The organism is Niveispirillum sp. FG156, assembly GCF_057809555.1.
Window position 1 is genome coordinate 56,350 of the sequence record NZ_JBMDKE010000002.1, and the last position, 197,413, is coordinate 253,762.

Here is a 197,413-nt window from a genome sequence, read left to right on the forward strand (position 1 = left end):
GCCTGTGTGGTCCGAAGGTCAAGCACGACCGCTTTGTCGCGTACTTCATCGGTTTTATGAACGCCGGCTTCATGCTGGCTTCTGTGGTAACTTATCAACTCCTGTGCATATCCGATCTGTGCGGTTTCCATCATCGGCAGGTATTGTTGCCGCCGCTTTGTGGCCTGAAAAAGATAGTAGGTCGTGATGCTGATGGCCGTCAGCATCAAGATGGCAAGACCATAGGCCGCCCATAGCAGTGGCCCGTTGGTCAGCTTGTCTAGTGATGGTTTCACGAAACCAAGTGATGCCAACAGGACGCCAATCGATGTCGCAAAAAAAGGCAGGCTTCGGACCACATTCTCTTCCTGATCAATTTCTCGTTTCAGGCTGTCGGTGATCGACTTTTCCAGATATTCCGCGACGGGCGTGCTGAGTTTCACCTCAGTGGTGGCTTCCTCCTCAGTTGCGCCGTCATTCAAGGGAAGTTCGGAGGCTGCCATAGGCGCTCGTTCAGATTTTGATCTATGTAATAGAATATATGCTAGTTTTTTCAATAAAATGAAATAGCTCCGCTGATACCAAGGTTCAATTTTGCCCCTTGCCGGGCGGGGTTACCTTGGGTCTCGTCGTTGAAACCAATCCGTATCCCAAGCCTTTGAAAATCCGTCACCGTCGCGGCCGCTTCCCCGGCTGCGGCGACCGGTGGCTTGCGGGCGGATTTCGCCGGAAGCCGGGCCGGGCATCGTGCCGCCGCCCCGGCCCTTTACAGGGAGACAAGACGCCATGAAGCGCATTCTGCTGGCAACCTGCGCCGTGCTGGGCCTGGCCGCCGCCACGCCGACCTTCGCCGCCGGTCCTACCGACGCCGACCTGATGAACGACGCCGCCACAACCGGCGACGTGCTGACCTATGGCATGGGCCCCCAGGCGCAGCGCTACAGCCCGCTGAAGACGCTGAACACAGAAAACGTGTCGAAGCTGGTGCCCGCCTTCTCCTTCTCCTTTGGTGGGGAGAAGCAGCGCGGGCAGGAGGCACAGCCCATCGTCCATGACGGCACCATCTATGTCACCGGCTCCTACAGCCGCCTGTGGGCCGTCGACGCCCGCACGGGCGAGGAGAAGTGGCAGTATGATGCCCGCCTGCCCGAAGGCATCATGCCGTGCTGCGATGTGGTCAACCGCGGTGCCGCGATCTATGGCGACATGGTCTATTTCGGAACGCTGGACGCCAAGCTGGTGGCGCTGAACAAGGACACGGGCAAGGTCGTCTGGTCCAAGAAGATGGCCGAATACGAGGCGGGTTATTCCTATACCGCCGCCCCGATGATCGTGGATGGCAAGATCATCACCGGCAATTCCGGCGGTGAATTCGGCATCATCGGCAAGGTGGAGGCGCGCGACGCCAAGACGGGCGAACTGATCTGGTCCCGCCCCACCATCGAGGGCCATATGGGCCAGATGAATGGCAAGGATAGCACCGTCACCGGCAAGCAGAATGCCTCCTGGCCGGGCGACATGTGGAAGCAGGGCGGCGGGGCCACCTGGCTGGGCGGCACCTATGATCCGGAAACCAAGCTAATCTATATGGGCACCGGCAACCCCGCCCCGTGGAACAGCCATCTGCGGCCCGGCGATAACCTCTACACCTCCTCCACTCTGGCCATCGATCCGAATACGGGTGAGATCAAATGGCACTTCCAGACCACGCCGCATGATGGCTGGGATTTCGACGGGGTGAACGAGTTCATTCCCTTCGACCTGAAGAAGGATGGCAAGGTCATCAAGGCCGGCGCCAAGGCGGACCGCAATGGCTTCTTCTTCGTGCTGGACCGCACCAACGGCAAGTTCATCTCCGCCACGCCGTTCGTGTCGAAGATCACCTGGGCCAAGGGCTTCGACAAGAAGGGCCGCCCGATCTATGACCCGGCCAACCGTCCTGGTAATCCGGTCGAGGCGGCGCAGGGTGAGACCAAGGGCAAGTCGGTCTTCGCGGCCCCGTCCTTCCTGGGCGGCAAGAACTGGATGCCCATGGCCTATAGCCAGGATACCGGCTTCTTCTATGTCCCCTCCAACGAATGGGGCATGGATATCTGGAACGAGGGCATCAATTACAAGAAGGGTGCCGCCTATCTGGGCGCGGGCTTCAACATCAAGCCGTTGTATGAGGATCATATCGGCGTGCTGCGCGCCATCGACCCCGCGACCGGTGAGACCAAGTGGGAATACAAGAACAAGGCCCCGCTGTGGGGTGGCGTTCTGACCACGGCCGGCAATCTGGTCTTCACCGGCACGCCGGAAGGCTATCTGAAGGCCTTTGACGCCCAGACCGGCAAGGAGGTTTGGAAGTTCAACACCGGTTCCGGCGTGGTGGGCAGCCCCATCACCTGGGAACAGGATGGCGAACAGTATGTGGCTGTCCTGTCCGGCTGGGGCGGAGCCGTCCCGCTGTGGGGTGGTGAAGTGGCGAAGTCCATCCAGCATATCAATCAGGGCGGCTCGCTCTGGGTCTTTAAGCTGCCCAAGGCTTAATCTCAATTGTTCCCTCAAGCGCCGGGCGGGCGCATCCGCGCCCTTGGCTTACGTGACCATGGGGTCGCGGGCCGGCGGTCGCCGGCCTCCAATGGTCATCAGTGGTGACCATTGGATTTGGGATAGGGAAGGTGAGGGGCCGCTTCCGCAAGGGAGCGGCCCCTTTGTTTCTGATGGGGCAGGGGGACCTTATACTAAAGAACCGTAACCCACCGGGGCTCCCGCGATTGTCCGTCCCCGCCTGCGCGAGTAGGCTGATCACGCCCAGAAAAACAATCAATTCGGCGCGGCCATCAGGGCGACGGGGAGGATCAAGGGCATGGGCAAGGTTCTGATCGCGGATGATCATCCGCTGGTGCGCGACGGACTGCGCACTGTTGTTGCCGTGGCGCTGGACCGGTGCGAGCTGTTCGAGGCGTCCGACCTGGACGAGGTGATCCGCATCATCGACCGCGAGGGCGATTTCGATCTGGTCCTGCTGGACCTGAACATGCCGGGCAATAACGGCTTTGCGGGCCTCGCCTCGCTGCGCGCCCGCTATCCGGCATTGCCGGTGGTCATGGTGTCGGCGGCCTGTGACCGGCAACTGGTGAACGAGGCGCTGCGCCATGGGGCGGCGGGTTTTGTGCCGAAATCGCTGGCGCGCGGCATGATCGCCAAGGCCCTGCATCAGGTGTTGGGCGGCGATGTCTATGTGCCCGAAGGTCTGGAGGATGCGCCGGTCCCGGCCCCGTCGGGCGAGGATCAGGAGATCATCCGCCGCATCGATACCCTGACGCCCCAGCAACGCAGGGTGTTGGAGCTGGTGGTTGCCGGTCGCCTGAATAAGGAAATCGCGTACGAGCTGGACGTGACGGAGACGACTGTGAAGGCCCATGTCTCCGCCATCCTGCAAAAGATGCGGGTATTCAGCCGCACCCAGGCCGTGATCCTGGCCAGCAAGGTTAATTTCGCACCGGCCCCCAGCACGCCGCAGGTATCGGCGCGGGCGGCGGCGCAGTAGGTCGTTGCCTTACCTTCAACGTGGTTCCCTCACCCTCCCATCGCTTGACAGCGATGGGCCCCTCCCTCTCCCGCAGGCGGGCGAGGGGCGAAATCAGGGGCAATGCCCCTTTTCCACCCCTCGCCCACGAAGGTGGGAGAGGGAGGGGCCCGGACGCGTTAGCGTTCGGGAGGGTGAGGGAACCACGCTCGCGCAAGGTAACCACGCCCATCACCCCCGCAGCTTTGCCATCAGGCCCAGCAGCAATTCCTTGGCCTTGCCGGGATGGTTCACGGCTTTTGCCTGTTCGACATTCACCGGGTCGCCCACGACGATGACGCCGACCATGCCCATGGCGTAATGCGGCTTGCATTTGAAGCCGTAGAGGCCGGGCTGGTCGAAGGTCACTGTGATCTCCTCGTTCATCTTGCCGGTGAACGGTTCCACGCCCTCGGGCAGCATGCCCTTGATGGCTTCGGCATTATGGCTTTTATCGGTGGGGATGAAGCGCACCGTATCGCCGGGCGCGATGGTCAGCATGGCGGGTTCGAACACCATGGTGGCGCCGCCCGGCCCCTGGTTGAGCATCTTCACCTCATGCGTTGCGGCCTCTGACGTGGCGGCGATCAGGACCTGTGCGGCCAGGGCGGCGGCCAGAATGTACGGGCGCGTCATCATTGTCGGAACACCTTGGTTTTACGGGTGAATTTCACCTCAAAGAAGCCAAGGCCAATCCCTTTGCGCAATTGCACCAAGGTGTCGGGGCAACCCATCCGGGACGGGTTTCTTCACACAAAGTCTAATTTACCGGACGGGCCAGGGGGCGCACGGTTGGGGTCGATCCCGAGCCCCACGACAGGGGTTCATGACATCCCCAAGGGAGACGCCCCCATGTTGCACCAGGCCATCGAAAAGCTGAAATCCAGCGTCGGCATCCGCGCCTTCTATGACAATTTCATCGGTGGCGAATGGGTCGCCCCCGTGCGCGGCCAGTATTTCGACAATATCTCCCCCGTCACCGGCGGTGTGTTCTGCAAGATCGCGCGGTCCACGGCGGAGGATATCGAACTGGCGCTGGATGCCGCGCACAAGGCCAAGGACAAGTGGGCCCGCACCTCCGTCGCTGAACGCGCCGCCGTTCTGAACCGCATTGCCGACCGCATGGAACAGCGCCTGGACCTGCTGGCGCTGGCCGAAACCATCGACAATGGCAAGCCGATCCGCGAGACGACCGCCGCCGACATTCCACTGGCCATCGACCATTTCCGCTATTTCGCGGCCTGCGTGCGCGCCCAGGAAGGCAGCCTGGCAGAGATCGACCATGACACGGTCGCCTATCATTTCCATGAGCCGCTGGGCGTGGTGGGTCAGATCATCCCTTGGAATTTCCCCATCCTGATGGCCGCCTGGAAGCTGGCCCCGGCAATTGCCGCCGGCAATTGCGTGGTGCTGAAGCCTGCCGAACAGACGCCGATGTCGATCATGGTGCTGATGGACATTGTCGGCGATCTGATCCCCGCCGGCGTTCTGAACATCGTCAACGGTTTCGGGATCGAGGCGGGCAAGCCGCTGGCCACCAACAAGCGCATCTCCAAGATCGCGTTCACCGGTGAGACCACGACCGGCCGCCTGATCATGCAGTACGCGTCGGAAAACCTGATCCCCGTCACGCTGGAACTGGGCGGCAAGTCGCCCAACATCTTCTTCGCCGATGTGATGGCGGAAGATGACGATTTCCTGGACAAGGCGCTGGAAGGCTTCGCCATGTTCGGCCTGAACCAGGGGGAGGTCTGCACCTGCCCGTCGCGCGCCCTGGTGGATGAACGTATCTATGACCGGTTCATGGAAAAGGCCATCGCACGGGTCCAGAAGATCAAGCAGGGCTCGCCGCTGGATGCCAGCACCATGATCGGCGCCCAGGCATCGAACGATCAGCTGGAAAAGATCCTGTCCTATATCGATATCGGGCGGGGCGAGGGGGCCAAGGTCCTGACCGGTGGCGGGCGTGCCGATCTGGGGGGTGACCTGTCCGGTGGTTACTATGTCACGCCGACGGTGCTGGAAGGCCATAACAAGATGCGGGTGTTTCAGGAGGAAATCTTCGGCCCCGTCCTGGCCGTCACCAAGTTCCGGGGTGAGGAAGAGGCGCTGGCGATTGCCAATGACACGCTGTACGGCCTGGGGGCCGGTGTCTGGAGCCGCGATGGCAGCCGCGCCTATCGCTTTGGCCGCAATATCCAGGCGGGCCGCGTCTGGACCAATTGCTACCACCTGTACCCGGCCCATGCGGCGTTTGGTGGGTACAAGCAGTCGGGCATCGGGCGTGAAACGCACAAGATGATGCTGGATCATTACCAGCAGACCAAGAACCTGCTGGTCAGCTACAGCCCGAAGGCGTTGGGCTTCTTTTAAGTGAGCAGCGCCTTTCTTCCCATATGAGGCGACTTGGCAGCGGGTGGCGTTGAAGAACGTCACCCGCCTTCTTTGTTTATGGCCCGGAGGAGATGTCCATGGTTCCCCGTGTTCTGTCCACGCCCACCGCCGACACCCTGATCGATCGGCTGCGCACCCTGCACGGGCCGGTGATGTTCCACCAGTCGGGCGGATGCTGCGACGGATCGGCGCCCATGTGTTACCCAGCCGGGGAGTTCAAGGTGGGCAGCCGCGATGTCTATCTGGGGGATATCCATGGCGCCCGCGTGTTCATCGGCGCGGCCCAGTTCGAATATTGGGAGCATACGCAGCTTATCATCGATGCCGTACCGGGCCGGGGCGCCGGATTCTCCCTGGAAGGGCCGGAAGGCATGCGTTTTCTGACAAGGTCCCGTGTGTTCACGGATGAGGAGGCGGCGGCGCTGCAGGCCGCAGGTCCGCCGCCGCGCGGGGATCAGATGGAGCCGGCGGGGTGACGGGATTGACAATCTGTGTACAGGCGGAACCCGGCGAAAGCCGCCCCCGGCCTTATGGTTTGAGGGGGTGGGGTGGTTTTCTGTTTCTTTGGTGTTTCCAAAATTAAAGATATCGGCGCTTAATTTGAAGTGTAATTGGACGTTTTTGGTCCGGTTTGTCTTTGTTAACTAATTTCGATTAATCGTTCATTATATTGATCTGTATCAAGTCCATATCCTTTTGCTCGCATGACGTAATGGTTTTCCTTTCCTATCATCCCAACCATGCAGTCCAGATGCATGGTTAAGGGGGGGCGATATGATGTTCGGTGGCAATCACGATGCAGAAGCGGTCCTGGCCGCCATCAGCAAGGCGCAGGCCATTGTCGAATTCACGCCCGACGGAACCATCCTGGGTGCGAATGATAATTTCCTGACCGCCATGGGCTATAACTTGGCGGAGATCAAGGGCCGTCACCACAGCATGTTCGTGGATGATGCAACCCGGAACAGCCCGGATTATGCCCGGTTCTGGAAGGATCTGGCCGAAGGCCGCGCCACGCAGGTGGAGATGATCCGCCGCATCGCCAAGGGCGGGCGCGAGGTCTGGATCCATGGTTCCTACAACCCCGTAATGGACCGCAAGGGCCGCGTGGTGAAGGTGGTCAAGGTCGCGACCGACGCCACCGCCGAACATCAGAACAGCCTGGATCAGGAAGGCCAGTTGGCCGCACTGGACCGGGCGCAGGCCGTCATCGAATTTGACATGGATGGCAACGTCCTGAGCGCCAATGCCAATTTCCTGAAGGTCATGGGTTACCGGCTGGATCAGATCAAGGGCCGCAAACATTCGATGTTTGTCGATCCGACTGAGGCCTCCAGCCCCGCCTATGCCAGCTTCTGGCAAGGCTTGCGCGCCGGTCGGTTCAGCCAGGCGGAGTATAAGCGCATCGGTGCCGGTGGCCGCGTCGTCTATATCCAGGCGACCTACAATCCCATCCTGGATGGCAATGGCAAGCCCATCAAGGTGGTGAAGTTCGCCATCGATGTGACGGCGGCGGTCGAGGCGCGGCACCAGACGGAGGAGACGCTGGCGGCGGTGCAGAAATATCTGGGCGATATCGTTGCCGCCGTCCAGGCCTCCAACGCCCAGGCAGAGGATGCGTCGGCAGCATCGCAGCGCACCTCGGAAAATGTGCAGGCCATTGCCAGCGGTTCCGAACAGCTGGATGCCTCCATCCGCGAGATCGCACAGAGCATGACGCGGTCCAAGGAAGCCACCGAACAGGCCTATAGCGAGGCGCAGGTGGTGGATCAGGCGACCGAGAAGCTGGTGCGCGGCACCCAGGCCATGGATGGCATCGTCAAGCTGATCGGCGATATTGCCGGGCGCATCAACATGCTGGCCCTGAACGCCACCATCGAAAGTGCGCGCGCCGGCGAGGCGGGCCGTGGTTTCGCGGTGGTGGCCAGCGAGGTGAAGTCCCTGGCCCGGCAGGCGGCAGAGGCGACGCAACTGATCTCCAAGGAGATCGTGAATTTGCAGGATGTGTCGGGCGACGTGGCGGAGAAGTTGCACGCCATTCGCGGCGCCATCGACGCGGTGCGCGGCTATGTCATCGGCACCTGTTCCGCGGTGGAGGAACAGAGCGCGGTGGCCCGGCTGATGAACGCCAACATGCGCGGTGCATCGGGTGATGTGGCCCTGATCCACCACAATATGGATGAGATCGTGCTGTCCACCCGCACCGCCAACCAGCGTGTGGACAATGTCCGCGACGAATTGCGCAAGATTGCGTGAGGAAAGGGGGTCGGGGGGCAATGCTTCCCGGCTCTATACCGTCGACTTGAAAGAATGACCGATGGTCATTCTTTCAAGTCCCTCAGTTGCCGGCGTCGCCATCCGGCGACTTGGCTCACGCGGCACGAGCCGCGCGGCGGCAGTCGCCGCCGGAGCTGTTTTCTGGTCAACCGAAAACCGCTCTACCCGATCAGCTGTGTCACCAAGGCCCGCAATTGTGCGGGCTTTACGGGTTTGGTCAGCAGGGCATAGCCGTCGCGCTGCACCCGTTCATGGATATCCGCCGTGCGGTTGGCGGTGATGACCATGGCTGGGATGTCATGGCCGCGCGCCTGAATGATGCGGGCGATGGCATCGACGCCGATGGCGCCGTTTTCCAGATGATAGTCGGCGATGATCACGTCGGGCCAGCCGCCCAGGGCGTCCATGGCGCTGTCGGCGCAGGGTGCCACCTGCACCTGACAGCCCCAGCCGCGCAGCAGCGCGCCCATCCCGTCCAGAATGGCCTGTTCATTATCGATAACCAGGATACGCGCACCGGTCAGGGGGCTGGCGGGTGCTATGCTGCGCGTGGCACTGGGCAGGGCGGGGCGCTTCTTGTTGCCCAGCGGCACCGTGACGGTAAAGGCCGATCCCTTGCCGATGCGGGAGCGCAGGCCGATGGGTGTGTTCAGCATGCGACCCGCCCGCTGTACGATGGCCAGGCCCAGCCCCATGCCCCGGTCGCGCCCGGCGGGGCGGTCGGCGCCTTCCAGACGGCGGAATTCCTCAAACACTTCGTCCAGCTTGTCCGCCGGGATGCCGGGGCCGGTATCCAGCACCTCGATCCGCACCCCTTCCGCTACCCGTCGGCAGCCGACCAGGACGCGGCCCATGCGGGTGTAACGCAGGGCGTTGGAGACGAAGTTCTGCAGGATGCGGCGGAGCAGGCGCATGTCGGTATGGACAATGGCCTTGCACGGCAGGACCCGCAGGTCCAGACCGCGTTCCTTGGCCACCGGCGCATATTCGGCCTGCATGGATGTCAGCAGCATGGCCAGCGGGAAATCATCCAACTGCGGCTGCACCACGCCGGCATCCAGTTTGGAAATATCCAGCAGCGCTTCCAGCAGGTCTTCGACCGACAGCAGGGCCGCATCGGTCTTTTCCACCAGCATGCGGGTGCCGGCCTCGTGCTCGCCTTCGGTCAGGGCGGACACAAACAGGCGGGCGGCGTTCAGCGGCTGCAGAAGGTCGTGGCTGGCGGCGGCCAGGAACTTGGTCTTTGACAGGTTGGCCTGTTCGGCGGCGGTCTTCGCCTCCCGCAGTTTTTCCTCGATCTGCTGACGTTCGGTAATCTCCTGCTTCAGGGCGGCGGTGCGTTCGGCCACGCGGCGTTCCAGGCCTTCATTGGCCTCACGCAGATCCTCCGCCGCGCGGCGGCGTTCGGTCACGTCCTGGATCAGGGAGAAGAAGCCCAGCACCGCGCCATCGGGGGCGAAATGCGGGACATAGGTTGCCTGGGAATAGCGTTTACCGGACCGCGTATCGAATTCCAGGTCGAACTGCGTCTCGTGCCCTGCCATGACGGTGCCGATATGCGGGCGGCGGCGGCGATATTCATCATCCCCCAGCAGTTCGCGCATGGTCGATCCCACGATCTCATGCCGGGGGCGGCGGAACATCTCACCATAGCGGCGGTTCACGAACCGGTAGGTTTCGTCCGCATCGACATAGGCGATCAGGGCCGGCATGGCGTCGGTGATCAGGCGGATGCGTTCCTGACCGTCGCGGGCGTCGCGTTCCTTCACATCGGTGATGTCGGTGTAGATGCCGACGATGCCGCCATCGCGGGTGCGGCGTTCATTGATCTGTATCCAGCGCCCGTCGGCCAGGGCATGGACATGGGTGCCATCGGCCCCCGCATGCTGCGCCACCCGTTCGCGGACCCAGCGGTCAGGGCCTGCGGTTTCGGGCACCACCGACCCGCGTGACACCGCCATCTGCGCGATCTCGCCAAAGCTGATGCCCGGTCGGATCAGGTCGGCGATGGCGGGCCAGAGCGACAGATAGGTCTTGTTGCACAGGACCAGACGGTCATCGGCGTCGAACAGGGCAAAGCCCTCATTCACGCTTTCGATGGCCTCCGCCAGACGGGTCTGAGCGGTTTCTGCCTCCTCCTTGGCGCGGGCAAGCTCGCTGTTGGATGCCTCCAGCTGCTGGGTACGCTCGCGCACCCGGCTTTCCAGGACAATGGCCGTCTGAAACAGGGAGAAGGCGCTGCCATGATAATCCATGGACCGTTCGACCCGGTCCATCAGCGCCTTGTTGATGCGTTTGAGCTTCCAGTTCTCCCGCTCCAGGAGCGCGATACGCTCCTGCTCCGGCGTGGGCAGGTCGTTGGCGGGATCGGGCAGGGCGCTCATCGCGCACCTATGGCCAGACCGGTGAAGGTCTGGTTCACATGCATGGCGTTATATTGTTCACCATAGGTGCAGAAGCCCACGACATTCTGGCTGGCCAGCACCTTGGACGCCGCCTGCTTCAACTGCTTCTGCTCCAGTTCCAGTGAGCGGAAGACGCAATCGAAGCCCAGGATCAGGTCGGGCTTGCCGATCTCCGCCGTCAGGCGATCGAACAGTTCCTGAAGGTTGCGCACGATATCCACGCCGGTCGCCACCGTCAGGACAATGCCCTCATCAATGGCGCAGAAGAAGGTCAGGCTTTCATCCTCGTTCACCTTCTGGATGGAGCGGACATAATATTCCCCGCCCACCCGCACCACCACGGGGTATGAGGCGAAGATCATCGGCGTCAGCGGTTCGCCTTCCAGCCCCACCATGCGGGCATATTCGCGGGCCGCCGGCTCGGCATTGATTTCGGTCACGATGCGGCGGGTGGGGTCTGCTTGGGTGACCACCATCTTCTGGTCGGTATGAACGAAATGCTGGTTGCGGAACACCTTGAAGGGCCGCGTGGTCGTCAGGATCAGCAGGACGCCGGCATCGACATGGAATTCCCCGTCATGCAGGACATGCGTCGCCTCAAACCGCATGTCGTCGCCCGCCGATCCGCCGATCAGCGGCAGGCCACCCAGCGCGTCATGCAGGGCGCTGATAATCAGTTCTTCCTTCACGCACAGGCCATCGACCAGGAATAGGGCGACATGGCGGGCGTCGGGGCCCATTTCGATGGCCGTATCCTCCGCCTCGGCCAGAAGCTCCCGCACCTTGGGCTTGGCGTCGCCCATCTCAAACCGGCTGACATGGTCGAAGCGCGCGATGCTGGCCGCGAAATCGCCCTTGGGGAAGGCGACCGCCGTGATGGAGCCATCCATATAGCCAAGCGGCGTCAACTCCCCCGAGGTGGTGCAGCCGATGGCCGGCACGCCCGGAAAGCGGGCGCGCAGCGAGGCTGCAACGGCTGACAGGTCATAGTGGGAGGAGCAGAACAGCACGATCAGCGCCGGATCGGCGGCTGTCAGGTTGCTGTGAAGCTCGTCGATGGCCGCCGCCGGGTCCGCCAGATGTGTGCAGGCCCGCACCAGCGACCGGGTTGGCATTGGCGGCATCACGCCCCTGGACCTCGGTTCACGAAACCCCGGCGATGGGCCAGGGCAGGGATTCCAGGATGGTACGGCGGGCGAAGGGTCTTTGCCAAGCGGTCGAACCCGGCCAAGGGCTTAGACGATAGTGCAATGTCGTTCGCGCGCGGGGGCGGGCTTATGCTGGCCGAAGGTTCCGACGCGGGGAGAAAACCGATGCTGCGCGCCCTGTCATTGGCCCTGGCCCTGTGCTGTGCGGCCCCCGTTCTGGCTGCCGACGCGCCGAAGCCGGCGGCGGCAACTGCGCCGATGACCCGGCTTGCCATCGGCTTCATCGGCACCGACGATCCGCCTGCCACGCCCCTGTCCTTTCTGGACCCCGTCATCCGCGACGGGGCGCTGATGGGGGCGAGACTGGGTATTCAGGATGGCAATGTCACGGGCCGGTTCCTGAAGAAGGACTTCACCCTGGCGGAGGGGCGAGAGGGGGATGTGGATGCCCTGCTGGGGCAGGGGTTGCGCTTCATCATCGCCGACCTGCCCGGCGATGCCGTGCTGCGCGTGGCGGACAAGGCGGCGGCCAAGGGGGCCTTGGTGATCAATGCGCGGGCACGCGATGACGGCCTGCGCAACGCGCAATGCCGCGCCAACCTGCTGCACACCATCCCCAGCCGGCGGATGCTGGCCGATGCGCTGGGCCAGTATCTGGTGACCCGGCGCTGGACCAGCTGGTTCCTGGTCACCGGGGCGGGTCCGGGGGACAAGCCCTTTGCCGATGCCGTGCGCCGCACCGCCAAACGGCTGGGGGCGAAGATCGTGGAGGAGAAGGATTGGACCTTCGATGTGGGCCATGCCCGCACCGATGACGGCTTCAGCAATGAGCGTGACGTGGTGTCCACCTTCACGCGTGGGGCCGACCATGATGTGCTGATCGTGGCGGACGAAGACGGGGCGTTCGGCGACTTCCTGTCCTATCGCACGGCCCGCCCGCGGCCCGTGGCCGGCACCGCCGAACTGACGCCCACCGCCTGGTCGCGGGTGTTTGAACAATGGGGCGGCACACAGTTGCAGAACCGGTTCCAGGCCCTGGCTGGACGGGTCATGACCGAACGCGATTATGCCGCCTGGACGGCGGTGCGTGCCGTGACGGAGGCGGCGGGCAAGGTAAAGGGCGGGGATGCGGCGGCGGTTCTGGCGACCCTGAAAGATCCCGGTTTCACCCTGGCGGCGTTCAAGGGACAGGCATTGAGCTTCCGTCCCTGGGATGGGCAGTTGCGTCAGCCGATCCTGATCACCTCGCCCCGTCTCCTGGTCTCCGTCTCCCCCCAGGAAGGCTATCTGCACCAGCGTACGCCGCTGGACAGTCTGGGGGATGATGAGGGGGAGAGTCTTTGCCGGCGGTAAGGGGCCGCCCCTGAAACCAAAGTCCAATTCCCGTTACCCGGCCAGCATCCTAGCCTTTTCCCAACATTTGGGGGAAGCGATGCTGCTGCGCTGGGTCCTGTTGCTGATGCTGCTGATGGTCGCCGGGCCGGTGCGGGCCGGGTTGAGCGAGGCGGAAATGACGCGGCTGCTGCCCGACGGTTACAGCCTGGGGGAGAAGGATCGGGAGGTGCCGGCCTGGCCGCTGATCAAGGCGGGAATGGTGGCGGGGTATATTTTCGAAACGGGGAACCTGACGCCCATTCCGGGATTTTCCGGTACGCCCATGAACCTGTCGGTTGCCATGGATGATACGGGCCGGCTGCTGGATGTGCGGATCGTGTCGCAGCATGAACCGGTCTTTGTGGATGGGCTGGGGCCACAGCCTTTCGTCGATTTCCTGAGCCAATATCGCGGCCTGACCATCCGGCAGAATATCAAGATCGGCAGCCTATATGGCGCGTCCGACCGGGCGGGCAGCACATCGGTCACGCTGGACGGGGTGGCAAAGGCCACGGCCAGCCTGCGTATCGCCAACCTGACCATCATAGGTGCGGCGACCAAGGTGGCGCAGGCCAAGATGGCCGCCATCGCGTCCAAGCCGAAATCTCTGCCGCGCGCCGACATGGACAGGGTCATGGATTGGCCGGCGCTGGTGGACCAGGGCCTTGTCCGCCATCTTCGCCTCAGCAACGCGCAGGTGGAGGCGGCGTATAGGGGCACCATCTTCGCGGGCCTGGATATGGAGGGGACAGGAGACCCCGACGGCACCTTCATCGACCTGTGGGTCGCCTATCTGAACAGTCCCGGTATTGGCCGCTCCCTGCTGGGTGACGCGCAGCATGCCCATCTGATGGCGCGGTTGCAGCCTGGGGAGGAGGCGCTGCTGGTGATGTCCAGCGGGCGCTATTCCTATACCGGTCCGGATTTCGTGCCGGCCACGGTGCCGGACCGGCTGTCGGTCCGCCAAGCCGGCTTTCCCGTCAATATCCGCGACATGGTGCATGATTACACCCTGCCCGCCGGGGTGCCGACGGCGGAAGAGGTGCGGCTGTTCCGCATCGATGGTTCCGCCGCCTTCGACCCGGCCAGCCCTTGGACCCTGTCGCTGCGTGTCATCCGGGAAAAGGGCGTGATCCGGCCGGAAATGGGAATACAGGATTTCCCACTCGATTACGCCCTGCCGCCGACGCTGTTCACGCGGCCCGTGGTGGAAGAACCAACACCGGAATGGCTGCTGGCCTGGGGCAGCCGGCTGCCGGAACTGTCGGTGCTGGGCCTGATGCTGCTGGGTCTGACAGCGGGGTTGATCGCGCAGACACGCCTGTCGCGGCGGGAGCGGCTGTTCTATTGGACGCGGATGGGGTTCCTGGCGGTGACGCTGGGCTTTGTCGGCATCTATGCACAGGGGCAGCTATCCATCGTGACGGTACAGGGGCTGGTGAAGGGGGCGGCGCGGGGGATGGATTTCGGCTTCCTGCTCTATGATCCCATTTCCCTGCTGCTTTGGGCCTATGTCGCGGTGGCGTCGATCATCTGGGGGCGGGGTACCTTCTGCGGCTGGCTGTGCCCGTTCGGGGCCTTGCAGGAATTCGCCGACGCGCTGGGCCGGGCATTGCGGTTGCGGCAGGTGCGGGTGCCGGCATGGCTGGATGGGCGGCTGGTGTTGCTGAAATATGGGGTGCTGGCGGTGCTGCTGGCCACGGCCCTGATCGCGCCGACACAGACGGAGACGGCGGCGGAGGTGGAACCGTTCAAGACGGCCATCACCCTGACCTTCCTGCGCGACCTGCCCTTCGTGCTTTATGCCGGGTTCTGGCTGCTGCTGGGGACGGTGATGTTCAAGCCGTTCTGCCGCTATGTCTGTCCGCTGGGCGCGTTCCTGGCGCTGGCGGGGCGGTTGCGGGTGCTGGATTGGATTCCCCGGCGGACGGCATGCGGCAGTCCGTGCCAGCTTTGCACCGCGCGCTGCCGGTACAAGGCCATCCGCCGCGATGGCTCCATCCGTTATGACGAATGTTTCCAGTGCCTGGATTGTGTCGGCATCTATGCCGATGAAGGGCGCTGCGTGCCGCTGGTGGTCGCGGCCAAACATGGGGCCGGGGCGGCGGCGCGCATCGGGGTGAAGGGGAATGGTCATGCCGCCTGAAACCCGGATCAGTCGCCGTCGCGTGCTGCGCCTGTCGGCGGTGGCGCTGGCTGGTGCGGGTGTCGCCCTGTGGCCCCGCAAACCGCCGCCCGTCACCTGGACCGGGCAGGCCATGGGCGGACCCGCCAGTCTGACCCTGCATGGGGTGGAGGAAGAGACGGCGCGACGGCTGGTGTCGCGGGTCGTGGCGCTGGTGGAGGCGATGGAGGGGCTGTTCAGCCTGCATCGGCCCGACAGCCTGCTGTCGCGCCTGAACCGGGAGGGGGAGGTGGGCGACCCACCCGCCGCCTTCATTCACCTGCTGGGTCAGGCACTGTCGGTTGCGGCGGCCACGGGTGGGGTGTTTGATCCGACGGTACAGCCATTATGGGACCTGTACCGGGGCGGGGCGCCGGATGCGGCGGGGCTGCGTGCCGCCATGGGGTCGGTCGGGTGGCAACGGGTTATGGTGGCGCGCGACCGGGTGCGGTTGCAGCCTGGAACGCAACTGACCCTGAACGGCATCGCTCAGGGCTATATCACCGACCGGGTGACGGACCTGCTGCTGTCCCATGGGGTGGGGCATATGCTGGTCGATATGGGGGAGCCGCGCGGCATCGGCCTGCGCGATGATGGACAGGAATGGCGGCTGGGCATTGCCGACCCGGCCGCGGTGGACCGTGTCCTTTCCACGGTGCCCGTATCGGGCCGGGCCATCGCCACGTCCGCCCCGCGCGGAACCCTGATCGATGCGGCCGGACGGTTCGGGCATATCCTGGACCCCGCCACGGGACTTCCGGCGACGGCGTGGCGGCAGGTTAGTGTGGCGGCGGCGGCGGCGACCATGGCCGACGCACTGTCCACCGCCATCGCGGCGGCGGTACCGGCGCGCGGGGCATCCCTGATCGGGGATAGCGGGGTGTCGGTGGTGATGGGGGTGGTGGCCTAACCGCCTGCCCGCCGCTGCACCGCCACCCTGACCAGATCCGCAGTGCGTCGGACACCGAAGCGGTTGCGCAGGCGGACTAGGCTGTTGGCAACGGTTTTGTAGCTGATGCCCAGGCGGCGGCCGACATCATCCAGGTCCGTAGTGTCGGCCAGAATATCCAGGATTTCGGCCTCCCGCTCCGTCAGGTCACCCTCACGGTTGGGCAGGGCCAGGGCGCGGGCAATGTCGGCCGACAGCCAGCGGTCACCGCGCAGGGCCGCCTCCGTCGCCTGTACCAGCGCGTCAGGCGCGTCCGATTTGGTGACATAGGCGGCGGCCCCCATTTCCAGACAGCGGCCCGCGATGCCCGGTGTTTCATGCATCGAAAACACCACCACCCGCCGCCCGGCACCCGTCAGTTCCCGGACAAGGTCCAGCCCGCTGGGGCTGCCGGGCAGGTTCAGGTCGGCCACCACCAGATCGGGATTGTGTCGGGCCACCTGTTCGCGGGCGGCCATGCCATCGGCAGCTTCCACCACCCGGAAGCGGGACAAGGGCGGTTCCAGCAATTGCCGGCAGCCGCCGCGCACAATGGCATGGTCATCAACGACCAGGATCAGGGGAGCGGCATCAGCCATGATGTTCCTGTGTCTGGGGGGAGGAAAGCGGGACGGGCAGGGTGGCCTGCACCAGGGTCAGGCCGGCATCGTCGGTCAGGATCGTGAAATCCCCGCCCAGGGCACGCACCCGTTCACGCATGCCGATAATGCCATGGCCCTGCGGCGCGTCATCACCCAGGCCACCGCCATTGTCGGTGACGCGCAGGATCACGCCCTGATCATCGCCCTCGATTGAAAGCGCGACATGTGTCGGCCTGCTATGGCGCAGGGCGTTCAGCAGCGCCTCATTGGCGATGCGGTACAGGGTCAGGTCGGCGGCTTCGGAACGGGCGAAGGCATCGTCATCCAGGCTGGTGGTGAAGCGGATGCCCGTATGCTGCCGCGCCAAGCTATCCATCAGGTCGCGCAGGATGTCGGCGGCATGCAGATGGTCCAGACCCATGGGGCGCAGCCGGTTCAGGATGCGACGCGACAGGTCGCGGATACCGGCGGCGGCGCTGGCGATGGCATCGGCCCGCGCGGTGGCGTCGCCGGCGGGAACCGGCCCCGCGCCAGCGGCCCGTGCGATGGCATGGGCATCAACCCGGATGCCGAACAGCATGGGCCCCAGCTCATCATGCAGGTCCCTGGCCAGCTGGGCACGTTCCTGATCCTGCAGGGCGATCAGGCTGTGCGACAGGGCAGCGTTTTCCGCGCGCGCCACCGTCAACTCTCGGTCCAGGTGGGCAATACGCTGCCCGATGGCGGTCAGTTCCGGGATCCCATCCCCCGTGGGCGTGTCGGCGGCCTGCCCCTGTGCCAGCCGGTCCAGCGCCTGTGCAAACCCGTGCAGCGGGGCCAGCGCACGCCCAACCAGCACATGAAGGGCGGCCAGCAGCAGGGCCAGCATCACCAAAGCCGTCCAGGCCAGCGCCACCGTATCGGACCAGACCTCCGCCACCTCATCCACCGGATCGGCACGCAGCAGCCATTGGCCGCCGGGTGCGGGCAGCAGGATGTCGGGGGCACCATCCCAGATCAGGGCCACGAACCAGCCGGGCACGCCGGGGTGAGAGGGGCTGGGGGGCGGGATGGCGGCGCCGTCGGGCACGAACAGGTGGGTGACATGGCGGGCATGGCCGGTGATCACGGCGGGTTGCGTGCGTGCCTGATTGAGCGCCGCCTCGGTTTCGGCCCGCACGGCGACGCGCGCCCCACCAATGGTCACCGCCAATCCGGCCAGGGCCGACAGGGCCGCCGCAAGCATCACCAGCAGAATGATCCGCCACCGCAGGGACAAGCCGTCATTCCCTTCAGAACAGGCTGAAAATCCCAGGCTAATCCCGCCGCACCCATATCCGCCACTGACCAAAAGTATCAGGATAATTGTCCCGCCTGGTCAGGGATATCTGACTGCCCCGATGGTCCAATTGCCGCCAACCCCGGCCCCGCGTCCCAATAGCGGCAACAAAGACCTGTTCCGGGGACGAAACAATGCGCCGCACCCATACGCTGTGCCTGCTGACCACCGCCTTGCTGACGCAGGCTGCGTTTGCCGACCCCGTGGCACGGACGGAGGAGGTGATTGTGATCGGAACCGCCGGTGGGCGCGAAGGCGTGCCGCTGAACCGGTTGCCGGCCAGCGGACGCAGCCTGGACGGTGCTGCGATGAACCGGCCCGGCACGGTCACCGCGACGGAAGGGCTGCAACGCCGGCTGGGCGCGGTGGCCGCCATCGACAGTCTGGGCAATCCCTGGCAGCAGGGCGTGGCCCTGCGCGGCTTCACGGCGGCACCGGCCCTGGGCGAGCCGCAGGGCGTCGTCGTTTATCAGGACGGCATGCGCGTGAATGAGGCGTTTGGCGATGTGGTGCAGTGGGACCTGCTGCCGGTCTTCGCTATCGGACAGGCGCAGGTGGTGGCGGGGTCCAACCCGGTTTTCGGCCCCAACAGCCTGGGCGGGGCCGTGATCCTGTCCATGAAGGATGGGTTCGGTTACCAGGGACTGGGCGGGGATATCAGTGCCGGATCGGATGGTTTCCTGTCTGCCACGGCAGAGGCCGGGGGCAGTGACGGCGATGTCGGCTATTACCTGGGCCTGTCGCAGGGGCGGGATGATGGCTGGCGCGATTTTTCGCCCAACCGCCTGTCGCGTGCCTATGGCGACGTACTGTACCGGCCTGATGCGGCGACGGAATTCGGCGTCTCCCTGACGGCGACCACATCGGAACTGACGGGCAATGGGGCGGCGCCGGGCGACCTTCTGGCGGAGAACCGGCGCGGGGTGTTCACCCATCCCGATGCCACCGACAGCGACCTTCTGGCGCTGGCCTTCCGTGGGAAGACGGAGGCTGGTGATGGCTGGACCCTGCGCGCCGCCGGTTACTGGCGTCACCTGAAACGGCGCACGGCGAATGGCGACCAGGGGGAGTTTGAGGAATGCGGCACCGGCATCTGTTTTGAGGAAGGCGACGATCTGGAACCCGTGATCGGGACCGATGGCCGCCTTGTCACGGGCCTGGATGACGAACCGGACGCCGTGTTCAACCGCACCCGGACCCGCACCGACGGCCAGGGGATCAGCCTGCAGGCACGACAGGCTGGCGCGCTGGGCGGCATGGACAATATCCTGATCCTGGGGGCCAGTCTGGACCATGCCCGCACCCGTTATGGCAGCGGGACGGAACTGGGCGAACTGGACGCGACGCGCGGGGTGGAAAGCCTGGGCATCGCCATCGGCAATGAGGAATTCAATGTCGGGCTGAAGACCCGGTCCTGGATCGCGGGGGCCAGTGTTTCCGACACGCTGTCCCTGACGCCCGACCTGCATCTGACAGGGGCGCTGCGCCTGACCCATGCCGATCTGCGCCTGCGGGACCAGTTGGGCGATGATCTGGATGGGGATCATACCTACACGGCGCTGAACCCCGGTGTCGGGCTGGCCTGGAATGCGGGCGCCGGCACCACGCTCTACGTAGCAGTGAATGAGAGCAACCGTATCCCGACGCCGGCGGAACTATCCTGCGCCGATCCGGAAAAGCCCTGCCGCTTCCCCAATGCCTTCCTGGCCGATCCGCCGCTGGACGATGTGCGGTCGCGGACATGGGAGGTGGGCGCGCGTGGGCGACTGTCGGATGGGGGCGTCGCATGGTCGCTGTCGGCCTTTCGCACCGACAATCGCGACGACATCATCTTCATTTCCGCAGGACCGATTGTGGGCACCGGCTATTTCGACAATGTCGGGCGCACGCGGCGGCAGGGGGTGGAGGCCGGGCTTTCCGGGGAGGCGGGGGCCGTCAGCTGGTTTGCCGATTACGCCCTGGTCAGGGCCAGTTTCCGCACGCCCCTGTCCATCCAGGCCCCGGACAATCCGGAGGCGAATGCGGAAGGGGAGATTGCGGTGGAGCGCGGCGACCGTATCCCCGGCATCCCGCTGCACAGTTTGAAGATCGGGGCGGATGTGGCGCTGACGGATGGGCTGACGATAGGGGCGGAGATGCAATATTCATCCAGCCGGTATCTGCGCGGGGATGAGGCGAACCTGACCGACCCGATCGGCGGCTTTGCCCTGTTCACCCTGTCGGCCCGCTATCAGGTTCTGGACGGTGTGACGCTGCATACGCGCGTCGACAATCTGTTCGACCGCCGCTACGCGACCTTCGGCATCTATGGGGAGGCGGATGAAATGGGGTTCGAGGATGCGCGTTTCCTGTCACCCGGTGCCCCCCGCCGCTTCGTGGGTGGTCTGTCGGCGCGGTTTTGATGTCCGCGCCGACAGGTTCCACGGTCAGGGTCTGCTTGGTCATGGTCTTAATCCTCTTGTCGATGGGCATGGGGGACCGTTCCCACCGGGTGGCGGGGTGGGGAAAGGCGGACAAGGCGGTGGCGTCGGCGGGCGATTGCCCACCGTCAGTTTCTCAAATAGAAATCAAATCAGCCCTGATCGGCGCGGGAGGGACGGCCGCCACGGGCGGTGCGCCCCTGCATGCGGTCCCCGATCCAGGCCTGGATATCGGTGAAGAATTCCTGTGGCGCCTTCGACCCGAAACGCTGGGCCACACTTCCCAGGGTCTGCGACGCCAGACTGTCGCGCATGGCCTTTTCCGCCTGCATCATGGCGGCATGCACCGCACAGACACCAGAGGTGGCCCAGCCCGGCGGGTTATTGCCGAACACGGCACAGCGGCCCCGGATTTCCTGACAGTCGAACAGGGGCTTGTCCCCTTCGATCGCGTCCACGATCGCCAGGAAGGTGATCTCGTCCGCCGGGCGGGCCAGGCGATAGCCGCCCCTGACCCCCTCGCTCGCCTTCACGATCCCGGCTTTTTCCAGTTTCTGGAAAATCTTGGCCAGGAAGCTGGGCGAAATACCCTGAAGTTCGGCGAGGTCGCGGCTGGACAGGGCTGCATCCTCATTCCCGATCAGCCAGAGGAGGCCATGTATCCCATATTCAACGCTTGCGGTGATGTGTGCCATAACGCGGACTGTATTGATCCGCGTTTGGTCCGTCGAGTGTAAAAACACAGATAAAATTAGTCCGTGTTTAATTTGAGGTGGAGCGGGGAAAAAATCATTAGTATTGACTCATGCTTTAGTGCTTGCTAATGGTTTCATCATGATCGAAGCCGAAGCCATCAACCACATCATGCGCGCGCTGGCGGACCCGACGCGGCGCGGCATGTTCGAACGCATCGCCACCGAAGGGGAGATCAGCGTCGTTGATCTGACCCGGGGCAGCGGTGTGACACAGGGGGCGGTCTCCCAGCATCTGAAGGCCTTGAAGCAGGCGGGACTGGTGCTGGAACGGCCAGAGGGGCGCAAGGTCTATTACCGTGCCCGGGCCGAGGGGTTGGAACCTCTTTCCACCTGGATGGACCATTACCGCGCCTTCTGGCGCGACCGGCTGGCCGACCTGCAAACCGCGCTGGAGGAAACGGACACATGACCCGCGCGTAAGGCCTGGGTCCGCTCCTGCAACATCGCTGACGAACCGGCCCATGCCTTCGGATCAAGCCGTTTTCGTCCGTTTTTCGCTCCATCCCGCGTGATTGCACGCCGGGAAATGCCCTTGCTCACCCCTGAAAGGAACTATCATGCCTAATATCCTGCACCGTATCGGTTTCAAGAATGTGGCCCCCCAGGCGGTCTTTGACGCGCTGGTCACCGCCGACGGTCTGTCGCGCTGGTGGACGGAAGGAACGATGGGCCAGGGATCGGCCATGGGCGATGTCGTGCATTTCCAGTTCGGCGACCGTGGCTTCTTCGACATGAAGGTTGTCGCCGTGGAGGCGCCGACGCATCTGCGTTGGCAGGTTGTTGACGGGCCGGCGGAATGGATCGGCACCCATGTCAACTGGGACCTGCGGCAGGAGGGGGACTACACGATCCTGCTGTTCCGGCATGAGGGCTGGAAGGAAGTGGTGGAGTTCATGCACCATTGCAGCACGAAATGGGGCAGTTTCCTGTTGAGCTTGAAGGATCTGCTGGAGGGGCGCACGGCCAGCCCCTGGCCGCGCGACGTGCATATTGATGATTGGTGTGATCAGGTAGCCGCCTGATCAGGCGGCGGCGGTGTGGCTGTGCGTTCGGCCAGGACCGCCGCCATCATCGCGGTCAGGTCGGCGATGGGGCCGCTGCCTTCCCAGGCATAGAGGGAGACGGCCATGGCGGGGGCGGCACCCAGCCCATGATGGGGCCGTACCGAACACCCCGCCATTGCGGCCACCGGCAGCAGCGACAGGCCCATGCCGCTGGCGACCGCCACGGCCACGCTGTCCAGCGAACTGCCCGTAAAGGCGATGTACCAGCGGCGGCCCATCCCCTCGATCCGGTCGAACATGGCATCCCGGTAAAGCGCGCCGGGCGGAAAGGCGACCAGCGGGATCGGGTCGGGCCAATCGTCACCGGCATCCGCTGCCTGGAACCAGGCCATGGGTTCGGGGAAGCTGGCGCGGTAGTCGGCCTGTGCCGCCGGTTCCTTCACGATGGCGATGTCGAAATCGCCGGCCCGGTAACGCCGGGCAATGTCGCGCGACAGGCCGGTGGTAACGTCCAGGCGCATTTCGCGGTGGCCGGCGGAAAACCGGGCGAAGACCGACATCATGGGCACGGTCGCAATATCCTCCGGCAACCCGATGCGCAGCACCGATGTGCCCACCGGATCGGACAGCATCGCCGCCGCATCCCGCTGTAACGACAGGATGCGCCGGGCGGGACCCAGCAGCCGTTCCCCCGCCGGGGTGGGGCGCACGGGCCGGGCCGCGCGGTCGATCAGACCCTGACCCACCGTTTGTTCCAGCCGTCCCAATTGCTGACTGATCGTCGATTGCGTCATGTGCAGGCGGTCGGCGGCGACCGTGAAGCTGCCCGTATCCGCGATGGTGACGAAGGCGCGCAGCAGGCGGGGATCGAACATGGTCGCATCATTCAGAATATGGATGATCTTTATCCATATATCCAATTGGCGCATGATCCGCCATGCGGGTTAGGGTAAGGCACCTGAGTGCCGGAGTTGCCATCCCATGAAAAAGCTGTTCGCCGCCCTTCTGACCATTTTGGTCCTGGCCCCGTCTGTGCCGGCCACGGGAAAGGGGAAGGCCGATCTGGTGATCCGCCACGCCACCATCGTGGATGTGGAAAAGGAACGGCTGATCCCCGATCAGGCGGTGGTGACAGCGGGTGATAGGATCCTGGCCGTGGGGCCGGATGCGGAGATTGCCGGCGAATGGAACGCGGCGCGCAGCCTGGATGCAGGCAACCGCTATCTGATCCCCGGCCTATGGGACATGCATGTGCATTTCGGCGGCGGGCCGGGCCTGATCGCGGAGAACCAGGCGCTGCTGCCGCTGTATGTTGCCCATGGCATCACGACGGTGCGCGATTGTTCGGGTGATCTTCCCTATGACGTGCTGTCCTGGCGGCAACAGATTGTCGACGGCAAGTTGTTCGGCCCTACCCTGTTGTCATCAGGCCCGAAGATCGAAGGGATCAAGCCCGTCTGGAAAGGGACGCTGGAAACCGGCAGCGAGGCGGAGGTTGATCAGGCCATCGCTAGGCTGAAGGACCTGAAGGTCGATTTCGTCAAGATCACCGACAGCACGCTGAAGCCCGAACTGTTCCTTTATGCCGTGAAGCAGGCGCGGGCCGCCGGCCTTAACACGTCGGGTCATATCCCCATGGCCCTGACCCTGGGGCAGGCGGTGGAGGCGGGGCTCAGTTCCGTTGAACATCTGGATTACGCCCTGAATGCCGGGGTGAAGGACGAAGCCGCCATCGCCGCCGATTATGCCGCCGGTCGCATCGACCGTGCAGAGGCGTCGCGCCGTCTGGATCAGGGCTATGATCCGGCCTTTGCCATGCAGGGGTTCCGGCATCTGGCGGAAAAGGGCGTGTTCGTGACGCCCACCCTGAACGGGTCGCGCATCATCGCCTATCTGGACCGGGAGGATCACGCCAAGGATGAATACCTGGCCTATATCGGCCCCGGCCTGCGCAAGACCTATGAATGGCGGGTGCAGCGGGCGGCCAAGGCCACGCCGGAACAGGTGCAGGCCCGCCATGAACAGTTTGAGGTGACGGCAGCCGTTCTGCCGCTGCTGCAGAAGGCCGGCGTCACCATCATCGGCGGCACCGATGCCGGGTTCCTGAATTCCTTCAACTATCCCGGTATCGGCCTGCATGATGAGTTGTCGCTTTATGTCCGCTACGGCCTGACCCCGGCGCAGGCACTGGCCAGCGTTACGCGGGCCGGTCCCGCCTGGTTCGGCAAGCTGGACAGGTACGGGTCCGTCACGGTGGGCAAGGCGGCGGACCTTGTGCTTCTGAATGGCAACCCGCTGGAAGATATCACCGCCACCCGTGCTATCCATGCCGTCGTGCTGCGCGGGCAGGTGCAGGACCGAGGCGCCCTGGACAGCATGATGTCGGACACACGGGCAAAGGTGGCGGCGTGGGACAAGCAGGCTCACGCCGGCGGGAAGTAGGCGTCGCTGTCCATATCCGTCAGCAGGTCGGCTTCAACCGGAGTCCAGCCCAGTTCGGCGCGGGTGTAATCGGCACTGGCCGGCATATCCATGGCGGTGAAACCCCCGATCCAGCCGAAATGCGCGGCAGCAGCAGCCCCGTCGGTTGATACCTGCGGCAGGTTCAGACGGTGGGCGATGATGGCGGTGATATCGCGGAACGGCACCCCGCCATCCGCCACCCCGTGCCAGCGTGCCCCGGCCCGCGCCTTTTCCACCGCCAGCCGGTACAGCCGTGCGGCATCCAGCCGATGCACCGCGGGCCAGCGATTGCTGCCGTCCCCGACATGAGCAGCAACGCCCTTCTGCCGGGCAAGCGCGATCAGCATGGGCACGAACCCATGGTCGCCGGCCCCATGCACGCTGGGTGGCAGGCGGATGATGCCGGCATTGACGCCCTTATCCAGCAACGCCACCGCCGCCTGTTCCGATGCGGCGCGGGGATGGGCGTGCGAACCGGTGGCGGGTTCCACATCCTCCGTCAGGACTCGGCCGGCGGCCAGGATGCCGATGCCCGATGTGACCAGCAGGGGGCGGTCGCTGCCCGCCAGGGCCGATCCCAGGCTGGCGATGACACGTCGGTCCATCTCGCAATTGTCGCGATAGGTGAAGAAATCATGGTTGAAGGCGGTGTGAATGACGCCGTCAGCCCCCTCCGCCCCCTTGCGGAGGCTGTCCAGGTCGTTCAGATCACCCCGATGGGCGCTGGCCCCCAGACAGGCAAGTTTTTCGACCGCCGCATCGCTGCGCACCAGCCCGGTGACCCGGTGCCCGGCGCTGATCAGTTCGGTGACAATGGCGCTGCCGATGAAGCCGGTGGCACCGGTGACGAAGATATGCATGGAACATTCCTATCAAAAAGGGCCGTGTCCGAACGGCCATGACCCTATGATGGCGCTGCCGGCGCGGACGATCCATGCTATGAAATCCGTGATTTCTTCTTGATCGTCCGGAAATGCCATGGACCCGCTGTCCGACATCCTGTCCCTGCTGAAACCCCGCAACCTTTTGTCCGCCGGCTTCGCGGCGGGTGGCGACTGGGCGGTGCAGTTCCCGGATCAGCAGGACAATATCAAGACAGGGGCCGTGGTGCGGGGACGCTGCTTGCTATGGGTGGAGGGGGAGGCGGGGCCGTTGCCCCTGGAAGCCGGCGATTGTTTCTTGCTGCCGGCGGGCCGCCCGTTCCGCATGGCCAGCGGACTGGATGTGACACCACTGCCGGCGCAGGAAGTGTTTGCCGCCGCACGCCGGGGCGGGGTGGCGCAGATGGGGGCAGGCGATGATTTCTTCTGCGTCAGCAGCCGTTTCGCGCTGGAGGGGCGGCATGCGGGGCTGCTGCTGTCGCTACTGCCGCCGCTGGTGCATCTGCGCGATGCCGGGGACCAGTCCGGCCTGCGCTGGGCCATGGAACGGATGATGCTGGAACTGCGGGAGGATCGGCCGGGGGCCTTTCTGGTGCTGCGGCATCTGGCGCATATGATGCTGGTTCAGGCCCTGCGCCTGCATCTGGACAATGGCCCGCATGGCAGCCGGGCGGGATGGCTGTTCGCCCTGTCCGACCGGCAAATCGGCGCGGCCATCGCCGCCATCCATGCCGAACCGGCCCATCGCTGGACCCTGCAGGAAATGGCGCGGCATGTCGGCCTGTCGCGATCCAGCTTCGCGGAGCGGTTCAAGCAGATGGTGGGCGATGCTCCCCTGGAATATGTCACGCGCTGGCGCATGCTGCTGGCCGGTGACCGGTTGCTGTCGGGGCGGGAAAGCGTGTCCGTCATTGCCCTGTCAGTCGGGTACCAGTCGGAAAGCGCCTTCAGCACGGCTTTCAAGCGGGTGCTGGGCTGCCCGCCGCGCGACTATGCCCGGCGATATGGCGACGCAAGCCAATAATTCCGTAAGCCATGCAATTTATGCTGCGCTGCGGTCGCATGGGGCAACGTTGTCACCTATGCCCTTGGATGATCACATAAGGGCCGATTGTGCGGCGCAGTGCGCCGGTCCGCAGCCCGGAAGTGAGATCCATGTCCGCCGCCCCTGTCCGTCCCGGCCTTGTGCTGTTCGCACTCGCCATGGGTGGGTTTGCCATTGGCACCACCGAATTCGCGGTGATGAGCCTTCTGCCCTTCTTCGCCCCCGATCTGGGGATTGATGAGCCGACGGCGGGCCATGTCATCAGCGCCTATGCGCTGGGCGTGGTGGTCGGGGCGCCGGTAATTGCCGTGCTGGCGGCGAAGCTGTCGCGGCGCACGCTGCTGATTGCGCTAATGGTGGTGTTCGCGCTGGCCAATACGGCATCTGCCCTGGCCCCGACTTATGAGGCGATGCTGGCCTTCCGGTTCCTGTCCGGTCTGCCGCATGGGGCCTATTTCGGGGTGGCTGCCCTGGTCGCCTCCGGGCTTGTCCCTGTCAACCGGCGGGCACAGGCGGTGGCGCGGGTCATGCTGGGCCTGACCATCGCCACCATCATCGGTGTACCGCTGGCCAATGGGATCGGACAGATGGTGGGCTGGCGCTGGGGCTTTGCCCTGGTTGGCGTGCTGGGCGTTACCACGGTCACGCTGCTGACCCTGTACGCGCCGAAGGACCGGCCCCTGCCGGGGGCCAGCCCCTTGCGGGAACTAAGCGCGCTGGGGCAGCGTCAGGTCTGGCTGACGCTGGGCATCGGGGCCATCGGGTTCGGTGGCATGTTCTGCGTCTATACCTACCTTGCCTCCACCATGATGGAGGTTACGGGTGTGGCGCCGGCCATGGTGCCGCTGGCCCTCGCCGTCTTCGGCGTTGGTTTGACGGTGGGCAATCTGGCTGGTGCCTGGGCCGCCGACCGCGCCCTGATGCCGTCGGTCGGTGGCATCCTGTTGTGGAGTGCGGGGTCGCTGGCCTTGTTCACTTTTGCCGTCCATGATCTGTGGTCGGTGATGGTGACGATCTTCATGATCGGCTGCGGCGGTGGCCTGGGCACGGGTTTGCAGACCCGCCTGATGGATGTGGCGCGCGATGCGCAGACGCTGGCCGCCGCCCTGAACCACAGCGCCTTCAACTTCGCCAATGCGCTGGGCCCCTGGCTGGGCGGGCTGGCCATTGCCGGCGGCTATGGCTGGGCCTCCACCGGGTGGGTGGGTTCGGCGCTGGCGCTGGGCGGGTTTGGCGTCTGGGTGCTGGCTGTGCTGGATGACCGGCAGCGGCAACCCGTCGAACAGGGGGCCTGTGGCTGAGCCTTTTTCTACACAGGGTTGGAACCTTTCCGGCGCCGGGGCGTTCTGATAGGGTGCAACGACCTCAAGTGGAAGGAGGAGCCAATGGCTTCCGTTAAGGACACCGCCGATACTGTCAGCACGGATATCGAAGCGCAGCTGAAGCAACTGCGCAATGATCTGGCGGCGCTTGCCGCCACCGTGGCCGCGGCCGGGTCCGACAAGGCCGACGGCTACAAGGCGCGGGTGGGCGACATGGCCTCCAACGTCAAGGATGCCTCCGTTACCGCCATTCAGAACCTGCGCGAAGAGCTGAAGGGTCTGGAAGGCAAGATGGAAGCGCATGTGCGCGACCGCCCGGTGCAGTCGGTGGGCATCGCCGTGGCCGTCGGCTTCGCGCTGGCCCTGCTCTGCCGCCGTTAAGCAGCGCACCCGTCATGCTGGAACGGTTCGTCCCGCTGTTGATGCCGCTCCTGTCGCGGGAGATCGGTGATACCGCCCGGCAGGTCGGGCGTGATGGCATCCTCTATGCCGTCATGGCGCTGCTGGGCATCATCGGTTTCGCGCTGGCTGTGGCCGGGGCCATCGTCTGGCTTGGCACCCTGATCGGCACCGGCCCCGCCTTGCTGGCGGTGGCCGGTGCCGTGCTGCTGTCCATACCCGTTATCCTGGGGCTGATGACCCATTGGCGCCGCGTGGAACAGCAGCGGCGGGAGAAGGAGCGGGAACAGGACATGCTGGCCAACGCCCTGCGCCTGGGGGCGTCGGTGCTGCTGCCGCTGCTGGTGCGCGCGCCGGCGGCGTTTCTGGCCGTGGCGGCGGGGCTGGTGGTGTTCCTGCTGTTCCTGGATGGTGATGAAAAGAAGGCCGAACCCGATCAGGGGCCGGCGTGATGGTCAGGTCAGCAGCAAAGGCAGCATGCGATCCAGGCCGTCCGACAGCCAGTTGCCGCTGCTGTCCGCCTCCTGCCGGGTGAATTGCCCGATCAGGGCCAGATACCCGAAGCGGGCGCGGGCCAGTGCCGTGTCGGCATCGCAACCGATTTCCCTAAAGCGCGCCACCAGATAGGCGATGCGGCGTTCATCGACGCCGGCCACCACGGCCTGCGCCGCCGGATCATGGGCGGCCCAGGCCCGCATGGCCCGCTCCAGACGCCCATCCGCCGACGCGGTCAACCGAAACAGCCTTTCCAGCCGGTCACGCGGGGTACCCCCCTCTGCCTCCACCCGTGCCGCCACACCCACGGTGGAACGTTCCCGCCAAGCATCGCAAAGCGCCGACAGCAGGGCCGGCCGGTCGGCAAAATGCCAATAGAAACTGCCCTTGGTGACGCCCAGCCGCTTGGCCAACGGTTCCACACGCACGGCTTCCACCCCTGCCTCCCGCAACAGGCGCAGGCCTTCGGTGATCCAGTCTTCGCGGGCAAGTCGGTTGCTCATCCTTCTTCCATACGGTGGCGTATTGACAAATGCAAGCGGTCGGCGCATCCATACGGTGCCGTATGGAAAATTTCAGGGGGAGGGTGCGATGATGGGAGCGGACACGGCGATGCTGCTGGCGGGGGTGTTTCTGGTCGGACTGGGGCTTGTCCATTCCTGGCTGGGGGAGGTGAAGCTGATCGGGCCGCTTCTGTCGCCGCAGGGGCGTTCCGGCCTGCTGGTTCACAGCCGATTTGCGCGCAATGTGCTGCGCTTTGCCTGGCATCTGACCAGCCTGGCCTGGTGGGGAATGGGGATTTCGGTTGCGTTGCTGGCGGCACCGTTTGCGGTGGAGCCGCGCCTGGCCCTGCTGGCCGGTACGGGCGTGACCTGTCTGATCACGGGATTGCTGATCCTGGTGATCGGGCGGGGGCGGCATCTGGCCTGGCCGGTGTTCCTGGCGGCGGCGTTCTGCTGCTGGGTGCCCCTGGCCTGATGGTCAGAACGCGGCCAGATCGACGCCGAATTGCTGTTTCAGCTCCATCGTGCCCTTGGGCGTGACGCTGACGGCGCGGGTGCCATCGACGTGGCGAACCCAGCCCTGATCAAAGGCGTGGTTGCACAGGGCACGGCCCAGGGTGCCGGCCAGATGGGGCCGCCGCTCACTCCAATCCAGACAGGGGCGGCAGAAGGCACGGGTGGTGCCGCTGGTGGGCAGCACAAGGCCAAGGCCGGACAGGAAATCCCGGCCTTGCGCCGTGATCAGACCGGCATCATCGGCCAGTTCCACATGGCCACCCGCCACCATGGCATCGGCCAGCGCCACACCCAGCCGCCCGGCCAGATGGTCGTAGCAGGTGCGGGCCTGGGCCAGTGCCCGGTCGCGCGGGCCGGTTCGGATGGGGCGTGGTGTCGGCACGCGCTCGGATGCCACCTGCATGATGCTTTCCATCATCCGCGCTACGGCGGGACTGGCCAGCCGGTGATAGCGGTGCCGGCCCTGCGGTTCGACCCGCAGCAGGCCCGCCGCCGCCATCCGCGACAGGTGACCGCTGGCCGTCTGTGCCGTGATGCCGGCGGCGCGGGCCAGTTCAGCGGCGGTCAGCGCGCGGCCATCCATCAGTGCCTGCAACATGCAGGCCCGGGCGGGATCGCCGGCCAATGCCGCAATCTCCGCGAAATCCGCTGTGCTGACCATGCTGCCTCCCGCCATCTGTTGTTCACCCTATCATAGGGGTGGAACGCTCCCCATGCTTCGGTGCCTGCCGAATTGGGGTTGCAGAGGTGGGGTGGAATGGATAAAATTTGATCCATTCGGGCCGGCGGAGGGGCGCCATCGACCCGACAGCAGACATGGGGAATGTCATGGTGTCGGTCCTGGGCACGGCCAGCGGCGTTTTCGCCGTTTCGGCACGGCAGTTTCAAAGCAAGACGCAGGAAATCTGGCAGGGCCTGAAAAAGGACGCGGCCAATGGCACATCTGCGTCGCCGGCCCGGCCCAGCGGCATTCAGGACCTGATCGATCCCGATACGCGCGCCCGGCTGGAGGCGCAGCGCAAGGATGCCGATGCGCTGGCCACCAAGCTGTCCAGCGGCGGGGAGGATGCCAAGGAGGCCGCCGCCCGCAAGAAGGACGAAGCAAAGCAGAAGCTGAAAATGCTGAAGCTTCAGGCCCAGCTGGCCGCCGCCAGCGGCGACAAGAAGGCCGCCGCCCGTATCGCCAAGGAGGCGGCGTCGGTGGCCAAGGAACTGGGGCAGGCCGCCAAGGATTATGCCGGTGGTGGGGGCGCGGCGGCCGCCAAACCTGATGCCAATGCGGCACAAGGCGCCGCAGCCAGCGCAGCGCAGGGCACTGCTGCCACCCCGGCGGCGGGCGGTGATGCCGCCGCCAGTGCGGAGGCACAGGCCGTGGCCCAACAGGCCAGCCAGACCGCCAGCCAAGGCGGGGAGGGTGAAGCCGCCGCCGGCACGCCCGCCAATGACACGGTACAGGCGCAGCGCGATGCCATCCTGCGCGATGGTGCGCTCCGGTCCGCCGATGCGCAGTTTGAAAGCGATACACGTGGCGTGATGGACCAGCTGCGCGCCATCCATCAGCAGATGAAGAACCTGGCCCGCAAGGATGGTTCCGCCGGCACCAAGGCGGAGATGGAACGCGCCGAACAGGACATGGCGGAGGGTGACCGCACCCTGAACGAGGCCTTTGGCCCGCCCGGCCCGTCGGTGGAAGCGATGGCCGCACCGGCACCAGCCCGCGTTGATATCAAGGTCTGATCAGTCAGCGTCGCGAATGGGCACAGCCAGCCCGCGTTTGGAGATGCCCAGCGCTACATTGGTGGTGAAGCGACGGACGGTGGGATTGTCCACCATCAGCCGGCCCATCAGCGCGTCATAGGCCTCCACATCCGGGGCGGCAATCACCAGGATGAAATCGGTCCCACCCGTGACATAGAACACTTCCTGCACCTGATCCTCCGCCGACAGCCAGCGGCGCAGGGCGGCCAGCATTTCGGGCCGTTCGCGTTCAATCTCCAGGCCTGCGATGAAGAAGGTGGGTTTACCCACCCTGGCCGGATCGACCAGGGAGACGGTGGCGGTGATGACGCCATCGGCCTTCAGCCGTTTCAGCCGGCGTGAGACAGCGGACGGCGACAGGCCGACCTGTTCGGCCAGGATGTCCGCCGTCTGGTCGGCATCCTTCTGCACCAGGGCCAGCAATTTGCGATCAAAACTGTCGAGGTCGGACAAGCGCATGATCAGCGCAGGATGACAGCCAGAAATGCCGAAAGAAAGCGTCGTCAGGGGGTAGATTGCCGGAAATCGGCATCAAGGCGCCCCTAAAATCCCGGCCATGCGATACCCGACCCCCGACGGCATCAAAGCCGCCCTTGATCGGATCGATCCGGTGTTCCGCCGGTCGCCGGTCAGACAATCCGCCGCCCTTAACCGGCTGTTCGGTGCCGAACTCTGGTTCAAGGATGAAACCGCCAACCCGATCCGCAGCTTCAAGGGGCGCGGGGCCTGTGCCTTTGTGGCGGGGCTGGGTGCCGATGACCGGCCCCTGGTCTGCGGGTCCGCCGGCAATTTCGGGCAGGGGCTGGCCTTTGCCGCCCGTGCCCATGGTCGCCGCCTGACGGTATTCGCGGCAGAGACGGCGGTACGGCGTAAGGTGCAGGCCATGCGCGACCTGGGCGCCGACGTGCGGCTGCACGGTGCCGATTTTGACGCGGCGAAGGAGGCGGCGACGCGGTTCGCCGCGCAAGAGGGGCATCGTCTTGTCGTGGATGGGGATGAGGTGCTGATCGCCGAAGGGGCGGGCACCATCGCCCTGGAAGCGATGGAAGCCGTGCCGCGCATCGACATGGTGCTGGCCCCGCTGGGCAACGGTGCCCTGGCGTCGGGCATGGGCACCTGGGTGAAACATGCCGCCCCCGATGCCCGCATGCTGGCCATTGTGGCGGCGGGTGCGCCCGTCATGGCCCATGCCGTGCGCGGGTTGCCGATAAGCGGGCGGGAGGGGGCGGACAGCATCGCCGACGGCATCGCGGTACGTGTGCCCATCCCCTATGCCGTGGACAGCCTGCGCCGTGTCCTGGACGGCACCATCATGGTGCCCGACGTCGCCATCCTGCGCGCCATGGAATTGCTGCATCAGCATCTGGATCTGGTGGTGGAACCGGCGGGGGCGGCGGGTTTGGCGGCCCTTCTGGCCGATCCCGCCGCTTGGGGCGGTCGCCGCATTCTGATCCCGCTCTGCGGCGGCAATGTCGATGCCGCCTGAAGGCTACTCTTGCAAGCGCCTCAATCGCCGACGCCCACCGGTTAAGGCTTTGACCGGTGAGATAATTTGGAAAATGTGAGGGAAAGATGATCGATCATATCGAACTGAAAACCGCCGACCTGCCGGCCAGCCAGCATTTCTACGCCACGCTGCTGGCCCCGCTTGGATACCGGCTGGAGGTGGATGGGGCGGTGAAGGCGTTTGGGGATGGCAAGACCCTGGATTTCTTCCTGTCCGCCGGCGATGTCGCCGCCCGTGACGTGCATTACGCCTTCACCAGCCCCGACCGGACCACTGTTGACCGTATCTATGCGGTGGGGCAGGCGGCGGGCCTGCATCTGGACCGGGCGCCGGCCCTGATGCCGCATGTCCATGCCAGCTACTATGCCGGGTTCCTGCGTGATCCCGATGGGCGGCTGGTGGAGTTTGTCTGTCACAAGCCGGAGTGACCGGGTCCCGCGCATGCCGGCCCCGGCATGAATGCTGCGGCCATGACCGAAGCATGGGGCCGCCTGCTCTGCTATTCACAAAGCCAGGACTATCGGATACGTGGATCGGGTGATGGGCGACAGGCCGTTGATGATCAGGGAATTGCTGCTGCTGTTGCTGCTGGCGACGCTGTGGGGTTCCTCCTACACCTTCATCAAGATCGGGGTGGAGACGATACCGCCCGTCACCCTGATTGCGGTCCGCACCCTGATCGCCGGGTCCATCCTGCTGCTGGTCATGCGCTGGCAGGGGATTTCCATGCCGCGTGACCCGGCCGTCTGGCGGCAATTCATGTTCCAGGCGGTGATGAATTCCGCCGTTCCCTTCACGCTTGTCGCCTGGGGGGAGAAGTCGGTGGATGCCGGGCTGGCCGCCATCCTGAATTCCACCACGCCCATCTTCACCTTCCTGCTGACGGCCTTGATCACGCGGCATGAGCCGGTGACGTGGCGTAGGCTGTTCGGGGTGACGGCGGGCCTGATCGGCATCTGCCTGATTATCGGGGTGGAGGCGCTGGACGGGCTGGGTGATCAGCTTCTGGCACAGATCGCCATCGTGGCTGCCACCGTCTCCTATGCCGGTGCCGCCATCTATGGGAAGAATTTCAAGGGCCTGCATCCCATGCAGCCGGCGGCGGGGTCCATGCTGTGCGGGGCGGTCCTGTTGCTGCCGGTCAGCCTTTTCGTGGATCAGCCCTGGACCTTGACGCCGTCGATGCCATCCATCGGGGCGCTGCTGTGCCTGTCGGTCTTTTCCACGGCCATCGCCTTCACGATCTATTTCCGGCTGATGCAGACGCTGGGGTCGATCGGCACCACGTCACAGGCCTATCTGCGGGTGCCGATCGGGGTGGGGCTGGGTATGCTGTTCCTGGGGGAAAGCCTGTCGCACACGGCATTGATCGGGCTGGTCTGCGTGGTGCTGGCCGTCATCGCTATGACCATGCCGGCCCGGCGCAAGGCCTAGGTCCACTCCCTTTAGCGAAAGGCGCTGCCTGCCGGCAGACCCAGCTTGCGCAGGATCATGGCGGCGGGGCAGAAGCCGGTGATCCCGGCCTGCAGCATGTTCGCCCCGACAAAGGCGGTCAGCCACAGCCAGGCGGGATCGACCAGGGTGGCCAGGGACAGGCTGATCAGCACCATGGCGCCGGCGAAGGACAGGACGGCTTTATCGACATTCATGGCAAGGCTCCTTGGATGATTGGGCAGGGGATGATCCCGTCTCATCTTGTGGATGATGATATATTCAAATATATGAAGATATGAAATAATTAAGGCCGCAGCCATGCCCGAGGCACATGCGGCGCGCCGTTGACGGCGATCCGGCAACATAATACCTTCATATATCTGAATATACAGAAAGAACGTCATCCGATGCTGAAGGAACATTCCCCCACCACGGTCCACGATATGGTGGCCGACCGGTCGATCCTGCTGGTGGATGTGCGCGAGCCGCAGGAATTTGCGGCGGCCCGTATCCATGGGGCGGTGCTGTTTCCTCTGTCCAGCTTTGACCCCACAGCCCTGCCGGCACCCGACGCGGTACGGGTGGTGTTCCATTGCGGGTCGGGCAAGCGGTCGGCCATGGCAGTGGACCGATGCCAGCAGGCGGGCATCCAGCATACCGAGCATATGGCGGGCGGTATCCAGGCTTGGATGGCTGCGCGCCTGCCCACCATCACCCTGGACCCGGCCAGCGGCGGCGTCATCGACCGCCGGTAAGGAGGAAACTCATGCGTGCGCTGCTGCTGCCTGTCCTGGCCCTGACGCTTCTGGTCCCGCCGGTTCTGGCGGCGGACGGGGATTTTCCCGTTGTCGTGTTGAAGTTGCCGGATGAGAAATCGGTCTATGCGACGGTGGAGACGGTGAATGCCATCCCCGCCCGTGTGCGGACCGGCGGCACCATCACCCGACTGTCGGTGCGGGAAGGCGACGCGGTGACAGCAGGGCAGGTGATCGCCAGTGTCGGCGACCAGAAACTGAGCCTGCAGCAGGGCGCCTTGGACGCGCAGATTGCGGCGGCGCGCGCACAGATGGAACAGGCCCAGGGGGATCTGGACCGGGCCGAAGCCCTGTCCCGGAACGGCTTCGTGACACGTCAGCGTCTGGACGAACTGCGCACCGCCGCCAATGTTGCCGCCAACGCGCTGAAAGCCCGTATGGCAGAGCTTGCTGTCCTGGGTCAGCAGATGAATGAAGGTCAGGTTTTGGCCCCGGCGGCGGGCCGTGTGCTGGCTGTGCCCGTGACGCCGGGCACGGTGGTGATGCCGGGCGAAACCGTGGCCATGATCGCGGAGCGTGATTATGTCCTGCGCCTGTCCGTGCCCGAACGCCATGCCATCAGCCTGAAGGCCGGCGACCCGGTGCGCCTGGACCCGGATGACCTGTCGCCGGGCGATGAACAGGCGGGGCAGGGGCAGGTCACCCTGGTCTATCCCCGCATCAGCGACGGGCGGGTGCAGGCCGATGCCCGTGTCACGGGTCTGGGGGATTACTTTGTCGGGCAACGGGTGCGTGTCTTTGTGCCCACGAGCGAGCGCACGGTGATCATCGTTCCCGCCACCTATCTGACCACCCGCTTCGGCATGGATTTCGCGCATCTGCGACAGGGGGCGGACACGGTGGAGGTGCCGGTGCGGCGTGGGCAGGCCCGTCCCCGGCCCGGTATGCCGGATGGGGTGGAAATCCTGTCGGGCCTCAATAACGGCGACATTCTGGTGCGGCCATGAATCTGGGACTTTCCGGTCGGCTGACGCAGGCCAGCATCCGCTCCCCCCTGACCCCGTTATTCCTGCTGGCGGCGCTGATCGCCGGGCCGCTGGCCCTGGCCCTGATCCCGCGGGAGGAGGAGCCGCAGATCAGTGTGCCCATGGTCGACATCATGGTCAGCGCCGACGGGCTGAAGGCCCCGGACGCCGCCGAACTGGTGACCAAGCCGCTGGAAGCCATCGTCAAGGGCGTCAATGGCGTCGACCATGTCTATAGCCAGACGGAGGATGACCGCGTCATGGTGACGGCGCGGTTCAAGGTCGGCACGTCCGAAGACGACGCCATCGTCCGCATCCATGCCAAGGTCCGCGCTCATCTGGGCGATATTCCGACCGGCATTCCCGAGCCGGTGATCATCGGGCGCGGCATCAATGATGTCGCCATCGTCACCCTGACCCTTTCCGCCAAGCCCGGCATGGCCGACCGCTGGACCGACCGCGACCTGGGCAACCTGGCGGAAAAGCTGCGGACAGAGTTGATCAAGGTGCCCGATATCGGCCCCACCTACCTCTCGGGCCGGGTGACAGAGCAGGTGCGGGTGGAACCCGACCCGGAGAAGCTGGCCCTGTTCGGCATCACGCTGGAACAATTGCTGGCCAAGGTGCAGGGTGCCAACCGCTCCTTCCTGGCGGGCCGCCTGAATGACGGGGGGCGCAGCCTGTCGGTTGCCGCCGGACAGACGCTGACCGGTGTGCCCGATATCGGCCTGCTGCTGATCACCAGCCGCGATGGCCGCCCGGTCTATGTGCGTGATGTCGCCGCCGTCCGGCTGGACAGCGCGCCGCTGGAACAGGCCGCCTGGACGCAAGTGCCCGACGGCAAGGGCGGATGGACCCGTACACCCGCCGTCACCATCTCCCTGTCCAAGCGGGCCGGCGCCAATGCCGTGACCGTTGCCGATGATATCCTTAGCCGTGTGGAGGGGCTGCGTGGCCGCCTGATCCCCGACAGCATGGCGGTGGAGGTGACGCGCAATTATGGGGAGACGGCATCGGAAAAGGCCGATGAACTGCTGTTCCATCTGGGTCTGGCGACGCTGTCCATCGTGGCGCTGATCTGGTGGGCCATTGGCCGGCGGGAGGCGCTGGTGACGCTGGTCGTCATTCCGGTGACCATCCTGATGACCCTGTTCTTCGCCTATATCATGGGTTACACGGTCAACCGCGTCAGCCTGTTCGCCCTGATCTTCGCCATCGGCATCCTGGTCGATGACGCCATCGTGGTGGTGGAAAACATCGCCCGGCATTGGGCCATGCGCGATGGCCGCAGCCGGTTGCAGGCTGCCGTGGAGGCGGTGGCGGAGGTGGGCAGCCCTACCATCGTCGCCACCCTGACGGTGATCGCCGCCCTGCTGCCCATGCTGTTCGTGTCGGGCATGATGGGGCCGTACATGGCGCCCATTCCCGTCAACGCCTCTGCCGCCATGCTGTTCAGCTTCTTTGCGGCCATGGTGCTGGCCCCCTGGCTGATGCTGAAACTGTCACCGACGGAGGGGGACGCCACCGGCGATGCCCATGATGACGCGCATGATGGGGGCCGCCTGGGCCAGCTTTATCGGCGGGTGGCGGAACCGCTGCTGTCCACACAGGCCCGGGCGGGCTGGTTCCTGGCCCTGGTCGGGGCCGCAACCTTGCTGTCGCTGGGCCTGTTCGCGACCAAGGGTGTGACGGTCAAGCTTCTGCCCTTTGATAACAAGTCGGAACTGTCGATCCAGTTGAACCTGCCGCGCGGTGCCAGCCTGGAGGCGACACAGCGTCTGCTGTTCCAGGCGACTGACATTGCCGGCACGCTGCCCGAACTGCGGTCGGCGCAGATTTATGCCGGCACGGCGGCCCCCTTCAATTTCAACGGTCTGGTCCGGCACAGTTTCCTGCGCGCCAGCCCGGACTTAGGTGAGGTGCAGATCAATCTGGCGCCCAAGGGCGACCGCAGCCGCAGCAGCCATGAGATCGCGCTGGACCTGCGTCAACGTCTGCTGTCGGGCATGTCCATGCCGGCGGGCACGCGATTGAAGGTGGTGGAGGTGCCGCCGGGTCCGCCCGTGATGGCCACCCTGCTGGCCGAAATCTATGGCCCCGATGCCGAAACACGCCGGGCCGTGGCCAGGGAAGTCAGTAAGATATTCGCCAGTATCCCCTTCATCACCGACATTGATGACAGTTTCGGCACGGCGCAGCCGCGCCTGCGCCTGTCCATCGATCAGGACCGGCTGGAATATTTCGGGGTGGAACAGGCGGCGGTCTATGATGCCATCCGCACCATCCTGGGCAGCAGTGCCATCGGTTATTCCCATCGCGGTGCCGAACGCTATCCCGTCGATATCGTGCTGGCCCTGCCGAAGGAGGACCGGGCCTGGACCGAACGTCTGGCATCCACGCCCGTGCCCGCCAATGCCATTCCCGGTTCCAACAAGGTGGTGGAACTGGGCGAACTGGTGCGGGTCACGCGGGAGGAAGGGTCCCCCATTCTGTTCCGCCGCGATGGGGCCTTTGCAGATATGGTGACAGCGGAACTGGCCGGTCGGTACGAGGCCCCGATCTATGGCATGGGGGCGGTGGCCGATGCCATTGAGGCGCATGATTGGGGCACCCTGCCCAAGGCCGTGATCCGCATGGCCGGGCAGCCGCAGGATGAAAGCCAGCCGACCTTGCTGTGGGATGGGGAATGGGAGGTGACCTATGTCACCTTCCGCGACATGGGCGGGGCCTTCGGGGTCGCCATCCTGGGCATCTATGTGCTGGTGGTGGCGCAGTTCCGCAGCTTCCGCCTGCCGCTGGTCATCCTGACGCCGATCCCGCTGACCCTGCTGGGCATCATGCTGGGCCATTGGCTGCTGGGGGCGGCGTTTACCGCCACCTCCATGATCGGCTTCATCGCGCTGGCCGGCATCATCGTGCGCAATTCCATCCTGCTGGTGGATTTCATCCGCCATGGGGCGGGGCAGGGCTTAAGCCTGCGCGAAGTGCTGCTTCAGGCGGGGGCCGTGCGGTTCAAGCCCATCGTGCTGACGGCCCTGTCGGCCATGATCGGGGCGGCCACCATCCTGGTCGATCCGATCTTCCAGGGGCTGGCGGTATCGCTGCTGTTCGGGCTGGCATCGTCCACCGTGCTGACGGTGCTGGTCATCCCCGCCATCTATATTGTGCTGCGCGATGGTGACGCGGTTGCTGGGCCGTCCCCCCATTGACGGGGCCGGTTTTCCCTTCTATCCCAGGGGAATGGAAATGTCGGAAATGCAAGCAAACGCAGACCGCGCCGTCGACCTGATGAAGGCGCTGGGCAACCGCTCGCGCCTGATGATCCTATGCCAGTTGATCCAGGGGGAACGGTCCGTCGGGGATCTGGCACAGCGTATCGGCATGCGTGATACGGCGGTGTCGCAGCAGCTGACCCTGCTGCGCAAGGATGGGCTGGTCCGCGCCCGCCGCGACGGCCAGACCATCTATTACGCCCTGTCCAGTGACGAGGCGGCGCGGGTCATCGCCACCCTTTACGAGATTTATTGCTCCGACAAGCCGGGGGAGGCCTGCGGTTGATCGTTCCGGGGTCGGATCGACAATTGCGGCTGGCCGCTATGGTCCAGGCCGTGGCGGCCTTGCTGTGGGTGCCGCAGGCCTGGCTGCTGGCCGATGCCATCGCCTGGCTGACGGGTAGCTATACATTGCCGGGCCATGCGGTGACGCTGGCTTTGATCTTTGGCGTGCTGGGCGTGATGCGCTCCATGTTGGATGCCTGGGGTGGGCGGCTGGCCTTCCGGGGCGCGCGGTCCGAGCTGACGCTTCTGCGGACGCAGGCGGTGGCGGCGTTGGTGCAACGCGCCCCCCTGGACCCCGGTCTGCCCCCATCGGGGACGGTGGCAAGCCTGCTGGCCGAACAGGCTGAGGCGGTGGTTCCCTATCTGCAACGCTATGTGCCGCTGCGCTGGCGTCTTGTGCTGGTGCCCGCTGTGATCCTTCCGGCGGTTGCCTGGCATTCCTGGGCGGCGGCGATGATCCTGCTGATTGCGGCACCGCTGATCCCGCTATTCATGGCCCTGATCGGCATCCGCGCCAAGAAGGCCAGCGAGGATCAACTGGCGGCGGTGGGCAGCATGAACGGCCTGCTGATGGACCGGCTGCGCGGTCTTGCCACCATCCGGGCCTTGAAGGCCGAGGGGCGGGTGGCGGCCCGTATCGGTACCCTGGCCGCCGATGTGAAGCGGCGGACCATGGCGGTGCTGCGCATCGCGTTCCTGTCATCGGCGGTGCTGGAGCTGTTTTCGGCCCTGGGTGTCGCGTTGGTCGCCGTCTATGTCGGGTTCAATCTGCTGGGACAGATCGGGTTTGGCACCTGGGGCGGAAAGCTGGACCTTGCCCACGGGCTGTTCATCCTGCTGCTGGCACCCGCCTTCTTCGAACCGCTGCGGGAACTGTCGGCCGTCTGGCATGACCGCGCCAGCGGGGAGGCCGCGTTGCGCGCCATGGCCGGCCTGCTGGAAGGGCACGAGACGGCGCCGGGGCCGGCACTGCCGCCCGCTGACGGGTCGGTGCTGTGCCTGGACCGGGTGGGCTTTGCCTATCCGGGGACGGCGGCTTTGGTGTCGGATGTCGATCTGTCACTGCGGCGGGGGGAGAAGGTGGCCCTGTTCGGGCCCAGCGGTGGGGGCAAATCCACCTTGCTGGCCCTGGCGGCGGGGCTGCTGCACCCCGACAACGGCACCGTCCGGCGTGCGGGCAAGGTTGGCTGGATCGGCCATCGCCCCTTCATGAAGAATGCCTCCCTGGCGGCCAATGTCACGCTGGGCCGACCGGGCCTGGATGCGGCACCGCTGCTGCGCCGGCTGCTGCCCGGCCATGACCCGGCGCGGCGGGTGGGGGAGGGCGGGGTGGGCCTGTCGGGCGGGGAAACGCTGCGTCTGGCGCTGGCCCGCGCCATTGCCGACCCAGATGCCGCCCTGATCCTGGCCGATGAACCAACCGCGCATCTGGATGCCGCGACGGCGGCGGAGGTGATCGAAGCCCTGATCGATGCTGCCCAGGGCCGCGCCCTTCTGGTCGCCACCCATGACCCACGGCTGGCCGCGCGTATGGACCGCGTGGTGGAGGTCGGGGCATGAGGGGGCATCTGCTGCTGCTGTTCCGCCTGTTCCGGCAGGCGGCGGGGTGGAAGCTGGGCCTGGGCTTGGCAACCGCCGGGATTACGGCGCTGGCGGGTGCGGCCTTGCTGGGCCTGTCGGGCTGGTTCATCACGGCCACGGGCATTGCCGGCCTGTCGGCGGGGACGGCGCTGGTCTTCGATGTGTTCCGGCCCGGTGCGGGCGTGCGGGCGCTGGCCCTGCTGCGCACCGGTGCCCGTTATGGCGAACGGTTGGCGACGCATGACGCCACCTTGTCCGTGATTGCCGGTCTGCGCGTGCGCCTGTTTCAGGCGCTGGCAAGGCCCGGTCTGGGCCGCACCCTGGTGCAACGGCCAGGGCGCCTGCTGTTCCGGATCAGCGGCGATCTCGATACGCTGGACACGCTCTATCTCCGCCTGTTGATCCCGGCCTGTGTGCTGCTGGTCCTGGCCCTGGTCAGCATGGTGGCGCTGGCACTGCTGACGGGGTGGGCCGGTCTGCTGCCCGGCCTGTTCTTGCTGCTGGTCGGTCTGGTCATGCTGGTGCTGGGTGGGCGCGGCGGGCTGGTGGCCGGCGGAAAGCGTGCGGCGGCGCTGGAGGCCTTGCGCCTGCGTCTTCTTGACCTTGTTGCCGGTCGCGTGGAATGGCGGCTGGCGGGGCGGCAGGAACAGGCCGCCCATCTGGCCCTGTCGGCGGAGGATCGCTTGCGCCGTGCCGATGACCGGTTGAACCGGCTGGAAAGCGGGCTGACCTTGTGGCAGGGGCTGGCGGCCACGGCGCTGCTGTCGGGTGGGGTAATCCTGTGCGCGGAACTCTTGGAACGCGGCCTGTTCGGCGGGCCCGCCGTGGCATTGTTCCTGCTGGTGCTGCTGGGCATGATGGAACCGCTGGGTCCGCTGCGCCGGGGTGCGGTGGAACTGGGGCGCAGCCTGCGGGCCGTGCGGCGGGTCGGGGATGCGCTTTCTCAACCCCTGTCGGAACAGGCCGTGTCGCCCGATATACGGGATATCACCCTGTCGGCCATCCGCTTTCGGCATGATGGTGCCCCGGCCTCATTGTTTGACGGGTTCAGCCTGTCCATTCCCGCCGGGCAGCATGTGGCCGTGATCGGTGACAGCGGGGCCGGCAAGTCCAGTCTTGTCGCCCTGTTGACCGGGGAGGCAAGGCCCGCCGCCGGCAGCATCGCGGTTCCTCCCTGGGCCTTGCTGGGCCAGGATGCGGCCCTGTTTCAGGATAGTGTGCGGGCCAACCTGCTTCTGGCCGATCCTGACGCCGATGACGCACGCCTGTGGGCGGCGCTGGAACAGGCGGGGTTGGAACGAGTCGTGCGGGAGATGCCGGGCGGGCTGGATGCGCCCCTGGGCGAAGGCGGTACGGGCCTGTCATCAGGACAGCGGCGGCGACTGGCCCTGGCCCGGTTCCTGTTGCAGGACAAGCCCTTATGGCTGCTGGACGAGGTGACGGAAGGTATCGACCTTTCTGTCGCAGCCACAATTTTGACAAATATCAAAGCATCGGCTGCCGGACGAACTATTCTGCTGATCACGCATCTGAGGCGTGAGGCGGCCCTGGCCGACCGGATCATCCGGTTGTCCCATGGCCGGGTGGTCATGGATCTGACGCGCGGCGACCCGGCCTTTGATGTGGCCCTGTCCACCCTGCGCCCTGACTGACGATCCTGTCCGACGCCCCGGAGGATGAAGCCCCGCCATCGGGACGGGGTTCGCGTTCAGGAGGCGCCGGTGGCAGCCGGCGACATGACGCATGGAGTTGGATATTGTTGGGCTGTCACGCCTGCAATTCGCACTGACCGCCCTTTACCACTTTCTGTTCGTGCCCCTGACCCTGGGCCTGTCGATCATCATCGCCATCATGGAGACGGTCTATGTCATGACCGACCGGCCCATCTGGCGGCAGATGACTAAGTTCTGGGGCAGCCTATTCGGCATCAACTTTGTCTTGGGTGTGGCCACGGGCCTGACCATGGAATTCCAGTTCGGGATGAACTGGTCCTACTACAGCCACTATGTCGGCGATATTTTCGGCGCACCGCTGGCCATTGAGGGCCTGATGGCCTTCTTCCTGGAAGCCACCTTCGTCGGTCTGTTCTTCTTTGGCTGGGACCGGATGACCAAGGTGCAGCATCTGGCCGCCACCTGGGCCGTGGCCATCGGGTCGAACTTCTCCGCGCTCTGGATTCTGATCGCCAATGGCTGGATGCAGAACCCCGTCGGGGCCGTGTTCAACCCGGCCACCATGCGCATGGAGATCGCAGATTTCTATGCCGTGATCTTCAACCCCGTGGCGCAGGCCAAATTCGTTCACACCGTTTCCGCCGGCTATGTTACGGCGGCGGTGTTCGTGCTGGGCGTCTCGGCCTTCTACTTGTTGAAGGGACGGCATGTGACGCTGGCCAAACGGTCCATGGCGGTCGCCTGTTCCTTTGGTCTCCTATCCTCCCTGTCGGTTGTCGTGCTGGGCGATGAAAGCGGCTATCTGGCGACCGAACATCAAAAGATGAAACTGGCTGCCATCGAGGGCATGTGGGAGACGGAACCGGCCCCCGCCGCTTTCACCGCCATCGGCTTTCCCAATCAGGAAGCACGGGAGACGCATCATGTGTTGCAGATCCCCTGGGCGCTGGGCCTGATTTCCACCCGTTCGCTGAATACCCAGGTGTCGGGCATCAATGATCTGGTCGCCCATGGCAAGGAACGGGTGCAAAGCGGCATCATCGCCTATGACGCCCTGCAAACCATCCGCGCCGCCAGGGGTGCGGAGAATGTCGCCCCCGAGGTGAAGGCGGCGTTCGAGACCCATGGTCGTGATCTGGGCTACGCCTATCTCCTGAAACGCTATGTCGATGATCCGCGTCAGGCGAATGAAGAACAGATCGACAAGGCGGCCTGGGATCTGGTGCCACAGGTGGCGCCCTTGTTCTGGTCCTTCCGCATCATGGTGGGGCTTGGCTTCTTCTTCATTGCGCTGATGGCTGCCTTCTTCTGGCAATCGGCGACGGGAAGGCTGGGGGAACCGCGCTGGCTGCTGAAACTGGCCGTGCTGGCCATCCCGCTGCCCTGGATCGCGGCGGAACTGGGCTGGGTGGTGGCGGAGTTTGGACGCCAGCCCTGGATCATCGAAGGCGTGCTGCCGACGGCCATGGCGGTGTCCAGCCTGTCGGTCACTGATCTGCTGATCACCATTGCCGGCTTCACCCTGTTCTACAGTGTGCTGTTCGTGGTGGAGGTGAGTTTGATGGTCCGCGCCATCCGGAAGGGGCCGGAGCCAGATGATCATCCTGCCCCCGTGCCCCATGCCACGCTGAAAGCGGCGGAGTGACCATCATGATCCTGCATGAACTTCTGGATTATACGACGCTGCGCCTGATCTGGTGGGTGCTGCTGGGCGTACTGCTGATCGGGTTCGCCGCGACCGACGGGTTCGACATGGGCACGGCCATCCTGCTGCCCTTCATCGGCAAGGATGATGTCGAGCGCCGCACCCTCATCAATGCCGTTGGCCCCGTGTGGGAGGGCAATCAGGTCTGGTTCATCCTGGGCGGTGGCGCCATCTTTGCCGCCTGGCCGCCGCTTTATGCCGTGTCCTTCTCCGGCTTCTATCTGGCCATGTTCGTGGTGCTGGCGGCCCTGATCCTGCGGCCCGTCGCGTTCAAATACCGGTCGAAGCGGGATGATGTCCGCTGGCGTGCGACCTGGGACTGGGCGCTGTTCGTCGGCGGGTTCGTGCCTGTGCTGATATTCGGCGTGGCGGTGGGCAATGTGCTGCAGGGCGTGCCGTTCCGCCTGGATGGTGATCTGCGCGCCTTCTACGAAGGCTCTTTCTTCGGCTTGCTGAACCCGTTCGCGCTGCTCTGCGGTCTGCTGTCGGTGGCGATGCTGGTCACGCACGGGGCGGCCTGGGTGACGCTGAAGACGGCTGGCGCCGTGGCGGAACGGGCGCGAGGCGTGGGGCTGGTCACAGCCCTGCTGACGCCTGCCCTGTTCGCCCTGGCGGGCCTGACGCTGTATCTCTGGGTCGATGGCTACCACATTACCAGTGCGGTGGTGACGGACGGCCCGTCCAACCCGCTGTTGAAGCAGGTGGCGGCGGCACCCGCCCTGTGGTTCAGCAATTACGCGACCCACCCGTTCCTGTTGATCGCACCGGTGCTGGGGCTGGTGGGGCCGCTGCTGGTCTGGGCGGGGCTGAAGGTACGGGCGGAAGGGGCGACCCTGATCATTTCTGGTCTGTCGCTTTTGGGGATCATCGCCACCGTCGGTGTCTCGATGTTCCCCTTCATCCTGCCCAGTTCCATTGATCCGGTCAGCAGCCTGACGGTCTGGGACAGTTCATCCTCGCACCAGACCTTGTTCATCATGCTGGTCGTGACCTGCATCTTCCTGCCGCTCGTCCTGACCTACACGGCCTGGGCCTATCGCATCCTGTGGGGCAAGGTCGATGCAGGAGCCATCCGTGCCGGCCAGGGCCACCATTACTGAAGAAAAGGAGCGCGCATCATGTGGTATTTCGCCTGGATGCTGGGCCTGCCCCTGGCCGCCGCCTTCGCCGTCTTGAACGCCATGTGGTTCGAGATGCGTGAAGACGCCAAGGAGCAGGGGCGACGCTGATATCGGTGTGCCGGTGTGGGACAGCGTCGAACGCTGCTCCACACCGGCATGCGTCGCTGGTGCCAGACACGATTCGTGACGGCATTTGCGATGACGGTATCGTGTTCAAAAAGAGTAGATGGAGTCTCAGACCCAGAAACAACAAATGGCGACCAAAAGGCCGCCACGTTATTTGTGCCGATCAACATTTGATCAGTAACAAACTGCAATCCAGTAATTTTCTGGGAGTTCGAAGTGGTGCCCAGGGACGGAATCGAACCGCCGACACGGGGATTTTCAATCCCCTGCTCTACCGACTGAGCTACCTGGGCACACCGTACTTCGTAACCACCGAGGCGTTTGTTTGTCACCGCCGCCCGGTGTGGTGCGCCTTATAGACAAGGCATCCGGGGCTGTAAAGCATTGAATTGCGCATCTACGAAATTTTTTCAGCGGCCTTCATCTTCGCCCGGCGCCTCGTCCACGGGCACGCGGTAGACCTCGCCCAGCCAGCGGTTCAGGTCTACGTCCGCGCAGCGCTTGCAACAGAAGGGGCGGAAATCCAACACCGGGGCGCGACCGCAGATAGGGCATCCGGCGGCCTTCTTGGGCTTGCGCATGGCGGACAGGTCGATGGGATCATCACTCATGGGTGGCTTCCTTACAGCAGCAGATCGGCCAGCGGCGGGCCACGGCGGGCGCGGGTGACCTCCACCAGGCCCAGACGCGACATGCCATAGACATGGGTGGCAACAGGGTCATCCGCCACCGCCGAAGACAGGCGCTGGATCACCGCCTCCCGGTCACCGGCGCGCGCCATGTTCACAAAATCCACCACCACGATGCCGCCGAAATTGCGCAGGCGCATCTGCCGCGCGATCTCCAGGCAGGCATCCAGGTTGGTGGCCAGCGGGTTGCCGCGTTCGCCGCCATTGACGTCGATGACGGTCAGCGCCTCCGTCCGGTCGATAACCAGCGACCCGCCCTGTCCCAGATCGACGCGGCGGTCGGTCAGGGCGGCAATGGCGCTGTCGGCGTCGCCCTGATCGAACAGGGGGCGGGGTGCCTTGTGGGGGACGATCAAGGGCAGCAGGTCGGGTGCCAGGGCCATGGCGGAGGCTTTCACCGCCGCCAGCATCTCCGCCCCCTCCACGACGATCTCCACCAGCCCGTCGCGTGGCAACTCCACCAGGGCGCGCCTAATCGCGTCGGGTGGGGGCAGCAGGGTGGCGGGATGGGTGCCGCCGCCGGCGCGTTGGACCGTGTAGGCATCGGCCAGCAGCGCCTCTGCCTCACCCAGCACCAGGGCCGGGTCGGTCGGCAAAGCCTCCGCCCGCACGATCCAACCGCCTTGGTTTGGCAGGGTGGATGACAGGCGCTGACGCAGGGCCTGAACCTCGGGCCCCTTGCCCAGGCGTTTGGAGATGTGGATGCCGTCGCCCAGCGGGGTATGGACCAGGAAGCGACCGGGGAAGGACAGGTCCATGGTCAGGACCGCCCCCTTGCCGTCATGGGCGTCGGCTTTCACCTGTGCGGCCACCATCTGGCCGGTGCGCAGCAACTGTCCGATGCGGGCATCGCGGCGACCGGGGCGCACATCGGCGGCTGAAAGGAAACCGGGGGTGCTATCACCGAATTCCACGAAGGCGGCGTCCAGCCCGGCCACGACGCGTGTGACGCGGCCCAGGATGATAGCGCCCAGCCAGGCCGCGCGCTCCACATGGTCAAGGGCGAGGTCGGTCAGGATGCCGTCGGACAGCATGGCGCAGCGCCGCAAGGGCCCGCGCTGGTCGATCAGCAGCCGGCGGCGCATCAGCCCCGTGATGTGGCTTGGGCGGCGGCCAGCGCCAGCGCGTCGATCCCGGCGGCCCTCAGGACACCCGCCACCTCCGTCAGCGGCAGGCCGACGACATTGCTGTAGCTGCCGGAAAGTTGCCGCACGAACAGGCTGGCCAGCCCCTGGATGGCATAACCGCCGGCCTTGCCCTTCCAGTCGCCGGTTGCCAGATACTGGTCGATCTCGTCACGCGACAGGGTGCGGAAGATCACCTGGCTTTCGACCACGCGGCTCCACAGCTTGCCATCCGTGCCGACCAGGGCGACACCGGTATAGACGCGGTGGCGGCGACCCTGCAACAGGTTGAGGCAGCGGCGTGCGGTGTCCGCATCATCCGCCTTGGGCAGGATGCGCCGGCCCAGGCCCACCACCGTATCGGCGGCCAGGACGATGGCGCCGGCATGACGTGCAGCCACGATCCCCGCCTTTTCCCGCGACAAACGCTGGGCATGGGGGGAGGGGAGTTCGTCGGGAAACGGAGATTCGTCAATATCCGCCGGATCAATGGCATCCGGCACCAGCCCGATCTGGGCCAGCAGTTCCCGCCGCCGGGGAGACCCGGAGGCAAGGATCAGGCGCGGACGGTCACTGCCGGGTTGGTCGGGCGTCGCCGCCGCGCGCGCGTTCATCGTCAAATCCTGCCGCTCACTTGAAGCGGAAGGTGATCCGACCCTTGGTCAGGTCGTAGGGGGTCATTTCGACGTTGACGCGGTCACCTGCCAGCACGCGGATGCGGTTCTTGCGCATCTTGCCAGACGTGTGGGCCAGCACTTCATGTTCGTTATCGAGCTTCACGCGGAACATCGCGTTGGGCAGCAGTTCAGTCACCGTGCCAGAAAACTCGATCAGATCTTCCTTGGCCATGTTTTCCTGATTTCGGGATGGTAAAACGCGCACATAGGTGAGCGTCACAGCCGCGTGGGTCAAGTGTTTTCAGCGCAAAGCATGGGCGTTTCACACGCTGGGCAGGGGGTGCCCTCACCCTCCCACATATGCTGACGCATGCGGGCCCCTCCCTCTCCCACGGTCGTGGGCGAGGGACAAAATGAGAAGTTCCATAATTTTCGCCCCTCGCCCGCTTGGCGGGAGAGGGAGGGGCCTAAGCCTGCCAAGGCTTGGGAGGGTGAGGGAACTAGGCCCCTTTACTCCACCCCGAACCGCAGTTTCATGCGCTTCAGCAGCGTATCGCGCACCTGACGATAGGCATCGAGTCGCGCCTCGCGGCTGCCTTCCACCAGGGTGGGATCGAAAGTGTTCCAGAATTCCACGTCGCAGGCCGTGGTGCGGGTCATTTCCACGGCCCGGTGCTGCGCCTCCGGCGACAGGGAGATGACCAGGTCGAAACTGTCATCCTCCAACTGGTCGAAGGTCTTGCAGCGATGGCGCGACATATCGATACCCAGTTCGCCCATGACGGTCGTCACGAACGGGTCGGGTTCCCCCTCACGCACCCCGGCACTGTCGACATAGATCTGACGTCCCATCAGATGCTTCAACAGCCCTTCGGCCATGGGCGAACGGATGGCGTTATAGGTGCAGGCGAACAGGACGGAGGAGATTCGGGTCGGGCTGATTTCGGCCATCGACGCGGCACTCAGTTCCGGATATGCAGCACGCAGATGAGCGTGAACAGACGCCGGGCCGTGTTCAGGTCCATTTCGGCCTTGCCGGCCAGCCGCTCCCGCAGCAGTTCCGATCCTTCATTGTGCAGGCCGCGCCGACCCATATCGATGGCTTCGATCTGGGACGGGGATGCCGTCTTGATGGCTTTGTAATAGCTGTCGCAGATCATGAAATAGTCGCGCACGATGGTGCGAAACGGCGTCAGCGGCAGGGTCAGCCGGTTCAGCGGGCTGTCATCTTCCTTGCGGACATCAAAGATCAGCCGGTTATCCTCGGCAGACAGGAAAAGGCGGAACGGCCCTTCGTCCGGTGTCTCCACCAGCGCGAAGCGGTTTTCATCCATCAGGTCGAACAGGGCGACGGCGCGCTCATGCTCCACCTCCATGTTGCGGCGGATGATATTCTTCTCCACCAGTTCCACATGGACGATGCGGTGGTGCGGCGCGTTCATCATCCCTCCCCGGTGGTTTTTATCCTGCACCCTGCGATCATGATGGTGCGTTTGGCAAGATGGTTATTACAGACCTGATCGTAGCGGGGATTAGCGAAGCGTAGTCCACGGGGCAGCCCGACCGGGTTTCCGCGGATTACGGCTGCCGCCTAATCCGCGCTACGTCCGCTAGACCAACCGGATCGCCACCGACAGGGCGTGCGCACCCAGCCCTTCAGAATTGGCCAGCGACACCGCCGCCGGACCGATCTTTGCCAGACTTTCCGGGGTGCAGCCGACCATGGTGGTGCGCTTCATGAAATCCAGCACGTTCAGACCGCTGGAGAAACGGGCCGATCGAGCCGTGGGCAGTACATGGTTGGGACCAGCGACATAATCACCGATGGCTTCCGGTGTATGGCGGCCCAGGAAGATGGCGCCGGCATTGCGGATTTTCGCGGCCATTGCATCGGGGTCGGCCACCGCCAGTTCCAAATGTTCAGGCGCCAGACGGTCCACCAGCGGCACCGCATCCTCCAGTCTGTCCACCAGGATGATGGCCCCATGGTCGCGCCAGGAGGTGCCGGCAATTTCCGCACGGGGCAGGGTGGCCAGATGCGCATCCACCGCCGCCGACACAGCGTCGGCAAAGGCGGCGTCATCGGTGATCAGGATGCTTTGCGCGCTAGTATCATGTTCAGCCTGCGACAGCAGATCAGCGGCGATCCAGGCCGGGTCATTCTGCCCGTCGGCGACCACCAGGATTTCCGACGGGCCGGCGATCATGTCGATGCCGACGGTGCCGAAAACCTGCCGCTTGGCGGCGGCGACAAAGGCATTGCCGGGGCCAGTGATCTTGTCCACCGGTTTGATGGTGGCGGTACCGAAGGCCAACGCGCCCACCGCCTGCGCCCCGCCGATGCGGTAGATCTCCGTTACGCCGGCCAACTGCGCGGCGGCCAGGACCAGCGGATTGATCACGCCATCGGGCGTGGGCACCACCATGGCGATGCGCGGCACACCTGCCACCTTGGCCGGGATGGCATTCATCAGGACCGAGGAAGGGTAGGAGGCGGTTCCGCCCGGCACATAGAGGCCGACGGCGCCCACCGGCGTCCAGCGCGCGCCCAGGCGCACCCCCGCGGGATCGGTGAAGAAGGAGGATTCGATGGGCTGCGTGCGGTGGAACGCTTCAATCCGCGCGGCGGCCAGCTTCAGCGCGTCCAGCGTTTCGGCGTCGCACTTGGATACCGCCGCCGCGATCTCATCGGCGGTGAAGGCCATGGCCTCGGCGGTGATGTCCAGCCGGTCCCAGCGCTTGGTATAGTCCAGGACAGCCGCGTCGCCCCGCGCCTTCACATCGTTCAGGATGGCGGTGACGGCATTGTTCAGGTCTTCCTGAACTTCGCGCTTGGCGCCCAGCAGGTCCTGAAAACGGCTTTCGAAATCGGCGTCGCGGGTGGAGAATTTAACCGGCATTGCCGATGGCCTCCTGAAAACGGTCGATCCAGCCCTGGATTTCCTCATGGCGCGTCTTGAAGGCGGCGCGGTTCACGACGAGGCGGGAAGAGATGTCGGCAATATGCTCAATCTCCGCCAACCCATTGGCCTTCAAGGTGGTACCGGTGGACACAAGGTCAACGATGCGCGAGCACAGTCCCAGATTGGGGGCCAGCTCCATGGCACCGTTCAGCTTGATGCATTCGGCCTGTACACCGCGCGCCGCGAAATGCCGGCGGGTGATGTCAGGATATTTGGTGGCTACCCGCACATGGGACCAGCGCGACGGATCGTCACTGCTGGACAGGTCCACCGGCTCGGCCACGGCAATGCGGCACTTGCCGATACCCAGGTCCAGCGGCGTGTAGATCTCCGGATAGTCGAATTCCATCAGCACGTCGCTGCCGCAGACGCCCAGATGGGCGGCACCGAAGGCCACGAAGGTGGCGACATCGAAACTGCGCACCCGGATGATCTTCACATGCGGAAGATTCGTGTCGAACTTCAGGGCGCGGGATTTCGGATTGTCGAAATCGGCTTCCGGCACGATGCCGACATGATGCAGCAACGGCCTCACCTCATCCAGAATCCGACCCTTGGGAAGGGCCAGTACCAGCAGGTCATTGGCGGCGGGCGACATCATGTCCTGGACGCTCCAGGTGGGTTGCATAGGGCTGCTTACATGGCACGCCCGTGCCGACCCGTCCACCCGCCGCAGCGAAGGGCGGGGTTGCGTGAAACTTCAATCAAGCGGCAAGGACAGGCCGGACTTGACCGGCGACAGGGCGAAAATGGTGGAAAATTTCAAGATCAGGGCATTGTCCATCAGGATACGGCGCGTGAACGCGTCGTAATCCGCCAAGTCGCGGGCGGTCACCACCGCCACGAAATCCGCGTCGCCGGCCGTGTACCAGCATTGCTGAACCTCCGGTGCGGCCCGCAGCTGCCGCCCCATATCATCCACCACCGCCGACCCGCCGCGTGCCAGCGTGATGGAAACGATGGCCGTCAGGGGGCGGCCTACCTTGGCGGGGGACAGGACCAGGGGTTCCGATTGGATCACGCCATCGGCCCGCAGACGTTTCAACCGCCGCTGTACCGCCGTGGGGGACAGGCCCACCCGTTCCGCCACGGCGTCGGATTTCAGGCGCGCATCATCCTGCATCAGGGCCAGGATGGCGCGGTCGAAGGGGGCAAGCTCGCTCATGGATGCAGGATAACGGCGCTGCCACCGGGGGCCAAGGCCGCAACGCGGCGGCAAGCGGCAGCAAAAAGCGGCAAGGCGGCGTTACTTATCATATAATATCCCAGCCATCGTAGCTTCTGGCCCTTCGGAGACAGCATGTCCGACGCCGATTTCATCATCCATGACCCGGTCCGCGCCCGCGCCGTCATCCGCCGTTCCGCCAAGGTCGAGAAACTTTACGGCGATTGCCGCTGGGCCGAGGGACCGGTCTATTTTCCGGCGCATCGCAGCCTGATCTGGTCCGACATTCCCAATGAACGCATGCTGCGCTTTGACGAGGCGATGGGAGCGGTGGCGGAGTTCCGGCGTCCGTCGGGCTTTTCCAACGGCAATACCGTTGACCGGCAGGGGCGTCTGGTTACCTGCGAACATGGCGGACGCCGCGTCACCCGCACCGAACATGATGGCAGCATCACTGTGCTGGCCGAAAGCTGGCAGGGCAAGCGCCTGAACAGCCCCAATGATGTCGTGGTGAAATCCGACGGCTCCATCTGGTTCACCGACCCGACCTATGGAATCGACAGCGATTATGAAGGGTACAAGGCCGAAAGCGAGATCGGGGCCAGCCATGTCTATCGCATCGATGCCGTCACCGGGACCGTCAATGTGGTGGCCGATGATTTCGTGAAACCCAATGGCCTCTGCTTCTCCCCCGACGAAAAGACGCTTTACGTCGTGGATACGGGCCGTACGCATCGACCTGATGGGCCGTGTCATGTGCGGGCCTTCCGCGTGGGTGATGATGGCCGCCTGTCGGGTGGGGAGGTATTCGCCACGTCCGAACAGGCGGGGTTCGACGGTCTGCGCTGTGACGAGCTGGGCCATCTCTGGATGGCGGAGGATGACGGCGTGCATTGCTACCACCCAGACGGCAGCCTGATCGCCCGTGTGCTGGTGCCGGAATGGGTGGCGAATGTGGAATTCGGCGGCGCGCGCGGCAACCGTCTCTATATATGTGCGACCGGCGGTCTTTATGCTGTGACGCTGGCGGTGCGGGGGGCAAAGAGGTTCTGACCCAAGGGTCATTTATGACCCTTGGAGGCCGGCGACCGCCGGCCCGCGCCCTCGTGGGCGCGTAAGCCAAGCTGCCGGAGGCAGCGCCCGGCGCTTGAGGGAGCCCATGACCCAAGCGTCATTTATGACCCTTGGAGGCCGGCGACCGCCGGCCTGGCGCTTGAGGGAACCTGCAAAAACCGGATGTAATGGTGTTGCTTCAACCCTCTATGGCGTCCAACCCCCTTGCCCTTTGCCCCGAATCCGGCCATGAAACAGGCCTAGTCTTTCCGTTATCACAGAGTGCAGAGACGATGGCTTACCGGATTCAGGGCGAAACGGGTGAATGGGAAGTGGTGATCGGGCTGGAAGTCCATGCCCAGGTCATTTCCAATGCCAAGCTGTTCAGCGGGGCCGCCACGGCCTTCGGTGCGGCCCCCAACAGCCAAGTCAGCTTCGTCGATGCCGGCTTCCCCGGCATGCTGCCCGTGATCAACGAATTCTGCGTGCAGCAGGCCATCAAGACCGGCCTGGGGTTGAAGGCGCAGATCAACCTGCGCAGCGTTTTCGACCGCAAGAACTATTTCTACGCCGACCTGCCGTCGGGCTATCAGATCAGCCAGTTCAAGCAGCCCATCGTGGGCGAGGGTACGATCATCCTCGATCTGGCCGATGGTGTGACGCGGGAGATCGGGATCGAACGGCTGCATCTGGAAATGGATGCCGGCAAGTCGATGCACGACCAGCATCCGTCCAAGACCTATGTCGACCTGAACCGGGCCGGCGTGGCGCTGATGGAGATTGTGTCGAAGCCCGACATGCGCAGCCCGGAAGAGGCGGTCGCCTATGTGCGCAAGCTGCGCACCATCGTCCGCTATCTCGAAACCTGCGACGGCAACATGGATGAAGGCTCCATGCGCTGCGACATCAACGTGTCGGTGCGCAAGCCGGGTGGCCCGCTGGGTACGCGGACGGAGACGAAGAACGTCAATTCCATGCGCTTCATGCATGCGGTGATCGAGTATGAGGCCCAGCGCCAGATCGAACTGATCGAGGAAGGTGGCACGGTCGTGCAGGAGACCCGCCTGTGGGACACGGCCAAGGGTGTCACCCGCTCCATGCGCAGCAAGGAAGAGGCGCATGATTACCGCTACTTCCCCGATCCCGACCTGCTGCCGCTGGTGGTCGAACAGGAACTGGTCGATCAGATCAAGGCCAGCCTGCCGGAACTGCCCGACGACAAGAAGACCCGCTTCATGGAGCAGTACAAGCTGCCCTCCTATGATGCCGGCGTCCTGGTCGCGGAAAAGGCCCGTGGCGATTTTTATGAGGAAGTGGCCAAGGGCCGCGACCCCAAGGTTGCCGCCAACTTTGTCATCGGCGACTTGCTGGGGGCGTTGAACAAGACCGGTAAGGATATCACCGAATCGCCGATCTCCGCCGCCGACCTGGGCGGTCTGATCGACCTGATCGCCGACAACACCATCTCCGGTCGTCTGGCCAAGGATGTGTTTGCGCTGATGCTGGAGACGGGCAAGTCGGCCGCCGTGATCGTGGATGAAAAGGGCCTGCGTCAGGTCACCGATACCGGCGCCATCGACGCCGTCATCGCCCAGGTGATGGAGGCCAACCCCGACAAGGTGGCCGAATACCGGTCCGGCAAGGACAAGCTGTTCGGCTTCTTCGTGGGGCAGGTGATGAAGGCCAGCCAGGGCAAGGCCAACCCGGCCATGGTCAACGACATCCTGGCGGTCAAGCTGAAGGGCTGAGGCGAAGCCATATCCGCCCGTGAAAGGGCCGCCGGTGTGATCCGGCGGCCCTTTTCATGCCTTTTCCGCGCCCTCCTGCCGCCACCGGGCCGCCAGCCAAGTGCACAGGATCAGCTGGATCTGGTGGAACAGCATCAGCGGCAGGATGATCAGACCGATCTGGGAAACCGGAAACAGCACGCTGGCCATGGGCACGCCCGACACCAGGCTTTTCTTTGATCCGCAGAATAGCAGCACGATCCGGTCGGCCCGCTTGAAGCCCAGCCAGCGACCGGCCAGGGCCGTGATGCCCATGACCAGGGCCAGCAGAACGATGCTGGCCGCTGCGATGGCGATCAGGTCGGACGCCGCCACCTTGTGCCACAGCCCCTCCACCACCGCCGCGCTGAAGGCGGAATAGACCACCAGCAGGATCGACCCGCGGTCGGTGTAGGAAATGCTGTTGCGGTATTTCTGCACGAACCGCCCGATCAGGGGCCGGGCCAGATGGCCGGCGACAAAGGGCACCAGCAATTGCAGAATGATCGCTTCCAGTGCGGCCAGCGAGATGCCCGCCTGTCCCCCCGCATTCATGAGCAGTCCGACAAGCAGCGGCGTGATGAAAATTCCCAGCAGGTTGGAGGCCGAGGCCGAACAGATGGCCGCCGGCACATTGCCGCCCGCGATGGAGACAAAGGCGATGGAGCTTTGCACCGTGGAGGGCAGTAGGCAGAGATAGAGAATGCCGGTCGCGATGACAGGCGGCAGGATGGAGGCGGGCAGCAGCCCCGCCGCCAGACCCAGCAGCGGGAACAGTATAAAGGTGCTGGCCAGAACCGACAGATGCAGCCGCCAATGGCCCATACCGGCCAGGATGGCGTCGCGCGACAGCTTGGCCCCGTGGAAGAAGAAAAGCAGGGCGATGGCAATATCGGCGACGATATCCACGATGCCCGCGACCTGCCCCTGCGCCGGTAACAGCGCCGCCAGCCCGACAGTGGCCAGCAGCGCCAGCAGAAAGGGATCGATTACAGCCGCGAGGAAACGCTTCATCTCAGATCATCCCAGGGCGGATAGACAACACCACGAGGACGACAGTATGCATGCTGCGGATATAAACCCGGTTCCCCCGTTTCCGCCGGGGTGATGTGTGTGCAGCGCAAAAGAAAATGCGCCGTAGGTCAGGTCGAGGGCATAGCCCGAGCCCTGACAGAGAAGGCCTTCAATCCTTTCCCGTCAGGGCTCACCAAAGGCTCGACCTGACCTACGGGTATAACCCCTTAGCTGGCGGCGTCGCCCGTCACTAGCTTGGCGATCTGCTTGGCCCAGCGGCGGGTGAACCGATCCGCGTCGCCATAGATCGTGTAGCTGTTGATATTGTCTGGGAAGGGCAGGCCCATGTCGGCATCGGCAATGACCGCCACCACCTGACCCGTTTGGCTGTCCGTCAGGGTCGCCTGAAAGGCGGCGCGGCCAACGGAATAGACGCGGTCGACAGTGCCGCCGCCGCGTGCCTTCTCGGCATGGAAGGACCGGTTGGGGACATAGTCGGTGAAGGTGATGGCCAGCTTCAGGACACCGGGCCCCGGCTCCTTCACCATGGCCGGCCCGAAAGCCTCTTCCAACTGCTTGGTCATGTATTCAAACGCATGGTCGCGTTCGCGCACCGACAGCAGCACCTCGTCAAAGCGGCGCTCGATGGCGGTGTCCATGGGGGCCAGCATCACCTTGCCATAGGAGGCGAGGTTGACGCCGGGCTTCACAAAGACCTTGTCCAGGTTGGCATGGTCCTGTTCGGTCAGCCCCTCGGTCACCAGCTTGGGCGCCTTCTTGGACGGGATACCGTCCCAGGCGCTTTCGGCGGCACCGGCGGTGCCGGCGGCCAGAACCATCAGGGACAGACCCAGGATGCCGGCCAGAAGGCCAGCCTTGAAACTGGCGCCGTGGCCGCGAATCACATTGCTGTCGGTCATGGCGATGGGCTTTTCATGTCCGAACATGGTGTCGAACTCCATTCATAGGGCGCGGGTAGGAACCCGTGCGGTACCGCATTCTTGCGGCGGATAACCGGGCCGCCCCCGTCCCGATATGTCCCGCGCATCACTGCCAGGATCACTTTTTAAGAATGGGGTGTTGCAGCGCCGTTGACAAGCCCGCTTCATGCCACTAAACACCCCTCTCACCGAAGCAGCCCCGGTTTTACCGGCTGGTTGCAGACGGTGCGGAGGGGTGGCCGAGCGGCTGAAGGCAACGGTTTGCTAAACCGTCGTACCGGGAAACTGGTACCGTGGGTTCGAATCCCATCCCCTCCGCCATCCTCCCGTGAAATGCGCAAAATTGTAGCGAAGCTTGACCGTCGCGGTGATGTCGCGGGTTGGTCGGTTTAAGTCAAACAGCATTTCTTAAATTTCTTACCACTTCCGCAGGGGCATGGGTCATTACGCCCAACAGACCGGAATGGGTTGGAAGCCGGGATTGGCGAGTCGAACAAGTTATAGCTGTTCTGCGCGCGCGTGGCCCTTTCCTGATCGTCGCGTCGACGCTGTTCAGAGAAGCTGTACCAGCCATCAAACTCCGCAGCGATATCGGTGATGACGCGGATGTTGTTGTCATGGAAGATGGTGCGGGGATCGTCCTGTCCCGATGCCATCTCAAACGTGCGTTCATAATAGCTGAAATCGCTCACATGCAGGTCGATGCGTTTATCGTCGATTGCCGACTTGATCATGGGTTTGCATTGTTCCAGACCCAGCAGTGCGACGACATTGGCCCATTCACTCCATGCGAATGAACCGGGCACCCATGTCGATTTCGCTGAAAGCCCAGTGAGATAGGATTCGGCCTCGGGCCGGTCGATATCGCCCGCTGCCGCCAGGTATGCGAACGCCTGGAGCGCCGCTGCGGCGATGAATTCATCGACGCCATCATCCTCGATCACGCCCTTCAACAGGTCCAGATTACCGTCGAATGTGCTGATTAGGATGTTCTGGAATGACTCGGTAACCGAATCTCCCAATGCCTCTTCCATTGCGGCCTCATCCCGTGCCAGCCGGCACAAAGCGACAAAAGCCTGCTTTTCGCGCGCCGCCGCCGCCAGGAAGATGCAGTACAGCGTGGCACCAGTTGCCTTGTCCGACCGGTCGCTGCCGTCCGCGTAGCGTTCAATGATGGCAAGCAGGTGCGGTCCGGCCTGCTGCCAGTTGGCCAGGCACCAAACCAACGGGATAATCGGCAGTGTGTCCGTCGTATCGGCAAATATCGTAACGGCGTCGTCGACGCTCATGGCGTCCGGGCGCAGATGAGGGATGTCGATATCGCTCACAATGTCCTCGCGTCGTGTGTCATCCGCCGTCGGCGTGAGATGGTAAGCCTGGGGCGGTGCTGGCGTTTCGCAACAAAGCATGGCTGTTCAGCATCGAGGGGATCATCTATAAAGATTTTCGGTCGGCAATTCACCCAGGCGTCGCCGGTCCGATGTGGGACACGCTAAACCTGCAATCGTGAATAGTCCCTCACGATTATTCCCCCTTTTTCTCCATCGACCGACCGCTTTTCTTGAAAAGCCGTGCCAGGTCGCAGCCTGTGCCGATCCCGCCAAGCTTCGGCCTGATGGGGTTGCTGGCCCGTTGGTCGGGCTTTGTCGGCTGGATGAAGGGCAGGGCCGTGCGCAACCCGGACCGTATCTCTACCCGCTCCATCCCCGATCCGGAACAGCAGCGGGTCTTGCGGGCCGATCCGGTGGCCATGCCGCTTTATCGACAGCTGCGGGTCGGCCTGTTCGACCGGTTGGCGGAACGGCTGCCGGGGACGCAGAATAATATCCGGGTGACCCGCAGCCAATCTTTCGCGCTGGCGGAGATCGGCGTGCCCACCCTGGTGGTGCATGGCACGCGCGACCCGCTGCTGCCCCATGACCGGCACGGGGCGGAACTGGCCCACCGCATTCGGGGAGCGGAATTGCTGACGGTGGAGGAGGGCGGGCATGCCGCCATCTTCACCCACCGGGCACTGATCGCCCCGCGTGTTGTCGCTTTCCTGGCTGCGTTATAGCGTTTGCCAGCCGGTGGCGGGTTACGCCACTACCGGCTGTGGCTTCCGGCCCATGGTCGGGCAGATCAGGGCCGCGAACAGGCACAGCACGCCCGCTACATAGAAGGCCGGCATGTAGCTTTCCAGATAGGTGCGGGAGAAGCCGCCACCGAACGCGGCGCAGGCGGCGCCCAGCTGATGGCCGGCGAAAACCCAGCCGAAGACGAGGTTCGCCTTTTCCCGCCCGAACCGTTCCACCGTCAGCTTCACCGTCGGCGGCACCGTGGCCACCCAGTCCAGCCCATAGAAGACGGCAAACAGCGACAGACCGTAGAAGGTAAAATCGGAGAAGGGCAGGTACAGCAGAGAAAGGCCACGCAGCCCGTAATACCAGAATAGCAGCCAGCGATTGTCGTAGCGGTCGGACAGCCAGCCCGACGCCACGGTACCGATGAAATCGAAGATGCCGATCACGGCCAGCATGCCCGCCGCCTTCACCGCCGGCATGCCGAAATCCACGCACATCGGCACCAGATGCGTCTGGATCAGGCCGTTTGTGCTAGCCCCGCAGACGAAGAAGGTGGCGAACAGCACCCAGAAGACCTTGGTCTTCGCCGCCATGCGCAGCGTATCGATGGCGGCGAAGGCCACCGATCCCACGGGCGGCGGCGGGACGGGGTCGGGTGCGCCCGGCGCCTCGCCATAGGCGCGCAGGCCCACATCCCCCGGCCGGTCGCGCATCAGCAGCAGCACGCCGGTGGCGGCCACCGCCAGCATGGCGCAGATCACCGACAGGGCGGTGCGCCAGCCGATCTCCTCCGCCAGCCAGGCGGTCAGGGGGATGAAGACCAGTTGCCCCGTGGCCGAACTGGCCGTTAGCAGGCCGATGACCAGCCCGCGCCGGGCCGTGAACCAGCGGGTGGCGATGGTGGCCCCCAGGACCAGGGCCGTCATGCCGGTGCCCAGCCCGACCACCACACCCCAGAGCAGGATCAGTTCCCACAGCCTGTTCATCCCCAGCGACAGGATCATGCCGCCGCCGATGATGGAGAGTGAGGTCAGCGCCATGCGCCGCACCCCGAACCGGTTGATCAGGGCCGCCGCGAACGGCCCCATCAGGCCGAACAAAACCATGCGGATGGCCAGCGCCGTCGAAATCTCCGACGCGGTCCAGCCGAATTCCTTCTGCAACGGGATCATCAGCACGCCCGGCGCGCCCACGGCCCCGGCGGCGGTGATGGAGGTGAGGAAGGTCGCGGCCACCACGACCCAGCCATAATGGATGTTGCGCGCGGCCAAACGGGCCGCCAGACGATCAGACAGGAACAAACCACACCCCCCGTCACCAGCCCTTGCGAAAGCCGCTGGTAATGATGATGATCATAATGATAAATTATTCATGATGGCTACCATCAATACGGTCAAGCAGGATCGTTGGCCTTTTCCGGGGAGGTGGGTTGTGCGTGTGTCGAAGCAGAAGGCGGGGGAACATCGCGACGCCATCCTGGCGGCGGCCTCACGCCTGTTCCGCGCGCGCGGTTTTGACAAGGTGGGCGTCGCAGAGGTGACGCAGGCCGCCGGCCTTACCCATGGTGGCTTCTACGGCCATTTCGCATCGAAAGAGGCGCTGGCGGCAGAGGTGTGCGACCTCAGTTTCGGTAATGCCGTGCGCCGGGTGCAGGCATCGGCCAGCCTGGAGGAATATGTGGATTACTATGCCTCCTTCGAACATCGCGACCGGGAGGGGCCGTGCCCCATGGTGGCGCTGGGGGCCGATGTTTCGCGGCTGTCAGGGCCGGTGCGGACGCATTTTTCCGCCGGGGTGGCGCGCTATGTCGCCGCCATCCGGGCTTTCATGCCGGAAGATGATAAGCTGGCGGAGGGCAGGGCATCGGCCCTGGTCTCCATCCTGGTCGGCAGCATGAATCTGGCCCGCGCCGTTGCCGCCACCGACCCCGCCTTGTCGGAAAACATCCTGGCAGGGGTGCGGCAGCAGGCGCGGGCATTATTGCGGGGATAATACCACCGGTCATGCTTTGCGACCGGTGGTACGGCGGTGACGACCGCCGCGCCGCCCATGCGGCGTAGCCAAGGGCGCGGATGCGCCCGCCGGCGATTGAGGGGCAGGAAATCAATGGGCCAGCAGCAGGGGCAGCGTCGTCTGGTTCAGCATGGCGCGTGTCACCCCGCCCAGGATCAGTTCCCGTAGCCGTGAATGACCGTAGCCGCCCATGACCAGAAGATCGGCGCCGACCTCCGCGCAGGCATCCTGAAGCTGCTGCGCCACGCTGCCGGTGCCCGACAATTTGTGATACTGCGCCGGGACATTATGCCAGGCGAGGTAATCGACGACGGGGGCCGCTTCCTCCGCGTCGGTGCGCAGCGTATCGACGCCCAGCACATGCACCGCATCGGCACCGGTCAGCAGGGGCATGGCCAGGGCCAGGGCCCGCGCCGATTGGGTGCGGCCATTCCAGGCGATGGCGACGCGGCGCCCCAGGACAACGGGCGTCTGCTCCGACGCGACCAGCAGGGGACGCCCGCCTTCCAGCAAGGCCGCTTCCAGCCCCACCAGAACCGCCGTCCGGTCCTCTTTCGCGACGGAGGGGAAGACGGTGACGTCGGACAGGCGGGCGGCGGCGGCCATGACGTCTTCCGTCACGCCGGTCGCTTCGGTGAAGCTGCCGCTGACGCGGTCGCTGCCGGGTGCCCGCTCGCAATAGACGCCACCGGCGGCGGCCAGCGCCTTGTCCAGATGGTCGCGGGCCTTGGCAGCGTGGCTTTTGTTTTCCTGGTCCAGGGATTTCATCAGATCCTGGATCAGGGCGCCGGACAGGCCCTCGCCCACCATCGGCATCACATCGCGCGGGTCGGCGCGCAGATAGAGGGCGGCGACATTGCCCTTGGCGGGTGTCGCCAGCAGCAATGCCGACCCCAGGGCGGCGGCATCGCGCGCGCCGCCGGTAACGAAACAGGTGATCTTGCGGAAAGCCATGACCGGTCCCCTTTGTGCCGTTTCGCGGACCATTGCCGCCTGGAAACGCATCCTTGACCCAGCATCACGCCATACCCGGTGCCGGGCATTGACATGGATCACCCGGAACCGGTCCCATCATAACAGATGGCCCGCAAAATTGTTGAAGAACAGGGTAGGGAGATCAGCGCGCGAGATGACGCCGGGCAATCGCGGTGGTTTCGTCGGCATTGCCGCTGGCGGGGATCACCTCCCACCGCATGTCGCCCAGATCATAGGCGGCCTGACGGCGGACAATCGTGGTGGTGGCGTCCGACGCATCCCCGCGCCGCCGTGCCACGCGGGCCAGGGCGACGGCCTGATCGGCGACCAGCCACAGGCCGGTAAAGCCGGCACCGGCGGCGTGGGCCACGTCTTCCACCGCCTGACGCTGATCCGGGCGGGCATAGACGGCATCGCAGATGACGGCATGATGCCCGTCCAGCGCCAGACCGGCGCGCCCCTCCATCTCCGCATAGGTGCGGTCTGAATGGTCGGGGCCATAGAAACTGTCGGGCAGTGCCTGATCCTCCGCCACGCCGGCCAGGGATTTGCGCAATGCGTCCGACCGCAGGATGACCGCCCCCGGTGCCGGCCCCAGCGTCGGGGCCAGGGCACGGGCCAGCGTGGTCTTGCCGGTGCCCGACAGGCCGCCAATGGCCAGCAACTGGGCGGGCGGCGGCGACAGCAGCCGGTTGGCCAGCACCAGATAGGATTGCGCCTCCGCCCGCATCGCCGCCGCCTTGTCCGCATCGGCCTGCCCGGCAGCGGCGGAGGCCGTCAGATGCGCGCGGATGGCGGCGCGCACCGACATGAAAAGCGGCAGCAGCGACAGGCCTGACAAATCGCCGGTCAGGTCCAGATAGCGGTTGAACAGGATATTGGCATGGCTGCGCAGGCGGCGATGTTCCAGATCCATCAGCAGGAAAGCCAGATCATAGAGAACATCCGTCACCGCGATGCGGTCACCGAATTCGACACAGTCGAAGGGCACGGGCCGCCCATCCAGCATGACGATATTGCGCAGGTGCAGATCGCCATGGCAGTGGCGGATATAGCCGGCATCCCGCCGCCGGTCGATCAGGTCGCCGCCTGTTGCCAATGCCTGTCGCGTGGCGCGGTCCAGCCGGTCCACGGCCCCGGTATCAAACAGGGTTCCATGTTTGCGCATCTCGCGGATGTTGGTATGGGCCAGATCGGCCATCTCCTCAATCCCAGGCGCATTCGGCCTGGGTTCAGCACTTTCGTGGAATTCCGCAATGGTGGCGGCCAGATCGCGCATGATGGCGGGTGACAGGGTACCGTCCGCCGCCATCCGGTCCAGTAGCGCTGTTTGCGGAAAACGCCGCATGGTGACCAGATATTCCAGCACCGACGGGTCTGGCCCGCCTTCGGCGGCCACCGGTGCCTGTTCAACCAGACGGACAGGGCCGTTGCCATCCCGGACCAGCCCGCCAACACCCAGATAAAGCGACGGCGCCGTCCGCCGGTTCAGGGCCAGTTCCGCCTCGCACGCATCAAGGCGCTGCGACAGGGTGGCATAGTCGAAAAACGGGTAGGTGACGGCCCGCTTCATCTTGAACGCTCGGTCGCCGGCCATGAAAATGCGGGCTGCGTGCGTGTCGATCCGGTCGACCTTGTTTGCGGGCGGCAATCCATGGGTGGCGGCGTCGCTCAACAGGGCGATGGCCCGTGTCTGGGCGCCCTCTCCGGCACTCTCTTCGCTGTCCTGCGGACTGCTGTGCATGCGCAACACCCTTGTCCCGATCCAACATGTAAGCGAACGACGTTACAAGTAATCTATCGCCAGAGAAGCCGGTCTCCTTTAATCTATCACTTCAATCCTGGGGGGTGATGCAGACTGATTATGTCCGCCATACCCCTTTCGGCGTTGACAGATGTAGTGAAATTACAGCACCCTGCGACGCTGCGCCGCAACAGAATGCGGCCCTTTCGCAGAAGATGGAAGCCCCCATGCCGCTGGACCCCGCCATGCCCCAAGCCGCCGCCCCGTCTGATCTGGAATTTCTGGGCACTACCACGGCCAAGGGGGCTTTGCTGTCCACTAAACAGGCGCGCTTCCCGGCGCCCAAGGGCCTGGATGTGCGCGCGCTGGCGGGCGATCTGATGGCGCAGCTTGACCGGTTCAGCGCCGATGCCAAGCAGGATCCCTTTGCCAATCCCGTCATGCTGCTGGCGCTGGACATTTCCCGCCGCATCGGTGCCGGCGAATTGTCGCCGGGCGCCCTGGAGCAGTTGATTCAGTATCTCTCGGCGGAGGGTTTTCTGGCCCGCGCCGCGCGTCTCTCCAATTACTTGGGCGAGGCGTCGCCCGAAGCCAATGCCAGCCGCATGGAAGAATTGCTGGACGTCGCCGCCGCCGGCAGCGGCGGGGAGCCGCTGACCTTTGAGGCGTTCCAGAAGCTGGTGGAGAAGGAGGTGTTCGGTATCGTTATTACCGCGCATCCGACCTTCAACCTGTCGGGCGCGCAGATGACGACCATGGCCTGTCTGGCCACGGGCCGCGACCAGAATGGCAAGCGCCTGTCGGCGGAGGCACGCGAAAGCCTGATCCGGCAGATGGCGACGGCGGAACACGCGCCCGAAGACATGTCGCTGACCCGCGAACATGAACTGTCGCTGGACGCCATCGCCAATATCCAAAGCGCCATCCGCACCCTTTACCGCGCCGTTCTGCGCGTGGGGCGCAAGCATTATCCGGAGCGCTGGACCGAACTGACGCCGCGCCTGCTGACGGTGGCAAGCTGGGTTGGCTATGACCTGGATGGCCGTTCCGACATCCGCTGGTCCGATACGCTGCATAAGCGCCTGATCGTGCAGCAGCGGCAGCTGCGTTACTACCTGTCCAACCTGCGCGACATCCGCGCCGGGGCGCCGTCGCTGGAGGATCTGCGCCATACGCTGGCTTTGATCGAAAGCCGTCTGGCCCTGGCCCTCAATCAGGTCACGGATGAGATTGCGGCCTTCGGCGGATCGGAAGCCCAGGATCTGGACCATCTCCGCCGCATCGCGAAGCGCATGCATGAAGGTCTGCCGCTGCGTCTGGTCGACGCGTCGGAAGCCATCGAGTTCGTCAATCGCGGCATCCGCCTGTCCGCCGCCATCGAGGGTGACAAGGCGCTGGCCACCGTCGAACAGCTGGCGGTGCTGCGTGCCGAGCTGGCGACCTTCGGACTGGGCATGGCGCATACCCATGTCCGCCTGAACAGCACGCAGGTCCATAACGCCATCCGCAAGGCCGTGGGCCTGGATACGGCGGCGGATGACCCGCGCTACCGCCAGTCCTATCTGGCCACCCTGACCGACCTTCTGGACAAGGTGGAGCCGGTCAACATCAATTTCGGTTCCGTCGTGGCCGAACGCACCAGCGCCAAGCGCCTGTTCATGGTCGTGGCGCAGATGCTGAAATATTCCGATGCGCGTACGCCCATCCGCTTCCTGATCGCCGAAAGCGAAAGCGCCTTCACCGTGCTGTCCGCGCTGTATTTCGCCAAGCTGTTCGGGGTGGAGGAGCGGGTCGATATCAGCCCGCTGTTCGAAACCGAAAAGGCGCTGGAAACCGGTAGCCGCATTATCGAACAGCTGCTGGAGAACCCGCATTACCGCGCCTATGTGCAAAAGCGCGGGCGCCTGTGCATTCAGACCGGCTATTCCGATGCCGGCCGTTATCTGGGGCAGACCCCGGCCAGCGCCTCGATCGAGCGTCTGCGCCTGCGCGTCATGCGGCTGTTCATGCGTCACACGCTGGAAAATGTGCAGCTGGTGATCTTTGACACGCATGGTGAGAGCATCGGTCGCGGCGGTCACCCCGCCGGCCTGCATAACCGTCTGGCCTATGTCAGCCCGCCGGCCACGCTGGCCTTCGCGGCCAAGCACAATATCGAGCTGAAGCAGGAAGTCAGCTTCCAGGGCGGTGATGGCTACACCTATTTCGTGACCCCGGCCTCGGCGCTGGCCGTTGTCACCCGTATCCTGGAATATATGATCGGCACGGCCAAGCCGGACCTGGATCATGACGTCTTCTATGCCAAGGGCGACTATATCCGGGAGTTCTTCACGACCGTGAAGGCCTTCCAGGTCGGGCTGGTCGAAGACCCGAATTATGGTGAGCTGCTAGCCGCCTTCGGCACCAACCTGCTGTTCCCCAGCGGCAGCCGCGCCATCAAGCGCCAGCATGATGCAGCACCCGATCCGGCGGCCCGTGTCATGGCCGGGCAGTTCCGCGCCATTCCCCACAATGCGGTGCTGTTGCAGATGGGCCTGCCGGCCAATGCCCTTTCGGGCGTGGGGGAGGCCATTGACCGCGATCCTGAACAGTTCCGTGCGCTCTATGCAACCTCGGCCCGGTTCCGTGAGCTGATGGGCATCGTCGTCTATGGTGCTGCCGTCAGCTGCCCCGATGCGTTGAAGGCCTATGTCGACACGCTGGACCCCGGCCATTGGCTGACGCGGGCCGCCCGGTCGGAAAACCCGCTGGAGGCCGATGATATGCGCCGCATCGCGGCGGTGCTGGAGGAAACGCCGACGCAGGCGCGTCTGGTCCGCATCTTCCGCAAACTGTATCGCGATTACGGTGTGCTGCGTCAGAACCTGGAGCGGGCAGGGGCGGCGCCCAAGCCGAACCCCGACCTGGACCGGCACCTGTCGCTGCTGCATGCCGTGCGCCTGTCGCTGATCCATCAGGTCTACCGGCTGGCGGTTCATATCCCTGAATTCTCCAGCCAGCATTCGATCACCAACCAGCGGCTGGTGACGCGCATGCTGCATCTGGATGTGCCCTGGGCCCTGGATCAGCTGGCCCGCATCTTCCCGGCGCGCACCGATGTAACCCTGGATGAAGGGTTCGGGGAGGTCGCGACATATGTCAGCGATGAGAGCCAGGATTATAGCCAGGAAAATCAGAATATCTTCCGCCCCATGGCCTCGCTCTATGAACTGATCCGCCGCACCAGCAACGCGTTGACGCAGCGGATTGGGTTCTTTGGCTAAGGTACGTGCAAATGCGTAGAGCGGATTAGCGAAGCGTAATCCGCGGAGCAACCTCGATCGTCGCTCCTCGGATTACGGCTTGCGCCTAATCCGCTCTACCTTTTTCAGCATTCCAAACGCTCACCCCCAGAACCCCACATCCCGCTTCAACTGCGGCGGAACGCCGTGGCGATAGGCTTCACCGGCCAGCAGTTCGGTCAGCACCGACTGCAACTGTCCGGCCATGCCCGACAGGGCCGTGGTCCGGCGCGATGGCGGGGTGGTGGTCGGGGCGAGCGACAGGGTTTGCGGCCGCGTCGCGGCCCCATGGGCGAAATTCAGCTTTTGCATTTTGAAGGGTCCTTTCCGAACCGGTTTGGGAAGTGAGTGCCTGTGTTGCACCCTTTATCGCTCCATTCCGGCCTGGACGACAAACGAGTAATCCCGATAGGATGCATCAGCTGATTTTGTGCATAAGGGGCTGTGATGGATAAGCGACTGCCGCCGTTGAATGCGCTCCGCACCTTTGAATCGGCGGCAAGGCACCTGTCCTTCACCAAGGCAGCGGATGAGTTGGCCGTGACGCAGGCCGCCGTGTCCTATCAGATCCGCCAGTTAGAGGAGCATATCGGGCGGGAGCTTTTCCGCCGTCTGACGCGCAAGCTGGAACTGACCCCGGCGGGGGTTGAGTTGCAGGCGGCGGTGGAGGATGCGTTCGACCGTATCCGCGCCACCATGCATAAGCTGACGGACGCGGCGGAGGACAAGGTCCTGTCGGTGACGACGCTTCCCACCTTCGCCTCACACTGGCTGGTACCACGCCTGGGGCATTTTCAGCTGCGGCGACCCGATCTGGCGGTGCGGCTGGACAGTTCGGTGGGGCTGGGCGATCTGAACCATCAGTTCGATGTCGCCATCCGGTCGGGCCTGGGGCAATGGCCGGGCATGGTGGCGGAACGGCTGGTCGAATATCGCCTGACCCCGGTGATCAGCCCCATCCTGGCTGACCGCATGGGTGGCATCCGGCATCCGTCCGATCTGGCCCGGTTGCCGTTGCTGGATTACAACCATATCGAGGATATCCGCTATTGGCACCAATGGTTTGCCATGGCGGATGTGGCCGTCGATGGCATGCGCAGCGGGCCGCAATATGACATGCAGGCCATCACCGGACAGGCGGCGGTCATGGGGCAGGGTGTGGCCCTAGTCTGCCCCGCCTTCTTCGCGGCGGATATCGCGTCGGGTCGGCTGCTGGTGCCGTTTCCCGATCTGGTGCTGGTCACCGACCGGTCCTATTGGCTGGTCTGTTCACAGCGGCGCGTCGATGAACCGAAGATCAAGGCCTTCCGCGACTGGATATTGTCAGAGGTCAGTGCCTGTGAGGGGCAGTGCGGGGCCTTGGGCGGCATGCTGAATGTGGCGCTGGCCGGGCCGCGTCTGGCGGCGGTTGGCGGCTGAAACGTCACTCCACACTGCGCCAGCCCATGCTGGCGGCGGTGCGGGCGACCAGGATACCGGCCAGGGCACCGGCGGCTGCCGGCAGCATGGCGACGGCGGCGGCAATCATGCCGCGTTCCAGCACCGGCATGGAACTGCCGGGCGGCGGATAGGCCATCAGGTGCGCCAGCAGCACGCCCCCCGCCAGGCCCAGAACGCCGAAGACGGCGAGGCGCGGCAGGAACAGAGCCAGCATAAAGGCCGACGCGGCCAGGATGGCCAGCGTACCGGACAGCGTATCGGCGGTCAGGTCCCACAAACCGGCACAGGCCCCCAGAAGGGCCGCCAGGCTGGAAAGGACCAGTATCTTCGTCGTGAAATTCATGGCACCGCCACCTTGTCATCTACAGTGCCGGAACCCCGGCGCCGATGAGATCAAGATGGTGGAAGATTAAGGCGAAAGCCGGTCAAGCACCGGGCGACGAAGGGGCGGGGTGGCGGATTTGCCGTGACCCCACCCCCGTCACCGGACTTGTCACAGGGGCTACACAAGTGGCACGAAATCATGACCGATGGTCAAGTTTTCGTGCCCCCTCAGGCGCCGGGCGGGCGCATCCGCGCCCTTGGCTACGCCGCACGTGCGGCGCGGCGGCAGTCGCCGCCGTATCGACGGCCAAGGATTTTGGCCGTCGACCTTACTCCGCGGCCACAATATTTCGCAATGACGGCGTGAACATCGCCACCTTGGGCGGCGGTCGGTCGGCCATCATGCCCTGTTCATGATCGGCCCGCTGCATGGCGGCACGGGTCAGGTCGGCATGTTCACGGACCAGATTGCGCAGTACGGCCCAGTGGCGGCGGATGCTGTCCTCCACCTCGCGCAGGCGCATGTCGGGCTTGGCAGGTTCTGCCGTGATGGCGGCAAGAATTTCCGCCAGACCCACGTCTGACTTGGCGTCATCCAGCAGGCGCAAGCCAGCGGGCAAGCCATCTAAGCCGCCGGAAGCCTTGGCTTCCTTGGACTTTGCAAAGAGACCGCCCGATTTCGCGGCGCCTGGACGGTGTAGTCGGTCGTGCATTTTGGACCCTCCGGTGAAAAGGACGGGGAGGGATAAGCAAGCCATGTGCCGGTTTTTATTGGGAAAATTCTGCCGGGTGCCATGGTCATTTCGGTTGATTGTCATATTGCCAGACAATACTATTAGACAATTCCATCCGGCCTTGGGGATATTCATGGGGGGTGTGATACAGGGCCGTTTCGCCGGAAGCTTGCCGCTATCTGTGGTGTTGCCTCCTGTCGGCGGTACCGGCGCCGTACAACGGTCAGCCCCTGCGCCAGACGCGGGCGACCGTAGTGTCGCGGTGAACCCGGCGGTGCTGGGCGTTATCGGTTCGGGACAGCCGCTTCCCGAGCAATTGCGTCCGCAACTGGAACGTCTGGTAGGGACCGATCTGTCCGGTGTGCGTGTGCATATAGGGCCGCAGGCCGCCCGTATCGGGGCCATTGCTTTTACCACGGGTTCCAACATCTTCTTCGCTCCCGGACAGTATCAACCGCAGACAGCGATTGGACGGCAACTGCTGGGACATGAACTGGCCCATGTGGTGCAGCAGCGGCAGGGCAGGGTGCAGAACCGGACCGGCGCTCCCATGGCCGTGGTGCAGAACCAGGCGCTGGAGCTTGAGGCGGACAGGCTGGGCCAGCGGGTGGCCGCATTGCTGGGGACTAGGCAATGGGACCCTTGTGCGGCTGTGGGGCAGGCAAAACCGGCGCCGTCACGCTGGGTTCCCCTGACTGCGGCACCCGTGCTGCAGCGCGCAGTGGCCGCGGCGATGTGTCAGCACGCCGGATGTACCAAGATCGCCCGTGATGGCACATCCTATTGCCACGCCCATTCCGCAGCCTCCTTCTCCAACATGCAGCATCTGGGCAGCAATAATGGCAGGAAGGCTGGAATGGCGGCGCGGGCCATCGAGTCTGCGGATGTGGCATTCGTTTCGGAGGTGATGGCGACTGCGGCGGCCCCTATGGGCATGATGGTGATGCATGCCGGCGGCAAGGCCGCTCCCAGCGGCTCCTTGAACTACATGGTGCCGGTGGGATCGGCCTTGGTCCACCCCGCACCAGCGGTCGGCGCGGACAAGGCCGCCATTGCCGCCGCCACCGGCTCAAAGGCATCTACCTATGAAGGTCTGTGGGGACGGGACAAACACCCGCGCTTTCCGGTTTACATGTGGACCGACGCCTTAGGTGTCCATATCTATGGAATTCATGGAAAATCCAGCCCGTCTGATACCCAGCTGCATGCGTTGGCACTGGCAATCGTGCAAATTCATGATCAGCATGGGGCGGCGGGTACCCAGTATGCCATCGGTGGTGATATGAACGCAGCTCCCGCTGCCCTGACAACCGCGATCGAACATCTGCGAGCGGGAGTGATCACCGGCGCTGGTGCCACAATGTTCATTCGCGACAATGGCGCGACGCATCGTGCCGGCGGTGCCCTGGACTACGTGGTCACCAATGTCAATCCAAGCGCAACCGTGGCCAGCGGGCATACAAATTTGCGTAAAGGGCCTGACCACATGACAATGAACTTTAAGCATTAGCAGGGTGCGGAAAAACCATTTCGCTACTGCGGTCGGGTTATTTTCGGCAATCTAGCGTCAAGTCCTCGCAAGATACCACCAGTATCTTGCTTCGGCCTTTCCTAATCTTACCGAAAATTCCCCACCCTCGCGACGCGAAAGCCTTTTTCCGCACCCTGTTAGAGCTGTTTTACGTTGACCGAGAACCGCTCAACGCCGGCCGAACAGCCGCTCGATGTCGCCCAGTTTCAGTTCCACATAGGTGGGGCGGCCATGGTTGCACTGGCCGGAATGGGGCGTGGCCTCCATCTGGCGCAGCAGGGCATTCATTTCATCGACATTCATGGGCCGGCCCGCCCGTACACTGCCATGGCAGGCCATGCGGGAGCAGATGGCGTCCAGCTTTTCCTTCAACGCGTGGGCGTCGCCCATTTCGGCCAGTTCGTCGGCGATGTCCTTGATAAGGCCGCGCACATCAGCCCGCGCCCCCAGCATGGCCGGCACTTCCCGCACGACGATGGCGCCCGACCCGAAGCTTTCCAGGACCAGCCCCATCTCGGCCAACTCATCAGCCCGCTCGCCCACCCGTTCGGCATCGGCGGGGTCCAGTTCCACCACCTCGGGGATCAGCAGGCCCTGGCGCTTCACCCCGCCGCCCAGCATCTCCTTCTTCATGCGCTCATAGACCAGCCTCTCATGCGCCGCATGCTGATCCACGATGACGATGCCGTTTTCGGTCTGCGCCACGATATAGGTGGCGTGAAGCTGCGCACGCGCCGCCCCCAACGGGAAGCTGGGCGGGGTGGCGGCGATGGCATCGGCCTCTTCCGCGCGGGCTGCCGGGGCGAAGCTCTGAGCGGGGGCCATCATCGGCTGCGGCGCCTGGAACTGCCACGCCGCCTCTGCCATTTCCCGGTTCACGGGCGGCGGGGCGTGGTGGGTGTGGGCATAGGGCGGGGGTGCTGACGGGCGCTGCGGTTCCCACAGCAGGCTGGTCTGCGGGGCCACGCGCGGGGTCAGGCTGGCCAGCGTGTCGGCGGCGACGGTGGTGCTGGCGCGGTGGCCGGCGGCGGCCAGGGCATGCTTCAACGCCCCGACGATCAGGCCGCGGATCAGGGCCTGATCGCGGAACCGTACCTCCGTCTTGGCCGGATGCACGTTCACATCCACGTCATGCGGGTTCAGTGACAGGAACAGGGCCAGCACGGGGTGCCGGTCACGCGCCAGGAAATCCGCATAGGCCCCGCGTACCGCGCCCACAATCAGCCGGTCCTTCACGGGACGGCCATTGACGAACAGATACTGCCCGGCGGCGGTGGGCTTGTTATAGGTGGGAAGGCCGATATGCCCGACCAGCCGCACACCGGCCCGTTCGGCATTCACCGGGATGGCGTTTTCCTGGAACTCCCGTCCCAGGACGGCACCCAGGCGGGACAGGCGCGCCGCCTCTTCCTCACCGCTGTTGGACGTCAGGCGGACGGGCGTCCGCCCCTCATCCGTGACCGTGAAGGCGACATGCGGATGGGCCATGGCCAGCCGTTCGACCACGTCGATGGCGTGCTGGCTTTCCGTCCGGCTGCCCTTCAGGAATTTCAGTCGGGCCGGCGTGGCGAAGAACAGGTCCCGCACCTCCACCCGCGTGCCCAGCCCGCCGGGGGCCGGGCCAACGGGATGCACCGCGCCACCCTCCACCAGGATGGCGCTGGCATGGTCGGCGCCTTCGGTGCGGCTGGTGATGGTCAGGCGGCTGACGGCCCCGATGGAGGGCAGGGCCTCACCGCGAAAACCCAACGTGCGGATATCGGTCAGGTCGCCATCGGGCAGCTTGGACGTGGCATGCCGTTCCACGGACAGCGCCAGCTGTTCCGGGTCCATGCCGCACCCATCATCGGCCACCGACAGCAGCGCCTTGCCGCCATCACGCAGGGTGATGTCGATACGCCGCGCACCGGCATCCAGCGCGTTTTCCACCAGCTCCTTCACGGCGGCGGCAGGACGCTCCACCACCTCACCGGCGGCGATCTGGTTGACGAGATTATCGGGAAGGCGGCGGATGATCGGCATAGCGATGAGATAGCACCTGTGCTTCAATGACGCCAGAGAGCGAATAACGCGAAGTTTGAGGATGACCAATGCCACATGAATATAATTTATTTATTAGTTGGTCCAAACAGCTAAGCAAAACTCTCGCAGAAATTCTGAGAGATGAAGTTTCAATGATAAATCAAGGGATTTTTCCCTTCATATCTTCAGATGACATCCGTATGGGTCGTCGGTGGCAGAGCGATTTGAATGAAGTTATTGCGAATGTTAATTTCGGTATAGTCTGCCTGACGCCAGAAAATATACTGGAACCTTGGATTATGTTTGAAGCTGGTGCTATATCAAAATCTCTGAATTATGGAAATGTGATACCTATATTGTTTGGCCTCGAAAAAGGCAGATTACCAGGGCCGTTGACACAATTTCAAGCATCGTACTTCAATAAGGAGGATATGCTTAAGGTGATAAGGGCGATAAATGTATCTTTGCCAAATAAATTAAGTGATTCTACTTTGGTCGGTACGTTTGATTGGCGTTGGGGGTTTATGGAGCAAAAAATCAATAAAGCATTAATTGAGTATGGGGTCACTGATGCAGGTAATGTTTCTGATGATGAAAACCAAAATAATATTTATAGATTATTTAAGGAGCATGGCGATATAATAAGACATATATCTACAAAAATAAATGAAATACACGCCATGAATTCTTCTTCGCAAACTGACGTTAGTGGTAAGTTGCTTCAAAAAATAATGAAAGCTTACAGGGAGAGCATATATAATCTGCGTCGTGGAGCAATAAGAGATTCGGATTTTATCGACGAAATAATTCGCGCCTTCCTAGATATTGAGCGCGAGCTGGACCCTATTCGAGGGTATGCAGATCAATCCTCTTTTTACGAAGGTGTGCCAAATAGGAACAATTAGAACTACGACAGCTTGAACCCCACTACCTCCGCCAATTGTTCCCGCTTTACCTTGGTGCCCGACAGGCGCGTGCCGGTCAGGTCGGTTTCTTTCAGGTCAGCCAGCAGCAAATTGGCGAAGGAGAGATCGGCGCCCGCGAAATTAGCCTTCACCAGCCGCGCGCCCGACAGGTTGGCATAGCGCAGCCGGGCGCCGGCCAGTTCCGACCGCACGAAGCGGGTGGTATCGATCTTCAAAAACCCGAGATTGGCCTCCGACAGGTTGGCATTGCCCAACTGCGCGTCGGTCAGGTTGATGCCGCGCAGGTCGCAGCCCGACAGATTGGCCCCGCGTAGGTCGGCACCCGCCAGATTGCCCACCTGGATCTGCGCCGATGACAGGTCCATGCCATAGAGAATGACCCCCGGCGCGTGCAGGCGGGTCAGGCAGGCATGCGACAGGCTACCGGCGGTGCGCAGATCATAGCCGGTCAGGTCCAGGGCCAGCCCCGCCTGTCCCGCCGTGCCCACCCATTCGGCATGCAGCTTCAGCATCTCTTCCAGCGGGCGGGGCAGGGCGCTGGCCGGCTTGCCCGCTGGCTTGTCAGTCAGGGCGCCGGCCATGTCGGCACCCGCCATTTCCGTCATCATCAGGACGGCACCGGTCAGCACCGCACCTTTCAGGCTGGCGCCGCGTACATCGGCGCCCGACATGTCGGCCCCTTCCAGGATGGCGCCGTCCAGCGTGGCGTTGCGCAGATTGGCACGCACCAGCTTGGTCCCGCGCATCACGGCATCCGTGAAGTCCGTATGCTGGGCGATGGCGCCCGACATCTTGGCCTGGGACAGGTTGGCATGGGCCAGCTTGGCCCCCTGCATGTCGGCGGGGCTGGCATCGCTTTCGACCACCACCATTTTCAGGCTGCCATCGGCGCCGCGTTCGGCCAGCGACCCGTCGCGCAGATCGGCGCTAACCAGATTGGCACCCGTCAGGTCGGCCCCGCGCAGGCTGGCCCCGCGCAGATCGACCTTCACCATGGAGGCGCCGGTCAGATTGCTTTCCCGCAGGTCGGCGGCGAACAGGGTGCAGCAATCCAGATTGGCCCCGGCCATATTGGCGCGGCGCAGGATGCAGCCGGTCAGATCGGCATGGGCCAGATCGCGCCCGGCGAGGTTCAAACCCGACAGATCATAGTTGGTCAGGACCGCGCGGGCACCGCCCATGCGGGCGTTGCGGAACATCTCATGCCGCTTCAGCAGCGCATCGAGCTGTTCCTGCGTCGCCTTGTAGAGCGGTCGCTGTTCGACCAATGTTTCTCTCCCTGACCGGTCTGATTTTGCTCAAGTTGAGCCATCATGCGCGGGTCGTTGCAAAGGAATAGTGAATGCCTGTGGTGACACTGAATGATTTGTGACGGCTTCACGCCAACGGTCTTTGGTTGTCACAGAATCGCGACGCTGTTTTGCTCCCGTGGCCTGCGGATCATTGCCACCAAGGCGTAAGAGATCAGCATCAGCAGATACCAGGACCCGAATTTGGCGAAGGATACCATGGTCCAACCCTGCTTCTGGTCAGGATAGATCCAGGCGCCCGCGAAGGTGCCCAGATTCTCCGCGAACCAGATGAACAGGGCGACCAGCGCGAATCCAACCAGAAGCGGCATACGCCGGTCCACATCCCACACCCGAAAATAGACCCAGCAGCGCCCGAACAGCAGGGCCGCCAGCGCGAACAGGCCCCAGCGCAAATCCCACCAGTAATGATGCAGGAAGAAGTTCGCATAGATGCCGGTGGCCAGCAGCAGCACGGACCACAGTGGCGGATGATGGCTGAACCGGAAATCAAGCAACCGCCAGACCCGCGCGATATAGGAACCGACGGCGGCATACATGAAGCCGGTGAACAGCGGCACACCGCCGATGCGCAGATAGCTTTCCTCCGGATAGACCCAGGACCCTACCGCCGTCTTGAAAATCTCCATCCCCGTTCCGACCAGATGGAAGATCAGGATGACCAGCGCCTCCTCCTTCGTCTCCAGCCGGAAGCGGATCAGCGCGACCTGCAGCGCCAGGGCGGCCAGGGTCAGAAAATCATAGCGGGGCAGGGCCGCATCACGTGGGTAAAGCAGCCAGGTCCCCAGCAGCAGGGCCAGCATCAACCCGCCATAAAAGCAGGCCCAAGCCTGCTTAGCCCCGAACCGCAGGAACTCGTAGAAGCCCGCCGTCCAGGGACCCCGCGCCTTCACGGCGTCGCCCATGGCGGCCTCCCGCGCAATGAACCTGGAAAGCAGGGGCCAGTCGCGTGTCGCGCTGGGTGGGTGGGGTTTCAGCATGAGGGGCGCCGGAAGAGAAGTTCAGGCAGCGTTCTGGCAGGCAGGCGCGGCGGAAAGATGGCGTTAATGCCGACGATGTTTAGGGCTTGTTGAGAATTCACCTGGACTGAGAATATCTGCCTCCCCGGCGAAGGCCGGGGCCCAGGGGCCACAGGCCCAACGTCAGTGCTGCCGGTGGCGAGGCAGATGGAGAAGTTGAAGCTTGAGGCCCCTGGGCCCCGGCCTTCGCCGGGGAGGCGATTTAAGAACTTCAATGGGTTAGCCCATATGGGTTTTTGAATCTCAACAGACCCTGGCCAGTTGAATGGCCACGATGCTGACCATCCAGCGACAGATGGTCAGCCTATCAGCAGTCTCAGGATGGGAGAAGGACGGTCCTCACCCCACCTTGCCCCCATTCACCACCCCGATCAGCCCCTGGGTGCTGGCATCGTGCGCCTTCGCGCCTTCACCTTCCAGTTCCGGCAGGATGACCTTGGCCAGTTGCTTGCCCAGTTCCACGCCCCACTGGTCGAAGCTGTTGATGTTCCAGATGATGCCCTGCACGAACACCTTATGTTCATAAAGGGCGACCAGCATGCCCAGGCGATAGGGGTCGAGCTGATCGACCAGGATCGTATTGGTAGGGCTGTTGCCGCTGAAGATCTTGTGCGGCAGCAGCCCATCCAGGGCAGGACCCGACTTGCCTTCCTTCGTCAACTCGGCACGCACCTCATCGGCATTCTTGCCGCGCATCAGCGCTTCGGTCTGGGCCAGCGTGTTGGACAGCAGCATGGCATGGTGCCGGCCCGTCGGGTTCTGGCTGCTGATCGGGGCGATGAAATCACAGGGTATCAGGTGCGTGCCCTGGTGGATCAACTGATAAAAGGCGTGCTGGCCATTGGTGCCGGGTTCACCGAAAATGATGGGGCCGGTGGCGTAATCAACGCTGTTGCCCTGACGGTCCACCGACTTGCCATTGCTTTCCATATCCAACTGCTGGAGATAGGCGGGCAGGCGAGCCAGATACTGGTCATAGGGCAGGACAGCATGGGCGGCGGCGCCGAAGAAATTGCCGTACCACACCCCCAGCAGGCCCATGATCACGGGCATGTTCTTGGCCAGGGGTGCTGTGCGGAAATGTTCGTCCATGGCGTGCGCGCCGGCCAGCAGCTCCCCGAACTTCTCCGGTCCCACCATAAGGGCGATGGGCAGGCCGATGGAGGACCAGAGGCTGTAGCGCCCGCCGACCCAGTCCCAGAAGCCGAACATATTGTCGGTGTCGATACCGAACTTCGCCACTTCCACCGCATTGGTCGACACGGCCACGAAATGCTTGGCCACATCATCGGCGCCGCCGCCATTGGCCAGGAACCAGTCGCGCGCCGTGTGGGCGTTGGCGAGCGTTTCCTGGGTGGTGAAGGTCTTGGACGCGATGATGAACAGGGTGGTCGCAGGGTCGACGCGGCGAAGCACCTCGGCAATATGGGTGCCGTCGACATTGGAGACGAAATGCGCCGCCAGATGCGGGTGGTGCCAGGGCGTCAGAGCCTGGGTCACCATGACGGGGCCCAGGTCGGAGCCGCCGATGCCGATATTCACGATGTCGGTGATGGCCTGCCCGTCATAGCCGCGCCATTCGCCGTCGCGCACCTTGTGGCAGAAGGCGTACATGCGGGCCAGCACCTCATGCACGCCCGGCATCACATCCTGACCATCGACCAGGATAGGGCGGTCGACGCGGTTGCGCAGGGCGACATGCAGGACGGCGCGATCCTCGGTGATGTTGATGCGTTCGCCCCGGAACATGGCGTCGCGCATCTCTTCCAGGTTCTGCTGATAGGCAAGGTCAACCAGCAGGGACAGTGTCTCATCCGTCACGCGGTTCTTGGCGTAATCCAGCATCATGCCATCGAACGTGATGCGGTAGCGGTCAAAGCGGCCGGGATCGGTGGCGAACATGTCGCGCATCGACACCCCTTCCAGGGTGGCGCGGTGGGCGGCAAGGGCCTGCCAGGCGGGGGATTGGGTCAGGGCGGACATGGGCTTTCTCTCCGGCCGAACGCTGAAACTCTGTTTCCGATTGATAGCATGAAGGGCGCTGTCCACAAGGCGCAAACCGTACTGATTTCGCCCAGGACAGCGATTTTTCGGGCTAATATTGATGTTGTGGCGATAAAGAGAGGTCAGGCTGATTTATGTAACATCGCTACATAACCGATCCTGCCCGTCCCAAGGATCAGAAGGCTTCCGGGTCCCCTTCAAAGGGGCTGGGGGCGCTGACGCGATAGCCCTTGTCCTGGTTGAAGCGCATGCTGGCCTTGGCGGTGGCCATCTTCTCGCTGGCGGCCCACACCATATAACGGCGCCCGGCTTTCCAGGATTGGATCACTTCGTCCGGGGCGTTGCGGGCCAGGGCGTTGAAATCCGGATGGCTGATCTGGAACACAAAGGCGGTGTCGCCCATGTTTTTACGCTCATCGAAGACGTAAATCTGCGACTCGCCCGCCCGCTCACGTTCCGCCTGCTGCTCCCCCTGCTCAATGGCGTGGTTCAGCCGCTCCAGTTCCTGGCGCATCTGCCGCTCCTCCCGCCGCAATGACAGGGTCGTGCCCGCCTGCTCACGCGTGGCTCGGCTGACGGTGGCGACACGGGTCTGCTGGCCCTGATGCATCTTCTGGGCGCGGCGCAGGCGTTTACGGGTATGGGCGACCATTTGCAGGGCGACCACGCCCCCACCCAGAATGCCGAACAGGATCGGAAGGCTGGCGAAAAGTGCGCTCAGCATGTCTCAGCCACCCCGTTCCTGGGCAACCGCTTCCAGTTCGGCACTCTCCAATGCCGTCAAATCCTCCTCCCCATCGCCCTGCGGTTCGGCGATGGAGGCGATGAAGAAGCCGGTGGCCGGTGGAAAGGATTTCTCCACCATCAGCTTGGCATCGCCGATAGTGGGGGCCCAGATGGTCGCCTGCTGCGTGCGTGACCAGGCGCGGGACAGGAACGGATGTTCCTTCTGGTCCATCTGCGCGCGCTGAACATGCCGGTTGACGATATTGGCGATGAACTTGCGGGCGGGTCTCTCCGTTCGAAGGAAGGCATCTTCTTCGCCCAGGACGCGCATCAACAGCGACCGGGCCATTTTCAGGTCCAGGATCCTCTTGTTGACCATGTAATGGCGGCGCCGCGCCGATTTCAGTTCGGCATCCAGCTTGGCCAGCCGCGGAAGCATCTTGTCTTTGCGCGATTGCAGTCTCTGACCCAGGATGCCCAGCTTCTGCAACCGCCCATCCAGCCCGACATCCGCCTGGCGTTTGCGCACGGCATTCTCGGCGGCGCTGGCGATGCCAGTGCCGATGACATAGGCAAGGCCGGAGATCACAAGGAAGGCGATCACGGCTTCGGTCAGTTTTTCAAGCATGCTTGATGGTACCGGTTCCCCAGCAACGGCGAAAGCCGCCGACCGTATTATAGTGTGAAGGCCGCAGGGCGCGGAAGGTTTTGTTGCCCGGCGAGGTCAGTGTCTTCCGGTGGACAGCAAAAGAAAACCCGCCGGCCCGGGGCGGGCGGCGGGTTCAAGGCGGGGTCGTCGGCGGAATGGGAAAAGGGATGGAACCCATCCGGCCACTGAACGGGGAACGGTCAGTAGTTAGAAAGTAACCCCGTCCTTCACCCTGCCGCTGTGACCCGTGTCACGCCGTGCGCAAATCGATCAAATCGCCGTGCAGGGCGCAGGCCGGAACCGTGAACTCCACAATGGCGCGGGCCGTATCGGCGGGCGTCGGCAGGGTTGCCGCATCCTCACCGGGGAAGGCCTTGGCCCGCAGGCCCGTGGAGACGGGACCCGGATCGACCATATTGATCCGCAGATTGGTGTTCAGCGTTTCCGCCGCCCAGGTGCGGGCCATCATGTCCAGGGCTGCCTTGGACGCCGCATAGGCTGACCAGTAGGCGGTGGGTTCACGGCCCACCCGGTCGGTCAGGAAGATGGCACGGCCCGCATCCGACAGGCGCAGCAGCGGGTCGGCGGTGCGGATCAGGCGCATGGCGGCGGCGATCGACACGCCCATGACACGATCCCAATCCTTGGGATCGGAATGGGCGATGGGACCCAGCGTACCCAGCTGCGCCGCTGCATGGACCATGATGTCCAAACGGCCAAACCGCTCATAAAGGGCGGGACCCAGACTATCCAGCTTGGCGCTGTCCATCAGATCCTGCGGGATGATGGTCGCGGCCCCACCCAGCGCCTTGATCCGGTCATCCAGTTCCTCCAGCGCACCCAGCGTGCGGGCCAGCAGGACGACATGGGCGCCTTCGCGCGCCAGTTGCTCGGCCACGGCGGCGCCGATACCGCGCGAGGCACCCGTCACCAGGGCGACGCGGCCGGTCAGGCGCGGGGAGGGAAGGGGGGGGGAACCGGTCATGGCGGGTCTCTGAAGAATTCCGTTCGGGAGGCGTGCTTAGCGCATTCGGGCGCGGCGGGAAAGCGGCGGATCGCCGCTCTGCGCATCATCGGCATCATTCCGCATTCGATATGAAAAAGGGGAGGTGCCGAAACACCTCCCCCATTCATTGCGATGGTAGAACAAGCCTTACGACTTGCGGCTCCACCAACCGCGCTTGGGCTTCTCCACTTCCGGGTTCACCTCGGTGACCAGTTCGGCTGGCATCGGGGCCGGCGCGGCTTCCTCCGCCGGTGCGGCGGCCTCGGCGGCCACTTCCGTCACGGTCTCGACCGGCGCCGCTTCGGCCTCGGCGGCCTTCTTGCGGGGACGCGGTGCCCGCTTCTTCGGTGCCGGGACTTCCTCTGCCGGTGCGGCGGGGGCCTCCTCGGCCACGACAGGGGCGGATTCGACAGCGGCGGGAGCCTCCGCAGGTGCCGCCTCGGCTTCCGCTACCTTCTTGCGGCTGCGGGTGGCGCGCTTCTTCGGTGCCGGGGCTTCCTCTGCGGGGGCAGCGGCTTCCTCGGTCACGACAGGCGCGGCTTCGACAGCGGCGGGTGCTTCAACCGGGGCATCGGCGGGTGCCGCCTCGGCTTCCGCAACCTTCTTGCGGCTGCGGGTCGCGCGCTTCTTCGGTGCCGGAGCTTCCTCTGCCGGGGTGGCAGGGGCTTCTTCGGTCACTGCGGGAGCAGCTTCTGCCACCGGCTCGGCAGCGGGTGCTGCTGCATCGGCGACAACCGGTGCCTCGTCGGCACCCTGTTCATCGCCTTCGCCATCATCCTCGCCCTCATCGCCGGTGCCATCGGTCACGCCATCCTCGCCACGGCGGCCACGGCGGCGACCGCCGCGCTTGCCACGACGACGCTTCTTGGCGCGCGCTGCCTCATCATCATCCTCGCCAGCGGCGGGAGCGGGGGCTTTACCTTCAGCAACAACCTCGGCTTCGACGGCTTCACCTTCGGCGGGAGCATCACCCTCCTCACCATCGGCCTCGTCGTCACCCTCGCCATCACCGGCCTCCGGCGCGCCGCCATTCTCACCGCGCTCACCACGACGGCGGCGACGGCGGCGGCGACGGCCACGACCGTCACGGTCGCCATCGCGGTCGCCACGGGCTTCGGCGCGCCCCTGGGGCTTGGCTTCCTCTTCCTCGCCCTCGGCCTCAATCTCGGTGGCTTCGGCCTCGGCCTCTGCTTCCTCGATCTCGATCGCGCGTTCGGTCTGGGCCATTACGCGCTCGGCGCTGACGGGTGCGGCGGCGACAATGTCGTCGGCGGCGGTGCGGGCGCGGATACGGTCAATCTGGTGGCTGGGGCCAATCAGATTGTCATCACCCTGCAGGTAGACGCGCAGACCGTGACGCCGCTCGATATCCGCCAGCGCTTCGCGCTTGTGGTTCAGGATATAGAGCGTGACATGGCTGGCGCAGGTGACGGTGATTTCCGCCGACCGCTTGCGGATACCCTCTTCCTCGACCGCGCGCAGCACGGCCAGGGCAGCGCTTTCCAGGCTGCGGACCATGCCGGTGCCCTGGCAGTGCGGGCAGCGTTCGAAGTTGATTTCCTGCAAGGACGGGCGCAGACGCTGCCGCGACAGTTCCAGCAGACCGAAGGCGGAGATGCGACCCAGCTGGATGCGCGCGCGATCCGCCTTCATCGCGTCCTTCACACGCTTTTCAACGGCGGAATTGTTGCGCGGGTCTTCCATGTCGATGAAGTCGACAACGACCAGACCGGCCAGATCGCGCAGACGCAGCTGACGGGCTACTTCCTCAGCAGCTTCCAGGTTCGTGCGCAGCGCTGTCTCTTCGATATTGCGTTCCTTGGTGGAACGGCCCGAATTGACGTCGATGGCGACCAGCGCTTCGGTCTGGTTGATGACGATGTAACCGCCCGAACGCAGCTGCACGATCGGGTTGAACATCGTCTCAATGGCGCCTTCCACCTGGAACCGGTGGTAGAGCGGGATCGAGGGATCGTTATAGAGCTGGATCTTCTTGGCGTGGCTGGGCATCAGCATACGCATGAAGTCCTTGGCCACGCGGAAGCCTGCCTCACCCTCGACATGCACTTCGTCAATGTCGCTGGAATAAAGGTCGCGGATGGTGCGCTTGATGAGGTTCGCTTCCTCATAGATCAGCGCCGGGGCGACGGATTGCAGCGTCGTCTCGCGGATGCTGTCCCACAGGCGCATCAAATACTCAAGATCGCGGCGGATTTCCGGCTTCGACCGCTCGATACCGGCCGTGCGCAGGATGACCGACATGCCCGACGGAATGTCGAAATCTTCCAGCATCTCCTTCAGGCGCTTACGGTCGGCCGGATTGGTGATCTTACGGCTGATGCCGCCGCCGCGCGGCGTATTGGGCATCAGAACGGCATAGCGGCCCGGCAGCGACAGATAGGTGGTCAGGGCGGCGCCCTTGTTCCCACGCTCTTCCTTCGTCACCTGCACCAGCAGGATCTGACGGCGCTTGATGACTTCCTGGATCTTGTAGGACTTCAGCGGGCGGCGGCGCTGCTGCTGCGGCTGCCGCTGCTCTTCCACTTCTTCTTCGACGCTTTCGTCATTGCTTTCGGCCTGAGCGGCCTGCGGACGATAGCGGCGCGAACGTTCCCGCCCACCACGGCCCGATGAATGCACGAAGGGAGAGCCGGTTTCGCCGACATCGGCGGTTTCACCATCGGCATCGCCGCCGGCATGCTCTTCCTCTGCCGACACGCCTTCGGCGTCGCCGGTTTCCACCACATCATCGCCGTGATCGGCGCCTACCGGCTCGCCGGCATCGTCGGCCACGATTGGGGCCGGTGCGGCACCGCCGATTTCCTCGGGCGGCGGGGCGGGGGGCGCATCCTCGACATGGCCATGATCGTCCAGGTCTTCGCCCCGTTCGGCACGGGCCTCCCGCTCTTCCGCCAGCTCCTGCTGTTCGCGCAGCAGCGCCTCGCGGTCGGCGACCGGGATGCGGTAATAGTCGGGATGGATTTCAGAGAAGGCAAGAAAGCCGTGGCGGTTGCCGCCATATTCAACGAACGCCGCCTGAAGCGACGGTTCAACCCGGATCACGCGGGCGAGGTAAATATTACCCTTGAGCTGTTTCCTGGAGGCGATCTCGAAATCAAGCTCTTCCAGGCGGTTACCATTCACCACGACGACCCGGGTTTCCTCCGGATGCGTGGCATCGACAAGCATACGCTTGGCCATATGTCTTCCCCGTGGCCAGGGTGGCCGCCCTTCCGCGCGACGGGACGGAAGACGGACCCTGCCACCATTGCGGTGAGGGACCTGTCGGCACCGGCGTCTTGGGTCCTCGAACAGCGCCCGCCGCCATTATCCCATATGGGAAGCAGGGGGGAGCAGCCAGGATGGACCAACGCTGATGCCGGGCCTGTACCGGATGAACCGGACTGGCCAGCCCCAAGGTTTCCACTACACCGCACCCCGTTGGGGTCGAACCCGTGAGGCGTCACATCCTGGGGGCGGCTCGGGCCGGCGTCAGAGCCGGCGGCGGGGTCCCCAGGGCGACGCCAAAGCCCGTTTCAGGGCCCTGGCGAGGCGCGGTCTGTCGCGGTTGTCACCATAAACACTCCGCCCCCCATTCCACAATGGGAGAATTGCCAAAAGCGCATTTGGTCATGCCGGTGATGGGCATATCGGCGTGTTTAGGGGGCGGGATTGAGTCGGCAGGTTATGATAGGCGTTGAAGTCACTGATTCGCCGTGTTTATAGTGTTGATGAAACCAACCATCATGACCGATTCGCCCAAGGGGGAAGGGCCGCTTGTCGCAGAAGGGGGCAATCCAGTCCATGGCCGTGAAGACGGCGTTGGCGGCGCGTGCGCTGCTGGCGATTGGGTGCCTGTGTCTTCTGTGGACGGTGACAGGTGTCGCGGTGGCGCAGACACCGGTGCAGACCGCCTCCGTCGCGTCCGCCCGTATGATGCCGGAAGCCGCCCGCATCGGTGCGGCCCGGCTGGGGGATCATGGCGACAAGACGCGTTTCGTTCTGGAACTGACGCGTGAAGCGTCCTTCACTATTCTGCCCGATGCCAGTGGTGTGGCGGTTGAGATGGAGGCGGCATTGGATGCCGCCCTGCCACCAGCCAAGGGTCTGGTCAAATCCGTTTCGGTAAGGCCCGGCGCCAAGGCGGGGCATCTGCGCCTGATTCTGGCAACCACTGGCCCGGTCCGGGTGCAGTTGGCGGAGATCATTCCGCCACGTGACGGCATGCCCCCGCGTTTCGTCATGGATCTGGCGGCGGGCAAGGCCGGGCCGGGTGCCGTGCTGACCCCCGCCAGCGCCAGCATGATGACCCCGCCGGTCCCGAAGGAAAAGCCGAAGCCACCCTTGCCCATGATCGTCATCGATCCCGGTCATGGTGGTCAGGACCCCGGCGCCGTCGCGGTCAGTGGCGCCTATGAAAAGGATATCACCCTGGCCATGGCCAAGGAGGTGCGTCGACAACTTCTGGCTACCGGTCGTTACCGCGTTGCCCTGACCCGCGACAAGGATGTGTTCATCCCTTTGCGCGACCGTCCGGCTCTGGCGCGGGCTAAGGGGGCGGACCTGTTCATTTCGCTCCATGCCGACAGCATAACGGGCCGGCAGGTGCGCGGCCTGTCCATCTATACCCTGTCGGAGAAGGCATCCGACCGCGAGGCGGAGATGCTGGCCCAGCGGGAGAACCAGTCCGACGCTATTGTCGGCATGGACCTGTCGGTACAGTCTGCCGACATCGCCAATATCCTGATCGGCATGTCGCAGCGGGATACGATGAACCGGTCACGCCGCTTCGCCTCGCTGGTCTTGAAGAACCTGGACCCCAATGTCGCGGTATTGCCGGGTCCGCTGCGTTCCGCCGGATTTGCCGTACTGACGGCGCCCGACGTGCCGGCCATCCTGGTGGAGATGGGGTATCTGTCGCACAGCCAGGATGCCAAGCTGCTGGGCAGCGATACGCATCGCAAACGCATGGCGGGTTCACTGCTGCGTGCCGTGGATAGCTACTTTACCGGCAACGCGGTGCCGCAGCGGTCATGACCGCGACATAATCAGCGTCATCTTGTACTAATGGCCGAACGGTACCCGTCCGTCGCGGGTGTCGGCACATATCTATGCGGTCCCGTCCGGGGCCTTCAGGGGTTGGAATTATGAATCGCGTTGTGAAGGGCTTGTTGATCGCCGGTGTCTCGCTGGGTGTGCTGGGTATGGCCGCCGCCGGGGGTGCCTGGGTCTATTTCAGCAAGGAATTGCCCGATCATACGACGCTGGCCAATTACAACCCCTCCGTCGCCACCCGCGTGCATGCGGGCGACGGACGTCTGGTGGCGGAATTCGCCAGCGAGCGGCGGGTGTTCGTGCCGTTCGCGGCCATCCCCAAGCGGGTGACCAACGCCTTCATCTCCGCCGAGGATCAGAATTTTTACAGCCATCACGGGGTGGACTGGTTCGCGGTGCTGCGCGCGCAAGTGCAGAATGTGAAGAATATCGGCCAGGGCCGCCGTCCCATCGGCGCCAGCACCATCACCCAGCAGGTGACGCGCATCTTCCTGCTGTCGAACGAGGTCTCCTACGTCCGCAAGATCAAGGAAGCCATCCTGGCCGGTCGCATCGAAGACGCGATGGGCAAGGACAAGATCATTGAAATCTATATGAACGAAATTTTTCTGGGCAACCGCGCCTACGGCGTCGGCGCGGCGGCCCTGAATTATTTCAACAAGTCGATGGATGAACTGACCATCGCTGAAGCCGCGTTCCTGGCCAGCCTGCCCAAGGCGCCGGACCGGTATTATCGCGAGCGTCACCGCGACGCCGCCATTGCGCGCCGCAACTATGTCATCGGTCGCATGGAAGAGGATGGCTACATCACGCGGGAGGAGGCGGAGGCCGCGCGGGCCGAGCCGCTGAATTTCGCCGACCGGTCCAACGACAGCAATGTCCGCGCCGATTATTTCGTGGAGGAGGTGCGCCGCGAGCTGGCTAAGCTTTATGGTGAGCAGACGCTTTATGCCGGTGGCCTGTCGGTACGAACCACGCTGGACCCCGATATCCAGGCGGCGGCGTCCACGGCGCTGCGCAATGGTCTGCTGGCCTATGACCGCCGCGACGGCTGGCGCGGACCCATCACCCGCTTCGACAGCCTGGATGGCTGGCAGGAGCAGTTGGAGGATGTCCGCACCCCGCCCGGCGGGGAGGAATGGGACTTGGCCGTCGTGCTGTCGGCGGGGGCGGACGCGGTGGAGGTTGGTCTGGCCGACGGCTCCAAGGGTCAGATCCCGCTGTCGGAACTGAAATGGGCGCGCAAGGTCAAGGACGGCAAGTTCGTCGGCCCCAGCATCCAGAAGGCCTCCGACGCCCTGTCGCCGGGTGAGGTGGTGCTGGTGGAGCCGCTGGACGAAAAGGCCAGCAGCCTGGGCCTGCGCCAGATCCCGGAGGTGCAGGGCGCGCTTGTCGCCATGGACCCGCATACGGGCCGCGTTCTGGCCATGTCGGGCGGGTTCAGCGCCCGGATCAGCGTGTTCAACCGCGCCACCCAGGCCTATCGCCAGCCAGGTTCCGCCTTCAAGCCGTTTGTCTATCTGGCGGCCCTGGATCAGGGCTTCACGCCCAGCACGCTGGTGCTGGATGCGCCCTTCGCGCTGGACCAGGGCGGTGGATTGGGCAAATGGAAGCCGTCTAACTACACCGAGAAATATTACGGCCCGACCCCGCTGCGCGTCGGGATCGAGAAGTCGCGCAATGTCATGACGGTACGGCTGGCGCAATATATCGGCATGGAGCCGATTGTGGATGTGGCCCGCCGTTTCGGTATCAAGGATGATCTACAGCCCACCTTGTCCATGGCCCTGGGGGCGGGGGAGACGACGGTTCTGCGCCTGACGGCGGCCTATTCCATGCTGGTCAATGGCGGGCGCAAGATTGATCCCAGCTTCATCGACCGGGTGCAGGACAAGGCCGGCAAGACCGTCTATCGCCATGACATGCGCGATTGCGCGGGGTGTCAGACGGTCCTGCCCCTGGCGGCAGCGCCCATGCCCGCCGGAACGGTGCCGGTGCAGCCGGCGGCACCCGCCGTCACCCCTGTTCCCGCCGATCCCAACGCTCTGCCGCTGATCCCCGATCCGCGCGAACAGATTGCCGATCCGCGTACCGTCTATCAGATCGTGTCCATGTTGGAAGGCGTGGTTCAGCGCGGTACCGGCGTGCGCCTGCGGGAGATTGGCAAGCCGCTAGCCGGCAAGACGGGTACCACCAATGATGCCATGGATGCCTGGTTCGTCGGCTTCTCCCCCGATCTGGCCGTGGGCATCTTTGTCGGTTACGACCAGCCGCGTTCCATGGGCGACCATGAAAGCGGATCGACCATCGCGGTACCCATCGCCAAGGACTTCATGTCCGCCGCGCTGAAGGATGCACCGGCCACGCCGTTCCGCGTGCCGCCCGGCCTGCAGCTGGTCCGCATCGATCCCGAAACCGGCAAGCCGGCATCGCCGGGTCAGCGCAACGCCATCTGGGAAGGCTTCATTCCGGGAACGGAGCCAAAGGGCCAGCAAGGCGTTCTGGATGGCGGTGATGCCGGCGCCGGCTTTGTCCAGGGACAGCCGGGACAGCCGACGGGCACCACGCCGCAGCCGACAGTCGGCACCGGTACGGGCGGGGTTTACTGATCGGCATCAAATCGAATCTCGCGTCGGGTTTCAATTTGATGATTGTCCGTCGGTGTCAAGAGATCGCGGCTGTGATCTCTTGACATCAACCAATCTTTAACCATGTTCAACTTCGTTTGTCCGTTTGACAGGCGCTGATGTCTTTGTATAGTGCCGGCCCTTTTGCCAGCACTGTTCCCATGCCTGCCGATCCCGCCACGCCGCTATCGTTCAACCGTCTGCATCTGGTCCGCACTGCGGGCGGGGCGGAGGCGTTGCGCCGTGGGCTGGCGTCGCTGTCGGATGCGGATGTCCGGCATCTGGCCCGGTCCCTGGAATTCCAAGGTGTGCTGGAGGGGGAGCCGCCTGACCTGTTGTCGGCGCTGCGCCCACGCCTGCGTCAGGTCCAGCCCGAACGGGTGGGGTCGGTGGAACGTATGTGCTGGCGCCCCCTGGAACGGTTTCTGACCGACCAGACGGAGGTGGTGCAGGGCGTTCCATGGGTGGTTCCCCGCCGTATGCTGCGGCCGCTTTGGGAACTGATCGAGGCGGCAAATGCCGATCTGGTGGACCAGTTGCGTCGCCGTCACCTGACCGCCTGTTTCGACGGGGACCAGATGGCCCTGGATCAGGTGGCACATCAGGTGGTGGATCTGGCGGCCTTTATCCTGAACAACGCCATGAATATCCCGGCCCGACTTAAACTGTCGGCGGCGGAAACGGCGGTGGTGCGCTTTATTGCGCGGGTGCTGAAATGGCACCGGCTGGTCATGCCGAATGTCCGCTATTTTCAGCAGGCACAGGCCCGACAAAGCAATCAGGTGCAGGCGTTACGGCTTTACACGAATTGGTACGGCGTGTTCGAGCTGCTGGATACGCAGTTCGATCTTTATGTCCTGTACCTGTTCGAGATGACGCCAAACCCCGTGGACGTCATCGACGCCTTTCCCTTTTATTTCGATACCATGACGGAACCGTCGGGCCTGGCCGTGCAGTGGCTTCACCACCGGCTGGATAATCTGGCGGCGGATACTGCCACTCTCCTGGGCCGACCACCGCGTACACAACCGACCGAAATTCTATTGAACCTTGCCGACCGGGTCTTTGCCCTGAACCATCTGGTCATCCGCCTGCGCCGCATCCCGCTGTTCGGGACGGAAGGGGCGGGGGCGGAAGGGCTGGTTCAGCTTCTGCGTGCCCGACTTGGCTTCGACTCCGTCGAACGGCTGGGCGAGGCTTTGATGGACTGGCTGCATGATGTGCTGATGGGGCCGGCGGACAAGCGCATGCGGGCCACCATGGTGCTGGGCTCCCTGGCCGGTATCTATCCGGCCCTGCTGTTGCTCCTTGACAATGGTGAACGCGGCAACCGCGCGCACAAGCTGCGCATGCGCCTGGGTGACAAGGCCGTGGATGATATCGACCGTTACCTGCGCAGCCACGAAATGGCACCCCAGGCCCGCCACACCACCGCGTCCAACATCACCCCCATCCTGGAAATGTGCCGCGCCTTCGGCAAGGCGGAGGCGGTGACCGAACTGGAGCGGCGGTTGCGGCGGTAAGGTTTATACCGGGAGCTTTTGATACAGCCCCTTCCCGTAGGTCGTGGGTGAACGTAAGTGAACCCCGAAGAACGACGCACCATCAATGTCGGGGTTCGCCGCCGGCTCACCCACGACCTACGGCAACCGGTCTCGACCTTGGCTCTTGGTTAAACCCGATACGCCAGCCGCACGGCACCCCAGTGTTTGCCGGCGACAATGATGGGGGCGGAGCAGTCCTTCATCAGGGCAAAGGTGCCGTTGCCCATGTCGCGGCGATAGGCCTGGAGCAGGAAGGGGTTGGTGTTGCGTCCGGCGGCCAGGCCGACACGGTCATCGAAGATGCGGCGGTTGCGGCAATTGGCCGTGTTCCAGGCGACGTCGCCTTGCCGCTGCGGCTGGCTGAATTTGCGGTTATGGGTGGGCAGATAGCCGTTGCGGTCCACGGCGGCGCAGAACACCACCTTGTCCGACAGGGCCAGCGCCGGCTCCTGGATGTCGGGCAGCAGACGGTCCGTCAGGTCGGTGAAGCGGGTGCGATGCTGAACCGGCTCGGTGCCGGGGATCGGCTGATACTTGTCGTCGAACAGGTCAGCCACCGTCAGGGTCCCGTCAGCGACCGCGCGTTCAAAGGCAGCGGCCATGCGGGCGGCGATTTCGCGGACGGTGCGGATATAGGGTGTATCCACCGTCTCCACATCCAGTTCCGCGCTGTGCCCGATCAACCGTTCCGATGTGGCCAGCAGTTTGTTCAGCCGGTCGCCGGCCACCGACAGGCTGCTGGCGCTATCCTTCACATCGCCGGCCAGACCGTCAATACGGCCCTCCACGGTGGCGATGGAGCCGGCGATGGCCTGGGCAGCGCGGTCGATATGGTCCTGCTGGCTGTCCACTTCGGCCATGGCCTTGTCCAGCGTGTTCATCACGTCGCCGATGCGGGTTGTGTCATTGCGCACGGCGGTGGCCTTGGCGGCGCCGGCGGCCCCCCGTGCCGACAGATCCTTTACCTGCTGGCCCAGGTCGCGCATGGTGGCGTCAATCTCCTGCGTCGCCTCCGCCGTTTTGTTGGCCAGGGCCTTCACCTCCGTCGCGACAACCGCAAAGCCGCGTCCGGCATCGCCGGCCCGCGCCGCCTCGATGGTGGCGTTCAGCGCCAGAAGGTTGGTCTGCTTGGCGATGGTGTTAATCTCCGCCGCAACCCTTCCCACCCGGTTCAGCGCGTCGGTCAGCCCGGTCAGTTGCCGTTCGATGCCGTTCACATCCTCCGCCAGGGCGCGGATATCGGCCAGGGCGTGATCCACTTGGCTCCGGCTTTGCGCCACTTCCTGACGCGCGCGGGTGGTAACCTCGCGGGCGGCAGAGGCGGCGCCCGTCACCTTCCTGTTGCCGTCGGCCATGTCGTGCGCCTGCCGGCGAAGTTCCTCGAAGATGGCGGCCTGCCGGGCGATGCGGACGGAGACATCGCCGACATGACCGGCGACATCGGCAATGGAAACGCCCAGCGTTCCCACCTCCTGCGCCAGTTCGGCGATGGCGTTCTGTGTCCGGTGCGTGGATGTGGCGGTGTCCTGCCAGCCTGCGGCCTGATCCATGATTCCTCCCGTTACCGGTGCCGGTGTTGTTCCGCTGGTCGGCGGTGGCCCGGCTTTTTGCCCTAACAGGTGATCATCCCATCCTTTCCTAACCAAAGGTATATAGGCTTTAGTCGATTATTGCGCCGCAGCAGAAAGAACTTTTCCGATTTTTCCATCAATGCTGCAGATTATGTCCAGCCATGTGCATCGGCGGCATCTGTCCCGAAGGCCTCGCGATGGACATGGGCGTCAGGGATTGCCATAAATCCCGCGAACAAATTCCAGGACCCTGGACGGGGTCGCACAAAAACGGATGGTCATTCAAATGGCTGATACGCAGTTCGACCTCGTCGTCATCGGTGCTGGTCCCGGCGGTTATGTCGCCGCCATTCGCGCCGCCCAGCTGGGCATGCGCGTCGCCGTCGTGGAAAAGCGCAAGACGCTGGGCGGCACCTGCCTGAATGTCGGCTGCATCCCGTCCAAGGCCCTGCTGGTCGCGTCGGAGAAGTTCAGCGAGGCCAAGCATCATCTGGGTGCCTTCGGCGTGAAGGTCAGCGGCGTCGAGCTGGACCTGCCCGGCATGATGAAGCACAAGGACGAGGTGGTGAAGTCCAACGTCACGGGCGTGGATTTCCTGTTCAAGAAGAACAAGATCACCCGCTTCACGGGTCTGGGTTCCATCAAGGCCGCCGGTGTCGTCACCGTCACCAAGGATGATGGCAGCGCGGAAGATGTGGCCGCCAAGAGCATCCTGATCGCCACCGGTTCCGACGTCGCCCCCCTGCCGGGCGTCACCATCGATGAAAAGCGCATCGTGTCGTCCGACGGCGCCATCGCGCTGGACACGGTGCCGGGTCGTCTGGTCGTGATCGGCGGCGGCGTCATCGGCCTGGAACTGGGCTCTGTCTGGCAGCGTCTGGGTGCGCAGGTGACCGTGGTCGAATATTTCGACCGTATCCTGCCGACCATGGATGGCGAAGTGTCCAAGCAGATGCAGCGCATCATGGGCAAGCAGGGCATGTCCTTCAAGACCTCCACCAAGGTCACGTCCGCCGTGACCGAGGGTGAGGTGGTGAAGCTGACCATCGAGGCCGCTGCCGGCGGCAATACCGAAACGCTGGAAGCCGATATCGTCCTGGTCGCCATTGGCCGCCGTCCGTTCACCAGCGGCCTAGGCCTGGAATCCCTGGGCGTGGCGCTGGACGAACGCCGCCGCGTGAAGATCGACCATCATTTCCAGACCAACATCCCCGGCATCTATGCCATCGGCGACGTGGTCGCCGGCGCCATGCTGGCCCACAAGGCCGAGGAAGAGGGCGTGGTCTTCGCCGAAATCCTGGCCGGTCAGACGGGCCACATCAATTACGACGCCATCCCCGGCGTCGTCTACACGTGGCCGGAAGTGGCCTCTGTCGGCAAGACGGAAGAGCAGTTGAAGGCCGAAGGTGTCGCCTATAAGGCCGGCAAGTTCCCCTTCACCGCCAATGGCCGCGCCCGTTCCATGAACGCCACCGACGGTTTCGTGAAGATCCTGGCCGATGCCAAGACCGACCGCATCCTGGGCGCCCATATCATCGGCGCGTCGGCCGGTGAGATGATTGAGGAACTGGGTCTGGCGATTGAGTTCGGTGCATCCGCCGAAGACATCGCCCGCACCAGCCATGCTCACCCGACCCTGACCGAGGCCGTCAAGGAAGCGGCCCTGGCCGTGGATGGCCGCGCCATCCATATGTGATGGACGTCTCGGGGCATTGATTGAGAAAGGGCCGGAGCAATCGCTCCGGCCCTTTTGCTTTGGTCCGCCTTGCAGTGTAAGCGGGGGAGGGTGGCGGAACGCCGCGCTTGGTTCAGGGGCCGGGGCGGCTTATGTTCGGTGCCAAGGCAATTCCCAAGGTCAGGGCCATGACGATCGAAGAACCCCGCGTCCGCCACCCGGAAAAGGTCAACCGCCCGGACAACCCGATCCAGCGCAAGCCCGACTGGCTGCGCGTGAAGGCGCCGACCAGCCGTGAATATGCGGAAACCCGCGACCTGATGCGCGGCCTGAAGCTGCATACGGTGTGCGAGGAAGCGGCCTGCCCGAACATTGGCGAATGCTGGAAGAAGAAGCACGCCACCTTCATGATTCTGGGGGCCATCTGCACCCGCGCCTGCGCCTTCTGCAATGTCGCGACGGGCAAGCCGCTGAACCTGGACCCGCACGAGCCGGAAAAGGTGGCGGAGGCGGTGGGCGGCCTGAACCTGGAACATGTGGTCATTACGTCCGTGGACCGTGACGACCTGCCCGATGGCGGGGCCGACCATTTCGCCCGCACCATCCTGAACATCCGCAAGACGGCCCCTTCCACCACTATCGAAATCCTCACCCCCGATTTCATGCGCAAGCCCGGTGCGGTGGAGCATGTGGCCAAGGCCCGGCCCGATGTGTTCAACCACAATCTGGAAACCGTTCCGCGCCTCTACCCCACCATCCGGCCCGGTGCCCGCTATTTCACCTCGCTGGCCCTGTTGCAGCGGGTGAAGGAAGTGGACCCGACCATCTTCACCAAGTCCGGCATCATGGTCGGCCTGGGCGAAACGAAGGAGGAGGTGGGGCAGGTGATGGACGATCTGCGCGCCGCCGACGTGGATTTCCTGACCATCGGCCAGTATCTGGCGCCCACGCCCAAGCATGCGCCGGTGGACCGGTTCGTGACGCCGGATGAGTTCGAAAGCTACGCCACGCTGGCGCGCGGCAAGGGCTTCCTGATGGTGTCGTCAAGCCCGCTGACCCGCAGCTCCTATCACGCCGGTGACGATTTCCGGAAGCTGCGCGCCGCGCGTGAGGCCAAGCTGGCGGGCAGCCGCCCCGCTGCCGAGTGAGCGTCTGAAGTCCCATGCCGACACACGCCGAACGGCGCATCCTGCCGCACACGCCGGAGCAGCTTTACGCGCTTGTCGCCGATGTGGAGCGCTACCCGGAATTCCTGCCCTGGGCCGTGGCCTGCCGCATCCGCAAGCGGCAGGATGCGGTGATCTGGGCTGATCTTGTCATCGGCTTCAAGATGATCCGCGAGCGGTTCACGTCGAAGGTGACGTTGAACCCCGCCGCGCGCCGCATCGACGTGGAATATGTCGATGGGCCGTTCCATTACCTGAACAACCACTGGCAGTTCGAGCCGCATCCCGACGGCTGTGCCGTCGATTTCTTCGTGGATTTCGAGTTCAAGAACAAAGTGCTGCAAACCATCATCGGCGCCCTGTTCAACGAGGCCGTGAAGCGCATGGTGGCGGCGTTTGAGGGACGGGCGAAGCAGCTTTACGGGTAAGCGAGCCAGCGTTCCCCGCTCTATACGCTCGAATAATGTCGCGACGGACGTCGCCGCCGTTGATTGTCCTGCGGACCTCATTGTCCTGTGCCCGATACCCCCAGCCGCGGGTATGCGGGCAGTCGCTGTTGCCCGATGCTATCTCGTTGTAACCCCATCGCTCTTATACCATCGTCATAAATGACTGACCGTTGATGTCACTACCGAGACTTCATCGTAGCGCGGATTAGCGAAGCGTAATCCGTGGAGCGACGCCGGGGAAGCCCGCGGATTCCGGCTGCGCCTAATCCGCGCTACGTAGCCACCCCAGACCATCGGTCATGATTTTGTGCCGATGGTATTAGATACCGGCGAATGGCGGGCCTCTGGCAGCCATGACGCCTGGGCACGTCTGCTCAGGTATTGCATGTGATATTCGTTATGCATACTAAATTTTATGTTTTACATAAAATTATGGATGAGATATAGAAAATCCATGTCCGCAACGAATGGAGTTTCAAAACATGTCATTGCGTGTCCTGAACTGGATTTTGACGGCATCCATCTGGCTGCTCGGTATCAGTATCCTACTGATCCTTGGTGTCAGCCTTTACGGAGGCTTTGCCGGTAAGCAGTGGTTCATGATGTTTCCGGTTGTCTTGAGCAATGCCAGTTCCACAAGCCTGCTGGGTGATGCCCAGGCGGTGGTTGGCCATCTGTTGGCTGACCGCGCTACCTTGAACGTCGCAGTCGACCAGACGTGGATAAAATTCCTGTTTGGCGTCTCAATGGCGCTGGTGGTCGGGTTATGGCTTTACGCTGCCATCACCTTGCGACGGCTGGTCGGGGATATTGCCGGGGGTGACCCTTTTGCTGAGACGGCTGTGCCGCGCCTGCGATGGCTGGGTTGGCTGCTGATCGGTGTGAACGCAGCAACACTGCTCTCTTCCTGCCTGTTGCCGCTGACGCTGTCCGGCATCACGTTGGCGGATGGGCGCGCTCTGGTGACCAGCCCTCTATCATTCGGCTTGCCATCGACACCTTATGCCCAGGTGAAAGCCGATATCGATGGCTGGTTGGCACTCTGCGGTCTGGTCCTGCTTGCGCTGGCAGAAGCTTTCCGTATCGGTCGCAACCTGAAGGTTGAAGGGGAGGGGATCATCTGATGGCCATCATCATCAATGTCGATGTGATGCTGGCCCGGCGCAAAATGTCGGTGACCAGGCTTGCAGACGAGGTTGGAATATCCCTGACCAACCTGTCCTTGCTGAAAACCGGGAAGGTAAAAGGTATCCGCTTTGCGACCCTGAATCAGATTTGCGCGGTCCTGAACTGCCAGCCCGGCGACATTCTGGAATATCGACCGGATGAGCACCCACCGGAACCGGGGGCGGGAGGCGACGACGGCTTCTAAAAACAAAAAGGGGGCCTTTTGGCCCCCTTTTCACGTTTATACCAGCGGCCTTTAATCCCGACGGGTCGGGATTAAAGGCTTCGGCGGCATGGGCCGCCGCCGCGCCAGTCGGCGCGGATACTGACGGTCAAAATTCTTGACCGTCAGTATTACTTAAAAATCACCGTCCGCGAACCATCCATGATGATGCGGTGTTCAAGCTGCCAGCGCACGGCCCGCGCCAGCACGGCACATTCCACGTCGCGGCCCATATCGACAAGATCCTCGGGCGTGTGGCTATGGTCCACGCGCTGGATATCCTGTTCGATGATCGGGCCTTCATCCAGGACGTTGGTGACGAAATGGGCCGTGGCACCGATAATCTTCACGCCGCGTTCATGCGCCTGATGATAGGGCTTGGCGCCCTTGAAGCTGGGCAGGAAGCTGTGATGGATATTGATGCAGCGGCCTGACAGCACCTCGCAGAATTCCGGCGACAGGATCTGCATATAGCGGGCCAGCACTACCAGATTGGCGCCGCTATCCTGAATGATCTTCGTGAACTGCGCCTCTTGCGCTTCCTTGTTGCCCTTGGGCACGGGCAGGTGATGATAGGGGATGCCCGACCATTCGACAAAGCTGCGCATATCGTCATGGTTGGACACCACCGCCGGGATGTCCATGCGCAGGCTGCCCGACCGCTGACGGTGTAGCAGGTCATAAAGGCAGTGGCCGAACTTCGATACGGCGATCACCACCTTGGGCCGCACCGACAGGTCGTGCAGTTCCCAATGCATGTCATACTGGCGCCCGATGGGGGCGAACCCTTCCTTCAACGCGTCCAGATCGGGGAAATCAGCCCCATCCGCCCGGAACACCGTGCGCATGAAGAACAGGTTGTTCAGCGCGTCATTGAAATGGTTCGATTCCGTGATCGAGGCGTCATGCTTGGCAAGATAGGTTGAAACCGCCGCCACGATCCCCTTGCGGTCCGGGCACCGCACGATCAGCACATAAGGACCCTGCTCAGCAATTACCGACATGTCACGCACCCGCCACTTCAGCAAAAATTTGATCGGGCAGGAGAGTTGCGACTGGCGCGCGGGCTTGTCCACCCCCAGATTAGATAAAGGCGGCGAAAGGATGGCCGCCATGCAAAAACCGCTTGACGTGCGCGGAAGCTTAACTTACCTATTACGTAAACGTAAGCCACCTGTCAGCGACAAGGGCAGCTCTCATGCTGAACACCATCGATCAGGCCAAGTCCGCCTATAACCCGGCGCAAACCTTCACCATCGGTCAGTTGGCCGACGAATTCGGCCTGACCCTGCGGTCGCTGCGGTTTTACGAGGATGAAGGTTTGATCTCGCCGGCCCGCATGGGCCAGACGCGAATCTATACCCACCGTGACCGCGCCCGGTTGAAGCTGATCTGCCGGGGCAAGCGGCTGGGCTTCTCCATCGGGGAAATAAAGGATTTCCTCGACCTGTATGACACGGACGAGGCGCAGGTGGAGCAGATGACCTATCTGCTGCGCCGCGCCCGCGACCGTATCGTGCATCTGGAGCAGCAGTTGCGCGATGTGCAGCAGACGCTCAAGGAACTGCATGAGATCGACGGCATGATCGTGTCGCATCTCAATTCCAAGGGTGTGCCGGTTCAAACCGAATAAGCTTCTTTTCCCGGGCGGAATGATTTCATACGCTCGTTTGAATGGTTTATCCTGTCCCCAAAATCAACGGTACCGTCCGACAGAGACGGGCCGCAGCCAACCCCAGGCGAGGAGTGCTCCAGAGATGAAGAACGTCGTGATTGCCGGTTACGCCCGGTCCCCCTTCCACATCGCCAACAAGGGCGAACTGACGAAGGTGCGCCCGGACGATCTGGCCGCCGCTGTCGTGAAGGAACTGCTGGCCCGTACCGGCGTCGACGGCGCCGCCGTGGAAGACCTGATCATGGGCTGCGCCTTCCCGGAAGGGGAGCAGGGCTTCAACGTCGCCAAGCTGGTGGCGATGATCGCGGGCCTGCCGCAGTCGGTGGCGGGCGCCACCGTCAACCGTTTCTGCGGCTCGTCCATGCAGTCGATCCATCAGGCCGCCGGCGCCATCGCCATGGGCGCTGGCGACTGCTTCATCGCCGCTGGCGTGGAAAGCATGTCCCGCGTGCCGATGGGCGGTTACAACCCGATGCCCAACGCCGTCCTGCATGCCGCCAATCCGGGCGCCTACATGGCCATGGGCATCACGGCTGAAAACCTCGCCAAGAAGTTCGGCTTCACCCGCGCCCAGCAGGAAGCCTACGCGGTTGAGTCCCACGCCAAGGCCGCCAAGGCCCAGGCCGAGGGCCGGTTCGAGGCTGAGATCGTTCCCATTACCGTCCCCGGCGGCAAGGTGGTCAGCCAGGATGGCGGCATCCGCGCCGGCACCACGGCGGAGGGTCTGGCGACCCTGAAGCTGGCCTTTGATGCCGAAAACGGCACCGTCACCGCCGGCACCTCCTCGCCGCTGACCGACGGCGCGTCTGCCACGCTGGTTTGCTCGGAAGATTTCGCCAAGGCCCATGGCCTGAAGATCCTGGCCAAGATCCGCTCCATCGCCGTGTCCGGTTGCGATCCCACCATCATGGGCTACGGTCCGGTGCCGGCATCCAAGAAGGCGCTGGCCCGCGCCGGCCTGACCATCGCCGATATCGATATCGTGGAAAGCAACGAGGCGTTCGCCGTGCAGTCCATGTCGGTCGCCAAGGAACTGGGCTTCGATGCGTCCAAGGTGAACCTGGATGGCGGCGCGCTGGCGCTGGGTCACCCGCTGGGTGCCACCGGTGCCCGCATCACCGGCAAGGCCGCCAGCCTGTTGCAGCGTGAGGGCAAGTCCCTGGCGCTGGCCACCCAGTGCATCGGCGGCGGTCAGGGCATCGCCACCGTCCTGGAAGCGGTCTGATCGGCGGCTTCAAGCGGGAGGAAACACCCATGACTATCAAGAAAGCCGCCGTCATCGGCTCCGGCGTGATGGGCAGCGGCATCGCCGCCCATATCGCCAATGCGGGCATCCAAGTCTATCTGCTGGACATCGTCCCGCAGGCGGTGAAGGACAATGGCGGTGACCGTTCGGTCGTTGCCAAGACCGCCATCGACAAGATGCTGAAGACCGATCCGGCCCCCTTCATGCACAAGAAGGCCGCTTCCCTCGTCACCCCCGGCAATATCGAGGATGACCTGGAAAAGCTGGCCGATGTCGATTGGATCGTCGAGGCCGTGCTGGAGAACCCCAAGGTCAAGCACGACCTGTATCAGAAGCTGGAAGCAGTCCGTAAGGACGGCTCCATCGTCTCGTCCAACACCTCGACCATCCCGCTGTCCATCCTGCTGGAAGGCCAGTCGGAGCGGTTCGCGTCTGATTTCTGCATCACCCACTTCTTCAATCCGCCGCGCTACATGCGCCTGCTGGAAGTCGTGAAGGGTCCCAAGACCCGCCAGGATGCGTTTGACACCGTCAGCGCCTTCTGCGACCGCGTCCTGGGCAAGGGCGTGGTGGAATGCAAGGACACGCCGGGCTTCATCGCCAACCGCATCGGCACCTATTTCATGGCCGTCGCCGTGAACGAGGCCATCGATGGCGGCCTGACGGTGGAAGAGGCGGACGCCATCACCGGCCGTCCGATGGGCATTCCCAAGACCGGCACCTTCGGCCTGATCGATCTGGTCGGTCTGGACCTGATGCCGCTGATTTCCAAGTCGCTGCTGTCCACGCTGCCGGCTGACGATGATTATCGCCGTATCCATCGCGACAATGCGCTGGCCAACAAGATGATCGCCGACGGCTATACGGGTCGCAAGGGCAAGGGCGGTTTCTACCGTCAGACCAAGCTGGCCGATGGCCGCCGCGTCAAGGAAGCCATCGACCTGACGACGGGCGTCTATCGCAAGTCGGAAAAGGCAACGCTGGCGTCGGCTTCGGCCAAGACCCTGAAGGCGCTGGTGGAAACCGGCGATGCCGGCGGCGCCTATGCCTGGCGCGTGCTGTCGCAGGCGCTGTCCTACGCCGCTGACCTCGTTCCGCAGATCGCCGAACAGATCACGGCGGTCGATGAGGCCATGCGCCTGGGTTACAATTGGAAGTCCGGCCCGTTTGAGCTGATCGACCAGTTGGGCACCGGCTGGTTCGCCGAAAAGCTGACCGCTGAGGGCAAGGCCGTTCCGCACATGGTGAAGGTGGCCGCCGGTCGTCCCTTCTATAAGGTGGAAGGCGCCAAGCTGCTGTTCCTGGGCACCGATGGCAACTATGCCGAGGTGAAGCGTCCGGATGGCGTGCTGCTGCTGACCGATATCAAGCGCGGGTCGAAGCCGGTCGCCAGGAACGGCTCGGCCAGCCTGTGGGATATCGGCGACGGCGTCCTGTGCCTGGAATTCACGTCCAAGATGAATGCCCTGGATCAGGACATCATGGGCATGATCCGCAAGGCCATGGGCATCATCGGTGATGGCAAGTCCGGCGCCTACAAGGCCCTGGTCATCCATAACGAGGCGCAGAACTTCTCGGTCGGTGCAAATCTGGGTCTGGCCCTGTTCGCCATCAATATCGGCCTCTATCCGCAGATCGAGGCGACGATTGCCGAGGGGCAGAACACCTACAAGGCCCTGAAATACGCGCAGTTCCCCACCGTCGCCGCCCCGTCGGGCATGGCGCTGGGTGGCGGCTGCGAAATCCTGCTGCACAGCTCTGCCGTCCAGGCCCATGCCGAGACCTATTCGGGTCTGGTTGAGGTCGGCGTCGGTGTGCTGCCGGGTTGGGGCGGCTGTAAGGAGATGGTCATCCGCCATCTGGCCAACAAGCGTCGTCCGGGCGGCCCCATGCCGGCCCTGTCGGCCGCGTTTGAGGCCATCAGCACCGCCAAGGTCGCCAAGTCGGCGTTCGAAGCGCGCGACATGCTGATCCTGCGTCCGACCGACGGCATCACCTTCAACAAGGACCGTCTGCTGGCTGATGCCAAGGCCAAGGCCCTGGAACTGGCGGCGAACTATACCCCGCCGCAGGAGCCGGAAATCCGCCTGCCGGGTCCGACCGCGGCCGCTGCCTTCTCCATGGCGGTCGATGGCTTCGCCCAGCAGGGCAAGGCCACGCCGCATGACGTGGTCGTGTCCAAGGCCATCGGCTTCGTGCTGTCGGGTGGCAACACCGACATCACGCAGGTGTTGACCGAAGACGATCTGCTGACGCTGGAACGCGAAGGGTTCCTTGCCCTGACCAAGACCACGGGCACCATCAACCGCATCGAACATATGCTGGAAACCGGCAAGCCGCTGCGGAATTGACCCCGTTGATCCCTCACCCTCCCACCCGCCGACGCGGGTGGGCCCCTCCCTCTCCCGCAAGCGGGCGAGGGGCGAAATAAGGCCCAACGCCAATTTCTGCCCCTCGCCCACGTAAGTGGGAGAGGGAGGGGCCCAAGCCTGCCAAGGCTTGGGAGGGTGAGGGATCAAGTGCTTCCCAAGCCTGCCAAGGCTTGGGAGGGTGAGGGGCAGCAACATCCCCCTTCACGATGTTGCACAATGTTTCACATCTCCCCTGTCCACCCTATCGACGCCCCGAGGTGCCCCATCTGCCGATATGTCTGAATCCGCAATGTCGGTGCCGGACATGACGGGGGATGGTGGTCTGCCGCGGTAGCGGTCCACACGGAGAGTTCCCATGCCCGTCTATAAGGCCCCGCTCGAAGATATCAACTTCGTGCTGAATGACGTCCTGAATGCCGAACAGCTCTCCAAGCTGCCGGGGTTTGAGGATGCGACCCCCGATCTGGTCGCCTCTGTTCTCGAAGAAGCCGCCAAGCTGTGCGAGAACGTGTTGCAGCCGCTGAACCGCTCGGGTCACGAGGAAGGCTGCCACTACGAAAACGGTGTGGTGCGCACGCCCAAGGGCTTCAAGGAAGCCTATGACACGTACAAGGAAGGCGGCTGGCAGGGTCTGGCCTTCGATCCCGACTATGGCGGGCAGGGGCTGCCGCACACGATCGGCTTCGTGCTGGAAGAACTGATGTGTTCGTCCAACATGGCCTTTGCCATGTATCCGGGCCTGACCCATGGCGCCATGAACGCCATCCGGGCGCACGCCAGTGACGAGTTGAAGGCCCAGTATCTGCCCAAGATGGTGTCGTCGGAATGGTCCGGCACCATGTGCCTGACGGAACCGCATTGCGGCACCGACCTGGGCCTGATGAAGACCAAGGCCGTCCCCAATGATGATGGCAGCTATAACATCACCGGCACCAAGATCTTCATTTCCGCCGGTGAACATGACCTGACCAGCAACATCATCCATCTGGTGCTGGCCAAACTGCCGGACGGCCCGCCGGGCATCAAGGGCGTCAGCCTGTTCCTGGTGCCGAAATTCCTGCCCAACGAGAATAATGAACCGGGCGTTCGCAACGGTGTGATGTGTGGCTCCATCGAACATAAGATGGGCATCATGGCCAACGCCACCTGCGTCATGAATTTCGATGATGCCAAGGGCTGGCTGGTGGGCGAGCCGCACAAGGGCATGCGCGCCATGTTCACCATGATGAACAGCGCCCGTCTGGGTGTCGGCATGCAGGGTCTGGGTGTGGCCGCCGTCGCCTATCAGAACGCCGTGGCCTATGCCAAGGACCGGTTGCAGGGCCGGGCCCTGTCGGGCACGAAGGCGCCGGACAAGGTCGCCGATCCCATCATCGTTCATCCCGACGTGCGCAAGAACCTGATGCAGGCCAAGGCCTTCACCGAAGGTGGCCGCGCGCTGGGCTATTGGGTCGGCATGATGATCGACATGGTGGAAAAGCACCCCGATCCGGTGGTCCGCCAGGAGGCCGACGATTTCGTGGCCCTGCTGACCCCGGTGATCAAGGCCTACTTCACCGACATGGGCTATGAGGTTGCCACCAACAGCCAGCAGATGTATGGCGGTCACGGCTATATCCGTGAATGGGGCATGGAACAGTTCGTGCGCGATGCCCGCATCGCCATGATCTATGAGGGGGCCAACGGCATCCAGGCTTTGGACTTGGTGGGCCGCAAGCTGCCGCAGAATCTGGGCCGCCTGCTGCGCCGCTTCTTCCACCCGATGCAGGCGGAGTTGGAGCAGAGCCAGGAAGACCCGACGCTGCTGGAATTCGTCATTCCCGTGGCCAAGGCGTTTGGCAAGCTTCAGCAAGCTACGGCGGTTGTGGCCCAGAAGGGCATGGCCCGCCCGGATGAGGCGGGCGCCGCCTCCACCGACTATCTGCGCATCTTCGGTCTGGTGGCCGTGGGCTGGATGTGGCTGAAGATGGTGAAGGTGGCGCAGGCCAAGCTGGCCGAGGGTACCGACGGCAAGGAAGCCTTCTACGACGCCAAGATCAAGACGGCTCGCTTCTTCGTGGAAAAGATGCTGCCGGAGGTGGATTTCCGCTTCAAGAGCCTGATGTCCGGCGCCAAGTCCATGATGGATCTGGACGTCGAACAGTTCTGATCCTTCGGCAGGGTGGACTGCTCTGCAACTCAAAGGCTGCCGGTGCGACCCGGCAGCCTTTTTCTTTGCCGCCATCTGTACAAAAGAAAGGGGCCGCCGGTTCCCCGCCGGCGGCCCCTTTCCAGACGATCAGACCCTGGCTTCACTCATACTCGGCCCAGGTCTTGTCCTTCTTGCGGTCGTAAAAGATGCTGATGGTCGATACTTCGCACAGGTTGAAGCCGGACCATTCGGCCGGCGTACCGTCGTCGTAAACGACCTTCAGGTCCCAGTTGCAGGACTTTTCCGAGCGGCTGAACTCAATGTCAAAAGTTTCGCCATCAGGCATTTCATCACGGCCCAGCACATCCTCTTCCCAACTCGACGCCTTGCTGGGCGAGACATAGACCTCGGAGATCGTGTAGCCGGTCTTGTTGTTCAGCGTGAAATTCTGCTTTCCCTCCGCCCACGCGGAAGGAATGGCCAACAGGGCCGTTACTGACAGGCCCAGCAGAGCCTTGGCGAAAGCATGCATCATAAAGCCCCCATCTATGATCAACGGGGAAATGGTTGCATGCTTTCGCTGTCAGCTCAACAACTTAGCGTTGGTTGGTCAGACTACCAGCTTGCGGTACAGGTGCCAGGTGGCATGCCCCAGGATCGGCATCACCACAGCCAGCCCGACAAATAGCGGCAGGCTGCCCAGCAGCAGCAAGCCAGCGACCATCAGGCCCCAGACGGCCATCGTGACCGGATTGCGCCAGACAGCACGGGCCGAGGTAACCATGGCGTCCAGCACCCCGACACGCCGGTCCAGCAGCATGGGGAAGGAGACAACCGTCATGGTCAGTACCAGCATGGCGAACAGGAACCCGACACCATTGCCGATGACGAACATCATCATGCCTTCACGGGTGCTGATCAGCGCATTGATGAAGCTGGCGATCCCGTCATGTGGCTGGCTGGCCAGCGTCGCCATATAAATCCGCTCCGCCACACCCAGCCAGACCAGGAACACAGCCAGCAGCATCGCGCCTAGCCAGGCGATGGGCATGATCTGCCCCGAACTGCGGACATCAAGGGCGTTGCGCCAGGTGATCTCCACCCCCATCTCCCGCTGTCGCGACAGCTCATACATGCCCAGCGCTGCGATGGGCCCCATGATGGACAGGCCAGCCAGGGCAGGGTAGAGCAGGGGGACCAGATCATTCTGTGCCGCCGCAGCCGCCGCAAGACCGCCCACGATTGGATAGATCAGGCCCAGGAACAGCAGCTGTGTCGGGGCGGCCATGAAGTCGCGCACCCCCATGGACAGGGCTTCCATGAGATCATGCACGGTGATGTGCCGGATTTCCGGCATACTGACGGAACGGTCGTGGTTCATCGCCGCCTGATCGGCGGCCATGCGATAAGCCATATCCTCAACCTCCCCAAAGGCCAGCCTGTCCACCATCCTGATGAATGGCTGGCGTGTCATGGTTCGGCCATTTGGCCCGGGGAATCAAAGTCGGCATACCGGGTGACGGCTGCCGCAAGGGGCGATCGGTCGAACCCACTGCGGCAAATCATAGCAGGTTTGGCGGCTTTTGTACCGGGAAACGGTAAGGCCCTATGCCGCTTCTTCGCAGATTTCGCCCGTCCGGCTCAGCTTCAGCTTCCGCCCGACCTCCGCGATGGCGCTCAGCACCGGGATCAGTTCGCCGCCCAGATCGGTCAGCCCATATTCCGTGGAGGGCGGGGACGTGGGCATGACGGTCCGCACCACCAGCCCGTGCTGTTCCAGCATGCGCAGCCGGGCGGTCAGCGTCTTGGCCGAGATCTGCGGCATGTCGACCCGCAACTCCCCGAACCGCCTGGGTGTCGCCTGCAAATGCCAGAGCACGTGCGTGGTCCAGGCGCCGCTCAACATGTTCATGAATTCCGACACGGGGCAGTAAGGTGCCGGGACGACGGGGTTCTTGCGGATTTTCAAGGCCATGGCGGGGAGATTCCGGTTACCGGTTCGAAACTTCAAAATGCAGGTTACCAGAAGTAACCAGCTATACAATGGCAACTATCTTCGCCATTCTCCGCGCCATCACCCAGGCCCCTGAACGGGGCGATGATCCAGACTGAGGAAACAAGATGAAGCTCTATTACAAGCCCGGCGCCTGCTCGCTGGCCTCCCATATCGCCCTGCGCGAAGCGGGTTTCAATCCGGAGATCGAGGCGGTGGATCTGCCCACCCACAAGACCGCCGGCGGCGTTGATTTCTACACGATCAACCCCAAGGGCTATGTCCCCGCCCTGATCACCGACGAGGGTGAGCTGCTGACCGAAGGCGTGGCCATCATGCAGTATGTGGCCGACCTGAAGCCCGATGCCAAGCTGCTGCCGCTGCCGGCCACGCTGGCCCGCGCCCGCGTGCAGGAAGCGCTGAACTTCATCGCGACCGAGGTGCATAAGGGCTTCAGCCCCTTCTTCAACCCGACCACGCATCCCGACACCAAGGCCGCCGTGCCGGCCAATGTCGGTCGTCGCTTCGACGCGCTGGAGGCGCAGTTGGCCGATGGCCGCGATTATCTGCTTGGGGCCGACTTCACGGTTGCTGATGGCTATCTGTTCACGGTCCTGGGCTGGTCGCCCTATGTCGGGCTGGATCTGGTGAAGTGGCCGAACCTGTCGGCCTATCGCGCCCGCATCGCCGCCCGTCCGGGCGTGCAGGCGGCGCTGAAGGCGGAAGGCCTGATCTGATGGACGGCGCGACCCCGGCAATACCTGACTTCGCCGGGGTCACCGCCCTGATGGCCGATTATTTCGACGGGCTGTATCATTCCGATGCGGCCCGTCTTGGCCGGATTTTCCATCCGCAGGCGGTCTATGCCTGCGCGACGGAGGGGCGGTTGACCCATCTGACCATGGATGCCTATCTGCCCATCGTGGCCGCCCGGCAGTCCCCCGCGAGCCGGGGAGAGGTGCGGCGGGATGAGGTGGTCTCCATCACGTTTGCCGGCCCCGTGACGGCCCTGGTCCAGGCACGATGCGCCATCGGACCCAAGCATTTCACGGATTTCCTGAGCTTGGTGAAGCTGGAGGGCCAGTGGCAGATCATTGCCAAGACCTTCCATTTTGATCTGATGGAAACCTAAATCGTCAGCGGCGCCCAGCCGTCGCGGCCAAGCGCTTCCAGCGGCTGGAAATTCGCCTTGTATTCCATCTTGGGGCTGCCCTCGATCCAATAGCCCAGATAGAGATAGGGCAGCCCTTCCTGACGGCAGCGTTCGATCATGGCCAGGATCAGATGCGTACCCAGGCTGCGCTTGGGGTCTTCGGGATCATAGAAGCTGTAGACAGCGGAATAGCCATCTTCCAGCCGGTCCACCAGCATGGCCCCGCGCAGCCGGCCCGCCTCGTCACGGGTTTCGGCCATGAAGGTATTGACCTGCCCTTCGTCCACCATGGAGGCGAAATCGCCGGGCGTCATGCGGTTCATGTCGCTGTCGCTGTGGCGGGCATCCTGGTAGAGGGCGAAAAGCTGAAACTGTTCCATCGTCGATGCGGCGGGGACGACATCCAGCACCAGATCGGTATTGGCGCGCAGGATGCGGCGGTTGGTCCGCCCCGGCACGAAGGTGGCGACCGGCACCCGCACCGGCACACAGGAACTGCACCCCGGACAGACGGGGCGATAGACGATGTCGTGGCTGCGGCGGAAGCCGGCCCGCGACAGGGCCGAATTCACCTCTGCCGCCTGTGGTCCCACCAGCCGCGTGAACAGCTTCCGCTCCACCCGTCCCAGCAGATAGGGGCAGGGCATGGGGCCGGAGCGGAAGAATTGCTGCAAGGGCCGGTGCAGGGGTGGGATGACACTCATTCGTGGCCCTGGCGCGGGGTGGTGGGGCGGGGGATCAGGCCGATAGCGTACCCGGTTCGTCGATCAGGAAAAAGGCCTGTGCGATGTCATTGGAGAGCTTGCCGAAATTGATCTGCAAACCGTCCAGATATTCGTGCAGGCCCACCGAAATGACGGACTCGATGGTCTGGTTCGACAGGTTCCCCAACAACTCGTCCGACCGTTCCAGCGGCAGGGTGCCGCGGCGCAGGCGGTATTTGCTGTTCAGCCGGTTCAAGAGACTGTCCACCTCCCGCATGCAGACCAGCACGGAGCGGGGGAAATTGTCATTGAACAGCAGGAAGCCCGCCACCGCCGCCGGGGTCATGCCGCGCGGATAGACGCGGCGGAACGCGTGGTAACCGGCGGCGGAGCGCAGCAGGCTGTTCCACTGGCTGATATCGATGGGGGTGCCGATGTCGCGCGGGCTGGGCAGCAGGGTGTGATACTTGATGTCCAGCACGCGGGTCGCCTGATCCGCCCGCTCCAGATTGCGGCCCAGTTGATAGAAGTACCAACCCTGGTCGCGGAAGAAGGTACCCTCGGTAATGCCCGTATGGGTCTGGCAGGCTTCTTTGATGGAGGCACAGAGCCGCTGGATATTGTGCTGGGCCAGATCGGTGGCCGGTTCCAGCGCCAGCAGGCGGTTATAGAACATGTTGAGATGCGCCCACATCTCCGTCGAGATCAGGGGGCGCAACTGCCGCGCATTCTCCCGTGCTGACGCGATGGCGGCGATGATGGAGGTCGGGTTGTTCTGGTCCAGCACATAGAAATTCAGCACATTCTTGACGGTGGCCGTGGGATACAGCTCAAAGAAGCGCTTCTCATCGGCGTTCAGGCGCAGGATCGGCAACCAGTTGGTGGACCCGAAACTGTCGCGGGCAAAGGTTTCATGCACATCCAGGATGCGGGCCAGATTTTCGGCACGCTCCATATAGCGGGCCATCCAGAAGATGCATTCGGCGTAGCGGGCGAGAAGGGCTGCCATGTCCGGTTCTCCCCTTACTGGCTTTGCGACTGGGATGACGAAGACTGGGACTGGGACTGGGACTGGGTATGGAACGGATCGGTGCTGTCATCGGCCACCGGCTCGGTCTCCGCCTCTCCACCTTCCGTCAGGACCCAGGTATCCTTGGACCCACCACCCTGGCTGGAATTCACGATCAAGGTGCCTTTCTTCAGCGCCACACGCGTCAGCCCGCCGGGCAGCACCCAGGTGCTTTTGGCGGTGATGGCGAAGGGACGCAGGTCCACATGGCGCGGCTCAATCCCTTCCTCCGTCAAGGTGGGGCAGACCGACAGCGGCACCATGGGCTGGCTGATATAATTGGCCGGGTCCTCCAGCAGCTTGGCCCGGCATTCCTCCAGCTCGGCCTTGGTGGCGCGCGGGCCGATGGTGATGCCGTAGCCGCCTGCTTCGCCCACCGGCTTCACCACCAGCTTGTCGAGATTGTCGAGCGTATATTGCAGCGCGTCAGGCTCGCGGCAGATATGGGTGTCGACATTGGGGAGAAGCGCATCCTCGCCCAGGTAATATTTGATCATGCGCGGGACATAGGCATAGACGGCCTTGTCATCCGCCACGCCGGTGCCGATGGCGTTGGCCAGCGCCACATTGCCCTTGCGATAGGCCTCGAAAATCCCTGGCACGCCCAGAAGGCTGTCGGGATTGAAGGCCTTGGGGTCCAGGAAATCATCGCCGATGCGGCGATAGATGCTGTCCACCCGGCGCAGGCCGCCCGTGGTCTTCATATAGACCTTGTCGTCGATGACGGCCAGGTCGCGCCCTTCCACCAGCGGCACACCCATCTCGCGTGCCAGAAAAATATGCTCGAAATAGGCGGAGTTGTAGGCGCCGGGCGACAGCAGCACGACCTGCGGGTCATAGGTATCGACGTCGGGCCGGGGTGGTGCGATCTCGCACATCGCCTCCAGCAGCTTGGCGCCGTAATTCTCCACATTGCGCAGGCCAATATCCCCCATCAGATCGGGGAAGGCGCGCAGCATCATGTGGCGGTTTTCAACGACATAGGATACGCCCGACGGCACGCGGCCATTATCCTCCAGCACCCGGAACGTGCCCTCATGGTCACGCACCAGATCGACGCCGGCGATGTGGATATAGGTCTTGAAGGGCAGGGTGATGCCCTGCATCTGCGGCCGGTAATTGGCATTGCCCAGCACCAGCTCCGCCGGGATGATCCCGTCCTTCAGCACATGCTGATCATGATAGATATCATGCAGGAACATGTTCAGCGCCGCGATGCGCTGCTGCACGCCCTTTTCCAGATGCGCCCATTCCTTGGCCGCGATGATGCGCGGGATCACATCGAAGGGCAGGATGCGGTCAACGGCCTTGGCATCGCTATACACCAGAAAGGTGATGCCCAGATTGTAAAGCTCCCGCTCCGCGTCGGACGCGCGGCGCCGCAGATCATCATATTGCAATTGTCGAAGCCGGTCCTTCACGGCCTCGGTATGCGATGCCGGTTTGCTGGCCGAGCCGAACAGCTCATCATAAAAGCCGTTGGCGTCATAGGACGACAACAGGTCGTCAACACCTTTTCCAGACCCGCTCAACAGAGCCCCCTGCGCCCTTCGTGCCATGCGATCCGCTGTCGAGGGCGATGCCGACAATGGCTTCGTTTCGCATCCGCGAGATTGAGATTAACAGATCAGTAAGGTTTGACCAGAGCCTGTGTGAGCGCTCGCTACGGTTTTACTGGTTGTGGTTTTTTTGCCCTGCGGTGAGGCGGATAGGGGCCGATAGCGGCGGCTTTGGCGTCCGCACACCCGTGTGAAACATTGTTTCGGAGGCGGCTGGGATACCGCTCCGAGAAGCTCCGGACCCCGAATGCTGTCCGGGATATGAAACGCTGTGCACCATAAAATGAGGGGGTGTTTCGTATGGGCGGGGGTGTCCCGGCCCCGGAAGGAGCGGGCCGCCGGCCCTCGTGCAACGTTGTGCGACACAAAAAAGGGGTGTGTTCCGGAGGGCCGGCTATTGCCGCTCCGAAAGCAAGCAGCTCCGAATGCCGTGATGGGGATGGCATGCAGGCGTGAGAGGGGCGATGATGGAAGCAATATAGCATGGTAGCGGCGCAAAGTCAGCGGTTGGGGCTGTTGGGGAGGTGGCGAGAATAAACTTGGGACCCAAGCCCCCGCGCCCCCACCCTGACAGCCATTCCCGTCGGAACCCTTTCGGTCGGCGGAACAACAGCCTATATAGGTGCCGCAATGATGCTCCGGCTTGTGGCGATAACCCCGATCATGAAGCGCACCTATACCCGCAAGGAAGTACAGGACCTGTTGGGCGCTCTGGAACGGCAGGCGCGGGACGCCATCCGTCTGGCCAAGCAGGCGGAAGAAGAGGCGGCCAAGGATAGTTTCCTGGCCTATAACGACTTCCGCAACAAGGTCGGGGAGTTCAGGGCGCTATGCATCCTGATCGAAGGGCGCCTTAGATCCGTGGATACGGCGCGCGTCGATGACCTGAAAGAGGAATATGCGCGGCTGGATACGCTGATGCTGGGCCTGTTGGTCCGCGCGTCGATGCGGTTCTTCTTTGTGCTGTCGGCCAAGACCATGCTGCCCATGGGTGCCCGCGACATCTTTATCTCCGAACTGCGCAGCCTGCACGATGCGGCGGAGAAGCTGCGCCGGCCCGAATATGCCGCCACCATGGGCGACAAGTTGAAGGGCGATCTGGAGACGGCCGAGCTGATCCTGGAAGAGATCATCGACAAGGCGCCGGGGCTGCTGAATTTCGGATAATTGTGCGGGGGTAGGGCGCTCCCTCACCCTCCCAAGCCTTGGCAGGCTTGGGCCCCTCCCTCTCCCACTTTCGTGGGCGAGGGGCGAAACTTGGCCTTGATCCCGATATAGTCCCCCCGCCGATGTCAGTGGGCGAGGGGCGGAATTTGGTCTTGATCCTGGTCCCTCGCCCACGTCAGTGGGAGAAGGAGGGGCCCGTTGGCGTCAGCCAAGGGGAGGGTGAGGGTTGACCCCGGCGGATGCTATGCGCTGTTCACCACCTTGGTCACGGTGATGCGCTTTTCCCGGCGGTCCACGGTCTGATAGGTGATGCTCTGCCCCGGCGACAGGCCCAGAAGGGCGCAGCCTACGGGTGTCAGGATCGAGATGGCGTCGGACGGCACCGGGCAGCCGTCTTCCGGCATATGCAGGGTGCCACTGTGGCTGGTGCCGATATCATCGGTGAAATGCACCTGCGACCCGAGCCTGACAAAGGGGCGTCGCGTCGCCTGATCCACGATGTCGGCACGCAGGACCTCCTGCTGCAGGAACATCGAAATCCGCGCGTAGGAACGGTGCATGCTGTCAAGCAACGTCTCAAGCTTCTGCAAATCATCGCGCAGGATGCGGATGGGCGGGTCGCCGATCTGGACTTTGCGGTTCATCTTTTCCTCTAAAGCGTGTTCTGTTCAGTTCCTCAAACGCCGGCACCGCATCCGCGGCTTGGCTTCACGGCGCATGGGCGCCGCGGCGGCAGTCGCCGCCGGAGGTGTCTTCGGCCAACCGAAAACACCTCTGTTCGAAAACACCCCCGAAAACGGGGGCTGGGCACAGCAGGCCCCATCTGTTGGCAAAGGTCAACCCATCGCGACGTTGCGCCGCGAAAGGGGTAGCCCGTAATCGCCTGCACCCATTCGTCCTTCTGTGTTGTTGAGAAGGTGGGCGTAATGACAACAGAAGATGGAGTGCCCCATGACGACGATCCTGCTGATCATCGTGATCCTTATCCTGGTCGGTGCCTTGCCCGCCTGGCCCTATAGCCGCGGCTGGGGCTATGGCCCGTCCGGCCTTCTGGGGACCGTGCTGATCGTCCTGCTGATCCTGGTGCTGCTGGGACGTATTTAAGACCCGTCCCCTCAAGCGCCGGGCGCTGCCTCCGGCAGCTTGGGCTTACGCAGGCACGTGCCTGCGGGCCGGCGGTCGCCGGCCTGGGGGGGCATGGACCATGCCCCCGGTATAAGCTCGTGACAGGGCCGGTGTCCGGACGCTATCCCTTGGGGCTGATAACAGCTTCAAGGGATAGCGTCCGCATGTCCGGTCAAGACCAGCATTTCCTGTCACTCGCCGCCGATCTGTCCCGCCAGGGCATGGAAGGCGGGCAGGGCGGGCCCTTCGGGTCGGTGGTGGTGATGGACGGCAAGGTGGTCGGGCGTGGCTGCAATCAGGTCACCTCCACCAACGACCCCACCGCCCATGCCGAAGTGGTGGCCATCCGCGATGCCTGCCGCACCCTGGGCCGGTTCGACCTGCGCGGGGCCGTGCTTTATGCCAGCTGCGAGCCGTGCCCCATGTGTTTGGCCTCTGCCCTGTGGGCGCGGGTCGACCGTATCGTTTATGCCAATGACCGGTTCCAGGCGGCGGCGATCGGCTTTGACGATGCCCTGATCTATGAACAGGTGGCGGCAGCCCCGGACCAGCGTATCATCCCCTGCGACCACCGGCCCAATGAGGATGCCCTGTCGGTCTTCAACGACTGGGCGGAAAAGGCCGACCGCGTGCCCTACTGACGGCGGAGGTGATGGTGACGCTGTGTGCGAGCGACCTGCTGGTCCTGGTCGATATCCAGAATGATTTCTGCCCCGGCGGTGCGCTGGCCGTGGCCGATGGCGATGCGGTGGTGCCGCTGGCCAATGAACTGGCCCGGCGGTTCCATACAGCGGGCGGCGGTGTCGTCCTGACCCAGGACTGGCATCCGCCCGGCCATTCCAGCTTTGCCAGCAGCCATCCGGGCGCCGGACCGTTTCAGACCATACAGTTGGACTATGGGGAGCAGACCCTATGGCCGGCCCATTGCGTGCAGGGCACGAAGGGCGCGGAATTCCATGCCGGGCTGGATGTGCCGATGGCGTCGCTGGTGGTGCGCAAGGGCTTCCGCCCCGGCATCGACAGCTATTCCGCCTTTTTCGAGAATGACCGTCGGACACCGACGGGTCTGGCCGGCTATTGCCGGGAACGGGGCTTCACACGCCTGTTCTTTGCCGGGCTGGCCACCGATTTCTGTGTCGCCTATTCGGCGGAGGATGCGGCCCGCTGCGGCTTTGCGTCTGTCCTGCTGACGGGTGCCAGCCGGGCCATCGACCTGCACGGATCGCTGGAGGCCGCGATGGCCCGGCTGTCGGCGGCGGGGGTCATGGTGGTGGATACGCTCTGATCGGCATGGGGCGGGGGGCAGGCGCATGAAAGCGTCACTTTTCTTCCTGCCCCGAACGGATTATCCCGCCTTGGTCATGGTTCCGCACCGGCTGGAGGTTGCGTGCAGCTTTCCGTTCTGATCCCGGTCCTGGATGAACAGGACAATATCCTGCCGCTGCTGGAAGAGATTTACGCGGCCCTGGCCGCCTGTCCGGCGTTTGAGGTGCTGGTGATCGATGACGGGTCCGGCGACGCCACCCCATCGCGGGTGGAAAAGGCCCTGGCCGAGTACCCGACCCTGCGCCTGATCCGCCATGCAAGCCGTGCCGGCAAGAGTGCGGCCCTGGTCACCGGTGCCCGCGCGGCGCAGGGGGCGTGGCTGGCCTTCATCGATGGCGACCGGCAGAATGATCCCGCCGACATTCCACCCATGCTGCGCAAACTGGAGGCGGACGAGGATCTGGTCCTGGTCAATGGCGTGCGCCGGCGCCGACAGGATACGCTATCCAAACGGCTGGCATCGCGCGCCGCCAACGCCATCCGTCAGGCCATCCTGCATGATGATTGCCCGGATACGGGCTGCGGGCTGAAGCTGATCAGGCGCGACCTGTTCCTGGACCTGCCGGCCATCGACTGTCTGCACCGGTTCATTCCGGCCCTGGTGAGAGGGCGGGGGCTGACCCATGCCAACCTGCCCGTGAATGACCGGCCGCGCGTGGCCGGCGCCTCCAAATATACCAATCTGCACCGGGCCGCCGTGGGGCTTTGGGACCTGTTCGGTATCCTGTGGCTGATCCGGCGGCAGAAACGGCCCGGTGGGGCGACAGAGGTGAAGGCACCATGATCTGGACCCAGTTGAGCCAATGGTGGCACGCCGCCGTGGATGGGCAGGAATGGCTGGTCCTGTTCGGCATGTCGGCCCAGGCCATGTTCATGATGCGCTTTGTCGTGCAGTGGATCAGTTCGGAACGCGCGGGCCGCAGTGTGATGCCCGTCGCCTTCTGGTGGTTCAGCCTGGGCGGCGGCCTGCTGCTGACCATCTATGGCTTTCTGAAACATGAGTTGGTGATCATCGCGGGGCAGTTGCCGGCCCTGATCATCTATTCCCGCAACCTGCACCTGATCCGCCGCGAACGCCGTCGCGAACGCCGTGGGGCGGGGGCATGAGCCCGGATCGGGCACCGGACCAGGGGATGGGCGGCAAGGTCTGGCTGTTCCTGGCCCTGCTGGCCTTTGCCGCCTTCATCCAGGGGTTCGCCACCATCCCGCCCTTTGACCGGGATGAAAGCCGTTATGTCCAGGCCAGCCACCAGATGCTGGAAACCGGCGATTTCATCGATATCCGGTTCCAGGATGAGGCGCGGCACAAGAAGCCGGTGGGCATCTACTGGATGCAGGCGGCGACCGTCCATCTGCTGACCGGTGGGGATGATACGGGGCCGGTTTGGATGTACCGGCTGCCGTCGCTGATCGGGGCCATCGCCGCCGTCCTGCTGACGGCCTGGGCGGGGCTGGCGCTGTTTGGGCCGGGGGCGGGGACCATCGCTGCCATGATGATGGGCACCTGCGTCATCCTGGGCGTGGAAGCGCGCATGGCCAAGACGGACGCGGTACAACTGGCCTGCATCCTGGGCTGCTTTGGCGTGCTGGCGCGCGCCTATCTACGGCCCGACCGGGCCTTGCCCCTGTCGACGGCGCTGCTGTTCTGGGTGGCGCTGGGCATCGGGGTGCTGGTCAAGGGTGTGATCTTGATGGTGGTGGGTACCGCCATCCTGGCGCTATGGCTGATCGACCGGGAGGTGTGGTGGCTGCGGCGGCTGCGTCCGGCCCTGGGGCTGCCGCTGTTCCTGTCCATCATCCTGCCCTGGCTGATCGCCATCACCATCGCCACCAAGGGGGCGTTTTTCGGCACCGCTGTGGGGCATGAATTTCTGGGCAAGGGAGCCACGGGACAGGAGAACCATGCCGGCCCGCCGGGATATTTCCTGGCGACCTTCTGGCTCAGCTTCTGGCCCTGGGCACCGGTGGTCTTTCTGTCACTGCCCCTGATCTGGGCGCGGCGGCATGAGGCTTCGGTGCGCTTCTGTCTGGCCTGGATCATCCCGACCTGGGTGATCCATGAGGCGGTGGTGACCAAGCTGCCACATTACACCCTGCCGGTGCTGCCGGCGCTGGCGCTGCTGGCGGCGGCCTTGGTGGTCAATAACCGCCGCCCGGTCTTGTCCCGTGGCTGGGTCTGGGCGGCCACGGCAATGACGGTCATCGTTTCCGTCGCCTTTGCCGGGGCCATCATCGGCTTTCCGGTGCAGTTGATGGGGCAGGTGCAGGTGGGGTCGGTGCTGGCAGCGGTTGCCATTCTGGCCGTCGCCGGCCTGACGGTCTGGTTGATCCGGTCGGCCCGTGGCGATGCGGCGGCCTATGCCGTGCTGGGCACTGTCTTCGCCTATATCGGGATCTTTGCCATGGCGCTGCCCAACCTGACGCCCATGTGGCTCAGCCCGCAGGTGAAGCAGGTTTTCGACGAGAACAAGCCATGCCCCGGCAGCATCCTGGCCGCCGGCGGCTATAATGAGCCGTCGATGGTCTTCCTGGTTGGCACACAAACGCGGCTGGGTGGCGGGGAACGGGTCGCGGCCCACCTGCTGTCCGATCCTGCCTGTGCCATCGGCATGGTCACCACGGGGCGGGAGGAGGAGGCGTTTCACGCCGCCCTGCGCGCCGCTGGGCGTGAGCCGCTTCTGGTCAGTGAGCTTTCGGGCTTCAACTATTCGCGTGGCAAGAAGGCCATCCTGCATTTCTATACGCTGTCAGACCGGGTTATCGCTCCATAAGCCGTCGCCACGGGGCTTTCCCGGTGGGTGTGCCTGCTGCTATCAAGGCGGCAACGCATTCTTGTGATGGAGGTTTTCATGGCGGGTCGTATCGATGCGCGTCTGGCCGAACTGAATATCGAGCTGCCCAAGGCCGCCGTGCCGCTGGCCGCCTATGTGCCTGCCGTGCGCACCGGCAACCAGCTGTTCATCTCCGGCCAGGTGCCGATGTGGAATGGCGAACTGCGCCATGTCGGCAAGCTGGGTGCCGGCTACAGCATTGAGGAAGGGCGCGAGGCAGCCCGCACCTGCGCCCTGAATATCATCGCCCAGGCCAAGCTGGCGCTCGATGGTGATCTGGACCGGATCGTGCGGGTGGTGAAGCTGGTGGGCTTTGTGAACTCCACGGGCGATTTCAATGACCAGCCCAAGGTGATCAACGGCGCGTCCGAACTGTTCGGCGAAGTGTTCGGGGATGCCGGCAAGCATGCCCGCTCCGCGGTGTCCGCCGCCTCGCTGCCGTTTGGTGTGGCGGTGGAGATCGAGGCGATTCTGGAAGTGGCGTAACGGCGCGGGTTTCCCTCACCCTCCCGCCGGCTGACGCCGACGGGCCCCTCCCTCTCCCGCAAGCGGGCGAGGGGCTCAATAGCCCAACGCCGAGGTTTCGCCCCTCGCCCACGCAAGTGGGAGAGGGAGGGGCCCAAGCCGGAAGGCTTGGGAGGGTGAGGGGGCGACATGCATATCCTTGGCCTCGACCCCGCACGTTCTATATCCTGACCATTCAACAGCACGGCGACGCCCATGCCCGACGGTCAGGAACTGGACAATATCAGCATCGATCTTGTCCATGACATCCGCAGCATCCCGGCATCAGACTGGGATGCCTGTCTGCGGGATACGCCGGGTGGTGCCGACAATCCCTTTCTGCGCCACGCCTTTCTGGCGGCGCTGGAAAGCAGCGGGTCGGTCGGCGGCGATACGGGCTGGGATCCCCGCCATGTCGCGGTGCGCGACGGTACGGGCCGTCTTCTCGGTGTCGCGCCGCTTTATGTGAAGTACCATTCCTATGGCGAGTATGTGTTCGACCATGGCTGGGCGAATGCCCTGGACCAGGCGGGCGGCAACTATTATCCCAAGCTGCAATCCTCGGTGCCGTTCACACCCGTGACAGGCCCGCGTCTCCTGGTCCGGGCCGATGCGCCGCCGGGGGTGCATGGGGCCATCATCGCCACGCTGTCGGGCCTGGCCCGGCGCAACGACCTGTCTGGGACCCATGTCACCTTTCCCAATGAGGCCGACCATGACCGCTTCGTCGGCGCGGGGTGGCTGTCGCGCATCGGCATGCAATATCATTGGGATAATCTCGGCTATCGCAGCTTTGATGACTTCCTGGGTGCCTTCAGCAGCCGCAAGCGCAAGATGGTGCGCAAGGAAAGACAATGCGTCGCCGATAGCGGGCTGCAACTGTTTACCCTGACCGGGGCGGATATCAGGGACGAGCATTGGGATGCGTTCGACCGGCTGTACCGGTCAACGTCCGACCGGAAATGGGGCTCCCCCTACCTGACGCGGGAGTTCTTCTTCCAACTGGGTCAGGACATGGCCGACCGGGTTGTGCTGGTCATGGCGCGCGACGGCGCGCGCTGGGTCGGTGGGGCGCTCAACATGCTGGGCGAAACGACCTTGTATGGCCGGAACTGGGGCGGGTCGGAGGCATACCCGTTCCTGCATTTCGAGGCCTGCTATTACCGCGCCATCGATTTTGCCATCGAACATGGCCTGACGCGGGTGGAGGCGGGGGCGCAGGGGGAACACAAGATCCAGCGCGGCTATCTGCCCGTGAAGACCTTTTCCGCGCATTACATCGCCCATCGTGGCCTGCGCTATGCCGTCACCGATTTCCTGCTGAAGGAACGGGCGGCGATAGAGGAGCACATGGCGGAGTTGATGCAGGAAAGCCCCTATCGGCAGGAGGGCTGAGTTTCCAAAAGAGCGATGCCAAGAATCCAAAAAACACACTATCGTATATCTTGATTGTTTTTTAACGCGTTAACATAATTCGGATGTCTGGTGGTGGTCGATTGCTCCAATCAATTTACGGTCAGTATTACTGATCGTATCTCCAACATTGACGCCGATGCTTGGGATGGCTGCCTTCTTGAGACGCCTGGGGGCGACGATCACCCATTTCTACAGCATGCCCATCTACGTATTCTTGACGATTGCCGTGCCATCGAGGGCCGGATCTGGGCGGCACGCTATCTGATGGCGCGGGATGCCGCCGGTCGGCTGGTTGCGGCAATGCCCATGTTTGTCAAAGCCAGTCCGTTCGGTGATCTGGTGAATGAGCAGGCCTGGGTTGATCTGCATCGGCGGGCCGGTCGTTCCTATTATCCGAAGCTTCAGATTTGTGCCCCGTTCAGTCCGGTGACGGGACCGCGTCTTCTGCGCCGCCGTGACGCGCCGGAACAGCTGTTGTCGCGGATCATCGGGCTGGTCACGCGGTCGGCTGCATCCAGCAATCTTTCCGGCGCCCACGCCACCTATGTGAACGAAGGCGACCTGGACTTATTCAAGAAGGCGGGATGGCATGCCCGCAGCAATATCCAGTTTCATTGGCAGAACCAGGATTATCAAAGCTTTGATGATTTCCTGGAGACCCTTATCTCCCGCCGGCGCAGCATGATCCGGTCGGAACGTCACGAGGTGGCGCAGCGCGGCGTGGATATCCGGATCCTGACCGGACCTGATCTGCGCGAAGAGCATATGGATGTTTTTGCCGGCTTCTATCTTTCAACCTTCAAGAAGAAGAATTGCCTGCCCCTGCTTCCCCGGGACTATTTCCTGATGTTGGGTGAGCGTATGGCCGACCGCGTGGTTCTGGTCATGGCACGGGCGGACGGGCGCTATGTCGGCGCGACATTGAACATTCTGGGCAGCCGGACGCTGTTTTCCCGTAGCTGGGGCGGCGTGGAGGGCTTTTCCTTCCTGCATTTCGAGGTCACGAACTATCGCGCCATCGAGTTTGCGATTGAGCGCGGGCTGGCGACATTGGATGGTGGCATCGGGGGCATGCACAAGCTGAAGCGCGGCTATCAGCCTGTCACCACCTGGTCCGCCCACCATATGATGGACCCCGCCATGGACAATGCCATCGCAGGGTTGGTGAGGCAGGAGGGGGCACTGGTGGCGCGGGAGCACCTCAATCTGGCAGGGCAGGGTGCCTATCGCCGGGGGCCGTTGCTGCGTCGTTGAGCCGATTGGCGGGGGGCGGCGACATTTACCCGCCCCTTGCGGGCAAGAAACGCCGACAGGGACGCCATCCCACCCGGCATCTTTTGCCCCTTGGTCAAAAATCCGCAGATTTCCTTGGGTTCTGGTGGTTGGCACACCCTTTGCTTTTATGGCTTCGAACCGATTTGGCCCGGATGGGCCGTGAAGCGCCAAGCCAAGGAGCAACCCCATGTCCTTCGTCCAGGATTGCGTCAGCATCTCCCGTCAGCACCTGATGGCCGGTTACCTGGCCGAAGCCGAAATGAGCTGCCGCACGGCGCTTCAGGCCGAACCGGCCCATTCGGAAGCCACGCACCTGCTGGGCATCATCGCGCTGCGCTCCAACCGCGCTGCCGAGGCCAACGAGCTGTTTTCCAAGGCCATCGCGCTGGACGGCGCCAAGGCCGAATTCCACAATAGCCGCGGCGTGCTGATGTATGGCTGCCGCAGGTTCGAGGAGGCGGAGGTTGAGTTCGCCCAGGCCGCGGCCCTGGATGAAAGCGACCCGCTGTCCTACAACAATCTGGGCAATGCGCTCCGCGCCCAGGGCAAGCTGGCCGAGGCCGAGCCCTGCTTCCGCAAGGCCGTCGAACTGCGCCCCTCCTACGCCGAGGCGCACAATAATCTGGGCAACACCCTGCGGGAGATGGGTTCTCTGGCCGAGGCGGAATTCTGCTTCCGCCACTCGCTGGCCCTGCGCCCGAAGAACCTGGATGCCGCCTATAACCTCGCTGCCCTGCTGCTCTATACCGACCGTCTGGACGAGGCTGGCCGCCTGTTCGCCAATGTCCTGGCGGGTGATCCCAGCCGGGCGGAGGCCGCCATCGGTCTGGCCCAGGTGTTCCAGGGGCAGGGCCGGATCGACGATGCCATTGCGCTGCTGACCGGCGCCCATAACCGCATGCCCGACAATGCCGCCGTGCTGTTCGCGCTGCAATTGCTGCGCTCCACCCAGGTCCCCGCGTGGCACATCCCGATGATCAACGATCATGAACGCAACGACGCCTATGAGGCGGCCCTGCTGAACAATGTGAAGCCGGGGGACACGGTGCTGGAGATCGGCACGGGTTCCGCCCTGGTCGCCATGATGGCGGCGCGTGCCGGTGCCGGCCATGTCTATACCTGCGAGATGCACAAGCCGCTGGTCGAGGTGGCCCGCGAGACGGTGGCGCTGAACGGTTATGACAAGCACATCACCGTGATCGGCAAGAAGTCCACCGATCTGGTGGTGGGCCAGGACATGCCCGAAAAGGCCGATGTCTTCGTGTCCGAACTGATCAATGTCGGCATGCTGGCACCTGACATGCTGACCATTTTGCAGCATGCCCGCCAGAACCTGCTGAAGCCCGGTGCCAAGATCATCCCGGCGGCGGCCACGGTCTATGCCTCGCTGATCCAGGCCGACGACATGCGCCGCATCAGTCCGGTGCGCACGGTCTCCGGCTTTGACATGTCGAAGTTCGACCAGTTCCGCACGCCGGGTTACTGCACCATCGATCTGGCTGCCGACGCCCACCGCATGCTGTCCGAACCGGAAAAGGCCTGGTTCTTCGATTTCTACAAGAACATGCCCGACAGCGACGCCAAGGTCCTGACGGTCACCGCCTCGGAGACGGGTGTCGCCCATGGCATTGCCTTCTGGTTCGACCTGCACATGGATGAGAAGGTCGACTACCACTCCAAGTCGCCGACCCGCACCAACCACTGGAAGCAGGCCGTGTATTTCTTCAATCACGACCTGCCCGTCGTGAAGGGCCAGCCGGTGATGATCGGCACCGGCTATGACCGCACGCAGATCCACTTCTACATCTGAACGGAAATGGATCGCGGATAAGCAAGGATGGTTGGGGTTTGATTTCTTGCCGGGCCTCAAACCCGATCATCCTTGCCCAAAACAAGGGGCGGTGCCAAAAGGGCGCCGCCCTTTGTCTTTTCCGCTGTTCCGGTGCTGTCAATGAATTTGATCTTCCGCCTGCTGCGCGTCGTGCTGGCCGCCCTTCTGTCGGGCCGGCGGGTGGAGCCGTTGGGGACCTCCATCCTGGGGTTCCGTGTCTGGCTGAATGATATCGACACGAACCTGCACATGAATAATGGCCGGTACTTCACCATTGCCGATCTGGGCCGCGTCGATCTGATGATCCGCACCGGCATGTTGAAGATGCTGATGGCACGCAAATGGGCACCGGTGCTGGGCGGGGCCATGATCCGGTTCCGGCGGGAGCTGAAGCCGCTTCAGCCCTACCGCCTGAAAACCCGCGTCCTGTGCTGGGAAGGCAAATGGATATACCTGGAACATGTGTTCGAGGCGATGGACGGCCATCTGGCCGCTGTCATCGTGGTGAAGGGCGTGTTTCTGGAGCGGGGCCGGTCCATCGATACCTCGGTCCTGATGCACCATATGGGCATCGACCTGGAAAGCCCGCCCATGCCCGCCGATATCCGCGCCTGGCAGGAGGCGCAGCAGGCGGCCAGTGACCGGGTGAAGGAGGGGTGAGGAATGGTTGTGACGCTGACGGGTCCCGCACTTATGCCGTCATCCCGACGCAAGTCGGGACCCAGGATCCCAGGATCAAACCTCAACGCAGCGTCGATCAAAGCTGCCGATAGGTTGGGCGCTTGGCCCCTGGGTCCCGGCGTTCGCCGGGATGACGGAAGGGGCCAGACAGTCACCTCCCGCCCTGACAAAAAAAGGGAGGCCGAAGCCCCCCTTTCTCTGATCCGCCGCAACCGTTACCGATCAATCAGCTTCTGCGTCAGATACACGACCTGCAGCGCCGTCACCTCGGCCCGCTGTTTCAGGTTGGCCGCCGCCGAATGGCCGCCTTCCATGTTCTCATAATACATGACCTTGTGGCCCTGGCTTTCCAGCTTGGCCACGAACTTGCGGGCATGGCCCGGATGCACGCGGTCATCCTTGGTGGAGGTGTAGACGAAGGCCTCCGGGTATTTCACACCCTTGCGGACATTTTGATAGGGGCTGTATTTCGCGATCCAGGCCCGTTCATCGGCCTTTTCCGGGTCGCCATATTCCCCCATCCAGGAGGCGCCAGCCAGCATGGTGTGGTAGCGCATCATGTCCAGCAGGGGGACCGCCACGATGACGGCGCCGAACAGGTCCGGGCGCTGGGTCATGGTGACGCCGGTCAGCAGGCCGCCATTGGACCCGCCCTGAATGCCCAGGCGGGCCGGCTTGGTCACCTTGGTCTTGATCAGGTCTTCGGCCACCGACTGGAAATCATCATAGGCGCGCTGCCGGTTTTCCTTCAGCGCTGCCTGATGCCAGCGGGGGCCGAATTCGCCGCCGCCCCGGATATTGGCGACGACATAGGCGCCACCCTGTTCCAGCCAGGCCTTGCCGAACACCGACATATAGGCCGGCGTCATCGAAATCTCGAACCCGCCATAGCCATAGAGCAGGGTCGGATTGTCGCTGTTCAGCTTCATGTCCTTCTTATGGACGATGAAATAGGGCACGCGCGTGCCATCCTTGGAAACCGCGAAACGCTGTTCGGCGGTCAGGCCGGCGGCGTCGAAGCGGGCGGGCAGGGACTTGATGGCTTGCGGTGCGCCGCCATTTTCCATGATGTACAGCGTGTCGGGCTGCAGGAAATTGGTGTAGTTGACCAGCACATCGGTGCTGCTGCCATCGGTCGAGACGATGTTCAGGCTGCCATTGGCGGGCAGGGCGATATCGGCCTGGGTCCAGCCGGATGCCCCCTTGCGCGTGGCGACCAGACGACCAACGACATTGTCCAGCAGGTCCAGATAGATGGCATCCTTGGCGATGCCCACGCCCTGGATGGCCGCTGTCTCACCCGGCGAATAGATCACATCGACCTTTTCCACCGTGCCCGCCGCCGCCTGGGCCAGCGGCACTGCGATCAGGTCGCCCTTTTTCAGGGACTTGCCGGCCACGGCCCAGTCTTCACGCAGGGCCACGATCAGGTCGCCATTCATGACGCCCTTCATGTCCACACCCAGCGGCAGGGCCAGCTTCACGACCTTGCCTTCGGGCGTCAACTGGGACCATTCCTCGGTGAAGAAGTCGGGCCCGCGCTGCAACAGGATGGTGCTGCCCTCGGGCCGATGGATGCCCCAGGGACGCGCCCAGACATCCTTGACCCCAACCTCCAGCACGACCGGGGCGGCGGCCAGATCGGTCCCGCGCTTCCACAGGCGCACCTGTCTTGCATAGCCGCTGTCGGTCATGGTGCCGGGGCCGAAATCGGTGGCGACCAGCAGCGTATCCTTGTCCATCCAGTCCAAAGTCTGTTTGGATTCAACAGTTTGGAAGCCATCCTTCACAAAGGACTTGGCCGCCACGTCGAATTCACGGACCACGACGGCGTCCTTGCCGCCATCGGACAGATAGACGAGGCAACGGCTGGCATCGGCACCGAAGCAGTTATGGCCCTTATAGACCCAGTTCTTGCCCTCATCCGCCGACAGCTTGTCGATATCCAGGATCGTGTCCCAGGCCGTGTCGGCGGCCTTGTAGCTGTCCAGGGTGGCGCGGCGCCAGATGCCACGCACATGCGTCTGGTCCTGCCAGAAATTATCGACCTTGCCGCCTTCCAGGCTGCCATAGGCGATGCGGTCCTTGGCGGTCAGGACCTTTTCGGCCTCCGCCCGGATGGTCTCGAAGCGCGGGTCGTTCTTCAGGCGGGCGAAGCTTTTCTCGTTATGCTCCTTGCCCCAATCCAGGGCCTTCTGGCCCTCCACCTCTTCCAGCCAGAAGAACGGGTCCTGTTTGGCCTGTGCCTCGGCAAAGGGATGGCCCACCGGCGCATCGGCCGCCAGGGTGGGGGTCGCCGAAAGGGCGATTAGGGCTGCCGCCGTCATCAACGCGCTCCGTACTGACATTATCCGCGTATCCTTTGTTGCCTCCGATGGCCGTCCGAAGCCAACGGTTCTTATGGCTTCCTGCGTATCATCGCAGCGCGGTCGGGGTAAGCGGGTGATACAAAGCTGAAACAAAACGGATGGGGGATCAGGGTAAATATCGGCTGGGCGACATGCCGGTGACCCGCTTGAACATGGTGGAGAAATTGCCCGGCCCGTCATAGCCCAGGTCCAGGGCCACCGACGTCACCGTCTCCCCCGCCGCCAGACGGGGCAATGCCGCCGAGATGCAGGCCTGCTGCCGCCATTCGGCAAAGCTCATCCCCGTTTCGGCGCGAAACAGGCGGGTGAAGCTGCGCCGGTTCATGGACAGGGCGTCGGCCCAATCATCAATGGTCGTCGTCGCCTGCGGCTGACCCAGAAAGGCGTGGCAGTGGCGGGCCAGCCCGGCATGGGCCGGAAACGGCACCGCCAGCGGCAGCAGCGGCGCCCGGTCGATCTCCGCCAGCAGCAGCTTCATCACCAGCCCGTCGCGCCCCGCCTCTTCATAGTCCGGGGGGATGTCGGCGGAGGCCACCATCAATTGCCGCAGCAGCGGGGATACGGCCACCACCTGACAGGAGGATCCGCGCGCCGTACACTGGTCCGGCTCGATCAGCAGGCTGCGCGTCTGCACCGCGCCCACCATACGCACGGCATGCGGGGTGCCGCCGGGGATCCAGACGGCCCGCTCCGGCGGCGCCACCCAGGCGCCATGCGGGGTGCTGACCGCCATCACCCCGCTGGCGGCATAGAGGAACTGGCTGCGGCGATGCTGATGCTCCGCCAGTTCAAAGGCCGGCGGGTAATGCTCCCCACGGGCCACGGCGGGCCGCCGTGCCAGGATGTTCTGGTCTGCCTGCATTGCACGCGCTCTGTCCCAGTTTCAGAAATTATTGTCTCACGCAACGAAGCGGGATCAAAGCCAATCCCCTAAAATGACGGGATGGAAGTCAGCTTCCGATCAGAACAGCGTTTGAGTGAGCATCATCGTGACCCTTCAGACGGCCAGCCTTGCCGATACGCCGTCGGCCCCGGAACCGATCGCCGTTACCCCGGCAGCCCCGCAATTTGTCGTCCGTATCGTCGGCGCGGTGGCTCTCGCCCATCTGCTGAACGATCTGATCCAGGCGGTGCTGCCCGCCATCTATCCCATGCTGAAGGCGCATTACACGCTGAGCTTCGGGCAGATCGGCTGGCTGGCCATGACCTACCAGTTCACGGCCTCGCTGCTGCAGCCCTGGATCGGGCTGTACACCGACAAGCATCCCAAGCCCTGGCTGCTGCCTATGGGCATGGGGGTCACCCTGCTGGGCGTTATCTTCCTGGCTTTGTCGGGCAGCTATCCGGCGCTGATCCTGTCGTCGGTGATCATTGGCGTCGGGTCCGCCACCTTCCATCCGGAGGCGTCGCGGGTGGCGCGCATGGCGTCGGGCGGGCGGTTCGGCACCGCACAGTCGGCGTTCCAGGTGGGGGGCAATACGGGATCGGCCATCGGCCCGCTGGTGGCGTCAGCTGTGATCCTGCCCTTTGGTCAGATGGCGGTGGGCTGGGTCGCCATCGCGGCGGTCGCGGCCATCTGGGTTCTGTTCGGCGTCACGCGCTGGCGGCTGCATCATCCGCAGGCGAAGATGGCGTCGGTGGGGCTGGCGCCTGCCTTCCGCCATGACCGGGCCACGGTCATCCGGGCGCTGGCGGTGATCGGCGTGCTGATGTTCGCCAAGTTCATCTATATCGGCGCCATCACCAATTACTTCACCTTCTACCTGATCGAACGGTTCGACCTGTCGGTGCAGCAGTCGCAGCTTTACCTGTTCTGCTTCCTGGCCGCGGTCGCGGCGGGCACCTTTGCCGGCGGGCCGGTGGGGGACCGGATCGGGCGCAAGGCGGTGATCTGGGTCTCCTTCCTGGGCGTGGCGCCGTTTGCCCTGCTGCTGCCGCATGCCGACCTGTTCTGGACGGCGGTGCTGGCCATCACCATCGGCCTGATCATGTCGTCGGCCTTCGCCGCCCTGGTCGTCTATGCGCAGGAGATCGTGCCCGGCCGCGTCGGGCTGGTGTCCGGCCTGATGTTCGGCCTGATGTTCGGGATCAGCGGCATCGGGGCGGCGGCCCTGGGCAATCTGGCCGATATCCACGGCATCACCTGGGTCTATCAGTTCTGCGCCTACCTGCCGCTGCTGGGCCTGGTCACGGCCCTGCTGCCGGCATCGCCGGAACGGCGGGTCAGGGCATAGGTAAGGTCGAGCCTCTTTTCCGTCATCCCGGCGAAAGCCGGGACCCAGGGTCACATGCCCAACCTTTCGGCAGCTTTGATAAAGGTCGCTGAGAGGTTTGATCCTGGGGCCCCTGGGTCCCGGCTTTCGCCGGGATGACGAAGGAAGATGCAATGTGGCCTTCACCCGTGTGGGTTGAATCGCCCGCCCGTCATCGGCTCCGGCACACCCGTCGTGCCCGGCAGCGACAGGGGCAGACCCAGGCGGGAGCGCACAGCCAGATAGGCGAATGCTTCGGCCTCCAACGCATCGCCGTTCCAGCCCTGGCCATCCACCGGCGCCACGGGCACCCCGTCCAGCCGGTCGGCCAGCATCCACATCAAGGTCTCATTGCGCCGCCCGCCGCCGCAGATCAGCCAGCGTTTGGGCTTTGCCGGCACATGGTCCAGGGCGCGGATGATGGTTTCGGCGGTAAACGCCGTCAGGGTGGCCGCCGCATCCTCCGTCGACAGGTTGGACATGGCCGCCTTGGCCCAGGCGTCGCGGTCCAGCGATTTGGGCGGCGGGGCCGCGAAATAGGGGTGGTTCAGCAGCCGGGCCAGCATGTCATCATCGACATGGCCCGCGCCCGCAATGCGCCCGCCATCATCGTAGGGTTCGCCAGTACGCGACAGGACCAGATCGTCGATCAGGGCATTGCCCGGCCCGGTATCAAAGGCCACCACATCCAGCGGCCCGTCACCCAGCCAGGTGATGTTGGCGACGCCACCGATATTCAGGATGGCCAGGGGGCGGTCCATGTCACTGGCCAGCGCCTGATGATAGAGCGGGACCAGCGGCGCACCCTGGCCGCCGGCCTTCACATCGGCGCTACGGAAATCATGGACCACATCGATGCCCGTGGCCGCCGCCAGCCGGGCGCCGTCGCCGATCTGCCAGGTGTGGCGGCGGTCGGGCGCGTGCAGGATGGTGTGGCCGTGAAAGCCGATCAGGTCCACGGTGGCCGGCTCCACCTCCTGCACGCGCAGCAGGCTTGCCACCGCCTCGGCATGCAGGTCGGTCAGTTCCGCCTCCACCCCCGCTACGTCGCCGACGCCACCCAGGACGGCGCGCAGCCGGTCGCGGAAGGCACGGCGGTAGGGGGTGAAGATGAAGCCCAACGGCTCTACCCAGCCATGGCCGTCGGTGCGCACAAGCGCGGCGTCGATGCCGTCCATGGAGGTGCCGCTCATCAAGCCGACTGTCAGGAAACGCTGCAATGCCATCACGCACCATGCTCTGGATTTCTAGATGTGCTACCACGCCCCTGGCCATTGGGGCCATTCTCGAACATCAAGGTCTATGAAAGATGAGCACCACCACCGTTCCCGCGAACATCAAGTCCGAATTCCTGCGCGTGATGGTGGAGCGTGGTTATTATCATCAGGCCACCGATCTTGAGGCGCTGGACAAGCAACTGTCGGACGGGATCGTCACCGGCTATATCGGGTTTGACGCGACCGCGACCAGCCTGCATGTCGGCTCGCTGATCCAGATCATGATCCTGCGGCGGTTGCAGCAGGCGGGCCATCGCCCCATCGCCCTGATGGGTGGCGGCACCACCAAGATCGGCGACCCGACCTTCAAGGATGAGGCGCGCCCGCTGCTGACCAATGAGGTCATCGACCAGAATATCCAGGGTATCCTGACGCCGTTCAACCGGCTGATCAAATTCGGCGACGGGCCGACCGATGCTCTGCTGGCCAATAATGCCGACTGGCTGGATGAGCTGCGCTACATCCCGTTCCTGCGCGATGTGGGCCGGCATTTCACCATCAACCGCATGCTGACCTTTGACAGCGTCAAGCTGCGCCTGGACCGTGAACAGCCGCTGACCTTCCTTGAATTCAACTACATGATCCTGCAGGCCTATGATTTCGTGGAGCTGCAGCGCCGCTTCGGCTGCACCTTGCAGTGCGGCGGGTCGGACCAGTGGGGCAACATCGTCAATGGTGTCGAGCTTGGCCGCCGCATCGCCAATACACAGCTGTTCGGCCTGACGTCGCCGCTGCTGACCACCGCGTCGGGTGCCAAAATGGGCAAGACGGCGGCGGGTGCGGTGTGGCTGAACGAGGATCGCCTGTCCCACCTGGATTTCTGGCAGTTCTGGCGCAACACCGAAGATGCCGATGTGGGCCGCTTCCTGAAGCTGTTCACCGATCTGCCGCTGTCGGAGATTACCCGGCTGGAGGCGTTGGCAGGCGCGGAGATCAACGAGGCCAAGAAGATCCTGGCCACGGAAGTTACCGCCCTGGTGCGCGGTCGTGAGGCCGCCGAACAGGCTGCCGAAACCGCGCGCCGCACGTTTGAGGAAGGGGCGGCCGCCGAAGGTCTGCCCACCATCGAGGTCGCGGCGGGTGCGCTGGTCGACGGTGCCTATCTGGCCGACCTGATGGTGCAGGCCGGTCTGTCGGCCAGCAAGGGCGAGGCCCGCCGTCTGATCAAGGGCAATGGCGTGAAGGTCAATGACGGGGCGGTGTCGGACGAGGGCTACAAGCTGTTCACCTCCCATGTCGGCAATGACGGCGTCATCAAGCTGTCCGCCGGCAAGAAGCGCCACGCCCTGGTGAAACTGGTGTGACCTTGTCTGGTCTTTCTGGTCAAACGGGAAGATTTGTCCTATAGTCGGGAGAAGGTGGGACGGTGCTGCTAACACCGGCCCACCCTCTTTACCTCCGTTGACGGCGGTCCGCTAATGCTGGGCCGCCGTTTTCATTATGGCAGGATTTTCCAGATCACTGAGATCGGTTAACACTGACCGAAGCCTCCCCCTTCGTCATCCCGGCGAAAGCCGGGACCCAGGGGCCGAGCGCCCGACCTATCCGCAGCTTTGATCGACGCAGCGTATAGGTTTGAGCCTGGGGCCCCTGGGTCCCGGCTTCCGCCGGGATGACGAAGAAAAGCACAATTCCAGTCAGAAAAATGACTGCTTAAGAGAAAATACATAAACTTATAATCGCAAATGGCGGCATCTGGCTGCGCCCGCACCCCTTGCCTTGCCGACCCTCTTTGCGCGATCATCATGCGTGCAGATAAAACCAGGAGGGGAAGTTGAAGTATCACCCGGAGGCGTTGGAGCCGATTGTCGCCTTCCTGCGCGATATCGGGTTCGGTGTGGAATTCGGTCCCGGCGCGCAGGGCGGCTTTCTGCCGGGGGTGAACATCCATGCCGGCGTGATCCATGTCGATCCAGAGACGCTGGTCGGACCGGGTGATCTTCTGCATGAGGCGGGGCATATGGCGGTGCTGCCCAAACGGTTCCGTTCCGGACTGGGTAGCGACCTGGACGCCGATATGCATCGGTTGATCGAAGAGGAGGTGGGGCCGGGCATGCCGACCGATCCGATTCTGGCCGTTCCCAAGCAGCAGGCAGAATTCATGGCCCAGGCCTGGTCCTATGCCGCCGCCCTGCATATCCGCGTGACGCCGGACTGCATCTTCTTTCCCGGTTCCCACAAAGTGGATGTTTATGAGGGCCAGCATCCGATGCGGACCTGGATCGAAAGCGGCACCCATTACGGGCCGGCGGCCCTGGCGCGGGTCGGCATGACCGGCCCCGCCGGGATATTCGCCATGATGGGCGGCGGCAACGGCCTACCCCCCTATCCGGTCATGTCGCGCTGGGTACAGGATTGAGCAAAAAGGGCTGGTCGGACCCTTTGTCAGGGCAGAGAATTCTGTATATGTTCTCCCCACCATGATTGACGATCTGATCGATGAGCCGTTTCCGGCGCACCCGCCCGCCCCCGCGCACCGCCCCTATCTGGACGGGTTGAACCCGGTCCAGCGGCAGGCGGTGGAGGCGCTGGATGGGCCTGTCCTTGTCCTGGCCGGGGCCGGCACGGGCAAGACGCGGGTGCTGACCACGCGGCTGGCGCATCTGCTGCTGTCGCGGCGGATCAGCCCGTGGAACGTGCTGACGGTGACCTTCACCAACAAGGCCGCGCGCGAAATGCGCGACCGCGTCGACAATCTGCTGGGCAGCCAGTCGGAAGGCTGGTGGATGGGCACGTTCCATTCGCTGGCCGCCCGCATCCTGCGCCGCCACGCCGAACTGGTCGGCCTGAAGCCCAGCTTCACCATCCTGGACACCGACGATCAGATCCGTCTGGTGAAGCAGTTGATGGAGGCGGAGAACATTGACAGCAAGAAGTGGCCCGCCCGTATGCTGCTGTCCATCATCGAACGGTGGAAGGACCGGGCCCTGACCCCGGACAAGCTGAAGCCCGAGGATGCCGGCGATGCCGCGAATGGCCGCATCCTGTCGATCTATAAGCAGTATCAGGACCGGCTGCTGTCCCTGAACTGCTGCGATTTCGGCGATCTGTTGCTGCACAATATCACGCTGTTCCAGCAGCATAACGACGTGCTGATCGAGTATCAGCGGCGGTTCAAATATATCCTGGTGGACGAGTATCAGGATACCAACGTGGCCCAGTATCTGTGGCTGCGCCTGCTGGCCCAGTCGCATAAGAATATCTGCTGCGTGGGTGACGATGACCAGTCGATCTATGGCTGGCGCGGGGCGGAGGTGGGGAACATCCTGCGGTTCGAGCATGATTTCCCCGGCGCCCAGGTGATCCGCCTGGAACAGAATTACCGGTCCACCGCCCATATCCTGGGCGCGGCCCACGGCATCATATCCTGCAATCAGGGCCGGTTGGGCAAGCAGCTCTGGACCGAAACGGAGGGCGGGGAGAAGGTCCGCGTCCGGGGACTGTGGGACGCGGAGGAGGAGGCGCGCTGGGTCGGCGATGAGGTGGAGGCGTTGCAGCGTCAACGCGTCAGCCTGGGCCAGATGGCCGTGCTGGTCCGTGCCGGCTTCCAGACGCGTGAGTTCGAGGAACGGTTCATCACGCTGGGTCTGCCGTACCGGGTTATCGGCGGCCCGCGTTTCTATGAACGCCAGGAAATCCGCGATGCGCTGGCCTATCTGCGCGTGCTGATCAGCCCGGAGGATGATCTGGCGTTTGAGCGTATCATCAACACGCCCAAGCGCGGCATCGGGGCGACGACCATCCAGAGCCTTTATGTCGCGGCCCGCACGCTGGGTGTGCCGCTGACGGAAGCCGCCTGGAAACTGTCGCAGACGGATGAGCTGAAGCCCAAGATGCGCAGCGCCATTTCGGCCCTGTCGCAGGATTTCTTCCGCTGGCGCGCCCTGATCGACCGCGTGCCGCATACGGAACTGGCCCAGACCATCCTGGATGAAAGCGGCTATACCCGTATGTGGCAGGAGGATAAGAGCCCGGAAGCCCCTGGCCGCCTGGACAACCTGAAGGAATTGATCAACGCCATGGGAGAGTTCGAGAACCTGACCGGGTTCCTGGAACATGTCTCCCTGGTCATGGAAAACGCGCAAGGGTCGGGCGACGAGCAGGTGTCGCTGATGACCCTGCACGGGGCCAAGGGGCTGGAGTTCGACGTGGTGTTCCTGCCGGGGTGGGAGGAGGGGGTGTTCCCCAGCCAGCGCACCCTGGATGAGAACGGCATTGCCGGGCTGGAGGAGGAGCGGAGGCTGGCCTATGTCGGCATCACGCGCGGGCGCAAACGCGTCTATATCAGCCACGCCGCCAACCGCCGCATCCATGGCACCTGGGCCACGGCCATCCCGTCACGCTTTGTCGAGGAACTGCCGGGCGAGCATATCGAGACGGAGAATAATCCCGGCATTGGTGGCGCTGGTTTCGGCGGCGGCATGCGGGAAAGTGCCTATGGTGGCGGTTTCGGGGGCGGCTGGGGCGGGGGTGGCTTTGGCGACCGGTTCAACCGCATGGGCCAGAAGGCGGCCCAGGCCCCGGCGCGCGCTGGGGGCCGTTTGATCGAGGGGACGGCCATTGACGTGACCCCGCGCAAGCGACCCGACCGCGCCTTCAACCCTGGCGACCGCGTATTCCACACCAAATTCGGCTATGGCACGGTCAAGGGTGTGGAGAATGACAAGCTGGAAATCAGCTTCGATGTCGCGGGTATCAAGAAGGTGATGGACAGTTTCGTGGTGCCGGCGGATCAGGCGGGCTGAGGGACTGTTTTATACTGACTGGAAGTACCCCCTGTCGTCATCCCGGCGAACGCCGGGACCCAGGGGCCAGAGGCCCGAGCTTGACACAGCGGTGACCGCCCCTGCGGATAGGTTCAGTCTATCCCCCTGGGTCCCGGCGTTCGCCGGGATGACGAATTGAGGCATTTACCCCCGCCCATACCATTCCAGGAGCAGTTCCGGCCAACGGCGCAGCGGATTGTCGGCGGCGATGCGGGGGCCGTGGCCGAAGCCGTGGCCGCCGCGCGGATAGAGATGCATCTCTGCCTCCACCCCCGCCTTGCGGCAGGCGGTATTGAACAGCAGGCTGTTCTCCACCGGCACGGCATTGTCATCGGCGGCGTGCAGTTGGAAGGTGGGCGGCGTGCGGCCCGTGACGGCGCGGTCACAGGAGAGGCGTTCCACCTCCGCCGCTGACGGGTTGGGGCCCAGCAGCCGGTCGCGCGATCCGGTATGGGCGCTGCCCCCCATATCGATGACCGGATAGATCAGGGCCAGTCTGGCGGGCCGGGCCGACAGTTTGTCCGCCGCATCGACCGGGTCATAGACCGCCTCGTCAAAGCGCGTGCCCAGGCTGGCCGCCACATGCCCGCCGGCGGAAAAGCCCATGGCCCCAACCGTTTCCGGGTTGATCGCCCATGTCCTGGCGCGATGGCGGATCAGGCGGATGGCGCGCTGTGCGTCCTGCAATGCCACCATCGGCCCATGCTGTGGCGCCTCTCCCGGCAGTCGATAGGTCAGGATGAAAATGGTGATACCGGCAGCGGTCAGAATGGGGGCCAACTCCCCGCCCTCCTTGTCCACCACCACCCGCTGATAGCCGCCGCCCGGCGTGATCAGCAGGGCGCGCCCGTCGGGTTTTGCGGGGCGGTGGATGGTCAGGTAGGGGCGGGTGATCCCCTCCATATAGCGGTCGGGTTTGGACGGGTCCTGGCTGCGCTCCACCATCCGTTGCTGCAATGGCGCGCCCTTTGACCCCGGCCCCACACCGCCGGGCCAGATTTCAACGGTCTCTACGCCGGGGGCTGTCACGGCGAGCGCCGGTGACGCCATCATCCCCGCCAGCACCGCCGATCCGCGCAGCCAGTCGCGCCGTGACACCGCCATGTCCATCCCCCAAGGTTCTTCTTATGGTAACCGGTGGACAATGATGCCTGCGCAGACCGCATCATTCAAGTGCCGCCGCGACACCCCGCCACATGGATAAGGTCTGTCGTCACAATTAACATGTATATGAAATACATCTTTATGGAGTTCCATCATGCGCCGGATTGTCCCCCAACTGAAACATGACCATGCCGAACTGAAGGCCGTGCTGGAGGAGGTGCGGCGGCAAGGCATTGGCACAGCAGGCGGTCGGCAGACGCTGCTGGCGGCAAGGGCGCTGTTTGTGGACCATATCCGGCGGGAGGACGAGGAATTCTACCCCGATTACCGCCGTCTGGCCCGGCAGGACCCTTTGCGTGCCGCCACGGCGGACCAGTTCAGCCAGGAGATGGTGGCGCTGGGCGGCCAGATCCTGGCTTTCTTCGACAAGTACAGGGATGGCGGCTCGGGTATCGAATTCGCGGTGGATTTCGGCCGGATGTCGGCGTTGCTTCAGTCGCGCTGGCACAAGGAAGAGGCGATCCTTTATGCGCGGTATGAGGAGATGGCGATGCGTTCGGCCGCCTGATCTGCTACACCCGCGCCATCATCGATGAAACGGAGCGGACCCATGTCGGGCGGCGTCACCCTGTACGGTATCAAGAACTGCGACACGATGAAGAAGGCCTGGACCTGGCTGGACGATAAAGGCGTCGCTTATCAGTTCCATGACTATAAGAAAGCCGGTATCGACCGTGACACCCTGACCGGCTGGGTCGACAAGCTGGGCTGGGAGGTTCTGCTGAACCGGGCCGGTACCACCTTCAAGAAGCTGCCCGACGCGGCCAAGGCCGATATCGACCGTGACCGCGCCATCGCCCTGATGCTGGAACAGCCATCCATGATCAAGCGGCCGGTCCTGGACCGGGCCGGCCACCTGACAGTCGGTTTCAAGCCGGAGATTTACGGCACGCTGTTCTGACAGGAGGTCATTTCGGTCGTCTGGCCGTGTTGTGCCGCGGATTACGGCTGCGCCTAATCCGCGCTACGAATGCCACATGCCTAGCACATCGATGGGCATCGGCGATGAGGTCTGTAGCGCGGATTAGCGTAGCGTAATCCGCGGATCGATAGGCTTATCCGAAATAGCCCGTATCGACATCGGCGATCAGGCCGATCATGCCGACATCCAGGATTTGATCGTGGAAGGTCTGCAGGCTGTAGGTGGCGATGTCGCCCTGATGGTCGGTCACGGTCACTACTTTGGTGTCCAGATCGACCACGACGGTGCTGTCCACGGCCACGCCATCGGCGGTGGTGCCTTCGACGCTGAAGGTCTGGGTGTCGCCGTCGCGGGACAGTGAATAGTCCAGGGTGCCGGTGTCGCCATCGGCCTGGATCAGCGTGTAGCTGCCCGTCAGCCCGTCCAGCCCATGGGTCTGAACCAAGGTCACATGGTCGCCATCGGCCTCCACCCGGTCGGTGGTGCGGGTGCCGTCTTCCAGGCTCACGGTGGTGGTCGTGGTACCATGGTCGTCGGTCAGTACGGTTTGCACCGTGTTGTCATCGACATGGGTGACAGTGCGGGCGGCGGTGGTGATGGTGCCATCGGCGGCGGTGCGTGTGCTGGTGGTCGTTACGCTGTCATCATCGTGGCTGCGCACCACGACAAGGCTGGACCCATCCTCGAACTTCACCGTCGTCGTGCTGCCGCTGTCGCTGCGCACGGTTTCGCTGCTGTCGATGCCGGGGCGTTCCGCCGGTGCCGGATCGCCGGCGGATTGATCGGTCAGCAGGTCCAGAAAATTGAGATGCACGACGCCCTCTGCCAGGGGCTGATGCAGGCCGACATGGCCCAGCGCGATATGCTGGGCTGTGGTCTGGCTGTTATCGCCGGACGGTGCGGGGCGGTTGGCAGAAGCAGTGCCGACAGGGGCGGGTCGGAACGCCATGGGAACCTCCGGAAAGGGATGAGGGGCGACACCGGTTGGCCGGCATCATCCCTTTCACGGATGTTAAGTAACTTGCTGTCGCGTAATTTTTAGATGCCCTCGCCATCCACCACGGTACCGGACAGCCGGTCGCGAATGGCGTTCGCGGTGTGGCGGGCGGTGGCATCATCGCGCTGACGTGGGCGGGTGGCGGCAATACGGTCGGTGGAGCGCACGCCCGCTGGGCTGCCGGCCAACAGGATGACGCGGTCGGCCAGATAGACGGCTTCGTCAATATCATGGGTCACGAACAGGATGGTCTTGCCCGTGCGCTGCCACAGGTCCACCAACTCATCCTGCAGGCCCTGCCGGGTGATGGCGTCCAGCGCGCCGAACGGTTCATCCATCATCAGCAGGTCAGGATCGACGGCCAGGGCGCGGGCGATGGCCACGCGTTGCCGCTGCCCACCCGATAGCTGATGCGGCCAGCGGTCGGCCTTGTCGGCCAAACCCACCAGTTCCAGCGCGCCCTGCGCGCGGCGGCGGCGGGTTTGCTTGTCCAGGCCCAGCCCCTCCAGCCCAAATTCCACATTCTTCACCACCCGCCGCCAGGGCAGCAGGCGCGCATCCTGAAAGACAAGCGCATAGGGGCGGCGGCCCGGCGTTTCGGGATTGTCGCGGGTCACGGTGCCCGATGTCGGCTTTACCAGACCAGCGATGACGCGCAGCAAGGTGGATTTACCGACACCCGAGGCACCCACCACCGCGATGAATTCCCCATCGGCAATGTCGAGATGGAAATCCTTCAGGACGATGGTGCGGCCACGGTCGCTGTCGAAGGAGAGCGTCAGGTCCTTGATCGAAATCATGCTTTCCACGCCAGCAAACGGTCACGAAGGGCCACGAAGCCCGCATCCACCACGCCATAAAGCAGGGCCATGGTGATCATGTAGACGACGACGATATCGGTGGCCAGCAGCGACGATGCCTGCATCATGCGCTGACCCAGGCCGGCCACGCCGAACAGTTCGGCGGCCACCACCGCCATCCAGGCCTGACCCAGGCCGGTGCGCAGCCCCGCCATGATCGGCTGTACCGAGGCGGGCAGGATCACCTTGAACAGCCGTGCCAGGGGAGAGCGGTGGCCGAAGGCATTGGCCAGTTCGATCAGATCGCGGTCCACGGCCTGCACCGCGCTGAGGGCCGAGAAGTAATTGATCCAGAACACGCCGACGATGATGATGAAATTCGCCGCCGTCGGTGACACGCCAAACCAGATGATGGCAAAGGGCACCCAGGCCAGACCTGGGATGGGGCGCAGCAGGCGGACGATCCAGTTGGTCATATCCTCCAGCGTGCGCGACATGCCCGTCGCCACGCCCAGCGCCACGCCCAGGGCCGAGCCCAGCACCAGACCGGAAACATAGTGCCGCAGGCTTTGCAGCACTGCCTCTCCCCATGCGCCGGACGACACCTCCTGCCAGAAACTGGCGGGGATGCCGCTGGGGGCTGGCAGCAGCATGGATTTCACCAGCCCCAGGCGGGGCAGGGCCTCCCATATGGCTAAGAACAGGACGACGCCAAGCAGCGACAGGGACAGGCGAAGGGCGCGGGGGCGGGCCATCTGGTTTGACCGGTGATTTAAACGGTTGCGGCGGTAAGGCCGCCGGAGAATTCCACACAAATGGATAGCGGGCGGCAAGGCTGTTTTACGCAACCGTGCCGCCCGGATGGTGTTGGCCCCGACGGACCGTAATGTTACTTCTTGAGCTTCTGATAGTAGGACAGGTCGAAAATCTGTTCCACCGGGGTGGCTTCCTTCACGGTGCCCAGCTTCACCTGATAATCCTGCACCAGGGCCGTTTCCTTCAGGATGGAGGCGGGGTCGGTGTTGAACTTCACGGCGGGCGAGGACAGGGCCTGTTCAATGATGGCGGCGGGGACCAGCCCCTTGCCGATGGCGCTTTCAATGGCGGCCACGGCCACCTTCTTGTCCTTTTTCAGCACTTCGGTGGCCTTGGCGGTCAGTTCGACCAGCTTCTGTGCGATGTCCGGGTGCTTGGACGTGAAATCATCGGTCAGGGCGATGACGTTGCCCGGCTGATTCTTCAGGATGTCCTGACCATAGGCCAGCACCTTCACATCCGGGTTGCGGCCCGTGATGATGGTCAGGGCCGGTTCGCGGATGATGGCGCCGTCAACGGCACCGACCAGCAGCGCCTGCTGCGTGGCGTCGATACCCTGCGGCACCAGTTCCACATACTGCTTGTCGACCTTGGCCACTTCCCACAGCCAATATTGCAGGAAGGTGTTGGGGACCGAACCGGCGGGCTGCGTCGCCAGCTTCAGCGGCCGGCCCAGCTTCTTGGACAGGGCCTCTATAGCCTGGGCCGGCGAACCGCCCGTCTTGGCCAGATCGGGGCCGGCTGCAACCACAAGTTCCTCAATCGCGGTGGAGGCGACGACGCGGATGCCGACACCCTTGCCGCGCGCCACCACCACCGGCGCGACGCCGGCGATATAGGCATCCAGCGTGCCGGACGCCACGGCCTGAATGGCGTTGGGGCCGCTATCGAACTGCTTCAGCTGCAGGTCAAAGCCGTTCTGAAGGTCCCAGCCCTGATTGTCGATCACAAAGGCCTGCGCGGCACCCAGCACGGGGATGTAGCCGGCGCGCACAACCACCGGATCGGCGGCCTGCGCGGAACCAACGAAGGCCAGACCCGTCAGGACGGTGGCAGCAGCAAGGCGGGTGGCGAAACGCGAGAGCGACATGGGCGGTGGCCTCCTTAGGGGCATTGGGTTCGGCATGTCTGCCGTCCAGCCCAGGGTTTTACATTGGCGGGTTCTCGTCAATCAAAAATGTGAATTGTCATAAATAACGTAAAACATGTGTGATATGCGGAATTGTCCATCTTGAAATTCACGCAAATTGTCACTTGACAGTGGCGAACGGATCACCAAATCTGATGTCAGACCAGATGGTCCGGCCTGACCCCCCACAGGGTTCGCGGGAATTTGACGAACAGCAGCTTGCGCCGCGTCACCAAACGCTAAAGCGCCACGAAGGTCCTTCGTGGTTTGGTTCAAACCATTGGGAAGGAGGGCGAAATGGTTATCCAGATCGCACAGAACAATCACCATATCTCTGCTGGCAACGGGCCGATGCGCGCCTGTTGACGCGGGTTTTTCCGCCTCAACCACCGCAGATCCGTTTTGTACAGCGCGGCGACGTTGTTTTGCCGCGATGGAGATGATTTATCATGACGAACCAGGCATTCAGCATTGAAACCAGCCGGCATCAGGCGGGTCTTGCCGTGGCCGATGGCCAGGGTTTCCGCTTTTTCTCCGCCCATCCGCTGTTCACCAGCCTTGATGGCCGCCATTTCAACAGCGTGGCCGCCGTGGAAAAGGCCGCCCGCCGCCGGGAGAATGAGGCCCGCCATGTCGGGCGGCGCCAGGACAGCCGGGGACAGGTTTTCCGGTCATGGGGTGTGAAGGCCGAGGCGGTGGCGTAAGGGGAGGGGGCTTGCCCTCACCCTCCCATTGACTGGCGTCAATGGGCCCCTCCCTCTCCCACCTTCGTGGGCGAGGGGCGAAATCTCGATGGTTTGCGATATATTTTCCCCTCGCCCGCTTGCGGGAGAGGGAGGGGCCCAAGCCGGACGGCTTGGGAGGGTGAGGGAGCGACCTCTGCCCCCTTACTCTTCCACCTTCCGCTGCTTCTTGCGGCCCGTCAGTGCCGCGATGACGCCGTGGAAGGTGCGGACCTCCTGTTCGGTCATGCCGCAGCGTTGCAACGTATTGCGGACATTGCGGATCATGGAGGGGCGCTTGTCCGGGTGGGTGTAGAAACCGGACTGTTCCAGTTCCCCTTCCAGATGGTCGAACAGGTTCTGCAATTCGGCCTTGGTGGCGGGTTCGGACTGTCCGGTATGGAGGTAACGATCCTCCGCCTCCACGCCCGTCATCCACCATTCATAGGCGATCAGCAGGACGGCCTGCCCCAGGTTCAGGGACGAGAAGCCGGGGTTCAGCGGCACCGAGATCAGCGTGTCGGACAGGGTGATGTCGTCATTGACCAGGCCGGTGCGTTCCGGCCCGAACATCAGCCCGACCTTGCGCCCCGCCGACCAATGGCCCCGCATCTCGTTCGCCGCCTCACGCGGGGTGACGACCGGTTTCACCAGATCGCGCACGCGGGCGGCAGTGGAAAAGACCTTGTGCAGGTCCGCAATGGCGGCTTCGGTGCTGTCGAACACGCGCACCCGGTCCAGCACGAGGGTAGCGCCGGCCGATGCCGACACGGCCTTTTCATTGGGCCAGCCGTCGCGGGGGCTGACAAGGCGCAGGTCGGTCAGGCCGCAATTCAGCATGGCGCGGGCACAGGCACCAATATTCTCCCCCATCTGGGGATGGATCAGGATAACGGCAGGGCCGTCCCCGTCCGCCTGCATCTTGGCCAGTTCGCGCTTGTTCGTCCCGCTCGACATCACACTGATACCTGATTGCCCATCAAGCGGCCTGGATATCAGGCCGCCTTGGTGCTGTCGATAGCGGCACCGGACCGGTAAAGGCAATAGGTGATGCTGTCGGAAAGCGCATTGAAGCTGGCGTCGATGACATTGGCCGACACGCCGACGGTGGCCCAGCGATGGCCGTGCCGGTCCGCCGTTTCGATCATCACGCGGGTGACGGCCTTCGACCCGTCCTGCGCGTTCAGGATGCGGACCTTGTAATCGACCAGCCGCATGCCTTCCAGCGCCGGATAGACGGGGATCAGGGCCTTGCGCAGGGCCTGATCCAGCGCATTCACCGGGCCGTTGCCTTCGGCCACCGTCATCACATTGTCGGGGCCGTTGGGGCTGGGGACCTCCACCTTCGTCGTCGCCTCCGACATGGTCACCAACTCGCCCTTGGCGTTCCAGCGGCGTTCGTCCAGGACGCGGAAGGCGGCGAGGCGGAAATAATCCGGCACCTCACCCAAGGCGCGCCGGGCCAGCAGCTCAAAGCTGGCTTCCGCACCGTCAAAGGCAAAGCCTTCATATTCCTTCTGCTTGACCAGATCGACCAACTGACCCACCCGGTCATCCTTGGGATCGACATTCACGCCCACCTCACGCAGGCGGGCCAGGATGTTGGACCGCCCCGCCTGATCGGAGACCAGGACATGGCGGCGGTTGCCGACCAGCGACGGGTCGACATGCTCATAGGATGCCGGGTCTTTCTCCACCGCCGAGACATGCAGCCCGCCCTTGTGCGCAAAGGCGCTTTCACCGACATAGGCGGCGTGGCGGTTGGGCGTGCGGTTCAGCCGTTCATCCAGCATGCGGCTGATATGGACCAACCTTCCCATGCCCTCCTTGCTGATACCGACATCAAAGCCCATCTTTACCGACAGGCTGGGGATCAGCGACAGAAGGTTGGCATTGCCGCAGCGTTCGCCCAGACCGTTCAGCGTACCCTGCACCAGCCGCACCCCGGCGCGCACGGCGGCCAGCGAGTTGGAGACGGCGTTTTCCGTGTCATTATGGGTGTGGATGCCCAGATGGCTGCCGGGGATGCGCTTGGCAACCTCTGCCACAATGGCCTCTACCTCATGCGGCAGGGTGCCGCCATTGGTGTCGCACAGGACCACCCAGCGGGCGCCGGCCTCATACGCCGCCTGCACACAGGACAGCGCATAGCCGGGGTTGGCCTTGTATCCGTCGAAGAAATGTTCGGCATCGAACAAAGGCTCACGCCCGCGCGCCTTGATTTCCCGAATGCTGTCGGCGATCAGGGTCAGGTTTTCGTCGCGCGGAATGGCCAGCGCCACATCGACATGGAAATCCCAGGTCTTGCCCACGATGCACACGGCCTTGGCCGTGCTGTTCAGAAGGGCCGAGAGGCCGGGGTCGTTCGACGCGCTGTGCCCTGGCCGACGGGTCATGCCAAAGGCCGTGAAGATGGCGCGCGGCAGCTTCGGCGGATCGGCGAAAAAGGCATTGTCGGTGGGGTTGGCGCCGGGCCACCCGCCCTCGACATAATCAATACCCAGCGCGTCCAGCTCCTGCGCGATGGCGATCTTGTCCGCCACGGTGAAATCAACGCCGGAGGTCTGCGCCCCATCGCGCAGCGTGGTGTCGTAGAGATAGACGCGGTTCGTTTCATTCATAATCACTGGCCAGATAGCAATGTCGTTGCCGAATGTGGCGCATCGCGTCCGCCGGATCAATGGTTATGCGCGCATAGGGCAGCTGTCCCTTGGTCGCATGCCATTGGTGTTGGGCGCATTTTGCCCTAAATAGGCACCACCCCCAGCTTGCAGGTTGATGATGATCGAGTGGCGGATCAGCGACCAGACCGTAGAGTATCCCGACGCGATTGCCTTCATGGAGGCGCGCGTGGCCGAAATCCGGGCCGGCACCGCGCCGGAGACGGTGTGGCTGCTGGAACATCCGCCGCTCTATACCGCCGGTACCTCGGCACGGGAAACGGACCTGCTGACCCCCATGCAGTTCCCGGTGTTCCAGGCGGGGCGCGGCGGGCAATATACCTATCACGGGCCGGGGCAGCGCATCGGCTATACCATGCTGGACGTGCAGGCACGCGGCGGCGACCTGCATGATTTTGTCTGGCGGCTGGAGGAATGGCTGATCCGGACCCTGGCGCAGTTTGCCGTGAAGGGTGAGCGCCGATGCGGTCGCGTCGGTGTCTGGGTCGACATGTCGCCCCATGGCCAGCCGGGGGTGGAGAATAAGATTGCCGCCATCGGCGTGCGCGTGCGGCGCGGTGTGTCCTTCCACGGCGTCTCGCTGAACGTAGAGCCAGACCTGACGCATTTCGGCGGCATCGTGCCCTGCGGCATCCGCGAACATGGCGTCACCTCGCTGGCGGCCCTGGGCCATATCGTCACCATGCCGGAGGTGGACATGGCCATGCAGGCGGCGTTTGAGGAGGTGTTCGGCGAGGACGCGGTGCCGCGTGCGCCGGGGACCTGTGCCATTGCCGACGCGGAGGGCTGAGCCATGGGTACGCGGCGCAGCATCACGGCGATGGTGCTTTATTTTGTGGGCGCGGCGGCGTTGATCGTGTCGGCCTTCATGCTGATTGCGCCGACACCCGACAGCTATGGCCCGGCCCTGGTCGGGCTGCTGCTGGGCGTACTGCTGCTGGGGGTTGGCCGGGCGTGCCAGCACCTGTCGCGCATCCGCGACCTGATGGAAGGGCGGGGATAAGGGTCAGGCCCTGTGATAGGGGTGGCCGGCCAGGATCTGCTGCGCCCGGTAAACCTGTTCGGCCAGCATGCCGCGCACCATCATGTGGGGCCAGGTCATGGGGCTGAAAGCCAGGACCAGGGCCGCCTTCTGCCGGATGCTGGCGTCCAGCCCGTCGGCCCCGCCGATGACAAAGGCCAGATCGCCCACGGCGGCGTCGCGCCATTGGCCCATGCGGGCGGCGAAATCTTCCGACCCCATCATGCGGCCACGTTCATCCAGCGCCACAATGGTGGCGCCGGGGGGCAGGGAGGCCAGCAACAGCTCCGCCTCCGCCCGCTTCAACTCATCGCCTTCCAGCCGCTTCTTGGTTTCCACCTCGCGCAACTGAAACGGCCAGGTGATGCGGGCCTTGTATTCCTCGAACAGGTCGCGGGCAGGGCCGGGCTTGGCCTTGCCGACAGCGGCCAGCCAGATACGCATTACTGCGCCGGTCCGCCGTCGAAATCAGCCGTCAGCGTCTTCAGAGAGGCCGGCGGCTCCACGCCCCACATCTTCTCGATGCAGTAGAAGGCGCGCACTTCCGGGCGGAACAGATGAACGATGACGTCGCCGCTGTCGACCAGGACCCAGTCGCACTGCGGATAGCCTTCGGGATTGCCGACATGGATGCCCAGATCGCGCAGGCGGCGGGCCACATGGTCGGACATGCCGCCCACCTGACGGGCCGACCGGCCCGTGGTGACGACCAGATAGTCGGCCATGCTGGTCTTGCCGCGCAGGTCGATGGTGATCGTGTCCTCGGCCTTGTCCTCGTCCAGAACGGCCAGGATCAGTTCAAGGGTGCGCTCCGGCATGTCCGCGGCGGCGATGGCGCCGGCGGCCGGGTTGGGGGAATTCTCTGCGCTCACGATCTGGTTCACCGAAATCAATCCTTAAAGGCTTCGCCATCCAGCCCCTGCCGGATCGCCGTTGCCGATGCGGGGTGCAGGGGCACGTCCAGGAAGACCCAGACCGGCGGCGGCAGGTCGGCCAAGCCACCCGCCCGCCGCGCATCCACACGCGCAACGGCAAAACGCCGGGAAGCCTTGCCGCCCAGCGCAAAGGTAGAATAGGGATGTCGCGGGAAGATCGCAACCGGCACCTGCGCAAAAATCCGGGTCCAGTCGCGCCAGCGCGGCACCTGACACAGATTGTCGGCCCCCATCAGCCAGACGAATTTCGTGCCCCCGAACCGGGCCTTCAGGGCCGTCAGCGTATCAACCGTGTAGCGGGTGCCCAGCCGCGTTTCGATATCGCTGACCACGATGCGCGGATGGTTGGCAACCCTGCGGGCGCGGGCCAGGCGGTCGGCCAGTTTTCCCATCCCGTCCAATGGCTTGAGCGGGTTCTGCGGGCTGACCAGCCACCAGACCTGATCCAGGTTCAACGCCCGCAGCGCCATCAGCGACATATGCCGGTGCCCCGCATGCGCGGGATTGAACGACCCGCCCAGAAGACCGATGCGCAAGCCCTTCCACAGCGTGCCCGCCCCCGGTTTCGGCGGGGTGGGCACGCGGTGGCCATGCGTCATGGGCAGGGCAGGGCGGGCGTGATCAGGGCCGGGTATGCCCATCACCGCGCACCACATACTTATAGCTGGTTAGCTGTTCGGCACCCACGGGACCGCGCGCATGCAGCTTGCCCGTCGAAATGCCGATTTCGGCGCCGAATCCGAACTCACCACCATCCGCGAACTGGGTGGAGGCATTGTGCAGGACGATGCCGCTGTCGACCCGCGTCAGGAACCGGTCGGCGGTGGCGGCGCTCTCCGTCACGATGCTGTCGGTATGGTGGCTGCCATGGCGACCGATATGCTCGATGGCTTCGTCCACGCCGCCCACCAGTTTCACCGACAGGATGGCGTCCAGATACTCGGTGTCCCAATCTTCATCATTCGCCGGCTTCACCCGCGCATCCAGGGCCTGCACCCCGTCATCGCCGCGCACCTCGCACCCCGCCTGAATCAGGTCGTTCAGGATGGGGGGCAGCAGGCTGGCGGCCACATCGTGGTGGACCAGCAGCGTTTCTGCCGCGCCGCAGATGCCGGTGCGGCGCATCTTGGCGTTCAGGGTCACGCGCCGCGCCTTGTCGGCATCGGCATCCTTGTCCAGATAGACATGGCAGATGCCGTCCAGGTGATAGATCACCGGCACCCGGGACTCATCCGCCACCCGGCCCGTCAGCGACTTGCCCCCGCGCGGGATCACCACGTCGATCCAGCGTGTCATGGTCAGCAACTCACCCACGGCGGCGCGGTCGGTGGTGGGCGGTGCCTGGATGGCGTCACGCGGTAAACCCGCTGCATCCAGGCCCGCATGCAACGCCGCCAGGATGGCGCGACCGGAATGGAAGCTTTCCGATCCGCCGCGCAGGATGGCGGCATTGCCGGATTTCAGGCACAGCCCGCCTGCATCGGCGGTCACATTGGGCCGGCTTTCAAAGATGATGGCGATCACGCCCAGCGGCACGCGCACCTTCTCAAACCGCAACCCATTGGGCCGTTCCCAGCGTTCCAGCACGGCACCCAGGGGATCGGGACGGTCGGCAATTTCCTCCAGCCCTTTGGCCATCGCCTCCACCCGCGCCGGGTTCAGCATCAGCCGGTCCAGCATGGCGCCCGACAGGCCCTTTTGCGTGGCCGCGTCCATGTCCATGGCATTGGCGGCCAGGATGTCGGCGGTACGGGCGCGCAGGGTCCCTGCGGCCACGCGCAGCGCCTTGTCCCGCGCGTCCGCTGGCGCCGTCGCGACAATCGCGGATGCGGCGCGGGCGCGGCGGCCCAAGGCATCCATGATGCTGGCGATATCCTGGCGGTCGATGCTGTCCATGGCGGTCAAATCCCGTTGCGGTGTGCGGCACGCAGCCTACATCGTTGCCGGAGCGGTTTCACCCCTGCCGCGCCGATGCCGGCCATGCTATCCTGTGCATTATGTCGATCTCATCCATCACCAGCACCCCGCCCGACCTGACCCGCGCCGGCCTTGAAGGCTTTCAGGACGCGCAGGCAGCGCTGCAGGTGGCCGCCGATGCCGTGGCTGGCGGCAATGCTGACCCTGCCGTCATCCTGGATGTTAAGCAGGCGGAAGTCACGGCGGGCATCAGCGCCGCCGTGATGAAGGCCGATCAGCAGAATTTCAAGCGGCTGCTGGATATTCTGGCTTAAGGCTGGTTGCCCTCACCCTCCCATTGGCTGGCGCCAACGGGCCTCTCCCTCTCCCACCTTCGTGGGCGAGGGTATAAAAATTCCGCCCCTCGCCCGCTTGCGGGAGAGGGAGGGGCCCAGGCCCGTCAGGGCCTGGGAGGGTGAGGGGAACCCCGTACCTCTTACTTCAAACTGCCGCAGAAGCGCTGAATGCGCGTGCAGGCCTCTTCCAGCACGTCGGTGCTGGTGGCGTAGGAGATGCGGAAGAAGGGCGACAGGCCGAAGGCGGCACCATGCACCACCGCCACACCCTCGGCTTCCAGCAGTTCGGACGCAAAATCCTCGTCCGTCTCGATGACCTTGCCCGTCGGGGCCGTCTTGCCGATGGTGCCGGCGCAGGACGGATAGACGTAGAAGGCGCCTTCCGGGTTGGGGCAGTTCAGGCCGGAGGCCTGGTTCAGCATGGACACGACCAGATCGCGGCGCGTCTGGAATACCGCGGCGCGTTCCTTGATGAAGTCCTGCGGACCGTTCAGCGCTTCCACGGCGGCGGCCTGGGAAATGCTGGTTGGGTTGCTGGTCGACTGGCTCTGGATGATGCCCATGGCCTTGATCAGGGCCTTAGGCCCGGCGGCATAGCCAATGCGCCAGCCGGTCATGGAATAGGACTTGGACACGCCATTGACCGTCAGGGTGCGGTCATAAAGGGCCGGCACGACCTGGGCGATGGTGGTGAACTTGAAATCTTCATAGACGAGATGTTCGTACATATCGTCGGTCATGATGTAGACCTGCGGGTGCTTCAGCAGCACCTCTCCCAACGCCTTCAGCTCATCCGCGGTATAGGCGGCACCCGTCGGGTTGGACGGGCTGTTCAGGATCAGCCACTTGGTCTTCGCCGTGATGGCGGCTTCCAGGTCGGCGGGCAGCAGCTTGAAGCCGTTTTCCGCCGGGCAGGCCACCGTGACCGGCGTGCCCTCGGCCAGCAGCACCATGTCGGGGTATGAGACCCAGTAGGGGGCGGGGATGATCACTTCGTCGCCGGCATTCACGGTGGCCATCAGGGCATTGTACAGCACCTGCTTGCCGCCCACGCCCACCGTCACCTGATCGGGCGTGTAGGTCAGGCCGTTCTCCCGCGCGAACTTGGCGCAGATGGCCTTTTTCAGGTCCGGCGTGCCGTCCACATCGGTGTAACGGGTCTGGCCGTTCTCGATGGCGCGGATGCCGGCGGCGCGGATATTTTCCGGCGTGTCGAAATCGGGTTCACCAGCGCCCAGACCGATCACATCGCGACCGGCGGCTTTCAGCGCGCGGGCCTTGCTGGTCACCGCAATGGTGGGTGACGGCTTGATGCGGGACAGGCGGTCGGCAAGCAACGACATTTATTTTCCCCTGGTTGGGACCAATTGTGACCGGGAGGGGACCTTAAAGCGCCCGATCATTATCGCCAAGCACAGGAATGTTATAGGACGCGCGCGTTTTGGGCAGGGGTGGGGAAGGGCTGCCCTGATACAATCGTAACCCACCCGCTCGTGACATCGGGACCATTCTGGGTTATTTCCTGGCCGATGCTGACGGAACTTGCGAAATGGTTTGGGGTCGCCGTGGCTGACCTCATCAGCTTCACAGCGATCGCCCTGGTGGTGATTACGCTGGTGGTGACGTTCGCCTTGTCGGTGAAGCCCAAGCGTATCAAGCCCACCTCGATCAAGCAGTACAATGCAGAGCTGTTCAAGCGCCGCATGGAGCTGGAGGAACTCTCATACCCCATGCTGAACGATGTGAAGATCGGCGGGGGCAAGGCCGGGCTGGTCCGGATCGACAATGTGCTGCGCCTGCCGGCCAGCATTCTGCTGATCATGTCGGCGCCGCCCGACGTGGCAGGGCAGGTTCGCTGCAACCAGAATGCGGGGCAGTGGAAATATGTGAGGCCCGACCATACGGTCGGCACCTTCATCAACCCGGTTTTACAGCTGCACCCGTTGATCACGGCCATCCGCAGCCGTTTCCCGCTGGTGCGGGTGCGTGTCCTGTGCGTGTTTCCGCGTCAGGCAGATTTCGGGGGGCGTCCGGTCAAGACGGCCTGCCTGCCCGATGATATGGTCAAGATGATCCGGGAAATGGCCGCCGAAGATGGCGCGCAGAATCAGGCCATGGATGCCGCCTGGGACAGCCTGTCGATTGCCCTGAAACAGGGCAGCGCCGATGCCGAAAGCAACGGCAACAGTGCCAAGGGCCGCCGGGCGGGCTGATCCGCCGCCCTGCTTCCAAGACGATCACCCGCGACCTACGGGATGGAGCGTTACTCTTCGCTGCCGCCATCCTGGGCGATGTCATCGGCCAGTTCGCCGGCCATTTCGACGAACAGTTCGGCATCGGCGGTGATGCCATTGGCCTCGCAGATGCGCATGAAGACGCGGTAGCCGTGCAGGATGGCGACATCCATGGCGGCCTGATCGCCTTCCTCGCTATACCGGTCCTTGATGTCCTGATCTTCCAGCGTGCCGAGGATATCCATCTCGGCGGCCTTCAGGACGGCTTCCATCGCCTGCTTGTGAAGTGTGGACATGGGTCCGGTTCCTATGACTGACAGGGCCGGGGTCAAATGCCCCGCAATTGCCGCTTCATACCATTGAATGGATGCGACGCAACCCTTTGCGTGAGAATGTGGTTAAGCGTGCCCGGTGGCGAGGGCCGCGACAACCGCTCAATTGCGCAGATTGATGGCCTGCAGCTTGCGGGTCTTGCGGTTCATCTCGACCTCATATTGCAGCCACTGCCCCTCTTTCAGGGTGGACAGGCCGATATATTGAACGGCGGAGATATGGACGAACACGTCCTCGCCGCCATCCTCGGGCGTGATGAAGCCAAAGCCCTTGGCGCTGTTGAACCATTTGACTGTGCCCGTGGGCATGGCGCTCTCCCCGGCGCTGTCGTGACGATGGCCGGCAACATGGCCCCAACTCTGCGCCATTGCAAGGGTCCGGGGCAGGGGACGGGGTTGCGCCCGCTTACTGTGTGCTGGCCAATGCCGGCGTGATCAGGGTAGCCAGGGTGTTGCCATCCACCCGTCCATCGAAACGCAGATCCGCGTGCATGGCCCAGCGGCGGGTGGTGCGCAATAGCGGGATGAAGGGCAAATCGCGGCTGGCGATCACCGCAACCTGCTGCAACAGCTGCTCCCGCCGGCTTGCATCTGCCTCCACCATGGCCTGCGACAGGATCTGATCCAGTTCAGGATTGCTGTATCCGCTGTCATTCTGGCTGCCCGCCTTTATGTCCGGCTGTGGGGTGTGAAGCAGTTCCCAGTTGGAATAGCCCATTTCGCCCGTGAACGGGACCCGGCTGCCCAGGAACAGATCATAATCCCGGTCGCGCAGCAGGGGCAGGGCGTCGCCCACGCTGGCATAGCGGATATCAAGCTGTACCCCGATGGCCAGCAGGTAACGGGCCACGCCTTCTGCGACGCGCGCAAAGGGTTCGATGGTGATCAGGCGCAGGCGCAGGCCTTCCTGCACGCCCGCCTGTACCAGCAGTCGCCGCGCCTCTGCCTGATCGAAGGGAATGGATGCAGCCGGGGTGTAGCCTGGGATGCCGGGTGGTGCCATCTGGTCCGCCGGTTCGGCACTGCCCTGCGCGACGCGCTTGCTCAGGGCTGTACGGTCGATGGCGATGGCCAGGGCACGGCGTATATTCACGTCCGCCAGGGGGCCGGCAAGATTGACGGTCAGCATCAAGGTGCGCAGCGGCTTGCTGTCCACGACCTTGATGTCGGCACGTGCGCTCAGGAAATCCAACGATTCCGGCACCACCTGATTGATGATGTCCACCTCTCCGGACACCAGTGCCCGTGCGCGCGCGACACCGGAACCCAAAATAACCTGTTGTACGCGGTCCCAATGCGGTCTGGTCCGCCAATAGGTGTCGGCGCGAACCAGATCGGCGCTGCTGCCGCTGTGGAAGGAGGCCAGGCGATAGGGGCCGGTGCCCGGCACCTTGCCATCCGCGAACCGTTGTTCGGTGAGGGCCGCCAGCCCGTCGGCGGTTCCCGCACAGCCGCGCGGCTGATAGGTGCCTTTCCAGCCATCGGGGGCGGGGATGATCGGCAGAAGCGTCAGGACATGCGGCAGCAAGGGCATGGTCCCCCGCGTGGTGATGACCAGCGTATGGGCATCGCGCGCCACCGCCTGCTCTACCCCCGCGATCAGGCCGGCCAGCGGCCCGTTCCCCATGCTGTCCAGCCGGCAAAAGGTGAAGGCCACATCATGGGGTGACAGAAGCTTGCCATCATGGAACTGCACATCGGGCCGCAGCCGAACCACCCAGGTCCGCTCCCCCTCCATCTCCCACCCCGTGGCAAGCCAGGGGACGATGCCCAGCCCGTCATCGGGCAGGATCAGCGGTTCGAAGATGTGAAAGGCCAGATTGCGGCTGTCGACGGAATAGAACCGATGGGGATCAGCCGATGCCGCCACCATGTCGAGCCCGACGCGCAGCACCTGTGCTGGTGCATCGGTGGCAAGCGCAGTAGCCCCGCCGCCCCATGTCAGTGCGGTGAGAAGTGCAAGCGACCGTAGCCCGCGCCGGATCAACGGGCGGTGCCATAGTGAGGGACTGTTGCTGGACGTGACCAATCCATCGCCCTCGGAAGTTATGCGATTTCAAGCCTAAGCTATTGGGATAGCGCTGAACACTGGCCATAGGGATAGCGGTGGACGCGGTCCCCACAATTGTCACAGCCTTCAACCGATCCCTGCCAGCAGGTCCCCATCTGTGCGCGTTTCCGCTGCCTCCAGCGGGTCCGGCGCGTTGGGGTCGCCGGCGGCGGTTTCCCGGCCCAGATGCGGCAGGCCGATGGAACGCAAACCGCCGATCAGCGTACGCTGCACGATCACCCCGCGCTGTTCCATATAGGACAGAAGCCGGCGGGCACGGCCCGGTGACCGGCTGCCGCAAGCCCGCGCCACTTCCGCATCCGACGGGCAGGGGGCCTTTGACATGGCGGCGCGTGCCAGTAGCAGGAACACGCCCTGCATATCCTCCGGCAGGGTCTTGGCGGCCTGTTCGGCGGCGGTCCAATCGGGATCGTCGGTCCCTTCGGCATCCACCCCCGCCCGGATCACCGACAGGCGGCGGCGGAAGGCGGGCATGTCCAGCGTTTCGCCGCGCAGCCGGTGGATGCGGCAGCGGACCAGAAAATCCTGATACAGCACTGCATCGGTGCGGAAGGCCGCGTCCGGGTCGGACAGGACCTGACGCAGCACCTCGTCCAGCTTCTCGTCATTCTCCGCCGCTTCGAACAGCGAGGGTTCGGGGTTCAGCGCGGCGGTGGCGGCCATCTCCGCCTGACGCTGTCCGGCCAGACGCAGGGCGGCGTTGATGTCGGGCTGTGGCGTCGGCGGCGTCCGGCGCACGGGCGGCGGCGGTGCCGTCAATTCCTCGGCGGACGGTGTCAGGATCAGGTCGCGCGCATCGGCGTGCGGCTGGTCCGGCAGGGGCATCAGCTTCGGGCTGCCGCCCCGGCCCGATGTTTCGACATGGCCGATTGTGATGGGCAGGGGCCGGCGCGATACTGCCGGGCCTAAGGCCACGAAATGCCCGCGCTGAAGATCGCGGAACATTTCCGCCTGCCGGCGCTCCATCCCCAACAGGTCCGACGCGCGCGCCATGTCGATATCCAGGAAGGTGCGGCCCATCAGGAAATTGCTGGCCTCGGCGGCGACATTCTTGGCCAGCTTGGCCAGACGCTGCGTGGCGATGATGCCGGCCAGCCCACGTTTGCGGCCACGGCACATCAGGTTGGTCATGGCGCCCAGGCTGGCCTTGCGCGCCTCGTCCGACACTTCACCGGCGGCGGCGGGCGCAAACAGCTGCGCCTCGTCCACCACCACCAGCATCGGGTACCAGTAATCGCGTTCTGCATCGAACAGGCCGCCCAGGAACGCCGCCGCCAGACGCATCTGCCCCTCGATATCCGCCCCCTCCAGAGACAGGACCACCGACACCCGGTGCTGACGCACACGAGCGGCGACCTTCTGCAGGGACGACTCGGTATGCTGGGCGGCATCGACGACCACATGGCCGAACTTGTCGGCCAGGGTCACGAAATCCCCTTCGGGATCGATGACGCATTGTTGGACCCAGGGGGCGGATTGTTCCAGAAGACGGCGCAGCAGGTGGGATTTGCCGGACCCGGAATTACCCTGCACCAGCAGGCGGGTTGCCAGCAGTTCCTCCAGGTCCATCGTGGCGGCGCGCCCTTCCGCCGTCAAACCCATGTCGATGCCGACCTGCATCCCAACCTTGCCTGCTGAGTTCCGTGAAGCGCGCTCTATAGCGCATCGCTACCGGGTTGGGGAACCTTTACCGGTCATCCACCGGTTCCACATCCACGGCGACCAGCACGCCATGGCCCCCACCGCCCATGATCACCCCGCGCAGGGGGCAGACATCGTCATAGTCGCGGCCCCAGGCCAGGGTGACATGATCGGTGTCGCATTGTCGGCCATTTGTAGGGTCCAAATCGATCCAGCTATCTTCTTCCCCACACCAGACCTGAACCCAGGCATGGCTGGCATCGGCTCCTTTCAGCTTTTCCTTGCCCGGCGGCGGCAGGGTGCGCAGATAGCCGGAGACATAGCGGGCGGGCAGGCCCAGGGCGCGAAGCGCGCCGATCATCAGATGGGCGAAATCCTGACAGACGCCGCGCCGCTTGGCCAATATCTCCGAAATCGGGGTGCTGACGGTCGTGGCAGTGGGATCAAAGCTGAAATCATCATGGATGCGGCGCGTCAGGTCCATGGCCCCGGCCCCCACGGGCTGACCCGGCGGGAAGAATCCGGCAGCAAACAGCGTCAGGGCCGTATCGGCCAGCGGCACGCGGGCCGATGGGCGCACAAATTCCAGCGTTTCGGCAAGGATGGCCGCCTGGGCCGCCACATCCTCCCACGCCGGTGTCGCGCCGGGGGTGAAGGGGGGCGGGGGCGCGACGGTCACGTCGATCTCCGCCGTGACCTTCAATTCCCGGTGCGGTGTATGCAGCGCCGCATAGGTTACGGGATTGCCGAACCAGTCGCTGCGGCCCGTCATGACACCGGGCCAGGGAATGATGGTCAGGGTGGAATTGTGGTTGGTCTGGCGCGGATGGGCACGTGGTGCCAGATGCGCCAGCATATGGGCGCTGATCACCGTGTCGCCGTAATGATAGCGGGTGACATGAGTGCATTTGTACCGCACGGGGCCACGCGCCGCCGCCATCGCTTCGCCGTCCACGGCATCCTCTTCACGTCGTGCGGGCAAAGACATGGCTGAAATAGGCCTGACTGAGCAGATTGGAGATTTCGGGAAGAAGCCGGCCCAACCGGTCGGTCAGGTCCGACAGTGCCGTCGGGTCACGCGTCGGCTGCGGATCGGCCACCATGCCGGCGGCGGTTTCCAAAAGATCGTTGGCCAGCTTGGTTGGGCTGACCTCCAGCCCCTCGGCATCGATGGGCGGCAGCTTCACCAGCTGACGCTGTACCGTCTTGATCTGGAAGGCCAGCGAGCGCGGGTGATCATCATCGGCCAGCAGCAGCGACAGCACCGGTTCCCGCCGGATGCCCACCGGATGCTGATCACGGTAGGCGGCCCCCGCCGCCGCCAATTCCAGCAGCACCGACAGCGACGCCACCGTTCCCGCCGTGCCAGCCCCCAGGCCGCAGCCATTGAAGGCCCCGACAATGCCGATAGCGCGTTCCAGCCGCCGGCCCAGCACCAGGAAGCGCCAGGCGGGCCCGCGCGACATGCCGTCCAGTTCCAGCCCGATCAGGGAGGCGAGAAGCCGCGATACCTCATCCAGGCGCAGCTGCATGGTGGCCGGCTCGGCCTTCAAGGGCTGGGACGCGACATCGCCCAACACCGTCAGCACGCGGCTGAATTCCCCCGGCAGGCGGTCGCGCACGCCGGACGCGGCGCGGCGCAGCCGTTCCATGGTGGCGCGCAACCCGCCGGGATTGGCGCGATCAGCCACAATCTCCAGCGCCTGGCGCATGCCGCGTACAGCATCGGCCTGCGGCAGGCCGGAGATTTCCATCGGGATCATGCCGGTAAAGCCCATCAGGCGCAGCAGGGGGACCAATTCCTCCTCCGCGCCTGGATGGGCATCATCGGTCAGGCGGCGGGCGGCGGCGCGCAGGGTGCGCACGGCGGCATCGGCCCGTTCGGCATAGCGCCCGACCCAAAACAGATGATCTGCGGCACGGGACGGTAGGTCGCCGGTGCGCGGGCCGGTATCGCCGCCACCATCCGGCATCACGGCGGCAGAACCCCGGCGACGCTGCGGCTGCCCGATGGTGGCACCGACGATCCAGACATCCTTGGCTCCGGCCCCGGTCTGCAAGGTCACGGACGCAAAACGTTCATCGGCAGAAATGCGGGCTAGGCCGCCCGGCATGATGGTCCAGTCGCCATCCGGCGTGGCACAGGTGAAGGCGCGCAGCACCAGGGGGCGGGCCACCTTCCTGCCATCGCGCCAGACGGGGGCGGTGGAGGGGACGATGGGTTCCTGTGCCACCCAATCCTGGGGCCGGCGGCGGATGCTGGCCGCCAGCTCGGTCCGCGCCGCATGGTCCAGTTCGGCCCCGAAGCTGGTGCGGTGGCCCAGACTGGAAAAGGCGGGACGGAAGACCAGCCGGTCCAGGCCCGCCACCATTTCCGCCCGCTGCCGCGCATCGCCACCCCAATAGGTGGGGACATCGGCCAGCAACGGCGCCTCGCCCAGCACATGGCGGGACAAGGAACCCATCCAGGGGATCAGGGCCACCGAATCCGTCAGCCCACTGCCCAGGCTGTTGCAGACCATGACATTGCCGGCGCGCACCGCCTCCAGCAATCCGGGCACGCCCAGGATGCTGTCGGGCCGCAGTTCCAGCGGGTCGCAGAAATCATCATCGACGCGGCGCAGGATCACGTCGATCCGTTCCAGCCCGCCCAGGGTCTTCAGATAGACAGCCTGATCGCGCACCGTCAGGTCCGCCCCCTCCACCAGGGTCAGGCCCAGATGACGGGCCAGGAAGGCATGTTCGAAATAGGCTTCGTTCAGCGGACCCGGCGTCAGCAACGCCATGCGCGGGCAGCCATCGGGGCCGGATCGGCGCGGGGCCAGATTGATCAGGGTCTGGCGCAGTTGTTCAAAGAAGGGCGACAGCCGTTCGACATTGCAACCGCGGAACGCCTCCGCCAAGGTCTGGCTCATCACCACGCGGTTTTCCAGCGTGTAGCCGGTGCCCGTGGGCGCCTGTGTCCGGCTGGCCAGCACGCGCCAGATGCCGTCGCGGTCGCGTACCAGGTCGGTGGCGATCAGGGTCAGGCGTGATCCGGCGGGCAGGTTCAGCCCGTGGCAGGCGCGCAGGAACCCCGGATCGCCCAGCACCAGCGCCGGTGGCAGCACGCCGTCGCGCACCAGCGTCTGCTCGCCATAAAGATCGGCCAGCACCCGATCCAGCAGCCGCGCCCGTTGCCGCAGCCCCTCGGCGATCATATGCCATTCCGATTGCGGCAGCAGCAGGGGGATGGGGTCCAGCGGCCAGGGCCGCTCCACACCTTGAGGATCGGCATAAGCGTGATAGGTCACGCCGTTCTGGAACAGCAGACGCCGGCCCGCATCCCAGCGTTCCGCCATCGACGCGCCATCGGCGGCACCGGACGAGATGAACCCCTGCCAATGCGCGCGCACATGCCCGTCACCGGTGACCATCTCGTCCCAGGGTTCGGCATGTGCGTCCGCATTGTCGCGGGAAGGTTCAGCCAAGGCGTAGGTCAAGGGTCAACGGGAACTCGGGGTTTCTGATCTCGATCGGGGCCGCCATAGGTCCCGGCGTGTGGCCGAACGGGAAGAACCTGGCCAACCGCCGCCCCTCTGCCTCGTTGGCATTGACCGGGAAGGTGGTGAAGTTCCGCCCACCCGGATGTGCCACGTGATAGGTGCAGCCGCCGATCGAGCGACCCGTCCAGCTGTCCACGATATCGAAGATCAACGGCGTATGCACGGGTATCGTGGGGTGCAAACAGGTAGGGGGCTGCCATGCGCGGTACCGCACCCCCGCCACGAACTCCCCTTCCGTGCCTGTTGGATGCAGGGGAACCTTACGTCCGTTGCAGGTGACGATGAACCTTTCGTCCGTGGCGCCGGCCAGTTTCACCTGCACGCGTTCCAGGCTGCTATCCACGAAGCGGACAGTGCCGCCCCCGCCTGGCTCCTCCCCCAGCACATGCCACGGCTCCAGCGCGGACCGCAGTTCCAGGGTGAGGCCGCGCTGGCTGACATGGCCCAGGGTGGGGAAGCGGAAATTCAGATGCGGCTTGAACCAGCTTTCCTCAAACGCGTAACCGGCACCGCGCAGGTCGGCGACCACGTCCTGGATGTCCTGGCTCACGAAATGCGGCAGCATGAAGCGTTCATGCAGCTTGGTGCCCCAACGGACCAGCTTGGCCCGATAGGGCTGCTTCCAGAACCAAGCGATCAGGGTGCGCAGCAGCAACTGCTGCACCATGCTCATCTGCGCATGCGGTGGCATCTCAAAGCTGCGCAATTCCAGAAGGCCCAGGCGGCCCGTGGAACTGTCGGGGCTGTACAGTTTGTCGATACAGAATTCGCTGCGATGCGTATTGCCCTGCACATCGACCAGAAGGTGGCGCAGCGCGCGATCCACCAGCCAGGGCGGGCAGTTGCTCCCCGCCTCATCCAGGATTTTGAAGGCGATTTCCAGCTCATAAAGGCTGTCATGCCGCGCCTCATCCACGCGCGGATGCTGGCTGGTCGGGCCGATGAAGGTGCCGGAGAACAGGAAGGACAGGGAAGGGTGGTTCTGCCAGTAGGTCAGGAGCGAGCGCAGCACGTCGGGCCGGCGCAGGAACGGGCTGTCGCCCGGCGTCGGGCCGCCCACCACGACATGGTTGCCGCCGCCGGTGCCGACATGCCGGCCATCCAGCGCGAATTTCTCCGTCGCCAGCCGACTTTGCCGTGCGTCCTCATACAGTTCGGTGGTGTTGCGGACCAGTTCGTCCCAGCTGCTGGCCGGATGGACATTCACCTCGATCACGCCGGGGTCGGGTGTGACGGCGATATTGGCCAGACGCGGGTCCTTGGGCGGGCCATAGCCTTCCAGCACGACCGGCATGTCCAGCTCGACACAGGCAGCCTCGATGGCCGCGATCAACTCCACCCAGTCCTCTAGATGGGAGGTGGGCGGCATGAAGATATACAGCCGACCGTCGCGTGGTTCCACGCACAGGGCCGTACGCACCACCCACCAGGCCGACTGCCCCTTCTCGGGCGCGTTATCGCGGACATCGGCCATGCGGCGATGCCGCTCGCTGGGTTCGGTGCGGCCCCTGTTCACCGCCACCATCTGCGTCAGTTCCTCATAGGCGGGCAGGGGTGTGCGCGGGTCGAACGGGTCCTGTTCGTAATGGTACGGGTATTGGGCTGGTGCGACCCAGGGCAGGGACCCCAGCGGCAGGCGGTAGCCGACGGCGCTGTCACCCGGCGCCAGGAACAGCTTGTCCGTGCGCGTCGCCCAGGCAGAGGATAGCCAGACCGGCCCCGTCGCCTCATGCCGGCGGTTCAGCGGCAGGGCAAAGCCGATGGGCTGATCCAGCCCACGCTCAAAAACCCTGGCCAGACGCGCGCGTTCTTCCTCATTCTCCAGCTTGCTGTCGAACGGGTCGACATTGACCGGCAGCTTGCGTTCCTTGTTGATGTAGTACCAGGGGTCCTCAAACGCGGCGCGGGCGTAATCGCCGGGAATGCCCAGCTTTTCCGCCAGGGTCTTGATGTACAGCTCGGCATGTTCGGCCTTGAAACCGTAATCCTTGCGTTCATCCGCCTGATATTCATCATGCGTCCACAGCGCATCGCCATCCTTGCGCCAGTAAAGCTGCAAGGCCCAGCGCGGCAGACTTTCGCCGGGATACCATTTGCCCTGCCCGAAATGCAGCAGGCCCCCCTGGGCGAAGCGCCGCTTCAACCGGCGGATCAGGTCGCCGGACAACAGGCGCTTGGTGGGGCCCAGGGCAGACGTATTCCATTCAGCCCCGTCCATGTCGTCGATGGAAATGAAGGTGGGCTCACCCCCCATGGTCAGGCGGATATCGCCCTCCACAATCTCCCGGTCCACCTGTTTGCCCAGCGTATCGATGGCGGCCCATTGTTCGGGCCAGTAGGGTTTGGTGGTGCGCGGTTGTTCGCGGATGCGGGTGACCGACATCGCATGTTCGAACGACACCTCGCATGGTTCAAGCCCGCCGGTGACGGGCGCGGCACTGAACGGGTCCGGCGTGCAGGCGACGGGGATATGCCCTTCACCGGCCATCAGACCCGAGGTCGGGTCCAGCCCGATCCAGCCGGCACCGGGCAGATAGACCTCGCACCAGGCATGCAGGTCGGTGAAATCCGCCGTCGGCCCCTCAGGCCCTTCCAACGGCTTCTGATCGGCGACCAGCTGGATAAGGTATCCCGACGCAAAGCGGGCGGCCAGACCCAGATGCCGCAGGGCCTGCACCATAAGCCAGGCGCTGTCGCGGCAGGACCCGGTGCATTTCTCCAGCGTCTCTTCCGGCGTCTGCACACCGGGTTCCAGGCGGATGACGTAGGAAATGGCCTGCTGCAGCTTGGCATTCAGGCCCATCAGGAAATTGACGGTCGCCTGCTCCGACCGGTCAATTTCCGCCAGGAAGGCCGACAGCAGGGGCCCGGCAGGCTCGGTTTCCAGGAACGGCTTCAGATCCTTGGCCAGCAGCGGGTCATAGGTGAAGGGCACCGTCTCCGCCGCCGGTTCCAGGAAGAAGTCGAACGGGTTGATGGCCGCCATATCGGCGACCAGATCAACCTCCAGCGTGAATTCCGTGGTCTTTTCCGGGAAGACGAACCGCGCCAGCCAGTTTGATTGCGGGTCCTGCTGCCAGTTCAGGAAATGCTTCTTCGGCGTGACCTTCAGGGAATAGGAGAGAATGGGGGTGCGCGCATGCGGGGCGGGCCGCAACCGCACGATCTGTGGCCCTAAATTCACGGGCCGGTCGTAGCGGTAGATGGTCTTGTGGTTCAACGCGACATGAATACCCATTCGCCCCTGTCCCCCACCAATATGCGACCGCCGGATGACGGTGCGATGACGGTAACACCAAAAGAAGGGGTGGTTAAGGTGCGTTGCAGCAATTGTTGCGGGGCCATGGGAAATCCGACGGTTCCCCCGCCACATTCCCGCCCATCATTTCTGCATGCTGTGCGGATGCGGGGGTTCGGTGTAGGGTGCCGGGTACCTTCGCGGATCGACTGATTCCGTGACAGCTGTGTCATGCCCGGATACCCTTGATCAAGTTTGGAAAAATGAACGTTTTCAAAGACTTCGAAGCCAAGATTCATGATGCGCTGAACCAGATGGTTCAGGCAGGCGACCTGCCGTCCGGGCTGGACTTCTCCCGAATCACCGTTGAACCGCCGCGCGATCCCAGCCATGGCGACGTGTCCACCAATGCCGCGATGATCCTGGCAAAGCCCGCCGGCAAGCCGCCGCGCGCCATTGCAGATGCGCTGGTCGCCCGGCTGAAGGACGCCGCCACCGTGACCGAGGCGGCGGTCGCCGGCCCCGGTTTCGTGAACCTGCGCATCGATACCGGCTTCTGGCTGTCGCGCATGGCCGACATCCTGAACCTTGGTGCCGGTTTCGCATCTAGCAACCTGGGTCAGGGCAAGCCGGTCAATGTGGAATATGTGTCGGCCAACCCGACCGGCCCCATGCATGTGGGCCACACGCGCGGCGCCGTCGTGGGCGACGCGCTGGCCCGTCTGCTGATCAAGACCGGTTTCAAGGTCACGCAGGAATATTACATCAATGATGCCGGTGCGCAGGTCGATGTCCTGGCCCGTTCCGCCCATTTGCGCTACCGCGAGGCGTTCGGGGAGACGATTGAAATCCCCGCCGGCCTTTATCCGGGCGATTATCTGGTGCCTGTGGGTCAGGCGCTGAAGGATCAGTATGGCGACAAATTCCTGAATGCCGATGAAACCCTCTGGCTGCCGCTGTTCCGGGAATTTGCCGTCGCGCAGATGATGATCCGCATCAAGGAAGATCTGGCGCAGATGGGCGTGAAGCATGACGTCTTCTCGTCCGAACGCGCGCTGGTTGATGCCGGGTCGGTGGAAGTCGCCCTAAAGGCGCTGGAAGATCAGGGCCTGATCTATACCGGCGTGCTGGAGCCGCCGAAGGGCAAGAAGCCCGACGATTGGGAGCCGCGCCCCCAGACCCTGTTCCGCGCCAGCCAGTTCGGCGATGATGTGGACCGCCCGCTGAAGAAGTCAGACGGTTCCTACACCTACTTCGCCAACGACATCGCCTATCATTTCGACAAGTTCCGCCGGGGCGGCGGTGACCTGATCGATGTGCTGGGTGCCGACCATGGCGGCTATGTGAAGCGCATGCAGGCCGCCGTCACCGCCATCACGGGTGGCAAGGGCGCGCTGGACGTCAAGATCTGCCAGCTGGTCAACCTGATGGATGATGGTCAGCCCGTGAAGATGTCCAAGCGCGCGGGCCGTTTCGTGACCCTGCGCGACATCGTGGATGAGGTTGGGGCCGGCGTCGTTCGCTTCATCATGCTGACCCGCCGTAACGACCAGACCCTGGATTTCGACGTGGCCAAGGTCACCGAACAATCCAAGGAAAACCCGGTTTTCTATGTGCAGTATGCGCATGCACGCTGCCATTCTGTCCTTCGCCATGCGGGCGAGGCCGGGGCCGACCTGTCGCCGGCGGGGCTGGCTGGGGCCAACCTGTCGCGCCTGTCCTCGGACGAGGAAGTGGCGATTGTGAAGCAGATGCTGTCCTTTCCCCGTCTGGTGGAAGCGGCGGCGGAAGCGCATGAGCCGCACCGCGTGGCCTTCTATCTCTATGAACTGGCCTCGTCCTTCCATGGTCTGTGGAACAAGGGCAAGGATGATGCATCCATGCGCTTCCTGATCGAAGGCGATGCCGACCTGACCCGCGCCCGTCTGGCGCTGGTTACCGCTGTGGCCCAGGTGATTGCCTGCGGTCTCGATATCCTGGGCGTGGAGCCCGTCAAGGAAATGCGTTGAGGCGCCGTTCCCATGACCTATTATGATGACGAGGACGATAACGGCCAGAACCCGCCACCCCCGGCGGGCCGCCCGGCCCCGCGTGCGGAATTCCGCGCCGATCCGTCCTTCAGCCCCCGTGCCGGCTATCCGCAGGCAACGCCGCCGCAACCGCATCCGCAGGGTGACCCCAACCCGATGGATGAATATGTGCAGCCGCAGCGCCATGCCGCCCCGCCGCCCCTGACGGCGCAGGCGTCCGCACCGCCGCCGCCCCCGCCGCAGGCACCGGGACCGGAAACCTATGTCGATCCCGCCGCCGCCGGTTACCGCGCGCCGGCCCAGGACCCCTATGCCGATCCGCAATATCAGCAAGCCTACCAACAGGGGCCGGCGGCACAGCAGGCGCAGGAAGCCTATTATCAGGAATATGAGCAGCAGCATGCCGGCTATTATCAGGCCGCCGCACCGCGCCGCCGCAACCTGCTGAATATTGGCGTGATCGCCGGTGCCGTCATCGTCTTCGGCGGTATCATCTTCTACGCCTATAACCAGGGCATGCGCGCCGGCACCGAAAGCGTGGCCCCCATCCTGCGCGCCGATACGGCCCCCACCAAGATCCGCCCCGAACAGCCGGGCGGGATGGAAGTGCCGCACCAGGACAAGCTGGTCTATGACCGGCTGAACCCCGCCAACAATGCCCCGCCGGGCGAGGTTGAACGTCTGCTGCCGCCGCCCGAGGCGCCGATGGAGCGTCCCCGCGCCGACGCTGTGGAACTGCCGGAAGAGCTGCCCATGGCGGAGGAAGGGGAAGGGGCTGTTTCCGCCCTGCGGGAGCCGCCGACGGAAGAGGTGGCGCGTCAGGCCCCGATGGCCCCGGCCCCCGTGCCGACCTACGCCCCACCCGTGGCCACCCAGGCCCCGCAGCAGCAGCCCCTGCCGGCACCGAAGCCGGCCCAACAACAGCAGCCGCAGCAATTGCTGCCGCAGCAGCAGACGCCGCCCAAGCAGGTGACCCAGGCGCTGGTCGCCCCGCCGCCGGCAACCGTGGCACCCAAGCTGGCACCGACCCCTGCGGCACCAGCCGCTGCCGCGCCCAAGCCCGCCACCGGCGGTCCCGCCGTGCGCATCCAGGTCGCCGCCGTGGACAGCGAGGCCAAGGCCGCCGCCGAATGGCAGCGTCTGCAGCGCAAGTTCGGCGGTGAGTTGGGCGGCCTGTCCATGCGGACAGTCCGGGTCGAACTGCCCAAGGGCATCTTCTACCGTATCCAGGGCGGTCCGGTGGATGAGGCGCGGGCCAAGCAGATTTGCGCCACCATGTCGGCCCAGGGCGCGGGGTGCAGCATTGTCCGCTGAACGCGCGGCCTTGGTCCTGGGGTGTGAGGGCACTGTCCTGACGGCGGAGGAGCGGGATTTCTTCCGCGACGCCAACCCGTTGGGCTTCATCCTGTTCCGCCGGAATGTTGACAGCCCCGATCAGGTGCGGGCCCTGGTGGATAGTCTGCGCGACGCCGTTGGCCGCCACGCCCCCATCCTGATCGATCAGGAAGGGGGGCGTGTGGCACGCCTGCGCGCACCGCACTGGCCGGAACTGCCGGCGGCGCGCGTTGTGGGCGATCTGGCCGATGCGCAGAAAGCGGGGCAGGCGGCCTGGCTGCATGGCCGTCTGCTGGCCGCCATGCTGTCCGACCTGGGCATCGATGTCGATTGCGCGCCTGTGGCCGATGTGCCGGTGCCGGGTGCCCATGACGTGATCGGCGACCGCGCCTTTGCCATGGACCCAGGCACCGTGGCTGTCCTGGCGGCATCGCAGGCGGCGGGCCTGCTGGCCGGTGGCGTTCTGCCCATCGTCAAGCACATCCCCGGCCATGGTCGCGCTTTCGCCGACAGCCACAAGGAACTGCCCGTGGTCAACACGGTGCGGGCGGAGCTGGAGGCCTGGGATTTCGCGCCCTTCAAGGCGCTGTCGTATCTGCCGGCGGCCATGGTCGCCCATGTCGTCTATACCGATATTGATGCCGACCGTCCGTCCAGCATCTCCCCCACCGTGATCCGCGACATTGTGCGAGGCCATATCGGTTTCGACGGTCTGCTGTTCAGCGACGATCTGTCCATGCAGGCCCTGTCGGGCACCTTGGGGCAGCGTACCGCCGCCGTCCTGGCCGCCGGCTGCGACGTCGCCCTGCATTGCAACGGCCAGATGGCGGAAATGCTGGACGTGGCGGCCAATGCACGCGCCCTGGACGCGGCGGGTTTGCGTCGCTGGTCTGCGGCCTCTGCCCTTGTGGCGGCGGTCCCGCCAACCGATATCAATGCCTTGCGGGCCGAATTCGACCGGCTGCTGGCGGGGTGAGGCGATGCCCGATTTTCAGGAAATTCTGTTCAAGCTGTCGATCATGGCCCTGCCGGCCCTGCTCGCCATCACCCTGCATGAGGCGGCCCACGGCTATGCGGCCCTGAAATTTGGCGACCGCACGGCGCAGATGCTGGGCCGTCTGTCGCTGAACCCGCTGCGCCATATCGACCCCATTGGCACCGTCCTCTTGCCCATGACGATGTTCATCTTTACGGGCTTCATGTTCGGCTGGGCCAAGCCGGTGCCGGTGGATTTCCGCAATCTGCGCAATCCCAAGCGGGACATGATCTGGGTGGCCGCCGCCGGACCGGGGGTGAATTTCGTTCTGGCCATCATCTCGGCCCTGCTGCTGCATGTGGCGCCCCTGGCACCGGGGTTCATGGCCGAGTGGGCCGTGAATAATCTGGCGGTATCGTTGCAATTCAATGTGCTGCTGGCTTTGTTCAACCTGATCCCCCTGCCGCCGCTGGATGGCGGGCGGGTGCTGGTTGGCATCCTGCCCATACGCGCCGCCATGGCGGTGTCGCGGATCGAGCCCTATGGCATGGGTATTCTGCTGCTGCTGGTGTTCCTGATCCCGTTTGCGGCGGGCCATGCCGGTTTTGACTTCAACCCGCTCTATATGGTTCTGGCACCCGCCACGGACTGGGTCGTCAATGCCATCGCCGGGCTGACCGGCCTGACATCGTGAGCGATGGGTTCGACGAGAGCCGCCCCGTCGATGAGCCACCCGCCGGTGAGGCGCTGCTGCTGGATATTGACGGGTTCGAAGGGCCCATCGACCTGCTGCTGACCCTGGCGCGCGATCAGAAGGTGGACCTGACCCGCATCTCCATCTTGGCACTGGCCGAACAGTTCCTGGCGTTCGTGGCAGAGGCGCGACGGCTGCGCCTGGAACTGGCGGCGGATTATCTGGTGATGGCGGCGTGGCTGGCCTATCTGAAATCCCGCCTGCTGCTGCCCGATCCGCAGCCCGATGAACCATCGGCGGAAATGCTGGCTGCCGCCCTGACCTTGCAGCTGCAACGGCTGGAGGCCATGCAGGGGGTGGCGGCGCGTCTGATGGCCCGCCCGCGCCTGGGCCGCGACCGCTTCGCGCGCGGGGCGCCCGAAGACCTTCCGATCTTTGCCAAGCACCGCCATGATCTGTCGCTCTATGACCTGCTGAAGGCCTATGGCGATATCTCAGGCCGGCAGGCCCGGCAGTCGCCCTTCACCATTCCGGTAACGGAATTATACTCGATTGAAGAGGCTCTAGCCCGGCTTGAGGCTATGCTGGGCCGCATTCCCGACTGGTCCTATCTCTCCACCCTGCTGCCCGGCGGCTGGCGGGGGGAGGGGGTGAAGGCAAGGTCGGTGCTGGCCAGCAATTTCGTTGCGATCCTGGAATTAGCCAAGGCCGGCAAGCTTGAACTGCGTCAGGATGGGGCCTTCGCCCCCATCCAGCTGCGCGCCCGCCGGGATGGGGAGGGGGGGACGTGACCGATCTTTTCAATGCCGATACCCAATTGGTCCGCCTGCTGGAGGCCATCCTGTTCGCCTCTGCCGATCCGGTGACGGAAGAGGCGCTGCAGGCCCGTATCGGCCCCACGCCCGTGCGGCCCCTGCTGCTGCAACTGGAAAATCTCTACCGCCATCGCGGCGTCAATCTGGTGGCGTCCGGCGGGCGTTGGGCCTTCCGCACCGCCCCCGATCTGGGCGACCAGTTGCGCACGGAGGTGGAGGTGACGGCCAAACTGTCCCGCGCTGCCGTGGAGACGCTGGCCATTGTCGCCTATCACCAGCCCGTGACGCGGGCGGAGATCGAGGCGATCCGGGGTGTGGCAACGTCCAAAGGCACACTGGATATCCTGATGGAGGCGGGCTGGATCCGCCCCGGCCGCCGACGGGAGACGCCGGGCCGTCCCCTGACCTGGGTAACGACACCGCATTTCCTGGATCATTTCGGTCTCGAATCTTTGCGCGACCTCCCCGGTGTGGATGATCTGCGCGCCGCCGGCCTACTCGATAAATCCACGCCCCTGCCCACCCTGCCGGGGCTGGAGGTGGTAAGCGAGTAGGTTTGGGGTATTGCTACTTTTAGCGGATAATATTACCCTCTCTAGCCTCGTAATACGGGAGGGTGTAATATGCGTAACGCGTTATTTCTGGCGGTCCTGTCTGTATCCCTGACGGCCTGTGCCAGTACCGGCGGCAAGCCCACCACGGCCAGCGCACCGCCCGCCCAGACACCGGCGCAGCTTTACGCGGCCTCCCTTTACGAAGCAGCCATCACCAAGCCCTCCACCATCGGTCCCGGTCTGCTGCGCATCGCGCCGGACAATCCCAAGCTGTCCTGGCGCGACGGCCCCAATGGCAGGCAGGTCCTGGTGGCATCCACCATGTCCAGCTACGCCTATGAGAAATATTACAAGGGCCAGACGACGGGTGGGCCGACTGGTTGGGGCCAGATCTGGGTCACCGCCGTACCGCAATTGAAGGAATTCTGTTCGCAGACGCCGGGCGATGCAACCGCCAAGACCGACCGCGTGGTGCAATGGCTGGGCCTGAATCCGGCCAATCCCTATGCCCAGGTGGTGGAGTTGTGGATTGAGGCAGAACAGCTGGTCCGCCCTTGTCCCATCACCGATATTACCGTGGCCACCTGCACCCTGGACACGACCGATCAATGGGGCCCGCCCGCGGTACAGGGGACGGCCACACGGCCCGTCTGTGCGGCGGGTGATGCGCCTTGCGCGGAGAAACAATCCTATTGGGATTGGTTTGCCACCAACATGCGCCTGAACCTAAAGGAGGGTGGGGCGCCCTGGACCCGTTTGGGCTACACGTTCGACTGGAAGCCAGCCAAGGATGGTGGCTTTGCGCGTTATGGCGCGTCAGAATTCGTCATGAAGCCGGGGGCGAAGTACCAGATCCACGCGGCCTATACGCTGGCCGAGTACTGCGCGGCGCCGGGGTCATGAGGGGTGCAATGGTCGTAGGTCAGATCGCGGCGAAAGCCGCGCCCTGACGGAAAAGGCTTTCAATCCATATCTGTCAGGGCTCGCCTTCGGCTCGACCTGACCTACATGCGTGATCAATCCCCCAACCGCCAATCGGCGGGGGCGGGGCGGCGGTCGCCGGCCATGAAGCGACCGCCATAGGGTTCCAGGCACAGATCGACCAGGGCCAGCACCTCTGCCGGGTCATGGTCGCCGAACAGTTCCCCGAACGCGTGCTCAAACGCGCTGGCCAGCATCGGGTCCAGACGCATCAGGGCCTTGGACAGTCCCTTGCCGCTGCCGGTCCAGGCGCCGGCGGCGCGCACGGTGAAATCCGCCAACTCGATATAAAGCCTTGAACCGATGGCCAACTGTTCGGCGGCACTGCGCGGCTGGGCCAGATCGGCGGCAAGGTCGGAGATGGAGTAACGCCGTGTGCGCAACTCCTCCTCCGTCAGCGGCGGGGGGCCACCATCCAGCACGGCCTGCGCCTGCCGCTTCAACTCCTCAATCAGGGCGGGGTCACCGGCGATGGGAAGGCCATTGGCGACCATGCGGGCCAGCGATGGTTTGCCCTGCCTGCGGTCCGCCTCCCAGAAATAGGCCAGCGTGTCCGGGTCGTGCAGGAACAGTTCCACCATCACGCCCTGGCGTTCATGCGTCTCCCGCACCGCCGCCGACATGTGATGATGGATCAGGACGGCGTCGATGTCGGACCCCGGCCCGGCATTGCCCTTGGCCACCGACCCGGCCAGAAAGGCGGCGATGATGTCCGGCTGCTCCGTCCATTCCCGTAGGATGGTGTCAGCCAGATCGATAGTCGGGGTGATCGCGCTCATCAAAGGCTTTCCCGCAGCAATTCCAGCGCCCGTTTCACGGTGGCCAGCCGCACCGCCGCACGGTCCCCGGGGAAGATATGGCGTTCCACCACCGTATCGCCACCCTGTCTGGCCCGCGCGATGAAGACCAGCCCCACCGGCTTGGTCGCCGTGCCCCCTATGGGTCCGGCAATCCCGGTGACGGCGACGGCCACATTGGCGCGGCTATGCGCGACGGCCCCCGTCGCCATCGCGTCCGCCACCGGGCCGCTGACGGCGCCCAGTTCCGCGATCAGCGCAGCCGGCACGCCCAGCATCTCCGTTTTCGCCTCATTGGTGTAGGTGACGAACCCCCGGTCCACCACCGCACTGGACCCCGACACATGTGTCAGACACCCGGCGATCAGGCCGCCGGTGCAGCTCTCCGCCGTGGCCAGCCACCAGCCCCTGGCCACAAAACCATCGCGGATATCCTCGGCCAGTTGCACCAGATCGGGCGGGAACATGGGCCTACTCCAGGATCAGGGGCAGGCGGACGGTGGCGGCGGCCTGTGCGGCGATGCCTTCGCGGCGCCCCGTGAAGCCCAGCCCCTCCGTCGTCGTCGCCTTCACCGACACGCGTGCCGGGTTCAGGCCCAGAATGTCGGCCACCCGCGCCACCATGGCGTCACGGTGCGGGCCGATCTTGGGCCGTTCACAGATGATGGTGATGTCGACATGGGCGATGACACCGCCCTTTTCAGCCACCAGATCCGCCGCATGGCGCAGGAACCGGGCGCTGTCGGCCCCTTTCCATTTCGGGTCGCTGGGGGGAAAGTGCAAGCCGATATCGCCGGCCGAAATGGCGCCCAGGATGGCATCGGTCAGGGCGTGCAGGGCCACGTCTGCATCCGAATGCCCGTCCAGCGTCGCGTCATGCTGGACCGACACGCCGCATAGCCAGACCTGATCGCCGGGCGCGAACTTATGCACGTCAAAGCCGGTGCCCGTGCGCACATCGCCCAGACGGGCCAGGAACAGCTTTTCCGCGCGGGCCAGATCGTCTTGGTTCGTCACTTTCAGATTATCCGGGTCACAGGGCACAAGGGTGACGGGAAGGCCAGCTTCCTCCGCCACGGCGGCATCATCGGTGAGGTTCAGGCCGGCGGCCCGGCGATGGGCCGGCAGGATATCGGCAAAGCGGAATCCCTGCGGCGTCAGCGCCCGCCACAGCGCGGTGCGGTCCACGGTCCCGCCGCTGACGATGCCGGCCCCCGCCACCGTGCCACGCTTCAGCGTATCGGCCAGCGGTGTGGCGGCGATGGCGGCAGGTGCGCTGTCCAGGGCCGCGATGACATCGCTGATCGCCTGCGCATCGATCAGGGGCCGGGCGGCGTCATGGATCAGCACGAGATCGGTCGGGTGTCCGGCCATCGCCTCCAGCCCGTTCAGCACCGAATCCTGCCGTGTCGGCCCGCCCGTAATGGGCGGGGGCAGGTCCAGGCCATCGACCGCCTTGTCATAGAGATCACGGAAGGTCGGATCGATGACGACGCGCACGGCATTGATCTGCGGGTGGCGCAGGAACGCCTCTACCGTACGGCGCAGGATCGGCTGTCCGGCCAGCGCCAGATATTGCTTGGGCAGGTCACCCCCGAAACGCAGGCCGCGTCCGGCGGCGACGATCAGGGCGGTGCAGGTGGGCATGGGGCCACATCTCTTGTCATGGATGACCGGGGCGACCCTAGCGCGGATGCTAGTCCCACGCCAATGGTCTGCTCGACAGGCATGCCATGCCGTGTGAGAGAATTAAAAAGCAATCTGCGCGAGGATTAAATGACGGCCACCTCCCTCCTGTCCGTGTCGCTGCAATTCCCCCTTGTTGTGGAGGATGGCTGGCCACCCGTCGCGGTAGAATCACTACCTTTTCGAGGCGTCGGTGCAGGGTTCCAGGTTCTCGCCCCGCCTCTTTTCATCAGGGGATTGTCAGTCGGCGACATTCTTTCCATCACCATGGGAGCAGACGCTCAAGTGAAGGACTGGCACCATGTCCACCGGTCGGGGCGGTCCACCGTGTGGCTTTTGCAGCTTGCCGCAGACGCTGAGATTGCGAGTGCCCTGAAAGCGTTGAGGAACCTGGGGTGCAACACGGTAGCATCGGACGTAATCGGGGCCTATTCAATCGATGTGCCTGAAACCGTCGCCATCGTGCATGTGGACGCCGTGCTTGAAGCTTTGGATGGGGATACGATCTCCGTCGCCTTTCCATCAATGCGACATCCTGATTGCTGAGGCTGTTCACCCCGCTCCGCCCCCAGGCGAAAACCGCCATGCGGCGGTGAATATTGTGTTTTTACAGACCTGTGTTAAGCTCTGTGCCTAAAATTCATGCATTCGCGAAAATTGCCCAAAGAATGGGCAAATTCGCGACACGAACGTCAAGGTTCAGCGTCCCATGGTCAAGCCGCTTAGCGCCCTTCAGATTGGTCCCGTGCGTATCGACGACCCGGTGATCCTGGCCCCCCTGTCGGGCGTCACCGACATGCCCTATCGCCGGCTGGTCAAGCGTACCGGTGCGGGCCTTGTCGTGTCGGAAATGATCGCCAGCCAGGCCATGATCCGCGCCACCCGCGAAAGCCTGCTAAAGACCGAATGGCACCTGGACGAAGCGCCCATCTCCATGCAGCTGGCGGGGTGTGAGCCCGAGGTGATGGGGGAGGCGGCGAAGCTGAACGTCGATCGCGGCGCCCATATCATCGACATCAATTTCGGCTGCCCCGTGAAGAAGGTGGTGAACGGCTTCGCCGGTTCGGCCCTGATGAAGGATGAGCTGCTGGCCGGACGCATCATGGAGGCGACGGTGAAGGCCGTTTCCGTTCCGGTGACGATGAAGATGCGCAAGGGCTGGGACGCCAACAACCTGAACGCCCCCAACATGGCCCGCATTGCCGAAGAATGCGGGATCAAGATGCTGACTGTCCATGGCCGCACCCGCTGCCAGATGTATAACGGCACCGCCGACTGGAAGTTCATCCGGCAGGTAAAGGAAGCGGTGAATATCCCCGTCATCGCCAATGGCGACATCAACAGCTTTGAGGATGCTGTCCGCTGTCTGGAGGAATCCGGCGCCGACGGCATTATGATCGGGCGCGGCACCTATGGAAGGCCATGGTTCATCGCCCAGGTCATGCATTACCTGCGTACCGGCGTGAAACTGCCCGACCCGCCGCTGGCGGAGCAGATGCAGACCGTCCTGGAACATTACGATGCCATCCTGGCCCATTATGGCATTGATGCTGGCATCAAGATCGCCCGCAAGCATGTCGCCTGGTATTCCAAGGGCATGAACGGGTCCGCCGATTACCGTCACCAGATCATGACCAGCGAGGACCCGGAACAGATGAAGCAGCAGATCATCGCCTTCTATTCCGCGGCACTGGATCGCGGCGTTACCGAACGGATCGCCGCCTGATGGCGCGGATGCCGACGGCCCGCCGCATTGGCGGAGATATCGACCCGACCTCCATCCTGGCCGCCTTGCCCGACCCCGTGATGGTGGTGGATGGCGAGGGCCTGATCCGCTTCATCAATCTGGAAGCCCAGGAATTTTTCGACGTGTCGGCAACGCGCGTCCTGGGCACGAAATTGACGGAACTGATCCCGGAGGACAGCCCCGTCCTGGGCCTTTTGGAACAGGCACGCATCACCCATGCCACCGTCTGTGAATATGGTGTCTCGGTGGAAACGGCGCGCATCGGGCCGCATTCCGTCACCATGCAGGCAGCCCCCCTGGGCGACCCGCCGGATTTTGTGGTGCTGACCATCCATGAACGCTCCATCGCGCGGCGCATCGACAAGCAGTTGAACCATCGCGGTGCCGCCCGCTCGGTCGTCGCCATGGCCGCCATGCTGGCACATGAGGTGAAGAACCCGCTGTCGGGCATCCGGGGCGCGGCGCAGTTGCTGGAAGAAAACGCCAGCGAGGATGACCAGATCCTGACCCGCCTGATCTGTGATGAGGCGGACCGCATCGTGGCCCTGGTCGACCGGATGGAGGTGTTTACCGATGGCCGCCCGCTGGAGCGGCAGGCGGTCAACATCCACGCCGTTCTGGAACATGTGCGCCGCATCGCCCAGACCGGCTTTGCCCGCCATATCCGCTTTGTCGAGAAATACGACCCCTCGCTGCCTGCCGTTCTGGGCAACCGGGACCAACTGGTGCAGGTCTTCCTCAATCTGGTCAAGAACGCGGCAGAGGCCTGCCCGGAGCAGGGCGGTGAGATTCTTTTGACCACCGCGTACCAGCATGGCGTGCGTCTGGCCGTTTCCGGATCGGATAGCCGGATGCAGCTGCCGCTCCTGGTTTGCGTGGGCGATAACGGTCCCGGCATCCCCGAAGATATCCGCGCCAACCTGTTCGATCCCTTTGTTACGACGAAGATGAATGGAACCGGCCTGGGTCTTGCATTGGTCGCAAAGATAATCGGTGACCATGGTGGGGTCATCGACTTTGAAAGCGTACCAAAGCGTACGATCTTCAAGGTCTCCCTGCCAGTCACCGACCAGAACGGTCACGGAGAGGGTGCCTAAAAAATGGGCGCAACCATTCTCGTAGCAGATGATGATCGGGCCATTCGGACGGTGCTGACCCAGGCTTTGGCCCGCCTGGGACATGAGGTGAAGACCACCGGCAACGCCGCCACATTATGGCGGTGGGTGCAGGAGGGGGAGGGCGATCTGGTCATCACCGATGTGGTGATGCCGGATGAGAACGGCCTGGACCTTGTGCCGCGCATCAAGAAACTGCGTCCCGACCTGCGCATCATCGTGATGAGTGCGCAGAACACGCTGCTGACCGCCGTGAAAGCGGCGGAGCGTGGGGCGTTCGATTACCTGCCCAAGCCCTTCGATCTGAAGGATTTGATGGCCATTGTGCAGAAGGCCCTGTCGGCCCCCCTGCCATCGACCCCCGCCGCCCCCGCCCCGGTGGAGGACCCGGAGGAGGAGGCGCTGCCCCTGATCGGGCGGTCGCCGGCCATGCAGGAGATTTACCGCGTCCTGGCCCGCCTGATGGGCACGGACCTGACGGTGATGATCACGGGCGAAAGCGGCACCGGCAAGGAGCTGGTGGCCCGCGCGCTGCACGATTACGGCAAGCGCCGGGGCGGCCCGTTTGTGGCCATCAACATGGCGGCCATCCCGCGCGAACTGATCGAGTCAGAGCTGTTCGGCCATGAAAAGGGCGCCTTCACCGGCGCCACCATGCGCTCAACCGGTCGGTTTGAGCAGGCACAGGGCGGCACCCTGTTCCTGGACGAAATCGGCGACATGCCGCTGGAGGCGCAGACCCGCCTGCTGCGCGTGTTGCAGGAAGGCGAATATACGACCGTCGGCGGGCGCACGCCCATCAAGACCGACGTGCGCATCGTCGCCGCCACCCACCGCGACCTGCGCACCCTGATCCGCCAGGGCCTGTTCCGCGAGGATCTGTTCTACCGCCTGAACGTCGTGCCCATCCGCCTGCCGCCCCTGCGCGAACGCACGGAGGATGTGCCGGCCCTGGTCCGCCATTTCCTGAACCAGGCAGCGCAGCAGGGATTGCCCGCCAAGACGGTGGACAACGCCGCCATGGACCGGCTGAAGCGCTACCGCTGGCCCGGCAACGTGCGCGAGCTGGAAAACATGGTCCAGCGTCTGGCGGCGCTGTATTCGCAGGAAGTGATCAGCCTCGACGTCATCGACACCGAACTGGCCGAAGCCAACCCGGCAGCAGCGCCCGTGCAGGAACCGGTGAATGAGGGCCTGTCGGCGGCGGTCGAACGTCACCTGCGGGAGTATTTCGCCGCGCACAAGGACGGTATCCCGGCGGCGGGCCTCTATGACCGCATCCTGCGAGAGGTCGAACGGCCGCTGTTGTCCCTGTCCTTGACGGCCACACGCGGCAACCAGATTAAGGCGGCGCATATGCTGGGCCTGAACCGCAATACGCTGCGCAAGAAGATCAGGGATTTGGATATACAGGTGGTGCGGGGGTTGAAGTAGCAACACACCCGTCGCCCCTTCCTCGTCATCCCGGCGAAAGCCGGGACCCAGGGGCCACGCGCATCAACAGATGCCGCCGCGATTGCCTTTTCGACCCACGCCCCGTACCCTCATATTCCTTATGACATTAAGGCCGAAGGTCCAGGCCACCATGCGCGAAGTCCAGATCACCGATGCCAAGGCGCATCTGACCCAGTTAATTGACGCGGTGGAGCAGGGTGAGACAGTGGTGATAACCCGCCATGGCCGAGCCGTGGCCCGCCTTGTGCCGGAGCCGGAAAGCCACACAGCGAAAACCCGTCAAACCATGGACGAAATCGCCGCATTTCGACAGACCATGCCGCGCCTGTCACTGGATGATATCCGTCAGGCGCGTCACGAGGGGCACTGCACCTGATGCCGTTCGTGGTGGATGCGTCCGTCGCCGCGACATGGTTGCTGCCTGACGAAGGCAATCCGGTTGCAGATGTCGCTTATCAGCGGTTGCGGACCGATACAGCGTTGGTTCCATCCATCTGGTGGTACGAGATGCGCAATATCTTCATCAGCAACGAACGGCGCCGCCGCATCAGTACCGAGCATACCGCGCGGGCTCTGACGCTCCTGTCGGGTCTGCCGATCAAGGTCAGCGCAATCCCAGACAGTGACAACATCATGGCGCTGGCTCGAAAGCATCGCCTGACCATCTATGATGCCGGCTACCTCGAACTGGCCCAACGTGAAATCATCCCACTCGCCACTTTGGACGATGCGTTGATCAGTGCAGCGGCATCGGAGGGTGTTGCACTGATGCGATAAGGCAATCGGCCAATTGTAGCCTTGAATGTCGGGCGAGTAACCGGCGTCGGCGCTGTCGACACCGAACTAACCGAAGCCAACCCGGCAGCCTCCGTGCAGGAACTTGAGATCAAGGGCCGGTCGGTCGCTTATTGAGTAATTTAATAATCGGAAATTTGGCTGTTTCGCACGGAAAATTCAATCAATTGTCTTATTTTACAAGGATTTGCCGATTGGATAGAGCGAGACAAGCATAAAAGTCGAGGTTTGGATCGTTGGAGAGTTGGCCTTCACTGAGGTCAATTGGAACAGTTAGTGATTGGCTCGTCTTATGCTTTTGTGTAATTTCATTGGCTCGGTGGGTGGAGTATTCGCGGAAACTATCGGGGTCTCCTTGTAGCGCGAGCGCCTGATAATAAGATGACACAATTTGAAATGCTGCTTCTCCAAATAGGACGAAGCGTCTTCCGATCATAACTGATTTCTCTGGGTATTTTTTCTGAATTTCTGTGCGCAGAGTGTTCAGTTCATTTTCTTCATCCGGTAAGCAGTGGTACATAGCGAAGTAATACAGTTGAAAAGCTTCCTCAGAGCCATCTAGGGCCTTTTCAAGGGCTGCGGTAGATGCAAATAAAAGTTGGCGGTTAGAATCTACGGGTTTCTCCTGATTTATTAATTTTCTAAGCGCTTTGAAAATCATAATTCACCTATGCATAATTATTTTTCAAAATGGACGGATATTTTTAGTTGTGAGGCATATTTAATTTATATGTTGGTGCTTATATGCTTGCATCACCATTTGGAGTTTTCAGGTTATGGCGTTTCAGCACCGCCTCAAGAGGTACGGTATCACTGCGCCCTGCCAGCACGTTCTCCAGTTCAGCCCCTGCAAGACGGGCATCTTCTATGTCCTGAAGATGGTCCTCAATGGCTCCATGAAGGTTATCCGGTGTAATCGCCTCGATCATGGCGGCGAGGTCGAGTTCGTCCGTTGGCACCGGTTCAATCACGATCCGCCCCGCCTCTTCCCGGATATCGACGGTGGCATCCATATCCAGCTTTGCGGCGCGCAGGATGGCGGCGGGGATGTGGACGGCGGCGCTGTCGCCCGATTTCTTCATCGTCACCTGCATGGTGAAACTCCATCGGCCTGTGCAAACTTTCAGGCATCCTATCATGGAGAAATGCAGCCCGCCACGGCCCCGGCCCAATGCCGTCCCCCACCACACCCTGTTGCAGCTTTATCACGTTGCGGGCTGGCGTCCGGTGTAGCTTTCTGGTAACAGTGTCTCCCTGGTTCCGATAGCCCAAGGCAGATGCTTTGCCCCGTTCCGGATCGTCACACGCCCGCTTGCCTATCCCCGGTGTCCCCGCATGACGGCAACAGCACCCGGCATTGCGCCCCGGTCGGATGGGCTTTGGCGGCGGTTGGTGCGCTGGTCGCGGGGGCGGCATGTGTCCACCTTGGCCGGTGTCCTGCTGATCATTGCCGCCATTGCCGCCGGGGCTGCCACCTATGCGGCGCTGACGGAGACGCTGCCCGTCGCCATTGATCAGAATACCCTGATGCTGCTGCTGACGCTGGATGGCGTGCTGCTGCTGTTGCTGGGGGCGGTCGTGGCGCGGCGGATTGTGGCGCTGTGGGTGGAGCGGCGCCAAGGTTTGGCGGCGTCGCGGCTGCATATGCGGCTGGTGGCCGTGTTCTCCATCCTGGCGGTGGCGCCGGCCATCATCATGGCCATCTTCTCCGCCCTGTTCTTCTATGTCGGCCTGCAAAGCTGGTTTTCCGACCGGGTGCGGCTGGTGGTGGATGAAAGCCTGGCGGTGGCGGAAGGTTATCTAAAGGAACATCAGCAGACCCTGTCGCGCGATGCCGAGGTGATGCGCAACGATCTGGCCCGCCTGCCGCTCAACATCTATTGGGACCCGCCGCGCTTCCGCCAATATTTCCAGTCACAGGCCCTGATGCGCAATGTGACGGAGGCGGTGATCTTTGACGGCACGGGGCAGGTGACCGCCGTGTTCGGCCTGGGCTTCGCCTTTGATTTCACCACCGTGCATGCCGAGGATCTGGAGCGCGCGCGCAAGGGGGAGGTGGTGCTGATCGTCAGTGAGGGTGGCAACCGCGTGAATGCCATCGTCTTGCTGGATCAGGATTTTGACCGGTTCCTGTTCATTGGCCGCCCGGTGGAAAGCCGGGTGCTGGAACATATGGATGTGACGCAGAGTGCGGTGCAGGAATACCGCCATATGGAGGAGCAGCGGTTTGCGCTGCAGACCCGCATGGCGGTGATCTTTGTGGGCGTGGCCGTCCTGCTGCTGCTGGCCGCCATCTGGGTGGGCCTGAATTTCGCGACATATCTGGTGGCCCCGATCTCCGCCCTGATTGCGGCGGCGGAGCGTATCCGCGCCGGTGACCTGACGGCGCGTGTGCCCGATAGCGGGCTGGAGCCGGAGGATGAGCTGGTCAACCTGTCCCGCGCCTTCAACCGCATGACCAGCCAGCTGGAAAGCCAGCGGTCGGAGCTGGTGGAGGCGAACCGGCAGCTGGACCTACGGCGGCGGTTTACGGAGGCCGTGCTGGCCGGCGTGTCGGCGGGCGTGCTGGGCCTGGACCAGAATGGCCGCATCAACCTGCCCAACCTGTCGGCGGCCAATCTTCTGTCGGTGGGCGATCCGGCATCCCTGATCGGGCGCGACCTGCTGGAGGTGGTGCCGGAACTGGACGAGCTGATGGGCAATATCCGCCGTCGCGGGGGGCGACAGGTGGAGGGACAGGTGCAGATCCGGCGCGGCGGACAGCAGAAAACCCTGCTGGTCCGCGTGGCTGCCGAACTGGTGGCGGGGGAGGTGAAGGGATTCGTCGTAACCTTCGACGATGTCTCCGAACTGATGTCGGCGCAGCGCAAGGCTGCCTGGGCCGATGTGGCGCGGCGTATCGCGCATGAGATCAAGAACCCGCTGACCCCCATTCAGCTGTCGGCGGAACGGCTGCGGCGCAAATACCTGAAGGAAATCACCAGCGATCCCGATACGTTCAAGGCCATGACCGATACGATCGTGCGCCATGTCGATGATATCGGGCGCATGGTGGACGAATTCTCCGCCTTTGCCCGCATGCCGCAGCCGGTGATGAAACCGACGGCCATGCAGGACCTGACACGGCAATCCGTGCTGTTGCAGGCCTCTGCCTACCCGTCGATCAAGTTCCAGTGCGACATGCCCGACGCGCCGCTGGTCGTCACCTGCGACAGCCGGCAATTGGGACAGGCGCTGACCAATCTGTTGAAAAATGCCGGCGAAGCCATCGAAGGCCGGTTGGAGGAAACACCCCACGGTGCCGAAAAGGTGCCGGGTGAAATCACGGCCCGCATCCGGGTGGAGGATGAACGGGTCCTGCTGGCGGTTGAGGATAATGGCAAGGGTCTGCCGCAGTCCGAGGAACGGGACCGGCTGACCGAGCCCTATGTCACCACGCGGGCCAAGGGCACAGGCCTTGGCCTCGCCATCGTGAAGAAGATCATGGAGGACCATGGCGGTGCGATTTTGCTGGAGGATCGGCCGGGCGGTGGCGCCCGTGTCACACTGGTCCTGCCGCGCAACATCGCACCCACGGCCACGGTCGTCCCGGAAATGAACACCGCCGACGCGCGGAGAGGTTGAGAAGACATGGCGCACGACATTCTGATCGTCGATGACGAGGCCGATATCCGCATGCTGATCGCCGGCATCCTGGAGGATGAAGGCATGAAGACGCGGGAGGCGGCGGACGCGGACCAGGCGCTGGCCGCCGTCGCCGCCCGCCGGCCCAGTCTGGTCATCCAGGATATCTGGTTGCAGGGCAGCCGCCTGGACGGGTTGCAGGTTCTGGCCGAGCTGAAGCGCGACCACCCGGACGTGCCCGTCGTCATGATCTCCGGCCATGGCAATATCGAAACGGCGGTCGCGGCCATCAAGAACGGGGCCTATGATTTCATCGAGAAGCCGTTCAAGGCCGACCGCCTGCTGCTGCTGGTCGAACGCGCCATCGAGGCGGCCCGCCTGCGCCGGGAAAACCGCGAGTTGCGGGTCAAGGTCGGGGCCGATTTCGACCTGATCGGCCGGTCGCTGCCCGTGAACCAGTTGCGCCATTCGGTGGAAAAGGTGGCGCCGACCGGCAGCCGCGTCCTGATCTCCGGCCCGCCGGGCAGCGGCAAGGAAGTCGTCGCCCGCATGCTGCACGCCAAGTCGCGGCGCAATGACGGGCCGTTCGTGGCCCTGAACTGCGCCACCATGCGGCCCGACCGGCTGGAGGTGGAACTGTTCGGCACCGAACATGGGTTTGAGGGCGGGGGCCGCAAGGTCGGCACCTTTGAACAGGCCCATGGCGGCACCCTGTTCCTGGACGAGGTGGCGGACATGCCCCTGGAAACCCAGGGCAAGATTGTCCGCGTGTTGCAGGAACAGACGTTTGAGCGGGTGGGCGGCACGTCGCGGGTGGAAGTGGATGTCCGCGTCATCGCGTCCACCAACCGCGACCTGACGGCGGAGATTGAGATCGGGCGCTTCCGCCAGGACCTGTTCTATCGCCTGTCGGTGGTGCCCCTGAAAATGCCGCCCCTGCGGGAGCGTCGGGAAGATATCCCCCTGCTGGCCCGGCATTTCATGCAGCGGACCGCGGAAACGGCGGGCCTGCCGGTACGGGTGTTTGGCGAGGATGCGATGGCGGCGCTGCAGGCCTATGACTGGCCCGGCAATGTGCGTCAGCTGCGCAATACGGTGGAATGGCTGCTGATCATGGTGGCCGCGGACCCGTCAGAGGCCATCCGCGCCGACATGCTGCCGCCCGAGATCGGGGCCATCACGCCCACCGTCCTGAAATGGGAAAAGGGCGGGGAGATCATGGGCCTGCCGCTCCGCGAGGCGCGTGAAGTGTTCGAGCGTGAATATCTGCTGGCCCAGGTCACCCGCTTCGGCGGCAACATCTCCCGCACTGCCAGCTTCGTGGGCATGGAGCGGTCGGCCCTGCACCGCAAGCTGAAATCGCTGGGCGTGCATGGGTCGGACAAGAATGGGTTGAAGCTGGTGGAGTGAGGCCTATGAACCCGGAGAAGGTATGGCGGAAGCTGCAGGCCGGACATTTCGCCAATACCGCATTCGGGGATTTGGTGGCGTTGCTCCATGAGCTGGGATTTGAATTGGATCATATTTCGGGAAGCCATCACATTTTCCGCCATGCCACTTTGGCGGTTCGTGTCAATCTGCAGCCGGATCAGAGTGGTGACGCCAAGACCTATCAGGCGCGGCAAGTGTTGATGGAAGCGAAGGCCAACGGCTTGTCTTTGCGTAGCGGGAGGCAGTAATGGACCATTACCATATCAACGTCTTCTGGTCTGACGAGGATGGGTGCTGGATCGCGGACGTTCCCGACCTGCGGTTCTGTTCCGCCCATGGTGACACGCCCGAAATTGCAGTGCGTGAGGTCCAGGTAGCCATGGACGCGTGGTTGCACTCTGCGCGCAAGCATGGGGACCCCATCCCAACCCCCACCTACCGCCCACAATCAGCCGCCTGACAGGGTATTCTTCATGAAAGTCATCGTTTGCGGCGCGGGTCAGGTCGGGTCCAACATCGCCAGATATCTGGCGTCGGAGGGCAACCATGTCACCGTCATCGACCAGTCGCCGGAACTGATCCAGAAGATCAGCGATACGCTGGACGTCCAGGCCATGGTGGGCTTCGCCTCCCACCCCAATGTCCTGGAGGCGGCGGGGGCGGCGGATGCGGACATGCTGATCGCCGTGACCCTGGCGGACGAGGTGAACATGGTCGCCTGTCAGGTGGCGGCCAGCCTGTTTAATGTACCCACCAAGATCGCGCGCGTGCGTCATCAATCGTACCTTCAGCCGATTTGGCGGGACCTGTTTTCCCGCGAGCATCTGCCCATCGACGTCATCATCTCGCCCGAGATCGAGGTGGCGCGCGCGGTGTCGCGGCGACTGCAGGTGCCGGGCGCCTTCGACATGATCCCCCTGGCCGATGGGCTGGTGAAGGTGATCGGCGTCGTCTGCACCGACAATTGCCCCATCATCAACACGCCCCTGCGGCAGCTGACGGGCCTGTTCCCGGATCTGGCCATCGAAGTGGTGGCCATCATCCGGGGCGACCGGCAGTTCATCCCCGGCGGCAACGATCAGATGCTACCGGGCGACGAGGTTTATTTCGTTGCCGATACGAACCACGTGGCCCGCGCCATGGCCGCGTTCGGCCATGAGGAGCGGCAAGCACGGCGCGTCATCATTGTCGGTGGCGGCAATATCGGCCTGTGTCTGGCCGAAGAGATTGAGCAGAACCAGCCCAGCGTGTCGGCCCGCATCATTGAGGTGGACCGCCGCCGTGCCACCCATGTGGCACAGAAGCTGAAGCGCACCATGGTCCTGCATGGCGACGCCCTGGACCCCGCCATATTGGAGGAGGCCAATGTGGCTGCGTCGGAGACGGTGGTTGCCGTGTCCAACAGCGATGAGGGTAATATCCTTGCCAGCCTTCTGGCCAAGCGCAATGGCTGCAAACGCGCCATCACCCTGATCAACAAGACGACATATCAGCCGCTGGTTCTGCCGTTGGGCATCGATGCAGTTGTCAGCCCCCGGTCGATCACCGTCTCATCGATCCTTCAGCATGTGCGCCGGGGCCGTATCAAGGCCGTGCATTCGCTCCGCGAGAATTTCGCCGAGGTGATCGAGGCGGAGGCGTTGGAAACCTCCACCCTGATCAACACGCCCCTGAAGGATATCCGCCTGCCCTCCGGCATCATCGTTGGCGCCATCGTGCGCGCCGGCAAGGTGATCATCCCGCGCCCGTCCACTGTCATCAAACCCAACGACCGGGTGATCATCCTGGCCGAGGTGGGGCAGGTGAAGAAGGTGGAGAAGATGTTCGCGGTGCGGCTGGAGTTTTTTTAAGACATCCGCTCCCCATCTCTCAACGCCCTGCTGGACCCCGCCCCATGCCCCGCATAGCCTATGTCAATGGCCGCTATCTGCCGCACGGCGACGCCGCCGTCCATATTGAGGATCGGGGGTTTCAGTTCGCTGATGGTGTCTATGAGGTGGTGACCATCGTCGATGGCAAGCTGGCGGATGCCGATGGGCACCTGACGCGGTTGGCGCGGTCATTGAAGGAATTGTCGATCCCCTGGCCGGTGAAGCCCGCAACCCTGCGCTTCATCATGGGCGAAATGGTCCGGCGCAACCGCGCCCGCCATGCCCTGCTTTACATTCAGATCACGCGCGGTGCCGCCCCGCGTGATTTCAAATTCCCGAAGAACCCGGCGCCCACCCTGGTCCTGACCTGCCGCCGTACCGCGTTTCAGCCGGCTTCGACCCTGGAAAAGGGGGTTTCCGTCATCACCATGCCCGATATCCGCTGGCTGCGCCGCGATATCAAATCGACCAGCCTGCTGCCGCAGGTGCTGGGCAAACAGAAGGCGGCGGAAGCCGGCGCGTTTGAGGGCTGGATGGTGGATGGCGACGGGTTCGTTACGGAGGGCTGTTCGTCCAACGCCTGGATCGTCACTGCCGACGGCATCCTGGTGACGCGCCCGCCCGGCAATGAGATCCTGAACGGCATCACCCGCCTGTCCATCCTGGATTGTGCCCGTGACCTGGGCATTGCGTTCAAGGAACGGGCCTTCAGCGTGGCGGAGGCTTATACGGCGCGGGAGGCGTTTGTTTCCAGCGCGAGTACCTTCGCCCTGCCGGTCACCTGCATCGACGGCAAGGCCATCGGTGACGGCCGGCCCGGCCCCCTCTGCCTGCGTCTGCGTCAGGCCTATATGGACCATATCGGTTCCACTGACCCTGTGAGTGCCAAGTGACCATCGATACCCTGTCCCCGCCCTTTGACCGTCTGCCCCGTGCCATCCTGTTCGATTGGGACAATACGCTGATCAGTAACTGGCGCTGCGTTCATGCGTCCGTGAATGCCGCCCTGCGCGCCTTTGGCAAGCCGGAATGGACGCTGGAGGAAAGTTATGGGCGCATCCGCAAATCCCTGCGCGACAGTTTTCCGGAGATTTTCGGGGAGGAATGGCCGCGCGCCCGCGACATTTTCTACGCGCATTTTGAGGCGAACCACCTGACCCATACCGATGTGCTGGACGGGGCGGAGGAGATGCTGCGCACCCTGCATGGCATGGGTATCCGCCTGGGTGTCGTCTCCAACAAGACGGGCCGGTTCCTGCGGGCGGAGGCGGAGATGCTGGGTTGGGCGCCCCTGTTCGATGCGCTGATCGGGGCGACCGATGCGGCGGCGGACAAGCCGGACCCGGCGCCCGTTCACATGGCGCTCAAACCCACAGGCTTTGAACCCGGCCCTGACATCTGGTTCGTGGGCGATGCCGATGTCGATATGGAGATTGCGCACCGGACGGGCCTGACGCCCGTCCTGGTGGGCGATACGCCGCATGTCGGCGACGGGTTGAACCGTTTTCCCCCCGCCATAAGTCTTGAGGGGTGTGCGGCGATTTCATCCTTGGTTAAGCGGATTGCTGCTACCATATCGACGGATGTCCGCACTGTTGGCTGAAAGGGCGATTGTCGGATATCCTGTGCAAACTTGGGCCCCCGTCTGATGGGTGCCCCAATAACCCGAGCATAAGCGAGGCTGCTCCAATGTCAGAAAAATCTCAAAACGTGCAGGACGTGTTCCTGAACCATGTCCGCAAGAGCAAGACCCCGGTGACCGTGTTCCTGGTCAATGGTGTCAAGCTGCAGGGCATCATCACCTGGTTCGACAATTTCTCCGTGCTGCTGCGCCGTGACGCCCATTCGCAGCTGGTCTATAAGCACGCCATCTCGACCGTGATGCCGGCGCATCCGATCCAACTGTTCGATCCGCCGGCCAAGGAGACCGACCACGACTGAGTTGAGTAATCACGAGGGGCGCGGGTCATCCACCCGCGCCCTCGTCCTGCATCCGGTCCTGCCCGAGGACCGGAACGACGCCCGCGGCCCCGAATCCCGCCTGGACGAGGCTGTGGGTCTGGCCGCCGCCATCGACCTTGAGGTCGCCTATGCCCGCGCCATCCGCGTCATCCGCCCGCGCCCGGCTACCCTGCTGGGCACCGGTGCGGTGGAGGAGGTGGCTACCCTGATCAAGGAGGCGGAGATCGGTCTGGTCATTGTTGACCAGTCACTGAGCCCCATTCAGCAGCGCAACCTGGAACGCGATTGGAAGGCCAAGGTCATCGACCGGACCGGCCTGATTCTCGAGATTTTCGGGAAGCGCGCCCGCACGCGTGAAGGTCAGTTGCAGGTGGAACTGGCGGCCCTGACCTATCAGCGCTCCCGGCTTGTCCGTTCCTGGACCCACCTGGAACGCCAGCGCGGCGGCTTCGGCTTTCTGGGCGGTCCTGGTGAAAGCCAGATCGAAATGGACCGCCGCCTGATCAGCGATCGGATCGTGAAGCTGAAAGGCGAGCTGGAGGAGGTGCGCCGCACCCGTGGCCTGCACCGCAAGGCGCGCGAAAAGGTGCCTTATCCGGTGGTGGCGCTGGTCGGCTATACCAATGCTGGCAAGTCGACCCTGTTCAACCGTATGGCCGGGGCGGATGTCTTCGCCAAGGATCTGCTGTTCGCGACGCTGGACCCGACCATGCGGTCGATCATGCTGCCATCGAACCGCAAGATCATCCTCTCCGACACGGTGGGCTTCATCTCCGACCTGCCGCACGGTCTGGTGGAGGCGTTCCGCGCCACCCTGGAAGAGGTGATGGCCGCCGACATCATCCTCCATGTCCGTGATGTTTCGCACCCCGATACCGAGGCGCAGAAGGCCGACGTCGAGTCCGTCCTGAAGGGCCTGGGGATCGAGGTCGATACGGACGAGCGGGTGATGGAGGTCCTGAACAAGCTGGACCGGTTGGGGGAAGAGGATCAGCAGACCCTGCTGCGTCAGGCGCGGCGCAATGGTGGCATCGCCATTTCGGCCCTGACCGGTGACGGGCTGGACACGCTGTTCGATGCCATCGACCGCCGCATGGTGGCGGGGCGCGAGGTGGTGGAATTCGACATCGAGGTCAGTGATGGTGCCGCCATCGCTTGGCTCTATGGCAAGGGCGAGGTGCTGGACCGTCAGGATGACGAGACGCACGCCCGCCTGCGTGTCGGTCTTGATCCCGCCGATCTGGCCCGGTTCCAGGACCGCTTCCCCTATAGTGCGCGTGAACAGGCGCTGGCATCATGAGACTTCCCGATCCCGAAAAGGTGGCCGCCACCATCCGTGACGTGGCGGCCACCGAAATCGTCCCTCGCTTCCGCAGCCTGTCCAAGGCTGACATCAGGGAGAAGGGGCCGGGCGATCTGGTGACCGTGGCGGATGAGGCGGCGGAGCGGGCCTTGACCGCCCGTCTGCCTGATCTGCTGCCGGGATCGCTGGTGGTGGGGGAGGAGGCGTGCGCCGCCGATCCCACCGTCCTGTCGCGCATTGACGCCGGTGATGATCCGGTCTGGATCATCGATCCCGTGGATGGGACCAGCAATTTCGCCAATGGCCGACCGGTCTTCGGCGTGCTTCTGGCTTTGTCTGTCGGCGGGCGCACCGTCGGTGGCTGGATCTATGATCCCATGGGCGACCGGATGGTGATCGCCGAGATCGGGCAGGGTGCCTGGATGGCGGGGGAAAAGCTGCGGGCCTTGCCCGGTGGCCCGGTGCCCAGCCTGCACGGCTCGCTTTCCACCAAGTTTTTCCCACCGGAGGAGAAGAAGCGGATTGAGGCGCTGCGCCCGCATTTCGCTTCCACCTACCGCCTGTTCTGCGCCGCGCACGAATATCTGAACCTGCTGACGGCCAAGGGCCAGTTCGCGCTTTATAATCGCACCATGCCCTGGGACCACGCCGCCGGCGCCCTGGCCTATGCGGAGGCAGGCGGCCATGTCGCGAAATGGGACCGCACGCCGTACAATCCTAGCGACGTCAGCGGCGGCATCCTGCTGGCTGCTGACCAGCAGGTCTGGGAGGATGTTCACGGGCTGGTGTTTCCCGACGTTGCGTAGCGCGGATTAGCGACAGCGTAATCCGCGGTCCAGCCGGTGCCGGGTTTCCGCGGATTACGCTGTCGCTAATCCACGCTACGATTGACCTACGCTTCCGGCGTCCGGTGCACGGCCAGGGCCCCCGGCCCCTGCGTCGTCGGCATGATTTCGACGCGGTTCACATTGAAGTGTGGCGGCAGCGTCGCTGTCCAAGTCACTGTTTCAGCGACATCTTCAGCCGTCAGCGGCACCGTGTCGGCATAGACCTTGGATGCCCGTTCCGCATCGCCCTTGAAGCGCACCAGACTGAAATCTGTCTGCACCATGCCTGGCTCAACGCAGGTGACGCGCACGCCGGTGCCGATCAGATCGGCACGCAGCGACAAGCTGAACTGCGTCACGAAGGCCTTTGACGCGCAATAGACATGGCCGCCCGGATAGGGGTAGGAACCGGCGGTGGAGCTGATATTGATGATATGGCCGTGGCGGCGTTCCACCATGCCGGGCAGGATCAGGCCCGTGATGATGGCCAGTGCCTTGTCGTTGGTGTCGATCATCACCTCCCAATCATCCAAATCGGCCTTGTAGGCGGGGTCCGCCCCCAGCGCCAGACCGGCATTGTTGATCAGCAGGTCGATATCGCGGAAATCCGCCGGCAGGGCGGCCAATTCCGCCTCCACCGCCTTGCGGTCCCGCACATCGAATTTCATCAGGTGAACCGGCGTCTTGATGTCCCCCAGCAAGTCATTGAACTTGCTGAGATCGCGCCCCGTCAGGATCAGTTTGGAACCCAGTGCCGCAAAGCGGCGGGCGAAGGCGGCCCCGAAGGCACCGGTGGCGCCGGTGATCATCACCACCTTGGGCGCGTAAGGAACGTTGGTCATCATCTGCTCTCCGGTCCTCAAGATCAGGACTTGCGTTCAGTTTGCTTTGCCTCAACCCACAGCGCTTCCATCTCGTCCAGGGTCGAGGTTTCCGGCATTTTGCCTTGTTTGCCAAGGGCCTGCTCGACGAAGCGGAACCGCCGGTCGAACTTGTAATTGGTCCCGCGCAGGGCCGTTTCGGGGTCAATCTCCAGCCGGCGGGCAAGATTGACCAGCGCGAACAGCAGGTCGCCCAACTCATCCTGAACCCGTGCCTTCTCCTGCTGACGCGCCTTGATCTCGGCCCGCAGTTCCCCGATCTCTTCCTCGATCTTGTCCAGGATCTCTTCGGCCTGGGTCCAGTCGAAGCCGACACGGGCCGCCCGCTTTTGCAGCTTTACGGCGCGCGTCAGGGCCGGCAGGCCAGGCGTGATACCGTCCAGGGCGGAGGGCGGTACGCCACTGTTGGCCGCCTTCTCCGCTCGCTCCCGCGCCTTCAGTTCTTCCCAGTGCTTGACCTGATCGTCGGCGGTATTGACCGAGACCTCACCGAAAACATGGGGATGGCGGCGGATCATCTTGTCGGCGATATGGCCGGCGATGGCGTCGAAATCGAACAGGCCGCGTTCCTTGCCCATCTGGGCATAGAACACCGTTTGGAACAGCAGGTCGCCCAACTCATCCTTCACGGCCATCATGTCGCCCGATTGGATGGCGTCCGCCACCTCATAGGCTTCTTCAATGGTGTGCGGGGCGATGGTGGCGAAATCCTGCTCCAGATCCCAGGGGCAGCCGCCATCCGGGTCGCGCAGCTTCGCCATGATATTCAGAAGGCGGGTGGTATTGTCCGTCATCGCACCGCATCCATAATCGGGTCTGACGCGACCTTATCGGACAGGACGTGGTGATGCCAGGGGGCGGCATGAATTGGCCCCATGCGTCACACGGGATCACAGCGCCCGGACAAACCCCTGTTCCCCGCCTTCCGTCATTCCCGCCGGCTCCCATCCCTGACGGCGATAGAAGGTATCGGCGCGGGTGCCGGGTCCGGTGGACAGGTGCGCCTGCGTCCAGCCGCCAGCCTTCAGATCGTCCAGGGCATAGGGCAGCAGTGCTTTGCCAATGCCGCGCCCCTCCGCCGCCGGATCGGTGAACAAGGCCCAGATGCTGCCATCGCGCGGATCGGCCGCCGCGAAGCCATGAATGCCCGTCTCATCCTCAAACAGCCAGATGCGGCTGACCGCCAGGAATTCCTGATAGGCAGAGGCCGGCACCCGTGACGGATCATTCAGCCGGTTCTCCTGCACGGCGGCGCGGATACGCATCAGGGCGGGGATATCGGTATCGGTGGCAGTGCGGATCATGGGTCACATCAGCTGAATTGGGCCGGGGTAGAGGGCGACGGTCTTGTCGGCGGTCAAGCCGGTGTTATGATAACAGGAAGCTACCTTTTCGTCTTACCGGCGGAAGCCCATAGGCGCTAATTTAACCTCTTGCACCAAGGTGCTTTCCCCGCGAAAGCGGGGATCCAGGGGGGCCAAGCGACTGCGCATCGGTGCTTTTGGCCCCTGGGCCCCCGCTTTCGCGGGGGAGGCAGGGAAGATGCAAACCCCTAACTTACGCGCCTATGGGGTTTCGCCGGGAAGACGAAGAAAATGTGATTTCAGTCAGCGGAAACATGCTTCGGCAGGATCAAGAAGGTCTTATCCCCTTGCCGTAAAACATCGCCTCAATCTCTTCCCACCCCATTTCGTCGAAGTCGTCCGGAACCGTGTAACGCCCTTGCAGGAATCCCAACCGCCGCTGCGGTTTGTTCGCTGGTTCCAGCGGGATGACCTTGACCAGCGGCTTGCCGGCGTCGGCGATGATGAACTCATCGCCCTTTGCGGCTTCCGCCACCAGTTGGGTCAGGTTTGAGCGGGCTTCCTGGATCGTGACCGTCCGCATCTTGGCCTCTCCGCCATTCGATACAGGTCTATTCTACGTCCACCGCCGTTCCTGCCGCAACGCCCCTTTCCGTTCGTGCTCCGTTCCGTCATGATGCGCCCATGCAGCCTGTACCCGACCTTTGTGACACTGATGATGACCTGATCCCGCCCGGCATCGCCGGCTGGTTTCGGTCGCAGGGCTGGACCCCGCGCCCGCATCAGTTGGGCATGGTGGCTGCCGCGCGTGACGGGATGCATGCGCTGCTGATTGCGCCCACGGGTGCCGGCAAGACGCTGGCGGGTTTCCTGCCCAGCCTGATCGACCTGTCCGAACGCCCGCGCGAGGGGTTGCACACGCTCTATATCTCGCCGCTGAAGGCGCTGGCGGTCGACATCCAGCGCAATCTGGAAGCCCCCATCGCGTCGCTGCGCCTGCCTATCCGGGCCGAAACCCGCACCGGTGACACGCCGGAGGCCAAGCGGGCGCGTCAGCGGACCAAGCCGCCGCACATCCTGATGACCACGGTGGAAAGCCTCGCCCTGATGGTCTCCTACCCCGATGCGGCGGAGATTTTCCGGCCCCTGCGCCGCATCGTCATTGACGAGTTGCATGCCCTGGCCGGAACCAAGCGGGGGGACCAGCTGGCCCTATGTCTGGCCCGGCTGTCCAGCCTTGCCCCCTATGCCCTTCGTGCCGGCCTGTCGGCCACAGTAGCCGATCCGGATGCCCTGACCGCGTGGCTGTCGCCCACGGGGCGGCTTTACGATGATGAAGGCGAACTGGCGCCCGTCCGGGTGGTGCGCGGTCGGCCCGGCGCCCCGCCCAAGGTGGAAATCCTGGCCACCAAGGAGCATCTGCCCTGGGCTGGCCATATGGCCCTGCATGCCATGGGGGAGATTTATCAGCGTATCCGCGACCATGGCGTCACGCTGGTTTTCGTGAATACCCGCGCCCAGGCCGAACTGGCGTTTCAGGAACTGTGGCGGCTCAACACCGACAATCTACCCATTGCCCTGCACCATGGCAGTCTGGCCGTGGAGCAGCGGCGCAAGGTGGAGGCGGCGATGGCCGCCGGCAAGTTGCGGGCCGTGGTCGCTACCTCCTCGCTCGACCTGGGTATCGACTGGGCGGAGATTGATCTGGTGGTGCAGGTGGGCGCGCCCAAGGGCGTGTCCCGCCTGCTGCAACGCATCGGTCGCGCCAACCACCGCCTGGATGAGGCTTCCAAGGCCCTGCTGGTGCCCGGCAACCGGTTTGAGGTCCTGGAATGCGAGGCGGCGGTGGCGGCCATCAAGGCCGGCACCCTGGATGGCGAGGCACTGCGCCCCGGTGCGCTGGATGTGCTGGCCCAGCATGTGACCGGCGTTGCCTGTTCCGGCCCGTTCAATGCCGATGCGCTGTATGCGGAGGTAGTGCGGGCCAGCCCCTACGCCAACCTGTCGCGCGATGAATTCGATGATGTCTTCGATTTCGTGGCCACCGGCGGTTACGCGCTGGGTGCCTATGAGAAGTTCAAGCGGCTGACCCAGGACCCCGAAACGGGCCGGTGGCAGGCGGCCAACGGCATGGTGTCGCGCCAATACCGGCTGAATATCGGCACCATCGTGGAAGAGGTGATGCTGAATGTCCGGTTGAACCGGGGGCAGGTGCTGGGAAGGGTGGAGGAATATTTCGTCAATGGTCTGGTGCCGGGCGATACCTTCATCTTTGCCGGCCAGTTGCTGAAATTCGTCGGCATCCGCGACAATGACGTGATCGCGGCCAAGGGCGGGCAGGGCACGCCCAAGGTTCCCGCCTATGCCGGGGGCCGCCTGCCGCTATCCACCCATCTGGCCGACCGGGTGCGGGCGCTTTTGTCCGATCCGCGCCAATGGGATGCGTTTCCAGAGGCGGTGCAGGAATGGCTGCGGTTGCAGCAGTATAAATCCGTGATGCCGGACGCGTCGGGCCTGTTGGTGGAGAGTTTCCCCCGCAACGACAAGGAATATCTGGTCGCCTATTGTTTCGAAGGACGCAACGCGCATCAGACGCTGGGCATGCTGCTGACCCGGCGCATGGAACGGGCCGGCCTGCATCCGTTGGGCTTTGTTGCCACCGACTATGTGCTGGCCATCTGGTCGCTGAAACCGGCCACCAATCTGGATGCGCTGTTCGATCAGGATATGCTGGGCGATGATCTGGAGGCGTGGATGGAGGAAAGCTCCATGCTGAAGCGCCTGTTCCGTTCTGTCGCCGTCATTTCCGGCCTGATCGAACGCCGCCATCCCGGCCTGGAAAAGACGGGGCGGCAGGTGATGTTCAGCGCCGATCTGATCTATGACGTGCTGCGCCGGCATGAACCGGGGCACGTGTTGCTGCGGGCCACACGGGCCGACGCGGCGGCGGGCCTGACGGATGTGCGCCGCGTGGCGGGCATGCTGAGCCGTGTGCAGGGACGTATCCTGCACCGGCGTCTGGACCGGATTTCGCCGCTGGCCGTACCCGTCATCCTGGAAATCGGGCGGGAGCATATCCAGGGAAGCGCCATCGACGCCCTGCTGGATGAGGCCGTGAATGAGCTGCTGGAAGAGGCGGTGCCCGAACTGATGGCCCCGCCGGCGCAGCGGCAGGGCCGTCTGATCTGACGCTTACCGCGCGGCCTTCGCCTTGCGCTTGGCCCGGTACATGCCGGCGTCGGCACGGCGGATCAGGTCTTCTTCCTGGTCGCCGACGCCAAAGGCCTGCATGCCGAAGCTGGCGCGCATGGGCAGGGACTGCATCTGCCACTGGCAGGATTGGGCGTTGAAGATACTGGACAGCATTTCCGCCCGCGCCATGCCCTGGGTCTGATCGGTATGGGTCAGCAGCACCGCGAATTCGTCACCGCCGAACCGGGCGACGATGTCGTTGGCGCGGACATTGTCCTTCAGGATGCGGGCCGCCTGACGCAGATACCAGTCGCCACAGAGATGGCCGTGACTGTCATTGACGGCCTTGAAACCATCCAGATCGATGATGACCAGGACACCGCCCATGCCCGTCCGCCGGGCCATCGCCAACTCGCGATGGAAGGCCTCGACAAAGCCGCGGCGGTTCAGAAGGCCGGTCAACTCGTCCGTCATGGACAGGGTTTCAAGATGTTCGATTCGTTCCTTCTGCTCCGTGATCTTCGCCTCCGCTTCCCGAAGGCGCATGATCGTGTCCTGCAAAAGGAAGACATAAGTATCCGCATTCATCGACACGGGGCCAAGGTCCGGGGCCACGGGGGTCCCCAGGCCGCCGGCGACACTGCGTGCCATATTATGCAGGCTGTTGGTCTGTTGCGGGGCAGCGCCGGGGAAAGCCGACAGGCCACGATCCAGGCCACGAGCCATCGTCATCGGACGGGTCTGGACACTATCGAACGGGCTCATAGTCTACTCCCCTGAATGGGCTGATACTCCGCACCGGTATCAGCAAGGGGTGTGCCATCCGAAAAATCGCATAAAAACAATGGGTTGAAATTCGACTTCGGCTGCTGCGTTCCTGCCGCGCTGCAGTTCTTGCCGGGTGGCCGTGGTGCCGGTGTGGCAAATGCTGCCCAGTCACCCCTTCATCCATCCGGGCGTGCGAATGCCCGTTGCGGCGGACCGTTCGCGGGCGCAAGATAGTGACCTTGCCCACGATCCAGGCCTGTGCCCAACGTGATCCCCTTGTTCCGCACCCGCCGCCCCACCCGCCCCGCCATTGCCTTTGCCCTGGCCCTGCTGCTGGGCAGTGCCGGTACCGTTCCGGCTTTTGCCCGCTCTGCCATCGATATCGCGCCGCACAAGGCGACATACCGGCTGAAGCTGGACCATGCGCGGCTGCAAAGCGGCGTCACCGATGTGAACGGGCAGATGAGCTTTTCCTGGAATGATGCCTGCGATGGCTGGACCATCGATCAGCGGTTCCAGGTCCGCTTCTCCTATGCCGAAGGGGAAGACATGAACCTCATCACCAACTATGCGACGTGGGAGGCGAAGGACGGTTCCGCCTATCGCTTCAATGTCCGCAAGCTGGTGAATGGCGAAGTGGATGAGGAACTGTCCGGTGGTGCCACGCTGGACGGGAAGGGCGGTGGTAATGTCCGTTATGACAAGCCGGAGTCGCGGTCGATGCCGCTGAAACCCGGCACCATGTTCCCCACGGCCCATACACTGCGTGTGCTGACACAGGCCGGATCACCGGAAAACCTGTTCTCCGTGCCCGTGTTCGACGGGGCCGAGGCGGAGGGCGCAAGCCCCGTCAACACCATCGTGGGCAAGCTGCGGTCCCCCGCCGTGATGAAGGTGAAGGATGCCGATCTGCTGGCCGCCAAGGCGTGGCAGGTGTCGCTGGCCTTCTTCCCGATCAATCCCGGTGAACCGCTGCCGGATTACGAGACCAGCATGGTGTTGCAGGAAAATGGCGTGGTCCGGTCCATGCTGGTCGATTACGGCGATTTCCGGGTCTCCATGGAACTGGAGACCCTGGAAAAGGCCGGCAAGCCGCCCTGCTGATACTGCCCGTCAGGGCTCGCCCTTGAAGATGCCCACCACCGGCTCACCACCCGCCACCTGCCGGGCCCGGTACATGCCGGATGTGTTGAAGGACCAGGCCACCTGACCATCGGGCGTCACGGCGACGATGCCGCCATCGCCGCCCAGTGCCGTCAGGCGGGCCTGGATCACCTCATCCGCGGCCTTTTGCAGGCTCATTCCCTTCAATTCAACCAGATCGCAGATGGCGCGCGCCACGCCCAGGCGGATGAAATATTCCCCCGTGCCCGTGGCTGACACGGCACAGGATTTGTCATTGGCGTAGGTTCCGGCCCCGATGATCGGCACATCGCCGACCCGGCCCCACAGCTTGGCGGTGGTGCCACCGGTGGAGGTGCCGGCGGCGACATGGCCGGCGCTGTCCAGCGCCACCACGCCCACGGTGCCGTATTTACGATCCTCAAACGCCATATCGGCGGCGGCCAGCGGCACCGGTTCCGGGCCCACACCCGCCGGACGGGCGGGGATGGGCAGGCCGCGTTCCTTCAACGTCTTTTTCAGGGACTGCCAGCGCCGTTCGGTGAAGAACCACGATGCCTCGGCCTGTTCCACGCGCGCCTGCTGCCCGAACTTCTCCGCCCCTGCCCCGATCAGCATGACATGGGGTGATTTTTCCATGATTGCGCGGGCCAGGGTGATGGGATTTTTGGTGCCGGTGATGCCCGCGACGGCCCCTGCCTTCAGCGTCGCGCCGTCCATGATGGCGGCATCCAGTTCATTGCGGCCATCGGCGGTGAAGACGGCTCCCTTGCCGGCATTGAATTGCGGATCATCCTCCAGCCCGCGCACCACCGCGACGACGGCGTCCATGGCCGTCCCGCCCTTTTCCAGCACCGCGCGACCCCTGTCCAATGCTGCATGCATGGCGGCGCGATAGGACGCTTCCGTCTCCGGTCCCATGGTTTCCCGGTCCATCACCCCGGCCCCACCATGGATGGCCAGCGCCCAGGCGGGGCGGGCAGGGGCCGCCGCCTGCTTCTGCGTGGCGCAGGCGGACAGGGCAAGGGCGGAGCCCAGCAGCAGGGCGGCAAGGCGGATCGGATTGCGGCGCACGGTCACTCTCCCCGGAATGAGATTTCATATTCCCTCAATCGCCGGGCGGCGGCATCCGCCGCCTTGGCTTTCGGCGCACGAGCGCCGGGCTGGCGGTCGCCAGCCTCCAATCTGTTACGGGTCGAGCCCGTGACAGATTGGCATGAGGGAGAGTGATAGCAGCCGCTCCGGTCACTTCACCAGTTCGATCAGTTCCATCATGCCATTATCCTCATGGTTCACATTGTGGCAGTGCATGACCATGGGGCCGGTGAAATCCAGCGCGCGGCTGACGAATTGCAGGACCTCGCCATTGCCGCCGCCGCCCGCCGCAACGCCCGGCTGCTGGATGGTGTTGCCGGCGGGGAAGGTGCAGCCCCCGATACCGGGTCCGGTGGCACAGTTGATCAGGGCCGTATCGCGCCAGATGGGGAAGTCATATTTGACCGACCCGCGCCGGGTGATCTGGAACGAATTGATATGGATGTGAAAGATATGTGTGTCGCTGGCGCTCTGCACGGCCCAGCGGTCCGTCTGTTCCAGTTTCAGCCGGCGCTGCACCCGTTCCAGGTTGAAGGGCCGGCCATTGACGACGGATGCGCCCTGCAGGGCCGTGGGTGCGAATTCATAATTGGTGAAGCCGAACACCACTCCTTGCGTCGGCCCCACCGGCACATCCGTGCGGCTGGCCACATCGTCAGGCGTGTAGAGGGCGTTCAACTGCGTCTGGGTGGGCAGGGCGGTATTGACCTTCCGCTTATGCTTCTTCACGTCGATATAGAGAACAACCTGATCCGATGGCAGGCGGTTATTGCTGTCCAGTTGCGGCACCTGGCACAGGCCGGTGGTGGCGGTCGGCGCATTGTTGGGGTTCGGCTGGAACAGGGCGTAACGCCCCTCGGCGTCCGGCGCCTGAACCATCACGTCCAGACGCTGGCCCGGCGCCATGATGGTCAGTTCGTTGTTGATGACATCGGTGCCCGCCGTCGGCGTGGTCAGGTCAGCGACGGGCGCGCCCAGCCTGAAAGGCTGGTCCTGCGCGCCCGCCGGCAGGGGCCGTTTGATCGGCACGCCATCGGCGGCCAGGGCATAGAGTGTGGGGGCGGGCGCGCCGGTGCCCGGCAGGGGCAGGACGCAGAGCGGCAGGTTGTTGCGGATGGTGGTGTTGACCACGCGCCACAGCATTGCCTCACCCGGTGCCATGGTGATGGTGGCATCCATCTGCCCGTTCACCGACAGCTTGGCATTCACCGCTGAGTTCTCCAGCGATGTATTGCCCAACTGGCCGCAGACGGCGGGGCCATAGGCGGCCTGACAATTCACGGCATAAAGCGGCTCCGCCTCGGTCAGCGGGTTGCTGCGCGTGAATTCGATCTGCTGGAACACCAGGACGCGTTCGCCATTCAGGGCCTTGGCCTGTTTCACAGCCTCCAGACTGTCGATGCCGTTCTTCTTATCCTCGATGATCAAGGCACCGGCCATGCCGCTGCCCAGATGCATGGCGACGGCGCCATGCTTGTGCGGGTGATACCAGAAGGTGCCCGCCGGATGCTGTTCCGGGATTTTGTATTCATAATCGAAGGCGCCTTCGACACAGACATGGCGGTGCGCCACGTTCTTGTCGGTTTCCGAATGGCAGGCCTTGCGAAGGTCGGCGGCGGTCGCCCCTTCCGGCAGGATATTCAGCAGCACATTGTCGCTATTGCCCAGCGGTGTGACATGCAGGCCGTGCGTGTGCAGGTTCAGGATGTCGAAGCCGTGGGGCAGCGTATCGACATTGGTGCTGTCGGCGGCGGGCGTACCGCTGTCATGGCTGTTGCTGAACGGGTAATAATCGCCGTCACCCGCCGATGCCTTCATGTGGTTGGTCATGCGGATGCGCACCGTTTCCCCCGGCGAGGCGCGCAGCGTGGGGCCGACCAGCAGCTTGCGCGTCTCGTCCCACTTGCCAGTGCCCTTGGAAATGAAGCTGCGGCTGGTGATGCGCTGGGTAAAGGGCGGAAGGCGATATTCCGCCGTCACGGCCTCCAGATCATATTGCCCGGCAGCGTTGCGCCGCATGTCGGGCGGATTGACCAGTTCCGCCGCCATGACCGGCCCCGCCATGGCAAGGCACAGGGCCGCAACACCCGCTTTCAACACTGTCCGCATAACCCTTTATCCCCCCGATGCCTGACGCATGGCGGGCAGGATAGCAGGATTTCAGATGTATGCTATATGCAACCGATGCGGGTCTTAGGCCAGGGTCAGGATCACGGGCGTGTGATCCGACGCCTTCTCCTTGGCGCGCGGCCCCTTGTCGATCTCGCACGCCACGATGCGGTCGGCGGCCTGCGGCGACAGCAGGAAATGATCGATGCGCAGGCCATTGTTCCGGGGCCAGGCACCGGCCTGATAATCCCAGAAGCTGTAGGCGGGAACGAGGCCCGGATGCAGGGTCCGGAATGCCTCCGTATAGCCCAGGGCAAGGATTTCCTGGAACTTCAACCGCGTTTCCTGCCGGAACAGCGCATCTTCGCGCCAGCCGGCGGGGTCATAGACATCTTCGGCGGCGGGAATGACGTTATAATCGCCGCCCAGTACCGTGGGCTGTCCGCTTTTCAGCAGTTCCGCCGCATGCAGGCGCAGCCGTTCCATCCAGCGCAGCTTGTAGGGGTATTTCTCCGTTCCCACCGGATTGCCGTTGGGCAGATAGAGGCTGGCGATGCGCACCCCCTCGATGGTGCCTTCGACATAGCGGGCCTGTTCATCCTCCACCTCCCCCGGCAGGCGGGTGATGATGTCGGTGACGGGCGATTTCGACAGGATCGCTACGCCATTATAGGCCTTCTGACCCACGGCATGGACGTGATAGCCCAACGCCTCGAACGAAGCCGCCGGGAACGACGCCGTCTCGCACTTGATCTCCTGGAACAGCACCACGTCGGGTGCCGCCTCAATCAGCCATTCGGTGATATTGGCGAGGCGTGCCTTGGCGGAATTTACGTTCCAGGTTGCGATCTTCACGATGGGGAGCCCTTGCGAGTGAATATGATTAAGTTGGAGGCCTCCCTCCCGTCATCCCGGCGAAAGCCGGGACCCAGCGTGAGGCGCGGTTAGCGCCGATATGA

183 protein-coding genes and 2 tRNA genes (1 of these 185 cut by a window edge) are annotated in these 197,413 nt (G+C 64.0%); 100 read left to right on the plus strand and 85 right to left on the minus strand.

The window, feature by feature from the left end; translation table 11 throughout:
• Nucleotides 1-482: the 5' portion of a hypothetical protein gene (locus tag ACODSP_RS01510; RefSeq protein WP_488963866.1), read on the minus strand. The gene continues 346 nt to the left of window position 1, outside the view; the window shows 482 of its 828 coding nt (coding positions 1-482); it begins with the start codon at nt 480-482; the stop codon falls past the left edge of the window.
• Nucleotides 483-765: 283 nt separating this feature from the next.
• Here ACODSP_RS01510 and ACODSP_RS01515 point away from each other — a divergent pair, with 283 nt between their 5' ends.
• Nucleotides 766-2,511, plus strand: coding sequence for a methanol/ethanol family PQQ-dependent dehydrogenase (locus tag ACODSP_RS01515; protein ID WP_488963867.1), 1,746 nt, complete (start codon nt 766-768; stop codon nt 2,509-2,511).
• 319 nt (nt 2,512-2,830) lie between these two features.
• Nucleotides 2,831-3,514 (plus strand): response regulator, encoded by a 684-nt coding sequence (locus ACODSP_RS01520; protein WP_488963868.1) that lies wholly within the window; start codon nt 2,831-2,833, stop codon nt 3,512-3,514.
• Between the two features lie 210 nt (nt 3,515-3,724).
• On the opposite strand, the gene ACODSP_RS01525 is transcribed toward ACODSP_RS01520, so the two are convergent.
• A complete protein-coding gene (locus ACODSP_RS01525) occupies nt 3,725-4,171 on the minus strand; it encodes a pseudoazurin (RefSeq protein WP_488963869.1) in 447 nt (148 codons plus the stop codon).
• A 213-nt stretch (nt 4,172-4,384) separates the two neighbouring features.
• On the opposite strand from ACODSP_RS01525, the gene adh reads away from it, so the two are divergent.
• The 3 genes from adh to ACODSP_RS01540 all read left to right on the plus strand — a co-directional run bounded on the left by adh (nt 4,385) and on the right by ACODSP_RS01540 (nt 8,182).
• Nucleotides 4,385-5,905: an aldehyde dehydrogenase gene (adh, locus tag ACODSP_RS01530; protein ID WP_488963870.1), complete on the plus strand. Its 1,521-nt coding sequence runs from the start codon at nt 4,385-4,387 to the stop codon at nt 5,903-5,905.
• Between the two features lie 98 nt (nt 5,906-6,003).
• Nucleotides 6,004-6,402: a DUF779 domain-containing protein gene (locus ACODSP_RS01535; RefSeq protein WP_488963871.1), complete on the plus strand. Its 399-nt coding sequence runs from the start codon at nt 6,004-6,006 to the stop codon at nt 6,400-6,402.
• Between the two features lie 298 nt (nt 6,403-6,700).
• Nucleotides 6,701-8,182 (plus strand): methyl-accepting chemotaxis protein, encoded by a 1,482-nt coding sequence (locus tag ACODSP_RS01540; protein WP_488963872.1) that lies wholly within the window; start codon nt 6,701-6,703, stop codon nt 8,180-8,182.
• Between the two features lie 182 nt (nt 8,183-8,364).
• On the opposite strand, the gene ACODSP_RS01545 is transcribed toward ACODSP_RS01540, so the two are convergent.
• Both ACODSP_RS01545 and nosP read right to left on the minus strand, forming a co-directional pair.
• On the minus strand, nt 8,365-10,587 hold the full coding sequence (locus ACODSP_RS01545) for a PAS domain-containing hybrid sensor histidine kinase/response regulator (RefSeq protein WP_488963873.1): 2,223 nt from the start codon (nt 10,585-10,587) through the stop codon (nt 8,365-8,367).
• Nucleotides 10,584-11,723, minus strand: a complete 1,140-nt coding sequence (gene nosP / locus ACODSP_RS01550) for a nitric oxide-sensing protein NosP (protein WP_488963874.1) — start codon at nt 11,721-11,723, stop codon at nt 10,584-10,586. The genes ACODSP_RS01545 and nosP overlap by 4 nt, the downstream gene beginning before the upstream one ends.
• A 198-nt stretch (nt 11,724-11,921) precedes the next feature.
• On the opposite strand from nosP, the gene ACODSP_RS01555 reads away from it, so the two are divergent.
• From ACODSP_RS01555 to ACODSP_RS01565, 3 genes are all read left to right on the plus strand, one after another.
• On the plus strand, nt 11,922-13,109 hold the full coding sequence (locus ACODSP_RS01555) for an ABC transporter substrate-binding protein (protein WP_488963875.1): 1,188 nt from the start codon (nt 11,922-11,924) through the stop codon (nt 13,107-13,109).
• A gap of 79 nt (nt 13,110-13,188) precedes the next feature.
• The gene (locus ACODSP_RS01560) at nt 13,189-15,276 is read left to right on the plus strand and encodes a 4Fe-4S binding protein (RefSeq protein WP_488963876.1); all 2,088 of its coding nucleotides are present in this window, start codon (nt 13,189-13,191) and stop codon (nt 15,274-15,276) included.
• Complete coding sequence (locus ACODSP_RS01565) at nt 15,266-16,204, plus strand: FAD:protein FMN transferase (RefSeq protein WP_488963877.1); 939 nt, start codon at nt 15,266-15,268, stop codon at nt 16,202-16,204. Before ACODSP_RS01560 ends, ACODSP_RS01565 begins: the two co-directional genes overlap by 11 nt.
• On the opposite strand, the gene ACODSP_RS01570 is transcribed toward ACODSP_RS01565, so the two are convergent.
• Nucleotides 16,201-16,821: a response regulator gene (locus ACODSP_RS01570; protein ID WP_488963878.1), complete on the minus strand. Its 621-nt coding sequence runs from the start codon at nt 16,819-16,821 to the stop codon at nt 16,201-16,203. The two genes, ACODSP_RS01565 and ACODSP_RS01570, sit on opposite strands and share 4 nt — an antisense overlap.
• Entirely contained in the window at nt 16,814-18,082 is a 1,269-nt protein-coding gene (locus ACODSP_RS01575; RefSeq protein WP_488963879.1) for a sensor histidine kinase, read from the minus strand. Before ACODSP_RS01575 ends, ACODSP_RS01570 begins: the two co-directional genes overlap by 8 nt.
• A gap of 194 nt (nt 18,083-18,276) precedes the next feature.
• Between ACODSP_RS01575 and ACODSP_RS01580 the strand changes: the two genes are divergently transcribed.
• Nucleotides 18,277-20,544 (plus strand): TonB-dependent receptor, encoded by a 2,268-nt coding sequence (locus tag ACODSP_RS01580; RefSeq protein WP_488963880.1) that lies wholly within the window; start codon nt 18,277-18,279, stop codon nt 20,542-20,544.
• Between the two features lie 170 nt (nt 20,545-20,714).
• Here ACODSP_RS01580 and ACODSP_RS01585 read toward each other — a convergent pair whose 3' ends face one another.
• Nucleotides 20,715-21,257 (minus strand): RrF2 family transcriptional regulator, encoded by a 543-nt coding sequence (locus tag ACODSP_RS01585; protein WP_488963881.1) that lies wholly within the window; start codon nt 21,255-21,257, stop codon nt 20,715-20,717.
• 139 nt (nt 21,258-21,396) lie between these two features.
• Here ACODSP_RS01585 and ACODSP_RS01590 point away from each other — a divergent pair, with 139 nt between their 5' ends.
• Together ACODSP_RS01590 and ACODSP_RS01595 are read left to right on the plus strand one after the other, a co-directional pair.
• The gene (locus ACODSP_RS01590; protein WP_488963882.1) at nt 21,397-21,726 is read left to right on the plus strand and encodes an ArsR/SmtB family transcription factor; all 330 of its coding nucleotides are present in this window, start codon (nt 21,397-21,399) and stop codon (nt 21,724-21,726) included.
• Nucleotides 21,727-21,874: 148 nt separating this feature from the next.
• On the plus strand, nt 21,875-22,339 hold the full coding sequence (locus ACODSP_RS01595) for an SRPBCC family protein (RefSeq protein WP_488963883.1): 465 nt from the start codon (nt 21,875-21,877) through the stop codon (nt 22,337-22,339).
• Here the strand turns inward: ACODSP_RS01595 and ACODSP_RS01600 are convergent.
• Nucleotides 22,324-23,196, minus strand: a complete 873-nt coding sequence (locus ACODSP_RS01600) for a LysR family transcriptional regulator (protein WP_488963884.1) — start codon at nt 23,194-23,196, stop codon at nt 22,324-22,326. The genes ACODSP_RS01595 and ACODSP_RS01600 overlap by 16 nt on opposite strands.
• A 106-nt stretch (nt 23,197-23,302) precedes the next feature.
• On the opposite strand from ACODSP_RS01600, the gene ACODSP_RS01605 reads away from it, so the two are divergent.
• Nucleotides 23,303-24,763, plus strand: a complete 1,461-nt coding sequence (locus ACODSP_RS01605) for an amidohydrolase family protein (protein ID WP_488963885.1) — start codon at nt 23,303-23,305, stop codon at nt 24,761-24,763.
• Here the strand turns inward: ACODSP_RS01605 and ACODSP_RS01610 are convergent.
• Complete coding sequence (locus tag ACODSP_RS01610) at nt 24,745-25,644, minus strand: SDR family oxidoreductase (protein ID WP_488963886.1); 900 nt, start codon at nt 25,642-25,644, stop codon at nt 24,745-24,747. The genes ACODSP_RS01605 and ACODSP_RS01610 overlap by 19 nt on opposite strands.
• Before the next feature lie 118 nt (nt 25,645-25,762).
• Here ACODSP_RS01610 and ACODSP_RS01615 point away from each other — a divergent pair, with 118 nt between their 5' ends.
• The 4 genes from ACODSP_RS01615 to ACODSP_RS01630 all read left to right on the plus strand — a co-directional run bounded on the left by ACODSP_RS01615 (nt 25,763) and on the right by ACODSP_RS01630 (nt 28,883).
• The gene (locus tag ACODSP_RS01615; RefSeq protein WP_488963887.1) at nt 25,763-26,689 is read left to right on the plus strand and encodes an AraC family transcriptional regulator; all 927 of its coding nucleotides are present in this window, start codon (nt 25,763-25,765) and stop codon (nt 26,687-26,689) included.
• Nucleotides 26,690-26,820: 131 nt separating this feature from the next.
• Nucleotides 26,821-28,011 (plus strand): MFS transporter, encoded by a 1,191-nt coding sequence (locus tag ACODSP_RS01620; protein WP_488963888.1) that lies wholly within the window; start codon nt 26,821-26,823, stop codon nt 28,009-28,011.
• A gap of 84 nt (nt 28,012-28,095) precedes the next feature.
• Complete coding sequence (locus ACODSP_RS01625) at nt 28,096-28,413, plus strand: ElaB/YgaM/YqjD family protein (protein WP_488963889.1); 318 nt, start codon at nt 28,096-28,098, stop codon at nt 28,411-28,413.
• 14 nt (nt 28,414-28,427) lie between these two features.
• Nucleotides 28,428-28,883: a hypothetical protein gene (locus ACODSP_RS01630; protein ID WP_488963890.1), complete on the plus strand. Its 456-nt coding sequence runs from the start codon at nt 28,428-28,430 to the stop codon at nt 28,881-28,883.
• A gap of 3 nt (nt 28,884-28,886) precedes the next feature.
• Here the strand turns inward: ACODSP_RS01630 and ACODSP_RS01635 are convergent, their stop codons facing one another.
• Entirely contained in the window at nt 28,887-29,429 is a 543-nt protein-coding gene (locus ACODSP_RS01635; protein ID WP_488963891.1) for a TetR/AcrR family transcriptional regulator, read from the minus strand.
• Between the two features lie 88 nt (nt 29,430-29,517).
• Between ACODSP_RS01635 and ACODSP_RS01640 the strand changes: the two genes are divergently transcribed.
• Entirely contained in the window at nt 29,518-29,904 is a 387-nt protein-coding gene (locus tag ACODSP_RS01640; protein ID WP_488963892.1) for a hypothetical protein, read from the plus strand.
• 3 nt (nt 29,905-29,907) lie between these two features.
• On the opposite strand, the gene ACODSP_RS01645 is transcribed toward ACODSP_RS01640, so the two are convergent.
• Nucleotides 29,908-30,606, minus strand: a complete 699-nt coding sequence (locus ACODSP_RS01645; protein WP_488963893.1) for an ArsR/SmtB family transcription factor — start codon at nt 30,604-30,606, stop codon at nt 29,908-29,910.
• A 167-nt stretch (nt 30,607-30,773) separates the two neighbouring features.
• On the opposite strand from ACODSP_RS01645, the gene ACODSP_RS01650 reads away from it, so the two are divergent.
• Nucleotides 30,774-31,682 carry a hypothetical protein gene (locus ACODSP_RS01650; protein WP_488963894.1) on the plus strand — a complete coding sequence of 303 codons (909 nt, stop codon included), beginning with the start codon at nt 30,774-30,776 and terminating at the stop codon, nt 31,680-31,682.
• On the opposite strand, the gene ACODSP_RS01655 is transcribed toward ACODSP_RS01650, so the two are convergent.
• A complete protein-coding gene (locus ACODSP_RS01655) occupies nt 31,683-32,162 on the minus strand; it encodes an Lrp/AsnC family transcriptional regulator (protein ID WP_488963895.1) in 480 nt (159 codons plus the stop codon).
• A 97-nt stretch (nt 32,163-32,259) separates the two neighbouring features.
• Here ACODSP_RS01655 and ACODSP_RS01660 point away from each other — a divergent pair, with 97 nt between their 5' ends.
• The 3 genes from ACODSP_RS01660 (at nt 32,260) to ACODSP_RS01670 (ending at nt 34,644) form a co-directional block, all read left to right on the plus strand.
• A complete protein-coding gene (locus ACODSP_RS01660; RefSeq protein WP_488963896.1) occupies nt 32,260-33,189 on the plus strand; it encodes a threonine ammonia-lyase in 930 nt (309 codons plus the stop codon).
• 86 nt (nt 33,190-33,275) lie between these two features.
• Nucleotides 33,276-33,638, plus strand: a complete 363-nt coding sequence (locus ACODSP_RS01665) for a VOC family protein (protein WP_488963897.1) — start codon at nt 33,276-33,278, stop codon at nt 33,636-33,638.
• A 112-nt stretch (nt 33,639-33,750) separates the two neighbouring features.
• On the plus strand, nt 33,751-34,644 hold the full coding sequence (locus ACODSP_RS01670) for a DMT family transporter (RefSeq protein ID WP_488963898.1): 894 nt from the start codon (nt 33,751-33,753) through the stop codon (nt 34,642-34,644).
• An 11-nt stretch (nt 34,645-34,655) separates the two neighbouring features.
• On the opposite strand, the gene ACODSP_RS01675 is transcribed toward ACODSP_RS01670, so the two are convergent.
• Nucleotides 34,656-34,859, minus strand: a complete 204-nt coding sequence (locus ACODSP_RS01675) for a YgaP family membrane protein (RefSeq protein ID WP_488963899.1) — start codon at nt 34,857-34,859, stop codon at nt 34,656-34,658.
• 192 nt (nt 34,860-35,051) lie between these two features.
• Here ACODSP_RS01675 and ACODSP_RS01680 point away from each other — a divergent pair, with 192 nt between their 5' ends.
• From ACODSP_RS01680 to cydX, 9 genes are all read left to right on the plus strand, one after another.
• Nucleotides 35,052-35,399, plus strand: coding sequence for a rhodanese-like domain-containing protein (locus ACODSP_RS01680; RefSeq protein ID WP_488963900.1), 348 nt, complete (start codon nt 35,052-35,054; stop codon nt 35,397-35,399).
• A gap of 11 nt (nt 35,400-35,410) precedes the next feature.
• A complete protein-coding gene (locus ACODSP_RS01685) occupies nt 35,411-36,406 on the plus strand; it encodes an efflux RND transporter periplasmic adaptor subunit (RefSeq protein ID WP_488963901.1) in 996 nt (331 codons plus the stop codon).
• Complete coding sequence (locus ACODSP_RS01690; RefSeq protein ID WP_488963902.1) at nt 36,403-39,633, plus strand: efflux RND transporter permease subunit; 3,231 nt, start codon at nt 36,403-36,405, stop codon at nt 39,631-39,633. Before ACODSP_RS01685 ends, ACODSP_RS01690 begins: the two co-directional genes overlap by 4 nt.
• Before the next feature lie 46 nt (nt 39,634-39,679).
• On the plus strand, nt 39,680-39,982 hold the full coding sequence (locus tag ACODSP_RS01695) for an ArsR/SmtB family transcription factor (RefSeq protein WP_488963903.1): 303 nt from the start codon (nt 39,680-39,682) through the stop codon (nt 39,980-39,982).
• Nucleotides 39,983-40,005: 23 nt separating this feature from the next.
• Nucleotides 40,006-41,541: a thiol reductant ABC exporter subunit CydD gene (gene cydD, locus ACODSP_RS01700; RefSeq protein ID WP_488963904.1), complete on the plus strand. Its 1,536-nt coding sequence runs from the start codon at nt 40,006-40,008 to the stop codon at nt 41,539-41,541.
• Nucleotides 41,538-43,214, plus strand: coding sequence for an amino acid ABC transporter ATP-binding/permease protein (locus ACODSP_RS01705; protein ID WP_488963905.1), 1,677 nt, complete (start codon nt 41,538-41,540; stop codon nt 43,212-43,214). The genes cydD and ACODSP_RS01705 overlap by 4 nt, the downstream gene beginning before the upstream one ends.
• Nucleotides 43,215-43,305: 91 nt before the next feature.
• The gene (locus ACODSP_RS01710; RefSeq protein ID WP_488963906.1) at nt 43,306-44,880 is read left to right on the plus strand and encodes a cytochrome ubiquinol oxidase subunit I; all 1,575 of its coding nucleotides are present in this window, start codon (nt 43,306-43,308) and stop codon (nt 44,878-44,880) included.
• Between the two features lie 5 nt (nt 44,881-44,885).
• Nucleotides 44,886-46,040 carry a cytochrome d ubiquinol oxidase subunit II gene (gene cydB / locus ACODSP_RS01715; RefSeq protein WP_488963907.1) on the plus strand — a complete coding sequence of 385 codons (1,155 nt, stop codon included), beginning with the start codon at nt 44,886-44,888 and terminating at the stop codon, nt 46,038-46,040.
• A gap of 18 nt (nt 46,041-46,058) precedes the next feature.
• Nucleotides 46,059-46,169, plus strand: coding sequence for a cytochrome bd-I oxidase subunit CydX (cydX, locus tag ACODSP_RS01720; RefSeq protein WP_082372166.1), 111 nt, complete (start codon nt 46,059-46,061; stop codon nt 46,167-46,169).
• Nucleotides 46,170-46,404: 235 nt separating this feature from the next.
• On the opposite strand, the gene ACODSP_RS01725 is transcribed toward cydX, so the two are convergent.
• The 10 genes from ACODSP_RS01725 to ACODSP_RS01770 form a co-directional block, all read right to left on the minus strand.
• Nucleotides 46,405-46,480, minus strand: a tRNA-Phe gene (locus ACODSP_RS01725).
• A 117-nt stretch (nt 46,481-46,597) separates the two neighbouring features.
• On the minus strand, nt 46,598-46,798 hold the full coding sequence (locus ACODSP_RS01730) for a DNA gyrase inhibitor YacG (protein ID WP_488963908.1): 201 nt from the start codon (nt 46,796-46,798) through the stop codon (nt 46,598-46,600).
• Nucleotides 46,799-46,809: 11 nt separating this feature from the next.
• The gene (locus tag ACODSP_RS01735) at nt 46,810-47,961 is read right to left on the minus strand and encodes a ribonuclease E/G (RefSeq protein ID WP_488963909.1); all 1,152 of its coding nucleotides are present in this window, start codon (nt 47,959-47,961) and stop codon (nt 46,810-46,812) included.
• Nucleotides 47,961-48,614 (minus strand): Maf family protein, encoded by a 654-nt coding sequence (locus ACODSP_RS01740; protein WP_488963910.1) that lies wholly within the window; start codon nt 48,612-48,614, stop codon nt 47,961-47,963. The genes ACODSP_RS01735 and ACODSP_RS01740 overlap by 1 nt, the downstream gene beginning before the upstream one ends.
• A 16-nt stretch (nt 48,615-48,630) precedes the next feature.
• Nucleotides 48,631-48,849 carry a translation initiation factor IF-1 gene (gene infA / locus ACODSP_RS01745; protein WP_028097283.1) on the minus strand — a complete coding sequence of 73 codons (219 nt, stop codon included), beginning with the start codon at nt 48,847-48,849 and terminating at the stop codon, nt 48,631-48,633.
• Between the two features lie 278 nt (nt 48,850-49,127).
• Nucleotides 49,128-49,568 (minus strand): arsenate reductase ArsC, encoded by a 441-nt coding sequence (locus ACODSP_RS01750; RefSeq protein WP_488963911.1) that lies wholly within the window; start codon nt 49,566-49,568, stop codon nt 49,128-49,130.
• Between the two features lie 11 nt (nt 49,569-49,579).
• Entirely contained in the window at nt 49,580-50,062 is a 483-nt protein-coding gene (locus ACODSP_RS01755) for a UPF0262 family protein (RefSeq protein ID WP_488963912.1), read from the minus strand.
• Between the two features lie 165 nt (nt 50,063-50,227).
• Nucleotides 50,228-51,517 (minus strand): histidinol dehydrogenase, encoded by a 1,290-nt coding sequence (hisD, locus tag ACODSP_RS01760; RefSeq protein WP_488963913.1) that lies wholly within the window; start codon nt 51,515-51,517, stop codon nt 50,228-50,230.
• Nucleotides 51,507-52,178: an ATP phosphoribosyltransferase gene (gene hisG, locus ACODSP_RS01765; RefSeq protein ID WP_488964040.1), complete on the minus strand. Its 672-nt coding sequence runs from the start codon at nt 52,176-52,178 to the stop codon at nt 51,507-51,509. The genes hisD and hisG overlap by 11 nt, the downstream gene beginning before the upstream one ends.
• Nucleotides 52,179-52,280: 102 nt before the next feature.
• A complete protein-coding gene (locus ACODSP_RS01770; RefSeq protein ID WP_488963914.1) occupies nt 52,281-52,745 on the minus strand; it encodes an Lrp/AsnC family transcriptional regulator in 465 nt (154 codons plus the stop codon).
• Between the two features lie 135 nt (nt 52,746-52,880).
• Between ACODSP_RS01770 and ACODSP_RS01775 the strand changes: the two genes are divergently transcribed.
• Nucleotides 52,881-53,798 carry an SMP-30/gluconolactonase/LRE family protein gene (locus ACODSP_RS01775; RefSeq protein WP_488963915.1) on the plus strand — a complete coding sequence of 306 codons (918 nt, stop codon included), beginning with the start codon at nt 52,881-52,883 and terminating at the stop codon, nt 53,796-53,798.
• Between the two features lie 293 nt (nt 53,799-54,091).
• Nucleotides 54,092-55,546 carry an Asp-tRNA(Asn)/Glu-tRNA(Gln) amidotransferase subunit GatB gene (gene gatB / locus ACODSP_RS01780; protein ID WP_488963916.1) on the plus strand — a complete coding sequence of 485 codons (1,455 nt, stop codon included), beginning with the start codon at nt 54,092-54,094 and terminating at the stop codon, nt 55,544-55,546.
• 54 nt (nt 55,547-55,600) lie between these two features.
• Here gatB and ACODSP_RS01785 read toward each other — a convergent pair whose 3' ends face one another.
• Together ACODSP_RS01785 and ACODSP_RS01790 are read right to left on the minus strand one after the other, a co-directional pair.
• Nucleotides 55,601-56,578: a bile acid:sodium symporter family protein gene (locus ACODSP_RS01785; RefSeq protein ID WP_488963917.1), complete on the minus strand. Its 978-nt coding sequence runs from the start codon at nt 56,576-56,578 to the stop codon at nt 55,601-55,603.
• Between the two features lie 227 nt (nt 56,579-56,805).
• Nucleotides 56,806-57,525: a DUF3313 family protein gene (locus tag ACODSP_RS01790; RefSeq protein WP_488963918.1), complete on the minus strand. Its 720-nt coding sequence runs from the start codon at nt 57,523-57,525 to the stop codon at nt 56,806-56,808.
• Between the two features lie 223 nt (nt 57,526-57,748).
• Here ACODSP_RS01790 and ACODSP_RS01795 point away from each other — a divergent pair.
• Nucleotides 57,749-57,840: transfer RNA gene (locus tag ACODSP_RS01795), tRNA-Ser, on the plus strand.
• A 68-nt stretch (nt 57,841-57,908) separates the two neighbouring features.
• On the opposite strand, the gene ACODSP_RS01800 is transcribed toward ACODSP_RS01795, so the two are convergent.
• Nucleotides 57,909-58,847: a DUF1186 domain-containing protein gene (locus ACODSP_RS01800; protein WP_488963919.1), complete on the minus strand. Its 939-nt coding sequence runs from the start codon at nt 58,845-58,847 to the stop codon at nt 57,909-57,911.
• 260 nt (nt 58,848-59,107) lie between these two features.
• On the opposite strand from ACODSP_RS01800, the gene ACODSP_RS01805 reads away from it, so the two are divergent.
• A complete protein-coding gene (locus ACODSP_RS01805) occupies nt 59,108-59,575 on the plus strand; it encodes an alpha/beta fold hydrolase (protein WP_488963920.1) in 468 nt (155 codons plus the stop codon).
• A 21-nt stretch (nt 59,576-59,596) separates the two neighbouring features.
• Here ACODSP_RS01805 and ACODSP_RS01810 read toward each other — a convergent pair whose 3' ends face one another.
• Nucleotides 59,597-60,883, minus strand: coding sequence for an MFS transporter (locus ACODSP_RS01810; protein WP_488963921.1), 1,287 nt, complete (start codon nt 60,881-60,883; stop codon nt 59,597-59,599).
• Nucleotides 60,884-61,013: 130 nt separating this feature from the next.
• Between ACODSP_RS01810 and ACODSP_RS01815 the strand changes: the two genes are divergently transcribed.
• Nucleotides 61,014-61,574 carry a TetR/AcrR family transcriptional regulator gene (locus tag ACODSP_RS01815; protein WP_488963922.1) on the plus strand — a complete coding sequence of 187 codons (561 nt, stop codon included), beginning with the start codon at nt 61,014-61,016 and terminating at the stop codon, nt 61,572-61,574.
• Nucleotides 61,575-61,685: 111 nt separating this feature from the next.
• On the opposite strand, the gene ACODSP_RS01820 is transcribed toward ACODSP_RS01815, so the two are convergent.
• Nucleotides 61,686-62,549: a universal stress protein gene (locus ACODSP_RS01820; RefSeq protein WP_488963923.1), complete on the minus strand. Its 864-nt coding sequence runs from the start codon at nt 62,547-62,549 to the stop codon at nt 61,686-61,688.
• A 163-nt stretch (nt 62,550-62,712) separates the two neighbouring features.
• Nucleotides 62,713-64,314 carry a bifunctional aminoglycoside phosphotransferase/ATP-binding protein gene (locus ACODSP_RS01825; protein ID WP_488963924.1) on the minus strand — a complete coding sequence of 534 codons (1,602 nt, stop codon included), beginning with the start codon at nt 64,312-64,314 and terminating at the stop codon, nt 62,713-62,715.
• A gap of 227 nt (nt 64,315-64,541) precedes the next feature.
• Here ACODSP_RS01825 and ACODSP_RS01830 point away from each other — a divergent pair, with 227 nt between their 5' ends.
• Nucleotides 64,542-67,577 carry a phosphoenolpyruvate carboxylase gene (locus ACODSP_RS01830; RefSeq protein WP_488963925.1) on the plus strand — a complete coding sequence of 1,012 codons (3,036 nt, stop codon included), beginning with the start codon at nt 64,542-64,544 and terminating at the stop codon, nt 67,575-67,577.
• 120 nt (nt 67,578-67,697) lie between these two features.
• Here the strand turns inward: ACODSP_RS01830 and ACODSP_RS01835 are convergent, their stop codons facing one another.
• Complete coding sequence (locus ACODSP_RS01835; protein WP_488963926.1) at nt 67,698-67,907, minus strand: hypothetical protein; 210 nt, start codon at nt 67,905-67,907, stop codon at nt 67,698-67,700.
• A gap of 135 nt (nt 67,908-68,042) precedes the next feature.
• Between ACODSP_RS01835 and gcvA the strand changes: the two genes are divergently transcribed.
• The gene (gene gcvA, locus ACODSP_RS01840; RefSeq protein ID WP_488963927.1) at nt 68,043-69,014 is read left to right on the plus strand and encodes a transcriptional regulator GcvA; all 972 of its coding nucleotides are present in this window, start codon (nt 68,043-68,045) and stop codon (nt 69,012-69,014) included.
• A 4-nt stretch (nt 69,015-69,018) separates the two neighbouring features.
• Here gcvA and ACODSP_RS01845 read toward each other — a convergent pair whose 3' ends face one another.
• Together ACODSP_RS01845 and ACODSP_RS01850 are read right to left on the minus strand one after the other, a co-directional pair.
• The gene (locus tag ACODSP_RS01845) at nt 69,019-69,378 is read right to left on the minus strand and encodes a hypothetical protein (protein WP_488963928.1); all 360 of its coding nucleotides are present in this window, start codon (nt 69,376-69,378) and stop codon (nt 69,019-69,021) included.
• A gap of 310 nt (nt 69,379-69,688) precedes the next feature.
• Nucleotides 69,689-69,979, minus strand: coding sequence for a hypothetical protein (locus ACODSP_RS01850; RefSeq protein ID WP_488963929.1), 291 nt, complete (start codon nt 69,977-69,979; stop codon nt 69,689-69,691).
• A gap of 136 nt (nt 69,980-70,115) precedes the next feature.
• On the opposite strand from ACODSP_RS01850, the gene ACODSP_RS01855 reads away from it, so the two are divergent.
• Nucleotides 70,116-71,603: an eCIS core domain-containing protein gene (locus tag ACODSP_RS01855; RefSeq protein ID WP_488963930.1), complete on the plus strand. Its 1,488-nt coding sequence runs from the start codon at nt 70,116-70,118 to the stop codon at nt 71,601-71,603.
• A gap of 189 nt (nt 71,604-71,792) precedes the next feature.
• Here the strand turns inward: ACODSP_RS01855 and mutL are convergent, their stop codons facing one another.
• Nucleotides 71,793-73,646 (minus strand): DNA mismatch repair endonuclease MutL, encoded by a 1,854-nt coding sequence (mutL, locus tag ACODSP_RS01860; RefSeq protein ID WP_488963931.1) that lies wholly within the window; start codon nt 73,644-73,646, stop codon nt 71,793-71,795.
• A gap of 68 nt (nt 73,647-73,714) precedes the next feature.
• Here mutL and ACODSP_RS01865 point away from each other — a divergent pair, with 68 nt between their 5' ends.
• Nucleotides 73,715-74,551, plus strand: coding sequence for a toll/interleukin-1 receptor domain-containing protein (locus tag ACODSP_RS01865; protein ID WP_488963932.1), 837 nt, complete (start codon nt 73,715-73,717; stop codon nt 74,549-74,551).
• A gap of 2 nt (nt 74,552-74,553) precedes the next feature.
• Here ACODSP_RS01865 and ACODSP_RS01870 read toward each other — a convergent pair whose 3' ends face one another.
• The 7 genes from ACODSP_RS01870 to ACODSP_RS01900 all read right to left on the minus strand — a co-directional run bounded on the left by ACODSP_RS01870 (nt 74,554) and on the right by ACODSP_RS01900 (nt 84,487).
• Nucleotides 74,554-75,840 (minus strand): pentapeptide repeat-containing protein, encoded by a 1,287-nt coding sequence (locus tag ACODSP_RS01870; RefSeq protein ID WP_488963933.1) that lies wholly within the window; start codon nt 75,838-75,840, stop codon nt 74,554-74,556.
• 131 nt (nt 75,841-75,971) lie between these two features.
• Nucleotides 75,972-76,862, minus strand: coding sequence for a DUF817 domain-containing protein (locus tag ACODSP_RS01875; protein WP_488963934.1), 891 nt, complete (start codon nt 76,860-76,862; stop codon nt 75,972-75,974).
• Nucleotides 76,863-77,240: 378 nt separating this feature from the next.
• Nucleotides 77,241-78,884: a glucose-6-phosphate isomerase gene (pgi, locus tag ACODSP_RS01880; RefSeq protein ID WP_488963935.1), complete on the minus strand. Its 1,644-nt coding sequence runs from the start codon at nt 78,882-78,884 to the stop codon at nt 77,241-77,243.
• Between the two features lie 196 nt (nt 78,885-79,080).
• Nucleotides 79,081-79,629 (minus strand): hypothetical protein, encoded by a 549-nt coding sequence (locus ACODSP_RS01885; protein WP_488963936.1) that lies wholly within the window; start codon nt 79,627-79,629, stop codon nt 79,081-79,083.
• Between the two features lie 3 nt (nt 79,630-79,632).
• Nucleotides 79,633-80,259, minus strand: a complete 627-nt coding sequence (locus ACODSP_RS01890; protein WP_488963937.1) for a hypothetical protein — start codon at nt 80,257-80,259, stop codon at nt 79,633-79,635.
• A gap of 271 nt (nt 80,260-80,530) precedes the next feature.
• Nucleotides 80,531-81,265, minus strand: a complete 735-nt coding sequence (locus ACODSP_RS01895; RefSeq protein WP_488963938.1) for an SDR family NAD(P)-dependent oxidoreductase — start codon at nt 81,263-81,265, stop codon at nt 80,531-80,533.
• 168 nt (nt 81,266-81,433) lie between these two features.
• Nucleotides 81,434-84,487 (minus strand): Rne/Rng family ribonuclease, encoded by a 3,054-nt coding sequence (locus ACODSP_RS01900; protein ID WP_488963939.1) that lies wholly within the window; start codon nt 84,485-84,487, stop codon nt 81,434-81,436.
• A gap of 576 nt (nt 84,488-85,063) precedes the next feature.
• On the opposite strand from ACODSP_RS01900, the gene ACODSP_RS01905 reads away from it, so the two are divergent.
• From ACODSP_RS01905 to ACODSP_RS01915, 3 genes are all read left to right on the plus strand, one after another.
• Nucleotides 85,064-86,323, plus strand: coding sequence for an N-acetylmuramoyl-L-alanine amidase family protein (locus tag ACODSP_RS01905; protein WP_488963940.1), 1,260 nt, complete (start codon nt 85,064-85,066; stop codon nt 86,321-86,323).
• Nucleotides 86,324-86,433: 110 nt separating this feature from the next.
• A complete protein-coding gene (locus ACODSP_RS01910; protein WP_488963941.1) occupies nt 86,434-88,950 on the plus strand; it encodes a penicillin-binding protein 1A in 2,517 nt (838 codons plus the stop codon).
• Nucleotides 88,951-89,129: 179 nt separating this feature from the next.
• Nucleotides 89,130-90,491 (plus strand): hypothetical protein, encoded by a 1,362-nt coding sequence (locus ACODSP_RS01915; protein ID WP_488963942.1) that lies wholly within the window; start codon nt 89,130-89,132, stop codon nt 90,489-90,491.
• A 149-nt stretch (nt 90,492-90,640) separates the two neighbouring features.
• Here the strand turns inward: ACODSP_RS01915 and ACODSP_RS01920 are convergent, their stop codons facing one another.
• Complete coding sequence (locus ACODSP_RS01920) at nt 90,641-92,062, minus strand: methyl-accepting chemotaxis protein (RefSeq protein ID WP_488963943.1); 1,422 nt, start codon at nt 92,060-92,062, stop codon at nt 90,641-90,643.
• A gap of 307 nt (nt 92,063-92,369) precedes the next feature.
• Between ACODSP_RS01920 and lpdA the strand changes: the two genes are divergently transcribed.
• The 5 genes from lpdA (at nt 92,370) to ACODSP_RS01945 (ending at nt 96,745) form a co-directional block, all read left to right on the plus strand.
• Entirely contained in the window at nt 92,370-93,779 is a 1,410-nt protein-coding gene (gene lpdA, locus ACODSP_RS01925) for a dihydrolipoyl dehydrogenase (RefSeq protein WP_488963944.1), read from the plus strand.
• 167 nt (nt 93,780-93,946) lie between these two features.
• A complete protein-coding gene (gene lipA / locus ACODSP_RS01930; RefSeq protein ID WP_488963945.1) occupies nt 93,947-94,906 on the plus strand; it encodes a lipoyl synthase in 960 nt (319 codons plus the stop codon).
• 14 nt (nt 94,907-94,920) lie between these two features.
• The gene (locus ACODSP_RS01935; RefSeq protein ID WP_488963946.1) at nt 94,921-95,352 is read left to right on the plus strand and encodes a type II toxin-antitoxin system RatA family toxin; all 432 of its coding nucleotides are present in this window, start codon (nt 94,921-94,923) and stop codon (nt 95,350-95,352) included.
• A 503-nt stretch (nt 95,353-95,855) separates the two neighbouring features.
• A complete protein-coding gene (locus ACODSP_RS01940; RefSeq protein WP_488963947.1) occupies nt 95,856-96,497 on the plus strand; it encodes a hypothetical protein in 642 nt (213 codons plus the stop codon).
• On the plus strand, nt 96,497-96,745 hold the full coding sequence (locus ACODSP_RS01945) for a helix-turn-helix domain-containing protein (protein ID WP_488963948.1): 249 nt from the start codon (nt 96,497-96,499) through the stop codon (nt 96,743-96,745). Before ACODSP_RS01940 ends, ACODSP_RS01945 begins: the two co-directional genes overlap by 1 nt.
• A 149-nt stretch (nt 96,746-96,894) precedes the next feature.
• Here the strand turns inward: ACODSP_RS01945 and purU are convergent, their stop codons facing one another.
• The gene (gene purU, locus ACODSP_RS01950; protein ID WP_054167376.1) at nt 96,895-97,767 is read right to left on the minus strand and encodes a formyltetrahydrofolate deformylase; all 873 of its coding nucleotides are present in this window, start codon (nt 97,765-97,767) and stop codon (nt 96,895-96,897) included.
• Between the two features lie 194 nt (nt 97,768-97,961).
• Between purU and ACODSP_RS01955 the strand changes: the two genes are divergently transcribed.
• From ACODSP_RS01955 to ACODSP_RS01970, 4 genes are all read left to right on the plus strand, one after another.
• A complete protein-coding gene (locus tag ACODSP_RS01955; protein ID WP_488963949.1) occupies nt 97,962-98,396 on the plus strand; it encodes a MerR family transcriptional regulator in 435 nt (144 codons plus the stop codon).
• 124 nt (nt 98,397-98,520) lie between these two features.
• Entirely contained in the window at nt 98,521-99,663 is a 1,143-nt protein-coding gene (locus ACODSP_RS01960; protein ID WP_488963950.1) for a thiolase family protein, read from the plus strand.
• 29 nt (nt 99,664-99,692) lie between these two features.
• The gene (locus ACODSP_RS01965; protein ID WP_488963951.1) at nt 99,693-102,035 is read left to right on the plus strand and encodes a 3-hydroxyacyl-CoA dehydrogenase/enoyl-CoA hydratase family protein; all 2,343 of its coding nucleotides are present in this window, start codon (nt 99,693-99,695) and stop codon (nt 102,033-102,035) included.
• Between the two features lie 376 nt (nt 102,036-102,411).
• Complete coding sequence (locus ACODSP_RS01970; RefSeq protein WP_488963952.1) at nt 102,412-104,205, plus strand: acyl-CoA dehydrogenase C-terminal domain-containing protein; 1,794 nt, start codon at nt 102,412-102,414, stop codon at nt 104,203-104,205.
• Nucleotides 104,206-104,347: 142 nt separating this feature from the next.
• Here ACODSP_RS01970 and ACODSP_RS01975 read toward each other — a convergent pair whose 3' ends face one another.
• From ACODSP_RS01975 to ACODSP_RS01985, 3 genes are all read right to left on the minus strand, one after another.
• Nucleotides 104,348-104,722: a hypothetical protein gene (locus ACODSP_RS01975; RefSeq protein WP_488963953.1), complete on the minus strand. Its 375-nt coding sequence runs from the start codon at nt 104,720-104,722 to the stop codon at nt 104,348-104,350.
• A 75-nt stretch (nt 104,723-104,797) separates the two neighbouring features.
• Entirely contained in the window at nt 104,798-105,601 is an 804-nt protein-coding gene (locus ACODSP_RS01980) for a DUF2189 domain-containing protein (RefSeq protein ID WP_488963954.1), read from the minus strand.
• A gap of 192 nt (nt 105,602-105,793) precedes the next feature.
• A complete protein-coding gene (locus ACODSP_RS01985; RefSeq protein ID WP_488963955.1) occupies nt 105,794-106,162 on the minus strand; it encodes a winged helix-turn-helix transcriptional regulator in 369 nt (122 codons plus the stop codon).
• A gap of 146 nt (nt 106,163-106,308) precedes the next feature.
• Between ACODSP_RS01985 and gstA the strand changes: the two genes are divergently transcribed.
• Nucleotides 106,309-106,917: a glutathione transferase GstA gene (gstA, locus tag ACODSP_RS01990; RefSeq protein WP_488963956.1), complete on the plus strand. Its 609-nt coding sequence runs from the start codon at nt 106,309-106,311 to the stop codon at nt 106,915-106,917.
• Nucleotides 106,917-107,312, plus strand: coding sequence for a nuclear transport factor 2 family protein (locus ACODSP_RS01995; RefSeq protein ID WP_488963957.1), 396 nt, complete (start codon nt 106,917-106,919; stop codon nt 107,310-107,312). Before gstA ends, ACODSP_RS01995 begins: the two co-directional genes overlap by 1 nt.
• On the opposite strand, the gene ACODSP_RS02000 is transcribed toward ACODSP_RS01995, so the two are convergent.
• The 3 genes from ACODSP_RS02000 to ACODSP_RS02010 are packed head-to-tail and all read right to left on the minus strand — an operon-like array spanning nt 107,309 to nt 110,638.
• Complete coding sequence (locus ACODSP_RS02000; RefSeq protein WP_488963958.1) at nt 107,309-108,037, minus strand: arginyltransferase; 729 nt, start codon at nt 108,035-108,037, stop codon at nt 107,309-107,311. The two genes, ACODSP_RS01995 and ACODSP_RS02000, sit on opposite strands and share 4 nt — an antisense overlap.
• A gap of 34 nt (nt 108,038-108,071) precedes the next feature.
• A complete protein-coding gene (locus ACODSP_RS02005; protein ID WP_488963959.1) occupies nt 108,072-109,046 on the minus strand; it encodes an alpha-E domain-containing protein in 975 nt (324 codons plus the stop codon).
• Between the two features lie 14 nt (nt 109,047-109,060).
• Nucleotides 109,061-110,638, minus strand: a complete 1,578-nt coding sequence (locus ACODSP_RS02010) for a circularly permuted type 2 ATP-grasp protein (protein WP_488963960.1) — start codon at nt 110,636-110,638, stop codon at nt 109,061-109,063.
• 657 nt (nt 110,639-111,295) lie between these two features.
• Here ACODSP_RS02010 and ACODSP_RS02015 point away from each other — a divergent pair.
• Nucleotides 111,296-111,832: a hypothetical protein gene (locus ACODSP_RS02015; protein WP_488963961.1), complete on the plus strand. Its 537-nt coding sequence runs from the start codon at nt 111,296-111,298 to the stop codon at nt 111,830-111,832.
• 242 nt (nt 111,833-112,074) lie between these two features.
• On the opposite strand, the gene ACODSP_RS02020 is transcribed toward ACODSP_RS02015, so the two are convergent.
• Complete coding sequence (locus tag ACODSP_RS02020; RefSeq protein ID WP_488963962.1) at nt 112,075-112,476, minus strand: GreA/GreB family elongation factor; 402 nt, start codon at nt 112,474-112,476, stop codon at nt 112,075-112,077.
• A 307-nt stretch (nt 112,477-112,783) separates the two neighbouring features.
• Between ACODSP_RS02020 and ACODSP_RS02025 the strand changes: the two genes are divergently transcribed.
• The 11 genes from ACODSP_RS02025 to ACODSP_RS02075 all read left to right on the plus strand — a co-directional run bounded on the left by ACODSP_RS02025 (nt 112,784) and on the right by ACODSP_RS02075 (nt 122,800).
• Nucleotides 112,784-112,936 carry a DUF3309 family protein gene (locus tag ACODSP_RS02025; protein WP_488963963.1) on the plus strand — a complete coding sequence of 51 codons (153 nt, stop codon included), beginning with the start codon at nt 112,784-112,786 and terminating at the stop codon, nt 112,934-112,936.
• A gap of 185 nt (nt 112,937-113,121) precedes the next feature.
• Nucleotides 113,122-113,598 (plus strand): nucleoside deaminase, encoded by a 477-nt coding sequence (locus ACODSP_RS02030; RefSeq protein ID WP_488963964.1) that lies wholly within the window; start codon nt 113,122-113,124, stop codon nt 113,596-113,598.
• A gap of 11 nt (nt 113,599-113,609) precedes the next feature.
• Nucleotides 113,610-114,242: a bifunctional nicotinamidase/pyrazinamidase gene (pncA, locus tag ACODSP_RS02035; protein WP_488963965.1), complete on the plus strand. Its 633-nt coding sequence runs from the start codon at nt 113,610-113,612 to the stop codon at nt 114,240-114,242.
• 102 nt (nt 114,243-114,344) lie between these two features.
• Nucleotides 114,345-115,067 carry a glycosyltransferase family 2 protein gene (locus ACODSP_RS02040; protein ID WP_488963966.1) on the plus strand — a complete coding sequence of 241 codons (723 nt, stop codon included), beginning with the start codon at nt 114,345-114,347 and terminating at the stop codon, nt 115,065-115,067.
• A complete protein-coding gene (locus ACODSP_RS02045; protein WP_488963967.1) occupies nt 115,064-115,390 on the plus strand; it encodes a lipid-A-disaccharide synthase N-terminal domain-containing protein in 327 nt (108 codons plus the stop codon). The genes ACODSP_RS02040 and ACODSP_RS02045 overlap by 4 nt, the downstream gene beginning before the upstream one ends.
• Nucleotides 115,387-117,054, plus strand: a complete 1,668-nt coding sequence (locus ACODSP_RS02050) for an ArnT family glycosyltransferase (RefSeq protein ID WP_488963968.1) — start codon at nt 115,387-115,389, stop codon at nt 117,052-117,054. Before ACODSP_RS02045 ends, ACODSP_RS02050 begins: the two co-directional genes overlap by 4 nt.
• Nucleotides 117,055-117,132: 78 nt before the next feature.
• Nucleotides 117,133-117,600, plus strand: coding sequence for a RidA family protein (locus tag ACODSP_RS02055; protein WP_102113248.1), 468 nt, complete (start codon nt 117,133-117,135; stop codon nt 117,598-117,600).
• 234 nt (nt 117,601-117,834) lie between these two features.
• The gene (locus tag ACODSP_RS02060) at nt 117,835-119,013 is read left to right on the plus strand and encodes a GNAT family N-acetyltransferase (RefSeq protein WP_488963969.1); all 1,179 of its coding nucleotides are present in this window, start codon (nt 117,835-117,837) and stop codon (nt 119,011-119,013) included.
• Between the two features lie 93 nt (nt 119,014-119,106).
• A complete protein-coding gene (locus ACODSP_RS02065) occupies nt 119,107-120,288 on the plus strand; it encodes a GNAT family N-acetyltransferase (RefSeq protein WP_488963970.1) in 1,182 nt (393 codons plus the stop codon).
• A gap of 208 nt (nt 120,289-120,496) precedes the next feature.
• Nucleotides 120,497-122,119: a tetratricopeptide repeat protein gene (locus ACODSP_RS02070; protein ID WP_488963971.1), complete on the plus strand. Its 1,623-nt coding sequence runs from the start codon at nt 120,497-120,499 to the stop codon at nt 122,117-122,119.
• A gap of 141 nt (nt 122,120-122,260) precedes the next feature.
• Nucleotides 122,261-122,800 (plus strand): thioesterase family protein, encoded by a 540-nt coding sequence (locus tag ACODSP_RS02075; RefSeq protein ID WP_488963972.1) that lies wholly within the window; start codon nt 122,261-122,263, stop codon nt 122,798-122,800.
• A gap of 236 nt (nt 122,801-123,036) precedes the next feature.
• Here the strand turns inward: ACODSP_RS02075 and ACODSP_RS02080 are convergent, their stop codons facing one another.
• Together ACODSP_RS02080 and ACODSP_RS02085 are read right to left on the minus strand one after the other, a co-directional pair.
• Nucleotides 123,037-125,169 (minus strand): prolyl oligopeptidase family serine peptidase, encoded by a 2,133-nt coding sequence (locus ACODSP_RS02080; protein WP_488963973.1) that lies wholly within the window; start codon nt 125,167-125,169, stop codon nt 123,037-123,039.
• A gap of 127 nt (nt 125,170-125,296) precedes the next feature.
• Nucleotides 125,297-126,052: an AraC family transcriptional regulator gene (locus ACODSP_RS02085; RefSeq protein ID WP_488963974.1), complete on the minus strand. Its 756-nt coding sequence runs from the start codon at nt 126,050-126,052 to the stop codon at nt 125,297-125,299.
• Nucleotides 126,053-126,179: 127 nt separating this feature from the next.
• On the opposite strand from ACODSP_RS02085, the gene ACODSP_RS02090 reads away from it, so the two are divergent.
• Nucleotides 126,180-127,424: an MFS transporter gene (locus ACODSP_RS02090; RefSeq protein ID WP_488963975.1), complete on the plus strand. Its 1,245-nt coding sequence runs from the start codon at nt 126,180-126,182 to the stop codon at nt 127,422-127,424.
• A gap of 161 nt (nt 127,425-127,585) precedes the next feature.
• On the opposite strand, the gene ACODSP_RS02095 is transcribed toward ACODSP_RS02090, so the two are convergent.
• Nucleotides 127,586-128,668: an anhydro-N-acetylmuramic acid kinase gene (locus tag ACODSP_RS02095; protein WP_488963976.1), complete on the minus strand. Its 1,083-nt coding sequence runs from the start codon at nt 128,666-128,668 to the stop codon at nt 127,586-127,588.
• An 83-nt stretch (nt 128,669-128,751) separates the two neighbouring features.
• On the opposite strand from ACODSP_RS02095, the gene tyrS reads away from it, so the two are divergent.
• The 3 genes from tyrS to ACODSP_RS02110 all read left to right on the plus strand — a co-directional run bounded on the left by tyrS (nt 128,752) and on the right by ACODSP_RS02110 (nt 133,464).
• Complete coding sequence (gene tyrS, locus ACODSP_RS02100; RefSeq protein WP_488963977.1) at nt 128,752-130,023, plus strand: tyrosine--tRNA ligase; 1,272 nt, start codon at nt 128,752-128,754, stop codon at nt 130,021-130,023.
• Nucleotides 130,024-130,493: 470 nt separating this feature from the next.
• Nucleotides 130,494-131,078 (plus strand): hypothetical protein, encoded by a 585-nt coding sequence (locus ACODSP_RS02105; RefSeq protein WP_488963978.1) that lies wholly within the window; start codon nt 130,494-130,496, stop codon nt 131,076-131,078.
• Between the two features lie 61 nt (nt 131,079-131,139).
• The gene (locus tag ACODSP_RS02110; protein WP_488963979.1) at nt 131,140-133,464 is read left to right on the plus strand and encodes an ATP-dependent helicase; all 2,325 of its coding nucleotides are present in this window, start codon (nt 131,140-131,142) and stop codon (nt 133,462-133,464) included.
• A 165-nt stretch (nt 133,465-133,629) separates the two neighbouring features.
• On the opposite strand, the gene ACODSP_RS02115 is transcribed toward ACODSP_RS02110, so the two are convergent.
• Complete coding sequence (locus ACODSP_RS02115; protein WP_488963980.1) at nt 133,630-134,589, minus strand: alpha/beta hydrolase; 960 nt, start codon at nt 134,587-134,589, stop codon at nt 133,630-133,632.
• 154 nt (nt 134,590-134,743) lie between these two features.
• Here ACODSP_RS02115 and ACODSP_RS02120 point away from each other — a divergent pair, with 154 nt between their 5' ends.
• A complete protein-coding gene (locus ACODSP_RS02120; RefSeq protein ID WP_488963981.1) occupies nt 134,744-135,157 on the plus strand; it encodes a hemerythrin domain-containing protein in 414 nt (137 codons plus the stop codon).
• Nucleotides 135,158-135,199: 42 nt separating this feature from the next.
• Nucleotides 135,200-135,550 carry an ArsC family reductase gene (locus ACODSP_RS02125; protein WP_054167407.1) on the plus strand — a complete coding sequence of 117 codons (351 nt, stop codon included), beginning with the start codon at nt 135,200-135,202 and terminating at the stop codon, nt 135,548-135,550.
• 154 nt (nt 135,551-135,704) lie between these two features.
• Here ACODSP_RS02125 and ACODSP_RS02130 read toward each other — a convergent pair whose 3' ends face one another.
• From ACODSP_RS02130 to ACODSP_RS02150, 5 genes are all read right to left on the minus strand, one after another.
• Nucleotides 135,705-136,520 carry a hypothetical protein gene (locus ACODSP_RS02130; protein WP_488963982.1) on the minus strand — a complete coding sequence of 272 codons (816 nt, stop codon included), beginning with the start codon at nt 136,518-136,520 and terminating at the stop codon, nt 135,705-135,707.
• Nucleotides 136,521-136,609: 89 nt separating this feature from the next.
• Nucleotides 136,610-137,368, minus strand: coding sequence for an ABC transporter ATP-binding protein (locus ACODSP_RS02135; protein WP_488963983.1), 759 nt, complete (start codon nt 137,366-137,368; stop codon nt 136,610-136,612).
• A complete protein-coding gene (locus ACODSP_RS02140) occupies nt 137,365-138,123 on the minus strand; it encodes an ABC transporter permease (protein ID WP_488963984.1) in 759 nt (252 codons plus the stop codon). Before ACODSP_RS02140 ends, ACODSP_RS02135 begins: the two co-directional genes overlap by 4 nt.
• A gap of 134 nt (nt 138,124-138,257) precedes the next feature.
• Nucleotides 138,258-139,274 carry an ABC transporter substrate-binding protein gene (locus tag ACODSP_RS02145; RefSeq protein WP_488963985.1) on the minus strand — a complete coding sequence of 339 codons (1,017 nt, stop codon included), beginning with the start codon at nt 139,272-139,274 and terminating at the stop codon, nt 138,258-138,260.
• An 81-nt stretch (nt 139,275-139,355) separates the two neighbouring features.
• A complete protein-coding gene (locus tag ACODSP_RS02150; RefSeq protein WP_488963986.1) occupies nt 139,356-139,703 on the minus strand; it encodes a hypothetical protein in 348 nt (115 codons plus the stop codon).
• A gap of 59 nt (nt 139,704-139,762) precedes the next feature.
• On the opposite strand from ACODSP_RS02150, the gene ACODSP_RS02155 reads away from it, so the two are divergent.
• Complete coding sequence (locus tag ACODSP_RS02155) at nt 139,763-140,017, plus strand: hypothetical protein (protein WP_488963987.1); 255 nt, start codon at nt 139,763-139,765, stop codon at nt 140,015-140,017.
• Between the two features lie 183 nt (nt 140,018-140,200).
• Here ACODSP_RS02155 and ACODSP_RS02160 read toward each other — a convergent pair whose 3' ends face one another.
• On the minus strand, nt 140,201-140,992 hold the full coding sequence (locus tag ACODSP_RS02160) for an RNA methyltransferase (RefSeq protein WP_488963988.1): 792 nt from the start codon (nt 140,990-140,992) through the stop codon (nt 140,201-140,203).
• 38 nt (nt 140,993-141,030) lie between these two features.
• Nucleotides 141,031-142,656 carry a citramalate synthase gene (gene cimA, locus ACODSP_RS02165; RefSeq protein WP_488963989.1) on the minus strand — a complete coding sequence of 542 codons (1,626 nt, stop codon included), beginning with the start codon at nt 142,654-142,656 and terminating at the stop codon, nt 141,031-141,033.
• Nucleotides 142,657-142,813: 157 nt separating this feature from the next.
• On the opposite strand from cimA, the gene lipB reads away from it, so the two are divergent.
• Together lipB and ACODSP_RS02175 are read left to right on the plus strand one after the other, a co-directional pair.
• Nucleotides 142,814-143,506 (plus strand): lipoyl(octanoyl) transferase LipB, encoded by a 693-nt coding sequence (gene lipB / locus ACODSP_RS02170; protein WP_488963990.1) that lies wholly within the window; start codon nt 142,814-142,816, stop codon nt 143,504-143,506.
• Nucleotides 143,507-143,509: 3 nt separating this feature from the next.
• A complete protein-coding gene (locus ACODSP_RS02175) occupies nt 143,510-143,719 on the plus strand; it encodes a hypothetical protein (protein ID WP_488963991.1) in 210 nt (69 codons plus the stop codon).
• A 3-nt stretch (nt 143,720-143,722) separates the two neighbouring features.
• On the opposite strand, the gene rlmH is transcribed toward ACODSP_RS02175, so the two are convergent.
• Genes rlmH through ACODSP_RS02195 form a run of 4 tightly spaced genes read right to left on the minus strand, consistent with a single transcriptional unit; the run spans nt 143,723 to nt 146,568 of the window.
• A complete protein-coding gene (gene rlmH / locus ACODSP_RS02180) occupies nt 143,723-144,181 on the minus strand; it encodes a 23S rRNA (pseudouridine(1915)-N(3))-methyltransferase RlmH (protein ID WP_488963992.1) in 459 nt (152 codons plus the stop codon).
• A complete protein-coding gene (gene rsfS, locus ACODSP_RS02185) occupies nt 144,181-144,621 on the minus strand; it encodes a ribosome silencing factor (RefSeq protein ID WP_488963993.1) in 441 nt (146 codons plus the stop codon). The genes rlmH and rsfS overlap by 1 nt, the downstream gene beginning before the upstream one ends.
• 5 nt (nt 144,622-144,626) lie before the next feature.
• On the minus strand, nt 144,627-145,313 hold the full coding sequence (locus ACODSP_RS02190) for a nicotinate-nucleotide adenylyltransferase (RefSeq protein ID WP_488963994.1): 687 nt from the start codon (nt 145,311-145,313) through the stop codon (nt 144,627-144,629).
• The gene (locus ACODSP_RS02195; protein ID WP_488963995.1) at nt 145,294-146,568 is read right to left on the minus strand and encodes a glutamate-5-semialdehyde dehydrogenase; all 1,275 of its coding nucleotides are present in this window, start codon (nt 146,566-146,568) and stop codon (nt 145,294-145,296) included. Before ACODSP_RS02195 ends, ACODSP_RS02190 begins: the two co-directional genes overlap by 20 nt.
• A gap of 101 nt (nt 146,569-146,669) precedes the next feature.
• Between ACODSP_RS02195 and ACODSP_RS02200 the strand changes: the two genes are divergently transcribed.
• On the plus strand, nt 146,670-146,903 hold the full coding sequence (locus tag ACODSP_RS02200; RefSeq protein WP_488963996.1) for a hypothetical protein: 234 nt from the start codon (nt 146,670-146,672) through the stop codon (nt 146,901-146,903).
• Nucleotides 146,904-147,064: 161 nt separating this feature from the next.
• Here the strand turns inward: ACODSP_RS02200 and ACODSP_RS02205 are convergent, their stop codons facing one another.
• Nucleotides 147,065-148,267, minus strand: a complete 1,203-nt coding sequence (locus ACODSP_RS02205) for a pyridoxal phosphate-dependent aminotransferase (RefSeq protein ID WP_488963997.1) — start codon at nt 148,265-148,267, stop codon at nt 147,065-147,067.
• A gap of 222 nt (nt 148,268-148,489) precedes the next feature.
• Here ACODSP_RS02205 and ACODSP_RS02210 point away from each other — a divergent pair, with 222 nt between their 5' ends.
• Entirely contained in the window at nt 148,490-149,137 is a 648-nt protein-coding gene (locus tag ACODSP_RS02210) for a hypothetical protein (RefSeq protein ID WP_488963998.1), read from the plus strand.
• Between the two features lie 50 nt (nt 149,138-149,187).
• Here ACODSP_RS02210 and ACODSP_RS02215 read toward each other — a convergent pair whose 3' ends face one another.
• The 7 genes from ACODSP_RS02215 to ACODSP_RS02245 form a co-directional block, all read right to left on the minus strand.
• Nucleotides 149,188-149,454: a hypothetical protein gene (locus ACODSP_RS02215; RefSeq protein ID WP_054167421.1), complete on the minus strand. Its 267-nt coding sequence runs from the start codon at nt 149,452-149,454 to the stop codon at nt 149,188-149,190.
• 138 nt (nt 149,455-149,592) lie between these two features.
• Nucleotides 149,593-149,799 carry a cold-shock protein gene (locus tag ACODSP_RS02220; protein ID WP_488963999.1) on the minus strand — a complete coding sequence of 69 codons (207 nt, stop codon included), beginning with the start codon at nt 149,797-149,799 and terminating at the stop codon, nt 149,593-149,595.
• A gap of 97 nt (nt 149,800-149,896) precedes the next feature.
• The gene (locus ACODSP_RS02225) at nt 149,897-151,384 is read right to left on the minus strand and encodes an ABC transporter substrate-binding protein (RefSeq protein ID WP_488964000.1); all 1,488 of its coding nucleotides are present in this window, start codon (nt 151,382-151,384) and stop codon (nt 149,897-149,899) included.
• A 243-nt stretch (nt 151,385-151,627) separates the two neighbouring features.
• On the minus strand, nt 151,628-153,181 hold the full coding sequence (locus tag ACODSP_RS02230) for a helicase HerA domain-containing protein (RefSeq protein ID WP_488964001.1): 1,554 nt from the start codon (nt 153,179-153,181) through the stop codon (nt 151,628-151,630).
• Between the two features lie 67 nt (nt 153,182-153,248).
• A complete protein-coding gene (locus tag ACODSP_RS02235; RefSeq protein ID WP_488964002.1) occupies nt 153,249-154,157 on the minus strand; it encodes a transglutaminase family protein in 909 nt (302 codons plus the stop codon).
• A 10-nt stretch (nt 154,158-154,167) separates the two neighbouring features.
• On the minus strand, nt 154,168-156,672 hold the full coding sequence (locus ACODSP_RS02240; RefSeq protein WP_488964003.1) for a circularly permuted type 2 ATP-grasp protein: 2,505 nt from the start codon (nt 156,670-156,672) through the stop codon (nt 154,168-154,170).
• Nucleotides 156,665-159,985: a transglutaminase family protein gene (locus ACODSP_RS02245; RefSeq protein ID WP_488964004.1), complete on the minus strand. Its 3,321-nt coding sequence runs from the start codon at nt 159,983-159,985 to the stop codon at nt 156,665-156,667. Before ACODSP_RS02245 ends, ACODSP_RS02240 begins: the two co-directional genes overlap by 8 nt.
• A 263-nt stretch (nt 159,986-160,248) precedes the next feature.
• Here ACODSP_RS02245 and argS point away from each other — a divergent pair, with 263 nt between their 5' ends.
• The 7 genes from argS (at nt 160,249) to ACODSP_RS02280 (ending at nt 167,292) form a co-directional block, all read left to right on the plus strand.
• Nucleotides 160,249-161,994, plus strand: coding sequence for an arginine--tRNA ligase (gene argS / locus ACODSP_RS02250; RefSeq protein ID WP_488964005.1), 1,746 nt, complete (start codon nt 160,249-160,251; stop codon nt 161,992-161,994).
• A gap of 12 nt (nt 161,995-162,006) precedes the next feature.
• Complete coding sequence (locus ACODSP_RS02255) at nt 162,007-163,329, plus strand: SPOR domain-containing protein (protein WP_488964006.1); 1,323 nt, start codon at nt 162,007-162,009, stop codon at nt 163,327-163,329.
• Nucleotides 163,319-164,326 carry a beta-N-acetylhexosaminidase gene (nagZ, locus tag ACODSP_RS02260; RefSeq protein ID WP_488964007.1) on the plus strand — a complete coding sequence of 336 codons (1,008 nt, stop codon included), beginning with the start codon at nt 163,319-163,321 and terminating at the stop codon, nt 164,324-164,326. Before ACODSP_RS02255 ends, nagZ begins: the two co-directional genes overlap by 11 nt.
• Before the next feature lie 4 nt (nt 164,327-164,330).
• The gene (locus ACODSP_RS02265) at nt 164,331-165,020 is read left to right on the plus strand and encodes a site-2 protease family protein (RefSeq protein WP_488964008.1); all 690 of its coding nucleotides are present in this window, start codon (nt 164,331-164,333) and stop codon (nt 165,018-165,020) included.
• Nucleotides 165,014-165,811: a segregation and condensation protein A gene (locus tag ACODSP_RS02270; RefSeq protein ID WP_488964041.1), complete on the plus strand. Its 798-nt coding sequence runs from the start codon at nt 165,014-165,016 to the stop codon at nt 165,809-165,811. Before ACODSP_RS02265 ends, ACODSP_RS02270 begins: the two co-directional genes overlap by 7 nt.
• The gene (gene scpB / locus ACODSP_RS02275; RefSeq protein WP_488964009.1) at nt 165,808-166,389 is read left to right on the plus strand and encodes an SMC-Scp complex subunit ScpB; all 582 of its coding nucleotides are present in this window, start codon (nt 165,808-165,810) and stop codon (nt 166,387-166,389) included. The genes ACODSP_RS02270 and scpB overlap by 4 nt, the downstream gene beginning before the upstream one ends.
• A 69-nt stretch (nt 166,390-166,458) precedes the next feature.
• Complete coding sequence (locus ACODSP_RS02280) at nt 166,459-167,292, plus strand: hypothetical protein (RefSeq protein WP_488964010.1); 834 nt, start codon at nt 166,459-166,461, stop codon at nt 167,290-167,292.
• A gap of 113 nt (nt 167,293-167,405) precedes the next feature.
• Here ACODSP_RS02280 and ACODSP_RS02285 read toward each other — a convergent pair whose 3' ends face one another.
• Genes ACODSP_RS02285 through ACODSP_RS02295 form a run of 3 tightly spaced genes read right to left on the minus strand, consistent with a single transcriptional unit; the run spans nt 167,406 to nt 169,814 of the window.
• Nucleotides 167,406-168,149: a nucleotidyltransferase domain-containing protein gene (locus ACODSP_RS02285; RefSeq protein WP_488964011.1), complete on the minus strand. Its 744-nt coding sequence runs from the start codon at nt 168,147-168,149 to the stop codon at nt 167,406-167,408.
• On the minus strand, nt 168,149-168,634 hold the full coding sequence (locus tag ACODSP_RS02290; protein WP_488964012.1) for a CinA family protein: 486 nt from the start codon (nt 168,632-168,634) through the stop codon (nt 168,149-168,151). Before ACODSP_RS02290 ends, ACODSP_RS02285 begins: the two co-directional genes overlap by 1 nt.
• A 4-nt stretch (nt 168,635-168,638) precedes the next feature.
• Complete coding sequence (locus ACODSP_RS02295) at nt 168,639-169,814, minus strand: bifunctional 2-C-methyl-D-erythritol 4-phosphate cytidylyltransferase/2-C-methyl-D-erythritol 2,4-cyclodiphosphate synthase (RefSeq protein WP_488964013.1); 1,176 nt, start codon at nt 169,812-169,814, stop codon at nt 168,639-168,641.
• Between the two features lie 129 nt (nt 169,815-169,943).
• On the opposite strand from ACODSP_RS02295, the gene ACODSP_RS02300 reads away from it, so the two are divergent.
• The 6 genes from ACODSP_RS02300 to ACODSP_RS02325 all read left to right on the plus strand — a co-directional run bounded on the left by ACODSP_RS02300 (nt 169,944) and on the right by ACODSP_RS02325 (nt 174,947).
• Nucleotides 169,944-170,399, plus strand: a complete 456-nt coding sequence (locus ACODSP_RS02300; protein WP_488964014.1) for a DUF4265 domain-containing protein — start codon at nt 169,944-169,946, stop codon at nt 170,397-170,399.
• 163 nt (nt 170,400-170,562) lie between these two features.
• Nucleotides 170,563-171,579 (plus strand): tRNA dihydrouridine synthase DusB, encoded by a 1,017-nt coding sequence (gene dusB, locus ACODSP_RS02305; protein ID WP_488964015.1) that lies wholly within the window; start codon nt 170,563-170,565, stop codon nt 171,577-171,579.
• Complete coding sequence (locus ACODSP_RS02310) at nt 171,579-172,697, plus strand: two-component system sensor histidine kinase NtrB (protein WP_488964016.1); 1,119 nt, start codon at nt 171,579-171,581, stop codon at nt 172,695-172,697. The genes dusB and ACODSP_RS02310 overlap by 1 nt, the downstream gene beginning before the upstream one ends.
• A gap of 3 nt (nt 172,698-172,700) precedes the next feature.
• Entirely contained in the window at nt 172,701-174,149 is a 1,449-nt protein-coding gene (ntrC, locus tag ACODSP_RS02315) for a nitrogen regulation protein NR(I) (RefSeq protein WP_488964017.1), read from the plus strand.
• A gap of 151 nt (nt 174,150-174,300) precedes the next feature.
• The gene (locus ACODSP_RS02320; protein ID WP_488964018.1) at nt 174,301-174,546 is read left to right on the plus strand and encodes a type II toxin-antitoxin system Phd/YefM family antitoxin; all 246 of its coding nucleotides are present in this window, start codon (nt 174,301-174,303) and stop codon (nt 174,544-174,546) included.
• Nucleotides 174,546-174,947 (plus strand): type II toxin-antitoxin system VapC family toxin, encoded by a 402-nt coding sequence (locus ACODSP_RS02325; protein ID WP_488964019.1) that lies wholly within the window; start codon nt 174,546-174,548, stop codon nt 174,945-174,947. The genes ACODSP_RS02320 and ACODSP_RS02325 overlap by 1 nt, the downstream gene beginning before the upstream one ends.
• A gap of 190 nt (nt 174,948-175,137) precedes the next feature.
• Here the strand turns inward: ACODSP_RS02325 and ACODSP_RS02330 are convergent, their stop codons facing one another.
• Both ACODSP_RS02330 and ACODSP_RS02335 read right to left on the minus strand, forming a co-directional pair.
• A complete protein-coding gene (locus tag ACODSP_RS02330) occupies nt 175,138-175,626 on the minus strand; it encodes a hypothetical protein (RefSeq protein ID WP_488964020.1) in 489 nt (162 codons plus the stop codon).
• A 79-nt stretch (nt 175,627-175,705) separates the two neighbouring features.
• Complete coding sequence (locus tag ACODSP_RS02335) at nt 175,706-176,059, minus strand: AbrB/MazE/SpoVT family DNA-binding domain-containing protein (protein WP_488964021.1); 354 nt, start codon at nt 176,057-176,059, stop codon at nt 175,706-175,708.
• 241 nt (nt 176,060-176,300) lie between these two features.
• Here ACODSP_RS02335 and ACODSP_RS02340 point away from each other — a divergent pair, with 241 nt between their 5' ends.
• From ACODSP_RS02340 to ACODSP_RS02380, 9 genes are all read left to right on the plus strand, one after another.
• The gene (locus ACODSP_RS02340; RefSeq protein ID WP_488964022.1) at nt 176,301-178,589 is read left to right on the plus strand and encodes a sensor histidine kinase NtrY-like; all 2,289 of its coding nucleotides are present in this window, start codon (nt 176,301-176,303) and stop codon (nt 178,587-178,589) included.
• A gap of 6 nt (nt 178,590-178,595) precedes the next feature.
• Entirely contained in the window at nt 178,596-179,999 is a 1,404-nt protein-coding gene (gene ntrX / locus ACODSP_RS02345) for a nitrogen assimilation response regulator NtrX (RefSeq protein WP_488964023.1), read from the plus strand.
• A 5-nt stretch (nt 180,000-180,004) separates the two neighbouring features.
• A complete protein-coding gene (locus tag ACODSP_RS02350) occupies nt 180,005-180,268 on the plus strand; it encodes a type II toxin-antitoxin system HicA family toxin (RefSeq protein WP_488964024.1) in 264 nt (87 codons plus the stop codon).
• Between the two features lie 225 nt (nt 180,269-180,493).
• A complete protein-coding gene (gene trkA / locus ACODSP_RS02355; protein WP_488964025.1) occupies nt 180,494-181,870 on the plus strand; it encodes a Trk system potassium transporter TrkA in 1,377 nt (458 codons plus the stop codon).
• Between the two features lie 44 nt (nt 181,871-181,914).
• Entirely contained in the window at nt 181,915-182,784 is an 870-nt protein-coding gene (locus tag ACODSP_RS02360; RefSeq protein WP_488964026.1) for a D-amino-acid transaminase, read from the plus strand.
• Nucleotides 182,781-183,494: an HAD family hydrolase gene (locus ACODSP_RS02365; RefSeq protein ID WP_488964027.1), complete on the plus strand. Its 714-nt coding sequence runs from the start codon at nt 182,781-182,783 to the stop codon at nt 183,492-183,494. The genes ACODSP_RS02360 and ACODSP_RS02365 overlap by 4 nt, the downstream gene beginning before the upstream one ends.
• A gap of 86 nt (nt 183,495-183,580) precedes the next feature.
• Nucleotides 183,581-183,832: an RNA chaperone Hfq gene (hfq, locus tag ACODSP_RS02370; protein WP_054167448.1), complete on the plus strand. Its 252-nt coding sequence runs from the start codon at nt 183,581-183,583 to the stop codon at nt 183,830-183,832.
• Nucleotide 183,833: 1 nt separating this feature from the next.
• Nucleotides 183,834-185,153: a GTPase HflX gene (gene hflX, locus ACODSP_RS02375; RefSeq protein ID WP_488964028.1), complete on the plus strand. Its 1,320-nt coding sequence runs from the start codon at nt 183,834-183,836 to the stop codon at nt 185,151-185,153.
• Nucleotides 185,150-185,962: an inositol monophosphatase family protein gene (locus ACODSP_RS02380; protein ID WP_488964029.1), complete on the plus strand. Its 813-nt coding sequence runs from the start codon at nt 185,150-185,152 to the stop codon at nt 185,960-185,962. The genes hflX and ACODSP_RS02380 overlap by 4 nt, the downstream gene beginning before the upstream one ends.
• Nucleotides 185,963-186,048: 86 nt before the next feature.
• Here ACODSP_RS02380 and ACODSP_RS02385 read toward each other — a convergent pair whose 3' ends face one another.
• The 4 genes from ACODSP_RS02385 to ACODSP_RS02400 all read right to left on the minus strand — a co-directional run bounded on the left by ACODSP_RS02385 (nt 186,049) and on the right by ACODSP_RS02400 (nt 188,751).
• Entirely contained in the window at nt 186,049-186,828 is a 780-nt protein-coding gene (locus ACODSP_RS02385) for an SDR family NAD(P)-dependent oxidoreductase (protein WP_488964030.1), read from the minus strand.
• 20 nt (nt 186,829-186,848) lie between these two features.
• The gene (mazG, locus tag ACODSP_RS02390; RefSeq protein WP_488964031.1) at nt 186,849-187,658 is read right to left on the minus strand and encodes a nucleoside triphosphate pyrophosphohydrolase; all 810 of its coding nucleotides are present in this window, start codon (nt 187,656-187,658) and stop codon (nt 186,849-186,851) included.
• Between the two features lie 96 nt (nt 187,659-187,754).
• Entirely contained in the window at nt 187,755-188,168 is a 414-nt protein-coding gene (locus ACODSP_RS02395; RefSeq protein WP_488964032.1) for a GNAT family N-acetyltransferase, read from the minus strand.
• A 328-nt stretch (nt 188,169-188,496) separates the two neighbouring features.
• Nucleotides 188,497-188,751, minus strand: a complete 255-nt coding sequence (locus tag ACODSP_RS02400) for a type II toxin-antitoxin system Phd/YefM family antitoxin (protein ID WP_488964033.1) — start codon at nt 188,749-188,751, stop codon at nt 188,497-188,499.
• 101 nt (nt 188,752-188,852) lie between these two features.
• On the opposite strand from ACODSP_RS02400, the gene ACODSP_RS02405 reads away from it, so the two are divergent.
• A complete protein-coding gene (locus tag ACODSP_RS02405; protein WP_488964034.1) occupies nt 188,853-191,357 on the plus strand; it encodes a ligase-associated DNA damage response DEXH box helicase in 2,505 nt (834 codons plus the stop codon).
• A gap of 3 nt (nt 191,358-191,360) precedes the next feature.
• Here ACODSP_RS02405 and ACODSP_RS02410 read toward each other — a convergent pair whose 3' ends face one another.
• Nucleotides 191,361-192,125, minus strand: coding sequence for a GGDEF domain-containing protein (locus ACODSP_RS02410; RefSeq protein ID WP_488964035.1), 765 nt, complete (start codon nt 192,123-192,125; stop codon nt 191,361-191,363).
• Nucleotides 192,126-192,386: 261 nt separating this feature from the next.
• On the opposite strand from ACODSP_RS02410, the gene ACODSP_RS02415 reads away from it, so the two are divergent.
• The gene (locus ACODSP_RS02415) at nt 192,387-193,232 is read left to right on the plus strand and encodes a cell envelope integrity EipB family protein (protein WP_488964036.1); all 846 of its coding nucleotides are present in this window, start codon (nt 192,387-192,389) and stop codon (nt 193,230-193,232) included.
• Nucleotides 193,233-193,241: 9 nt separating this feature from the next.
• Here ACODSP_RS02415 and ACODSP_RS02420 read toward each other — a convergent pair whose 3' ends face one another.
• The 3 genes from ACODSP_RS02420 to xth all read right to left on the minus strand — a co-directional run bounded on the left by ACODSP_RS02420 (nt 193,242) and on the right by xth (nt 197,309).
• On the minus strand, nt 193,242-194,324 hold the full coding sequence (locus tag ACODSP_RS02420; RefSeq protein WP_488964037.1) for an isoaspartyl peptidase/L-asparaginase family protein: 1,083 nt from the start codon (nt 194,322-194,324) through the stop codon (nt 193,242-193,244).
• Between the two features lie 171 nt (nt 194,325-194,495).
• On the minus strand, nt 194,496-196,454 hold the full coding sequence (locus ACODSP_RS02425; protein ID WP_488964038.1) for a multicopper oxidase family protein: 1,959 nt from the start codon (nt 196,452-196,454) through the stop codon (nt 194,496-194,498).
• A gap of 84 nt (nt 196,455-196,538) precedes the next feature.
• Complete coding sequence (gene xth / locus ACODSP_RS02430) at nt 196,539-197,309, minus strand: exodeoxyribonuclease III (RefSeq protein WP_488964039.1); 771 nt, start codon at nt 197,307-197,309, stop codon at nt 196,539-196,541.
• Between the last annotated feature and the right edge of the window lie 104 nt (nt 197,310-197,413).

Excerpts from the sequence above, each read along its gene's own strand:
- ACODSP_RS01515 (WP_488963867.1), top strand. The coding sequence starts at position 766 with ATGAAGCGCATTCTGCTGGCAACCTGCGCCGTGCTGGGCCTGGCCGCC.
- ACODSP_RS01520 (WP_488963868.1), top strand. The coding sequence starts at position 2,831 with ATGGGCAAGGTTCTGATCGCGGATGATCATCCGCTGGTGCGCGACGGA.
- ACODSP_RS01525 (WP_488963869.1), bottom strand. The coding sequence starts at position 4,171 with ATGATGACGCGCCCGTACATTCTGGCCGCCGCCCTGGCCGCACAGGTC.
- adh (WP_488963870.1), top strand. The coding sequence starts at position 4,385 with ATGTTGCACCAGGCCATCGAAAAGCTGAAATCCAGCGTCGGCATCCGC.
- ACODSP_RS01535 (WP_488963871.1), top strand. The coding sequence starts at position 6,004 with ATGGTTCCCCGTGTTCTGTCCACGCCCACCGCCGACACCCTGATCGAT.
- ACODSP_RS01540 (WP_488963872.1), top strand. The coding sequence starts at position 6,701 with ATGATGTTCGGTGGCAATCACGATGCAGAAGCGGTCCTGGCCGCCATC.
- ACODSP_RS01545 (WP_488963873.1), bottom strand. The coding sequence starts at position 10,587 with ATGAGCGCCCTGCCCGATCCCGCCAACGACCTGCCCACGCCGGAGCAG.
- nosP (WP_488963874.1), bottom strand. The coding sequence starts at position 11,723 with ATGCCAACCCGGTCGCTGGTGCGGGCCTGCACACATCTGGCGGACCCG.
- ACODSP_RS01555 (WP_488963875.1), top strand. The coding sequence starts at position 11,922 with ATGCTGCGCGCCCTGTCATTGGCCCTGGCCCTGTGCTGTGCGGCCCCC.
- ACODSP_RS01560 (WP_488963876.1), top strand. The coding sequence starts at position 13,189 with ATGCTGCTGCGCTGGGTCCTGTTGCTGATGCTGCTGATGGTCGCCGGG.
- ACODSP_RS01565 (WP_488963877.1), top strand. The coding sequence starts at position 15,266 with ATGCCGCCTGAAACCCGGATCAGTCGCCGTCGCGTGCTGCGCCTGTCG.
- ACODSP_RS01570 (WP_488963878.1), bottom strand. The coding sequence starts at position 16,821 with ATGGCTGATGCCGCTCCCCTGATCCTGGTCGTTGATGACCATGCCATT.
- ACODSP_RS01580 (WP_488963880.1), top strand. The coding sequence starts at position 18,277 with ATGCGCCGCACCCATACGCTGTGCCTGCTGACCACCGCCTTGCTGACG.
- ACODSP_RS01585 (WP_488963881.1), bottom strand. The coding sequence starts at position 21,257 with ATGGCACACATCACCGCAAGCGTTGAATATGGGATACATGGCCTCCTC.
- ACODSP_RS01590 (WP_488963882.1), top strand. The coding sequence starts at position 21,397 with ATGATCGAAGCCGAAGCCATCAACCACATCATGCGCGCGCTGGCGGAC.
- ACODSP_RS01595 (WP_488963883.1), top strand. The coding sequence starts at position 21,875 with ATGCCTAATATCCTGCACCGTATCGGTTTCAAGAATGTGGCCCCCCAG.
- ACODSP_RS01600 (WP_488963884.1), bottom strand. The coding sequence starts at position 23,196 with ATGTTCGATCCCCGCCTGCTGCGCGCCTTCGTCACCATCGCGGATACG.
- ACODSP_RS01605 (WP_488963885.1), top strand. The coding sequence starts at position 23,303 with ATGAAAAAGCTGTTCGCCGCCCTTCTGACCATTTTGGTCCTGGCCCCG.
- ACODSP_RS01610 (WP_488963886.1), bottom strand. The coding sequence starts at position 25,644 with ATGCATATCTTCGTCACCGGTGCCACCGGCTTCATCGGCAGCGCCATT.
- ACODSP_RS01615 (WP_488963887.1), top strand. The coding sequence starts at position 25,763 with ATGGACCCGCTGTCCGACATCCTGTCCCTGCTGAAACCCCGCAACCTT.
- ACODSP_RS01620 (WP_488963888.1), top strand. The coding sequence starts at position 26,821 with ATGTCCGCCGCCCCTGTCCGTCCCGGCCTTGTGCTGTTCGCACTCGCC.
- ACODSP_RS01625 (WP_488963889.1), top strand. The coding sequence starts at position 28,096 with ATGGCTTCCGTTAAGGACACCGCCGATACTGTCAGCACGGATATCGAA.
- ACODSP_RS01630 (WP_488963890.1), top strand. The coding sequence starts at position 28,428 with ATGCTGGAACGGTTCGTCCCGCTGTTGATGCCGCTCCTGTCGCGGGAG.
- ACODSP_RS01635 (WP_488963891.1), bottom strand. The coding sequence starts at position 29,429 with ATGAGCAACCGACTTGCCCGCGAAGACTGGATCACCGAAGGCCTGCGC.
- ACODSP_RS01640 (WP_488963892.1), top strand. The coding sequence starts at position 29,518 with ATGATGGGAGCGGACACGGCGATGCTGCTGGCGGGGGTGTTTCTGGTC.
- ACODSP_RS01645 (WP_488963893.1), bottom strand. The coding sequence starts at position 30,606 with ATGGTCAGCACAGCGGATTTCGCGGAGATTGCGGCATTGGCCGGCGAT.
- ACODSP_RS01650 (WP_488963894.1), top strand. The coding sequence starts at position 30,774 with ATGGTGTCGGTCCTGGGCACGGCCAGCGGCGTTTTCGCCGTTTCGGCA.
- ACODSP_RS01655 (WP_488963895.1), bottom strand. The coding sequence starts at position 32,162 with ATGCGCTTGTCCGACCTCGACAGTTTTGATCGCAAATTGCTGGCCCTG.
- ACODSP_RS01660 (WP_488963896.1), top strand. The coding sequence starts at position 32,260 with ATGCGATACCCGACCCCCGACGGCATCAAAGCCGCCCTTGATCGGATC.
- ACODSP_RS01665 (WP_488963897.1), top strand. The coding sequence starts at position 33,276 with ATGATCGATCATATCGAACTGAAAACCGCCGACCTGCCGGCCAGCCAG.
- ACODSP_RS01670 (WP_488963898.1), top strand. The coding sequence starts at position 33,751 with ATGGGCGACAGGCCGTTGATGATCAGGGAATTGCTGCTGCTGTTGCTG.
- ACODSP_RS01675 (WP_488963899.1), bottom strand. The coding sequence starts at position 34,859 with ATGAATGTCGATAAAGCCGTCCTGTCCTTCGCCGGCGCCATGGTGCTG.
- ACODSP_RS01680 (WP_488963900.1), top strand. The coding sequence starts at position 35,052 with ATGCTGAAGGAACATTCCCCCACCACGGTCCACGATATGGTGGCCGAC.
- ACODSP_RS01685 (WP_488963901.1), top strand. The coding sequence starts at position 35,411 with ATGCGTGCGCTGCTGCTGCCTGTCCTGGCCCTGACGCTTCTGGTCCCG.
- ACODSP_RS01690 (WP_488963902.1), top strand. The coding sequence starts at position 36,403 with ATGAATCTGGGACTTTCCGGTCGGCTGACGCAGGCCAGCATCCGCTCC.
- ACODSP_RS01695 (WP_488963903.1), top strand. The coding sequence starts at position 39,680 with ATGCAAGCAAACGCAGACCGCGCCGTCGACCTGATGAAGGCGCTGGGC.
- ACODSP_RS01705 (WP_488963905.1), top strand. The coding sequence starts at position 41,538 with ATGAGGGGGCATCTGCTGCTGCTGTTCCGCCTGTTCCGGCAGGCGGCG.
- ACODSP_RS01710 (WP_488963906.1), top strand. The coding sequence starts at position 43,306 with ATGGAGTTGGATATTGTTGGGCTGTCACGCCTGCAATTCGCACTGACC.
- cydB (WP_488963907.1), top strand. The coding sequence starts at position 44,886 with ATGATCCTGCATGAACTTCTGGATTATACGACGCTGCGCCTGATCTGG.
- cydX (WP_082372166.1), top strand. The coding sequence starts at position 46,059 with ATGTGGTATTTCGCCTGGATGCTGGGCCTGCCCCTGGCCGCCGCCTTC.
- ACODSP_RS01730 (WP_488963908.1), bottom strand. The coding sequence starts at position 46,798 with ATGAGTGATGATCCCATCGACCTGTCCGCCATGCGCAAGCCCAAGAAG.
- ACODSP_RS01735 (WP_488963909.1), bottom strand. The coding sequence starts at position 47,961 with ATGCGCCGCCGGCTGCTGATCGACCAGCGCGGGCCCTTGCGGCGCTGC.
- ACODSP_RS01740 (WP_488963910.1), bottom strand. The coding sequence starts at position 48,614 with ATGAACGCGCGCGCGGCGGCGACGCCCGACCAACCCGGCAGTGACCGT.
- infA (WP_028097283.1), bottom strand. The coding sequence starts at position 48,849 with ATGGCCAAGGAAGATCTGATCGAGTTTTCTGGCACGGTGACTGAACTG.
- ACODSP_RS01750 (WP_488963911.1), bottom strand. The coding sequence starts at position 49,568 with ATGGCCGAAATCAGCCCGACCCGAATCTCCTCCGTCCTGTTCGCCTGC.
- ACODSP_RS01755 (WP_488963912.1), bottom strand. The coding sequence starts at position 50,062 with ATGATGAACGCGCCGCACCACCGCATCGTCCATGTGGAACTGGTGGAG.
- hisD (WP_488963913.1), bottom strand. The coding sequence starts at position 51,517 with ATGCCGGTTAAATTCTCCACCCGCGACGCCGATTTCGAAAGCCGTTTT.
- hisG (WP_488964040.1), bottom strand. The coding sequence starts at position 52,178 with ATGTCGCCCGCCGCCAATGACCTGCTGGTACTGGCCCTTCCCAAGGGT.
- ACODSP_RS01770 (WP_488963914.1), bottom strand. The coding sequence starts at position 52,745 with ATGAGCGAGCTTGCCCCCTTCGACCGCGCCATCCTGGCCCTGATGCAG.
- ACODSP_RS01775 (WP_488963915.1), top strand. The coding sequence starts at position 52,881 with ATGTCCGACGCCGATTTCATCATCCATGACCCGGTCCGCGCCCGCGCC.
- gatB (WP_488963916.1), top strand. The coding sequence starts at position 54,092 with ATGGCTTACCGGATTCAGGGCGAAACGGGTGAATGGGAAGTGGTGATC.
- ACODSP_RS01785 (WP_488963917.1), bottom strand. The coding sequence starts at position 56,578 with ATGAAGCGTTTCCTCGCGGCTGTAATCGATCCCTTTCTGCTGGCGCTG.
- ACODSP_RS01790 (WP_488963918.1), bottom strand. The coding sequence starts at position 57,525 with ATGTTCGGACATGAAAAGCCCATCGCCATGACCGACAGCAATGTGATT.
- ACODSP_RS01820 (WP_488963923.1), bottom strand. The coding sequence starts at position 62,549 with ATGGCTTTCCGCAAGATCACCTGTTTCGTTACCGGCGGCGCGCGCGAT.
- ACODSP_RS01825 (WP_488963924.1), bottom strand. The coding sequence starts at position 64,314 with ATGCACAGCAGTCCGCAGGACAGCGAAGAGAGTGCCGGAGAGGGCGCC.
- ACODSP_RS01830 (WP_488963925.1), top strand. The coding sequence starts at position 64,542 with ATGCCGCTGGACCCCGCCATGCCCCAAGCCGCCGCCCCGTCTGATCTG.
- ACODSP_RS01835 (WP_488963926.1), bottom strand. The coding sequence starts at position 67,907 with ATGCAAAAGCTGAATTTCGCCCATGGGGCCGCGACGCGGCCGCAAACC.
- gcvA (WP_488963927.1), top strand. The coding sequence starts at position 68,043 with ATGGATAAGCGACTGCCGCCGTTGAATGCGCTCCGCACCTTTGAATCG.
- ACODSP_RS01845 (WP_488963928.1), bottom strand. The coding sequence starts at position 69,378 with ATGAATTTCACGACGAAGATACTGGTCCTTTCCAGCCTGGCGGCCCTT.
- ACODSP_RS01855 (WP_488963930.1), top strand. The coding sequence starts at position 70,116 with ATGTGCCGGTTTTTATTGGGAAAATTCTGCCGGGTGCCATGGTCATTT.
- mutL (WP_488963931.1), bottom strand. The coding sequence starts at position 73,646 with ATGCCGATCATCCGCCGCCTTCCCGATAATCTCGTCAACCAGATCGCC.
- ACODSP_RS01865 (WP_488963932.1), top strand. The coding sequence starts at position 73,715 with ATGCCACATGAATATAATTTATTTATTAGTTGGTCCAAACAGCTAAGC.
- ACODSP_RS01875 (WP_488963934.1), bottom strand. The coding sequence starts at position 76,862 with ATGCTGAAACCCCACCCACCCAGCGCGACACGCGACTGGCCCCTGCTT.
- pgi (WP_488963935.1), bottom strand. The coding sequence starts at position 78,884 with ATGTCCGCCCTGACCCAATCCCCCGCCTGGCAGGCCCTTGCCGCCCAC.
- ACODSP_RS01885 (WP_488963936.1), bottom strand. The coding sequence starts at position 79,629 with ATGCTGAGCGCACTTTTCGCCAGCCTTCCGATCCTGTTCGGCATTCTG.
- ACODSP_RS01890 (WP_488963937.1), bottom strand. The coding sequence starts at position 80,259 with ATGCTTGAAAAACTGACCGAAGCCGTGATCGCCTTCCTTGTGATCTCC.
- ACODSP_RS01895 (WP_488963938.1), bottom strand. The coding sequence starts at position 81,265 with ATGACCGGTTCCCCCCCCCTTCCCTCCCCGCGCCTGACCGGCCGCGTC.
- ACODSP_RS01900 (WP_488963939.1), bottom strand. The coding sequence starts at position 84,487 with ATGGCCAAGCGTATGCTTGTCGATGCCACGCATCCGGAGGAAACCCGG.
- ACODSP_RS01910 (WP_488963941.1), top strand. The coding sequence starts at position 86,434 with ATGAATCGCGTTGTGAAGGGCTTGTTGATCGCCGGTGTCTCGCTGGGT.
- ACODSP_RS01915 (WP_488963942.1), top strand. The coding sequence starts at position 89,130 with ATGCCTGCCGATCCCGCCACGCCGCTATCGTTCAACCGTCTGCATCTG.
- ACODSP_RS01920 (WP_488963943.1), bottom strand. The coding sequence starts at position 92,062 with ATGGATCAGGCCGCAGGCTGGCAGGACACCGCCACATCCACGCACCGG.
- lpdA (WP_488963944.1), top strand. The coding sequence starts at position 92,370 with ATGGCTGATACGCAGTTCGACCTCGTCGTCATCGGTGCTGGTCCCGGC.
- lipA (WP_488963945.1), top strand. The coding sequence starts at position 93,947 with ATGACGATCGAAGAACCCCGCGTCCGCCACCCGGAAAAGGTCAACCGC.
- ACODSP_RS01935 (WP_488963946.1), top strand. The coding sequence starts at position 94,921 with ATGCCGACACACGCCGAACGGCGCATCCTGCCGCACACGCCGGAGCAG.
- ACODSP_RS01940 (WP_488963947.1), top strand. The coding sequence starts at position 95,856 with ATGTCATTGCGTGTCCTGAACTGGATTTTGACGGCATCCATCTGGCTG.
- ACODSP_RS01945 (WP_488963948.1), top strand. The coding sequence starts at position 96,497 with ATGGCCATCATCATCAATGTCGATGTGATGCTGGCCCGGCGCAAAATG.
- purU (WP_054167376.1), bottom strand. The coding sequence starts at position 97,767 with ATGTCGGTAATTGCTGAGCAGGGTCCTTATGTGCTGATCGTGCGGTGC.
- ACODSP_RS01955 (WP_488963949.1), top strand. The coding sequence starts at position 97,962 with ATGCTGAACACCATCGATCAGGCCAAGTCCGCCTATAACCCGGCGCAA.
- ACODSP_RS01960 (WP_488963950.1), top strand. The coding sequence starts at position 98,521 with ATGAAGAACGTCGTGATTGCCGGTTACGCCCGGTCCCCCTTCCACATC.
- ACODSP_RS01965 (WP_488963951.1), top strand. The coding sequence starts at position 99,693 with ATGACTATCAAGAAAGCCGCCGTCATCGGCTCCGGCGTGATGGGCAGC.
- ACODSP_RS01970 (WP_488963952.1), top strand. The coding sequence starts at position 102,412 with ATGCCCGTCTATAAGGCCCCGCTCGAAGATATCAACTTCGTGCTGAAT.
- ACODSP_RS01975 (WP_488963953.1), bottom strand. The coding sequence starts at position 104,722 with ATGATGCATGCTTTCGCCAAGGCTCTGCTGGGCCTGTCAGTAACGGCC.
- ACODSP_RS01980 (WP_488963954.1), bottom strand. The coding sequence starts at position 105,601 with ATGGCTTATCGCATGGCCGCCGATCAGGCGGCGATGAACCACGACCGT.
- ACODSP_RS01985 (WP_488963955.1), bottom strand. The coding sequence starts at position 106,162 with ATGGCCTTGAAAATCCGCAAGAACCCCGTCGTCCCGGCACCTTACTGC.
- gstA (WP_488963956.1), top strand. The coding sequence starts at position 106,309 with ATGAAGCTCTATTACAAGCCCGGCGCCTGCTCGCTGGCCTCCCATATC.
- ACODSP_RS01995 (WP_488963957.1), top strand. The coding sequence starts at position 106,917 with ATGGACGGCGCGACCCCGGCAATACCTGACTTCGCCGGGGTCACCGCC.
- ACODSP_RS02000 (WP_488963958.1), bottom strand. The coding sequence starts at position 108,037 with ATGAGTGTCATCCCACCCCTGCACCGGCCCTTGCAGCAATTCTTCCGC.
- ACODSP_RS02005 (WP_488963959.1), bottom strand. The coding sequence starts at position 109,046 with ATGGCAGCCCTTCTCGCCCGCTACGCCGAATGCATCTTCTGGATGGCC.
- ACODSP_RS02015 (WP_488963961.1), top strand. The coding sequence starts at position 111,296 with ATGATGCTCCGGCTTGTGGCGATAACCCCGATCATGAAGCGCACCTAT.
- ACODSP_RS02020 (WP_488963962.1), bottom strand. The coding sequence starts at position 112,476 with ATGAACCGCAAAGTCCAGATCGGCGACCCGCCCATCCGCATCCTGCGC.
- ACODSP_RS02025 (WP_488963963.1), top strand. The coding sequence starts at position 112,784 with ATGACGACGATCCTGCTGATCATCGTGATCCTTATCCTGGTCGGTGCC.
- ACODSP_RS02030 (WP_488963964.1), top strand. The coding sequence starts at position 113,122 with ATGTCCGGTCAAGACCAGCATTTCCTGTCACTCGCCGCCGATCTGTCC.
- pncA (WP_488963965.1), top strand. The coding sequence starts at position 113,610 with ATGGTGACGCTGTGTGCGAGCGACCTGCTGGTCCTGGTCGATATCCAG.
- ACODSP_RS02045 (WP_488963967.1), top strand. The coding sequence starts at position 115,064 with ATGATCTGGACCCAGTTGAGCCAATGGTGGCACGCCGCCGTGGATGGG.
- ACODSP_RS02050 (WP_488963968.1), top strand. The coding sequence starts at position 115,387 with ATGAGCCCGGATCGGGCACCGGACCAGGGGATGGGCGGCAAGGTCTGG.
- ACODSP_RS02055 (WP_102113248.1), top strand. The coding sequence starts at position 117,133 with ATGGCGGGTCGTATCGATGCGCGTCTGGCCGAACTGAATATCGAGCTG.
- ACODSP_RS02060 (WP_488963969.1), top strand. The coding sequence starts at position 117,835 with ATGCCCGACGGTCAGGAACTGGACAATATCAGCATCGATCTTGTCCAT.
- ACODSP_RS02070 (WP_488963971.1), top strand. The coding sequence starts at position 120,497 with ATGTCCTTCGTCCAGGATTGCGTCAGCATCTCCCGTCAGCACCTGATG.
- ACODSP_RS02075 (WP_488963972.1), top strand. The coding sequence starts at position 122,261 with ATGAATTTGATCTTCCGCCTGCTGCGCGTCGTGCTGGCCGCCCTTCTG.
- ACODSP_RS02080 (WP_488963973.1), bottom strand. The coding sequence starts at position 125,169 with ATGTCAGTACGGAGCGCGTTGATGACGGCGGCAGCCCTAATCGCCCTT.
- ACODSP_RS02085 (WP_488963974.1), bottom strand. The coding sequence starts at position 126,052 with ATGCAGGCAGACCAGAACATCCTGGCACGGCGGCCCGCCGTGGCCCGT.
- ACODSP_RS02095 (WP_488963976.1), bottom strand. The coding sequence starts at position 128,668 with ATGGCATTGCAGCGTTTCCTGACAGTCGGCTTGATGAGCGGCACCTCC.
- tyrS (WP_488963977.1), top strand. The coding sequence starts at position 128,752 with ATGAGCACCACCACCGTTCCCGCGAACATCAAGTCCGAATTCCTGCGC.
- ACODSP_RS02110 (WP_488963979.1), top strand. The coding sequence starts at position 131,140 with ATGATTGACGATCTGATCGATGAGCCGTTTCCGGCGCACCCGCCCGCC.
- ACODSP_RS02115 (WP_488963980.1), bottom strand. The coding sequence starts at position 134,589 with ATGGCGGTGTCACGGCGCGACTGGCTGCGCGGATCGGCGGTGCTGGCG.
- ACODSP_RS02120 (WP_488963981.1), top strand. The coding sequence starts at position 134,744 with ATGCGCCGGATTGTCCCCCAACTGAAACATGACCATGCCGAACTGAAG.
- ACODSP_RS02125 (WP_054167407.1), top strand. The coding sequence starts at position 135,200 with ATGTCGGGCGGCGTCACCCTGTACGGTATCAAGAACTGCGACACGATG.
- ACODSP_RS02130 (WP_488963982.1), bottom strand. The coding sequence starts at position 136,520 with ATGGCGTTCCGACCCGCCCCTGTCGGCACTGCTTCTGCCAACCGCCCC.
- ACODSP_RS02135 (WP_488963983.1), bottom strand. The coding sequence starts at position 137,368 with ATGATTTCGATCAAGGACCTGACGCTCTCCTTCGACAGCGACCGTGGC.
- ACODSP_RS02140 (WP_488963984.1), bottom strand. The coding sequence starts at position 138,123 with ATGGCCCGCCCCCGCGCCCTTCGCCTGTCCCTGTCGCTGCTTGGCGTC.
- ACODSP_RS02145 (WP_488963985.1), bottom strand. The coding sequence starts at position 139,274 with ATGTCGCTCTCGCGTTTCGCCACCCGCCTTGCTGCTGCCACCGTCCTG.
- ACODSP_RS02155 (WP_488963987.1), top strand. The coding sequence starts at position 139,763 with ATGACGAACCAGGCATTCAGCATTGAAACCAGCCGGCATCAGGCGGGT.
- ACODSP_RS02160 (WP_488963988.1), bottom strand. The coding sequence starts at position 140,992 with ATGTCGAGCGGGACGAACAAGCGCGAACTGGCCAAGATGCAGGCGGAC.
- cimA (WP_488963989.1), bottom strand. The coding sequence starts at position 142,656 with ATGAATGAAACGAACCGCGTCTATCTCTACGACACCACGCTGCGCGAT.
- lipB (WP_488963990.1), top strand. The coding sequence starts at position 142,814 with ATGATGATCGAGTGGCGGATCAGCGACCAGACCGTAGAGTATCCCGAC.
- ACODSP_RS02175 (WP_488963991.1), top strand. The coding sequence starts at position 143,510 with ATGGGTACGCGGCGCAGCATCACGGCGATGGTGCTTTATTTTGTGGGC.
- rlmH (WP_488963992.1), bottom strand. The coding sequence starts at position 144,181 with ATGCGTATCTGGCTGGCCGCTGTCGGCAAGGCCAAGCCCGGCCCTGCC.
- ACODSP_RS02190 (WP_488963994.1), bottom strand. The coding sequence starts at position 145,313 with ATGGGCATACCCGGCCCTGATCACGCCCGCCCTGCCCTGCCCATGACG.
- ACODSP_RS02195 (WP_488963995.1), bottom strand. The coding sequence starts at position 146,568 with ATGGACAGCATCGACCGCCAGGATATCGCCAGCATCATGGATGCCTTG.
- ACODSP_RS02200 (WP_488963996.1), top strand. The coding sequence starts at position 146,670 with ATGTCGATCTCATCCATCACCAGCACCCCGCCCGACCTGACCCGCGCC.
- ACODSP_RS02205 (WP_488963997.1), bottom strand. The coding sequence starts at position 148,267 with ATGTCGTTGCTTGCCGACCGCCTGTCCCGCATCAAGCCGTCACCCACC.
- ACODSP_RS02215 (WP_054167421.1), bottom strand. The coding sequence starts at position 149,454 with ATGTCCACACTTCACAAGCAGGCGATGGAAGCCGTCCTGAAGGCCGCC.
- ACODSP_RS02220 (WP_488963999.1), bottom strand. The coding sequence starts at position 149,799 with ATGCCCACGGGCACAGTCAAATGGTTCAACAGCGCCAAGGGCTTTGGC.
- ACODSP_RS02230 (WP_488964001.1), bottom strand. The coding sequence starts at position 153,181 with ATGCAGGTCGGCATCGACATGGGTTTGACGGCGGAAGGGCGCGCCGCC.
- ACODSP_RS02245 (WP_488964004.1), bottom strand. The coding sequence starts at position 159,985 with ATGGGTATTCATGTCGCGTTGAACCACAAGACCATCTACCGCTACGAC.
- argS (WP_488964005.1), top strand. The coding sequence starts at position 160,249 with ATGAACGTTTTCAAAGACTTCGAAGCCAAGATTCATGATGCGCTGAAC.
- ACODSP_RS02255 (WP_488964006.1), top strand. The coding sequence starts at position 162,007 with ATGACCTATTATGATGACGAGGACGATAACGGCCAGAACCCGCCACCC.
- ACODSP_RS02265 (WP_488964008.1), top strand. The coding sequence starts at position 164,331 with ATGCCCGATTTTCAGGAAATTCTGTTCAAGCTGTCGATCATGGCCCTG.
- ACODSP_RS02280 (WP_488964010.1), top strand. The coding sequence starts at position 166,459 with ATGCGTAACGCGTTATTTCTGGCGGTCCTGTCTGTATCCCTGACGGCC.
- ACODSP_RS02285 (WP_488964011.1), bottom strand. The coding sequence starts at position 168,149 with ATGAGCGCGATCACCCCGACTATCGATCTGGCTGACACCATCCTACGG.
- ACODSP_RS02290 (WP_488964012.1), bottom strand. The coding sequence starts at position 168,634 with ATGTTCCCGCCCGATCTGGTGCAACTGGCCGAGGATATCCGCGATGGT.
- ACODSP_RS02295 (WP_488964013.1), bottom strand. The coding sequence starts at position 169,814 with ATGCCCACCTGCACCGCCCTGATCGTCGCCGCCGGACGCGGCCTGCGT.
- ACODSP_RS02300 (WP_488964014.1), top strand. The coding sequence starts at position 169,944 with ATGACGGCCACCTCCCTCCTGTCCGTGTCGCTGCAATTCCCCCTTGTT.
- dusB (WP_488964015.1), top strand. The coding sequence starts at position 170,563 with ATGGTCAAGCCGCTTAGCGCCCTTCAGATTGGTCCCGTGCGTATCGAC.
- ACODSP_RS02310 (WP_488964016.1), top strand. The coding sequence starts at position 171,579 with ATGGCGCGGATGCCGACGGCCCGCCGCATTGGCGGAGATATCGACCCG.
- ntrC (WP_488964017.1), top strand. The coding sequence starts at position 172,701 with ATGGGCGCAACCATTCTCGTAGCAGATGATGATCGGGCCATTCGGACG.
- ACODSP_RS02320 (WP_488964018.1), top strand. The coding sequence starts at position 174,301 with ATGCGCGAAGTCCAGATCACCGATGCCAAGGCGCATCTGACCCAGTTA.
- ACODSP_RS02325 (WP_488964019.1), top strand. The coding sequence starts at position 174,546 with ATGCCGTTCGTGGTGGATGCGTCCGTCGCCGCGACATGGTTGCTGCCT.
- ACODSP_RS02330 (WP_488964020.1), bottom strand. The coding sequence starts at position 175,626 with ATGATTTTCAAAGCGCTTAGAAAATTAATAAATCAGGAGAAACCCGTA.
- ACODSP_RS02335 (WP_488964021.1), bottom strand. The coding sequence starts at position 176,059 with ATGCAGGTGACGATGAAGAAATCGGGCGACAGCGCCGCCGTCCACATC.
- ACODSP_RS02340 (WP_488964022.1), top strand. The coding sequence starts at position 176,301 with ATGACGGCAACAGCACCCGGCATTGCGCCCCGGTCGGATGGGCTTTGG.
- ntrX (WP_488964023.1), top strand. The coding sequence starts at position 178,596 with ATGGCGCACGACATTCTGATCGTCGATGACGAGGCCGATATCCGCATG.
- ACODSP_RS02350 (WP_488964024.1), top strand. The coding sequence starts at position 180,005 with ATGAACCCGGAGAAGGTATGGCGGAAGCTGCAGGCCGGACATTTCGCC.
- trkA (WP_488964025.1), top strand. The coding sequence starts at position 180,494 with ATGAAAGTCATCGTTTGCGGCGCGGGTCAGGTCGGGTCCAACATCGCC.
- ACODSP_RS02360 (WP_488964026.1), top strand. The coding sequence starts at position 181,915 with ATGCCCCGCATAGCCTATGTCAATGGCCGCTATCTGCCGCACGGCGAC.
- hfq (WP_054167448.1), top strand. The coding sequence starts at position 183,581 with ATGTCAGAAAAATCTCAAAACGTGCAGGACGTGTTCCTGAACCATGTC.
- ACODSP_RS02380 (WP_488964029.1), top strand. The coding sequence starts at position 185,150 with ATGAGACTTCCCGATCCCGAAAAGGTGGCCGCCACCATCCGTGACGTG.
- ACODSP_RS02385 (WP_488964030.1), bottom strand. The coding sequence starts at position 186,828 with ATGATGACCAACGTTCCTTACGCGCCCAAGGTGGTGATGATCACCGGC.
- mazG (WP_488964031.1), bottom strand. The coding sequence starts at position 187,658 with ATGACGGACAATACCACCCGCCTTCTGAATATCATGGCGAAGCTGCGC.
- ACODSP_RS02395 (WP_488964032.1), bottom strand. The coding sequence starts at position 188,168 with ATGATCCGCACTGCCACCGATACCGATATCCCCGCCCTGATGCGTATC.
- ACODSP_RS02400 (WP_488964033.1), bottom strand. The coding sequence starts at position 188,751 with ATGCGGACGGTCACGATCCAGGAAGCCCGCTCAAACCTGACCCAACTG.
- ACODSP_RS02405 (WP_488964034.1), top strand. The coding sequence starts at position 188,853 with ATGCAGCCTGTACCCGACCTTTGTGACACTGATGATGACCTGATCCCG.
- ACODSP_RS02410 (WP_488964035.1), bottom strand. The coding sequence starts at position 192,125 with ATGAGCCCGTTCGATAGTGTCCAGACCCGTCCGATGACGATGGCTCGT.
- ACODSP_RS02425 (WP_488964038.1), bottom strand. The coding sequence starts at position 196,454 with ATGCGGACAGTGTTGAAAGCGGGTGTTGCGGCCCTGTGCCTTGCCATG.